The 229431-nt window shown below is 70.3% G+C and carries 202 protein-coding genes and 2 pseudogenes (2 of these 204 running past the window's edge); 100 read left to right on the plus strand and 104 right to left on the minus strand.

Translation table 11 applies throughout. The annotated features are described in order from the left end of the window. From INQ48_15400 to INQ48_15410, 3 genes are all read left to right on the plus strand, one after another. Positions 1 to 149, plus strand: partial view of a hypothetical protein gene (locus tag INQ48_15400; protein QRF60506.1) — the 3' end only. It extends 211 nt beyond the left edge of the window; the window shows 149 of its 360 coding nt (coding positions 212–360); its start codon lies beyond the left edge, outside the window; it ends in the stop codon at positions 147 to 149. Between the two features lie 234 nt (positions 150 to 383). Further along, positions 384 to 992, plus strand: coding sequence for a nitroreductase (locus INQ48_15405; GenBank protein ID QRF60507.1), 609 nt, complete (start codon positions 384 to 386; stop codon positions 990 to 992). A 176-nt stretch (positions 993 to 1168) separates the two neighbouring features. Continuing rightward, positions 1169 to 1825, plus strand: a complete 657-nt coding sequence (locus INQ48_15410) for a 2'-5' RNA ligase family protein (protein ID QRF60508.1) — start codon at positions 1169 to 1171, stop codon at positions 1823 to 1825. Positions 1826 to 1839: 14 nt separating this feature from the next. Here the strand turns inward: INQ48_15410 and INQ48_15415 are convergent, their stop codons facing one another. After that, positions 1840 to 2499, minus strand: coding sequence for a porin family protein (locus tag INQ48_15415; protein ID QRF60509.1), 660 nt, complete (start codon positions 2497 to 2499; stop codon positions 1840 to 1842). Positions 2500 to 2725: 226 nt separating this feature from the next. Between INQ48_15415 and INQ48_15420 the strand changes: the two genes are divergently transcribed. Then, the gene (locus INQ48_15420) at positions 2726 to 3610 is read left to right on the plus strand and encodes an NAD(P)-dependent oxidoreductase (GenBank protein ID QRF60745.1); all 885 of its coding nucleotides are present in this window, start codon (positions 2726 to 2728) and stop codon (positions 3608 to 3610) included. Here the strand turns inward: INQ48_15420 and INQ48_15425 are convergent, their stop codons facing one another. Together INQ48_15425 and INQ48_15430 are read right to left on the minus strand one after the other, a co-directional pair. Continuing rightward, positions 3611 to 4426, minus strand: coding sequence for an AraC family transcriptional regulator (locus tag INQ48_15425; protein QRF60510.1), 816 nt, complete (start codon positions 4424 to 4426; stop codon positions 3611 to 3613). Between the two features lie 55 nt (positions 4427 to 4481). Continuing rightward, on the minus strand, positions 4482 to 5396 hold the full coding sequence (locus tag INQ48_15430) for a LysR family transcriptional regulator (GenBank protein QRF60511.1): 915 nt from the start codon (positions 5394 to 5396) through the stop codon (positions 4482 to 4484). Positions 5397 to 5524: 128 nt separating this feature from the next. Between INQ48_15430 and INQ48_15435 the strand changes: the two genes are divergently transcribed. The 6 genes from INQ48_15435 (at position 5525) to INQ48_15460 (ending at position 10086) form a co-directional block, all read left to right on the plus strand. Further along, positions 5525 to 6517, plus strand: coding sequence for a 2Fe-2S iron-sulfur cluster binding domain-containing protein (locus tag INQ48_15435; GenBank protein ID QRF60512.1), 993 nt, complete (start codon positions 5525 to 5527; stop codon positions 6515 to 6517). Positions 6518 to 6547: 30 nt separating this feature from the next. Beyond that, positions 6548 to 7807 (plus strand): Rieske 2Fe-2S domain-containing protein, encoded by a 1260-nt coding sequence (locus INQ48_15440; GenBank protein ID QRF60513.1) that lies wholly within the window; start codon positions 6548 to 6550, stop codon positions 7805 to 7807. Continuing rightward, positions 7804 to 8286 (plus strand): nuclear transport factor 2 family protein, encoded by a 483-nt coding sequence (locus INQ48_15445; protein ID QRF60514.1) that lies wholly within the window; start codon positions 7804 to 7806, stop codon positions 8284 to 8286. The genes INQ48_15440 and INQ48_15445 overlap by 4 nt, the downstream gene beginning before the upstream one ends. Before the next feature lie 3 nt (positions 8287 to 8289). Continuing rightward, the gene (locus INQ48_15450) at positions 8290 to 8658 is read left to right on the plus strand and encodes a chorismate mutase (GenBank protein ID QRF60515.1); all 369 of its coding nucleotides are present in this window, start codon (positions 8290 to 8292) and stop codon (positions 8656 to 8658) included. Continuing rightward, entirely contained in the window at positions 8655 to 9614 is a 960-nt protein-coding gene (locus INQ48_15455) for a tripartite tricarboxylate transporter substrate binding protein (protein QRF60516.1), read from the plus strand. Before INQ48_15450 ends, INQ48_15455 begins: the two co-directional genes overlap by 4 nt. A gap of 151 nt (positions 9615 to 9765) precedes the next feature. Next, positions 9766 to 10086, plus strand: a complete 321-nt coding sequence (locus tag INQ48_15460) for a non-heme iron oxygenase ferredoxin subunit (protein ID QRF60517.1) — start codon at positions 9766 to 9768, stop codon at positions 10084 to 10086. On the opposite strand, the gene INQ48_15465 is transcribed toward INQ48_15460, so the two are convergent. Beyond that, positions 10065 to 10679, minus strand: coding sequence for a DUF2726 domain-containing protein (locus INQ48_15465; protein QRF60518.1), 615 nt, complete (start codon positions 10677 to 10679; stop codon positions 10065 to 10067). The two genes, INQ48_15460 and INQ48_15465, sit on opposite strands and share 22 nt — an antisense overlap. Before the next feature lie 187 nt (positions 10680 to 10866). On the opposite strand from INQ48_15465, the gene INQ48_15470 reads away from it, so the two are divergent. Then, on the plus strand, positions 10867 to 11349 hold the full coding sequence (locus tag INQ48_15470; GenBank protein ID QRF60519.1) for a RidA family protein: 483 nt from the start codon (positions 10867 to 10869) through the stop codon (positions 11347 to 11349). A gap of 1 nt (position 11350) precedes the next feature. On the opposite strand, the gene INQ48_15475 is transcribed toward INQ48_15470, so the two are convergent. Continuing rightward, positions 11351 to 12418, minus strand: a complete 1068-nt coding sequence (locus tag INQ48_15475; GenBank protein QRF60520.1) for a DUF72 domain-containing protein — start codon at positions 12416 to 12418, stop codon at positions 11351 to 11353. A gap of 205 nt (positions 12419 to 12623) precedes the next feature. Here INQ48_15475 and INQ48_15480 point away from each other — a divergent pair, with 205 nt between their 5' ends. From INQ48_15480 to INQ48_15510, 7 genes are all read left to right on the plus strand, one after another. Then, entirely contained in the window at positions 12624 to 14108 is a 1485-nt protein-coding gene (locus INQ48_15480; protein QRF60521.1) for a two-component sensor histidine kinase, read from the plus strand. Continuing rightward, positions 14105 to 14737 (plus strand): response regulator transcription factor, encoded by a 633-nt coding sequence (locus INQ48_15485; protein ID QRF60522.1) that lies wholly within the window; start codon positions 14105 to 14107, stop codon positions 14735 to 14737. The genes INQ48_15480 and INQ48_15485 overlap by 4 nt, the downstream gene beginning before the upstream one ends. Before the next feature lie 108 nt (positions 14738 to 14845). After that, entirely contained in the window at positions 14846 to 15364 is a 519-nt protein-coding gene (locus INQ48_15490; GenBank protein QRF60523.1) for a heme-binding protein, read from the plus strand. Then, positions 15361 to 16065, plus strand: coding sequence for an ankyrin repeat domain-containing protein (locus INQ48_15495; protein QRF60524.1), 705 nt, complete (start codon positions 15361 to 15363; stop codon positions 16063 to 16065). The genes INQ48_15490 and INQ48_15495 overlap by 4 nt, the downstream gene beginning before the upstream one ends. 353 nt (positions 16066 to 16418) lie before the next feature. Then, entirely contained in the window at positions 16419 to 16637 is a 219-nt protein-coding gene (locus INQ48_15500) for a hypothetical protein (GenBank protein QRF60525.1), read from the plus strand. Further along, positions 16627 to 17721, plus strand: coding sequence for a tRNA adenosine(34) deaminase TadA (gene tadA / locus INQ48_15505; protein QRF60526.1), 1095 nt, complete (start codon positions 16627 to 16629; stop codon positions 17719 to 17721). The genes INQ48_15500 and tadA overlap by 11 nt, the downstream gene beginning before the upstream one ends. Further along, the gene (locus INQ48_15510) at positions 17718 to 18731 is read left to right on the plus strand and encodes an LD-carboxypeptidase (GenBank protein QRF60527.1); all 1014 of its coding nucleotides are present in this window, start codon (positions 17718 to 17720) and stop codon (positions 18729 to 18731) included. Before tadA ends, INQ48_15510 begins: the two co-directional genes overlap by 4 nt. Positions 18732 to 18820: 89 nt before the next feature. Here INQ48_15510 and INQ48_15515 read toward each other — a convergent pair whose 3' ends face one another. Further along, a complete protein-coding gene (locus INQ48_15515) occupies positions 18821 to 19156 on the minus strand; it encodes a hypothetical protein (protein ID QRF60528.1) in 336 nt (111 codons plus the stop codon). Between the two features lie 346 nt (positions 19157 to 19502). On the opposite strand from INQ48_15515, the gene INQ48_15520 reads away from it, so the two are divergent. The 5 genes from INQ48_15520 to INQ48_15540 all read left to right on the plus strand — a co-directional run bounded on the left by INQ48_15520 (position 19503) and on the right by INQ48_15540 (position 24862). Then, a complete protein-coding gene (locus INQ48_15520) occupies positions 19503 to 20447 on the plus strand; it encodes an FHA domain-containing protein (protein ID QRF60529.1) in 945 nt (314 codons plus the stop codon). A 137-nt stretch (positions 20448 to 20584) separates the two neighbouring features. After that, complete coding sequence (locus tag INQ48_15525; GenBank protein ID QRF60530.1) at positions 20585 to 20932, plus strand: hypothetical protein; 348 nt, start codon at positions 20585 to 20587, stop codon at positions 20930 to 20932. A 255-nt stretch (positions 20933 to 21187) separates the two neighbouring features. Then, positions 21188 to 22984: a DUF1800 domain-containing protein gene (locus INQ48_15530; protein ID QRF60746.1), complete on the plus strand. Its 1797-nt coding sequence runs from the start codon at positions 21188 to 21190 to the stop codon at positions 22982 to 22984. 43 nt (positions 22985 to 23027) lie between these two features. Then, positions 23028 to 24500 (plus strand): DUF1501 domain-containing protein, encoded by a 1473-nt coding sequence (locus INQ48_15535; GenBank protein QRF60531.1) that lies wholly within the window; start codon positions 23028 to 23030, stop codon positions 24498 to 24500. Beyond that, positions 24497 to 24862, plus strand: a complete 366-nt coding sequence (locus INQ48_15540) for a hypothetical protein (protein QRF60532.1) — start codon at positions 24497 to 24499, stop codon at positions 24860 to 24862. The genes INQ48_15535 and INQ48_15540 overlap by 4 nt, the downstream gene beginning before the upstream one ends. 126 nt (positions 24863 to 24988) lie before the next feature. On the opposite strand, the gene INQ48_15545 is transcribed toward INQ48_15540, so the two are convergent. Beyond that, positions 24989 to 25417 carry a PaaI family thioesterase gene (locus tag INQ48_15545; protein ID QRF60533.1) on the minus strand — a complete coding sequence of 143 codons (429 nt, stop codon included), beginning with the start codon at positions 25415 to 25417 and terminating at the stop codon, positions 24989 to 24991. Positions 25418 to 26364: 947 nt separating this feature from the next. Between INQ48_15545 and INQ48_15550 the strand changes: the two genes are divergently transcribed. Continuing rightward, positions 26365 to 26694 (plus strand): cupin domain-containing protein, encoded by a 330-nt coding sequence (locus INQ48_15550; GenBank protein QRF60747.1) that lies wholly within the window; start codon positions 26365 to 26367, stop codon positions 26692 to 26694. A gap of 51 nt (positions 26695 to 26745) precedes the next feature. Here the strand turns inward: INQ48_15550 and INQ48_15555 are convergent, their stop codons facing one another. Next, positions 26746 to 27090 (minus strand): hypothetical protein, encoded by a 345-nt coding sequence (locus INQ48_15555; protein ID QRF60534.1) that lies wholly within the window; start codon positions 27088 to 27090, stop codon positions 26746 to 26748. A 218-nt stretch (positions 27091 to 27308) separates the two neighbouring features. Here INQ48_15555 and INQ48_15560 point away from each other — a divergent pair, with 218 nt between their 5' ends. The 14 genes and pseudogenes from INQ48_15560 (at position 27309) to INQ48_15625 (ending at position 53639) form a co-directional block, all read left to right on the plus strand. After that, entirely contained in the window at positions 27309 to 28043 is a 735-nt protein-coding gene (locus tag INQ48_15560) for a secretin and TonB N-terminal domain-containing protein (protein QRF60535.1), read from the plus strand. 10 nt (positions 28044 to 28053) lie between these two features. Continuing rightward, a complete protein-coding gene (locus tag INQ48_15565; GenBank protein QRF60536.1) occupies positions 28054 to 28614 on the plus strand; it encodes an RNA polymerase sigma factor in 561 nt (186 codons plus the stop codon). 46 nt (positions 28615 to 28660) lie between these two features. Then, positions 28661 to 29625: pseudogene (locus INQ48_15570) on the plus strand (FecR domain-containing protein). Between the two features lie 147 nt (positions 29626 to 29772). Continuing rightward, entirely contained in the window at positions 29773 to 43350 is a 13578-nt protein-coding gene (locus INQ48_15575) for a filamentous hemagglutinin family protein (protein QRF60537.1), read from the plus strand. 244 nt (positions 43351 to 43594) lie between these two features. Then, positions 43595 to 45265, plus strand: coding sequence for a ShlB/FhaC/HecB family hemolysin secretion/activation protein (locus INQ48_15580; protein ID QRF60538.1), 1671 nt, complete (start codon positions 43595 to 43597; stop codon positions 45263 to 45265). 78 nt (positions 45266 to 45343) lie between these two features. Next, positions 45344 to 47221, plus strand: coding sequence for a DUF2341 domain-containing protein (locus INQ48_15585; GenBank protein QRF60539.1), 1878 nt, complete (start codon positions 45344 to 45346; stop codon positions 47219 to 47221). A 10-nt stretch (positions 47222 to 47231) separates the two neighbouring features. Further along, complete coding sequence (locus INQ48_15590) at positions 47232 to 47642, plus strand: biopolymer transporter ExbD (protein ID QRF60540.1); 411 nt, start codon at positions 47232 to 47234, stop codon at positions 47640 to 47642. Positions 47643 to 47730: 88 nt separating this feature from the next. Then, entirely contained in the window at positions 47731 to 48399 is a 669-nt protein-coding gene (locus tag INQ48_15595; protein ID QRF60748.1) for an energy transducer TonB, read from the plus strand. A 50-nt stretch (positions 48400 to 48449) separates the two neighbouring features. Further along, the gene (locus tag INQ48_15600) at positions 48450 to 50240 is read left to right on the plus strand and encodes a putative porin (protein ID QRF60541.1); all 1791 of its coding nucleotides are present in this window, start codon (positions 48450 to 48452) and stop codon (positions 50238 to 50240) included. 10 nt (positions 50241 to 50250) lie between these two features. Then, on the plus strand, positions 50251 to 51012 hold the full coding sequence (locus tag INQ48_15605) for a hypothetical protein (protein QRF60542.1): 762 nt from the start codon (positions 50251 to 50253) through the stop codon (positions 51010 to 51012). 22 nt (positions 51013 to 51034) lie between these two features. Then, positions 51035 to 51976 (plus strand): peptidylprolyl isomerase, encoded by a 942-nt coding sequence (locus tag INQ48_15610; protein QRF60543.1) that lies wholly within the window; start codon positions 51035 to 51037, stop codon positions 51974 to 51976. 44 nt (positions 51977 to 52020) lie between these two features. Then, positions 52021 to 52563, plus strand: coding sequence for a YbjN domain-containing protein (locus INQ48_15615; GenBank protein ID QRF60544.1), 543 nt, complete (start codon positions 52021 to 52023; stop codon positions 52561 to 52563). Positions 52564 to 52589: 26 nt separating this feature from the next. Next, on the plus strand, positions 52590 to 52823 hold the full coding sequence (locus INQ48_15620; GenBank protein ID QRF60545.1) for a hypothetical protein: 234 nt from the start codon (positions 52590 to 52592) through the stop codon (positions 52821 to 52823). A 333-nt stretch (positions 52824 to 53156) separates the two neighbouring features. After that, positions 53157 to 53639 carry a YbaB/EbfC family DNA-binding protein gene (locus INQ48_15625; protein QRF60546.1) on the plus strand — a complete coding sequence of 161 codons (483 nt, stop codon included), beginning with the start codon at positions 53157 to 53159 and terminating at the stop codon, positions 53637 to 53639. A 19-nt stretch (positions 53640 to 53658) separates the two neighbouring features. Here the strand turns inward: INQ48_15625 and INQ48_15630 are convergent, their stop codons facing one another. The 7 genes from INQ48_15630 to INQ48_15660 form a co-directional block, all read right to left on the minus strand. After that, positions 53659 to 54747, minus strand: a complete 1089-nt coding sequence (locus INQ48_15630) for a S41 family peptidase (GenBank protein ID QRF60547.1) — start codon at positions 54745 to 54747, stop codon at positions 53659 to 53661. Between the two features lie 31 nt (positions 54748 to 54778). Next, the gene (locus INQ48_15635) at positions 54779 to 55147 is read right to left on the minus strand and encodes a response regulator (GenBank protein ID QRF60548.1); all 369 of its coding nucleotides are present in this window, start codon (positions 55145 to 55147) and stop codon (positions 54779 to 54781) included. Positions 55148 to 55248: 101 nt separating this feature from the next. After that, entirely contained in the window at positions 55249 to 56472 is a 1224-nt protein-coding gene (locus tag INQ48_15640; protein ID QRF60549.1) for a hybrid sensor histidine kinase/response regulator, read from the minus strand. Beyond that, positions 56462 to 57067 carry a chemotaxis protein CheB gene (locus INQ48_15645; GenBank protein ID QRF60550.1) on the minus strand — a complete coding sequence of 202 codons (606 nt, stop codon included), beginning with the start codon at positions 57065 to 57067 and terminating at the stop codon, positions 56462 to 56464. Before INQ48_15645 ends, INQ48_15640 begins: the two co-directional genes overlap by 11 nt. Further along, a complete protein-coding gene (locus INQ48_15650; GenBank protein ID QRF60749.1) occupies positions 57064 to 57846 on the minus strand; it encodes a protein-glutamate O-methyltransferase CheR in 783 nt (260 codons plus the stop codon). Before INQ48_15650 ends, INQ48_15645 begins: the two co-directional genes overlap by 4 nt. 98 nt (positions 57847 to 57944) lie before the next feature. Then, positions 57945 to 61448, minus strand: coding sequence for a response regulator (locus INQ48_15655; GenBank protein ID QRF60551.1), 3504 nt, complete (start codon positions 61446 to 61448; stop codon positions 57945 to 57947). Positions 61449 to 61591: 143 nt separating this feature from the next. Continuing rightward, positions 61592 to 62284: a DUF899 family protein gene (locus INQ48_15660; protein QRF60552.1), complete on the minus strand. Its 693-nt coding sequence runs from the start codon at positions 62282 to 62284 to the stop codon at positions 61592 to 61594. Between the two features lie 206 nt (positions 62285 to 62490). Here INQ48_15660 and INQ48_15665 point away from each other — a divergent pair, with 206 nt between their 5' ends. From INQ48_15665 to INQ48_15730, 14 genes are all read left to right on the plus strand, one after another. Continuing rightward, on the plus strand, positions 62491 to 64827 hold the full coding sequence (locus INQ48_15665; protein ID QRF60553.1) for an ATP-dependent DNA helicase: 2337 nt from the start codon (positions 62491 to 62493) through the stop codon (positions 64825 to 64827). Further along, positions 64814 to 65470, plus strand: coding sequence for an alpha-ketoglutarate-dependent dioxygenase AlkB (locus tag INQ48_15670; protein ID QRF54882.1), 657 nt, complete (start codon positions 64814 to 64816; stop codon positions 65468 to 65470). The genes INQ48_15665 and INQ48_15670 overlap by 14 nt, the downstream gene beginning before the upstream one ends. A gap of 44 nt (positions 65471 to 65514) precedes the next feature. After that, on the plus strand, positions 65515 to 66867 hold the full coding sequence (locus INQ48_15675) for an MATE family efflux transporter (protein QRF54883.1): 1353 nt from the start codon (positions 65515 to 65517) through the stop codon (positions 66865 to 66867). A 56-nt stretch (positions 66868 to 66923) separates the two neighbouring features. Next, on the plus strand, positions 66924 to 67793 hold the full coding sequence (locus tag INQ48_15680; protein QRF54884.1) for an AraC family transcriptional regulator: 870 nt from the start codon (positions 66924 to 66926) through the stop codon (positions 67791 to 67793). Between the two features lie 39 nt (positions 67794 to 67832). After that, a complete protein-coding gene (locus INQ48_15685) occupies positions 67833 to 68447 on the plus strand; it encodes a DUF938 domain-containing protein (GenBank protein QRF54885.1) in 615 nt (204 codons plus the stop codon). A gap of 339 nt (positions 68448 to 68786) precedes the next feature. Further along, positions 68787 to 69752: a patatin gene (locus tag INQ48_15690; GenBank protein ID QRF60750.1), complete on the plus strand. Its 966-nt coding sequence runs from the start codon at positions 68787 to 68789 to the stop codon at positions 69750 to 69752. Between the two features lie 37 nt (positions 69753 to 69789). Continuing rightward, positions 69790 to 70332, plus strand: coding sequence for an RICIN domain-containing protein (locus INQ48_15695; GenBank protein ID QRF54886.1), 543 nt, complete (start codon positions 69790 to 69792; stop codon positions 70330 to 70332). Positions 70333 to 70487: 155 nt separating this feature from the next. After that, positions 70488 to 71081 carry a DUF4304 domain-containing protein gene (locus INQ48_15700; protein QRF54887.1) on the plus strand — a complete coding sequence of 198 codons (594 nt, stop codon included), beginning with the start codon at positions 70488 to 70490 and terminating at the stop codon, positions 71079 to 71081. 180 nt (positions 71082 to 71261) lie between these two features. Beyond that, positions 71262 to 72275: an acyl-CoA dehydrogenase gene (locus tag INQ48_15705; GenBank protein QRF54888.1), complete on the plus strand. Its 1014-nt coding sequence runs from the start codon at positions 71262 to 71264 to the stop codon at positions 72273 to 72275. Further along, entirely contained in the window at positions 72275 to 73042 is a 768-nt protein-coding gene (locus INQ48_15710; GenBank protein ID QRF54889.1) for a PIG-L family deacetylase, read from the plus strand. The genes INQ48_15705 and INQ48_15710 overlap by 1 nt, the downstream gene beginning before the upstream one ends. Beyond that, positions 73039 to 73653 carry a class I SAM-dependent methyltransferase gene (locus INQ48_15715; GenBank protein QRF54890.1) on the plus strand — a complete coding sequence of 205 codons (615 nt, stop codon included), beginning with the start codon at positions 73039 to 73041 and terminating at the stop codon, positions 73651 to 73653. The genes INQ48_15710 and INQ48_15715 overlap by 4 nt, the downstream gene beginning before the upstream one ends. Positions 73654 to 73835: 182 nt before the next feature. Then, positions 73836 to 74144: a plasmid stabilization protein gene (locus INQ48_15720; GenBank protein ID QRF54891.1), complete on the plus strand. Its 309-nt coding sequence runs from the start codon at positions 73836 to 73838 to the stop codon at positions 74142 to 74144. Between the two features lie 30 nt (positions 74145 to 74174). Continuing rightward, positions 74175 to 75038 carry an NmrA family NAD(P)-binding protein gene (locus INQ48_15725; GenBank protein ID QRF54892.1) on the plus strand — a complete coding sequence of 288 codons (864 nt, stop codon included), beginning with the start codon at positions 74175 to 74177 and terminating at the stop codon, positions 75036 to 75038. A 143-nt stretch (positions 75039 to 75181) separates the two neighbouring features. Continuing rightward, positions 75182 to 76348: an esterase-like activity of phytase family protein gene (locus INQ48_15730; protein QRF54893.1), complete on the plus strand. Its 1167-nt coding sequence runs from the start codon at positions 75182 to 75184 to the stop codon at positions 76346 to 76348. A 34-nt stretch (positions 76349 to 76382) separates the two neighbouring features. Here INQ48_15730 and INQ48_15735 read toward each other — a convergent pair whose 3' ends face one another. Continuing rightward, the gene (locus INQ48_15735) at positions 76383 to 77444 is read right to left on the minus strand and encodes an aldo/keto reductase (GenBank protein ID QRF54894.1); all 1062 of its coding nucleotides are present in this window, start codon (positions 77442 to 77444) and stop codon (positions 76383 to 76385) included. 193 nt (positions 77445 to 77637) lie between these two features. Here INQ48_15735 and INQ48_15740 point away from each other — a divergent pair, with 193 nt between their 5' ends. The 5 genes from INQ48_15740 to INQ48_15760 all read left to right on the plus strand — a co-directional run bounded on the left by INQ48_15740 (position 77638) and on the right by INQ48_15760 (position 82315). Next, on the plus strand, positions 77638 to 78630 hold the full coding sequence (locus INQ48_15740; protein ID QRF54895.1) for an AraC family transcriptional regulator: 993 nt from the start codon (positions 77638 to 77640) through the stop codon (positions 78628 to 78630). Between the two features lie 117 nt (positions 78631 to 78747). After that, positions 78748 to 78927: a DUF3606 domain-containing protein gene (locus tag INQ48_15745; protein ID QRF54896.1), complete on the plus strand. Its 180-nt coding sequence runs from the start codon at positions 78748 to 78750 to the stop codon at positions 78925 to 78927. 29 nt (positions 78928 to 78956) lie between these two features. After that, positions 78957 to 79880 carry a cation diffusion facilitator family transporter gene (locus INQ48_15750; protein QRF54897.1) on the plus strand — a complete coding sequence of 308 codons (924 nt, stop codon included), beginning with the start codon at positions 78957 to 78959 and terminating at the stop codon, positions 79878 to 79880. Between the two features lie 178 nt (positions 79881 to 80058). Next, positions 80059 to 80469 (plus strand): hypothetical protein, encoded by a 411-nt coding sequence (locus INQ48_15755; protein QRF54898.1) that lies wholly within the window; start codon positions 80059 to 80061, stop codon positions 80467 to 80469. 601 nt (positions 80470 to 81070) lie between these two features. Continuing rightward, positions 81071 to 82315: a class I SAM-dependent methyltransferase gene (locus INQ48_15760; GenBank protein QRF54899.1), complete on the plus strand. Its 1245-nt coding sequence runs from the start codon at positions 81071 to 81073 to the stop codon at positions 82313 to 82315. On the opposite strand, the gene INQ48_15765 is transcribed toward INQ48_15760, so the two are convergent. After that, complete coding sequence (locus INQ48_15765; protein QRF54900.1) at positions 82312 to 82716, minus strand: VOC family protein; 405 nt, start codon at positions 82714 to 82716, stop codon at positions 82312 to 82314. The two genes, INQ48_15760 and INQ48_15765, sit on opposite strands and share 4 nt — an antisense overlap. Positions 82717 to 82951: 235 nt before the next feature. Between INQ48_15765 and INQ48_15770 the strand changes: the two genes are divergently transcribed. Next, positions 82952 to 83416, plus strand: a complete 465-nt coding sequence (locus INQ48_15770) for a (2Fe-2S)-binding protein (GenBank protein ID QRF54901.1) — start codon at positions 82952 to 82954, stop codon at positions 83414 to 83416. Position 83417: 1 nt separating this feature from the next. Continuing rightward, the gene (locus INQ48_15775) at positions 83418 to 85607 is read left to right on the plus strand and encodes a xanthine dehydrogenase family protein molybdopterin-binding subunit (GenBank protein ID QRF54902.1); all 2190 of its coding nucleotides are present in this window, start codon (positions 83418 to 83420) and stop codon (positions 85605 to 85607) included. 9 nt (positions 85608 to 85616) lie between these two features. Here the strand turns inward: INQ48_15775 and INQ48_15780 are convergent, their stop codons facing one another. Both INQ48_15780 and INQ48_15785 read right to left on the minus strand, forming a co-directional pair. Beyond that, positions 85617 to 86432, minus strand: a complete 816-nt coding sequence (locus INQ48_15780) for a thioesterase family protein (protein QRF54903.1) — start codon at positions 86430 to 86432, stop codon at positions 85617 to 85619. Then, positions 86425 to 87429, minus strand: a complete 1005-nt coding sequence (locus INQ48_15785) for a Rieske (2Fe-2S) protein (GenBank protein ID QRF54904.1) — start codon at positions 87427 to 87429, stop codon at positions 86425 to 86427. The genes INQ48_15780 and INQ48_15785 overlap by 8 nt, the downstream gene beginning before the upstream one ends. Before the next feature lie 112 nt (positions 87430 to 87541). On the opposite strand from INQ48_15785, the gene INQ48_15790 reads away from it, so the two are divergent. From INQ48_15790 to mgrA, 3 genes are all read left to right on the plus strand, one after another. Next, positions 87542 to 88240 carry a TetR/AcrR family transcriptional regulator gene (locus INQ48_15790; GenBank protein QRF54905.1) on the plus strand — a complete coding sequence of 233 codons (699 nt, stop codon included), beginning with the start codon at positions 87542 to 87544 and terminating at the stop codon, positions 88238 to 88240. Continuing rightward, positions 88237 to 89892, plus strand: coding sequence for an acyl-CoA dehydrogenase family protein (locus tag INQ48_15795; GenBank protein QRF54906.1), 1656 nt, complete (start codon positions 88237 to 88239; stop codon positions 89890 to 89892). The genes INQ48_15790 and INQ48_15795 overlap by 4 nt, the downstream gene beginning before the upstream one ends. Positions 89893 to 90002: 110 nt before the next feature. Then, positions 90003 to 91043, plus strand: coding sequence for an L-glyceraldehyde 3-phosphate reductase (mgrA, locus tag INQ48_15800; protein QRF54907.1), 1041 nt, complete (start codon positions 90003 to 90005; stop codon positions 91041 to 91043). An 18-nt stretch (positions 91044 to 91061) separates the two neighbouring features. On the opposite strand, the gene INQ48_15805 is transcribed toward mgrA, so the two are convergent. Then, entirely contained in the window at positions 91062 to 91268 is a 207-nt protein-coding gene (locus INQ48_15805) for a dodecin domain-containing protein (GenBank protein QRF54908.1), read from the minus strand. A 171-nt stretch (positions 91269 to 91439) separates the two neighbouring features. On the opposite strand from INQ48_15805, the gene INQ48_15810 reads away from it, so the two are divergent. Next, positions 91440 to 91640, plus strand: a complete 201-nt coding sequence (locus INQ48_15810; GenBank protein QRF54909.1) for a hypothetical protein — start codon at positions 91440 to 91442, stop codon at positions 91638 to 91640. A 41-nt stretch (positions 91641 to 91681) separates the two neighbouring features. On the opposite strand, the gene INQ48_15815 is transcribed toward INQ48_15810, so the two are convergent. The 13 genes from INQ48_15815 to mltG form a co-directional block, all read right to left on the minus strand. Next, the gene (locus INQ48_15815) at positions 91682 to 92857 is read right to left on the minus strand and encodes a cytochrome c (protein QRF54910.1); all 1176 of its coding nucleotides are present in this window, start codon (positions 92855 to 92857) and stop codon (positions 91682 to 91684) included. 25 nt (positions 92858 to 92882) lie between these two features. Then, positions 92883 to 93689 carry an ABC transporter ATP-binding protein gene (locus INQ48_15820; GenBank protein QRF54911.1) on the minus strand — a complete coding sequence of 269 codons (807 nt, stop codon included), beginning with the start codon at positions 93687 to 93689 and terminating at the stop codon, positions 92883 to 92885. Then, positions 93683 to 94795, minus strand: a complete 1113-nt coding sequence (locus tag INQ48_15825) for an ABC transporter permease subunit (protein QRF54912.1) — start codon at positions 94793 to 94795, stop codon at positions 93683 to 93685. Before INQ48_15825 ends, INQ48_15820 begins: the two co-directional genes overlap by 7 nt. A 172-nt stretch (positions 94796 to 94967) precedes the next feature. After that, positions 94968 to 96254 carry an acyl-CoA dehydrogenase family protein gene (locus INQ48_15830; protein QRF54913.1) on the minus strand — a complete coding sequence of 429 codons (1287 nt, stop codon included), beginning with the start codon at positions 96252 to 96254 and terminating at the stop codon, positions 94968 to 94970. A gap of 71 nt (positions 96255 to 96325) precedes the next feature. Continuing rightward, positions 96326 to 96919, minus strand: a complete 594-nt coding sequence (locus INQ48_15835) for a phosphatase PAP2 family protein (protein ID QRF54914.1) — start codon at positions 96917 to 96919, stop codon at positions 96326 to 96328. 179 nt (positions 96920 to 97098) lie between these two features. Further along, the gene (locus tag INQ48_15840; protein QRF54915.1) at positions 97099 to 97548 is read right to left on the minus strand and encodes a hypothetical protein; all 450 of its coding nucleotides are present in this window, start codon (positions 97546 to 97548) and stop codon (positions 97099 to 97101) included. A gap of 433 nt (positions 97549 to 97981) precedes the next feature. Continuing rightward, positions 97982 to 98197 carry a hypothetical protein gene (locus INQ48_15845; protein QRF54916.1) on the minus strand — a complete coding sequence of 72 codons (216 nt, stop codon included), beginning with the start codon at positions 98195 to 98197 and terminating at the stop codon, positions 97982 to 97984. A 161-nt stretch (positions 98198 to 98358) separates the two neighbouring features. Next, positions 98359 to 99024, minus strand: coding sequence for an ankyrin repeat domain-containing protein (locus tag INQ48_15850; GenBank protein QRF60751.1), 666 nt, complete (start codon positions 99022 to 99024; stop codon positions 98359 to 98361). Next, complete coding sequence (locus tag INQ48_15855; GenBank protein ID QRF54917.1) at positions 99024 to 99830, minus strand: TatD family hydrolase; 807 nt, start codon at positions 99828 to 99830, stop codon at positions 99024 to 99026. Before INQ48_15855 ends, INQ48_15850 begins: the two co-directional genes overlap by 1 nt. Positions 99831 to 99901: 71 nt before the next feature. Then, the gene (locus INQ48_15860) at positions 99902 to 100225 is read right to left on the minus strand and encodes a PilZ domain-containing protein (protein ID QRF60752.1); all 324 of its coding nucleotides are present in this window, start codon (positions 100223 to 100225) and stop codon (positions 99902 to 99904) included. Positions 100226 to 100314: 89 nt separating this feature from the next. After that, positions 100315 to 101328 carry a DNA polymerase III subunit delta' gene (locus tag INQ48_15865; protein QRF54918.1) on the minus strand — a complete coding sequence of 338 codons (1014 nt, stop codon included), beginning with the start codon at positions 101326 to 101328 and terminating at the stop codon, positions 100315 to 100317. Then, positions 101325 to 101987 (minus strand): dTMP kinase, encoded by a 663-nt coding sequence (locus INQ48_15870; GenBank protein ID QRF54919.1) that lies wholly within the window; start codon positions 101985 to 101987, stop codon positions 101325 to 101327. The genes INQ48_15865 and INQ48_15870 overlap by 4 nt, the downstream gene beginning before the upstream one ends. Continuing rightward, entirely contained in the window at positions 101984 to 103006 is a 1023-nt protein-coding gene (gene mltG / locus INQ48_15875) for an endolytic transglycosylase MltG (protein QRF54920.1), read from the minus strand. The genes INQ48_15870 and mltG overlap by 4 nt, the downstream gene beginning before the upstream one ends. 156 nt (positions 103007 to 103162) lie before the next feature. Here mltG and INQ48_15880 point away from each other — a divergent pair, with 156 nt between their 5' ends. Continuing rightward, positions 103163 to 104095, plus strand: coding sequence for a folate-binding protein YgfZ (locus INQ48_15880; protein QRF54921.1), 933 nt, complete (start codon positions 103163 to 103165; stop codon positions 104093 to 104095). Between the two features lie 214 nt (positions 104096 to 104309). Further along, complete coding sequence (locus INQ48_15885) at positions 104310 to 105212, plus strand: hypothetical protein (protein QRF54922.1); 903 nt, start codon at positions 104310 to 104312, stop codon at positions 105210 to 105212. Positions 105213 to 105219: 7 nt separating this feature from the next. Here INQ48_15885 and INQ48_15890 read toward each other — a convergent pair whose 3' ends face one another. The 3 genes from INQ48_15890 to INQ48_15900 are packed head-to-tail and all read right to left on the minus strand — an operon-like array spanning position 105220 to position 107964. Continuing rightward, on the minus strand, positions 105220 to 106080 hold the full coding sequence (locus INQ48_15890) for a YbgC/FadM family acyl-CoA thioesterase (GenBank protein ID QRF54923.1): 861 nt from the start codon (positions 106078 to 106080) through the stop codon (positions 105220 to 105222). Positions 106081 to 106115: 35 nt separating this feature from the next. Beyond that, the gene (locus INQ48_15895) at positions 106116 to 107030 is read right to left on the minus strand and encodes an alpha/beta hydrolase (GenBank protein QRF60753.1); all 915 of its coding nucleotides are present in this window, start codon (positions 107028 to 107030) and stop codon (positions 106116 to 106118) included. A gap of 52 nt (positions 107031 to 107082) precedes the next feature. Beyond that, positions 107083 to 107964: a fumarylacetoacetate hydrolase gene (locus INQ48_15900; GenBank protein ID QRF54924.1), complete on the minus strand. Its 882-nt coding sequence runs from the start codon at positions 107962 to 107964 to the stop codon at positions 107083 to 107085. Positions 107965 to 108046: 82 nt separating this feature from the next. Here INQ48_15900 and INQ48_15905 point away from each other — a divergent pair, with 82 nt between their 5' ends. The 7 genes from INQ48_15905 (at position 108047) to INQ48_15935 (ending at position 117129) form a co-directional block, all read left to right on the plus strand. Next, on the plus strand, positions 108047 to 109183 hold the full coding sequence (locus tag INQ48_15905) for an iron-containing alcohol dehydrogenase (protein QRF54925.1): 1137 nt from the start codon (positions 108047 to 108049) through the stop codon (positions 109181 to 109183). A 166-nt stretch (positions 109184 to 109349) separates the two neighbouring features. After that, positions 109350 to 111695: a type VI secretion system tip protein VgrG gene (tssI, locus tag INQ48_15910; GenBank protein ID QRF54926.1), complete on the plus strand. Its 2346-nt coding sequence runs from the start codon at positions 109350 to 109352 to the stop codon at positions 111693 to 111695. A gap of 12 nt (positions 111696 to 111707) precedes the next feature. Beyond that, positions 111708 to 112145 carry a hypothetical protein gene (locus INQ48_15915; GenBank protein ID QRF54927.1) on the plus strand — a complete coding sequence of 146 codons (438 nt, stop codon included), beginning with the start codon at positions 111708 to 111710 and terminating at the stop codon, positions 112143 to 112145. A gap of 14 nt (positions 112146 to 112159) precedes the next feature. Beyond that, positions 112160 to 114817 (plus strand): DUF2169 domain-containing protein, encoded by a 2658-nt coding sequence (locus tag INQ48_15920; GenBank protein QRF54928.1) that lies wholly within the window; start codon positions 112160 to 112162, stop codon positions 114815 to 114817. Beyond that, complete coding sequence (locus INQ48_15925) at positions 114814 to 115947, plus strand: pentapeptide repeat-containing protein (protein ID QRF54929.1); 1134 nt, start codon at positions 114814 to 114816, stop codon at positions 115945 to 115947. Before INQ48_15920 ends, INQ48_15925 begins: the two co-directional genes overlap by 4 nt. Beyond that, positions 115944 to 116633 (plus strand): DUF3540 domain-containing protein, encoded by a 690-nt coding sequence (locus INQ48_15930; protein ID QRF54930.1) that lies wholly within the window; start codon positions 115944 to 115946, stop codon positions 116631 to 116633. The genes INQ48_15925 and INQ48_15930 overlap by 4 nt, the downstream gene beginning before the upstream one ends. Positions 116634 to 116742: 109 nt before the next feature. Further along, a complete protein-coding gene (locus tag INQ48_15935; protein ID QRF54931.1) occupies positions 116743 to 117129 on the plus strand; it encodes a DUF4150 domain-containing protein in 387 nt (128 codons plus the stop codon). 12 nt (positions 117130 to 117141) lie between these two features. Here INQ48_15935 and INQ48_15940 read toward each other — a convergent pair whose 3' ends face one another. From INQ48_15940 to INQ48_15965, 6 genes are all read right to left on the minus strand, one after another. Further along, on the minus strand, positions 117142 to 117456 hold the full coding sequence (locus tag INQ48_15940; GenBank protein QRF54932.1) for a hypothetical protein: 315 nt from the start codon (positions 117454 to 117456) through the stop codon (positions 117142 to 117144). A gap of 44 nt (positions 117457 to 117500) precedes the next feature. Continuing rightward, a complete protein-coding gene (locus INQ48_15945) occupies positions 117501 to 118493 on the minus strand; it encodes a tripartite tricarboxylate transporter substrate binding protein (protein QRF54933.1) in 993 nt (330 codons plus the stop codon). Positions 118494 to 118596: 103 nt separating this feature from the next. Next, entirely contained in the window at positions 118597 to 119670 is a 1074-nt protein-coding gene (locus INQ48_15950) for a phospholipase (protein ID QRF54934.1), read from the minus strand. After that, positions 119667 to 120080: a type II toxin-antitoxin system VapC family toxin gene (locus INQ48_15955; GenBank protein QRF54935.1), complete on the minus strand. Its 414-nt coding sequence runs from the start codon at positions 120078 to 120080 to the stop codon at positions 119667 to 119669. Before INQ48_15955 ends, INQ48_15950 begins: the two co-directional genes overlap by 4 nt. A 13-nt stretch (positions 120081 to 120093) precedes the next feature. Continuing rightward, complete coding sequence (locus INQ48_15960) at positions 120094 to 120351, minus strand: type II toxin-antitoxin system Phd/YefM family antitoxin (GenBank protein QRF54936.1); 258 nt, start codon at positions 120349 to 120351, stop codon at positions 120094 to 120096. Between the two features lie 64 nt (positions 120352 to 120415). Continuing rightward, positions 120416 to 122785: an RNA-binding transcriptional accessory protein gene (locus tag INQ48_15965; protein QRF54937.1), complete on the minus strand. Its 2370-nt coding sequence runs from the start codon at positions 122783 to 122785 to the stop codon at positions 120416 to 120418. A 143-nt stretch (positions 122786 to 122928) separates the two neighbouring features. Here INQ48_15965 and INQ48_15970 point away from each other — a divergent pair, with 143 nt between their 5' ends. From INQ48_15970 to INQ48_15985, 4 genes are all read left to right on the plus strand, one after another. Beyond that, positions 122929 to 123459 (plus strand): hypothetical protein, encoded by a 531-nt coding sequence (locus INQ48_15970; protein ID QRF54938.1) that lies wholly within the window; start codon positions 122929 to 122931, stop codon positions 123457 to 123459. Between the two features lie 65 nt (positions 123460 to 123524). After that, positions 123525 to 123902, plus strand: coding sequence for a GIY-YIG nuclease family protein (locus tag INQ48_15975; protein ID QRF54939.1), 378 nt, complete (start codon positions 123525 to 123527; stop codon positions 123900 to 123902). A 103-nt stretch (positions 123903 to 124005) separates the two neighbouring features. Further along, positions 124006 to 124575 (plus strand): DUF2239 family protein, encoded by a 570-nt coding sequence (locus INQ48_15980; protein ID QRF54940.1) that lies wholly within the window; start codon positions 124006 to 124008, stop codon positions 124573 to 124575. Further along, positions 124572 to 125984: an MATE family efflux transporter gene (locus tag INQ48_15985; GenBank protein ID QRF54941.1), complete on the plus strand. Its 1413-nt coding sequence runs from the start codon at positions 124572 to 124574 to the stop codon at positions 125982 to 125984. The genes INQ48_15980 and INQ48_15985 overlap by 4 nt, the downstream gene beginning before the upstream one ends. A 3-nt stretch (positions 125985 to 125987) precedes the next feature. Here INQ48_15985 and INQ48_15990 read toward each other — a convergent pair whose 3' ends face one another. The 3 genes from INQ48_15990 to INQ48_16000 form a co-directional block, all read right to left on the minus strand. Next, positions 125988 to 126464 carry a VOC family protein gene (locus INQ48_15990; protein ID QRF54942.1) on the minus strand — a complete coding sequence of 159 codons (477 nt, stop codon included), beginning with the start codon at positions 126462 to 126464 and terminating at the stop codon, positions 125988 to 125990. 85 nt (positions 126465 to 126549) lie between these two features. Beyond that, the gene (locus INQ48_15995; protein ID QRF54943.1) at positions 126550 to 127953 is read right to left on the minus strand and encodes a HAMP domain-containing histidine kinase; all 1404 of its coding nucleotides are present in this window, start codon (positions 127951 to 127953) and stop codon (positions 126550 to 126552) included. Further along, the gene (locus INQ48_16000) at positions 127950 to 128606 is read right to left on the minus strand and encodes a response regulator transcription factor (protein QRF54944.1); all 657 of its coding nucleotides are present in this window, start codon (positions 128604 to 128606) and stop codon (positions 127950 to 127952) included. Before INQ48_16000 ends, INQ48_15995 begins: the two co-directional genes overlap by 4 nt. 117 nt (positions 128607 to 128723) lie before the next feature. Here INQ48_16000 and INQ48_16005 point away from each other — a divergent pair, with 117 nt between their 5' ends. Then, positions 128724 to 130775 (plus strand): S9 family peptidase, encoded by a 2052-nt coding sequence (locus INQ48_16005; protein ID QRF54945.1) that lies wholly within the window; start codon positions 128724 to 128726, stop codon positions 130773 to 130775. 3 nt (positions 130776 to 130778) lie between these two features. Here the strand turns inward: INQ48_16005 and INQ48_16010 are convergent, their stop codons facing one another. The 8 genes from INQ48_16010 to INQ48_16045 form a co-directional block, all read right to left on the minus strand. After that, positions 130779 to 133187 (minus strand): TonB-dependent siderophore receptor, encoded by a 2409-nt coding sequence (locus tag INQ48_16010; protein ID QRF54946.1) that lies wholly within the window; start codon positions 133185 to 133187, stop codon positions 130779 to 130781. A 117-nt stretch (positions 133188 to 133304) separates the two neighbouring features. Beyond that, on the minus strand, positions 133305 to 134351 hold the full coding sequence (locus tag INQ48_16015) for a FecR domain-containing protein (GenBank protein QRF54947.1): 1047 nt from the start codon (positions 134349 to 134351) through the stop codon (positions 133305 to 133307). Between the two features lie 91 nt (positions 134352 to 134442). Then, positions 134443 to 134946: a sigma-70 family RNA polymerase sigma factor gene (locus tag INQ48_16020; GenBank protein QRF54948.1), complete on the minus strand. Its 504-nt coding sequence runs from the start codon at positions 134944 to 134946 to the stop codon at positions 134443 to 134445. 141 nt (positions 134947 to 135087) lie between these two features. Beyond that, positions 135088 to 135915, minus strand: coding sequence for an amidohydrolase family protein (locus INQ48_16025; protein ID QRF54949.1), 828 nt, complete (start codon positions 135913 to 135915; stop codon positions 135088 to 135090). A 28-nt stretch (positions 135916 to 135943) separates the two neighbouring features. Beyond that, positions 135944 to 136945 carry a hydroxyacid dehydrogenase gene (locus INQ48_16030; protein QRF54950.1) on the minus strand — a complete coding sequence of 334 codons (1002 nt, stop codon included), beginning with the start codon at positions 136943 to 136945 and terminating at the stop codon, positions 135944 to 135946. A gap of 31 nt (positions 136946 to 136976) precedes the next feature. Further along, entirely contained in the window at positions 136977 to 138017 is a 1041-nt protein-coding gene (locus tag INQ48_16035; protein QRF54951.1) for a LacI family DNA-binding transcriptional regulator, read from the minus strand. A gap of 49 nt (positions 138018 to 138066) precedes the next feature. After that, positions 138067 to 139992, minus strand: coding sequence for a TRAP transporter large permease subunit (locus INQ48_16040; protein QRF60754.1), 1926 nt, complete (start codon positions 139990 to 139992; stop codon positions 138067 to 138069). Positions 139993 to 140018: 26 nt separating this feature from the next. Next, a complete protein-coding gene (locus tag INQ48_16045; GenBank protein ID QRF54952.1) occupies positions 140019 to 141062 on the minus strand; it encodes a TRAP transporter substrate-binding protein in 1044 nt (347 codons plus the stop codon). Positions 141063 to 141499: 437 nt separating this feature from the next. Here INQ48_16045 and INQ48_16050 point away from each other — a divergent pair, with 437 nt between their 5' ends. Then, positions 141500 to 142033 (plus strand): bifunctional (p)ppGpp synthetase/guanosine-3',5'-bis(diphosphate) 3'-pyrophosphohydrolase, encoded by a 534-nt coding sequence (locus INQ48_16050; GenBank protein QRF54953.1) that lies wholly within the window; start codon positions 141500 to 141502, stop codon positions 142031 to 142033. Positions 142034 to 142063: 30 nt separating this feature from the next. Here the strand turns inward: INQ48_16050 and INQ48_16055 are convergent, their stop codons facing one another. The 10 genes from INQ48_16055 to INQ48_16100 form a co-directional block, all read right to left on the minus strand. After that, entirely contained in the window at positions 142064 to 143659 is a 1596-nt protein-coding gene (locus tag INQ48_16055) for an MFS transporter (GenBank protein QRF54954.1), read from the minus strand. 91 nt (positions 143660 to 143750) lie between these two features. Then, positions 143751 to 144383, minus strand: coding sequence for a membrane integrity-associated transporter subunit PqiC (locus INQ48_16060; GenBank protein QRF54955.1), 633 nt, complete (start codon positions 144381 to 144383; stop codon positions 143751 to 143753). Continuing rightward, entirely contained in the window at positions 144380 to 146032 is a 1653-nt protein-coding gene (locus INQ48_16065; GenBank protein ID QRF54956.1) for an MCE family protein, read from the minus strand. Before INQ48_16065 ends, INQ48_16060 begins: the two co-directional genes overlap by 4 nt. After that, positions 146029 to 146742, minus strand: a complete 714-nt coding sequence (locus tag INQ48_16070; protein ID QRF54957.1) for a paraquat-inducible protein A — start codon at positions 146740 to 146742, stop codon at positions 146029 to 146031. The genes INQ48_16065 and INQ48_16070 overlap by 4 nt, the downstream gene beginning before the upstream one ends. Then, positions 146739 to 147377 carry a paraquat-inducible protein A gene (locus tag INQ48_16075; protein QRF54958.1) on the minus strand — a complete coding sequence of 213 codons (639 nt, stop codon included), beginning with the start codon at positions 147375 to 147377 and terminating at the stop codon, positions 146739 to 146741. The genes INQ48_16070 and INQ48_16075 overlap by 4 nt, the downstream gene beginning before the upstream one ends. A 20-nt stretch (positions 147378 to 147397) precedes the next feature. Then, positions 147398 to 148837 (minus strand): MFS transporter, encoded by a 1440-nt coding sequence (locus tag INQ48_16080; GenBank protein ID QRF54959.1) that lies wholly within the window; start codon positions 148835 to 148837, stop codon positions 147398 to 147400. Next, entirely contained in the window at positions 148837 to 150054 is a 1218-nt protein-coding gene (locus tag INQ48_16085) for a multidrug effflux MFS transporter (GenBank protein ID QRF54960.1), read from the minus strand. Before INQ48_16085 ends, INQ48_16080 begins: the two co-directional genes overlap by 1 nt. A 70-nt stretch (positions 150055 to 150124) precedes the next feature. Next, positions 150125 to 151456: an LLM class flavin-dependent oxidoreductase gene (locus INQ48_16090; protein ID QRF54961.1), complete on the minus strand. Its 1332-nt coding sequence runs from the start codon at positions 151454 to 151456 to the stop codon at positions 150125 to 150127. Continuing rightward, the gene (locus tag INQ48_16095) at positions 151453 to 152322 is read right to left on the minus strand and encodes a methyltransferase (GenBank protein ID QRF54962.1); all 870 of its coding nucleotides are present in this window, start codon (positions 152320 to 152322) and stop codon (positions 151453 to 151455) included. The genes INQ48_16090 and INQ48_16095 overlap by 4 nt, the downstream gene beginning before the upstream one ends. Positions 152323 to 152339: 17 nt before the next feature. Continuing rightward, complete coding sequence (locus INQ48_16100) at positions 152340 to 153149, minus strand: SDR family NAD(P)-dependent oxidoreductase (protein ID QRF54963.1); 810 nt, start codon at positions 153147 to 153149, stop codon at positions 152340 to 152342. Positions 153150 to 153431: 282 nt separating this feature from the next. Here INQ48_16100 and INQ48_16105 point away from each other — a divergent pair, with 282 nt between their 5' ends. Continuing rightward, positions 153432 to 154730, plus strand: a complete 1299-nt coding sequence (locus tag INQ48_16105) for an MFS transporter (GenBank protein QRF54964.1) — start codon at positions 153432 to 153434, stop codon at positions 154728 to 154730. A gap of 6 nt (positions 154731 to 154736) precedes the next feature. Here the strand turns inward: INQ48_16105 and INQ48_16110 are convergent, their stop codons facing one another. The 3 genes from INQ48_16110 to INQ48_16120 all read right to left on the minus strand — a co-directional run bounded on the left by INQ48_16110 (position 154737) and on the right by INQ48_16120 (position 156913). Further along, complete coding sequence (locus INQ48_16110) at positions 154737 to 154976, minus strand: hypothetical protein (GenBank protein QRF54965.1); 240 nt, start codon at positions 154974 to 154976, stop codon at positions 154737 to 154739. Between the two features lie 114 nt (positions 154977 to 155090). After that, positions 155091 to 155714 (minus strand): pyridoxamine 5'-phosphate oxidase family protein, encoded by a 624-nt coding sequence (locus tag INQ48_16115; GenBank protein QRF54966.1) that lies wholly within the window; start codon positions 155712 to 155714, stop codon positions 155091 to 155093. After that, positions 155711 to 156913, minus strand: coding sequence for an MFS transporter (locus INQ48_16120; GenBank protein ID QRF54967.1), 1203 nt, complete (start codon positions 156911 to 156913; stop codon positions 155711 to 155713). The genes INQ48_16115 and INQ48_16120 overlap by 4 nt, the downstream gene beginning before the upstream one ends. 78 nt (positions 156914 to 156991) lie before the next feature. Here INQ48_16120 and INQ48_16125 point away from each other — a divergent pair, with 78 nt between their 5' ends. Both INQ48_16125 and INQ48_16130 read left to right on the plus strand, forming a co-directional pair. Beyond that, the gene (locus INQ48_16125; protein QRF54968.1) at positions 156992 to 157891 is read left to right on the plus strand and encodes a LysR family transcriptional regulator; all 900 of its coding nucleotides are present in this window, start codon (positions 156992 to 156994) and stop codon (positions 157889 to 157891) included. 141 nt (positions 157892 to 158032) lie between these two features. After that, the gene (locus INQ48_16130; protein QRF54969.1) at positions 158033 to 159268 is read left to right on the plus strand and encodes an MFS transporter; all 1236 of its coding nucleotides are present in this window, start codon (positions 158033 to 158035) and stop codon (positions 159266 to 159268) included. Here INQ48_16130 and INQ48_16135 read toward each other — a convergent pair. Both INQ48_16135 and INQ48_16140 read right to left on the minus strand, forming a co-directional pair. Next, entirely contained in the window at positions 159261 to 159659 is a 399-nt protein-coding gene (locus INQ48_16135; protein ID QRF54970.1) for a hypothetical protein, read from the minus strand. The genes INQ48_16130 and INQ48_16135 overlap by 8 nt on opposite strands. A gap of 98 nt (positions 159660 to 159757) precedes the next feature. Beyond that, the gene (locus INQ48_16140) at positions 159758 to 161437 is read right to left on the minus strand and encodes a M24 family metallopeptidase (protein QRF54971.1); all 1680 of its coding nucleotides are present in this window, start codon (positions 161435 to 161437) and stop codon (positions 159758 to 159760) included. 82 nt (positions 161438 to 161519) lie between these two features. On the opposite strand from INQ48_16140, the gene INQ48_16145 reads away from it, so the two are divergent. Continuing rightward, a complete protein-coding gene (locus tag INQ48_16145; protein QRF60755.1) occupies positions 161520 to 163007 on the plus strand; it encodes a PLP-dependent aminotransferase family protein in 1488 nt (495 codons plus the stop codon). Here INQ48_16145 and INQ48_16150 read toward each other — a convergent pair. From INQ48_16150 to INQ48_16165, 4 genes and pseudogenes are all read right to left on the minus strand, one after another. Continuing rightward, complete coding sequence (locus INQ48_16150) at positions 163004 to 163579, minus strand: methylated-DNA--[protein]-cysteine S-methyltransferase (GenBank protein QRF54972.1); 576 nt, start codon at positions 163577 to 163579, stop codon at positions 163004 to 163006. The two genes, INQ48_16145 and INQ48_16150, sit on opposite strands and share 4 nt — an antisense overlap. Beyond that, positions 163576 to 164800: pseudogene (locus INQ48_16155) on the minus strand (YbfB/YjiJ family MFS transporter). Before INQ48_16155 ends, INQ48_16150 begins: the two are co-directional and overlap by 4 nt. 71 nt (positions 164801 to 164871) lie before the next feature. Continuing rightward, positions 164872 to 167943: an FAD-binding protein gene (locus INQ48_16160; GenBank protein QRF54973.1), complete on the minus strand. Its 3072-nt coding sequence runs from the start codon at positions 167941 to 167943 to the stop codon at positions 164872 to 164874. Positions 167944 to 167974: 31 nt separating this feature from the next. Next, complete coding sequence (locus INQ48_16165; GenBank protein ID QRF54974.1) at positions 167975 to 168682, minus strand: GntR family transcriptional regulator; 708 nt, start codon at positions 168680 to 168682, stop codon at positions 167975 to 167977. A gap of 131 nt (positions 168683 to 168813) precedes the next feature. Here INQ48_16165 and INQ48_16170 point away from each other — a divergent pair, with 131 nt between their 5' ends. The 3 genes from INQ48_16170 to INQ48_16180 all read left to right on the plus strand — a co-directional run bounded on the left by INQ48_16170 (position 168814) and on the right by INQ48_16180 (position 172035). After that, positions 168814 to 170058 (plus strand): aminotransferase class V-fold PLP-dependent enzyme, encoded by a 1245-nt coding sequence (locus tag INQ48_16170; GenBank protein ID QRF54975.1) that lies wholly within the window; start codon positions 168814 to 168816, stop codon positions 170056 to 170058. Between the two features lie 194 nt (positions 170059 to 170252). Then, positions 170253 to 171230, plus strand: coding sequence for a tripartite tricarboxylate transporter substrate binding protein (locus tag INQ48_16175; protein ID QRF54976.1), 978 nt, complete (start codon positions 170253 to 170255; stop codon positions 171228 to 171230). Positions 171231 to 171243: 13 nt separating this feature from the next. Then, entirely contained in the window at positions 171244 to 172035 is a 792-nt protein-coding gene (locus tag INQ48_16180) for a fumarylacetoacetate hydrolase family protein (protein ID QRF54977.1), read from the plus strand. Here the strand turns inward: INQ48_16180 and INQ48_16185 are convergent. Next, positions 171984 to 172946, minus strand: coding sequence for a LysR family transcriptional regulator (locus INQ48_16185; GenBank protein QRF54978.1), 963 nt, complete (start codon positions 172944 to 172946; stop codon positions 171984 to 171986). The two genes, INQ48_16180 and INQ48_16185, sit on opposite strands and share 52 nt — an antisense overlap. Before the next feature lie 103 nt (positions 172947 to 173049). Here INQ48_16185 and INQ48_16190 point away from each other — a divergent pair, with 103 nt between their 5' ends. Both INQ48_16190 and INQ48_16195 read left to right on the plus strand, forming a co-directional pair. Further along, positions 173050 to 174240, plus strand: a complete 1191-nt coding sequence (locus INQ48_16190; GenBank protein ID QRF54979.1) for an MFS transporter — start codon at positions 173050 to 173052, stop codon at positions 174238 to 174240. Between the two features lie 33 nt (positions 174241 to 174273). Beyond that, positions 174274 to 175332, plus strand: coding sequence for an aldo/keto reductase (locus tag INQ48_16195; GenBank protein QRF54980.1), 1059 nt, complete (start codon positions 174274 to 174276; stop codon positions 175330 to 175332). On the opposite strand, the gene INQ48_16200 is transcribed toward INQ48_16195, so the two are convergent. From INQ48_16200 to INQ48_16235, 8 genes are all read right to left on the minus strand, one after another. Further along, positions 175307 to 176212: a 2OG-Fe(II) oxygenase gene (locus tag INQ48_16200; protein ID QRF54981.1), complete on the minus strand. Its 906-nt coding sequence runs from the start codon at positions 176210 to 176212 to the stop codon at positions 175307 to 175309. The two genes, INQ48_16195 and INQ48_16200, sit on opposite strands and share 26 nt — an antisense overlap. A gap of 13 nt (positions 176213 to 176225) precedes the next feature. After that, positions 176226 to 176879 (minus strand): hypothetical protein, encoded by a 654-nt coding sequence (locus tag INQ48_16205; GenBank protein QRF54982.1) that lies wholly within the window; start codon positions 176877 to 176879, stop codon positions 176226 to 176228. A 38-nt stretch (positions 176880 to 176917) separates the two neighbouring features. After that, positions 176918 to 177487 carry a hypothetical protein gene (locus INQ48_16210; GenBank protein QRF60756.1) on the minus strand — a complete coding sequence of 190 codons (570 nt, stop codon included), beginning with the start codon at positions 177485 to 177487 and terminating at the stop codon, positions 176918 to 176920. A gap of 59 nt (positions 177488 to 177546) precedes the next feature. After that, complete coding sequence (locus tag INQ48_16215; protein QRF60757.1) at positions 177547 to 178959, minus strand: cytochrome-c peroxidase; 1413 nt, start codon at positions 178957 to 178959, stop codon at positions 177547 to 177549. Between the two features lie 166 nt (positions 178960 to 179125). Beyond that, positions 179126 to 181549, minus strand: a complete 2424-nt coding sequence (locus INQ48_16220) for a phosphoesterase (GenBank protein ID QRF60758.1) — start codon at positions 181547 to 181549, stop codon at positions 179126 to 179128. Positions 181550 to 181842: 293 nt separating this feature from the next. Then, entirely contained in the window at positions 181843 to 183279 is a 1437-nt protein-coding gene (locus INQ48_16225) for an MFS transporter (GenBank protein ID QRF60759.1), read from the minus strand. Between the two features lie 256 nt (positions 183280 to 183535). Next, complete coding sequence (locus tag INQ48_16230) at positions 183536 to 186349, minus strand: diguanylate cyclase (protein QRF54983.1); 2814 nt, start codon at positions 186347 to 186349, stop codon at positions 183536 to 183538. A gap of 166 nt (positions 186350 to 186515) precedes the next feature. Then, positions 186516 to 187226: an NAD(P)H-dependent oxidoreductase gene (locus INQ48_16235; protein QRF54984.1), complete on the minus strand. Its 711-nt coding sequence runs from the start codon at positions 187224 to 187226 to the stop codon at positions 186516 to 186518. 127 nt (positions 187227 to 187353) lie between these two features. On the opposite strand from INQ48_16235, the gene INQ48_16240 reads away from it, so the two are divergent. Beyond that, positions 187354 to 188313 (plus strand): LysR family transcriptional regulator, encoded by a 960-nt coding sequence (locus INQ48_16240; protein QRF54985.1) that lies wholly within the window; start codon positions 187354 to 187356, stop codon positions 188311 to 188313. Here INQ48_16240 and INQ48_16245 read toward each other — a convergent pair whose 3' ends face one another. Next, complete coding sequence (locus tag INQ48_16245; GenBank protein ID QRF54986.1) at positions 188314 to 188955, minus strand: TetR family transcriptional regulator; 642 nt, start codon at positions 188953 to 188955, stop codon at positions 188314 to 188316. 95 nt (positions 188956 to 189050) lie between these two features. Between INQ48_16245 and INQ48_16250 the strand changes: the two genes are divergently transcribed. After that, on the plus strand, positions 189051 to 189923 hold the full coding sequence (locus INQ48_16250) for an NAD(P)H-binding protein (GenBank protein ID QRF54987.1): 873 nt from the start codon (positions 189051 to 189053) through the stop codon (positions 189921 to 189923). Between the two features lie 62 nt (positions 189924 to 189985). Beyond that, positions 189986 to 190399 (plus strand): DUF1772 domain-containing protein, encoded by a 414-nt coding sequence (locus INQ48_16255; GenBank protein QRF60760.1) that lies wholly within the window; start codon positions 189986 to 189988, stop codon positions 190397 to 190399. A gap of 133 nt (positions 190400 to 190532) precedes the next feature. On the opposite strand, the gene INQ48_16260 is transcribed toward INQ48_16255, so the two are convergent. Continuing rightward, complete coding sequence (locus tag INQ48_16260) at positions 190533 to 191438, minus strand: SDR family oxidoreductase (GenBank protein ID QRF54988.1); 906 nt, start codon at positions 191436 to 191438, stop codon at positions 190533 to 190535. A 353-nt stretch (positions 191439 to 191791) separates the two neighbouring features. Here INQ48_16260 and INQ48_16265 point away from each other — a divergent pair, with 353 nt between their 5' ends. Beyond that, on the plus strand, positions 191792 to 194416 hold the full coding sequence (locus INQ48_16265) for an ExeM/NucH family extracellular endonuclease (GenBank protein QRF54989.1): 2625 nt from the start codon (positions 191792 to 191794) through the stop codon (positions 194414 to 194416). A 39-nt stretch (positions 194417 to 194455) separates the two neighbouring features. On the opposite strand, the gene INQ48_16270 is transcribed toward INQ48_16265, so the two are convergent. From INQ48_16270 to INQ48_16360, 19 genes are all read right to left on the minus strand, one after another. Continuing rightward, positions 194456 to 195394 carry a glutathione S-transferase family protein gene (locus INQ48_16270; protein ID QRF54990.1) on the minus strand — a complete coding sequence of 313 codons (939 nt, stop codon included), beginning with the start codon at positions 195392 to 195394 and terminating at the stop codon, positions 194456 to 194458. Between the two features lie 36 nt (positions 195395 to 195430). Beyond that, positions 195431 to 197080: an isovaleryl-CoA dehydrogenase gene (locus tag INQ48_16275; protein ID QRF54991.1), complete on the minus strand. Its 1650-nt coding sequence runs from the start codon at positions 197078 to 197080 to the stop codon at positions 195431 to 195433. Between the two features lie 29 nt (positions 197081 to 197109). Continuing rightward, positions 197110 to 198126 (minus strand): NADP-dependent oxidoreductase, encoded by a 1017-nt coding sequence (locus INQ48_16280; GenBank protein ID QRF54992.1) that lies wholly within the window; start codon positions 198124 to 198126, stop codon positions 197110 to 197112. A gap of 92 nt (positions 198127 to 198218) precedes the next feature. Further along, positions 198219 to 198680, minus strand: a complete 462-nt coding sequence (locus INQ48_16285; protein ID QRF54993.1) for a PaaI family thioesterase — start codon at positions 198678 to 198680, stop codon at positions 198219 to 198221. Positions 198681 to 198695: 15 nt separating this feature from the next. After that, complete coding sequence (locus INQ48_16290) at positions 198696 to 199493, minus strand: SDR family oxidoreductase (protein QRF54994.1); 798 nt, start codon at positions 199491 to 199493, stop codon at positions 198696 to 198698. 34 nt (positions 199494 to 199527) lie between these two features. Then, on the minus strand, positions 199528 to 199830 hold the full coding sequence (locus INQ48_16295) for a Dabb family protein (protein QRF54995.1): 303 nt from the start codon (positions 199828 to 199830) through the stop codon (positions 199528 to 199530). Between the two features lie 11 nt (positions 199831 to 199841). Further along, positions 199842 to 200075 (minus strand): hypothetical protein, encoded by a 234-nt coding sequence (locus tag INQ48_16300; GenBank protein QRF54996.1) that lies wholly within the window; start codon positions 200073 to 200075, stop codon positions 199842 to 199844. Next, positions 200075 to 201928, minus strand: coding sequence for an acyl-CoA dehydrogenase (locus tag INQ48_16305; GenBank protein ID QRF54997.1), 1854 nt, complete (start codon positions 201926 to 201928; stop codon positions 200075 to 200077). Before INQ48_16305 ends, INQ48_16300 begins: the two co-directional genes overlap by 1 nt. 175 nt (positions 201929 to 202103) lie before the next feature. Next, positions 202104 to 203279, minus strand: coding sequence for an acetyl-CoA C-acyltransferase (locus INQ48_16310; GenBank protein ID QRF54998.1), 1176 nt, complete (start codon positions 203277 to 203279; stop codon positions 202104 to 202106). Positions 203280 to 203316: 37 nt separating this feature from the next. Then, positions 203317 to 204792, minus strand: a complete 1476-nt coding sequence (locus tag INQ48_16315) for a M20 family peptidase (GenBank protein QRF54999.1) — start codon at positions 204790 to 204792, stop codon at positions 203317 to 203319. Positions 204793 to 204814: 22 nt separating this feature from the next. Beyond that, positions 204815 to 206917: an enoyl-CoA hydratase/isomerase family protein gene (locus INQ48_16320; protein ID QRF55000.1), complete on the minus strand. Its 2103-nt coding sequence runs from the start codon at positions 206915 to 206917 to the stop codon at positions 204815 to 204817. A gap of 261 nt (positions 206918 to 207178) precedes the next feature. Continuing rightward, positions 207179 to 207874 (minus strand): ABC transporter ATP-binding protein, encoded by a 696-nt coding sequence (locus tag INQ48_16325; GenBank protein ID QRF55001.1) that lies wholly within the window; start codon positions 207872 to 207874, stop codon positions 207179 to 207181. Between the two features lies 1 nt (position 207875). After that, positions 207876 to 208652, minus strand: a complete 777-nt coding sequence (locus INQ48_16330; protein ID QRF55002.1) for an ABC transporter ATP-binding protein — start codon at positions 208650 to 208652, stop codon at positions 207876 to 207878. Between the two features lie 3 nt (positions 208653 to 208655). Then, positions 208656 to 209966, minus strand: coding sequence for a branched-chain amino acid ABC transporter permease (locus INQ48_16335; GenBank protein QRF55003.1), 1311 nt, complete (start codon positions 209964 to 209966; stop codon positions 208656 to 208658). Between the two features lie 4 nt (positions 209967 to 209970). Further along, positions 209971 to 210924 (minus strand): branched-chain amino acid ABC transporter permease, encoded by a 954-nt coding sequence (locus INQ48_16340; GenBank protein ID QRF55004.1) that lies wholly within the window; start codon positions 210922 to 210924, stop codon positions 209971 to 209973. A 78-nt stretch (positions 210925 to 211002) separates the two neighbouring features. After that, positions 211003 to 212235 carry a branched-chain amino acid ABC transporter substrate-binding protein gene (locus tag INQ48_16345; protein ID QRF55005.1) on the minus strand — a complete coding sequence of 411 codons (1233 nt, stop codon included), beginning with the start codon at positions 212233 to 212235 and terminating at the stop codon, positions 211003 to 211005. A gap of 200 nt (positions 212236 to 212435) precedes the next feature. Next, positions 212436 to 213665 (minus strand): branched-chain amino acid ABC transporter substrate-binding protein, encoded by a 1230-nt coding sequence (locus INQ48_16350; protein QRF55006.1) that lies wholly within the window; start codon positions 213663 to 213665, stop codon positions 212436 to 212438. A gap of 150 nt (positions 213666 to 213815) precedes the next feature. Further along, positions 213816 to 215444, minus strand: a complete 1629-nt coding sequence (locus INQ48_16355) for a fatty-acid--CoA ligase (GenBank protein ID QRF55007.1) — start codon at positions 215442 to 215444, stop codon at positions 213816 to 213818. 202 nt (positions 215445 to 215646) lie between these two features. Next, positions 215647 to 217446: a carboxylesterase family protein gene (locus INQ48_16360; protein QRF60761.1), complete on the minus strand. Its 1800-nt coding sequence runs from the start codon at positions 217444 to 217446 to the stop codon at positions 215647 to 215649. A gap of 201 nt (positions 217447 to 217647) precedes the next feature. On the opposite strand from INQ48_16360, the gene INQ48_16365 reads away from it, so the two are divergent. The 7 genes from INQ48_16365 (at position 217648) to INQ48_16395 (ending at position 223537) form a co-directional block, all read left to right on the plus strand. Then, entirely contained in the window at positions 217648 to 218703 is a 1056-nt protein-coding gene (locus INQ48_16365) for an AraC family transcriptional regulator (GenBank protein ID QRF60762.1), read from the plus strand. A gap of 44 nt (positions 218704 to 218747) precedes the next feature. Then, on the plus strand, positions 218748 to 220271 hold the full coding sequence (locus INQ48_16370; GenBank protein ID QRF55008.1) for a YdiU family protein: 1524 nt from the start codon (positions 218748 to 218750) through the stop codon (positions 220269 to 220271). Then, positions 220268 to 220681 carry a peptide-methionine (R)-S-oxide reductase MsrB gene (msrB, locus tag INQ48_16375; protein ID QRF55009.1) on the plus strand — a complete coding sequence of 138 codons (414 nt, stop codon included), beginning with the start codon at positions 220268 to 220270 and terminating at the stop codon, positions 220679 to 220681. The genes INQ48_16370 and msrB overlap by 4 nt, the downstream gene beginning before the upstream one ends. A gap of 46 nt (positions 220682 to 220727) precedes the next feature. Then, positions 220728 to 221273, plus strand: coding sequence for a septation protein A (locus INQ48_16380; GenBank protein QRF55010.1), 546 nt, complete (start codon positions 220728 to 220730; stop codon positions 221271 to 221273). A 2-nt stretch (positions 221274 to 221275) separates the two neighbouring features. Next, complete coding sequence (locus INQ48_16385) at positions 221276 to 221560, plus strand: BolA family transcriptional regulator (GenBank protein QRF55011.1); 285 nt, start codon at positions 221276 to 221278, stop codon at positions 221558 to 221560. 136 nt (positions 221561 to 221696) lie between these two features. Then, a complete protein-coding gene (locus tag INQ48_16390) occupies positions 221697 to 222482 on the plus strand; it encodes a peptidylprolyl isomerase (GenBank protein ID QRF55012.1) in 786 nt (261 codons plus the stop codon). 113 nt (positions 222483 to 222595) lie between these two features. Then, positions 222596 to 223537 carry a helix-turn-helix domain-containing protein gene (locus INQ48_16395; protein QRF55013.1) on the plus strand — a complete coding sequence of 314 codons (942 nt, stop codon included), beginning with the start codon at positions 222596 to 222598 and terminating at the stop codon, positions 223535 to 223537. A gap of 10 nt (positions 223538 to 223547) precedes the next feature. Here the strand turns inward: INQ48_16395 and rnk are convergent, their stop codons facing one another. Both rnk and purL read right to left on the minus strand, forming a co-directional pair. Then, the gene (rnk, locus tag INQ48_16400) at positions 223548 to 223985 is read right to left on the minus strand and encodes a nucleoside diphosphate kinase regulator (GenBank protein QRF55014.1); all 438 of its coding nucleotides are present in this window, start codon (positions 223983 to 223985) and stop codon (positions 223548 to 223550) included. 349 nt (positions 223986 to 224334) lie between these two features. Continuing rightward, positions 224335 to 228366, minus strand: a complete 4032-nt coding sequence (gene purL, locus INQ48_16405) for a phosphoribosylformylglycinamidine synthase (GenBank protein ID QRF55015.1) — start codon at positions 228364 to 228366, stop codon at positions 224335 to 224337. 185 nt (positions 228367 to 228551) lie between these two features. Between purL and map the strand changes: the two genes are divergently transcribed. Beyond that, positions 228552 to 229376, plus strand: a complete 825-nt coding sequence (gene map / locus INQ48_16410) for a type I methionyl aminopeptidase (protein ID QRF55016.1) — start codon at positions 228552 to 228554, stop codon at positions 229374 to 229376. A gap of 31 nt (positions 229377 to 229407) precedes the next feature. Next, positions 229408 to 229431, plus strand: the 5' portion of a protein-coding gene (locus INQ48_16415; GenBank protein ID QRF55017.1) for a [protein-PII] uridylyltransferase. The gene runs 2583 nt beyond the window's last position; 24 of the gene's 2607 nt are visible here — the first part of the coding sequence; the start codon lies at positions 229408 to 229410; the stop codon falls past the right edge of the window.

Here is a 229431-nt window from a genome sequence, read left to right on the forward strand (position 1 = left end):
TGATCACGCTCGGCAAGCAGTACCACCTGCTGCGCCCGATGGCGCAGAAGGAGGGGGTGTTCATCTACTTCGTGCTCGACAAGTCGAAGTCGAACCTGGCGCTGGCGCGGCGCAAGCTGCAGGAGGTCGAGAAGGACATGAACTTCTGAGCGTCCGCGCACCGGGTGCCTTAGACGCACCCGGTGCATGGGCAATGCGGCGCCGATACGATGCTTTTTCGTTCGCCGCCCCGTCGAACCTTGGTGACCGCTGTCTTCGTCGCGAACGAGGACCCGGATGCCAGCCATCTCGCCCGACGCGGCGGGACAGCCCGCCACTGAACCCTTGCAGCACCTGTCATTCCCGCGGGGCGGCTTCCTCGTTTCGTTTCGAAGGACGCCGACATGCACGCCGACACCTCCATCTCCCGTTCCGTCCGGCGCGAAGCGCTCGACCTGCTGCTGCAGCGCCATTCCCCCTGGCCACTGACCGACCCCGCACCCTCGGCGCAGGACCTCGACCTCGTCTTCCAGGCCGCGCTGCGCGCCCCCGACCACGGCCAGCTCCAGCCCTGGCGCTTCATCACCATCCGCGGCGAGGCCCGCCTCGCGCTCGGCGAGGTGTTCGCGCAGGCCGCGCGGCAACGCGATCCCGAAGAAGACGGCGAGCGCTTCCGCAACAAGGCGATGGCCGCGCCGCTGCTGATCGCGATCTGCGCGCGCGTGCTGGCGCCGCACAAGATCCCCGAGTCCGAACAGGTGCTGGCGGTCGGCGCCGCCGCGATGAACATGCTCAATGCGCTGCACCTGCTGGGCTATGGCGGCTTCTGGGCCACGGGGCTCAACAGCTACGACCCGCGGGTGCAGCGCGCGCTGGGCCTGGGCGAGGCGGACCGGCTGCTGGGCTTTCTCTACGTCGGCACGCCGAAGGAGGCGACGCGCGCGCCCGAGCGTCGCGCACCCGAGTCCTTCGTGCGCGAATGGACCGGCCCGGCGATCGACGCGGCGCGCTGAAATTTCTTCGCGCGGCGGTCCCGGATCGCGCCGGGCATCTGTACCATTCAGCCCCCCAACGAATGCCTTCCGCCGTGCGGTCCTCGACCGCCACCGCACGCGCCCCCACGCTTGACTGCCGCCATCCGCCACACCCGCCGCCGCGCGCCCGCGTCCCCGCACGAGGGCCGACGCGCATGAAGTCCCGCCGCACCGCCCCCGCGAGCGAACAGCAACTGCTGCTGCCCGGCATCGACGCACCGCCGCCACCGCTGCGCACGCGAGCCCGCGCCACCCCTGGCGAACGCGCGCCGCGCAAGCCGCCGCCGGCGCACGTGCTGTTCTTCGCGATCCATCCCGGCGCGGAAGATGCCGCGCGCATCGCGGCCTGGAGCGCGCAATGGCATGCGGAACGGGACCTGCGGGCCATGCACGTCGAGCCCGAACGGCTGCACGTCACGCTGCATGAGCTGGGCGAGCACGAAGAGTTGCCGCGCGACAAGGTCGAGCTCGCGATCGCGGCCGCCTCGCGGCTGCACCTGCCGCGCTTCGAGGTGGCATTCGACGGCGTGGCGCGCTTCGCCAAGGGCGCCTGCGTGCTGCTCGGCGGCGACCACGGCGAAGTGGCGGCGCTAGCGGCCTTCCGGCAGCGCCTGGGCGAGGTGCTGGCCGATGCGGGCTTCGCGCCCAAGCGCGCCTTCACGCCGCACCTCACGGTGTCGTACATGCGCGGCGCGATGGAGCCCGCCACGGTCGAGCCGGTGCGCTGGACCGCCGCGAGCTTCGCGCTGATCGACAGCCGGCGCGCCGAGGGCGTGCACGAGGTGCTGGGCCGCTGGGCGCTGCCGGGCTGAAGGCCCCGGGGCCGTCAGAAGTTCGCGCGCACGCCCACGGTCAGCAGGCCGGCCTTGGCGTGCTTCGAGACCTTGCCGAAGTAGTCGTAGTCGGCGGTGATCGAGAGATTGCGCGTCACGGCGTATTCCGCGCCGAAGCCGGCCATGAGGCCCGTGCCGTTGCCGCCGATGCTCTCGCCGCCAAACAGGCGGTGGCTGTTGCCGGCCGATACCCGGCCATGCGCCACGCCGAGCCGGCCGTTGAGCGCGAACGACTCGCCCAGCGGCAGCCGCGCGGTGGCGGCCGCGTAGAACACCTGGCCGGTGCCGTTCTCGAGCACCGAGTGCGCGCCGAATCCGCTGTAGCTGGTGTTCCACTGCTTCACGCGGCCCAGCCGCGCATAGCCGCCTTCCACGCCGAAGGTGTCGGTGAAGCGATAGCCGCCATAGAGCTTGAACGCGGTGCCGCTCTTGCTGTTCTTCTCGCCGCCCCAGGGCACGGGCACGCGCGAGGACGAGGGCAGGCTGTAGCTCGAGCGGCCGATGGCGCCGCCGACGTACAGGCGCGTCGTGTCCTTGCCGTGGTCCGCCGCGCTGGCACGCATGGACGCGGCGGCGGCCAGCAGCAGGGCGGACAGGAGCAGCGCGGTGCGCAGCGGCGAAGTCTTGGGCAGCGAGGTTTGGTTGGAAGGCATGGAATGCTTGAGAAAGATGAGATGAAAGGGAAGGGAGCCACGGGCGCCACGCGGTGCGTCGGTGGTTGCGTCCATTCTCGAAAGCGAGCCTGAAGAAAGGCTGCGCCTCCGCTGAAGGCTTCGTGAAGCGGGCCGCCGCACAAAGCTTCAAGACACGGCCCTCGCCGAGGGCTAAGGTCCCGCGCCATCCCTTCCTCATTCATTCACGGAGACACGGTTGACTGACATCGAACCCCTCGGATTCATCGGCCTGGGCGTCATGGGCCAGCCCATGGCGCTCAACCTCGCGCGCGCGGGCACGCCGCTGGTCGTGTGGAACCGCTCGCCCGCGCGCGCCGAGCCCTTGCGCGAAGCCGGCGCGCAGGTCGCCGACACGCCCGCGCAGGTGCTGCGCCGCACGCGCATCGCGATCCTGATGCTGGCCCACGGCGAGGCGATCGACGAAGCGCTGGGCCGCGGCACGCCGGCCTTCGCGGACAACGTGGCGGGGCGCACCATCGTCCACATGGGCACGACCTCGGCCGCGTACTCGCAGGCACTGGCCGACGAGGTCCGTACCGCGGGCGGGCGCTATGTCGAGGCGCCGGTCTCGGGCTCGCGCAAGCCGGCCGAGGCCGGGCAACTGGTGGCGATGCTCGCCGGCGACGCGGACGCGGTGGAGGCGCTGCGGCCGCTGCTCAAGCCCATGTGCCACGAGACCGTGGTCTGCGGCCCGGTGCCGCAGGCGCTGCTGATGAAGCTCTCGGTCAACCTGTTCCTGATCACCATGGTCACGGGCCTCGCGGAGGCCTTCCATTTCGCCGACCGCCATGGGCTCGACACGCGCAAGCTGGTGTCGGTGCTCGAGGCCGGGCCGATGGCCAGCGCCGTGTCGCGCATGAAGGCGCAGAAGCTGTTCGCGCAGGACTTCGAGGTGCAGGCCTCGATCACCGACGTGCTCAAGAACAACCGGCTGGTGGCCGAGGCGGCGCGCGCGGCCGGCGTGGCCTCGCCGCTGCTCGATGCCTGCCATGCGCTCTATGGCGAGACGCAGGCGCTGGGCCTGGGCGCGCTCGACATGGCGGCCGTGGTGCGCGCGATCGAGGTGCGCACCGATACCGGCGCGCGCTGATCAGCCCAGCGCCGCGCTCCAGCGCGCGGGCGTGAGGCCGTAGGCCTGCTTGAATTGGCGCGACATGTGGCTCTGGTCGGCGAAGCCGGCCGCGTCGGCCGCATCGGCCAGCGAGCTGCCGCGCCGCAGCAGCCGGCGCACCGCGTCGAGCTGGCGCAAGGTGCGAAAGCGGCTCGGACTGGTGCCGAAGGCCGCGCGGAACTGGCGCGCGAGCGACCATCGGTCGAGGCCGGCCAGGCGCTCGAGCGTGGCCATCTCGGGGCGCTCGGTCGGCGTGGCGGCGATGTGCTCGCGCACGCGCGCGAGGCCCGCGAGTTCGAGCGGGCCGGTCGCGGCCGCGCACCCCGTGGCCGCGTTGACCAGCAGTTGCGCCACCGCGACCGCGAACTCGGTGCGCAGCACCTCGTCGTCGATCGCGGCGTCGAAGTCCCAGAGCTCGCGCGCGGTGGCGAGGCCCGTGCCGAGGGCCCGCAGCCGCGTCGCATCGAGCACCGGCTGCGCCACGAAGGGCAGCCGCCGTCCCTGCAGCGCGCGCTGCACCAGCGCCGGATCGACGTAGAGGATGCGGTAGCCGAAGCCGTCGTCGGTGCCCGCGCCGCCGTCGTGCAGCTCGTCGGGATGCAGCACGTGGCACTGGCCCGGCAGGCATTGCTGCTGCGTGCCGCGGTAGCGAAAGCGCTGCACGCCTGCGAGCGTGATGCCGATCGCGTAGGTGTCGTGGCGGTGCGGCGAGAAGGCCTGGCCGTGCAGGTGGGCCTCGAGGCGTTCGATGCCTTCGGTGCCGGGAGCGATCCGGATGCGGGGGGAGGGCGCCATCGTGATGCGGAAAGAAGGGACGGCCGTGTTTGTACGCCGAACCCGAAGACCGTGCTCAGTCGCCGTCGGCGAACTGGTCGAACAGCAGTCCGCGCAGCCACTGGTTGCCCGGATCGCGGTGCAGCTTGGCATGCCAGAACAGGTTGATCGCGATCTGCGGCAGCGCCACCGGGTGCGGGCGCCACACCAGCCCGAAAGGCTCGGCGATGCTCTGCGCGAGCCGCTCGGGCACGGTGGCGATCATGTCGCCCGAGCGCAGGATGTGGCCGATGGCCACGAAGTGCGGCACGCGCAGCCGGATGCGCCGCTGGATGCCCTGCGCGGCCATCACGTCGTCGGCCTTGCCGTGGCCGGTGCCCGCGGCCTGCACCAGCACGTGGTCGGCCGCGACGAAATCCTTGAGCGACACGCTGCGCTTCTTCGCGAGCGGATGGCTGCCGGCGAACAGGCACACATAGCGCTGGCGGAACAGCCGGCGCTGGAACACGCCCGACTTGAGCTGCGGCAGCAGCCCGATCGCCAGGTCGACATGGCCGGCCTCGAGCTCCTCGCGCAGGTTGGTGGCGGTGTTGTTGCGCACGGTGCTGATGGTCACGCCCGGCGCAACCGCCGACAGCGCGGCCATCAGCTTCGGCGTGAAGTAGATCTCGCCGATGTCGGTCATCGCGAGCGCGAAGGCGCGCGTGCTGGTGGCCGGGTCGAACACCACCTGCTGGTTGAGCGCGGTATGCAGCGCGCCCATCGCATAGGCCACCGGCTCGGCCAGTTGCAGCGCGAAGGGCGTGGGCTCCATGCCGCGCGCGGTGCGCAGGAACAGCTCGTCGCCCAGCAGCTTGCGCAGCCGCGCGAGCGCATTGCTGATCGCGGGCTGCGACAGGCCCAGCGAAGCGGCCACGGCCGACACGCGTTTCTCGGCCAGCATGCGGTCGAACACCAGCAACAGGTTGAGGTCGATGTCCTTGAGCTGCATGCCGGACCTTTATTCATTTCGGTGATGAAGAGGATTCACGGAATTCTATTGGTCAATCGGCGACGGCCGCGCATCATCCGTCCCCGAGACAACCGGCGCACCGCGCCCGCCCACGAGAAGAACATCCGATGGACCTGCACATCCACCCCCTGGCCCGCACGCTCGAGGTCCGCCCCGGCGCGAACCTGCTCGAAGTGCTGCGCGAGCACCATGTGCCGGTGTCGTACAGCTGCATGGCCGGGCGCTGCGGCACCTGCCGCTGCAAGCTGGTGTCGGGCCAGGTGCTCGACGCGGGCCAGGATGCCATCCGCCCCGACGGCCAGGGCGAGCGCTACGTGCTGGCCTGCCAGGCCACCCTGACCGAGAGCTGCGCGATCGAGATCCCCGAGCCCGACGAGGTGGTGGTGCATCCGGCGCGGGTGCTCAAGGCCACGGTCACCGGCATCGAGACGCTGACCCACGACATCCGCCGCCTGCGCCTGAAACCCAACAAGCCGCTCGAGTTCTCGCCGGGCCAGTACGCGCAATTGCAGTTCGCGCCGGGACTCGCGCGGCCGTACTCGATGGCGGGCCTCGGCCGCGACGACGAACTCGAGTTCCATGTGCGCCGCGTGCCCGGTGGCCGTGTCACCGCGCATGTGTTCGAGCAGCTGCGCGTGGGCGACGCGGTGCGTGTCAGCGGTCCGCTGGGCACCGCCTACCTGCGCACGAAGCACCGCGGGCCGATGCTCTGCGCGGCCGGCGGCACCGGGCTGGCGCCGATCCTGTCGATCGTGCGCGGCGCCATCGAGGCCGGGCTCACGCAGCAGTCGATCCACCTCTATCTCGGCGTGCGCTCGGGCGCCGACGTCTACGGCCTCGCCGAGCTGCGCGAACTGCAGGCGCTGCATCCGCGCCTGACGGTGCAGGTGGTGGTGGTCGCCGGCCCGGTCGAGGCCGGCCAGCGCCTGGGCCTGATCACCGACGCGATCCGCGCCGACTGGCCCGGCAGCCTCGAGGGCTGGCGCGCCTACCTCTGCGGCTCGCCGCCGATGGTCGAGGCCGTGACGCAACTGGTGCGCGGCCGCGGCCTCGCGCCCGAGCAGATCCATGCCGATGCCTTCTACCTGCAAGGCACCTGAAGAATTGCCGGAAAGACAAGGAGACCCGCGATGACAACGCAAGCCGTGTTCCCGATCGAGTTGCGCTGGGAGAACGAGCAGACCAGCCGCATCCCGTTCAAGGCCTACACCGACGAGGAACTGCACCGGAAGGAGCTGCAGCGCTTCTTCTACGAGAAGCATTGGTGCTACGTCGGCCTCGAGGCCGAGATCCCGAACCCCGGCGACTTCAAGCGCACCGCCGTCGGCGAGCGCTCGGTGATCCTGGTGCGCGACATGGAGGGCGAGATCCACGTGGTGGAGAACGTCTGCGCGCACCGCGGCATGCAGTTCTGCCGCGAGCGCCAGGGCAACCGCAAGGACTTCGTCTGCCCCTACCACCAGTGGAACTACTCGCTCAAGGGCGACCTGCAGGGCGTGCCGTTCCGCCGCGGCGTGAAGCAGGACGGCAAGGTCAACGGCGGCATGCCGGGGGATTTCAAGCTCGAGGAGAACGGCCTCAACAAGCTCAAGGTCGCGCGGCGCGGCGGCGTGGTGTTCGCCTCCTTCGACCACGACATCGAATCCTTCGAGGACTTCCTCGGCCCCGAGATCCTGCGCTACTTCGACCGCCTGTTCGACGGCCGCAAGCTCACCATCCTCGGCTACAGCCGCCAGCGCATCCCGGGCAACTGGAAGCTGATGCAGGAGAACATCAAGGACCCGTACCACCCGGGCCTGCTCCATACCTGGTTCGTGACCTTCGGGCTCTGGCGCGCCGACAACAAGTCGGAGCTCAAGATGGATGCGCGCGGGCGCCACGCCGCGATGATCTCCACGCGCGGCAGCGCGGGCAAGGCCGCGCAGGTGACGCAGGTCTCGAGTTTCAAGGAGAGCATGCAGCTCAAGGACCCGCGCTTCCTCGACATCGTGCCCGAGCCCTGGTGGGGCGGGCCGACCGCGGTGATGATGACGCTGTTCCCGAGCCTGATCCTGCAGCAGCAGGTCAACAGCGTGTCGACGCGCCACATCCAGCCGGTGGGCCACGATGCCTTCGATTTCGTCTGGACCCATTTCGGCTTCGAGGACGACAGCGCCGAGATGACGCAGCGCCGCCTGCGCCAGGCCAACCTGTTCGGGCCGGCGGGCTTCGTGTCGGCCGACGACGGCGAGGTGATCGAGTTCTCGCAGCAGGGCTTCGAGCAGAAGCCCTACCACCGCACGCTGGCCGAGCTCGGCGGGCGCGAGGTCGAGAACACCGACCACATGGTGACCGAGACGCTGATCCGCGGCATGTACCGCTACTGGCGCGAAGTGATGGAGGCCGCATGAAGCAGCTCGACCCCGCCGCCTACCTCGAGCTGGCGCGGCTCTACGCGGCCTACGCCCACGCGGTCGATTCGGGCCAGTGGAGCCTGTGGCCGGCCTTCTTCACCGAGCAGTGCAGCTACCGGCTGCAGCCGCGCGAGAACCACGAGCGCGGCCTGCCGCTGGCCACGCTGTCCTTCGAGAGCCGCGGCATGCTGGAAGACCGCGTCTACGGCATCCAGGAGACGCTGTTCCACGACCCGTACTACCAGCGCCACGTGGTCGGCTTGCCGGTGGTGCACGGTGTCGACGACGACGGCGCCATCCACAGCGAGGCCAACTACGCGGTGTTCCGCACCAAGCTCGACGGGCCCTCGACCGTGTTCAACGTGGGCCGCTACATCGACCGCATCGTGTCCACGCCCGAAGGCCTGAAGTTCGCGTCGCGCCTGTGCGTGTTCGACAGCGAAATGATCCCGAATTCCATCATCTATCCGATCTGAGCCATGCAGGACAAGGAACCCGAGACCCACGGCGCGCCGCTGCGCCGCTTCACCGACCCGGCCTACCGGCCGCTGTGCGCCAACCTCGCCGAGGTGCGCGAGAACATCGATGCGCTCGACCGCCGGATCGTCGCGCTGCTGGCCGAGCGCGGCCGCTACGTGAAGGACGCGGCGCGCTTCAAGCGCGATGCCTTCCAGGTCTCGGCGCCGCGGCGCCAGCAGGAGGTGATCGACAAGGTGAGGGCGCTGGCCGAGCAGGAGGGCGCCTATCCCGAGGTGGTGGAAGCCGCCTACCGCGCATTGATCGCGGGCTTCATCGCGCGCGAGCAGCAGGACCACCTGGGCATGGTGGACGTGGAGGCCGCGCCATGAAGACGCTGTTCGTGCTCGCCGCCACGGCCGCCGTCGCCCTGACTGCCCAGGCCCAGGACTGGCCGCAGCGCCCCGTGCGCGTGATCGTGCCCTTCGCCGCGGGCGCCTCGCCCGACATCCTCGCGCGCATCGTCAACGACAAGCTCGCCGCGCGCATCGGCCAGCCGCTGATCGTGGAGAACAAGCCCGGCGCGGGCGGCAACAGCGGCACCGACCAGGCCTCGAAGGCGGCGCCCGACGGCTACACCTTCCTGCTGTCGGTCAACGCGCCGCTGGTCTACAACACCATCCTCTACAAGAACCTGCCGTACGACCCGTTCAAGGACCTGGTGCCGGTGTCGCTCGCGGCCACCACGCCCAATGTGTGCGCGGTGTCCAACGGCATGAACGCCGACTCGGTCAAGGGCTGGCTCGAGGCGCTGAAGCGCAACCCCGGCCAGTTCAACTTCGCCTCGACCGGCAACGGCTCGATCTCGCACCTGGGCGTGGAACTGGTCAAGCTCAAGACCCGGTCCTTCGCGGTCCACATCCCCTATGCGTCCTCGGGCCAGGCCGTCACCGCGATCATCCAGGGCGACGTGCAGTTCGCCTGCCTGCCGCCGGTGTCGGTGATGCCGCAGGCCAAGGCCGGCCGGCTCAAGGCCATCGCCGTGACCTCGGTTGAGCGCTCGGCGCTGCTGCCCGAGCTGCCGACCCTGCGCGAATCGGGCCTGCCCGACATCCAGGCCGTGCCGTGGTTCGCCTACATGGCGCCCAAGGGCACGCCCGATGCGATCGTGCAGCGCATGAGCCGCGAGATCGCCGCGGTGCTCAAGGACCCCGAGGTGCAAAAGCGCCTGCAGACCGCGTACTTCGATCCCGTGGGCAGCACGCCCGAGGCGCTGGCGAAGTTCATGGGCGAGGAGCTGCGGCGCTGGAAGCCGGTGATCGAGCGCACGGGGCTCAAGCCCGACTGACGCGGAAGGCCCGCCGCGAAACCCCCCACCGTTCGCGCTGAGCTTGTCGAAGCGTCGCGCAAGGCTTCGCCCTTCGAGAAGCTCAGGACAGGCCAAGCTAGGCCCGAACGGATGGGGCTCACCACCCATTCAGGACAGAAAGAAGAACGACATGACCACGATCACCTGGATCGACGCCGCGGCGGTGGACGACGTCCCCGCCGACGACGTGATCGGCATCGACGTGCAGGGCCGCGACATCGCGCTCTACGGCACCGAGGACGGCATCCATGCCACCGACAACATCTGCACCCACGGCCATGCGCGGCTGTGCGACGGCTTCCTCGAGGGCCACGAGATCGAGTGCCCGCTGCACCAGGGCCGCTTCGACGTGCGCAGCGGCAAGGCGATGTGCGCGCCGCTCACCGAGGACCTGCGCAGCTACCCGGTGAAGATCGAGGACGGCCGGGTCTACCTCGCGTTCGAGAGCTGACTGGCGGCGGGCGGCTGGCGCTCGCGGCGCCGGCGCTTGGCCTTCGACGGATGCCACTGGTGCGTCGAGGCCTTGAAGGCCGGCCGCTCGAGCGCCATCGCCTCGAGGAAGCGCGGGCCGAGTTGCAGCCGCGGCGTGGCCAGCGAGGGATCGAAGTCGGCCTCGACGCGGCCCACGTCGGGCACGCGCGCATAGCGCAGCACGCGGTAGCCGGCATCGACGAGCAGCGCATCGTGGGCCTCGCGCAGCGCGCGCTCCTTGCGGCCGGTCTTCTCGTCGAGGCCGACCACGGCCACCACCTCGAAGTTGCGGTCGCAGATGACGAAGTCGGCGATCTTGCGGCCGAAGCCGCTGCGCGCGGCGCGGGTGCGCGCGGTGAGCAGGGCGCCGAAGCTCACCTGCGGCAGCACCACGAGGTCGGGCAGCGTCTGCACCAGGCGGTGGTACATGGCCTGCTGGCGTTCGTTGAGCGGCGCGCGCCGACGCGGGCGTTCGACGAAGCCGCCGCGGCTGTCGTTGCGCTTCTGCGCGATCAGCACGACCAGGAGCAGGGCGAGGGTCGCCAGGACGACCACGAATATAAATGTATTCATCTGTAACTCTCCTTCAGCGGCGAGTCTCGCACGAGTGAAAGCGAGCGCTTCGACAAGCCCCTCGAGGCCCGGGACCAGCGCCTGCGCGCGGCCTCTGTTGCGGCTTCTTTTCGCGCGCTCTGTATCTGTTCGCCGCGCGCCGGTGCGGCGAAGATGGCGCCTTTTCTTTCCGCTGGAAATTCCGCCCATGACCGCCTCCGCCCATCGCCAACAGACCGCCGACCGCATCGCCGCCGAGCTCGGCCACAGCTTCGAGGGCGAGATCCGCGTCGGCGGCCACTATGCGTCGGCCGTGCGCGACGGCCATACCCTCTACATCAGCGGCCAGGTGCCGCGCGTGGGCACCACGGTGATGGTCACGGGCCGCGCGGGCGACACCGTGTCGCTCGAGCAGGCGCGCGAGGGCGCGCGGATCTGCGCACTGCGCGCGCTCGCGATCCGGCGCCGCGAGCTCGGCTCGCTCGACGCGGTGCGCCAGGTGCTGCGCGTGGGTGTGTTCGTGCAGTGCAGCGCCGACTTCACGCAGCACAGCGAGGTGGCCGACGCGGCATCGGACCTGCTGCACGAGGTGTTCGGCGACGCGGGCGTGCATGTGCGCACGGCGGTCGGCGTCTATGCGCTGCCGAAGAACGCGACGGTCGAGGTCGAGATGACCGTCGCGGTCGACTGATTCAGCGCAGCAGCAGGTCGGCCACTTCCTGCGCCAGGGTCGCCACCGTGCGCGGCGCGCAACCCTCGGCGTTGTTGCTCACGGTGACGAAGGCGTTCTGCCCGGCCTTCACGGTGCCCGCGATCACGCGCGCCAGCGCCTGGCGCGTCTCGGGATCGGGGTCGACGATCTTGTCGAACGGGCCGTAGAGCTTCTCGGCGTCCTCGTAGCCGTAGCGGCCGTGGCGCCGGTGCAGGTTCCAGCGGCACACCAGCGGGCGCGGCCAGAGCGCGCGCAGCATCGGCAGCTGGTCCTCGATCGGCGGCATCTTCGCGTGCAGGCCCAGGCACCAGGTGGCGCCCACGCTGCGCAGCATGGCGGCGAACTCGGGCGTCATGAGCTGCGGGTCGCGCACCTCGACCGCGACCACCGCGTCGGGCGCGGTCGGCGCGAGCGCCGGCAGCGCGGCGATCATCGCGGCGATGCGCTCGAGCAGCAGCGGCACGTCGGCCAGCACGGACCGCGGCAGCGGGCTCATCTGGAACACCAGCGCGCCGATGCGGTGGCCCAGGCCCTGCAGCGCGGGCTCGGCGAACTCGCGCACCGCCAGGTCGGCGCTGAGGAAGGCCGGATTGATCTGCGTGCCGCGGCCGCTCTCGTCGCGCACCGTGGCATCGGTCACCACGCTCGGCGCCTTCACCACGAAGCGGAAGTCCTCGGGCACCATCGCCGCGTAGCGCGCGTACTGGCTCGCGGTGAGCGCGCGATAGAAGTTGCGGTCCAGGCTCACGCTGCGGAACAGCGGATGCTGGCCATAGGCCGCGAGCCCGTTCTTCGACAGCACGGCCTCGGCGTACTCGCCGTCCCACACGAGGCCGGCCCAGCCCGGGTAGTTCCACGACGAGCCGCCGAAGCGCAACTGCGGCGGCAGCTGCAGCGCGAGGTCGACCAGCGCCGGATCGGCCGGCGCCGGCAGCACGGTGCCGCCGCGCGATTTCTTCGGGGCCGGAGCGTCGGCCGCGGGAGCCGCGGAAGGGGCAGGCGCCGAAGGGGAAGATCCGGGGAGGTGGGGGAAAAGGGTGTCCTGCATTGCACTGAGGCCTCGGGCGCGCATTCTCGCCCGGCCCTTGGACAGGCTGCCGAACACGGACATCCGAACGCAGAAGAAATACAAAAGCGCGCAGAGGTCGCAGAAGGATTTCCATTCTTTGGGATGTCCCTTCTGCGACCTTCGCGAAACCTTCGCGCCCTCTGCGTTCGGCTGTCCGCTCCCGCTCCCCGGCACAATCCGCGCCATGAAACAGTGGTTGCGCACCCGCGGCGGATGGTGGCTGGCCTGGCTGGCGCTGTCGGCCATCGGCGCGGTCTGGCTCGCGCGCGCGGAGATCGAGCGACTGCACCAGGCCTTCGACACCGACGCGCGCATCGCGCACCGCCTGATGAGCCAGCAGGTGGTGCAGTACGACGCGGTGCTGGCCACGCTCGCGCTGCTCGAGCCCGCGAGCGGCGGCGGCGCGGCCGACCGGCCCGAGCAGCGGCTGCCCGCGGTGTATTCGTCGATCCTCGGCGTGCAGCGGCGCGCGCGCGGCGAGGCCTGGCCGCCGGGGCCGCAGGCCGAGGCGCTGGCGCGGGCCGAGGCGCGTTCGCGCGAGCTGCGCCGCGCCGAATACGCGGCGCTCGACCTGCCGCACGGGCGCTACCTGCTGGCGATCGGCGCCGACCCGGTCAGCTATGCGCTGGCCATCGACCTCGCGGGCACCGTGCCCTGGCGCGACTGGCCGATGAACCCGCAGCAGAGCCCGGTGCGGCTGAGCCTGCAGCGCGATGGCCAGCAGCTGGTGCTGCAGCCGGGGCGCATCGGCGAGAGCGGCTGGCGCTTCGACTTCACCAAGGTGCTGGCCTCGCCGAGCCAGCCCTTCGACCTGGTGGCGCAGCGCCAGGTGGGCTGGTCCGAACTGCCCTGGCGCGCGATCGCGCTGTGGACGCTGGCGATGGCGCTGCTGGTCGCGGGCCTGTGGACCGCGCGGCGCCAGCGCGTGGCGCGCCGCCGCGCGGAAGAGCTGCTGCGCCTGGGCCAGGTCGCGCGGCTCAATGCGCTCGGCGAGCTGTCGGCCGGCCTCGCGCATGAACTCAACCAGCCGCTGACGGCCGTGCTCGCGAATGCGCAGGCGGCGCGCCGGCTGCTCGACGAGGAGCCGCCCGACATCGCCACCGCGCGCGGCGCCATGGGCCAGGCGGTCGAACAGGCGCGTCGCGCGGCCGGCGTGGTGGGGCGGCTGCGGCGCGTGATCGAGCGGCCCGAGGCCGGCGGCGAACTGCGCCCGCTGGCGCTGCACGAGGTGGTGCGCGATGCGATGCACCTGCTGGCGCCCGAGTTCGAGCAGCGCGGCGTCGTCGTGCGCTTCGATGCCGCGGCCCAGCCGCCGCTGCGCGTGCTCGGCGAGCCGGTGGCGCTCGAGCAGATCGTGCACAACCTGCTGATGAACGCGCTGCAGGCGCTCGAAGGCGTGCCGGCGGGCGAACGGCGCATCGAGGTCGAGCTCGCGCGGCAGGGCGAGGAGGGCACGCTGGCCATCGTCGACAGCGGCCGCGGCATCGCGCCCGAGGCCCTGCCGCGCCTGTTCGAACCCTTCTTCAGCACGCGCGAAGGCGGCCTGGGACTGGGCCTGAGCCTCAGCGAGACGCTGGCCAGCGGCATGGGCGGCAGCCTCGAGGCCGCGCATGCATTGCCGCGCGGCGCGCGCTTCACCTTGCGGCTGCGGCTGGCGCAGAACCCATGACGAACGTCCATCCCCAATCCCCGCTGGTGCACCTGATCGACGACGACCAGGCCGTGCGCGAGAGCCTCTCGCTGCTGATCGGCACCGTGGGTCTGCGCGTGCAGGCCTGGGCCGATCCGCAGGCCTTCCTCGCGGACTTCGACCGCAGCGGCATCGGCGCGATCGTGCTCGACGTGCGCATGCCCGGCATCAGCGGGCTCACCGTGCTCGATCGGCTGGTGGCGCAGGGCGTGGACCAGCCCGTGATCATGCTGACCGGCCATGGCACGGTCGAGATGTGCCGCCGCGCCTTCAAGGCCGGCGCGGCCGAGTTCCTCGAGAAGCCGGTCGACGACGAGCAACTGCTCGAGGCGCTGCAGCAGGCGGTGCGCCAGCACGTGCGCTCGCGCGAGCGTTCGCAGGCCGACCAGGCCGCGCGCGAGCGGGTCGCGCAGCTGTCGGAGCGCGAGCGCGAGGTGCTGGCCTTCATCGTCGCGGGCCTCACCAACAAGGAGATCGCGCGCGAGCTCGCGCTGTCGCCGCGCACGGTGGAGACGCACCGTGCGAACCTGTTCGCCAAGCTCGAGAGCGATTCGCTGGCGCAGCTGATCCGGCGCTACGCGCTGCTGGTTGATAGCAGCGCTCCGTAGAACTACGGAGCGCGGCCCGCAGCCGTACGAATGGCCGCGCCGGCGCGCCTTTCCTACAGTGGCGCAGCCGCCGGCAACGGGCCGGCGCCACTCACTGGAGACCCTTTCATGCATTCGTCGCTTCGCCTCGCCACCCTCGCCGCCGCCGTCGTCGGCCTGACCGCCTCCACCCTGGCCCAGGCCCAGACCGCCGCGCCCGCCGCGGTGCGCACCGAGCGCAACATCTCGCTCGCGCTGGCCAACCAGATCGCCGCCGAAGCCGTCGCCGCCTGCGCCGCCAACGGCTACAACGTGGCCGCCACCGTGGTCGACCGCGCCGGCACCGTGCGCGCCGTGCAGCGCGCCGACAACGCCGGCCCGCACACGCTGGCCTCGAGCAAGCGCAAGGCCTGGACCTCGGCCTCGGCCAAGAGCCCCACGCAGGCCATGATGGAGAACGCGCAGAAGAACCCCGGCGCCGCGAACCTGGTCTACCTGCCGGGCTTCCTGCTGCTGGGCGGCGGCGTGCCCGTGAAGTCGGGCAACGAGGTGATCGGCGCCGTGGGCGTGGGTGGCGCGCCCGGCGGCCACCTCGACGAGCAGTGCGCGAACGCCGCGCTCGAGAAGGTCAAGGGCCTGCTGGGATGAGAACGCCGCGCGCGCTGCGGCTCGCCGCCGGCCTGGCGCTCGCGCTGGCCGCGGGCGTGCCGGGCGCGGCCATGGCCCAGGTCGCGCCCAGCGTGGCCGAGGCCAAGGCCTACGAGGGCCTGTACCGCGCGGCCTGGCAGGGCGACCTGCCGCGGCTGCGCACGCTGGTCGCAAGTGGCGCCCGGCTCGACGCGCGCGATGCGCGCGGCCGCACGGCGTTGCAGGTGGCCACGCATGCGCGCCAGCGCGAGGCGATCCGCCTGCTGGCGCAGGCCGGCGCCTCGCTCGATGTGCTCGAGGACGACCGCTACGACGCCGTGACCATCGCCGCGGTGGCCGACGACCCGGCCACGCTGGCGCTGCTGCTGTCGCTGGGCGCGAGCGCGAAGCAGGTCACGAGCCGCTACGACGGCACCGCGCTGATCGCGGCCGCGCACCTGGGCCACGACGAGGTGGTGCGCCAGCTGATCGCGGCCGGCGCGCCGCTCGACCACGTCAACAACCTGCACTGGACCGCCACCATCGAGGCCGTGGTGCTGGGCGACGGCGGCGAACGGCACCAGCGCACGCTGGCCGCGCTGATCGGCGCGGGCGCCAATCTCTCGCTGGCCGACCGCCAGGGGCGCACGCCGCTGCAGCTCGCGGTGGCGCGCGGCTATACGGCGATGGCCGATCAATTGAAGGCGGCGGGCGCGCGGTAGGGCCTGTTCACCCTATTCAAGGGGTCGCGAAGCTCGCCAGAGCCTGCCCATCAAGGCGCGCGACGACGCGTGTGCGTCCGCACACGCTAGGAGCGCAACGCTGAGGGGCAGGCTCTGGCGAGCTTCCCTCCGGGTTGCCCCGCAAAGGGGCCGTCTGCAGCGTTGCCCGCGCTTGCAAGGCATCAGCCTTGCTGCGCGCGGGCGCCTTGCATCCAGCCCCTTTGCGGGGCAACGCGACCCCTTGAATAGGGTGAACAGGCCCTGGTTGCGAGGGAGAATCGGGCTTTTGACGTCCGAGACTCCGCCCATGCCGCTTTCCGTCGACACCACCGCCCGCGCGAAAGGCCGCTGAGATGCGCGGCCTCGGACTGATCGGCCTCGTGATCGCGCTCGCGATCGTCGCGCTGGTCGCGAAGAAGCAGTTCACCGGCACGGCGGTGCCCGCCTCCGCCGACGGATCGACGGCGCCGGCCCCCGTGCGCGACCAGGCGCGCCAGGTGCAGGACCAGTACAAGCAGGCCCTCGACGCCGCGATGCAGCAGTCGCAACGCAAGATGCCCGATGACGAGTGAGCCCTTGACCGACGACGGCTTCATGGCGCTCGCGCTCGCCGAGGCGCGGCGCGCGGCCGAGGCCGGCGAGGTGCCCGTGGGCGCGGTGCTGGTGAAGGACGGCCGCGTGATCGCCACCGGCCGCAACACGCCCGTGGGCGGGCACGACCCCAGCGGCCATGCCGAGATCAACGCGCTGCGTGCCGGCGCCGAGGCGCTGCGCAACTACCGGCTCGAGGGCTGCGAGCTGTTCGTCACGCTCGAGCCCTGCGCCATGTGCGCGGGCGCGATGCTGCATGCGCGGCTCGCGCGCGTGGTCTATGGCGCCGCCGATCCCAAGACCGGCGCCGCCGGCTCGGTGCTCGACCTGTTCGCGCTGCCCCAGCTCAACCACCGCACGCAGGTGCAGGGCGGCGTGCTGGCGGCCGATTGCGCGGCGCTGCTGCAGGACTTCTTCCAGCGCCGGCGCACGGCCGCGCGCGAGCAGGCGCAGCCGCTGCGCGACGATGCGCTGCGCACGCCGCCCGAGCGCTTCGCGGCACTGGCTGACTACGCCTTCGCGCCGCACCACGTGCAGGACCTGCCGTCGCAGCGCGGCTGGCGCCTGCACTACGTCGACGAAGGGCCGGCCGACGGCGTGGCCTGCCTGTGCCTGCACGGTCCCGGCGAATGGGGCCATGCCTTCCGCCATCTCGTGGGCCTGCCCGGGCTGCGCGTGCTGATTCCCGACCTGATCGGCTTCGGCAAGAGCGACAAGCCCAAGCGCGAGGCCGCGCACAGCCTCGAATGGCATCGCGACCTGCTGCTCGAATGGCTGGACCGGTTGCCGCCCGCGCCGATGGTGCTCGTGCATTCGCAGGCCGGCGCGGACCTGGCGGCGGCGCTGCATGCGGCCGCGCCCACGGGCCGCTTCGCTGCGCTGCTGGCCGCGCCCGAAGGCGGCGAGCGCGTGCGCGACGCCTGGCGCGCGCCGTTCCCCGACCGCGGCTTCGAGGCCGCGCTGCGCGCGCTCGGCCCGTTGGCCCGGTCCTCGGGGCCGGACCGCGCGCAGGCGCTGGCATTGGCCGAGGCGGCGCGGGCCGCGATGGGATACTCGACGCCGTGAGCAACAAGCACATCTACATCTATTCCCCCTCCAGCGCGGTGCGCGACAAGGCCGCGTTCCGGCGCGGCGTGGCGCGCCTGAAGGCCCTGGGCCACGAGGTCGAGGTCGACGAGGCCGCGCTGTCCTTCCACCAGCGCTTCGCCGGCGACGACGCGACCCGCCTTGCGGCCATCGGCCGCGCGGCCGCGAGCGGGGCCGACATCGCGCTGATCGCGCGCGGCGGCTACGGGCTCACGCGCATCCTCGACGGCGTGCCGTTCAAGAAGCTGGCCAAGGCCATCGAGCGCGGCACCGAGTTCGTCGGCCTCAGCGACTTCACCGCGCTGCAGAACGCGCTGCTCGCGAAGACCGGCGCCGTGACCTGGGCCGGCCCCGCGGTGGGCGAGGACTTCGGCGCCGAGGCCGGACCCGACGACATCATGGAAGCCTGCTTCGACGACCTCGCGAGCGGGCAGGGCGAGGGCACGGGCTGGCGCATGCCGGTGCGCGACGCGGCGCTCAAGTTCAAGCCCGTGCACGACGCCGTGCTGTGGGGCGGCAACCTCTGCGTGCTGACCAGCCTGCTCGGCACGCCGTACTTCCCGGCGGTCGACCAGGGCGTGCTGTTCATCGAGGACACCAACGAGCACCCGTACCGCATCGAGCGCATGCTCGAGCAGCTGCGCATGGCCGGCGTGCTCGGGCGCCAGCGCGCCATCGTCTTCGGCCAGTTCACCGGCATGCGCAAGGTGCCGGGCTACGACCGCGGCTTCGGGCTCGACACCGTGATCGACCGGCTGCGCGCGCAGCTGCGCAAGGTGCAGGTGATCGCGGGCCTGCCGTTCGGCCACGTGCCGACCAAGGTGCTGCTGCCGGTGGGCGCGAAGGTCGAACTCGCGGCCGACGGGCGCGACGTGTTCATGGTGTGGGGCCATCACCCGCACGGCGGCGCCAGGCCGCACGCGCAGGGCCACGATCACGATCACGGCGACGCGCACGGCGATCACTCGCACCACGGCCACGCGCACTAAGCGCCGCGCGCGCGCCCAAAAAAAAGGCGGCCCGGAGGCCGCCTCGAAGCGAACGCCAGGCAGCTCGCGACCGCCTGCCGTCCGTTACATCAGTGGTGGGGAATGCGCTGGTGCGCGCGCGGTCCCATCGATCCCGGCAGTCCGCCTTCGAACATGCTGTTGATGCCCTTCATCTTGCGGCGCGCGGCGGTCTCGCCGTCGATCGCGCTCAGCGCGGTCATCACGTCCTGGCGCAGGTACCAGAGGGTTTCGACATCGGCCGCGAAGCGCACGCGCTGGCTCACGCGCTGCACCGAGTGGCCACCTTGCGAGGGCAGCAGCGACAGCATCGCGCTGCGGATGCGGCCGAGCTGCTGATCCTTGGTGCGTGCGTTGCCGGCACCCGACAGGTGCAGCAGACGAAGCAGGCGGCGGATGATCGTCATGGCGAGTTACGTAACACCGAGAACAGGATTGACGGTTACCTTAATCGGGCGGTGAGCAAGACACAAGTTGTGGAACAGTGTTTCTTGTTCGAAAACAACACACTTTACGTCGCAGTTCGAGCAAAAACTGAAGAGTGTTTTCTTAAGTATTAATTCAAATGCAGGATTATTCCTACAAGGCTCACAGTATTTGTCCGACGCCTTACGCTTCCTCTTCAGAATAGTGCGACTGGGTGAAGGATTTGACGGTACAAACCCGTCCAGGGATGACTGGATTTCGGCGTTCTCCGTGTCCGGGCAGAGATAGAGAAACACAAAACAACGGCGGTGAGGCCGGATTCAGAACATGGTTGTCAACTCCACGGTGGTGTTCGCGGACCTGACCGGCAGTACCCGGGTCTTCGAGGCCATGGGCAATGCCCGGGCCACCGAGACGGTGACGCGCCTGACCCAATGGATCGGGGCGGTCTGCGAGAAGCATGGCGGGCGGGTGGTCAAGTCGCTGGGCGATGGCGTGTTCGCGCTGTTCGCCGAGGGCGCGGGCGCGATCCAGTCGGTGATCGAGCTGCAGCGCCAGCACCAGAAGCGCCTGCTGGCCTGGCCCGCGCCGCTGCGCATGGAACTGCAGATCGGCGTGGCCAGCGGCGAGGTGCTCGAGGTCGACGGCGACTGCTTCGGCGACGCGGTCAACCTGGCGTCGCGGCTCAGCGATCTCGCGGGGCCGAGCCAGATCTGGGCCACCGAGTCGGTGATCGTCCAGTTGCGCGAGGGCGCGGTCCATCACCGCGACCTCGGCCCGATCAACATCCGCGGCCGCAGCGAGCTCTCGGTGGTGCACCGCATCGACTGGCAGGAAGACCTCAGTGCCTCGCTGACCGTGCCGGCCGCGCTGATGGCGGGGCGCCATGCCGATTCGAACTTCGGCCAGATCGAGCTGAGCTGGCTCGACGTGCGCTCGATGTTCCGCACCGAACAGTTGCCGATCCACCTGGGCCGCGTCGACGATGCCCAGTTCGTGGTCAACGACCCGCGTGTGTCGCGCCTGCATGCGCGCATCGAGCTGCGGCACGGCAGCTGCGTGCTGATCGACCTCAGCACCTACGGCACCTGGGTGCGCTTCCACGGCAATGCCGGGCCCAGCAGCGAGATCGCGCTGCGACGCGAGGAATGCGTGCTGCACGGCAGCGGCGAGATCGGCCTCGGTGCGCCGCTCAGCGATTTCAGCGCGCCGACCATCGCCTTCAACACCATGGGCGGCGACGTGCTGCTGTCGCGCCGCGCGGTCGGCTGAGCGGCGCCGGCGCCGTCACGTTTGGCTACCAGAAGCCGTGGCCGGGCGTGCACGGCGCGCGGGGGCAGGGCGTTGCTCGTGCATCGGACCGCCGTCGCGGTCGTTGCCAGCCAGCCAGCCTGGACCGGGAGCCCCCAGTGAACCTCAAGCCTTCTTCTTCCTCGTCGCGCGGCCTGCACCTGGCCGCGCTCGCCGCCGTGGCGTTCGCCTCGCTGTTCGCCGCCGGTGCCGCGAACGCGCGCGGCCACTGGTCGATCGAGATCGGCACGCCCGGCGCGGGCTATCCGCCGCCGTACTACGCGCCGCCGCCGGTCTACTACGAGCCGGCACCGATCTATTACGCGCCGCCCCCGCCGGTGTACTACCGCCCGCCGCCGCCCGTGTACTACCGGCCGGCACCGCTGATCGCGCCGCCGCCGGGCCGGCCCTACTACGGCCCGGGCTACCCGTACCGCGCGCCGAACGACGACGGCGACGACGACTGACGCGCTCGGTGTCCGCCGGCGCGCTCGCTGAAGCCAATTCACGACAGGAATTGTCAAATTGTGTTTCTTGAACGACGAAAAAGTCACACAAGTTCACAGTTCTAAGTCGAAAGTCCGTCGTTCCCGGGCCTTCATTCCACGGAAAGCAGTAGGGCATGACCCTTGCCTCCTGACCCGCATCGGCGCGCGGGCGCCGCAGGAGCGAGGGTCATGTTCGATACGGAAGAAGCCGCCCAGCAGGCAGCGGCTCATGAGATGGATGCGCCGCTGGCGCAGCCGAAGGAAAGCGGCGGCACGCCCGCCCACGAGGGATCGGCCAAGGCGCTGAAGGGCCTGGCGCTGTTCGCCATGCCGGCGCTGATCGCGGCCTGTGGCGGCGGCGGAGGAGGCGGCGGCGGTGGCGCGGGTGGCGGCATCTTCCCCGGCGCCAGCGGCGGCAACCCGCAGCCCGATCCGGCCACGCCGGTCGACACCGGCCCCTACCACTACCTGCAGGCCAAGAGCGACGCCGAAGCCGCGCGCTTCCTGCTGCAGGCGCAGTTCTCGGCCTCCGAGCCCGAGATCGCCGCGGTGCGCAGCCTCGGCTACCTGCCCTGGCTCGAACAGCAGTTCAGCGCGCCGCGCACGCAGACTGCCTGGGAATGGGTCGAGAGCCAGCCCTACAACGGCACCGACGTCGACGCCACCGTCTGGCGCCAGCTCATGCTGTCGGGCGACGCGGTGCGCAAGCGCATGGCGCTCGCGCTCAGCGAGATCTTCGTGGTCTCGGCCAACGACATCGGCTCGAGCTGGCCGACGCACATGATGGCCCAGTACTGGGACACGCTGGCCGCCGGCGCCACCGGCAACTTCCGTCAGCTGCTCGAGGCCATGACGCTCAATCCCGCGATGGGCTTCTACCTCAACACGCGCGGCAACCAGAAGGAGAACAACCGCGGCCGCCAGCCCGACGAGAACTACGCGCGCGAGGTCATGCAGCTCATGAGCATCGGCCTGCAGCAGCTCGAGGCCGACGGCACGCCGAAGACCGGTGCCGACGGCCAGCCGCTCGACAGCTACACGCAGAACGACGTGACGCAGCTCGCGCGCGTCTTCACCGGCTACGACCTCGACATCAAGCCCGCCGAGGAGAACGGCTTTCGCCCGCCCGGCGCCAGCTACACCGTCGAGACCAAGGACTGGACCACGCGGCCGATGGTGCTGATCGCGAGCCGCCACTCGATGCTCGAGGCGAAATTCCTCGGCGCCACCGTGCCCGCCAACACGCCCGGCGCCGCCGCGCTCAAGATCGCGCTCGACACGCTGTTCAACCATCCCAACGTCGGCCCCTTCATCGGCCGGCAGCTGATCCAGCGGCTGGTCACGAGCAACCCGAGCCCGGCCTACGTGAAGCGCGTGGCCGCGGCCTTCGCCAACAACGGCGCGGGCGTGCGCGGCGACATGAAGGCGGTGTTCGCCGCCGTGCTGATCGACGACGAGGCGCGCGCGCCGGCCGGCCTCGCCGACCCCGACTTCGGCCGCCTGCGCGAGCCGATGCTGCGGCTGGCGCAATGGGGCCGCAGCTTCGGCGTGAGTTCCGCCAAGGGCACCTGGCGCATCGGCGACCAGAGCAATGCCAGCTACGGCCTGGGCCAGAGCCCGCTGCGCTCGCCCTCGGTGTTCAACTACTTCCGGCCCGGCTACGTGCCGCCGGCCACCGCCATCGCCGAGCGCAAGCTGGTGGCGCCCGAGTTCCAGATCGTCAACGAGTCCAGCGTGGGCGGCTACCTCAACTTCCTGCAGAACGCGCTGCCCTACGGCATCGACAACGGCGACGTGCGCGCCGCCTACACGGCCGAGAAGGCGCTGGCGCTCGATCCCGCGGCGCTGGTGAAGCGGCTCAACCTGCTCTTGACCGGCAACCAGCTCTCGAGCGCCACCGTGAACCTGATCGTCAACGCGCTCGCCACGCCCGCGCTCAACGCCAACAGCAACGAGGCCGCGCGGCTCAACCGCGTCTACGCGGCCGTGATGCTGGTGATGGGCGCGCCCGAATACCTGGTGCAGAAATGAAATCCACGACCCCGATGACGAAGACCAGCCAGGAGCGGCGCCCATGCATCTGATCGATCCCGCGCGCCACACCCGGCGCGCCTTCCTGCGCCGCTCGGGCCAGCTCGCGATGGCCGGCACCGCGCTGCCGTTCGCGCTCAACCTCGCGACCATGGGCGAGGCCGCGGCCCAGGCCGCGTCCGGCGACGACTACAAGGCGCTGGTCTGCGTCTTCCTCTACGGCGGCAACGACTACGCCAACACGGTCGTCACCTACGACACCGACAGCTACGGCAAGTACAGCCAGATCCGCGGCGGCAACGGCGATGCCGGCGGCGGCATCGCGATCGCGCGCGCCCAGCTGCTGCCCACCTTGCTCGCGCCCACGCAGGCATTGCCGGGCGGACGCCAGTACGCGCTGCATCCGTCGATGACCGCACTGGCCGACCTGTTCCACAACGAGGGCAAGGTCGCGGTGCAGCTCAACGTCGGCTCGCTGATCGCGCCGATCACGCGCGCCCAGTACGACAGCGGCAACCGCAAGGCCTGGCCGGTGCCGCCCAAGCTGTTCTCGCACAACGACCAGCAGTCGGTCTGGCAGTCGTCCTCGCCCGAGGGCTCGACCGTGGGCTGGGGCGGCAACATCGGCGACCTCGTGCTCTCGGGCAACACCGGCTCGCTGTTCACCTGCATGTCGGTCGCGGGCAACGCGGTGTTCCTCTCGGGCGACCAGGCGCTGCAGTACCAGGTCGGCACCGGCGGCGCGGTGCGCATCTACAGCGTGGGCAACAACACCGGCAACCTGTTCGGCTCCGACACCGTCAAGGCCGCGATGCAGCAGCTCGCGCAGCAGTCGCGCGGCCACACGCTCGAGGAGGAATACAGCAAGGTGATCCGGCGCGCGGTCAAGGCCGAGGGCCAGGTCACGACCGCGATCCAGAGCGACTTTCCGGCCGGCGCCTTCCCGGCCAACAACGGCCTCGCGAGCCAGCTCAGGATGGTCGCGCGCCTGATCCGCGGCCGCGCCTCGCTGGGCGTGAAGCGCCAGGTCTTCTTCGTCTCGATGGGCGGCTTCGACCTGCACGACAGCCTGATCGCCAACCAGCCCGGCCTGATGCAGCGGCTGTCCGACGCGATGACCGCCTTCCACCGGCAGATGGCGACGCTGGGCCTGGCCAACCAGGTCACGGCCTTCACCGCCTCGGACTTCGGCCGCACGCTCTCGTACAACAGCGACGGCTCCGACCATGGCTGGGGCGGCCACCACTTCGTGGTCGGCGGCGCGGTCAAGGGCAGGGCGATCTACGGTACCCCGCCGCCCGTGAGCATCGGCGACAGCACGGCCGATGCCGACCAGTGGCACGTGGGCCAGGGCCGGCTGCTGCCCACCACCTCGGTCGACCAGTACGCCGCCACGCTCGCGCGCTGGTTCGGCGTGCCCGACAGCCAGCTCGACGGGATCCTGCCGAACCTGAAGAACTTCGGGCGCACGGCCAACGGCATCGCGTACCCGCGCGACGTGGGATTCATGGCGTGAACATCATGGGCCACGTGACGCTGATGGGCAGCCTCGACAGCGTCGAGGGCGGCATCAGCGTGGACTTCGGTCCCAAGCCGCGGCGCGAGGCACCGCCGCCGATGCCCGGCCTCGGCCTGGCACGGCGCCGCCCGTTCGCGAGCGTCGAGGCCGCGATCGCGGCCATCGAGGCGCTGGACCGCGAGCTGCGCAAGTTCGAGCTCGCGGTCGACGACGCGCTGCAGGACTACCTCGGCGTGCAGATGGCGCAGATCACCGACTGCGCGCTGACGCGCGGCTGGGAGCCCGTGGGCTTCGTGCAGGACGAGGGCTTTCGGGTCTATCGCTACGAGCGCCTGCGCGGCCGGCGGGGCAGGGGTTGAAAAGGAGGCGAGGACACGCCGGAGCAGTGTGCTGCCGATTCCCCTGTTGATTGAGTCGTCGCGTTACGGAAAACGCCCGCCACGGATGAGAAAGAGGAGAGCGACGCTTTCTAGTCGCGCTATCTTTCAGAATTGATTTAGCTCGCGAATAACGGCGACCGCAGTCGCTGTCGCCACGATATGGCCGTCCTGCAACAACTCTCCGGCAAGGTGACAGATCTTCCCGCCTCGGCGTATTACTCGACCGTGGCCAAAGATAGTTCCTATCTTGGCTGCACGAAAGAAATTAACCGATAGAGAAACCGTGGAAGCGAACTCGCCAGCATTGAGCATGGAAGCCAATGCGGGGCTTAAGGTGTCGTCCAGCATGGCCGATATAAACCCTCCCTGAATCATGCCCGCTGGGTTGGTGAAGTCTGGACTTCCATCAAACTTCGTTTCTGCAACCCCCTTTTCTCCGTCGATCGCAACAATGCGTCCTCCTAATGTCTGCACTGCACGAGGATAAGGAAGCTCTCCGCGTTGGATTTTCCAGAAATAGGCATCGTTGTCCATGAAATTTGTACTCCGATATCGGCTTGGATTCGATCAATAATTTTCAAATTTCAAAAGATATGCAATTTTATTTTTCGATAAAACGAGTCGATTTTGTGTGCTAGATGGTTTTGCCATCGATCTGGCGGTCTTTGTTGGGAATTTGTGATTTTGTATTCTTGGGGAACTCTGTCTAAATGCAAACGCAAGTTGGCTAACGGTTGTCAATTATGTATTTTTGAAATTTCGTCGGAGCCGTCGCCATGTGAAGAATTTTGGAGCGGCGATAGTGTCCCGGAAAGAGTGGTTTGCCAAGCAATAGATCGAGTGATCAAAAATAGAAAACGTTGAACCCCCGCGAAGTGCGGGATCCGATATCTGCCTGCGCGACGTATGAACGGAAACAGCAACTCTGGAGTCGGTCAGGCAACCGATCTCGAACCGTGCAACTCTCCGCGTGTCCGTTCAAACGAATGGCGAGAAAAGCCCATCCAGCTTCAAGCCGCGACGGCCCTGCGCACGCGAACGCGCCATCTCGATGTCGAGCTTCGTCTGGGCCGTCATGAATAGCCTTGGTTTGCCCCAGATGCGCTGCTCCGAGCTTCTGGTGGTGTGGTCGCTTGGCTCGCGGCGATGCAACGCACGCCGCGCGCTGATGGCACAGCCGTGTCGCTGGTGCGCAGCAAGTGCAGGGTCTCTTTGTGCCGATGGCTCAATGCCGGGTTGCAGCGCTCGCTCGATAACCTGCAGTTGGCCCAGCGCGGCATCGTGGCCCAGCAGGCGTCCAGACCGCGGCGCGGGTGACCTGCGCGTGGAGCAAACAGCATCGGCAGCAGAATGGCGGCGCGCACGCACGCCGCCCTACCGGCATGCAGGGCAAAGACGTTGGCTGCGTATCGACGTCGCGCCGCAATGTGGCGCATCCGAGCGATCGTTCCGATCGCATTCAATCCAGGGAGTTTCGATCCATGAATCCAGTGAATCCAGGCACCGCCTTGCCGGCATCGTCGATGCCGTGGGAGCCCACCGCCGTGGCGCGCTTCAACGAGAACCAGATCATGGTCGTCAAGGCACAGGGCGCTTACGAATGGCACCGGCATGACGACACCGATGATTTCTTTCTGGTCCTCAAGGGAAGCCTCACCATCGAAATGCGCGACCGCAGCGTCACGGTCGCGGCCGGCGAACTGTTCGTGGTTCCACGCGGCGTGGAGCATCGTCCCGTTGCGCAGGAGGAAGCTCATTTCCTGCTGATCGAGCCATCGGGCACTCCGGGATCTGCAACCGGCGGCAGGTAAGCGACGCTCATTGCGCGGTCATCAGTGATCGCAGCCTGCAGCGCACCGCCGTCAACGCCCCCGCATCAACGGCGACACCGGCGCCACCGTCGGCGGCCGCTGCGGATACACCGAGGTGCCGAAGGTATTGCCCATGCGGGTGCCGGTGGCTGCGCGGTTGAACAGGCCGAGCTGGTTCGAGGGCCGGTTGGCGATCGCTTCCGAGGCCAGCTGCGGCGTGCCGTCGGCGTCGCGCGGCGCCGACGCGGGCGGGCGCATCTTCTGCGTCAGGCAGTCGTAGGAAGGCGCGCGTTCGCCGTTCACCGTGACCTCGACGCACGGATTGGCCGGCGCGGCTTCCTGCGCCATGGCACCTGAGCCGACCAGCATCGCGATCCAGAAGCAGGCTGCGCGCATCGAGGTCTCCGCTTTCCCGAGAAGATGAACCCGCCAGCCTAGACCGCCCACAAGTCGCCGCGATGTCGCGAACCCGGGTGCGCGGTGCCTGTCATGGGTCGGTCATGTCAGCCGAATAGCCTCAGGCCGCGAACATCGATCCAGGCCGCGAGGCGGACGGCCGCGCCCATCGCCCACTTTCTCCCCGCAGCACCTTTCCTGCCTTCTTCCTCCGCCTCATGACACGTGCTTCCGCCTCGGGCCGTGCCCTGTCGCTGTCCTGGTGCCTCGTCGTGCTGCTGATGATGGGCGCGCGCTTCGCGCACGCGCAACTGCCCGGTCCGCGCGAAGCGGCCGGCGCGCTGAATTTCGACCTTCGGGCGCAGCCGCTGCAGGACGCGCTGGCCGAGTTCGCGCGCATCACCGGCCATTCGGTGCTGGTCAGCAGCAGCCTGACCGCGGGCCGCGACGCTGCGTCGGTGCAAGGGCGCCTCGCGCCGCGCGAGGCGCTGCGGCAGCTGCTCACGGGCTCGGGCCTGGTGGCGCGCTATGTCGGCGAACAGTCGTTCACGCTGGTGCCCGAGTTCGAGGCGGAGGCGAACGCGCCGGCCGCCCCGCGCGACGAGGCCCCCGTCGGCAGCGACCAAGCCGCCGCCGAGCTGCGCGCCTATGCGGCCCCGCTGCAATCCTCGATCACGCGCGTGCTGTGCATCGCGCAGCCCGATGCCTTCGGCCGCTACCGCCTCGGCGTGCAGTTGTGGATCGGCGCCGACGGCGCGGTGCGCGACATCCGGGTGCTCGAGGGCAGCGGCCAGCGGGAGCGCGACGCGCGCGTGTTGCGCAGCCTGCGCGATCTGGTGGTGGATGCACCGCCGCCGACGCTGCGGCAGCCGATCACGATCCTGCTGACGCCGCGCACCGACCCGGCGCGCGATTGCCGGCCCCATCGGCGCGATGGAGCCCGCGCGGGCTGAGGGAGCGCCGATGCCCGACCGCTTCAAGGCCGCGCTGCGGACGCTGTTCCTCGCGCGCTACGCCCAGTTCCGCAAGCACCTGCACATGCGGCTGGGCTCGGAGGACCTGGCCAACGACGCGCTGCAGGAAACCTTCCTGCGGGTGGAGAACAGCACCGTGCGCAGCGAGGTGCGCTATCCCTCGGCCTACCTGTTCCGCATCGCGCTCAACGTGGCCGAGGACCAGCGCAAGAGCAACGCGCGCCTGCTGAGCGTGGGCGAGGTCGAGGCGCTCTACGACATGGCCGACGAGATGGCCGACCCGGCGCGCGGCGCCGAGGCGCGCGACCAGCTCGCGGCGCTCGAGCGCGCGCTGGCCGAGCTGCCGCGCCGGCGCAAGGCGATCGTGCTGGCCGCGCGCGTGGACGAGATGCCGCACAAGGACATCGCCACGCGCTACGGCGTGTCGGTGCGCACGGTCGAGAAGGAATTGCGCGCCGGTCTCGAGCATTGCTGCGAGCGATTGGGCCGGGATTTCATCCAGCGCTTCGGTCCTGGCGCGGGAAAACAGTCGAAGCAAGATGAAGGCTGACAACGATGAAGCCGCGCCCTTCGACGAACCTGGAGATCCCGACGCGATGAAGACCCTGCAACGCGAAGCCCAGGCCTGGGCGGTGCGGCTGGCCTCGGGCCAGGCCGACGAGGACGACGCGCGCGCCTTCAAGGCCTGGTGCGCGCGCAGCCGCGCGCATGCGCAGGCCTTCGCGCAGGCGCGCGAGGTCTGGCGCGCGATGGCGCCGGCCGGGCTGCAGCTGCGCCGGCAGGAAGAGCGCGCCGTGCGCCACCGGCTGCGTCGTCGCCGGGCCGCCGCGCCTGGCTCGGCGGCGCGGTGGCGGCCTCGGTCGCCTACCTCGCGGTGTCGCCGCCGCTCGGGCTCTGGTCGCCGGTGACCGACTGGAACGCCGACTACAGCACCGCCACCGGCGAGCAGCGCGAGGTGCGCGTGGCCAACGGCGTGGTGCTGCAACTCAACACGCGCACGCGCGTGAACCTGCGCCGCGCGGCGGGCGATGGCGGCGGGGGCGACAGCGTCGAACTGGTGGCTGGCGAGGCCGAGTTCGACAACGAGGCCCCGGCAGGCGCGCGCTTCATGGTCACGGCCGCGGGCGGCACGGTGTCGGCGCAGCGCGCGCGCTTCAACCTGCGCAACCTCGACGGCGAGGTCTGCGTGACCTGCCTGTCGGGCCAGGTCGAGGTGGCGCGCGGCACGCAGCGCGTGCGGCTCGAAGAAGGGCGCCAACTGCGCTGGAGCGCGGCCGGCCTGGGCGCGGTCGCGGCGGTCGACACCGGCGCGGTCAGCGCCTGGCGCCGGCGCCAGCTGGTGTTCGACCGGGTGCCGCTTTCGGAGGTGGTGGCCGAGGTCAACCGCTACCGCCATGGCCGGCTGCTGATCACCAACGCGGCGCTGGGGCGCACCAGGGTGCAGGCCAGCTTCTCGATCGACCGGCTCGACGACGTGGCCTTCCTGGTGCGCGACGTCTATGGCGCCGAGCTCACGCAGCTGCCGGGCGGCATCGTGCTGCTGGGCCTGGCGAGCGCCTGAGCGCCGCGGGTGGCGCGCCGGGTTCGTGAAGTTTTCGTGACATGGTGCAGTCGCGTCGCGGCTTCGCTGTCATAGCTCGGTAGACCACGAGGCCGCGGGCCTCGCGGCATCGATCGAGCAACGCAACACGAACCCATGGAAGTCCGCATGCAACGCAGCAGCACGGTGACCCGGCGCCACGAGAGCAGCCCCTTTTCCTTCACGCCCCAGACCCGGCTGCGGCCGCTGGTGCATGCCATCGCGCTGATGCTGGCCGCGGGTGCCACGATGCCCGCCGCGCAGGCGCAGCGCGCCTTCAGCGCCGGCTGGATGGCGCAGAAGAACATGGCGCAGAGCACCGCGCAGGCCACCGGCCGGCTGCCCAACGGCATGCCGGCCTCGGCGCTGGTGAGCCCGCAGGCGCAGCAGCAGCGCGCGGGCGAGCAGCTGCAGCGCTCGATCGGCAACCTGAACCTCGCGGCGCGCGGCATCGCGGCGCAACAGGCCGCGCAGGAAGCGGCGCGGCGCGCGGCCATCGCCAGCGGCCAGGGCGTGCCCGACGGCCTGGCCGAGGGCGGGCTGCGCGTGGACACGGCCAGCCTCACGGCCGGCTGGGCCAATGCCAACGCGCCGGTGGAAACGCGCAGCGACGGCCAGACGCAGGTGACCGTCGCGCAGACCGCGCCGCAGGCGATCCTCAACTGGGAGACCTTCAACGTCGGGCGCAACACCACGCTGAAGTTCGAGCAGCAGCCGAGCTGGGCCGTGCTCAACCGGGTCAACGATCCGCAGGCGCGGCCCTCGCAGATCCAGGGCCGGATCCAGGCCGACGGCACGGTGATGGTGGTCAACCGCAACGGCATCGTGTTCAGCGGGAGCAGCCAGGTCGACACGCGCAACCTGGTGGCCTCGGCCGTCGGCATGAGCGATGCGCAGTTCAGGAAGGGGATCTACAGCGAGGCCCAGGGCACGAAGTTCATCCCGAGCCTGGCCAACGACCTGCAGACCACGGCCAACAGCTTCAGCCATGGCGCGGCCACGGGCGACGTGGTGGTCGAGGCCGGTGCGCGCATCGCGACGCGCCGCCCCGAGACGGTGACCGAGGCCGGCGGCTACGTGCTGCTGGCCGGCCGCGAGGCGCACAACCACGGCCGGATCAGCACGCCCAACGGCCAGGTCATACTGGCCGCGGGCGATGCCTTCGTGATCCGCAAGGGCCTGGGCACCGACGAGAACCAGGCCTCGACCACGCGCGGCAACACCGTCGTGCCGCTGCGCCTCGAGGGCAGCGGCGCCGGGCTGGTGCGCAACACCGGTCTGCTGCAGGCGGAGCAGGGCGACATCACGCTCACCGGCCGCGACGTGCGCCAGCAGGGCGTGGCGGTGTCGACCACCTCGGTGCATACGCGCGGCACGGTGCACCTGCTCAACGACACGGCCGATGCCGCGGGCAAGGTGACGCTGGAGGCCGGCAGCGTGACCGTGATCCTGCTCGACGAGAGCGCGACCACCGCGCTCGACGTGCAGCGCAACGCGATGATCAAGGACTCGGACAAGGCCGGCGACAGCGTCGCGCACCGGCGCGACCAGTCGCTGGTGCGCATCGCCAGCGGCGGCGAGGTCGAGTTCCTCGGCGACTCGCTCACGCTGGCCACCGGCGGCCAGGTGCTGGTCGACGCCGCCAAGCGCAGCAGCGTGCGCGAAGGCGCGCGCATCGACGTGGCGGGCGCGGTCGGCGTGCGCGTGGCGATGGAGGCCAACAACGTCGAGATCAACGTGCAGGGCAACGAGCAGCGCGACGCGCCGCGCAACCGCGACGGCCGCGCGCTGTTCAACAACAACATCTGGCTCGACCGCCGCTACCTGGTGCGCGTGCCCGCGGGCACCAACGGCTACGAGACCGACCGCTGGTACACGGCAGGCGGCCTGCTCGAGGTCGGCGGCTATCTTGGCATCGCGGGCCATGGCATCGGCGAATGGTCGGCGCAGGGCGGCACGGTGCAGTTCGGCGGCGGCGAGCTGCGCACCGACAAGGGCTCGAGCATCAACCTCGCGGGCGGCACGCTCGACGTGCAGACCGGCAAGATCCGCCAGACCTGGCTCAAGGGTTCGGACGGCCGGCTCTACGAAGCCTCGCGCGCGCCCGGCGACCTGCTCTACACCGGCCTCTACAAGGGCTTCGAATCGGAGCACAAGCGCTGGGGCGTGACCGACTCGTTCTACAACCCGCTGATCGGCGCCAGGGAGCGGCTGGAGAACGGCTACACGGTGGGCCGCGACGCGGGCCGGCTGGTGGTGGCCACGGCCAAGGCTCAGCTCGAGGGCGACATCGACACCAGCGCCTTCCAGGGCCAGGGCCAGACGCAGGCGCGCGACAAGTCCTTCGACGGCTACCGCCAGGCGCAGACCGCGGTGGCGCTGCGCGGACAGCTCATCGTCGGCAAGCAGACGCCGGTCTACGACAAGGCGACCGAGGCGCTGCGCTCCATGGAGGACGCGGTGGCGCAGCGCATCGCCATCGGCGGCGCGGTGGAGGAGGGGCAGGACATCCACCTCGACGCCGGCTGGCTCGACGCGCTCGAGCTCGGCGCGCTGCGCGTGCATGCCAAGGATGCGATCGCGGTGCGCGAGGCGGTGCGCGTGGCGCCGGGCGGCGACATCGCGCTGCATGCCACGCAGGTGCAGGTCGATGCGGGACTCGAAGCGCGCGGCGGCGGCATTGCGCTGGGCAACGTGTTCCAGAAGTGGAGCGCCAGCCTCGGCTGGTTCGACAGCCTCGCGGCGCCGCTCAAGCCCGAGCTGGCCGCCCACGTGACGATCGCCGAAGGCGTGCTGCTCGACGCGCGCGGCCTGTGGACCAACCTCGCGCTCGACCGCGCGGGCACGGCGGGCGTGCCCTTCGTCGCGGGCGGCAACATCCGCGTGCAGTCCAGCGGCGACGTGGTGGTGTCGCAGGGCGCGGTGCTCGACACCTCGGCCGGCGCCATCTACCGCGCCGACCACAGCGTGCAGGGCGGCCGCGGCGGCGACATCGCGCTGGCGGCCAATGCCTATCCGGGCGTCGGCACAGGCACGTCGGTCGGCGAACTGGTGCTCGGCGGCGCGCTGCGCAGCCAGGGCATGAAGGGCGGCGGCACGCTGCGGCTGCAGTCGGGCGGCGCGGTGGTGGTCGGCGGCGAGATCGCGGGCGGCCGCGGCGTGCTGGCCGCGGGCGAGGCCGCGCCGATCGACCTGATCGCGAGCGAGGGCTTCGTGGTGCAGGCCGGCGCCACCTTGCCGACCGATTTCCACTACACGCGCACGCGCGCTCAGCCCGGCGAGGTGCTGGGCGCGGCGCCGCTGGTGGACCGGACGCGGCCCGAGACCCACCTCACGCTGGCCGCGAGCTGGACCCTGCCCAAGCCCGTGGGCAGCAACGACTTCTACAGCCTGCAGACCGCGAGCGGCCAGTCCTATTCGGTCTACGCCTGGAGCCAGGCGCCGACGCTGCCCGCGGGCACGGTCATCGTCAGCCTCACGGGCCAGTTCGGCGGCTTCCCGAACGGCTACGTGGTGCCGGCCGAGGTGTTCCCGCAGGGCATGGGCATCCAGCCGAGCCCGGGCGTGATCAAGGCCGGCACGACGGCGCCGCGCGACCTCGAATTCACGGCCGGCACGCGCATCGCCGCGGGCGGACGCTTCGACCGCGACGTGGCGGTCGGCCGCGTGCTGCACATCGATGGCGAGCAACTGCGCGCGGGCTTCTCGCGCTACGAACTGATCGGCCACCAGGGCCTGGCGGTCGCGCCGGGTGCCGCGTTGCGCGTGGAGATGCCGGTGCTGCGCGCCGACACCACCGCCGCGCGCGGCCTGCCCACGGGCGCCGACACCGCCGGCGTGCTCCAGAGCTGGCTGCCGCCCGAATACACCGAGAACGCGGCCAAGGGCCTGCTGACGCAGCGCCAGGGCGCCGACCTGCAGCTCACGGCCGGCTGGGGCTACGGCTCGCTGGCGCCGCTGGACGTGGGCCGCGACGCACGGGTGCGGGTCGATGCCGGCCGCGCCATCACGCTCACCGGCAACGGGCAGATCACCGTCGACGGCACGCTGCGCACGGCGGGCGGACGCATCGAGGTGACGAACTTCGGCTATGGGCTCGATGGCGCCTCGTCGAAGGGCCACGACCGCTCGATCTGGCTCGACGACCATGCGGTGCTCGACGTGTCGGGCGAGGCCCGCATCGCGACCGACCTGCGCGGCCGGCGCTACGGCCTGGTCGGCGACGGCGGCAGCATCCAGATCGGCGGGCGCTACAACGCCAATGCCACCAGCACGGTGGGCGCCGACAACTTCATCGTGGTGCGCCCCGGCGCGCGCCTCGAGGCCTCGGGCACCCGCGCGACGCTGGACCTGCCGCAGGCCGGCGCCACGACCGTCGCTTCCGACGGCGGCCTGATCCACCTGAGCAGCTTCAACGGCCTGTTCCTCGACGGCACGCTGCGCGCCGCTGCGGGCGGCGCGGGCGCGGCCGGCGGCACGCTGGGCCTGACCCTGGAGGCGCCGGCCTATCCCGAGGCCAACCTGCCCGACGCGCGCGTGCGTTCGCTGCGCGAGATCAAGCTGGGTGCGCTGCAGGGTCCCGACTCGCTGCGCGCCGACCTGCGCCCGGGCCAGGCCGATGCCGCGCTCGCCTACGGCCATGCGCGCATCGGCGTCGACCGCATCGAGGCCGGCGGCTTCGACAGCCTCTCGCTGCTGGTCAACGGCGTGATCGCCTTCGAGGACGGCGTGAACCTGCGGCTCGGCCAGGGCCTGCGCATGACCGCGGGCAGCTTCAGCCTCGCGCAAGGCTCGGGCGACGGCTCGCAGGTGCTGCTGGCGGCGCCCTACGTGCGCCTGGGTGGCAATACCGGCCTGGGCCGCGACAAGCACATCCTGCCGATCCCGGTGAACACGCGCGTGCCGCGGCTGGCCGCGGGCTCGGACCTGCGCATCGAGTCCTCGGTGCTCGACGTGATCGAGACCGTGGCCTTCGGCACCGCGGGCCCCCAGCCCGAACTCCAGGGCAACGTGCAGGTCGAGCGCGACGGCTTCGAGCGCCTCGAACTGCGCAGCCAGGGCGACCTGCGCCTGCTGGCCTCGCTGGTGCGCGACCGCACCTCGCTCGAGACCGCGGGCGACCTCGTGCTCGCGGCCAGCCAGATCTATCCGGCCACCGGCGCGCGCGCCGAGATCCGCGCCGGCAAGAGGGGGCAGGTCGACACCTGGGGCAACTACCAGAACCTCTACGACCCGGCGCGCAGCCTGCGCGTGGAGCGCATCGGCGAGGGCGAGCCCGCCGTGCCGTACTCGGCCTTCGGCAGCCTGCAGCTGATGTCGGCCAACATCGACCAGGGCGGCGTGCTGCGCGCGCCGCTGGGCAGCGTGGTGCTGGGGCGTCCCGAGGGGCAGGCCGATGACGTCGCCTCCACCGTGCGGCTGCGCGCGGGCAGCATCACCTCGACCAGCGGCGCCGGCCTGGCCATGCCCTACGGCGGCACCAAGGACGGCCTGACCTACGTCCACAACGGCACCGACGCCGGCTACGTGGGCCTCGGCGGCTCGGGCATGGCCTTCGGCGGCGTCACGCTGCTCGGCGAGCGCATCGACGTGCAGGGCGGGGCGCTGATCGACCTGTCGGGCGGCGGCACGCTCACCGGCGCGGCCTTCCTCACCGGCCGCGGCGGCTCCACCGACGCGCGGCTCAACCCGCTGGTGCAAAGCGGCACCGGCCGCGCGGCCTTCGTGCTGCCGGGCCTCGCGACCAACCCGGTCTACGCCGTCGTGCCGGGCGCGCAGCCGGGCGCGGCGCCGATCTCGGCCGAGAAGGGCGCGGGCGACCCGATGGTCGGGCGCCAGATCACCATCGGCGCGGGCGTGCCGGGCCTGCCGCCGGGCACCTACACGCTGATGCCCTCGACCTATGCACTGCTGCCGGGAGCCTTCCGCGTCGAGCTCAACGGCCTCGCGAGCGGCCAGGCGGCCTTCGGCAGCACGCAGGCGATGCGCAACGGCTCCTACAGCACCGCGGGCCGGGTCGGCGTCGCCCACACCGGCATCCTCGACACGCTGACCACGCAGCTCGTGCTGACGCCGGCCGACCTGCTGCGCACCTATTCCCAGTACAACGAGACCAGCTATGCCCAGTTCGGCCTCGACTGGGCCGCGCGCGACGGCGTGCCGCGCCCGCGCCTGGAACGCGACGCGGGCCGGCTGACGCTGACCCCGGGCATCAAGCCGCTGGAGGATCGCGGCATCCGCATCGCCGAGGGCACGGTGCGGCACGCGGCCGCGCCGGGCGGCTTCGGCAGCGAGCTGGTGGTGAACGGCGCCACGCGCATGTTCGAGATCGTGGCCGCGGGCAAGGCGCCCACTGCTGGCTTCGACGGCGTCACGCTCGACGCCGGCATGCTCAACGGCATCGGCGCGGGCACCATGTCGATCGGCGGCGCGCCGGGCTCGCAGTTCGAGACCGGCCGCAACACCCAGCGGTCCTACCTCGCGAACTTCGGCACGGCCTACCAGGCCGCCAGCGGCATCGTGCTGCGCGAAGGCGCCGTGCTGTCGGCGCCGCAGGTGTTCCTGGTCGCGGGCCAGCGCGAAGGCGGCATCGTGCTCGAGCAGGGCGCGGGCATCGACACCCTGCGCCGCGGCCCGGTCTCCTGGGACTCGAAGGCCGGCTACGTCTTCAAGCCGGGCGATGTCGCGGTGCTCGCGGTCTCCAACGGCTGGCTCGACGTGCTGGCTCCGAGCCTGAGCACCGACACCCGCTACGGCCAGGGGCCGATCCGCATCGGCGTGTGCGGCGGCAGCGTGCGCTGCGGCGGCACCACCACCCTCTATGCCGAGGGCACGATCACGGCCGCGACCGACCGCGCCTTCGAGCTCGGCGACTCGGTGCGCTACGGCGCGCGCAACCTGGTGCTGGCCGTGGGCGGCATCAACGTCGGCAGCGCCGAGGCGCTGGAGCGCGCCCGCGCGGGCGGTGCGCTGCCCTTGGGCATGACGCTCAACCAGCAGGTGCTCGACCGCCTGCTGCGCGGCGACACCAGCACCGGCGCGCCCGCGCTCGAGAACCTGGTGCTGACCGCGCGCGATTCGGTCAACTTCTACGAATCGGTGCGGCTGTCGACGCTGTCCTCGGCCAACGGCCAGCCCTCGCTGGCGCAACTGGTGCTGACCACGCCGGCCATCTACGGCCATGGCGGCGCGGACGACGTGGCGCGCATCGAGACCGACACCCTGGTGTGGAACGGCACGGCCTCGCCGGCCGGCGGCGTGATGAGCGGCGGCGCGGGCACCGGCAGCGGCCGGCTCGAGGTCGACGCGCGCGAGATCGTGTTCGGCTACGCGGCCCAGGCCCAGCCCAAGTCGGTGATCTCGCACGACCGCCTGACGCTGGGCTTCGGCACGGTGGCGCTGAACGCCAGCGAGCGCATCACGGCTAACCACCGGGGCAGCCTCGGCGTCTATCAGTCGCAGGGCGCGTGGAACGAAGCCACCAAGGCCTTCGACCGCAGCGGCGGCGAGCTGCTGATCGCCACCCCGCTGATGACCGGCAAGGCCGGCTCGGTCAACGCCATTCGGGCGGGCGGCCGCATCGCGGTGACCACGCCCGAAGGCGCGGTGCTGCCTGCGGTGGACGCGGTGGCACCCGAGGCGCTGGGCGCCGAGCTGCGCCTCGACGCGGGCGGCCAGTTGAGCTTCGACACCGCGGTGCGGCTGCCCAGCGGCAAGCTGAGCCTGGTCGCGCAGGGCGACCTGCTGCTGGGCGCGCGTTCGACGCTCGACCTCGCGGGCCGGCGCGTCGATTTCTTCGACGTCAGCAAGTACGCCTGGGGCGGCGACCTCGTGCTCGAGAGCCGCGCCGGCCACATCGCGCAGGCGGCGGGCGCGCGCATCGACCTGTCGGCCCGCAACAACCGCGCGGGCCGCCTCGATGCGGTGGCGCTCGATGCCGGCGCGGGCACGATCGACCTGCGCGGCGCCATCGCGGCCGACGGCAGCGGCTCTTACGACGCGGGCGGCACGCTGGTGCCCTACGCGGCGGGCGACATCGAGCTGCGCGCGCAGTCCATCGCCGACTTCCGCGGCCTCAACGCGCGGCTCAACGAAGGCGGTGCCTTCGGCGTGCGCAGCTTCCAGCTCAAGCGCGGCGACCTGGTGGTCGGCGACGAGCTCAAGGCGCGCGAGATCAACCTCTCGGTCGACGGCGGCCGGCTCACGGTCGAGGGCCGCGTCGACGCCAGCGGCGAGCAGGCCGGCAGCATCCGGCTGGCCGCGCGCGACGGCGTTGCGCTCGCGGGCACGGCGGTGCTCGATGCCAGCGCCAGCGTGCTGCGGCGCGACAGCTACGGCCAGGCCATCGACGCGCCGAACCGCGCGGTCATCGAGCTCGATGCCGGCAGCGGCACGCTCTCGATCGCCAGCGGCGCGCGCATGGACCTGCGCGTGGCCGGCGCCGCGAAGGACTACGGCACGGTGGCGCTCAACGCACCGCGCCGCGGCGCCGACGACGTGGCCATCGAGGCCGCGGGCAGCATCGCGATCCAGGGCGCGAAGTCGGTCGCGGTCAACGCCTTCGTCACCGACAAGAGCGCGGCAAAGGGCACGGACGCGAGCGTCGACGGCCGTACCTACCAGGTCATCGACCAAGCCTACCTCGACCGCCTGCACGGCCAGAGCGAGGCCTTCATCGAGGCCGCGCTGCGCAACGGCGCGCTGATCGACGGCCGCCTCGCGGGCCTGCGCGCGCAGGGCGAGCGCTTCCACCTGCGCCCCGGCGTGCAGATCGTGACCGATACGGCGATCAACCCCGATGGCGACCTGCACGTGGACGGCGACATCGACCTCTCGGGCCACCGCTACGCGAGCCTGAACCCGCGCACGCCAAAGACCCTGGCCTACGGCTCGGGCGAACCGGGCGCGCTGGTGATCCGCGCGCCGGGCAACCTCGAGGTCTTCGGCAGCATCAACGACGGCTTCGACGGCTCGCGCCTGGTGCGCGGCGCCACGCCCGACGACAAGGGCTGGGTCCTGCCGAGCGGCCGGATTCCCTTCGGCGGCGACCTCGTGATCCCGCACGGCGGCCTGGTCACGCTCGACACCGGCACCGGCTTCGAGCAGGGCCGCACGCTGAACTTCGACCTGCCGGCCGCGGCCGTCACGCTGCCTTCGGGCACGCTGCTGCCGGGTGCGATGGTGCTCGACCAGCCGCTGACCGTGCCTGCGGGCCTGGTGCTCGGCGCGGACGTGCGCGACGCCGCGGGCCGGCTGCTGCATGCAGCCGGCTCGGTGCTCGGCGAGCCCGTGACGCTGCCGGCCGGCACGCGCCTGGCCGCGGGCTTCCGCCTGCCGGCCGAGGTGCGCATGGCCGCGGGTATCTGGCCCGCGGGCGTGGCGCTGCCGGTGGGCATGTCGCTGTCGCGCCCGCTCGCGCTGGCCAAGGGCGCGGTGGTGCCCTCGGAAACCCAGGTCAAGCTGCCGGGCGGCGTCGAGATGATCAACCTGCGGCCCGCCGATGCCGACGGCAACCAGGGCCGCACCTGGGCGCTGGCGCCGATGCTGCCCGCGGGCTCGCTGTCGTGGGACCTGCGCCTCGTGGCCGGGGCCGACCTCGGCGCCGCCGACACCCGCCTCGCGCAGCCGCACGCCACCGGACGGCTGCAGCTGGCCGACACCCACTTCGGCCTCGGCTCGAAGGTCAGCGACGTGCCGGGCACGGGCTCGCCGGCGACCTACTTCTGGGGGCCGGACGCCGGCGCGAAGCTGGTGATCGATTTCTTCGGCGAGTACGTGCTGAGCTTCCAGATCGTTCCGGGCACGCCCATGACGCCCGAGCAGGTCGACGAGCTGCGCATGTGGGGCATGGTCGTCAACGACCCCGCCGAAATGAACGACTACGGCTACGGCGAATACGCCACCGTCGACAAGCCGGCCGTGCCGCCGGACCGCGTCGCGGCCTACCACCCGGCGCGCGAGCAGATCTTCAGCGTGCTGCGCACCGGCACCGGCGACCTCGACCTGGTCTCGGGCGGCGACATCACGCTGCGCTCGCCCTACGGCGTCTACACGGCCGGCACCGCCACCGCGCCCGGCGTGGGCGGCGCGGCCGACCGGCGCTACGACCAGCAGCGCGGCCTGCTCAAGGACGGCTCGATCCTGTTCCCCATCGAAGGCAAGCCCTACGAACACCTGGTCGACGGCGGCGCGCGCAGCCTCTACGCGGCCTGGTATCCGGAGCAGGGCGGCAACCTGCTGCTGCGCGCCGGCGGCGACCTGCGCGGCGACCTGGTCGGCAGCGGCGGCTCGCTGCGCGTGGGCTTCGAGCTCGCCGAGATGCGCGGCCAGATCGGCTCGACCGCCACCGGCACCTGGCTCTGGCGCCAGGGCAGCGGCAGCGTCGCGACCGGCGCCGACGCGCTGCCCGCGGCCTGGTGGATCAACTTCGGCACCTACGTGGCGGGCTCCAACGGCGAGTACTACCCGTACCCGAACAACAGCTTCTACAACGACCCCTACCTCGTGGGCTTCACCGGCTTCGGCACGCTGGGCGGCGGCAACCTGGTGGTGGAAGCCGGGCGCGACGCCGGCATGATCGGCCCGCGCGGCGAGGTCTATTTCAACGACGGCGCGATGCAGGGCTACACCAGCCGGGTGCCGCGCAGCGAAGGCCTGCACCTGGCGGTGGCCAGCACCGGCCGCATGACGCCCGCCGGCGAGCTCGTGCTCACGGGCGGCGGCGACCTCGACCTGCGCATCGGCGGCAGCCTCAATCCAAACGCGGCGCTGCGCAGGAACGAGCACGACCTCAACAGCACGCTGGTCAACCTGCGCGGCGCGCTGCGCGTGCAGGCCGGCGCCATCGGCGGCCTCGACGTGGGCGCGGGCACGCGCGACCAGCTCGACTCGCGCGGCGGCGATCCCTACAGCACGGGCCGCGCCGGCGCCAGCGGCGGGCCGGTGCTGGTGCTCGGCGACTCGACCGCGCGGCTGGACACGCGCGGCGACCTGGTGCTCGGCGGCGTGGCCGACGCGGGCCGCACCCGGCTGCTCAACGCCACGCCGTTCGGCTACCAGGGCCAGGCCTACACCGGCCAGGGCTTCAGCTGGTTCTCGCTGTGGACGCCCGCCACCGGCGTGGACCTGTTCAGCGCCGGCGGCAACCTCACGCCGACCACCGCCTGGGGCGAGGGCGCCGTGAACGAGGACGTGGTGAAGGCGCGCCGCGACAACAACCTCGGCGCGACCTACCAGGGCCATTTCTACCCGTCGATCCTGCGCGCGGTCGCGGCCAGCGGCAGCCTCTACTACGGCGTGGGCACCGCGGGCCTGGTGGCCAACAACGGCGCGGCCTTCACGCGCACCGAGTTCGGCCTCACGCTCTCGCCGGCACCGCAGGGCGCGCAGTACGCCAACGTCACCGGCAAGGGCGTGCTCGAGCTGCTGGCGCGCGACTCGATCCAGGCCAGCGGCTATGCGATCACCGCGTCGACCGCCGACCCGGCGGCGCTCACCAGCCCGTTCCGCCCGGGCTTCATGGGACTGATCGCCTACACCGGCGGCGGCCCCTACGGTCTGAGTCCGGTGGTGGTGCACAACCTGCATCCGTCGGTGACGAACGACCAGACCGACTGGCTCATCGGCTTCAGCGGCCGCTACACGAACGCGCCGCTGTTCACCTTCGCGAGCCAGGCCACCTCGGCCTATGCCGCGGCGGGCCAGGAGGCGGCGCGCTACTACGCGGTGGAAGGCGACATCGTCGGCCTGCGCTTCGGCCAGGCCGCCAGCCTCGGCTACCTGGGCCGCGACGGCACGCGCTACGACGGCTCGATCCCGGTGGCGGTGCGCGCGGGGCGCGACATCACCGACTCGGGCACGCGCCTGGGCCAGAAGGACACCATCGGCACCGGCCGCGGCAACCTGATCTCGCACGGCCTGGCCGACGACATCTCGGTGGTCGAGGCCGGCCGCGACATCCGCCACAGCAGCTTCTACGTCACCGGCCCGGGCCTGCTCGAGGTGACGGCCGGGCGCAACCTCTACTTCGCCGACCGCGGCGAGGTGAAGACGCTGGGCGCCGTGGTCGACGTGAAGCCCGGCGACCGCAGCAGCGGCGCCAGCGTGGCGGTGTCGGCCGGCATGGGCGCGGGCGCCGACTGGCAGGCCTTCGCGAAGCGCTACCTCGATCCGGCCAACCTGGCCGATCCGGGCCAGCCGCTGGCCGACCAGCCAGGCAAGGCGGTGGCGCTCTACCACGGCGCGCTGTCGCTCGCGCAATGGCTGCAGCGCGAGTTCGGCTACGAAGGCGGCGAGGCCGGCGCCGACGCCTTCCTGGGGCGCAAGCAGGTGGAGCTCGACCGCGCGCGCCAGCAGGCGCTGTCGCGCGGCGACAGCGCGCCCAACCGTTCGCTGGCGCGCGAGTACAGGCTCGAGAGCCGGCTGCATCTGGTCAACTGGCTCACGGATCGCTTCGGCAAGGCCAACCGCCTCGGCCTGCACTTCGACGCCGCCACCATGGACGCGCGCGCCTTCTTCGCCGCGCTGCCGGCCGAGCAGCAACGCGCCTTCCTGCGCAACGTCTACTACGCCGAGCTCAAGGCCTCGGGCCGCGAGTACAACGAGGAGGGCGGCAAGCGCCGCGGCAGCTACCTGCGCGGCCGCGAGGCCATCGCGACCCTGCTGCCCGACACCGACGCCGAAGGCCGCCCGCGCAGCTACGAGGGCGACCTCACGCTGTTCAGCAGCGCGCTCTACATCGACGGCTACGTGGTCAGCAACGGCGTCGGCAAGGACCGTCCGACGCCGGGCAAGACCTACATCAGCAAGGCCGAGTGGGAGGCGCTGGGCAGCCCGGGCTACGACGTGAACTTCTACGACGTGCTCGACGCCGGCATCCACACCCAGTTCGGCGGCGACGTGCACGTGATGACGCCGGGCGGGCGCACGCTGGTGGGCGTGGACGGCGGCTTCGTGCCCGGTCCGGGCTCGGGCGTGATGACGCAGGGGGAGGGCGACATCAACATCTACGCCCACGGCAGCATCCTGATGGGCCAGAGCCGCGTGTTCACCACCTTCGGCGGCAACATCCTGGGCTGGTCGGCCGGGGGCGACATCAATGCCGGGCGCGGCGCCAAGACCACGGTGGTCTACACCCCGCAGCGGCGCGTCTACGACGGCGTGGGCAACGTCACGCTGTCGCCCAACGCGCCGACCACCGGCGCGGGCATCGCCACGCTGAACCCGATCGCCGAGATCCCGCCGGGCGACATCGACCTGATCGCGCCGCTGGGCACCATCGACGCGGGCGAGGCCGGCATCCGCGTGTCGGGCAACGTGAACCTCGCGGCGCTGCACGTGGTGAACGCCGAGAACATCCAGGTGCAGGGCAAGTCCACCGGCATCCCGGTGGTGGCGGCGGTCAACGTGGGCGCGCTTTCGAACGCCAGCGCGGCGGCCGCGCAGGCCGGCATCGCGGCGCAGGACTCGCTGCAGCGCGAACGCGCCGAGGCGAGGAAGGCCTTGCCCTCGGTGTTCACCGTGCGCGTGCTGGGCTTCGGCAACGAGGCGCCCGAAGGCGCGCCGGCCGGCGGCGGCGCGCGCGAACGCGGCACCACCGGCGCCGCCTACGACCCCCAGGGCGTGGTGCAGGTGCTCGGCGCCGGCGCGCTGACCACCGCGCAGATGCAGTCGCTGACGCCGGGCGAGCGCCGCAACCTGAAGCCATAGCACGAAGGACCGCGCGGCTCGCGCTGCGTCATCACAGCAAGGGCCTCCCGCGTGGAGGCCCTTCTTCTTGGGCGCGTCGAAAGCCGCATGCAGGACCCGTCCGACTTTTCTTGATGAAGTTTTCGTGACAAACGACAGTCGCCGCGCTTCCCGGGCGTCTAGGAAACGTACGCAGCGGCGACATGAAGGCTCTCCACCATGGGCCGCTGCCGAGCGAGCTTCATCCTTGAGAACCGAGCTGGACATGCATGACTTGAAGAAGAACGCCCCACCGATGTGCTGGAGAGCGGTGTGGCTGGCAGTGCTGGCGCTGAGTGCGCACGGCGTCGCGTCGGCGCAGGCCGCCGCACCCGCCGACACCCGGGCCCTGAACCAGAACCCGCCCCCCGCGGCCGCGGCCGTCGCCGCGCCGGCCGCACCCGAACGAAAGGTCGACGTCACCGAATACATCGTGCGCGGCAACACCGCGCTGGACGCCCGCGCGATCGAGAAGGCGGTCACGCCCTTCCTCGGTCCCGAGCGCACGCTCAAGGACATCGAGGGCGCGCGCGACGCGCTGCTCGCCGCCTACCAGGCCGCCGGCTACCAGTCGGTCTACGTGGACCTGCCCGAACAGCAGGTCGCGCAGGGCGTGGTGTTCCTGCAGGTCAGCGAGACCCGCGTGGGCCGCGTGCGCGTGGTCGGCGCCGAGTACAACTCGCCGCTGGACGTGCGCGACCAGGTGCCCGCGCTGCGGGAGGGCACGGTGCCCGACTTCAACAAGGCCCAGTCGCAGCTCGCCGCGCTCAACCGCGGCCCGAAGCGGCAGGTGATGCCGCTGGTGCGCCAGGGCGCGATGCCCGGCACCATGGACGTGGACCTCAAGGTCGAGGACCAGAGCCCGTGGCGCGCCAGCGTCGGCCTCAACAACGACTACAGCGCCGACACGCGCAAGCTGCGCGCCTCGGCCTCGATCGGCCACGACAACCTGTGGCAGCTCGGGCACAGCGCCTCGATCAGCTTCTTCGGCGCGCCGCAGGACCTGAAGCAGACGCAGGTGGTGTCGGCCTCGTACCTGGCGCCGCTGCCGAACAGCAACTGGGCGCTCGAGGGCTCGGCCTTCTGGTCCGACAGCAACGTGGCCACCGTGGGCGGCACCGACGTGCTCGGCAAGGGCCACTCGCTCGGCCTCAAGGCCACCTACACGGTGCCCAACGCCGGCAACTGGTGGCACTCGTTCAGCGCCGGCTTCGACCTCAAGAACAACCGCGAGGCGCTCACGCTCAAGAACAGCAGCGACGAGGTGCCGCTCAAGTACGCGCCGATCACGCTGTCGTACTCGGGCCTGCGCCAGGCCGAGAAGAGCCAGTACGGCGTGGGCGTGTCGCTGGTGATCGGCACGCGCAGCTTCTTCAGCTACGGCAGCGACCAGCTGCAGTTCGACTACAAGCGCTACAAGTCCTCGCCGAGCTTCATGGTGCTGAAGACCGACCTCAACGGCACCTACACCTTCGACGGTGGCTCGCAGTTGGCCTTCCGCTTCAACGGCCAGTTGACCGACTCGCCGCTGGTGTCGAGCGAGCAGATCGCCGGCGGCGGCATGAACTCGGTGCGCGGCTATCTCTCGGCCGAGGCCACCGGCGACTACGGCGTGGTCGGCTCGATCGAATGGCGCACGCCGCCGCTGACCTGGCTCAACCCCTGGGTCGAGGGCTGGCGCGCCTATGCCTTCTTCGACGGCGCGCGCCTGCGCCTGAAGAACCCGCTGCCCGAACAGGCCGACCGCTTCGCGCTCGCCTCGGTGGGCCTGGGCACCACCTTCAAGGTCGGCCCGTACTTCTCGGGCCGCATCGATGTCGGCCGACCGCTGAAGGACGGCCCGCGCACGAAGAAGGGCGACACGCAGGTCAATTTCAGCATCAACGCCAGCTACTGATCACCGAACCCGAATCAGAACGCGGCAACGCCCCTTTCAAGAATTTTTTTTCCACGAGCTTTCCGGAGAACCCCTGTCATGCGACGCTTTCTTTTCCTCGCGCTCACGCTGTTGAGCACGCTCCTGCCGGGCCTGGCCCATGCATGGTGGCAGCCCGAATGGGCCTATCGCAAGCCGATCACCGTGGACGGCGGCCCGCAGGCCGGCGCCATCGGCAGCGACGCCGGCCGCGTGCCGGTGCTGGTTCGCCTGCACACGGGCAACTTCAAGTTCGAAGGCGTGAGCGAGACCGGTGCCGACCTGCGCTTCGTGGCCGGTGACGACAAGACCGTGCTCAACCACCAGATCGAGCAGTTCGATCCGCTGCTGGGCATCGCGCTGGTCTGGGTCGACGTGCCCAACGTCTCGGCCGGCACGCCGCAGAAGCTCTGGATGTACTACGGCAACCCCAAGGCCCCGGCCTCGGGCAACGGCCAGCGCAGCTTCGATCCCGACTACACGCTGGTCTACCACTTCGCCGAAGGCGCGGTGCCGCCGCGCGACACGACCGCCTACGGCAACAACGGCCAGACCCCGACCGTGCCGGCCGAAGGCACGGTGATCGGCAAGGGCGCGCAGTTCGCCGGCGCGCCGCTGATGCTGCCCGCCACGCCTTCGCTGGCACTGGCCGCCGGTTCCAGCTTCACCTTCTCCGCCTGGGTGCGGCCCGACCAGCTCGGCGCGCGCCAGGTGATCTATGCGCGCCGCGACGGCACGGGCGAACTGCTGGTCGGCATCGACCAGGGCGTGCCCTTCGTGCAGGTCAACGGCCAGCGCAGCACCCCGGCGCAGCCGGTGCAGGCCGGCCAGTGGTCGCACATCGCGGTCAAGGCCGAGGGCGACAGCGTCGCGCTGTACGTCGGTGGCCGCCCCGCGGTGTCGCTGGCCGCGCGCCTGCCGGCGCTGAACACGGCCGCCGCGCTGGGCGCCGACGTGGCCGCCGCCGCGGCCGCACCGGCCGCCGGCCAGGCCGCGCCCGCCGCCTGGGCGCCGTTCACCGGCGCGATCGACGAAGTGCGCCTGTCGAAGGTCGCTCGCGGCGATGCGCTGCTGCTGGCCGACGCCGTCTCGCAAGGCGCCGAATCGCGCCTCACGGCCTTCGGTGCCGACGAGCAGCAGGCCGGCAAGAGCCACTTCGGCTTCATCCTGGCCGCGATGCCGCTGGACGCCTGGATCGTCGTCGGCCTGCTGGGCCTGATGATGGTGCTGTCGTGGGCCATCATGATCGGCAAGGGCCGCAGCTACGGCGCCACCTCGCGCGCCAATGCCCGCTTCATCGAGCACTTCCGCGAAGCCGCCGGCGCGCCGCTGGACCGCCTCGCGATCAGCAACACCGTGTCGCAGCAAGTCCGCGACGACTCCTCGCTGTGGCGCCTGTACCAGGTGGCGATCGAGGAGATGCGCCGCCGCCACGACCGCGGCTACGACCTGAGCGCCGTGTCGAGCGCGACCATCGGCGCCATCCGCGCCGCCATGGACGGCGTGATGGTGCGCGAGACCGAACGCATGTCCAAGCGCATGAACTGGCTGTCGACCACCATCGAGGGCGCGCCCTACGTGGGCCTGTTCGGCACCGTGATCGGGATCATGCTGGTGTTCGTGGTGGCGGCGATGGCCGGTGCCGTGGACATCAACTCGGTGGCACCCGGCATGGCGGCCGCGCTGCTGTGTACCGCCGCCGGCCTGGGCGTCGCGATCCCCGCGCTGTTCGGCTACAACTGGCTGGCCTCGCGCTCGGACGCCATCGGCGCCGACATGGCGGTGTTCGTCGACGAGTTCGTGACGCGCCTGGCCGAAGAGCAGGGCGAGGGCAGGTCGCTGCCGGCCGCCGTGGCGGCCCAGGGCGGCGCGCGCCGCACGGCCGACGACAACGCGGCACGCGGCGGCTGGACCTCGCCGGCACAAGTCCCGGCCTGAGGCGACGCACATGCCCAACGCAGCCAAGTTCGCCGTGCGCAAGCGCACCGGCGGCATCAACATCACGCCGTTCGTGGACGTGCTGCTGGTCGTGCTGGTGATCTTCATCCTCACCAGCAACGCCAGCATTCCGGGCATCAAGGTCGACCTGCCGAAGGCCAGTTCCTCGGTGGCGCTGGAGAAGCCCAAGACCAAGGCCATCACGATCGACAACGCGGGCAACGTGTTCCTCGACGCCTACCCGGTGTCGCTGCCGGAGCTCGAGGAGCGCCTGCGCACCGAGAAGGCCCTGTCGCCCGACTTCCCCGTCATCGTGCGCGGCGATTCGAGCGTGCAGTACGCCAAGGTGGTCGACGTGCTGGACCTGCTGCGCCGCATCGAGCTGAACCAGATCGGCCTCGTGACCGGCAAGCAGAAGTGAGGACCGGCGCGTGAAACCTCGCGATCCGACTTTCGCCTTCGTGGGCCGCGCCGCGGCCGGCGGCGGCGCGCCCGCCGACGCGCACGCGCTGTGGCGCCGTTGGGGCGGCTGGGCCATCGGCACGGTGCTGCTGGCGCTGCTGGCGGCGCTCGTGTGGTATCTGCTGGCCGACACCGCGAGCCAGAAGCGCGTGGTGGCCGACGCTCCCACGCTGATGCTGCCGCCGCCTCCGCCCCCGCCGCCCGAACCCGAGAAGCTGCCCGAGCCCGAGCCGGAAAAGATCAAGCCGGTGACCGAGCCCGAGCCCAAGCCGATCGAGCCGCTGGAGCCGCCGAAGGACGACACGCCGCCCAGTCCCACCAAGGACCTCGGCGACCCCGTGACCATGGACAGCGCCGCGCAGGCGGGCAGCGATGCCTTCGGCATCCAGGCCGGCAGCGGCGGCGGCATGAGCGGCACCGGTGCCGGCGGCGGCCTGGGCAGCGGCTCGTTCTCGCGCTATGCCGCGAGCGTGCTGCAGCAGGCGCTGCTGCGCGACCCGCGCACCCGCAACCTGGGCTTCGACGACATCCAGATCGACATCTGGCTCGACGCCGAGGGCCGGACCACGCGGGCGCAGCTGGTGCGCGGCACCGGCACCACCGACATCGACGAAGCGGTGCTGGCGATGGTGCGCGGCCTCGAGCGCTTCGACGAGAAGCCACCGGCCTCGCTGCGCTTTCCGATGCGCGTGTCCATGAAGGGGCGCCGGCAGTGACGCACGCCGAAGCCCCGCCCATCCCCCCATTCAATCCTGTGAACGAAGCGATGAACCCCTCCAAACATTCCCCCGCCCGACGCCTCGCGCCGGCCCTGCGCCAGGGCGCGCTGGCCGCCGCGGTGGCCGCGGCCTTCGCGCTGGCCGCGGGCGGCGCCACCGCCCAGCCGGCCCCGGCCGGCGAGACCGCCATGGTCAAGCTGATCCGCGGCCTGATCCAGAGCGGCACGCTCGCCAAGGACGTGGGCGAGGCGCTGCTGGCGCAGGCCCAGGCCGAAGCCATGGCCTCGCAGCAGGCCCAGCAGCGGCTGGCCGCCGTGTCGGCCGGTGCCGTGGCCGGCGCCAGCGCCGGTGGCCTGCGGCTCGAGCCGGGCGACGTGCGCGTGCCCTACATCTCGCAGACCGTGCGCGACCAGATCCGCGACGAGGTCAAGGCCCAGGTCATGGCGCAGGCCAAGGACGAAGGCTGGGCCGCGCCCAACGAAACGCCCGAGTGGAGCAAGCGCATCCGCTTCGAAGGCGACGTGCGCGTGCGCAACGAGTCGCGCAGCTATGCGGGCAACAACAGCAACATCGAGATCAACTGGCCCGAGCTCAACAAGGGCAGCGGCTACGACGTCAACCCCAACACCAACCTCGCGCTGCCCTCGCTGCTCAACACGCGCCAGGACCGGCGCAACCTGTTCCGCGCGCGGGCCCGCGTGGGCATCCTCGCGGACCTCAGCGAGAACACCAAGGCCGGCGTGCGCCTGGCCTCGGGCAGCGACGAGAGCCCGGTGTCGACCACCCAGACCCTGGGTGGCGGCCTGAGCAAGAAGAGCGTGTGGCTCGACCAGATGTGGATCTCGCACAAGCCGGTCGACTGGCTCACCGTCACGGGCGGCCGCTTCGGCAACCCCTTCATGTCGACCGACACGCTGTTCTCGAGCGACCTCAACTTCGACGGCATCGCGTTCCAGTTCGACAAGGCGCTGGCGAGCAACAAGGACCTGTCGCTGTTCGGCACGCTGGGCCTGATCCCGCTCGAGTACTCCTCGGACAACGCGCCCAGCCGCAGCCAGGACAAGGCCAGGAGCGAGAACAAGTGGCTGTTCGGCGCGCAGGTCGGCGCCGACTGGAAGATCGACGACGACAACCGCCTGCGCGGCGCGCTCGCGTACTACAACTTCCGCAACATCAGCGGCAAGGTCTCCGAGCCCTGCGCGCTGTACGCGGGCGCCGACGGCTGCAGCACCGACTGGTCGCGTCCGGCCTTCATGCAGAAGGGCAACACGCTCATGCTGCTGCGCGACATCTCGCTCGACCCGCTCAACCCGGCCGGCACGCCGCAGCCGCAGTACGTGGGCCTGGCCTCGAAGTTCCGCCTGGTCGACCTGAACATGCGCTGGGACACCCAGGTCGCGGGCAACAACCTGCGGCTGGACGCCAACTTCATCCGCAACACCGCCTACGACGCCAACGACATCTGGCGCCGCGCGGGCATCCGCGGCGCCATCGTCAACAACTTCGGCAACGGCGGTGGTACCGGCCAGGCCGACTACAAGAGCGGCGGCAACGCCTTCATGCTGCAGGCCACCTACGGCCGCCCGGCGCCGGCCGCGCGCGGCGACTGGAACGTGCTCGCGGGCTACAAGCGCATCGAACCCGATGCGCTGCCCGATGGCTACAACGACTCGACCTTCCATGGCGGCGGCACCAATGCGCGCGGCTACTTCCTCGGCGGTTCGTACGCGTTCGACAAGAACCTCTGGTTCACCGGCCGCTGGATCTCGACCAAGGAGGTCTATGGTCCGCCGCTGTCGATCGACACGCTGCAGCTCGAACTCAATGCGCGCTTCTGAGGACGTCGCCGTGGCCCGATCCCATTTCAAGACACCCGCGCTCGCCCTGGCGCTCGTGCTCGTCGGCCTGGCCGGCGGCGCGCACGCCCAGGGCGCGCCGGCCGCGGCCGGTGCGCAGAGCATGGAAGAACGGCTGCGCGCGCAGCTGCGCATCACGACCTCGCAGCTGCAGCAGGCGCAGAACGAGCTGGCCGCGCTCAAGGCCGGCAAGCCCGCGGCCGCGGCACCGGGCGCGCCCGCGCCCGCACCGGCGGCCGAAGTCGAGGCGTTGCGCAAGGACCTCGCGCGCGCCCTGTCCCAGCTCGCCGGCGAACGCCAGGCGCGCGAGCAGGCGAGTGTCGGCGTCGAGCAGATCCGCCAGCAGGCGCAGGCCGCGGCCGAGAAGTCCGGCGGCCAGATCGCGCAGTTCCGCAGCGCCTACGAGGAGCTGCTGCGCACCGCGCGTGCCTCCGAGGCCGAGCGTCAGCGCCTCGTGGCCGAGACCGGCACGCAGCGCACTGCGCTCACCCAGTGCGAGGCGAAGAACACGCAGCTCTATGCCGTGGGCCAGGAGGTGCTGCGCGCCTACGAGACCATGGACATGGGCAGCGTGTTCGCCGCGCGCCAGCCGTTCGCGGCCCAGAGCCGCGTGAAGTTCGAGCAGATCGCGCAGCAGTACGGCGACAAGCTCTACGAAGGCCGCTTCGACGCGCGCGCCGTCAACGCACCCAAGCCGGCCGAGGCCGCGGCCACGCCGCCGGCCGCGGCCGCCTCGGCACCCGCCGCGAAGTGAGCGGCCAGAAGGAACCCAGCCCATGAACCCGAAGAAACCCCTTGCTCCCGCGCGCCTGCGCACGCTGGCCGCGCTGCTGCTGGCCGCGTCGACCTGCCTCGGCGCCGCGGCGCAGCAGATCGCCGCGCCCGGCGGCGCGCCGGTGGTCGCTCGCCTGGGCGAACTCACCGTGCGCCAGGACGAGGTCGAGAAGCTGCTGCAGGCCTTGCCCGATGCCGAGCGCGCGGCCGTCAAGGACAACCGCGCCAGCGTCGAGGGCTGGCTGCGCCAGCGGCTGCTCGGCGAGGCGCTGCTGAAGGAGGCACGCGACAAGGGCTTCACCGACAGGCCCGAGGTCAAGGCCAAGATCGACGCCGCGGTGCGCGAGCTCACGGCCCGCATCGTGACCACCGGCTACCTCGAGTCGGTGAGCCAGGTGCCGGCGGGCTATCCGTCGGATGCCGAGCTCACCGCCGCCTACGAGCAGGGCAAGGCCGGCTTCAACCTGCCGGCCACCTACCGCGTGGCACAGATCTTCCTCGCCACCCCTGACACCGCGCCCGCGGCCGTCGCCAAGGTGCGCGAGGAAGCCCAGAAGCTGGCGCGCGAGGCGCGCGCCAGCGACTTCGCGGCGCTCGCGCGCGCGAAGTCGCAGGACAAGAGCAGCGCCGAGCGCGGCGGCGAGGTCGGCAACCTGCCGCTCGCGCGCATGCTGCCCGAGGTGCGCGATGCCGTCGGCAAGCTCAAGACCGGCCAGGTCGGCGAGCCGGTGCAATCGGCCGCCGGCTTCCACGTCGTGAAGCTGCTCGAGAGCCAGCCCGCGCGCACCGCCACGCTCGACGAGATGCGCCCGCAGCTGCAGGCCGCGCTGCGCCAGCAGCGCCAGCAGCAGCTGATCCAGGCCCACCTGGCGCAGCTCGCGCCGGCCACGCAGCTGAGCATCGATGCCGCAGCGCTCGACGCCGCGCTGCGCAAGACGAACTGAACCCACCAACAACCAACAACCACCGTCCACAGACAGGGAACCTCATGACGAACACCCCGACCGACACCACCACTTCCGCAGCCACGTCCGCCGAAGCCCTCGACCTGCTCGACGCGGTAACGCCCGAACAGGTCTCCGACGCCATCAAGGCCGCCGGCGCCGCCGTCTCCACCATCGAACAGGACGGCGTGATCCGCCTGCACAGCGCCAGCCACGGCATCGGCTTCCAGGTGCTGTGGGGCAATCCCGTCACCACCACCCAGTACACCGACTTCACCTTCAGTTGCCCGCTGCACGTGCAGGGCGGCACCTTGCCCGAGGCCGTGCTGGCCGCCTGGCACCGCAGCAAGCGCTTCGCGCGCGTCGCGCAACACGGCGACTTCGTGGTGCTCGAGATGGACGTGGTGGTCGCCGGCGGCGTGACGCCCGCGCACCTCGCGTTCAGCGCGCGCCTGTGGATGCAGATGATGGGCGAGTTCTTCCTGCACCTGCGCAACTACGGCCCGGCCGCCGCCACGCGCGGCGACGCTGCCAATGGCGCAGCGCCGGCCGCCGGTGCTGCAGACCGGGTCGAAGCCGCCGCCTGAGCGCGCGCCGAACGCATCCCAGCGCGATGCCCGAAAGCCTTCGTTCCGCGGAGTCCTTCGACGGCCACGATTCGCCGACGCTGCGCGCGATCCACGCCACCGCGCGCCAGGTGCAGCGCGCGCGGCGCGCGGAGACCGTGCGGCTGCGGCAGCGCGAGGCGCTGCTCGACATGCTCGCGCGCGTCATGGCCGACCTGCACATCACCAACGCCGAGCTCAATGCCGCGCGGCGCGCGCTCGCGCCGACGCGGCCGAAGTGAGCGTCGTGCCATCGCCGCACGCGTCGGCCCTCGCGGCGATCGCCTGCGCGGCGCTGCCCGCCGCGACGATCCCGGTGTTCTCCGAGGCCCATGGCTCGCTGCAGCGCATGGCCGATCGCTCGGCCGTGCTGGGCAACGCGCTCCCCGCGCGTGCGCGCCGAGACCGCCGCGCATCAAGCACTTCCTGCGCGACAACGGCGTGGCCTGCGGCGAGAGCGACACCCCGCAGCTCGGCCCCCGGCAGTCGCCGGCCGCGCGCGCCGCCACGCTGTCGGTCGGCGTGCTGTGCGGCTGAGCCGGCAGCGTTTTCCAGAACCGTCCCCGAAAGAACGCATGTTCCCCTCGCACCGTCATTCCGCCGCCGCGCCGCGGCCCTGGGCCAGCCTGTTCCGCGCGCTCGGCCTCGCCGGCCTGGGCCTGGCGGCCGTGCACATGCCCGTGCAGGCCCAGCCCGCGCCCTCGGCGCGCGCGCCGGTGCCGCAGCACTGGCTCCGCTATGCCGAGCGGGCCGGCAACCAGTTCCAGGGTCGGCTCAGCGATCCCGCCGACGAGACCGTGCAGCGCCTCCATGCCTGGATGCAGCAGCGCCTGCTCGAAGAGGGCCGCACCCTGCCGCCGCCTCCGCTGATCGTGCGCGTCTGGGTCGCCCTCGACGGCCGGCCCGAGCGCGTGGCCTTCGATTCGCTGGGCAATGCGCAGGCCGATGCCGACCTGCGCCAGCTGCTGATTGCGCAGCCGCTGTCGGAGCCGCCGCCGCGGGACATGCGGCAGCCGATGGTGTTGCAGCTGGCGTTGAAAGTGCTGGGGCCGGGTTGAGGGGCGCAATCGCCCGGATCTACTTGCGAGCGCCGGCCGATGCCTTCGCGGCCTCCGCCGCCTCGATCGCCGCGCTCACATCGCCCATCGTCACGGGATCGCTGTCCTTGCCGACCAACTCCCTGAGCGCCGCCAGGTGCGCCACGCCCAGCGCCTCGTCCGCGCTGGCCGGCAGATCGGGCACGACGCCCGTGCCTTCCCAGTTGGTGCGCGTGATCGGGTTGACCGAGCGCGCGAAGGGGATCGTGACCTCGAAGTGATCGTTCAACCGATGGTTGCTGGAGGGATGGGCGCCGCCCTTGGTGCGCTCTCCGACGATGCGGGCGCGTTTCAGCGCCTGCAGGTTGTACGCGAACTCCTCGCCGCCCGAGAAGGTCTGGCTGCTGGTCAGCACATAGACCGGCCGGTTCAGGTAGCGTGGACCGCGCAGCCTGGCGCGGGTCCAGTGCGACTCCACGCGGTTGCCCTCGCGATGCAGGACGTCGTTGAGATGCACCTTGCCTTCGAGCAAATGGCTGCTGACCTGGGCCACGCCCGCGGGCCAGCCGCCGCCGTTCTGGCGCAGGTCGACGATCAGGGCATCGGTGTGGGCGAGGAAACCGAAGGTGGCCGCGGCGGTCGCGGCCAGTGCCTCGGGCTTGTCGAAGCAGCGCAGGTCGATGTAGCCGACGTTGCCGGCCATGCGCTCGGCCTTGTAGAAGCAGTGGTTGAAGCGCACGTACTGTCGCTTCATCTGCGCCTGCGCCGCCGCGGCGGCCTGCGCATCGGCGGGTTGGGGCAGCGGCTCGCGGCTGAAGCCCACGAGCAGGTGCCGGTCCTGGCTCACCGACTGCAGATCCTGCTCGAGCTGCGTGCGCAGCGCGTCGGCCGTCTCGATGCCCGCGTAGGCCCCGTCGCGCAGCCGCGCGCGCAGGTGGGCCGCGATGGCATCGGCTTGCGCGGGCAGCACGTAGTGGGCCTGCACCAGCTCGGCGGCGCGGGCCACGAGGCGGTCGCGCTCGGCGGGCGCGATGGGGACGGTGTCGGGGGATTGCGCGGCGGCCGATGCGGCCAGCGCGCTCAGGGCAAGGGCGAGGAGGGCGAGGACGGAGGGAAGCAGGCGGCGCATGGCCGCGATGCTAAGGCAGCGGAAAAGGGCTTCAGCCCGCTGCCGCGAGGATGTCCTCGAGCGCGCCGATGTCGATCGGCTTCTGCAGATGATGGTCGAACAGCTTGCGTCCGTCGGGGCCGCCCGCGGCGCCGGCATCGGCGGCCGAGAAGCCCGAGATCGCGACCAGGAGCTTCGGCGCGCCCTGGGCCTCGGTCTCGCGCAGGCGGCGCGCGACCTGGGTGCCGGGGATGTCGGGCAGGGTGAGGTCGATCAGCGCGGCATCGAAGCGTTCGGCCGCGGCGGCGTCCAGGGCCTGTTGGCCGGTGTAGGTGCAGCGGGCGGTGTGGTCCTGCAGGGTCAGCAGTTCCTGCAGCAGGTCGGCTGCGGCTTCGTTGTCGTCGACGATCAGCACATTCACGGCGGTCGGTCCTTGGCGGCCTTTGCGGCCTATGGTTTTCTGAAAATGTCCGGAATGAAACATTGTCCCGGCACCGCGCCGCGCGTGGGGTAGGAGCAGGCCTACGGTTGCGCCGATCCCTGCGGCGCGGCCAGCGGCAGCTCGACGCTGAAGGTCGATCCCTCGCCCGGTTCGCTCGCGACGCCGATGCGCCCGCCGTGCAGGCTCACGATCTGGCGCGTGATGTACAGGCCGAGGCCGAGCCCGGCCGCGTGCTTGCGGCTGTGTTCGGTGCGCTCGAACTGCTCGAAGATGCGCGCCTGGTCCTCGAGCGCGATGCCGATGCCGCGGTCGCGCACGCTGATGCGCGCCACGCCGTCCGCGCCGGTGCCGATCCGTTCCACCACCATCGCGACCGGCTGGCCGCCGCCGTAGCGCAGCGCGTTGGTCAGCAGGTTGGTAAGCACCTGCTCGATCCGGAACTCGTCCCACACGCCCGGCAGCTCGGCCGGCGCCTGCAGCGAGATCTCGGAGCCCGCGGCCTCGGCCTGCTGGCGCAGGTTCTCGACCACGGCGCGCGCGAGCTGCGCGAGGTCGGTGGGCTTGGGCTGGATCGACAGCGCGTCCTTGCGCATGCGCGTGACGTCGAGCATGTCGTCGATCAGCCGCACCATGTTGCGGATCTGCCGCTGGTCGCGCTCGATCATCGCGGGCAGCCGGTCGGCGGTGAAGGCCGCGAGGTTGCCCTTCGAGACGTGCAGCTGGCGCAGCTGGGCCTCGAGGTAGAGGGTGTTGAGCGGCGTGCGCAGCTCGTGCGAGACCATCGACATGAAGTCGTCGCGCATGCGCACCGCGCGCTCGAGTTCGCGCTGCGTGACCTGCAGCTGCGCGACCAGCTCCTCCTGCTTGCGGTGCGCGTCGGCCAGCAGCTCCATCTCGTGGCGCAGCGCCTTGCGGTGGCGGTGCAGGTCGACGAACACGTTGACCTTGCTGATCACGGCATGCGGATCGAGCGGCTTCTGCAGGAAGTCGACGGCGCCGCTCTCGTAGCCCTGGAAGGCGTAGTTGCGCTCGCGGCCGGCGGCGCTCACGAAGATCAGCGGGATGTGCCGCGTGCGCTCGGTGCCGCGCATCATCTCGGCCAGCTCGAAGCCGTTCATGCCGGGCATCTGGACGTCGACGATGGCGAGCGCGAATTCGTGCTCGAGCAGCAGCGCCAGCGCGTCCTCGGCCGACTGGGCGCGGAACACGGAGCGCCCGGGCGCGCGGATCAGCGCCTCGAGCGCGACCAGGTTCTCGGGCAGGTCGTCGACGATCAGCAGCTTGCTTTCGACATCAATGTCCATGGGCGGCCTCCAGGTGCATCAGCAGGGTGTGGAGATCGCGCAGCGGCAGCACGAAGTCGGGCGAATGGCGCGCTATGGCGGCGTTGGGCATGACGGAAACTTGGGCTTCTTGGGGATCCTGCACGGCGGTCAGTCCGCCGGCACGGTGAATGCGTTCCATGCCCTCGGCGCCATCGTCGTTGGCACCGGTGAGCAACACGCCGGCGAGGCCGGCGCCATAGACGTCGGCCGCGGAGGCCATCAGCACGTCGATCGAGGGGCGCGAGAACAGCACGGGCGGCTCGCAGCTGAGCGAGAAGCAGCGGTCGCGCTCGATCGACAGGTGGTAGCCGGGCGGCGCGAAATAGAGCGTGCCGGCCGCGAGCGGCATCTTGTCGGCCGCCTCGCGCACCGGCATGGCGACGCGCTCGCCGAAGACTTCGGCCAGCCGGCTGTCGTGTCCCTCGGGCAGGTGCAGCACCACCACCTTGGGGATGCGGCCGCCCGCGGGCAGCCCGATGAGCAGGCCGAGCAACGCGTCGATGCCGCCGGCCGAGGCGCCGATGACCACCGCTTCGACGCGGCGGCGCAGATGGGAGGGCAGCGCCTGTCTCACGTGGCCTTCCTGTAGATGCGCTCGGGACGCGCCAGCGGCTCGAAGCGGTCGGCGTAGGCCGAGAAGTCGATGCTCTCCTTGGCGCCCAGGCCGAGGAAGCCGCGGTGGCTCAGCGACTCGTGGAACAGGCCGAGCGCGCGGTTCTGCAGCTCGCGGTTGAAATAGATCAGCACGTTGCGGCAGGACACCAGCTGGGTCTCGGCGAACACGCTGTCGGTGGCCAGGCTGTGGTCGGCGAAGATGGTGTCGGCGCACAGCGAGGGGTCGAAGCGCGCGGCGTCGTAGGCCGCGGTGTAGTAGTCGGAGAACGAGCCCAGTCCGCCCGCGCGCTGGTAGTTGGCGGTGTAGCCGCGGATCGCCTCGAGCGGGAAGATGCCCTGGCGCGCCTTCTCGAGCGAGGCCGGGTTGATGTCGGTGGCGTAGATCTGCGTGCGCGCGAGCAGGCCTTCCTCGCGCAGCAGGATGGCGAGCGAGAACACCTCCTCGCCGGTGCTGCAGCCGGCCACCCAGATCTTGACCGACGAATAGGTGTGCAGCAGCGGCACCACGTGCCGGCGCAGGCCCAGGAAATAGGCTGGGTCGCGGAACATCTCGCTGACCGGGATGGTGAGGAACTGCAGCAGGCGCCCGAACAGCGCGGCGTCGCGCAGCACGCGGTCCTGCAGCGCCGAGATCGAGGGCAGGCCCAGCTGCGTGAGCGCGTGCAGCACGCGGCGCTTCTGCGAGGCCAGCGTGTAGTCGCGGAAGTCGTAGCTGTACTTGAGGTAGATCGCCTCCATCAGCAGGCGCAGCTCGATCTCGGTGTCGCTCAGCGGCTGCGGCGGCGCGGCGATCGCGCCGGGCAGGGCGGGGCGGCCGGTCGGCGGCGGCGCTTGCGTCACAGGCGCTCCATCTTCGGCATCCACACGCGCAGCAGCGAGAACAGGCGGTCGAGGTCCACCGGCTTGGCGAGGTAGTCGCTGGCGCCCGCGGCCAGGCACTGCTCGCGGTCGTCCTTCATGGCCTTGGCGGTGATGGCGATCACCGGCAGCTTGGCGAAGCGCGGGTCGGCGCGCAGGTGGCGCGTGGCCTCCAGGCCGTCCATCTCCGGCATCATGACGTCCATCAGCACGAGGTCGATCTCCTTCACGCGGTCGAGCTGCTCGAGGGCCTCGCGGCCGTTACGGCCGATCTCGACCTTCGCGCCGCGCTGCTCGAGCGCGCTCGTGAGCGCGAAGATGTTGCGCACGTCGTCGTCCACCAGCAGCACCGTGCGGCCCTCGAAGATCCGGTCGCGTCCGCGCGCGGCCTTGAGCATGCCCTGGCGCTCGCTCGAGAGCTCGGCCTCGACCTTGTGCAGGAACAGCGTCACCTCGTCGAGCAGCCGCTCGGGCGAGCGCGCGCCCTTGATGATGATCGAGCGCGAATAGCGGTGCAACTCGGCCTCTTCCTCGCGCGTGAGGTTGCGCCCGGTGTAGACGATCACCGGCGGGAACGAGACAATGTCCTCCGAGGCCATGCGCTTGAGCAGCTCGCTGCCCTGCATGTCGGGCAGCTTCAGGTCGGTGATCATGCAGTCGAAGATGCGGGTGCGCAGCAGTTCGAGCGCCTCCTCGCCCGAGGCCACGTCGACGATCTCGATGTCGTCGTCGCCGATCAGTTGAATGACGCTCTGGCGCTGCAGGTCGTCGTCCTCCACCAGCAGCACCGTCTTGACCTTCTGCGTGAGCTTCTCCTCCAGCCGCGCGAACACGCGCGTGAGCTCGTCGCGCGTGGCGGGCTTGCGCGCATAGCCGACCGCGCCCATGTGCAGCGCGGCCTCGGCGTTGTCGGCGGCCGAGACCACGTGGATCGGGATGTGGCGCGTGAGCGGCGAATCCTTCAGGCGCTGCAGCACGTCCAGGCCGGTGCTGTCGGGCAGCCGCATGTCGAGCAGGATCGCGTCGGGCACGAACTCGTTGGCCAGCGCGAAGCCGTCGGCCGCCCCGTGCGCGACCAGGCAGCGGTAGCCGAGCTCGTGCGCCAGGTCGTAGAGGATGTGGGCGAACTGCGGTTCGTCCTCGATCACGAGCACGCGCCGCACCTGCTGGTCGCGCGGCAGCGCGCGGTCGTCGGCGAACTGCGGCGCGGGCACGGCGGCGGCCGGGGCCGCCGGGGCAGGTGGCGCGACCGGCACCGGCGCGCGCGCGGGCAGGCGCGCCGACGCTCCGGCCGCGGGGCGCGGTGGCGGCGCGTTGCCCGGTTCCTGCTGCGCGGCCTGCGGCGCTTGCGCCGGCAGGTGCAGGGTGAAGGTGCTGCCCTGGCCCGGTTCGCTCTGCACGCTGAGCGTGCCGCCCAACAGCTGCGTGAGGTCGCGCGAGATCGACAGGCCCAGGCCGGTGCCGCCGTAGCGCCGGCTGGTGGTGCCATCGGCCTGGCGGAAGGCCTCGAAGATCACTTCCTGCTGGTGCGGCGCGATGCCGATGCCCGAGTCGGAGACCGCGAACGAGGCGCCGCCGTCGGCCGTGCCCGAGATCACCAGCGAGACCTCGCCCTGCTCGGTGAACTTGAGCGCGTTCGACAGCAGGTTCTTGAGGATCTGCTCCACGCGCTGGCGGTCGGTGACCAGCGAGGCCGGCGCGGCCGGATGCAGCTCGAGGCGGAAATTGAGCCGCTTCTCGTCGGCCAGCGGCCGGAAGGTGCTCTCCAGGGCCTGCGCCAGGCGGTCCAGGCGCGTGTCCTCGGGAACCAGCTCGAGCTTGCCGGCCTCGACCTTGGCGATGTCGAGGATGTCGTTGATCAGCACCAGCAGGTCGTTGCCCGAGGCATAGATCGATTCGGCGAACTTCACCTGCTCGGTGCTCAGGTTGCCCTGCGGGTTGTCGCCCAGCAGCTTGGCCAGGATCAGCGCGCTGTTGAGCGGCGTGCGCAGCTCGTGCGACATGTTGGCGAGGAACTCCGACTTGTAGCGGCTCGCGCGCTGCAGCTCGTCGGCGCGCTCCTCGAGGTCGCGCTGGGCGCGGCGCAGGGCGGTGTTGCGCTGGTCCAGCGCCTCGGTGCGCTCGGACAGCTGGCTGTTGGTCTGCTCGAGCTCGGCCTGCTGGTTCTCGAGCATGGCCTGCGAGGCGCGCAGCGCGCGCGACTGCTCCTCGAGCTCCTCGTTGGCGGTGCGCAGCTCCTCCTGCTGCACCTGCAGTTCCTCGTTGAGCTGCTGGGTCTCGGCCAGCACCTCCTGCAGCTGCTCGCGGTAGCGCGCCGCGGCCAGCGAGGTGCCGATGTCCTCGGCCACCACCTCGAACAGGTCGCGCGCGCGCTGGTCGGGCGTGCCGGGCAGGCCGAGCTCGACCACGCCGTTGGACAGGCCGTCGTTGGCGACCGGCAGCAGCACCACGGCGCGCGGGCGCATCTCGCCCAGGCCCGAATTGACCTTGAGGTAGTCGGCCTCGACCGGGTCGATCAGCATCAGCCGCTTCTCGGCCGCGGCCTGGCCGACCAGGCTCTCGGTCGGCGAGAACACCTGCTGCGCGTTCTCGGCCTCGAGCGAGAAGCCGTAGCTGGCCGCGCGGCGCAGCGGCCCGTGGCGCTCGCGCACATAGAGCGCGCCCACGGTGCTGCCCAGGTGGCGCGAGAAGAAGGCCAGGATCTTGCGGCCCATGTCGGCGGCGCTGAGCTCGCCCACCAGCTCGCCGACCAGCTCGGTCTGGGCGGTGCGCAGCCAGGCCTGCTCGGTCAGGCGGTCGGTGTGCGCCTCCTGTTCCTGCAGCACCGCGTCGTAGCTCTCGGACAGCCGCATCAGCTGGCGGCGGCCGAAGTAGGCCACCAGGCCGCTCAGGGTCAGCGTGAACAGCAGGAACAGGCCCACCACCATCCAGCTGGTGCGCTTGACCTCGGCGTTGCGCTGGAAGCGCAGCGACTGCTCGGTGTTGATGAAGTTGTCGAACTCGTTGCGGATGTCGTCGGTCAGGCGCTTGCCGCGGCCCAGCTTGACGGCGGCCTCGAAGTCGCCGCCGCTGCGGCGCGCCGCGATCATCTCGGCCGCGAACTCGTTCCAGGCGCCCTGCAGCGAACCGATGCGGTCGACCCGCTCGATCTGCTGCGGGTTGTCGCCCACCAGCTGGCGCAGCGCCGCGGCGTCGGTTTTCTGGCGCGCCAGCGCGGCGTCGTAGGGTTCGAGAAAGCGTTCCTGCCCGCTGATCAGGAAGCCGCGCATGCCGGTTTCCATGTCGATGGAACGGCGCTGGAGCTCGCTGGCATTGCGCACCACCTGGTCGGTGTGCTCGACCCAGGCGATGGTCGACAGCAGGTACAGGATCAGGGCGACGAAGACGACGGCACCGAACAGGCCCCCGAGCAGCGGCAGCTTGATGTTGCGGCTCAGGAGGCGCTCGAAGTCGGCGGTATCGATCGCGGCGGCAGTTTTCATTTCGAACGTAGTTGTGAACGAACAATTGACATTGTCTTCGACCGGCGGAGGCGGACGGCGCGCGGCCGCCCGACCGGCCCCGGAACGGCGGCAAGGTGCGAGGGAAGAGGGTGGGAGGGGCGGCCTGGGGGCCGCCCCGGAACTCAGTACTCTAGCTTCGGATACCAGTCGGTGCCGCGGCCGGCCGGCGTCAGGTCGAGGATGTTCCACAGCGGGGTGGGGTCGACCGCGAAGCGCGGGTCCTGGCCGGGGTCGGCGGTTTCGGCCAGCTCGGGGGCCCAGAAATGATGCACGCGGCCCTCGCGCCGCACCCAGACGTCGAGCGCCGGCCATTCGCTGCCGTCGGGAGCGAGGCCGCGGTAGTCACGCGCGAAGTCGTCGCCGACCGTTTCGTAGAACGGCAGGTTGCGCCAGCCGCGCTCGCGCGCGAAGGCCAGCTGGCGCGCCACCGGCGAACGGCCGAGCACCGCGAACGCCACCTTCTGCGCGATGTCGCGCACCGGCACGTCGAGCGCGCCGAGGAAGGCGGTGCACATCGGGCAGGGCCGTTCGCGCTGCGGGCCGTACATCCAGAAGTAGGTGACCAGCGTGTCGTGGTCGCCGAACAGGTGCTCGAGGCCGACCGTGCGGCCGTACTCGTCGCGGAAGCGGTAGGGCGGCGGCTCGCCGCCCGGCGGCAGTTCGCGGCGCTGGGCGGCCACGCGCTCGACGTGGCGGCGCAGCTCGATCTCCTCGGCGAGCAGGGCGGTGCGGGCCTCGCGATAGGCCGCGCTGTCGTTGGGATAGGGGCGGCTCGCGGCGGCGGCGAGTTCGGTGGCGGGTTTCAGGGCGGTCATCGGTGTCTCCTTTCGGAATTCGGACAGGCATGGCGAAAGCGGTGGCACATCGGACCTGTCCTGACGTGGCGCCGCTGCCGGTTCGGCCCCGAAATGACCGTGCGCTCCAGCCTACGCGGCGGCAGGGATACTGTGAATTCCACCAGCACACTGGATGAACATCCATATACTGGCGACCGCTGCGTCCCGTCGACCCTTCACTCCCGATGCCCCGCGAAGCCCTCCAAGCCACTGTCGCGCCCGTCTCCGTCAAGGCGCTGTGCGCCTTCGGCGCGAAGGCCGGCGACCTCGACCTGCGCTTCGTGCCCGCGCCCAGCGCGCAGGAAGGCATGGCGGGCCACGCGCTGGTGCAGGGGCGGCGCGGCGAGCATTACCAGAGCGAGGTCGCGCTGCAGTCCGAATGCGGCGCCCTGCTGGTGCGCGGCCGCGCCGACGGCTACGAGCTGCAGTCGGGCAGCGCCCGCGTCGAGGAGATCAAGACCTTCCGCGGCGACTTCGACGCCATCCGCGGCAACCACCGCGCGCTGCACTGGGCGCAGGCGCGCTGCTACGGCTGGATGCTCTGCGAGGCCGACGGCCATGCGGCGATCACCGTGGCGCTGGTCTACCTCGACCTCGCCACGGGCGAGGAAACCGTGCTCGAGGAACTGCACACGCGCGAGGAACTGCAGGCCCACTTCGAGGACCTCTGCGGCCGCTACATCGCCTGGGCCGAGCGCGAGGGCCGGCATCACGCGGCGCTGGCGGACCTGCTCGGCGCGCTGGCCTTTCCGCACGGGGCCTTCCGCACCGGCCAGCGCGAGCTCGCCGAGGCGGTCTACCGCGCGGCCTCGAAAGGCCACTGCCTGATGGCGCAGGCGCCCACCGGCATCGGCAAGACGCTGGCCACGCTGTTCCCGCTGCTCAAGGCGCGCGCGGCCGGCCGGGTCGACAAGGTGTTCTTCCTCACGGCCAAGACCTCGGGCCGCGCGATCGCGCTCGAGGCGTTGCGGCTGCTCGAGCGCCAGGCCGCCACCGGCGGCAAGGCGCCGGCCGATCCGCTGCGCGTGCTCGAGCTGACCGCGCGCGAAAAGGTCTGCGAGCACCCGGGCCGGGCCTGCCATGGCGATGCCTGCCCGCTCGCCAAGGGCTTCTACGACCGGCTGCCGGCGGCGCGGGCCGAGGCCGCGCGCGCCGCCTGGCTCGACCGCCCGGCGCTGCGCCGCATCGCGCTCGCGCACGAGGTCTGCCCCTATTTCCTGGGACAGGAAATGGCCCACTGGAGCGACGTGGTGGTCGGCGACTACAACTACTACTTCGACGGCAGCGCCTTCCTCTGGGCCACCATGAAGGAACGCGAATGGCGTGCCGCGCTGCTGGTCGACGAGGCCCACAACCTGCTGGAGCGCGCACGCGGCATGTACACCGCGCCGCTCGACGACGGCGCGCTCGAGGAGGCCCACCGCGCCGCGCCCGCCGCCGTGCGCGGCCCGCTCGCGCGGCTGCACCGCGAATGGGGCGCGCTGCAGGAGGCGCAGCAGGCCAGCGCGGTCGACTACGAGACCGCCGACGAGATCCCCGAGCGCTTCGCGCGCAGCCTGCAGGCCGCCAACACCGCCATGGCCGAGCACTTCGCGGCCACGCCCGACGCGGCGCAGGGCCCGCTGCAGCGCTTCTTCTTCGACGCGCTGCATTTCGCGCGGCTGGCCGAGAGCTTCGGCGACCATTCGGTGTTCGAGCGCACGCTGGGGCCGAACGGCTCGCGCGGGCTGGCCATTCGCAACCTCGTGCCCGCGCCCTTCCTCGAAGGCCGCTTCGCCGATGCCGCCTCGGCCGTCTGCTTCTCGGGCACGCTGTCGCCGTTTCCGTTCTACCGCGACGCGCTGGGCCTGCCCGGGGACGTGGCCGTGCTCGACGTCGACTCGCCGTTCAGCGGCCGCCAGCTCCATGTCGAGGTGGCGATGGACGTTTCCACGCGCTGGCGCGACCGCGCGCACTCGCTGCGCAGCGTGGCCGGCATCATCGGCAGCCAGTACGCGCGCCGGCCCGGCAACTACCTGGCCTTCTTCAGCAGCTTCGACTACCTCGAGCAGGCGCGCGCAGCCTTCGTCGCGCGGCATCCCGAGGTGCCGGTGTGGAGCCAGACCCGCGGCATGCCCGAGGCCGAGCGCCAGGCCTTCGTCGAGCGCTTCGCCGTCGGCGGCCGCGGCATCGGCTTCGCGGTGCTCGGCGGCGCCTTCGGCGAGGGCATCGACCTGCCGGGCACGCGCCTCGTGGGCGCCTTCGTCGCGAGCCTCGGGCTGCCGCAATACAACGCGCTCAACGAGATCACGCGCGAGCGCATGGACGCGCGCTTCGGCAAGGGCTACGAGTACACCTACCTCTATCCGGGCCTGCAGAAGGTGGTGCAGGCCGCGGGCCGCGTGATCCGCACCGAGGATGACGAGGGCGTGCTGCACCTGCTCGACGACCGCTTCTCGCGCGCCGAGATCCGCGAGTTGCTGCCGCGCTGGTGGGAGGTTCGCCTCGGCGGGCAGCAAGGAGGCGGCGATGCGCGCCGCTAGACGCATCGAGCACGACGCGCAGCCCGACCTGTTCGGCGCCGCGCCGGTCGCGGCCATCGACGGGCTGCGCTACGAGACCGAGTTCCTGAGCGCCGACGAGGAGGCCGAACTGCTGGCCATCGTCGGCGGCTTCGCGCTGCGCGAGATGCGCTACAAGGCCTACACCGCGCGGCGTCGCGGCATCGGCTTCGGCGGCCGCTACGACTTCGACGCCAACCGGCTGCTGCCCGGCGCGCCGCTGCCCGAATCGCTGCATCCGCTGCGGCGCCGCGCCGCGGCCTGGGCCGGCATCGACGAGGCCGAGCTCACCCATGCGCTGATCTCCGAATACCAGCCCGGCACGCCGCTGGGCTGGCACCGCGACGTGCCCGACTTCGAAGACATCGTCGGCGTCTCGCTGCGCGGCGACGCGGTGATGCAGCTGCGGCCGTATCGGCGCGACGGCCACTACGCGGCCAACGATCCCATGGTGCAGCTGGGGGTCGAGCCGCGCTCGATCTACCTGCTGCGCGGCGCCGCGCGCTGGGAATGGCAGCACGCGATCGCGCCGACGCCGGCGCTGCGCTACTCGATCACCCTGCGCACGCGCTCGCGGCGAAGGGTGGGCGCGCCCGGCCCGGCGTGGCACGACGACGACCGCTGAACCACGCCGGGGGCCGGGGCAGGGCGCGCTACGATCCGCCCCGCATGGAGTCCACTTCCACACGCCCGCTCTGGCAACGCTTCCTGGTCTTCCTCGGACCGCTGGTCCTGACCAACGTGCTGCAGGCGCTCGGCGGCACGGCCATCACCATCTACCTGGGCCGGCTGCTCGGCACGCGCTCGCTGGCGGCCGCGGTCAGCTTCTTTCCGCTCTTCATGTGCTGCATGGCCTTCGCGATCGGGCTGGGCACGGGGGCCTCGGTGCTCGTGGGCCAGGCCTGGGGCGCGCGCGACGCGCACAAGGTCCAGCGCATCGCGGGCGCGGTGCTGCTGGGCACCTTGCTGCTGTCGTGCGCCATCGCGGGCATCGGCGCGGCGGGGATCGGCCCGGTGCTGCGGGCGCTGGGCACGCCGGGCGACGTGCTCGCCGATGCCGTGGGCTATGCGCGCGTGCTGTTCGCCGCGATGCCCGTGCTGTTCGTTCACCTGATGCTGGCGGCGCTGCTGCGCGGCCTGGGCGACACGGTCACGCCGCTCAAGGCGCTCGCGGTGGCGTCCTCGGTCTGGGTGCTGCTCACGCCGGCCTTCATCCTCGGCTGGCTCGGGCTGCCGCGGCTCGGCACCCAGAGCGCGGCCTGGGCCAGCATGACGGGCAACGCGCTGGCCGTGCTGTGGCTGGCCTCGCATCTGCATCGCAAGAACAGCCTGCTCGCACCCGCGAAGCTGCGCGAGCACCTGCACTGGAACGCGCCCGTGCTCGCTACGGTTGCACGGCTCGGCGTGCCCACCGGGCTCTTCTTCATCACGAGTTCGCTGGCCGACGCGATGCTGCTGTCGCTGGTGAACCGCCATGGCCCCGGCGCGACGGCCGCCTGGGGCACGGTGGGCCAGGTGATGGCCTATGTGCAGTTCCCGGCGATGTCGATCGCCATCGCCGCCTCGGTGTTCGCGGCCCAGGCCATCGGCGCCGGCCGCCTGGACGAGGTCGACCATGTGAAGCGCGTGGGCCTGTGGATGAACCTCGTGCTCACGGCCGGGCTGGCCGCGCTGGTGTCGCTGGCCGCGCCGTTCGCGGTGAGCCTGTTCAGCAGCGATCCCGCCGTGATCGAGCTCGCGGCCTCGGTGCTGCGCATCACGGTCTGGGGCAGCGTGGCCTTCGGCATGGCGAGCGTCTTCACGAGCGTGATGCGCGCGGCCGGCACGGTGCGCGTGCCCACGGCGATCTCGCTGGGCTGCCTGGCGGTGCTGCTGTTTCCGCTGGCCTGGGTGCTGCAGCAGGCGCTCGGCCTGCGCGGCGTCTGGGTCGCCTATCCGCTGACCTACCTGGTGGCGCTGGGGCTGCAGGCGCTGTACTTCCACGGCGTGTGGAAGCGCAGGCCGATCCGGCGGCTGATCTAGGGCCGACAGCAAGTTCGGTCAGGACGCGCCGCGCCCGCGTGGCCGATGATCGCCGCATGGACCGACCCACCCCCGACCCGATCGCCGAACTGATTGCCTGGATCGAGGCGCGGCTCGACGACACGCTCACGCTCGAGCGCATCGCGCAGCAGGCCGGACTGTCGCCGTATCACTTCTCGCGGCTCTTCACCGCGCGCATGGGCCGCAGCGTGATGGCCTATGTGCGCGGCCGCCGGCTGGTGCGCGGCGCGCGCCGGCTCTGCGACGAGCCCGGTCTCAAGCTCGTCGAGCTCGCGCTCGATTGCGGCTTCGAGTCGCAGGAGGCATTCACCCGCGCGTTCAAGCGCATCTTCGGCGTGTCGCCCGGACGCTTTCGCGCCGGCTTCGCACTCACACCCATCGAAGGCCAATATCCCATGAACCTGCCCGCCAGCACCTCCACCGCCGTGACCCGGCTGCCCGACCTCGTCCGACTCGAGGCCTTCAGCATCGCCGGCCCGGCCCGGCGCTTCGACCAGGAGAGCCGCGCCGAGATTCCGCAGCTGTGGTCCGCGCTGATCGGCGCCTTGCCGTTCAAGGGCCAGGAACCGAGCTGGGCCACCTACGGCGCGGTCTGGAGCGTCGACCGCGAGGAGGGCAGCTTCGACTACATGGCGGGCGTGGGCATCGAGCCCGGCAGCAGCTTGCCCGCGGGCTTCAGCGAGAAGCGCATCCCGGCCGCGACCTATGCGGTGTTCCGCATCACGCTCGACGGATCGGCGCTGCATCCGCAGGTGAAGAACGCGATGGCGACGATCTGGGGCCTGCTGATCCCGGCCTCGGGCCTCAGGCTGGCCGACAGCCCGGACTTCGAGCTCTACGACGGCAGGTTCGAGCCCACGCGGCCCGGCGCGGTGATCGACTTCCACGTGCCGGTCGAGGGCTGATAGCCTCCGGCTCCCGACCTTCGCCACACCGAACACCGCATGTCCGATCTTTCCTTCAGTCCCGCCGCCGAACGCAACAAGCAACCGATCCTCGAGCGGCTGCTCGGCATCCTCGGCGAGCAGGGCGCGGCGCTCGAGATCGCCTCGGGCACCGGCCAGCATGCCGAGTGGTTCGCGACGGCCTTGCGCGGCTGGACCTGGCAGACCAGCGATGCCGATGCGCGCGCGCTTCCCGCGCTCGCGCGCCGCGTCGAGCAGGCCGGACTGCCCGGGCTGCGGCCGCCGGTGCTGCTCGACGTGATGGATGCGCCCTGGCCCTCGCAAGGCACGGCCTTCGCGCGGGAGTTCGATGCGATCTACTGCGCGAACATGCTGCACATCTCGCCGTGGTCCACCTGCACCGCGCTGATGCAGGGCGCGGCGCGGCATCTGCGGCCCGAGGGCCTGCTGGTCACCTACGGCCCGTACTTCGAGGAAGGCACGGCACCGGCGCCGAGCAACCTCGCGTTCGACCAGAGCCTGCGCGAGCGCGACCCGACCTGGGGCATCCGATCGTTGACGGACGTGGAAGCGCAGGCGCGCGCCGCGGGGCTGCGCCTGCACGCGCGGCACGAGATGCCCGCGAACAATCTGCTGCTGGTGTTCGGGCGCTGAAAATCACGCTGCCGTCACGCCGATCTGCCAATGAAAAGACGTGATCGAAATTCCGGACAGATGCATTGCAATGCAATCATTCGCATTGCCGAATAGACCCTTCAATTGATGCGCAATTGCTCGTTGCGCGATTGAACTTTCTTCTCGCAACGGATTGCCGTGGGCGCTAATCCATTGGGTTGTACAACGTTCCAATTCAGCGGGAATCCACGCGTAGACGCCGCTTGACGGCGAAGAACAGACTCCGCGTCCCATCTCGGGATATGTCCCAAAGGAGTCTTTCCAGTGGCAAAGAAATTCACCATCCTGGCTTTCGTGGGCGGCGGTATTCGCGGCCTCATGTCGGTCACGATTCTCAAGCGATTGAAGGAATACCGGTCCGACCTGATTCGCGATGTCGATCTGATCGCGGGTTGCTCGACCGGATCGATCATCACGAGCGAATTGCTGGCGGGGAAGTCGCCCGACGAGATCATCCATCTCTTCACGCACGGCGAGCTGAACTTCTACGACAACATGAACACCGATCCGACGGCGCCCGCCTATCCGATCAAGTCGGTGTACGAAACGCAGGAGCTGCTGCACGGCGACAAGAAGGTCGGCGACGAGACCCGAAAGAAGGTGCTGTTCGTGACCTTCAACGTGGGCGGCCTGGAGCTGGTCGACGGCATCGTGGTTCCGAAGCCCTGGTCGCCCTGGATGGTCACCAACATGCTGACCGAGGCCGACCTGAAGGACGGCTTCGATGGCCATGTGAACTATCCCATCGCCAAGGCCGCGACCTCGAGCGGCTCGATGCCGGGCCAGCTCAATTCCTTCGAAGGCAATGTCGACGGCGCCTTCTTCAACCACGATCCCACGATGGCCGCCATCGCGCTGGCCGTGCACAACGGCCACAAGCTCGAGGACATCTCGGCCATCACCATCGGCACCGGCCTGATGCCCGACTGGGTCGCGCCCAACACCTACGAATGGGGCGCGCGCCAGTGGATGGACGGCGTGCCGAACCCGTTCGAGAACACGACGCCGTTCCTGATGAACCAGGAGCGGTCCTCGCCGATGCTCGACATGTGCCTCAACGGCACCTCGGACAACCTGATGCCGACCCTGGCCAAGCTGATGCTCGGGGACCGCTTCACCAACCTCAATCCGCGGCTGCCGTGCTTCATCCCCGAGAACTCGACCAGCCCGCAGGCCATCGCGCTGCTGCAGGACCACGGCAACAAGCTCGATCTCGAGGCGGCCTACCAGTTGATCGACACCTACTGGCCCGGCGGTTCGAGCGACCAGCCGATCCAGGCCTGAGCGGCCCCATTCCCACCCTTTGCGAACAGGAGAAATGATGCCGATCACCGACCCGGGATTCATTGCACCCCATGCCTACTTCATCACCGAGGGCCAACCCTTCGTCATCCGACAGATGGGCGAGGCGGGCCAGGTCCTCGATGTCTACGAGAACAACCCGGCCCAGAACCAGCAGGTCATCACCTACCCGCCGAACGGCGGACCCAACCAGGCGTGGCGCTTCGTCCCCGCGGGCGCGTCCGGCTGGTGGTACCTGCAGACGACCATGACCACCGGCTACGTGCTCACGATGGCCACGCCCACCGGCAATTCGCCGCTGCTGCAGAACGTGGTGGTGGCGCCGATGGCCAAGGACGCGCGCGACGAGCAGCTCTGGAGCCTGATGCCCAGCGAGACCCTTGGCTACTGGTTCATCCAGAGCAAGCTGCTGGTCAGCAACGAGTACAACGCGAAGGTCCTCGGCGTGCACGCGGCGGGAGGACCCGGGATCTCCGATCCTTGCGCGGTGGTGGTCGACGTGGACTACCTGCAGTACGAGCCGCAGGTCTGGGCCTTCATGCCGGGGAACGTGACCGGCTGATGCGGGGGCGGTGCATCCGCGCCGCTCAGGCGCCGGGGTCCTCGATGCCGAACTCGATGAATGCCGCCATCGGTCGTCTCCCGAAACGCGCCCGAGCATGGCGAGCGCGAGGCGCGGTGAGAATGCAACCCCCATCCACTCGCACCACGAAGCCGATGACCACCCGCGCCACCTTCCTCAAGTTGCTGACCCGCAAGCTCCATCCCGTGCTCATGGCCGAAGGCTTCGAGGGCACGGGCCAGACCCTGCGGCGCATCGAGGGGCCGGTGATCCACGTCTTCAACGTGCAGGGCGCGAGCGGCGGCAAGCAGTGCTACCTCAACCTCGGGGCGCACCTCGACTTCCTGCCGACCGAAGGTGGCGGCCAGGTCGCGCCGGCGCAGATCGAGGAGTCGCACTGCGTGTTCCGCGATCGCCTCGATCCGCCGGCCGGTGAGGCCCATGGCTGGGCCTATGGCCAATCGATGGAGGAGGCCGAGGAAACGGTCGATTTCATCGTGAGCGAATGGGCCGGGCCGGGGCGCGGCTTCTTCGCGAAGCACGGCAACTATCCGCAGGGCTTCGTGCAGATGCTGCGCGAGACCGACCCCGCGCGGATCCACGCGCGCACGGCGCTGCATCTTGCGCGGATCGCGGTGCACCTGGGCGAGCGCTCGATCGCCCAGGCGCTGGTCGATACCGGACTGGCGAAGGCGCCCGAGCGCGCGACCAGCCTGAAGGCCGATCTCGAGAAGGTGCTCGCGGGCTGAGGCCCGCGCTCGGCGCGTTGGGTTGCGCCGTGCCGCCGCTGTAGGACCCGGCCTCGCGCCGGCGTCGGCGGCGCGGGCCGCCACTCCTACAGGCCCGGGGCCTTCCTGCCGACGGGGCATGGCGTGGCCGCCCTCTATGTTCGGAGCGAACTCACCGAACCACGCCCCGCACCAAGATCCATGACGGAAGACCTCAGCAGCGACACCCTCGAGCGGCTTCGGCTGCCCGCCGATCCCGCCGTCGCACTGACCCGCCTCGTCGAAGCCGGCGCCGACCGCGTGCCCTGGCCGGCCCAGGGCCGCACGCTGATGCGCTGGCGTGCGCTCGCCGAGGTCGCGGCGCACGATCTCTCGCTGGCCAAGCTCTATGAAGGCCATACCGACGCGCTCGCGATCCTCGCCGAGCTGCATGGCCCCGCCGTGCCGCCCGGCTCGCGCTGGGGCACCTGGTGCGCCGAGCCGCCCGATGCGCGCGTCGCCATGCGGCTCGAGGAGGGCTGCCCCGGCGCCGTGCGGCTCGACGGGCGCAAGGCCTGGTGCTCGGGCGCCGCGGGTCTCACGCATGCGATCGTCAGCGTGCACGACGAGGAGGGCCGCGCCTGTCTTGCGGCCGTGTCACTCAAGCAGCCGGGCGTGCGGGTTTCGGATGAAGGCTGGGAGGCGGTCGGCATGGCCGCGAGCGCGAGCGTGGACGTGCATTTCGACCACGCGCTCGCGGTGCCGGTCGGCCGGCCCGGCGACTACACGAGCCGCCCGGGCTTCTGGCAGGGCGGCGCCGGCATCGCGGCCTGCTGGTGGGGCGGCGCCCTGGGCATCGCGCGCCAGGTGCTCGCGATCGCGGCGCAGGGCGGCAAGCCCGATGCGCACCGGCTCGCGCACCTCGGCGCCATCGATGCCGCGCTGGCCGGCGCGACCGCGGTGCTGCGCGAGGCCGCGCACTGGATCGACACCCATCCGGCCGACGACGCGCGGCGCGTGGCGCTGAACGCGCGGCTGGTGGTCGAGCAGTCGGCCGAGACGGTGCTGCGCCACGCGGGCCGCGCGCTCGGCGCCGCGCCGCTGTGCCGCGACGCGCGTTTCGCGCGCGCCATGGCCGACCTGCCGGTGTACCTGCGCCAGAGCCACGCCGAGCGCGACCTTGCCGCGCTCGGACAGATCGCCGTCGACGAAAGGAGCGCCACATGGGTGCTGTGATGAACAAGATACGCGGTGCGGCCGGCCGAGCGATCCGCGGCGACGGCACCACCGAGGCCGAATGGAACGGCTGGCCCGGGCTGGCCCGGCTGCCCGCGATCGCCGCCGGGGAACTGGTGCCCGAGGGCGCGCGCGCCGTGGTGGTGGCGCCGCATCCCGACGACGAGGTGCTCGCGGTCGGCGGCCTGCTGGCGCAGCTCGCGGAGCAGGGGCGCGAGGTGGTGGTGATCGCCGTGACCGATGGCACCGCGAGCCATCGGGGATCGGCGGTGTGGTCGCCGGAAAGGCTTGCGCGCAGCCGGCCGCGCGAGAGCCTGCGCGCGCTCGAGCGGCTCGGGCTGGCGATCGAGCCGATACGGCTCGAGCTGCCCGACGGCGGACTGCAGGCGGTGCGGGCCACGCTGGCGGCGCGGCTGGTGTCGCTGCTGCGGCCGCGCGACATGGTCTTCACGACCTGGCGCCGCGACGGGCATCCCGACCACGAAGCCACGGGCCAGGCCTGCGCGCTGGCGGCGGCGAGCGCGGGCGCGCGCCTGGTCGAGGTGCCGGTCTGGGGCTGGCACTGGGCCCGTCCCGCGGATGCGCGCATGCCGTGGCGGCATGCGCGACGCCTGCTGCTCGACCCCGAGGCGCTGCGGCGCAAGCGCGAGGCGGTGCGCGCCTTCACGAGCCAGCTGCGGCCCGATCCCTCGACCGGCGCGCCGCCGGTGCTGCGCGCCACCACGCTGGCGCGCGCGCAGCGGCCCTACGAGGTCGTGTTCCTGTGAGTCCCGCGGCGCCGCACGACTACTTCGAGTCGCTCTACGCGGCCAGCGAGGATCCCTATGCCGTGCGCGCGCGCTGGTACGAGGCGCGCAAGCGCGCGCTGCTGCTCGCGGCCTTGCCGCGGGCGCGCTACCGCCATGCGTTCGAACCCGGCTGCGGGATCGGCGAGCTGACGCTGGCGCTGGCCTCGCGCTGCGACCGGTTGCTCGCGAGCGATTTCTCGGCCCGGGCGGTGGCGACCGCACAGCAGCGCACGGCCGGGCTTGGCCATGTGGAGGTGCGGCGGCAGACCCTGCCCGACGACTGGCCGATCGATGCCGGCCCCGGCAGCTTCGATCTGATCGTGCTCAGCGAGGTCGGCTACTTCCTCGACCGCGAGGCAATGCAGCGCGTCGCGGCCTGCTGCGAACGCGCGCTCGACGCCGACGGCACGCTGGTGGCCTGCGACTGGCGTCCCGACTTCGCGCAGCGCAGGCTCCCGACCGCCGACGTGCAGGGTGCCCTGGCCGCGCTCGGCCTGGCCCGGCTGGTGCTGCACGAGGAGGCCGACTTCGTGTTGCAGGTGTGGGCACGCGACGCGCGCTCGGTCGCCGAACGCGAAGGCATCCGTTGAGCGCATCGCCATCGCGGGCGACGGGGCCTGACCGCCGCGGGCTTGCCTACACCTCGATGCATGCGTGTTGCGCCGCCGACGACGGACAGCGCTGACGCGGGCCGCTAGGCTTTTCTTACCCTGGGTGCGAGTGCCGCGCGCAGCATGTTTTTCCATCTTCCATCCACACAGGAGCGATGAACATGCCACGAGGCGACAAGTCGTCCTACACGGACAAGCAGATACGCAAGGCCGAGCATATCGAGGCAGGCTACGAGAAACGCGGCCTGGGCCGGGGCGAGGCCGAGCGCCGCGCCTGGGCCACGGTGAATGCCGAAACCGGCGGCGGCAAGAAGAGCGGCTCGGGCCGCGGCAAGACCGAGAACCATGCGCCGTCGCGCAAGGGCGGCCACAAGGGCGGTGCCGCGGCGGCCGCCCGACCCGCGGCCGCGCGATCGGCGTCGGCGCGCAAGGCCGCGGCCACGCGCCGGCGCAACGAGCACCGCGGCTGACCTCGGCCGCCTGCACTCACGGAGACGACCATGCACATCATCCTCGGAGCCACCGGCCACGTGGGCTCGGCCCTGGCCGAAGCACTGCTGGCCAAGGGCCAGCCCGTCACCGTCATCACGCGCCATGCCTCGAAGACCGAGGCGCTGCGCAAGAAGGGCGCCAAGGTCGCGGTGGTCGACGTGTTCGACGTTGCCGCCTTCCAGCGCGTGCTGGCCGGCGGCAAGCGGCTGTTCCTGCTGAACCCGCCCGCGGCGCCGTCGACCGACACCGCGGCCGAGGAGCGGCGCAGCCTGCGCAGCATCCTGCGCGCGGTGCAGGGCGCCAACCTCGAGAAGATCGTGGCCGAGTCGGCCTACGGCGCGCAGCCCGGCGAGCGCATCGGCGACCTCGGCGTGCTCTACGAGATGGAGCAGGCGCTCGCGGCGCAGCCCATTCCCACCGCCGTGATCCGCGCGGCCTACTACATGAGCAACTGGGACCTGTCGCTGCAGACCGCGCAGGAGCAGGGCGTGGTCCACACCATGTACCCGGTCGACTTCGCGCTGCCGATGGTGTCGCCGCAGGACCTGGGCCAGTTCGCGGCGCGGCTGATGGAAGGGCCGGCCAAGGATTCGGGCCCGCACCACGTGGAAGGTCCCGAGGCCTACACCAGCGCGGACGTGGCCGAGGCCTTCGCGCTGGCGCTCAACAAGCCGGTGCGCGCGGTCCAGACGCCGCGCAGCCAGTGGGAGCATGCGTTCAAGGCGATGGGCTTCTCGGACGCGGGCGCGGCCTCGTACGCGGCGATGACGCGCGTCACGCTCGACAAGAAGTACGAGGCCGAGAACCCCGAGCGCGGCCGCGTCTCGCTGCGCGAGTACATCGCGGCGCTGGTACGGCGCAACACGGGTTGAACGCGGCGAGGCTTCACCGAACCGTCATCTGCCCTCCCTAGCATCCGGCGCTTCGCCCACTCGCGCAGCGCCCGATGCCTTCCTTCGCTCCTCCCTTCAAGCCCGCCGCTCTTCGTCTTCTGGCCACAGCGCTATGCGCGGCCATGGCCCTGACCGCCTGCGGCGGCGGTGGCGACAGCGGCGTGTTCCTGCCCGTGGCACCGGCGCCCGCGCCCGCGGCGCCGCCACCGGCTCCAGCGCCCGCACCCGCGCCCGTCGCCGAACGCAGCGTGCAGAGCGTGCGGCTGATCGGCGAACAGGTGCTGGCCAACGACCTCAGGATCGACGGGGTGCAGGTCGGCGGGCTCTCGGCGGTCGACTACGACCCCGCCACGAAGCTCTGGTACTTCCTCAGCGACGACCGCACCTCGTCGCGCTTCCACACGGCCGAACTCGACTACGACGGCCAGCGTTTCTCCTCGGTGCGCTTCCGCTCGACGATCGCGCTCAAGGACATGAACGGCAAGGTCTACCCCAGCCCCGATCCGGCGCCGGGTGGCACCGCGGCCGATCCCGAATCGTTCCGCATCGATCCGCAGGGGGGCGGCCTGTGGTGGGGCAGCGAGGGCGACCGCGCACGCGGCCTCGATCCCTTCGTGGCGCGCATGGCCATCGACGGCGTGGCCAACCTGATCCTGCCGGCGCCCGCGATGTTCAGGATGTCGCCGACGCAGGAGAAGGGCTCGCGCAACAACGCGACCTACGAGGCGCTGAGCTTCTCGGCCGACGGCAAGACCCTGTGGGTCGGCATGGAAGCGCCGATCTACGAGGACGGCCCCTTGCCCACGCCCACGAGCGGCGCGGTCTCGCGCTTCACGCAGTTCGACCGCGCGGGCGCGGTGCTCCGCCAGGTGGCCTATCCGATCGATGCGATCCCCAAGGCGCCCACCGGACCGAATGCCGACAACGGCGTGTCGGAGATGCTCGCGATCAACGACCACCAGTTCCTCGTGATCGAGCGCGCGGGCGTGCAGGCCGCCGACGGCAACTACAGCAACTACATCCGCCTCTACGAGATCGAGACCGAAGGCGCCACCGACGTGCGCGGCCTCGCCAGCCTCGTGGGCGCCGACTACAAGCCGGTGCGCAAGCGCCTGGTGCTCGACCTGAACACGCTGGGACTGGCCAGGCTCGACAACATCGAGGGCATCGCCTGGGGACCGAAGCTGCCCAACGGCAACGACACGCTGGTGCTGGTGTCGGACAACAACTTCAACACCGCGAGCCAGATCACGCAGCTGCTGGCCTTCGAGGTGCAGCCGAAGAAGTAGGGCAGGGCCGCCGCTCGGCGGCCCTTTCGTCGGCTCAGCCGCGCGACAGCGAATCCGCCACGCGCTGGCGCCGCACACCGCCCTGGCGCTCGAGCATCCAGCCCGGATACTCGGCCGGCAGCGCGCTGACCTTGTCGAGCCGCGCGAGTTCGTCGGCGGTGAGCTGGATGGCGGTGGCAGCAAGGTTGTCGTCGAGCTGGTCGACGCGCTTGGCGCCGATGATCACGCTGGTCACCACCGGCTGGTGCAGCAGCCAGGCCAGCGCGACCTGCGCCACCGAGACCTTGCGCGCCTCGGCCAGCTCGCGCATGACGTCGATGCAGTCGAAGGCGCGTTCCTTGTCGACCGGCGGGAAGTCGAAGGCGATGCGGCGGCTGCCCTGTTCGGCCTGCTGCGCCTCGCCCGCGCGGCTGTACTTGCCGCTGAGGAAGCCGCCGGCCAGCGGGCTCCAGACCATCAGGCCGACCTCCTCGCTGCGCAGCATCGGCACCAGTTCGCGCTCGAGGTCGCGGCCCGCGATCGTGTAGTAGGCCTGCAGCGATTCGAAGCGCGCCAGGCCCTTGCGCTCGGCGATGCCCAGCGCCTTGACGATCTGCCAGGCGGCCCAGTTCGACACGCCCACGTAGCGCACGTGGCCGTGGCGCACCAGCGTGTCGAGCGCCTCCACGGTTTCCTCGATCCGCGTGGCGGGGTCGAAGCCGTGGATCTGGTAGAGGTCGATGTGATCGAGCTGCAGCCGCCGCAGGCTGGCCTTCACGCCGTCCATGATGTGGTAGCGCGAGGCACCGGCGGAGTTGACGCCCTTGCTGCCGGTTTCGCCGAGCACCTTGGTCGCCACCACCACCTTGTCACGCGGCACCTTGAGGTTCTTGAGCGCCTGGCCGGTGATGACTTCCGACTGGCCTTCGGAATAGACGTCGGCGGTGTCGATGAAGTTGATGCCGGCGTCGAGCGCGCGGCCGACCAGCGCCTCGGCCTCGGATTGCTGGAGATCGCCGATCTGGCCCCAGATGCCCGAGGACCCGCCGAAGGTCATGGTGCCGAGGCAGAGCTCGGAGACGAAGAGGCCGGTGCGGCCGAATTTGCGGTATTGCATCGAAAGACTTCCTTTGCGTTGAAGACCCGGTGGGCCCCGGAAAAGTATCCGGCCGCGCACCGCTCCGGGGCCAGCGCGTTCCTGCAAAGGTCTTGCCTAATTCTCCAGACCGGTGGCCGCGGGCGTGCGCGCGCGCCAGCGGAGGTTTAAGCTGCGAGCCGCTTGTTTCTCCACCGTGACAAGGACTCGCCACATGTCCGACGAAACCCCCGACATCCTTTCCGCCATCGGTACGCCGCTGCCGCTCGAACCCGAACTCGACGAAGCCCGCAAGGAGCTGGTGCGCCTGATCAACCTGGTGACCGGCGGCCGCGACGGCTCGATCGACACCGCGGTGCCCGGCCTGTTCGTCTACTGCGTCAGCAAGCCCGACGGCCCCAAGCATGCGATGCAGACGCCCGCGCTGGGCCTGATCGCGCAGGGCTCCAAGCGGATCATGGTGGGCGACGACATCTACGTGTACGACCCGATGCACTACCTGGTCACCTCGGTCGACCTGCCGGTGTGCGGCCAGGTGCGCGTGACCAGCGAGCAGGAGCCCTACCTGGGGCTGCGACTCGAGCTCGCGGTCGACGAGATCGGCGAGCTGATCCGCAGCGAGCAGCTGCCGGCCAAGGCCAATGCGCCGGCCTCGCGCGGCATGTACGTCAACCGCATCGCGATGCCGGTGCTCGAGCCGGTGCTGCGGCTCTTGCGCCTGCTGGAGACGCCGGAGGACGTACCGATCATGGCGCCGCTGATCAAGCGCGAGATCATGTACCGGCTGCTGGTGAACGGCGAGGGCGCGCGGCTGCGGCAGATCGCGCTGCAGGACAGCCACACCCAGCGCGTGGCCAAGGCGATCAGCGCGCTGCGCGTGAACTTCGCGCAGTCGCTGAAGGTCGAGGACATGGCGCGCGCGGTGCACATGAGCGTGTCCTCGTTCCACCATCACTTCAAGGCCGTGACCGCGATGAGCCCGCTGCAGTACCAGAAGCAGCTGCGGCTGCAGGAGGCCCGGCGGCTGATGCTGCTGACCGGCGCCGACGTGGCGACGGCCGCGCACAACGTGGGCTACGAGAGCCCCTCGCAGTTCGCGCGCGAGTACGGCCGCATGTTCGGCGCGCCGCCGCTGCGCGACAAGCGCCGCTGGCTCGGTGAGGCCGGCAACGACGCGCTGGGCGCGGCCTCGCGCGAGGCGGCCTGAGCAGCCGGCCCGCGCCGCGCGGATGGATGCCGTCCTGCATGCGGTGTCGTCCGCGTCCGGCGTTCCCGCGCCGCGCGCTCGCGACACTGCGTGGCTTCAATGCAGGAGAAATTTCCGATGTCCGAAGACCTTCAGATCCGCATCCCCCGGGACGATGACCGGATCGACGTGACCGACCTCAAGGAAGTCGACTACTGGACCGAATGGTTCGGCGTGTCGGAAGAACGGCTTCGCACCGCCGTCGCCTCGGCCGGCACCTACAAGGACGACCTGCGCATCTACCTCGGCCTGCCTTGAGGCCCGGCTAGCGAACGGCCACGCTCTCCATGGCCGAATCCCGCATCGCCATCTACGGCGCCATCGGCGCGAACATCGCCATCGCGATCACCAAGTTCGTCGTGGCCGGCATCACCGGCAGCTCGGCGATGCTGTCCGAAGGCATCCATTCGTCGGTCGACACCTTCAATGGCGTGCTGCTGCTGGTCGGCCTGCGCCTGAGCAAGCGCCCGGCGAGCGTCGAGCATCCGTTCGGCCACGGCAAGGAGCTCTACTTCTGGAGCCTGATCGTGGCGGTGCTGATCTTCGGGCTCGGCGGCGGCGTGTCCTTCTATGAAGGCATCGAGCACATCCGCCATCCCGAGCCGCTGGGCGATCCGACCTGGAACTACGTGGTGCTCGCGGCCGCGGCGGTGTTCGAGGGCACGAGCTTCCTGATCGCGCTGCGGCAGTTCCGCACGCAGGCCGGCGGCACGCCGTTCTGGCAGGCGCTGGACCGCAGCAAGGACCCGACCACCTACACGGTGCTGGCCGAGGATGCGGCCGCGCTGGCCGGCCTCGCGGTGGCGGCGCTGGGCATCTACCTCGGCCACCGCTTCGACATGCCGGTGTTCGACGGCGCGGCCTCGATGGTGATCGGGCTGCTGCTCGCGGGCGTGGCGCTGCTGCTGATCGCACAGTCGCGCGGCCTGCTGATCGGGGAGGGCGTGCGGCCCGAGACGGCGCGCGCGATCCGCGAGCTGGCGATGGCGCAGCCCAGCGTGGAGGAGGTGGGCCGGGTGCTGTCGATGTACATCGGGCCCGACCAGGTGCTCGCGATCGTCGACGTGAATTTCAAGGACGACACCGACACCGGCGACGCCGCCGACGCCATCGCCGCGATCGAGCGCCAGGTGCGCGCGCGCTTTCCGATGATCAAGCGGCTGTTCATCGAGGCCAGCGAAGGGCCGCCCGATCTCGCCCTGCATTCCTGAGCGGCGCCTCGCGCGCCGCACGCCGCCGCGACGGCGTCCTGGCCATGCGTACAGATCTCTTGCCGGGTTGGCAACCCCTCGTGATGACGGAAACAATTGCTTGCATTCACATGTAAACAATGATTTCATTCCGTTCAGAAACAAGGGAGCCCACCGAGCAGCAAGAAGGGAGTCCGACGTGAACCATCACGGGTCGACGCTTCGCAACCTGGCACCTCGGGCAGCGCTTGCCCTGTGCCTTCTGCCGCTGGCGGCCGCAGCCGCCGACGGGACCATCCACTTCACCGGCGCGATCGTCGGCGCACCCTACGAGATGCGCGTCGATGCACGGCCGGGCACGCTCGTTCACCGCGTGACGAGCCACGCCACCGAGATCCGCTTCCTGCGCCAGGAGATCGATGCGCCGAGCGCCAGCGTGCGCGTCGATGCGCTCGGCGAGCAGCCGCTGGCCATCGCGTTCATCGACGCGCGCGGACGCACGACGCCGCTGGCGCCAAGGAGCGAGCGGTCGATCGGGCAGGACGGTGGGGTGTTGTCGATGGCGGCGCAGTCGGGCGGCATCGCGCTCGTGACCGTGCGCTACGACTGAACGGCTCCCGCGCGGTCGCGAGCGACTTCGAACGGGCCCGGGGCGACGGCCGGGTGGAGAAGCGTGCGCCCGTTCAGGCGACGGTCAGGACCGGGCGATTACCGTCGCTCGACGGCTTCGCGGCTCGCGCGGGCGGCCACGGCGGCGTTCACCGCGTTTTCAGTGGCCAGGCGCTTGCCCCCGCACAGGGTGCACTGGTAGTAACGCAGCCAGGGAAGCCAGCGCATCCAGGAGCGACGTGGAATGCGTTCGAGATGGGCAAGCCCGCAGGAACACTTGGAAGACGAAATAGCCATCGGCGTTGGACTTCAAGATTGTTGTGCATCGAGCTTTTTCCCTTGCCGAGGCTCTGGGGCCTATTCGCAGCTTCGTTACGTTTGCCGCAATTATTCTTTCGAAATAGTGCATTTGTATTACGGATTGTGAGATTTCTGAATACTGTAGTTTTCCCGCACATCCGACTCGAACCACGGCTTTCCGTCAGATTGGAGCGCTAACTCGTGACGGCTCCGGGTCGAACTCCGGCATTGCCCTGCACATCGCACGGAATCTGGCTATCGTGCTTTCCCGAATCGCAAGCAACACCAACACGGAGAAATGCATGCTTTGGGAAAAGAAGGTCGAACAGTGGAGCGCGGCCGTCCGCGCACGTGCCAATCTGCCCGCGCGGCTGACCTTGTGGGACGGCAAGTCGTACGACTTCGGCGACTTCAGCGGCCCGGCCGTCACCCTGCACGTGAAATCCCCCTCGGCGCTGTCGCTGATGCTCGAGCCGACGCTGGCCAACCTCGGCGAGGCCTATGTGCAGAGCAAGATCGACATCGAGGGCAAGCTCAGCGACATCATCGACATCGCCTACGGGCTCGCGAAGAGCTCGCTCGACAGCGGCACCGGCGCCGGTGCCAGCGCGCTCAAGAACATGGCGCGCTACTTCACGCACACCAAGGCGTCGGACCGCAAGTCGATCCAGTACCACTACGACGTCTCGAACGCCTTCTACCAACTCTGGCTCGACCCGAACATGGTCTATTCGTGCGCCTACTTCGAGCACGGCGACGAGGACCTCGAGACGGCGCAGCTCAAGAAGATCGACCACATCCTCACCAAGATCCAGCTGCAGCCGGGCCAGACCCTGCTCGACATCGGCTGCGGCTGGGGCGCGCTGGTGATCCGCGCGGCACGGAAGTTCGGTGCGCGCTGCGTGGGCGTGACCCTGTCGCAGAACCAGTTCGAGCTCGCGACCGAGCGCGTGAAGGCCGCAGGCCTGGCCGACCGCATCGAGATCCGGCTGCAGGACTATCGCGACGTGAGCGGGCAGTTCGACCGCATCACCAGCGTCGGCATGTTCGAGCACGTGGGCCGCAAGAACCTTCCCGAGTACTTCCAGCGCGTGCGCGCGCTGCTGGCCGATGACGGCGTGGTGATGAACCACGGCATCACCTCGTCCGACCCCGAGGGCGGTGGCGTCTCGTACGGCGGCGGCGACTTCATCGACCGCTACGTGTTCCCGAACGGCGAGCTGCCGCACATCGGCCTCACGCTGCAATCGATGCAGCAGGGCGGCCTCGAGGCCTTCGACGTGGAGAACCTGCGGCGCCACTACGCGCGCACGCTGCGGCTGTGGAGCGATGCCTACGAGGCGCACACCGAGCAGGTGCGCGCGATGGTCGACGAGGAGAAGTTCAGGATCTGGCGCGTGTACCTGGCGGGCTGCGCCTATGCCTTCGAGAACGACGACGTGGCGATCTACCAGATCGTGGGCCGCAAGGCCGGCCGCGCGGCGAAGACGCTGCCGTGGTCGCGGCGCTACATGTACCCGAGCGACCCGGGCCTGCTGGCGGCCTAGGAGGCCGCGCCGCGGCAGCCGGCCTCGACGTTGTTGCCGTCGGGGTCGAGCACGTAGGCGCCATAGTAGTGCATCTCGGCCGGCCCGCGCGGGCCGGGGAAACCGTTGTCGATGCCGCCGGCCTGCAGCGCCGCGCGATGGAAGGCGTCGACCTCCTGCGGCGTCTTCGCCGAGAGCGCCAGGTGGATCGGGCTGGCCGACACCTGGTGCGCGCCGCTCCAGAAGGCCGGCTGGTCGGTGCCGATCCAGACGAAGGGCACGGTCAGCTCGGCACTGCGCACGAGCAGGAACGAATGGGCGCTGTTGTCGAGGGTCCGCAGGCCGAGCGCGCCCGCGACCGCGTCGTAGAAGCGGCGCGCGGCGCGCAGGTCGCGCACCCTGAAGCCGATGTGGTCGAACATGGTGATCCTTTCCTCGGGAGTCCGTGCATGGTCCGGCCCCGCGCGGCGCCCGGGAACGGACCCGCCGCGCATCGTGCGGCCGGACATCGCCTACGCGGGATGTCTGGAAACGAGGCTTGCGCGTCCGGCGCGAATTCCTTCGGCGTGACATCCTCCTGTCGGCCTGCCCGCGCGCCGCGCCCATCCGGCGCGTCGCGCGGGCAGCGAACCACCCCACGACAAGGACACCAACAACATGAAAGTCAATGGAATCGAACGCCCGCTCGACGTCGACGGCGACACGCCGGTGCTCTGGGCCTTGCGCGACGTGCTCGGCATGACCGGTACCAAGTTCGGCTGCGGCATGGGCCTGTGCGGCGCCTGCACCATCCATGTCGACGGCGCGCCCACGCGGGCCTGCCTCACGACGGTGGAATCGGTGGGCAAGGCGAACGTGAGCACCATCGAGTCGCTCGCCGCCACGCGCGTGGGCCGCGCGCTGCAGAAGGCCTGGCTCGATCTCGACGTGGTGCAGTGCGGCTACTGCCAATCGGGCCAGCTGATGTCGGCCACCGCGCTGCTGAGCAAGAACACGGCGCCGAGCGACGAGGAGATCGATGCCGCGATGAGCGGCAACGTCTGTCGATGCGGCACCTATGTGCGCATTCGCGCGGGCATCAAGGAGGCGGCACGCGCGCTCTCCGGAAAGGCGGTGGCCTGAGATGCTGATCGATCGACTGACGGAACACGCGCCGGCGGACTCGCCCGCGCTGTCGCGCCGCGGCTTCCTGAGCATCGGTGCCGCGCTCGGCGGCGGCCTGCTGATCGGCGTGGGCCTGGGCGCCATGCCCGAGGCGGCCGAGGCCGCACCGGCGGGCACGCCGCCGTGGACGCCCAATGCCTTCGTCAAGATCGCGCCCGATGGCCGCGTGACCGTGACCATGGGCTACATCGAGATGGGGCAGGGCACCTACACCAGCGTGCCGATGCTGATCGCCGAGGAGCTCGAGGTCGACCTGGCCGCGGTGCGCGTCGAGCATGCGCCGCCCGACGACAAGCTCTACGGCAACCCGCTGCTGGGCTTCCAGGTGACCGGCGGCTCGACCACCATCCGCGCCGCCTACGAGCCGCTGCGGCGTGCCGGCGCCACCGCGCGCACGGTGCTCGTGCAGGCCGCGGCGCAGCGCTGGAAGGTCGCGCCCGACAGCTGCAAGGCGACCCGCGGCGAGGTCGTGCATGCGGCCAGCGGCCGGCGCCTGAAGTACGGCGCGCTGGTCGCCGATGCCGCGAAGCTGCCGCTGCCCGAGAAGGTCGCGCTCAAGGCGCCGGCCGATTTCCGGCTGATCGGCACGCCCGCGAAGCGGCTCGACTCGCCGGCCAAGGTCGACGGCAGCGCGCTCTACGGCATCGATGCCAAGGTGCCGGGCATGAAGGTCGCCACGCTCGCGCAGTCGCCGGTGTTCGGCGGCCGCCTGCGCAGCGTGGACGACAGCAAGGCGAAGGCGGTGCGCGGCGTGCGCCAGATCGTGCGGCTCGACGACTGCGTGGCGGTGGTGGCCGACCACATGGGCGCGGCGAAGAAGGGCCTGGCGGCGCTCGCGATCGAATGGGACGGCGGCGCCAACGCAGGCATCGATTCGGCGGCGATCGTCGAATCGATGATGCAGGCCTCGCTGCAGACCGGCGCGGTGGCACGCAACGAGGGCGACGACGCGGCGGCGATGACCGGCGCGGCGCAGCGCCTCGAGGCCGTGTACGAGGTGCCGTTCCTGGTGCATGCGGCGATGGAGCCGCTGAACTGCACGGTGCGTGTGCGGCCCGACGGCTGCGAGGTATGGGTTGGCACCCAGGTGATCACGCGAGCGCGTGCCGCGGCGGCGGCCGCATCGGGCCTGCCGGTGGAGAAGGTCACGGTGCACAACCACCTGCTGGGCGGCGGCTTCGGGCGCCGGCTCGAGGTCGACAGCATCACGCGCGCGGTGCAGATCGCCAAGCAGGTCGACGGCCCGGTCAAGGTGGTGTGGACGCGCGAGGAGGACACGCAGCACGACATGTACCGGCCGTACTTCTACGACCGCGTGAGCGCGGGCCTCGATGCGCAGGGCCGGCCGGTGGCCTGGCGCCATCGCATCACGGGCTCGTCGATCCTCAAGCGTTGGCTGCCGCCGGCCTACAACAACGGCGTCGATCCCGAGACCATCGACGGCGCCGAGAAGCCGCCCTATGCGCTGCCGAACATCCGCGTCGAGTACGTGAACCACGAGCCGCCGGTGCCCACCGCGTTCTGGCGCGGCGTGGGACCGACGCACAACGTGTTCGTGGTCGAGAGCTTCATCGACGAGCTCGCGCATGCGGCCAAGGCCGATCCGGTGGACTACCGGCGCGCGCTGCTGGGCGCCAATCCGCGCGCCAAGGCCGTGCTCGAGCTCGCGGCGCAGAAGGCCGGCTGGGGCACGCCGCTGCCGCCGCAGCGCGGGCGCGGCGTGTCGCTGCAGTTCGCCTTCGGCACCTTCATGGCGCTGGTGGCCGAGGTCGAGGTGCCGAAGGACGGCGGCGAGCCGGTGGTCAGGCGCGTGGTGTGCGCGCTCGACACCGGCGTGGTGGTCAACCCCGACACGGTGCAGGCCCAGGTGCAGAGCGGCGTGATCTTCGGCATCTCGGGCGCGCTGTGGGGCGAGGCGACGTTGAAGGACGGACGCATCGAGCAGTCGAACTTCCACGACGTGCGGCCTTTGCGCATCAACGAGACGCCGGCGATCGAGACCCATATCGTGGCCAGCGGCGAAGCGCCCGGCGGCATGGGCGAGCCCGGCACCTCGGGCATCGCGCCCGCGATCACCAACGCGATCTTCGCGGTGACCGGCAAGCGCGTGCGCAGGCTGCCGGTGTCGCGCGGGCTGACGAGCGCTTGAGCCGAAACGCTAGCGCGCGAAGACGAGCAGCGTCTGCGTCGCGAAGCCGAAGCGGCCGCGCTCGTCGTGCAGCTGGCTGAAGGTGCAGCCGCTGCCGTCGGGCGCGACCGTGGTCACGGCATCGAGGCCGATCCAGTCGCCGACCGGTTGCCGCGCGAGCTGCAGCGAGAGGTCGGCGTTGGCGAAGTTGAAGCGCTCGACCGGCAGCACCCAGCTCAGGCCGTTGCCGAAGTCGGCCGCGGCGGCCGCGCGCATCGCGGGCGAATTGGCGGCGCCGGCCACCAGCGGCACGCGCAATCGAAACCATGCCGCGGCCGGACCGGGCGCCGCGGCATCGCCGGCCGCCACGCGGCTTTCGGTCGCCGTGTAGTAGAACGAGCGCACGTCGGGCAGGCCCGGGATGCGCAGCGGTGCCGTGCAGTCCGACGGTGCCGGCATCGACAGGGCAGGGGCCAGCGGCCTTTGCAACGCTGCTTCGGGCGGCACCACGGGCTGCGTGCGCACCAGCAGCGCATGCGCCTTCGCCACCGGCTTGCCCTGGGCCAGCAACGAGATCTCGACGCGTGCGGTGGTGCGGCCGGCCTCGGTCGTGGCGGCGGACGACAACAGGTCGACCGGCACCGGCCGGATCAGCTCGACCGTGAGCCGCGCGAGCTGCCAGCCTTCGCCCTCCACGGCCGACTCGGCGATGTGCGCGAGCAGGCCGCAGGGCGCGCCGCCATGCTGCGCGCGCGGGTCCCAGGGACCGCGCGCGAGTTCGCTGGCGCGCCAGGTGTTCGCGTCCTCGCGCACGAAGACGGCATCGGTGGCGGCGAGATCATGCATGGGCGGCGATCTCGATGCGGCGCAGGGGCGCGGGGGCCGGGACTTCGTCCTCGGTCTCGAACTGCTCGGCCCAATGGCGGAAGCGCATGATGGGTCCGTCTCCCTCGGCGAGGCTGGGGCGCTTCCAGCGCATCTTGTGCTCCCAGATCGGCACGTCCTGGCTCACCTGGTGGATCGCCTCGTCGATCAGCGCGAGGCTCATGTCGGGCGAGGCGATGCCCTGCAGCCGCGCCATCAGGCTGAAGCTCACGGCGACGCGGCCGGCCTCGATCGGCACCACCGAATCGACGAACAGGATCTCGGCCAGGTCGGCGATGCGAAAGCGCACCGTCGCGAAGTAGGGGCCGTACAGAGAGGTCTGCAGGAAGCCCGGCAGCCGGCCGCGCGGCGTGTTGAAGTCGTGCAGGATGTTCACGTGCAGCGCCGGCCCCGCGGGCTCGAAGCGGTCGAGCCGCGCCAGCGTGGCCACGCCATGCAGGTGGTGGAAGTGCGTGGTGTCGACGATGTTCTCCTGCACCTCCTGCCAGATCGTCGCGACCTCCCAGCGCTGGCGCCGGTAGCGCGACCACTGCGCATCGCCATGCTCGGGCATCGCCGGCACCTCGAAGCTGGGCACGATGCCGCGCGGATGCCACCACACCATCACCAGCCCGTTGCGCTCGACCAGCGGCCAGGACTTCAGGTGCCGCATCTCGAGACGCGGATTCGGGCTGTAGGGAATGTCGGTGCAGGCACCGTCACCGGAGAACTGCCAGCCGTGGAAGGGGCAGCGCAGTGAGGTGCCGCAGACGCGGCCGCCATGGCCGAGATGGCCGAGATGGGTGCCGAGGTGCGGACAGTGCGCATCCATCGCATGGGCCTGGCCCTGCATGTCGCGCCACAGCACGAACTCGCGGCCCATGGCCGTGAGGGGCTGCACCTCGCCCTTGCGAAGGTCCTCGCTGTAGGCAGCCTGGAACCAGCCATGACCGAAAGAGGAGTCGTCGAACCTGCGCATGGAGAAGCTTCCTTGGTGGTTGAACTGGACGCCGTGGCCGCCGGCGGCGTGATCGTTGCGATGCGGCCGAGGCGTCGAAGTATAGGGAGCCGGAGTGCAATTGCAATAAGAAATGAACTGTGATTCAATTCTTCGCGTGACCTACCGACGCACATCCAAAGTCGAAGAGCGCATGACGCTCACGCGCGAACGCATCGTGCTGGCCGCGCTCGAACTCGTGGCCACCCATGGCTACGGCGGCACCACCATGCCGATGGTCGCGGCCACGGCCGAGGTCTCGACCGGCTTGCTGTACCAGTACTTCCCGTCGAAGACCGACCTGTTCGATGAGGTCTTCCGCCAGGCCTCGCAGCGCGAGATCGACGCCTGCGCTGCCGCGGCCGCCTCGGAGAGCGGTGCCGGCGAGCGATTGGCCGCGATCATCCGCACCTTCGCGCACCGCGCGCTCAAGCGGCCCAGGCTCGCGTGGGCACTGTTGGCCGAACCCGCGGCACCGCAGATCGACGAGGACCGGCTGCGCTTTCGCGAACCCTATCGCGCGATCTTCGTGACCGTGATCGAGGACGGCATCGACAGCCGCGAGTTCCGCGCGCAGAACGCGCACACCAGCGCCGCGGCGATCGTCGGCGCGTTGGCCGAAGCCATGATCGGCCCGCTCGCGCTCGGCGTGCTGTCCAAGCGCGCGGCGCAGCGCGTGGTCGAGGACATCGTGGCGCTGTGCCTGGCCGCGGTGCTCGACCATGCCGCATCCGCGAAGAGAGGGCAGGGCACCAAGGCGCCCGTCCCGCCTTCGGCCAAGGAGACACCATGAGCGACTTCATCCAGCCCCACCCCGCGCCGTCGAACCGCTTCGCGAGCGACCGCACCCTGCACCACACGCTCGAACGCCTGCTGCCCGCCGAGGTCTTCGCCGACGCGAGTCCGCTGTTCGAGCGCATGGGCGAGCGCGCGATGCGCGAGATTCCCGCACTGGCCGCGACGGCCGAGCACAACGTGCCGCGCCACGAACCCTTCGATGCCTGGGGCCGGCGCGTCGACCGCATCGAGGTCGATCCGGCCTGGCACCGCCTGGTCGACATCGGCCTCGAGGAGGGCCTGGTCGCGCTGCCCTACGAGAACCCCTATGGCGAGTTCACGCGCGTGGTGCAGGCCGGCCTCGTGAACCTGTACGACGGCGCGGGCGCGGTGGCCTCTTGTCCGCTGGTGATGACCGATGGCGCCGCGCGCCTGCTCACGCTGCACGACGAGGCACTGGCCGCGCGCTACAAGCCGAAGCTCACGGCGCGGCAGGGCGGCTGGACTTCGGGCCAGTGGATGACCGAGAAGGAGGGCGGCTCCGATGTCGGCCAGACCTCGACCGTCGCGCGTCCGCGCGGCGACGGCACCTGGTCGTTGCACGGCACCAAGTGGTTCACATCGGCCACCACCTCGCAGATGGCGCTCGCGCTCGCGCGGCCCGACGATGCGGTGCCGGGAAGCCGCGGGCTGTCGCTGTTCCTGGTCGAGCTGCGCCGCCCCGACGGCAGCTGGAACCACATCGCCGTGCGGCGCCTGAAGGACAAGCTCGGCACGCGTGCCCTGCCGACCGCGGAGCTCGAGCTCGAAGGCACGGTCGCGGTGCCGGTCGGCGGCATCGAGCGCGGCGTGGCGAAGATCGGCGACCTGCTCAACGTCGCGCGGCTGTGGGCCTCGTGGGGCGGCCCGGCGGGCGTGGGCCATCTGCTGATGCTGGCGCGCGACTACGCGACACGGCGTCGCGTGTTCGGCCAGATGCTCGCCGAGAAGCCGCTGCATGCGCAGTGGATCGCGCGCATCACGGCCGAGTACGAGGCGATGCTCGCGCTCAACTTCGAGACCGCGCTCGCGCTCAATCGGCAAGAGCGCGGCACCGGCGCGCCCGGGCTGGCGCGGCTGCTGGCGCCGCTGACGAAGCTGGCCTGCGCGCGCCAGAGCATCTGGGCCGCGAGCGAGCTGGTCGAGAGCTTCGGCGGCGCGGGCTATGTGGAGGACACGGGCATCCCGCGCGTGCTGCGCAACCTGCACGTGCATTGCATCTGGGAGGGCACGACCTCGGTGCTCGCGCACGACGTGCTGCGTGCGCTGCGCGCGCCCGAAGCGGGCGAGGCCTTTCTTGCCGACATCGACGGGCGCCTCTCGACGCTCGCGGGCCATGGCACGCGCGCACCCGACGCCATCGTGCATGCGCGACGCACGCTCGCGGAGCTGATGCCGCGCGCGCAGGAGAGCGACGGCCGGCGCCTGGCCTGGGGCATGGCGCGCACCTATCAATCGGTGCTGCTGCTCGAGGCGGCCGCATGGCGCCAGGCGCGCAAGGCCGACGGCTCGGGATGGACCGCATTGCGGCTGTTCCTGCAGGACGCGCTGGTGCCGCCGGTGCTGCCCGCATCGGACGAGGAACTCGCGGCGCTGGCCTTCGGGCGCGACACTGCCGTGGCGTCGTAACGCAGCGGGTCGGCGGCCTGCGCGTCGACGCGATTGCCGCTATCCTCGAACGCGACGTACCGGCGCCGACATGGCGCCTTTCGCTTTCTCTTCGCGTCCTTCCATCGCCCATGACCTACCTCGCCGCCTCCACGCGCTACGAATCCATGCCCTACCGCAAGGTGGGCCGCAGCGGCCTCGTGCTGCCCGCCATCTCGCTCGGGCTGTGGCACAACTTCGGCGACACCACGCCGATCGCCACCCAGCGCCAGCTGCTGCGCACCGCCTTCGACCTCGGCATCAACCACTTCGACCTGGCCAACAACTATGGCCCGCCCTACGGCAGCGCCGAAACGAATTTCGGCCGCCTGCTGCGCGAGGACTTCAGGCCCTACCGCGACGAACTGATCATCTCGAGCAAGGCCGGCTGGGACATGTGGCCCGGCCCCTACGGGCAGGGCGGCGGCTCGCGCAAATACCTGCTGGCCAGCCTCGACCAGAGCCTGCAGCGCATGGGCCTCGACTACGTCGACATCTTCTATTCGCACCGCTTCGATCCGCACACGCCGCTGGAGGAAACGGCCTCGGCGCTGGCCCAGGCCGTGCAGCAGGGCAAGGCGCTGTACATCGGCATCTCGTCGTACTCGGCCGGCAAGACGCGCGAGATGGCCGCGCTGCTGCGCGAATGGAAGGTGCCGCTCTTGATCCACCAGCCGGCCTACAACCTGTTCAACCGCTGGATCGAGAAGGACCTGCTCGGCGCGACCGAGGAAGTCGGTGCCGGCGTGATCGCGTTCACGCCGCTGGCGCAGGGCCTGCTGACCGACAAGTACCTGCAGGGCGTGCCGGCCGATGCGCGCATCAACCGCCCGGGCGGCGGCTCGCTGAAGCCCGAACATCTGTCGGATGCCAACATCGAGCGTGCACGCGCGCTGAACGCGATCGCGCAACGGCGCGGCCAATCGCTGGCGCAGCTCGCGCTGACCTGGACCCTGCGCGATCCGCGCGTGAGTTCCGCGCTGATCGGCGCGAGCCGGCCCGAGCAGATCGTCGACAACGTGGCCGCGCTCCAGGGTGCGCCGCTGAGCGCGGAGGAGCTCGCAGAGATCGACCGCCATGCGGTCGAGGGCGGCGTGAACCTCTGGGAAAAGCCGTCGACCGACTTCGCCTGAGCGAGCCGACGGTCACGCTCACTCGAGCGTGAAGCCGATCTTCAGCGTGACCTGCCAGTGCGCCACGCGGCCGTCCGTCACATGGCCGCGCGTCTCGACGACGGTGAACCACTGGATGTTGCGCACCGTCTCGTGCGCCTTGGCGATCGCGCCCTGGATGGCGTCCTCGATGCTGGTGGTGGACGAGCCGGTGAGTTCGAGGCTCTTGTAGACGTGGTTCGACATGGTCGGTAGCTCCTGAAGTGCGGCAATGCAAGGGGATGGAAAGAGGCCGGTCCATCGTACGCCGCGCACCGCGCGGCGGGGCGATCACGGAATGCATCAGGTAACTCGCAATCCGTCTTTGAGTTGCCGCATGCCTTGCGCAGAATCGATGCGTTACCCATCGAGTCCCCCATGCCCTTGCGCACCTACCATTCCGTGGCCGACCAGGCCCAGCTCGTCATCTCGCGCACCGCCACCGAGTGGCGGGTGCCGCCCGCGTCGGCCCATGCGATCGCGCGCCGCGCGGCCTACGGCCATGTGCCGCGCCGTGCGCTGCGCCGCCTGCAGGCCATGGCCACGCTGCGGCCCGCGGTGCTGATGCATTCCTGGTGAGTGCGCCGCCATGCCGCCTTCGGCGCGGCATGGCCCGGGCTTCAATGCACGAAGCCACCCTTCACGAAGCGCACCGGCTGCGCATCCATGCGCGTGATCAGCGCGCCGAGGCCATCGGCCGCCCCTGCCACGACGGTTGCCGTTGCCGAAGCAGTCTCCGCGCGGCACAGCAGATCGTCGTCGCTCCATGCGCTCTTGCCGGGCTCGCCGCGCGCGCGCAGCCAGCCCGCGCGATCGACGAGCAACTGCGTGCCCTCGAGCTTCTCGGTGGCCGCGATCAGCGAGAAGGCTTCCCACGCCTCGGGCGAATCGGCCACGCAGGCGATGCTCCGCCCAGCGGTGTTCGACGCGGCACCGGGGCGCGGCTCGAGCAGCACCGTCACCAGCCGCGGGTCCTCGAGCAACGCACTTGCGTTGTCGCCACCGGCCACGATCCGCAGGCGCTGGCCGCGCCAGCTGCTGAGCATGCGCACCGGCTTGCCGTCGCAGCGCACCGCCATGTCGGGTGGGCTCACGGGCTGCGCCCACACGCCCGCCATGCGCAGGCTTTCGCCGGCGGCCTGGGCCTTCATGTAGTCGATCAGGGCCCAGGCGTCGCTTTCGCTCAACCGGCCCTGGAAGCCCGGCATGGTCAACGCGCCATGGCGATCGCGCGTGCCGTGCAGCACGCGCCACAGCAGGTCGCCATCGGCGCGGCGCCAGAGCAGCGGACCGGCGAGGTTCGGCGGCCACACGGGCTGCGCCGCGGCCAGCGGGCCCTGGCCGCGGCCGTCGCTGCCATGGCAGGCCACGCAGTTCTGTGCATAGAGCGTGCGGCCGCGCGCGATGGCCTCGGCGCTGAAGCCCGCCGCATGCTGCTGAAAGCTCGTGGGATGCGCGGGCACCAGGACCACGTGGGCATCGGGCCAGGGCGCCAGCACCAGGGGGAGCGCCGCGGCGCCCAGCAGCCAGATCCTGCGCCGGCGCCACAGCAGCGCCGCGATCAGCACGAGCAGCGACAGGCCCAGCAGCACCACGCTGATGCCGAGCCGGCGCGCCTGGCCCAGGTCGATCAGCAGGTTCTCGCCCGACAGCCGCTGGTCCCAGGGCCAGGCGGGCTGTCCGTGCGCATGCGCGACCAGGCCCAGCGCATCGAGCAGCCGCAGCAGCTGCAACTGCAGGGTCTGCAGGCTTTCGATCAGGACATTGAGCCAGGCCGCGTCGGGCAGCGCGTTCATCGCGCCCGCGCCTCGAGGGCCGGCCTCACCAGGTCGCGTCCAGGCCCAGGTGGCGCAGCGCCTCGTGGCGCAGCTCGGCCAGGCGCGGATCGCCGCGATGGCGCGGGTAGGGCAGGTCGACCACCAGCTCGGCGGCGATGCGCGCCGGCCGGTCGCTCAGCACGATCACGCGGTTGGCCAGGAACAGCGCCTCTTCCACGTCGTGCGTGACCAGCAGGGCCGAGAAGCCGTCGCGCTGCCAGAGGTTCACGAGCTCGCTCTGCATCGCGATGCGCGTGAGCGAATCGAGCTTGCCCAGCGGCTCGTCGAGCACCAGCAGCTGCGGGTCGTTGACCAGCGCGCGCGCCAGCGCCACGCGCTGCGCCATGCCGCCCGACAGTTGATGCGGATAGGCCTTCGCGAATTCGGTGAGGCCGACGCGCTGCAGCGCCTCGTCGACCCGGCCGCGCTGCGCATCGAGCACACCGCGCGCCTGCAGGCCCAGCGCCACGTTGTCCCAGACGCTGCGCCACGGAAACAGCGTGGGATCCTGGAATACCACGATGCGCGAGGGATCGGGCTTCTCGATGGTCTCGCCGTTCTGCGTGATGCGGCCGGTGGTCGCGGGCTCGAGGCCGGCCACCAGGCGCAGCAGCGTCGACTTGCCGCAGCCGCTCGGGCCGAGCAGCGCGACGAATTCGCCGGGCCGCACCTGCAGGTCGATGTTGTCGAGCACCTGCAGCACGCCCGTGGGCACCTCGAACCAGTGGCTCACGCCGTGGATGTCGATCAGCGCGCCGGTGCTGGCGGCGGTGCCTTGCTCGATGGTGGGGGAGAGGACGGTGTCTACCATTTGACGGTTCCCTTCTGCCACGACAGCACGCGGTCGCGCACCTTGAACAGCAGCGTGATCAGGCCCGAGCACAGCGCTGCCATGACCAGCAGCGCCGCATACATGTTGGCGTATGAGGCCCAGCCCTGGGCCCACTGCAGGTACCAGCCGAGGCCGGCCTTCACGCCCATCATCTCGGCCGTGATCAGCACCGAGAACGAGGCGCCCAGGCCCATGAACAGGCCCACGAAGACCTGCGGCAGCGCGGCCGGGATGGCCACGCGCAGCACCAGGAAGCGCTCGGAGGCGCCCAGCGTGCGCGCTACGTCGTAGTAGCTCTTGCCGACCGAGGCCACGCCCGACCAGGTCAGCACCGCGACCGGGAAGAAGGTGGCGAGCCCGACCAGGAACACCGCGGCCACGTAGCTCGAGGGCGCGAAGAAGAAGGCCAGCGGGAGCAGCGCCGACGCGGGCACCGGGCCGAGGAAGCGCAGCAGCGGATGCACCCAGTAGCCCGCGATGCGCGACCAGCCGACCGCCACGCCGGTGACGAAGCCCACCAGCGCGCCGATCACGAAGCCATTGGCCAGCAGGCGCAGCGAATAGGCGGTGGACAGGCCCAGGCGCTGCCAGTCCTCGTGCAGCACGTCGATCAGGCTCTGCGGCGGCGCGAAGAAGGGGGAGGGCAGCACGGCGAGCTTGGCGGTGGCGATCTCCCACAGCGCGAGCACCAGCGCCGAGGCCACCAGCCACTGGCCGGCCGGGCGCAGCGTGCGCGCGACGCGGCCGGCGCGCGGGCCGAGCAGCGCGATGACGAGGAACACGGCGGCAATCACCAGCGTGGCGTAGCCAAATTCCTCGGTGAAGTTCCAGTCGCTGAAGCCGATCGGCTTGTTGGGCCACAGCAGCGTGAGCAGGCCCAGCGCCAGCCAGGCCACGGCGGCCAGCACGCCGGTGCGCCACAGGCCCGGCGGCAGCGCGTGGCGGCGCGCGAGTACGGCGGCGGCATCGGTGGCCGCCGGTGCGGGCGGACGCGGCGCGCGTGGCGTCGGGGCCGCCGTGGTGCCGCGGAACTCCGGCGCGTTCAGCACGCCGGACACGTCGAGTGCGTGGTCGGCCGAGGTCATGCCTGGGCGCTCCCGATGGCAGGTTGATCGTCGAAGAGGGTCATGGGAATTGCTCCGCCGGAGGATGAAGAAGGGAAGGGCGAGTGTTGGCGCTGCACCCGCCCCGGCCAACGAATGAATGCACGCATGGATATGCGGATTCGTCGGCTGCGGCGTGTCGCCGCCGGGGCGTTCAGGACGCGACGTTCGCGCCCACGGCCCAGTAGAAGGTGGGCCGGGCGCCGTTGAGCAGGTGGTCGCCGACCACGCGGCCCTTGTAGATGGTCGGGTTGTGCGAGGCCAGCGTGCGCGCGTTGCGCCAGTGGCGGTCGAGCCGGATGTCCTCCTGCAGCGCCGAGGCGCCGCCCACGTCGAACAGCCGCGTGCCGGCCTGCAGCACCGCGTCGACGATGCCGGCCTGGGCCTTGGCGGTCTCGAGCTCGACCTGGAACAGCAGCTGCTCGGGGATGGCTTCGCCACGCTGGCGCAGGCGATCGATCTCGCCGAGCGTGCGCGCCACCGCCTGCACCGTCGCGCTCGCGACGAAGGCCGTGCTGGCGAGCTGGCCGACGACCTGCTGCACCAGCGGATCCTCGCGCGGCGTGCTGCCGCTGCCGTGGCTGTAGACGCGCTTGCGCGGCTGCACGAAGTCGACCGCGTCGCGCACGATCGCGCGCGCGATGCCGGCCAGGGTGGCCAGGTGGGTGAGCTGGAACTGCGCGGTCAATGGCGTCGGCTGGTCGCGCACGTAGAGCAGCACGTGCGCCGGATCGACGCGCACGTTGCGAAAGCGCGTGGTGCCCGAAGCGCTCAGGCGCTGGCCGAAGCCGCGCCAGTCGTCGATGCGCTCCACGCCCGCCGCTTCCGAGGGCACCAGCGCGATCACGCGGTCGCTGCTGCCGTCGTCGTTGTGGCGCTGCGCCGAGACCGCGATCCATTCGGCATAGAGCGTGCCGGTGCTGTAGTACTTGTCGCCCTCGAGGCGCCAGCCGTCGCCGTCGCGGCGCAGCGTGGTCTGCATCTGGCCGAGCGGGCCTTCGCCGAGCTCGGTGGTGGCGTTGCCGAAGATCACGCCGTCGGCCGCGAGCCGCAGCCAGGGGCCGTGCAGCGCGGGATCGATCTCGGCGAACAGGCGCTCGATGAAGCCGAAATGGGCGCGCAGGATCTGCGGCAGGTTGGAGTCGGCCTCGCCGAGCTCGATCAGCAGGTCGAAGAACTGCTCGACCGAGGCGCCGAGCCCGCCTTGGGCCACCGGCACGCGCAGCGCGCCGAAGCCGGCCTGGGCCAGCCAGGCCACGGCCTCATGGGCCAGCAGGCGTTCGTTCTCGCGCTGCACCGCGCCTTCGGCGATGCGCGCGAAGATCGGACGGAAGCGGTCGGCGAGCTGGTCGTAGGACGGCGGTTGCGGGGCCCGCGGCGGCACGGCCACGGGCGACGGGTTGCCGGGCGCGGTGCGCGGCGGATGCGTGAGGGATTCCATGGGGCAACGACTTTGCAGCCGTGCCCTTCGATTGGGAAATGCGCTTTTCGAGTTTTCTTATGCCGCGCGGCTCAGGCGCGCGGCCGGGGCATCGCCGGCCAGCGCTTGCCCGCCAGGTTCGGCATGCGAAGGGCGAGTTGCTGCGCTCCGAGCTCCAGCATCCGCCAGACCGCGCCCAGCAGGCCCGCCATGACGGCGCCGAACAGCAGGCCGACCGCGATGTCGAGCGGGAAATGCACGCCCACATGGATGCGCGCCCAGCCCGTGGCGGCGGCCACGGCGAACAGCGCGATGCCGGGTGCGCGCAGCACCGGCCGCGCGAGAAAGGCGAAGGCCACCATGAACATCACCGAGGCATGCGTGCTCGGCAGCGACGCGCTGGCGCCGTGCGGGATGTAGGCCGGCACCAGGCCCGTGATGAAAGGCCGCGGCACGTTGATGCGCGCGGCGATCTCCTGGCACAGCATGGCGGTGATCGCGGCGCCCGCGAGCACGAAGAGGATGTAGGCGCGATGGCCGGGGCGGCGCCACGCGCCGGCGCCGATGACGGCCGTGGAGAGCCAGGGGCCGCCGAGCGCGAGCCCGACGGCGATCGCCAGCAGCCACGGCGTGGGCCGGGTGCCGGCCGCGAGCCATTGCAGCAGGTCGAGATGGAATGCGTTCATGCGGCCTCCCGGAACGGGTGGAACGCAACGAGGGCGGCGCGCGGGCGTGCGCGCCCGGCGCGGCTTGCGCGCTGGTGGGCGAAGGACATGGAGAAGCCTCGTGGGCGAAGTGAAGCGGCCCTGCCGCGCCGGGCGTCAGGGAAGCGATGGATGCGGCGCGGGCGCGCCGCCGGAACGGGTCAGGCGAACGCCGGCGGTGCCGTGGTCGGCGGCAGCCGCAGCCAGGGCCGGGGCAGGGGAGGCGCCCCACTCCGCGCGCTGACGCGCCGTGGCGGTTCGTGGTGCGCACCGGTCAGGCCGGTCGCCACGGCGATGGTCAACGGCAGCAGCGCGAGCACGACGCCCATGAAGCCATCGAAAGCCGCGCTTAGGGCATTGACCATGACCGTGCAGCAGGACGCCTGCGCGAACACGGTGGTCTCGAGGCTTCGCGCATGACCGACGCGTTCGTCGGGTTCGAAGCGCACGGTCTCGCCGGCGTTGCGCACCTTGAGGCCGGGCTCGTCCTCGAGCCCGTCGCTGTGGAAATGCGCCGAGATGAACGGGTGCAGCAGCACCAGCCAAAGGCCGATCACGCACCCGATGCATCGGTGTGCGTCGATCCATCGGCGGAGCCTGGCCAGCAGCATGCGGCGGATGCTAGGGCGCAAATATGAACAGAATATGAGTACTCGCCGAACTCGTGCGAGTTTGGGGGCCTGCTCGACGGGACGAACTATCGGCGCCGTCCGACAACGAGGGAAATCTCGAAGGCCCAGCATCCCTGAGTCCCGAGCGACTCCTCCTCCCTGGCTTGGGGCACCTGCAGCCACAACTGCGGGTTCTTGAGCGCCCGGCTTCGTGCCGGGCGCCTTTTCTTTGCGGGTTCGATCGGGAGGAGCGAGGTGGGGGCGGCTGCCGCTGCCGCGTTTCGGATTCCCCAATATTCATCAACAGTCTTGCCGTCGCTCGGCTGCCATTCGGGCAGACAACAAGATCATCGATTTTACATAATGCACATTGTGCGGATTAAACGGAAAAGCAGAGAAGCGGAAGTTCGCCGCATTCGGCCCGCGCAACGCCTCAATCCCGCGTGCTCATCCCGCCATCCATCGCGAGCTCCGCCTGCCGGATCTGCCGGCGCCGACGCAGCGCTTCGCTCATGCCGTCGCGCACGCCGGCACGGATGACGAGGTACAGAAGCCAGCCCGCGAGCGTGCCGGCGATCAGGATGGCTGCGAGCAAGGACATCTGCCATGCCAGGGCGCCGCCGCCGATCTGTTGGATGGTGACTTGCATGGATGCTCCGGGCAGAAAAAAAGGCTTCATCGAAGCCCTCATTCTGTTCGTGCCTGTTTCCAAATCACACAAGCTTCATCAAGTTCTTACCGGTTCGACCATGAAATAAGTCACAGTTAACGACCGTCAGCAGCAAAAACGAATACTTTATTAACAGATGCCTACCACTTGCCATCCTTCGGCACCGGCTTCGCTGCCGATGTCGCCGCGATCAACGACGCGGCTTCCGATCGATTGGCGCGGTTGGCGAAATCGACCGCGGTCATGCCGAGCTGGTTCTTCATCGTGACGTCCGCGCCCTCGGCCAGCAGCAGCTTCACGGCGTCGGTCGAGCCGTACATCGCGGCCATCATCAGCGGCGTGGTGCCGTTGGGCGACTGCGCGTCGATGAAGGCGAAGTTGTCGAGCAGCTGCTTCATGATCGCCACGTGCCCGCCGGTGGCCGCGTAGTGCAGCGGCGTCCAGCCGGGCTTGTTGATGTCGGCATCGCGCTTGATGAGCTGGGTGACCAGATCCTGCTGGCCCTTGATGGCGGCGAGCATCAACGGGCTTTCGTCCTTGGCGTTGCGCAGCTCGACATTGGTCTGCGGCGACTCGAGCAGCACCTGGATCACCTTCGGCGACGGCTCGCGCAGCGCGATCAACAGGCCGGTCTGGCCGCGCTCGTCGCGCGTGTTGGGATCGAAGCCGCGCTGCAGCAGGCTGCGAACGCCGCTCGGGTTGTCGGCGCGCACGGCGCGGAAGAAGTCCTCGAAAGACCCTGCATGTGCGGAAAAAACTGCTGCAAAAACAGACAGATAAACGAGCTTCTTGAAGTTTTTCTTCATCATTGTCGAACCCCCTTGAACAGTGTTTCGAAGTTGTCGCTGGTCGCCTGGGCCACGGCCTCGACCGGCAACTGCCTCAGTTCGGCGATCTGCCGCGCCACGTAGGGCACGTAGGCCGGCGTGTTGGTCTTGCCCCGGTACGGCACCGGCGCCAGGTATGGGCTGTCGGTCTCGATCAGCATGCGCTCGAGCGGCACGAAGGCCGCCACGTCACGCAGATCCTGCGCCTTCTTGAAGGTCAGGATGCCCGAGAAGGAGATGTAGAAGCCGAGGTCCAGCGCGGCGCGCGCGACCTCGGCGGTTTCGGTGAAGCAGTGGAACACACCGCCGGCCGCGCCCGCGGAGCCGTCCTCGCCCTCCTCCTTGAGGATCGCGATGGTGTCGGCCGAGGCCTCGCGCGTGTGGATCACCAGCGGCTTGCCGGTCTGCCGGGCGGCGCGGATGTGCACGCGGAAGCGCTCGCGCTGCCATTCGAGGTCGGCGATGCTGCGTCCGCCCTTGCGTTCTTCCATCTGGTAGTAGTCGAGGCCGGTCTCGCCGATCGCCACCACGCGCGGCCTTGCGGCCAGGCGCACGAGGTCGTCGACGCTGGGTTCGAGCGTGTCCTCGGTGTCGGGATGCACGCCCACGCTGGCCCAGAAGTTGTCGTAGCGCGCGGCCAGCGCCTGCACATCGTCGAACTCCTCGAGCCGGGTGCAGATGCACAGGGCCCGGTCGACCTGGGCGGCGGCCATGGCGGCGCGCACCGTGTCCATCTGGTCGGCGAATTCGGGAAAAGTCAGGTGGCAGTGGGAGTCGGTGAACATCGCCAGGAATCTGAGGAAACGAAGGGAGCCGGAAACTGGCGAGCGCAAGAGGCGGCCGGGCCGCCCTGAGGTCAGATCGTCTGCGTCGGCCGGTCGGAAGCCATCGAGCCGCCCAGCGCGGCTTCGATGCGGGCCTTGAGCTGGCGCGATTTCTCGTCGGACGGGAAACGGATGCCCACGCCGGGCGCCCGGCTGCCGGCCGCGCGTGCCGGCGTGATCCACGCGACCTTGCCGGCCACCGGGTAGCGTTGCGGGTCCTCGGGCAGGGTCAGCAGCACGTAGACGTCGTCGCCGAGCCGGTATTCGCGCGAGGTCGGAATGAAGATGCCGCCCTCGGAGAACAGCGGGATATAGGCCGCATAGAGCGCGCCCTTCTCCTTGATCGCGAGCTGGATGACGCTCGGCCGGTGCGGCGTGGCGCCCCCCGCGGCGTTGGCGGCGGCAGAGGCTGCTGCGGAGTTGGCGGACGGGGCTGCGGGTTGGTTCATGGGCGGCGAGCGGCTGAGTTGAGGGTGCTGCGCGCTTCGCTCACGAGCGCTTCCAGCATGAGTCCTGCATTGAACGGATGTTCCGCGGTCCGGGCCGACGCGGCCAGCGATTTCGACCAGCGCGCCAGCGCGAGCCGCGACGGCGCGGCCGGCAGGTCGCCGGGTTCGAAGAAGCGCGGCGCGGCGCCGTTGCCGACGGCCATCAGGTCGTGGCAGAGCTTCTGCAGCGCGCCGACCGCCTGGGCCGGCGCCTGGTCGGCCAGCGCACCGACGTCGCCGCGCAGCACGGCCTTGGGCAGCAGCGCCCAGGCCTTGGGCGACTGGCCGGTGCGCGCGAGCCGCAAGGCGTCGCTCGGGCGTCCACCGGCCGCGCGCAGCAGGGCGGCGGCATCGGCGGCGGGAACGTCCTGCGCCGCGAGCCAGGCCTCGGCCTGCTGGGTGTCGGGCCAAGGCAAGGTGAAGCCGAGGCAGCGGCTGCGGATGGTCGGCAGCAGTTGCCAGGCGGCCTCGCTCGCGAGCACGAAACGCACGTCGCCCACCGGCTCCTCGAGCGTCTTGAGCAGCGCATTGGCGGTGATGGTGTTCATGCGCTCGGCCGGATAGACCAGCACCACCTTGCCGCGGCCGCGCGCGCTGGTGCGCTGCGCGAAACCGACCGCGTCGCGCATCGCCTCGACGCGGATCTCGCGGCTGGCCTTGCGCTTCTTGTCGTCGATGTCGGCCTGGGCCTTCTCGTCGAGCGGCCAGCCCAGGTCCAGCATCGCGACCTCGGGCATCAGCACGCAGAGGTCGGCATGGGTGCGGACCTCGATGGCGTGGCAGCTCGGGCAATGGCCGCAGGCGGCGCCCTCCTCCGTCGGCTGCTCGCACAGCCAGGCCGAGGCCAGCGCGAGCGCCAGGTCGTACTGGCCCAGGCCCGAGGGCCCCTGCAGCAGCCAGGCGTGGCCGCGCTGGCGCAGCAACTCGACCAGCGGCTGGCGCAGCCAGGGCGACAGTTCCGCCGCGCTCATGCGCGCCCTCCCCCGGCCAGGCCGCGCGCCACCAGCGCCGCCTCGACCTGTTGCCAGACCTGGTCGCGGCTCTGGCTCGCATCGATGCGCACGAAGCGCGCCGCATCGGCGGCCGCGCGCTCGGCATAGCCCTGCGCGACCTTGCGGAAGAACTCGACCGGCTGGGCCTCGAACTTGTCGGGCACGCGCGCGCCGGCCAGGCGCTGGGCCGCGATCTCGGGCGCGAGGTCGAACCACAAGGTGATGTGCGGCTGCAGCAGGGTCGCCTCCGACTGCCCGCCGCGCCCGGCCTGCGCCCAGCGCTCGAGCGTGGACAGCACCTCGGCGTCGAAGCCGCGGCCGCCGCCCTGGTAGGCGAAGGTGGCGTCGGTGAAGCGGTCGCACAGCACCACGTCGCCGCGCGCCAGTGCCGGCTCGATCACCTGCACGATGTGGTCGCGCCGCGCGGCGAACACCAGCAGCGATTCGGTCAGCGGGTCCATCGGCTGTTCGAGGATCAGCGTGCGCAGCGTTTCGGCCAGCGGCGTGCCGCCCGGTTCTCGCGTGCGCGTGACCGCGCGACCCTGGCCCTCGAAGAGCGCCTGCAAGGCATCGAGGTGGCTGGACTTGCCGGCGCCGTCGATGCCCTCGAGCGTGAGAAAGAGTCCGCCAGCGTTCATTGGGCTGCCTTGGTCGCGGGGGGGCCGCCGCCGCGCTGGTAGCGGTTGACGGCACGGTTGTGGTCGTCGAGCGAGCTGCTGAACTGGCTGGTGCCGTCGCCGCGCGAGACGAAATACAGCGACTTGCTCTGCGCGGGCTGCACGGCCGCCAGCAGCGCGGCCTTGCCGGGCATCGAGATCGGCGTGGGCGGCAGGCCGTTGCGCATGTAGGTGTTCCAGGGCGAGTCGGTCTGCAGGTCCTTCTTGCGCAGGTTGCCGTCGAAGGCGGTGCCCATGCCGTAGATCACGGTCGGGTCGGTCTGCAGCGGCATGCCGATGCGCAGCCGGTTGTTGAAGACGGCGGCGATCTCGGCCCGGTCGGCCGCCTTGCCGGTTTCCTTCTCGACGATGCTCGCGAGGATCAGCGCCTGCTCGGCCGATTGCAGCGGCAGGTTGCTCGCGCGCGCGGCCCAGGCGGCCTCGAGCTTCTTGTCCATGGCGCGCATCGCGCGCTGCAGCAGCGCGACGTCGGTCGAGCCCTTCGAATAGGTGTAGGTGTCGGGGAAGAAGCGCCCTTCGGGGTGCTGGCCGGGCCGGCCGAGCTTTTCCATCAGTGCCTCGTCGCTCAGGCCCACGCTGTCGGGCTTGAGCTGTTCGGCCTTGGCGAGCGCCGCGCGCACCTGGCGGATGTTCCAGCCCTCCACCAGCACCAGGCTGCGCGTGGCTTCCTCGCCGCGCACCAGGATGTTGAGCAGCAGCTTGGGCGTCACGCCGCGGTCGAGCTCGTAGCTGCCGGCGCGCATCTGCCGGTCCTGGCCCGAGATGCGGAACCACAGGTAGAGCAGCTGCGGGTCGACCGCCACGCCGGCGTCGGCCACGGCCTGGGCGATGCCGCGCGGCGTGGTGCCGGGCTCGACCGACAGATCGACGTTGGGCGCCGGCAGCTTGAGCGGCTGGTGCACCCACCAGAGTCCGCCGGCACCGGCGGCCAGCGCGGCCAGGGCAGCGAGCAGGAAGAGCGTGAGGATGAAGCGGCGCACGGATCCGATGGAAGAGCGGAGGAAGGAAGCGATGAAAGGGGCTGAGCGGGGCGAACGCGAAAAGAGAGGCGGCCCGACAAGGCGGTGGCCCTGCAAGAAGAAAGGCTGCCGTCGCCGCGGTCCTGACGAATCAGGCCCGGCCATGATAATTCAGCGATGACCACAGTCGTTCTCAATGGCGTTGCGCCCCTCGCCCATCTGGGCGTGATCCGTGCCGAGGGCCCCGATGCCGCGGCCTTCCTGCATGGCCAGCTGACCCAGGATTTCTCCCTGCTCGGCGCCTCCGAGGCCCGCCTGGCGGCGCTGTGCACCGCCAAGGGCCGCGTGATCGCGAGCTTCATCGGCATCCGCCCGCAGCCCGATCTCGTGCTGCTGGTCTGCAGCCGTGACATCCTGGCCGCCACGCTCAAGCGGCTGTCGATGTACGTGCTGCGCGCCAAGGCCAAGCTCAGCGACGCGAGCGAGCAGTTCGCGCTGTTCGGCCTCGCGGGCACCGCGCTCGCGGCCAACGGCCTCGACGCCTCGGCCGCGCCCGGCCAGCGCCGCGCGATCGAAGGCATCGAGGGCGGCAGCGCCATCTCGCTCTACCCGGCCGACGGCGTGCCGCGCGCGCTCTGGCTGGCGCCGGCAGGCAGCGCCGCGCCGCAGGGTGCCGCGCTCGACGCGGCGCTGTGGTCGTGGAGCGAGGTGCGCAGCGGCATCGTCACGCTGACCACGCCGGTGGTCGAGGCCTTCGTGCCGCAGATGATCAATTACGAGTCGGTGGGCGGCGTCAACTTCAAGAAGGGCTGCTACCCCGGCCAGGAAGTGGTGGCGCGCAGCCAGTTCCGCGGCACGCTCAAGCGCCGCACCTACCTCGTGAAGGCCGACGGCGAAGTCGCGGCCGGCCAGGAAGTCTTTGCCGCCAGCGATGCCGAACAGCCCGTGGGCACGGTCGCGCAGGCCGCGCCCGCGCCCGACGGCGGCTGGGCCGCGCTGATCTCGATGCAGATCGCCGCGCTCGAGGCCGGCGGCCTGCATGCGGCCTCGGCCAGCGGCCCGGCGCTCCAGGTGGAACCTTTGCCTTATCCGCTGCTCGAAGATATCTGAGTCTCCGAACAGCACCGGGCGCCGACCACCGGCACCGCGCTGCAGCTTGAAGCCCAATCAGTGAGGCGTTTTGGGCTTCCACCGCCCGTCGTTCGGGCGCAAGGCGCTATCTTTCAGATAGCGCCTTTTTTTGTGCGTCTTTCTTGACCCCGTTGCCGCCGGTGCGCCGTAGAAGCCTGCACCGACCACTTCCGGCAAGGAAAGAGAGACCTCCATGAACCGCAGATTCTTCTCCACCGCCCTCGCGCTGGCCGCGCTCTCGGCCTGCACCCAGACCCCGGCGCGCCCCTACCTGCCGCCCTCGCCCGTGGACCGCCTCGGCGGCCTGATGGAAGTCAGCGTGGTCGACCGCGCCACCGGCCGCGAGTTGCCGATCTACCGCGCCAACGGCGAGTACTGGGTGGCCGGGCGTCCCGGCGCTCGCTATGCGCTGCGGCTGCGCAACCGCATGGGCGAACGGCTGATGACCGTGATGTCGGTCGACGGCGTCAACGTGCTGACCGGCGAAACCGCGGGCGTGCAGCAGAACGGCTACGTGCTCACGGGCGGCGAGCGTGCCGACATCGTGGGCTGGCGCAAGAGCGATTCGCAGATCGCGGCCTTCGAGTTCACCGCCAACGGCAACTCGTATGCGAGCCGCACCGGTCGGCCCGACGAGGTCGGCGTGATCGGCGTCGCGGTGTTCCGCGAGCGCGTGGCACCGCCGCCCCCACCGCCCGTGCCGATGCCGTATCCGCGCCGCGACGGCTACAGCCGCGAGGAGTCGGCGCCGCGCAGCGAATTCGAGGCCCGCAACAAGTCGATGGCGCCCGCGCCCTCGGCCGACAGCGCGGCTCCGTCGGAATCCGCCGTTGCGCAATCGCGCAGCCAGCCCGCGCCCAGCCTCGGCACCGGCCATGGCCGCCGCGAGACCTCGTACGTCGGCCACACCACCTTCGAGCGCCTGCGTTCCTCGCCCGACGAGACGGTGCGCATCCGCTACGACAGCCGCGAGAACCTGGTCGCCGCGGGCGTGATCCCGGCCAACCCGGCGCCGCGCTGGCCGCGTCCCGCGGGGCCCACGCCGTTCCCCGAATCCGAGGCGGGCTACGTGCCCGATCCGCCGCCGCGTTACTGAGAGGCGCTCAGCGCAGCGCGCGCCGCATCTCGATGTGCGGGATGTCGGCCTCGACGAAGGGCTCGCCGTGCGCCGCATAGCCGAGCCGTTCGTAGAAGCGCTCGGCGCTGCGCTGCGCATGGAGCGCGATCTCCGCATCGCCGCGCGCCCGGGCCGCGGCCTCGAGCGCCTGCACCACCGCCACGCCGTGGCCGCCGCTGCGCAGCGCACGATGCACCGCGATGCGGCCGATCATCGAGCGGCCGTCCTGCGCCGGCAGCAGCCGGCCGGTGGCGATCGCCTGGCCGAGCCGGTTGCGCACCACCACGTGCGGCACGGCCGCGTCGTGTTCGTCCCACTCCATCGCCTCGGGCACCTTCTGTTCCTCGATGAAGACCGCGCGCCGCAGCGCCGCGGCGCCCTCGCCGAGCGTGGCCCAGTCGCCGGTGTCGATCGCACGCATCGTCTCGCCGGCCTCGAAGCCCTCGAGGATCGCGCGCAGCGAGGCCGGCACCGGCTTCGAGGTCTGCGTGGCCGGGTCGGCGAACACATAGACCAGCTCGCAGCCGACCAGGAATTCGCCCTGGCGGAACAGCCCGCCCTCGAAGGTCATCGACGAGGTGCCGATGCGCGCGCAGCGCATGCCCACGTCGATCACGTCGTCCATGCGCGCCGAGGCGCGGAAATCGATGGTCGCCTTGCGCACGTAGAGATCGCCGCCCAGCGAATGCATCGCCTCCTCGTAGGGCAGCGCGAGCGCGCGCCAGTAGTCGGCGATGGCGGTGTCGAAGTACATCAGGTAGTGCGCGTTGAAGACGATCTTCTGCATGTCGACTTCGGCCCAGCGCACGCGCAGGCGATGGAAGAAACGGAAATCACTGCGTTGCATTCTTGTTGTCTCCAGGAGAAATGAAATCGGGGCCGTCAGGGCTGCAGCGCTTCGCGCAGCGCCTTCGCCGCATCGTCCTGCGCCTGCAGCGCCTCGGGCACCGCGCGGCCCATCTTGAGGAACTCGTGGATCACGCCGCGGTAGATCTCGAGGTCGACCGGCACGCCCGCGGCGCGCAGCTTGTCGGCATAGGCGATGCCCTCGTCGACCACCGGGTCGCACTCGGCCAGCGCGATCCAGGCCGGTGCCACGTCGTCCACGTCGTCGGCGATCAGCGGCGCGAAGCGCCAGTCGTCGCGGTCGGCCGGGCTGCGCACGTACTGGCCGAAGAAGTAGTCGATCAGCGCCTTGGTCAAGAGCGGGCCCTGCGCATAGCGGCGGTGCGACTCGGTGTCCTGGTGGCCGGTCATGCCGGGGTAGATCAGCAGCTGCAGCGACAGCGGCAGGCCCGCGTCGCGCGCCAGGATCGCGCAGACCGCGGCCAGCGTGCCGCCCGCGCTGTCGCCGCCGACCGCGAGCCGCGCGGGATCGAGGCCCAGGCTCGCACCCTCGCGCGCGACGAACGAGAAGGCATCCCACGCATCGTCGGAAGCGGTCGGGAACTTGTGCGCGGGCGCGAGCCGGTAGTCGACCGACACCACGGCGCAGCCGCTCTTCCTGCTGAGCACGCGGCACAGCGTGTCGTGCGTGCGGATGTTGCCGACCGTGAAGCCGCCGCCGTGGAAGTACACGAGCACCGGCAGCACCTCGGCCGAGGGCGCGTAGAGCCGCGCGGGAATCGCATGGCCGTCGCGCGCGGCGATCTCGAAGTCCTCGATGCGCGCGAGCTCGGGCTTGGGCACCTCCAGCACGCCCGCGCCGCGTTCGTACGAGGCCTTGGCCTCCTCGGGCGTGAGCTGGTCGAGCGAAGGGTGGCCGGCGCGCGCCATGCGCTCGACCACGCTGGCCATCTTGGCGGTCAGCGGATGGGGAAGTCGTTGTGCGGAGGGATTCGTCGTCATGTCACTTGAAGGAAACGACCACGGGCTGGGCGCGCGCCAGGCCTTCGTAGGTCACGAGCACCGTCTGCCCCGCCTTGGGCGGCAGCAGCGGCGAGAAGGAACCGAGGCTGATGAGGTCGCCGGGCTTCATGGCGATGCCTTCCCTGGCGAGGGCGCCGGCCAGCCACACCACGGCATTGAGCGGATGCTCGAGGATGTCCGAGCCCTTGCCGCGCGCGAGTTCGTTGCCGGCGCCGTCCTTCATCACCACCGTCATGTCGCGCAGGCTCTGCAGCAGCGCGGCCTGGCCCGCGCCGTCGGCGGGCACCTCGATCGCCACGCCCCTGACGCCCAGGCGTGCCGCCACGTTGATGGCCGCGAGGCCCGGGCCGCCGAGCTTGGGCGGGGTCTGCACCGCGAGGTCGGGCAGCTCGATGAAGGGGATCACCTGGTCGATCGCGGCGAGCACCTCGGCCGGGGTCTTCGCGGCATTGATGTCGGCGCTCTTCACGCGCACCAGCATGTCGGCCTCGAACAGCGGCCGCGCGCCGAAGGCGGCATCGACCACCGCGCCGGTGTCGAGCACCATGTCGCGGTAGAGCACGCCCCACACCGGCTGGTCGTAGTTGAAGCGCTTCTGCACCGCTGGATTGGTGAGCCCGGCCTTGTAGCCGACCACCGGGCCGAGCTTGCGCGCATGCAGCGCATTGAGCTTCGCGCGCGTGCAGGAGGCGTCGGTCTCGCCCACGTTCTCGAGGTCGGCCGCGGGCCGGTGGGCCTCGAGCGCGGCCGCGAAATCGGCGACCTGCTGGTCGCTGAGGCAGGCGGCCAGCGCCGGTGCGGCGGACAGCACGGCGATCGCTGTGCCGAGCGCGACAGCGGCAAGGGTTTTCTTCGTGTGCAAGGTGCCTCCCTCCTGATAGTTTCGGTAGATTCGATGGTCCGCCATCGTACTGCCCGCAAGCTCCGGAACCCCTCCCCCACCCATGGCCCTCATCCAATACCTGACCCAGATCCAGTTCGAATTCGGCGCGGTGAAGCTGCTGTCGAGCGAGTGCGCGCGCATCGGCATCCACCGCCCGCTGATCGTGACCGACGCCGGCGTGCGCGCGGCCGGCATCCTGCAGAAGGCGATCGACGCCATCGCCGACCTCGAGGTCACGATCTTCGACCAGACCCCGTCCAACCCGACCGAGGCCGCCGTGCGCGCGGCCGTCGAGCTCTACCGCGGCGGCCGCTGCGACGGCCTGATCGCCGTGGGCGGCGGCTCGGCCATCGACTGCGCCAAGGGCGTGGCGATCGCGGCCACGCACGAAGGCCCGCTCAAGACCTACGCCACCATCGAGGGCGGCTCGCCGAAGATCACCGACCGTGCGGTGCCGCTGATCGCGGTGCCCACCACCAGCGGCACCGGCAGCGAGGTCGCGCGCGGCGCGATCGTGATCGTCGACGACCACCGCAAGCTCGGCTTCCACAGCTGGTTCCTGATGCCCAAGGCCGCGATCTGCGACCCCGAACTCACGCTCGGCCTGCCGCCGCGCCTGACCGCCGCCACCGGCATGGACGCGATCGCGCACTGCATGGAGACCTTCATGTCGGCCGCCTTCAACCCGCCGGCCGACGGCATCGGCCTCGACGGCCTCGAGCGCGCCTGGGGCCACATCGAACGCGCCACCAAGGACGGCAGCGACCGCGAGGCACGCCTGAACCTCATGAGCGCCTCGATGCAGGGCGCGATGGCGTTCCAGAAGGGCCTGGGCTGCGTGCACTCGCTGAGCCACAGCCTCGGCGGCGTCGATCCGCGCCTGCACCACGGCACGCTCAACGCGCTGTTCCTGCCCGCGGTGATCCACTTCAACGCCGGTGCCGAGTCGGTGCAGAAGGAGCAGCGGCTGCAGCGCATGGCGCAGGCCATGCACCTCGATTCGGCCGGCGACCTCGGCGATGCGATCCGCGACATGAGCGCGCGCCTCGGCCTGCCCAAGGGCCTGGCCGAAGTGGGCGTGACGCCCGCGTTGTTCGAGCAGATCATCGACGGCGCGATGGCCGACCACTGCCACAAGACCAACCCGCGGCTGGCCACGCGCGACGACTACCGCGCGATGCTCGAAGCCTCGATGTGAGGCCCGGCCGGGGCGAGCGCCCCGGCCTTATAAGCAGTTCGTCTTAAGCGCGCGGCCTTTTCGCGCCGCATGCGCCATCGCGTCATGTCGATGACATGAGGGCTTCCTAGACTGGCCTCGACGACCCGCACCCGCCGGGTCCTTCGAGAACAGGGAACACCTTCGAATGACGCGAACCATCCGGGTCCACACCGCACTGAGCGCCGAGCAACTGAAGTTTCGCGCGATGCGGGGACAGGAAGGCCTCTCCCGGCTCTTCGAGTTCGAGGTCGACATGGTCAGCACCAGCTTCAACCTCGACCTGAAGACACTGCTGGGCACCTCGCTGAGCATCGAGGTCTCGGACGACGCCGGCCCGCGCTTCCTCAACGGCACCGTGGTGCGCTTCGAGCTGCTGGGCCGCGCCAACGAGACCGGCCGCCACTACGTCTACCGCGCGCTGGTGCAGCCCTGGCTCTGGTACCTCACGCGCACCACCGACAGCCGCATCTTCCAGAACAGGAGCGTGCCCGAGGTGCTCGACGAGGTGCTCGGCAAGTACGGCTTCGAGTACGAGAAGCGACTGACCGGCAGCTACCGCAGCTGGGAGAACTGCGTGCAGTACCAGGAGAGCGACTTCGCCTTCGCGAGCCGGCTCATGGAGCACGAGGGCATCTCCTACCACTTCGAGCACAGCAACGGCTCGCACCTGCTGGTGCTGGCCGACGACGCCGGCGCCTACCGGCCGCTGCCCGGCTACGCCAGCATTCCCTACCGGCCGCGCGACCGCGTGGTCGACGCGCTCGAGCCCTGCATCGACCGCTGGCGCGTGGCCGAGCAGATCACCTCGGGCCGCGTGATGCTCGACGACTTCGATTTCCGCAAGTCGCGCGCCTCGCTGCAGAGCGTGCAGCAGGACCCCAAGGGCCACGAGCACGCCTCGTACGAGGTCTACGAATGGCTGGGCGGCTACAGCGAGCACCAGCAGGGCGACACCTATGCGCGCATCCGGCTGCAGGAGCTGCAGTGCGCGCACGAACTGGCCGCGGGCCACACCAACGTGGCGGGCATGGCGCCGGGCTACCTGTTCTCGCTCACCCTTTGCCCGCGCGAGGCCGACAACCGCGAGTACCTGGTCACCGAGACCCGCTACGACCTGCAGGAGCCCGAGTACTCGAGCGGCGGCAGCGCCGAATCGGTGTGCGAGTTCGACTTCAGCGTGCTGCCCTCCTCCGTGGTCCACCGGCCCGCGCGCAAGACGCCGCGCCCGCGCACCAACGGCCCGCAGACCGCCACCGTGGTCGGCCCGCAGGAGATCTGGACCGACCGCTTCGGGCGCGTGAAGCTGCAGTTCCGCTGGGACCGCTACGGCCAGGCCGACGAGAACAGCTCCTGCTGGGTGCGCGTGTCGAGCAGCTGGGCCGGCGCGAACTTCGGCACCATGCACATGCCGCGCGTGGGCCAGGAGGTCATCGTCGACTTCATCGGCGGCGAGCCCGACCGGCCGATCATCACCGGCCGCGTCTACAACAGCGACCAGATGCCGCCGTGGGAGCTGCCGGCCAACGCCACGGCCAGCGGCATCCTCACGCGCTCGAGCGAAGGCGGCGCGGCCAACCAGGCGAACATGCTGCGCTTCGAGGACCGCACCGGCGCCGAGCAGATCCTGCTGCATGCCGAGCGCAACCTCGACGTGGAGGTCGAGGCCGACGAGACCCACACCACCGACGGCACCCGCACCACGCTGATCAAGGGCCACGAGTCGGCCACCTACAAGGACGGCGAGACGCGCGACATCACCGCGGGCGCGCAGGAGACCATCACCGGCGGCGACACGCGCGACGTGACCGGCGGCTTCAACGAGACCATCAGCGGCGGCGTCAACCAGCGCATCACGGGCGGCAAGAACCGCAACCTGGCCGGCGGCCTGAACGACACCATCACCGGCGGCGTCAACCTCGCGATCACCGGCGGCTTCCACGGCACCATCGACGGCCAGGAGATCCGCTTCGTGAGCGGCGGGCGCAACGACACCATCAACACCGGCAACAACACGACGGTCAACGGCCCCTCGACCACCATCGTGACCGGCCCGACGGTGCACACCTCGCCGGACGTGACCTTCAACACCACGAACCACATCCACAACACGACGCAGCACGTCATCAACACCAACGTCTACAACACGACCTCGACCACCTACAACAACACCACCAACAACTACACCAACAACTCCACCGTCTACAACAACAACTACGCCTCGAGCGGCGACTGGCGGCTCGCGCGCGTGGGTGGCGTGGGCTTCCGGCTGAGCCTGGTGGGGATGTCGCTCGACGTGTGGGGCGCGCGGCTGCAGTACTACGCGGCGCTCAATGCGCAGCTCGCGACAGTCAAGATCGACGTGGCCATCTTCTCGCTGAAGAACGCGCCGCTGAAGATCAGCACCACCGGCCTGAAGATCGCCAACAAGGGCATGCTGATCGCGACCGGCGGCCTGGCGGCGAAGTTCAAGGTGCTGACCCTGGTGGCCTGACGAAGCGAACGAATGGAAATCCTGCTGTGGATCGTCTTCGCGGTGCTGATGGGCTCGATGCTGCTGGTGGCGGCGTCGGTCGTGATCGTGGCCACGCGCGAGAACCGCGTCTATTCGGCCGAGGCCAGGACCTGGGAGCGGCTGGCGCTGACCGGCATTCCCGCGCAGGCCGTGGTGGAGTCGCTCAAGCGTTCCGAAAATGAACTCTCGCGCGGCGGCTCGCAGGGCCAGACCGTGTATGCCGTCGAGCTCTCGCTGCGCGTGATCGGCGCCGACGCCGTCGTCGAGGAGCGTCCCGCCATCGTGCGCACGCTGATCGACGAAGGACTGCTGCCGCAGTTCGCGGTGCCCGGCAAGCCGGTGCACCTGCTGCGCGATCCGAACGACGCCTCCATCTTCGCCATCGACCGCGCGCGCACGCCGCTCGAGATTCCGCGCGCTTCGCACTGAGTGCGCGCCCTGCCGTGAAAACAGTCAAACCCCTGCGGCTGAGCGTCATCACGCGCCCCTTCCTGCGACAAGGCCAACAGCGCCTTGCGCTCACGGTGATGGGCATGGTGTCGATGGGCGAAGAGCCGGTGCTGCTGCCCGAGACCGAGTTCTGGAAGACGGTCTCCGAAGAACTCGGTCCCACCGGCGCCATCGACCTCGGCATGCCCAAGGCCTGCGCCGAGTTTCTCGCCACCGGCCATGCCTACACCCATCACCAGGCCGAGAAGACGGCCTGCGCGGTCGAGCTGCGCGTGGGCGCGCTCGCGCGGCAACTGGTGGTGTTCGGCGACCGCTACTGGGTCGACGGCCGCGCGAGCGCGCCGCAGCCCTTCGAATCGATGCGGCTGGACTGGAGCCGCGCCTATGGCGGCCCGGCCTTCGCCGACAACCCGCTGGGCATCGGCCACCAGCCCGAACTCGTGAACGGGCTGTGGGTGCAGCGCTTGCCCAACGTCGAGCATCCGCAGCGCCGCATCGACCATCCGGGCCGCGAGATGGAGCCGGCCTGCTTCGGCGCGATCGACGTGAGCTGGCCCGCGCGCATGCGGCTGATCGGCAGCGACTACGGCGCGCACTGGCGCGAGCACCTGTTCCCCGGTTTCGCACAGGACATGGACTGGCGTCTCTTCAACGCCGCCGCGCCCGAGCAGCGCTGGACCCAGGCCGACCGCATCGCGGGCGGCACGCCCTACGCGATCTGGAACATGCATCCCGCGCAGCCCGTGCAGCGCGGCCGGTTGCCCGACTGGCGCGCGCGCGGCTTCGTGGCGCGCAAGGCGCAGGCCGGCAGCGACGAGCCCGAACATTTCGACGAGGTCGAGCTGCGGCTCACCACGGCCTGGTTCTTCCCGCACCGCGAACAGATTGCACTGATCTTCCATGGCGAGACCGCGATCGCCGAGGACGACGCCGCCGACATCACGCACCTCATGCCCGCGATCGAGCGCGCGGCCGATGCGCCGCGCCCGCTGGCCCACTACCTCGGGATCCTGCAGCGCCGCAGCGACCCCGAGACCGGCGCGCTCCACACCTTCCGCGACGAGGAGCTGCTGCCCGCCGAGACCATCGGCCCCTGGATCGACCAGCTCGAGGACGAGGAATCGCCGCTGGTGCGCAACATGCGCGAACGCGCGCGCGTGCTGCGCGAAGACCTCGCCGACCAGGGCGTGGCCGCCGGCCACAAGCCGCGCCACTTCAAGGAACGCGCGGTGCCCGAGCCCTTCACCAGACGGCCCAGCCTCAGCGAATTGCCCGCGTTCATGGAGCGCGCCAAGGTCTACGAGCGCGAACAGCTGCAGAAGCTCGAGGACGGCCGCCGCGACCTCGCGCGGCATGCGAAGGCCAATGCGCCCGAGTCGCGCAAGGTCGGCTTCGACACCGGCGAGATGGTCGACGGCGCGCAGCGCACCGAGGTCAAGGGCCCGCCGGCCTTCGATGCGAAGACCGTGATGCAGGGCCTGCTGGGCATCGCGCCCGCCACGCGCAGCCCGCAGATGCCGCCCGAGCAGCAACACGCGCTCGAGCAGGCGGCCGAGAACGGCCGCCGCGGCCTGATCGACATGTATCGGCTCGGCGCCCAGCACCAGAGCGCCGCCGATGCGATGGACGGCACGCGCGCGGCCGAGGCGCGCGAACGAGTGCTGCAACTCATGGCGACCACGCGCGATCTCTCGGGCCTGGACCTGACCGGCGCCGACCTCTCGGGCATCGACCTGCGCGGTGCGAGGCTGCACCGCACCCTGCTCGAGAGCGCCTCGCTCGCGGGCGCGCAGCTCGACGGCGCCGATGCCACCGAGGCCGTGCTGGTGCGCGCGAACCTCGCGCGGGCCTCGCTGGCCCACTGCGTGCTCGACCGCGCCAACCTGAGCCTCGCGCGCTGCGAGCGCACCTCGTTCGCGCACGCCCGGCTTTCCGAGACCACGAGCGAGAAGAGCCGCTTCGACCATTGCGACTTCGGCGGCGCGCAACTCGCGCAGCTGAACCTGTTCGGCATGCATTTCGAGGGCTGCCGTTTCGACGATGCGCATTTCGACTACGTGACCCTGCTCGAAGGCAGCCGGCTCGTGGACTGCGGCTTTCGCGGCGCCACGCTGCACAAGTTCGGCCTCATTTCTTGCGAGGTCGAGGGCCTGGACTTCACGGGCGCTTCGCTCGAAGCCTGCGCCTGGGCCCACACCGTGGCCGACCGGCGCGTGAGCTTTCGCGGCGCCACGCTGCGCACCACCTGCTTCGTCGGCACCAGCAGCCTGCGAACGGTCGATTTCGAAGGCGCCACGCTGGTCCATTGCAGCCTGCGCGAGATGCAGCTCGAGGGCGCGCGCTTCGTGCGCGCCACGCTCGACACCTGCGACCTCTCGGGCTGCGTGCTGACCGGCGCCGACCTCGGCGCCATCGATGCGCCCGACAGCCTGTTCATCCGCGCCGACTTCACCCAGGCCTCGCTGCGCGGCGCCAACCTCATGAATGCCCATCTGCAGAAATCCCGCCTGCTCTCCTGCGACCTGCGCGAAGCCAACCTGTTCCGCGCCGACGTCTCGCAGACCGTGATCGACACGGTGACCGACACCCACGGCGCCCATCTCGAACAGGCCAAGACGCTGCCGCGCCGCGCGGCGGATCCGGTGCAATGACGCCGGACACCCTGGCCCTGAAACTGCGCGGCGGCGAATTCATCGAGCGGCAGGACTTCCAGGGCATGCGCTTCGATGGCCTGGACCTCAGCGGCGGCGCCCTGCGCGACTGCGACTTCTCCAACGCCAGCCTGCGCGGCGCGAAGCTCGCCGAGTCGGCCTTCGATGCCTGCCGCTTCGACGGCGCCGTGCTCGACGCGGCCGACCTGCAGCGCGCGGGCTTCCACCGTTGCAGCCTGGCGCGCGCGAGCCTGCGCGGCGCCGCGATGAGCCGTGCGGCCTTCAGCGACTGCGAGCTGCACGAGGCCGATGCCGCCGAGGCCAAGGCCGACCTCGCTGCCTTTCACCAGAGCCGGCTCGATGGCGCGAGCTTCGCGGGCGCGGAGCTCACGAAGGCCGTGTTCGGCGAAGCTAGCCTGGCCGGCACCCGCTTCGACGCGGCGACGCTGAACACCACCGTCTACTACCGCGCCGCGCTGCGCGATGCGCGCTTCACGGGCGCCAGCTTCCACAACGTGATCTTCAGCGAGGCCGATCTCGCGGGCCAGGACTTCTCGGGCCAGCAGTTCCGGCTCTGCCAGTTCATCGATGCCGAGCTCGGCGGCTGCAACTTCGACCGCGCGACGCTGGTCCAGTGCAACTTCAAGGGCGCGAAGCTCGCGCGCGCGGTGCTCACCGCGGTGCATGCGCCGCATTGCCTGTTTCCCGAGGCCGACCTGCGGCATGCCGATGCGCGCGGCGGTCATTTCGACCAGAGCCTGTGGGTCGATGCGCGGCTCGACGACGCCGACTTGTCGGACGCGCGGCTCGAGCAGTGCGTGTTCCACCGCGCGCGCTGCCGGCGTACCTCGTTCGCGCGCAGCCGGCTCGTGTATGCGGACTTCGCCTATGCCGACCTCGGCGAGGCCGACCTGCGCGGCGCCTTCTTCGAGCGCACGCAGATGCACCGCGCGCTGCTGTCCGGCACCCGCTGGGGCGAGCGCGGCGGCGTGCTCGACAGCGACCCGGCCCTGTTCGAGGCCGAGCGCTTCTCGGCCGCGCGCCAGGACCGGCCGCAACGCGCGGGCCGCGACGGCTTCGGCCGGCCGTTGCCTTCCACTTCCGACGACCTCGAGGACCTCGCACCATGAGCCCTGCCGCCCTGCGCGAACGCGCCTCTCCTCCCGCATCTTTTCCCGCCGCGCACGATGCGCCCGACATGCAGACCTTGCTGCACCGCCCACTGCCCGCGCCCGCCGCCTGGACCGGCAATGCGCTCGGCACCGTGGTGCAGGCCTTGCCCGGCGATGCCTTCCTCGTCGAGGCCGAGGCCGGTGGCGAACGCTGGCACTGCCCGCGTGCCGCGAGTTGCCTGCTGCAGCCTTCGGTCGGCGACACGGTGCTGGTGGCCGGACCGCGGCGCGACCAGGCCTACCTGATCGCCGTCATCGTGCAGGCCGACCCGGCACAGGCGCGGCTCGCGGTCAAGGGCGTGCTCACGCTGCAGGCCGGCACCCGGCTCGAACTGGCCGCTCCCGAACTCGATCTGCAGGCGCGCAAGGCCCAGGTCGAGATCGGCGAGATGGACTACCGCGGCGGCGAAGTGCGCATCACCACGCTGATCGCGCGCTTCGTCGGCCGCACCTGCGAGACCGTGCTCGACCGGCTCAGCGTGCTCACGCGCTCGAGCTTCAGGCTCACCGAGGAGGTCGAGCAGGTGCGCGCGGGGCAGATCGACTACCAGGCCGAGGAGACCCTGCGGCTGCACGCGAAGAACACGCTCGTGAGCAGCAAGGGCCTGGTCAAGGTGGATGCCGAGCAGATCCACATGGGCTGACCCGAAAGTTCGCCCTGTCAAACCCCACACCCGTTCACGCTGGGCTTGTCGAAGCGTCGCGCAGGGCTTCGACAAGCTCAGCCTGAACGGATCGGAAAAGGAGTCAACCATGTTCGCCAACGCACAGATGATGGGCGTCGACCTCGCCTTCCCCGACGTCTGCAAGACGCCGCCGGCATTGCCGATCCCCTACCCCAACATCGCGCTCGGCCCGACGGCGATTCCCAACGCCTGGAACATCCTCTACGGCGGCACGCCGGCCCACAACATGGCGACCGTCACGCCGATCACCAACGGCGACAACGCGGGCGTGCTGATGGGCGTGGTCTCGCAGACGGTGATGGGGCCCTCGCGCCACATCACGGGCGCCTTCACCGTGCTGCTCAAGGGCACGCCGTGCACGCGCATGACCAGCCTGTCGGTGCAGAACCGCTGCAACATCGTCGGCATGCGGATCGTGCCGAGCCAGTTCAAGGTGCTGGTACTGGCGGCTTGAACAGCCGATGTCTCAGGCGGCCGGGGTAGACGGCGCAGCGAACCAGTCCTCGGCCCAGGGCTGGCGCTTCACCGGCTGGAATTCGCTGAAGGTGAAGCGCGCGAGCTGCTCGCGGCTGAACGGATCGTCGAGGAAGAAGGCCTGCAACTGTTCGAGCGACTCCGCGCGCGCGAGCATGAAGCCGCCGGTGGCCGGCACCTTCGGGCCCGAGCACAGCAGCAGGCCGGCGTCGTAGCCCCGTTGAAGGTAGGCGCGGTGCGCGGGCACGGATTCCTGGATGCGTGCCAGCGGCACGAGGTAGTCGATCTCGACGATGAAGTGCTTCATGGACGGCGGGCAAGCACCCGCCGTGCCAGCGATGGCTACTCCGCCTATTCCGCCTTCACGCCCGCGGTGCGGATCACCGCGCCCCACTTCGCGGTCTCCGATGCGATGAAGGCATCGAACTCCTCGGGCGTGCCGCCGGCCGGAAAGGTGCCCATCGCATCGAGCTTCGCGCGCGTCTCGTCGCTCTTGATGATGCGCGCCACCTCGTCCGACATGCGCTTGACGATCTCGCGCGGCGTGCCGGCCGGCGCGAGCATGCCGGCCCAGGTGCTGCCGGTGAAACCCGCGAAGCCCTGCTCGATGAAGGTCGGCACCTCCGGCACCGCGGGCAGCCGCTTGTCGCCGGCCACGCCGATCAGCCGGATCTTGCCGGCCTTGGCCTGGTTGATGAGACCGGTGGGCGCATCGAAGAAGAGCTGGATCTGTCCGCCCATCAGGTCGGTCAGCGCCGGCACCGCGCCGCGGTACGGGATGTGGATCATGTAGGTCTTCGCGAGCGACTTCCACAGCTCGGTCGTGAGGTGCGCGGCCGAGCCGTTGCCCGACGAGCCGAAGCTCACCTTGCCGGGATTGGCGCGCGCGTAGTCGATCAGCTCGCGCGCGGTCTTGAACGGCGCATCGAGGTTGACCGCCGCGAGCAGCGGCGACACGCCCATCAGCGACACGCCCGCGAGATCCTTGCGCGGGTCGTAGGGCAGCTTCGGATAGAGCGAGGTGTTGGCCGCGTAGGCCGCGATCACCACGCCGAAGGTGCTGCCATCGGGCGCGGCCTTGGCGACCGCATCCACGCCGATCAGGCTGTTGGCGCCGGGCTTGTTGTCGATCAGCACCGGCTGGCCCAGCCGCGTCTGCAATCCGATCTGCACCAGCCGCGCCATCTGGTCGGTGAAGCCGCCGGGCGTGTAGGGCACGACGATGCGGATCGGCTTGTTGGGCCAGGCGCTCTGCGCGAGCACCGGCAGCCCGAGCGTGGCGGCCGCACCGGCGGCGGAGCTGGCGATGGCAAAGCGGCGGCGCGACATCAGGGCATGGGGCATCGGGAACGGTCTCCTGCTTGTTATGGGCCGTCCGGGACGGACGGCATGCGGGCCATTCTCGAAGCGCGGGCCGCGTGCCCGTTCAGGGTTTGCCCGGCGCCGCTCAGAGCGGCAGGATCTCGGCCGCACTGCCGCGCGCCAGCCATTGCTGCAGCTCGTCCGACAGCCGCTGGGCCTCGCGCGTGGCCCGCGTCCAGGCCGCGATGCGGGCCTGCGCGTCGTTCTGGAAATGGATGAAGTCCTTGCGATCGGGCAGCTTGCCGTTGGGCAGGGTCTTCACCCAGTCGGGATCGGGCGCGAGCACCACCATGCGGTCGAGAAAGCCCGTCGACTTGTGGCGCCAGCGCAGCCCCTTGTCGAGCCAGCCCGGCACCACCGCGCGCTGGAAATGCGGGTACAGCACCAGGCCGTCGTCGACCGGCTGGTAGTCGAGGTGCAGGTGGTAGTCGGTGATGCCGCCGTCCCAGTAGGCGCCGCGCGGCGCGCCCGGGATGTCGTGCACCGCGGCCAGCAGGAACGGGATCGAGCACGAGGCCTGCAGCACCAGGTTGAAGTTGTCCTCGCGCAGCGCATGCTGGCGGGTGCGGAAGTCGCGCGTGCCGAAGGGCAACTCGGCGCCGGGCGTGGAGAACACGCAGCGCTCGAGCCAGGCGCCCAGCGTCTTGCGGTGCACGCTGTTCGACGCGAAGGCACCGAGGTAGCCAACGGGCGTGCGCGCCCTGCCCTCGCGCCCGAGGATGTGGCGCCCGCGCGAGGTCACCACGTGCAGCCGGTAGCGCGGATGCGCGAGCACCTCGCCGATGCGCCCGCCATAGAAGGCCTGCAGGCTCTCGGCGAAGCGTTCGCTCAGCTGGTGCGGACTCAGCCGCTTCTGCCCCGGCGGCACCTCGAACTGCTGGCGCACGTAGTCGTGTTCGAAGCGCTCGAAGGCCGTGACCGGATCGCCGAGGCAGGCCGTGGCCAGCCGCCAGGCGCCGATCGACGCGCCCACGAGGTGCACCGGCTGGTTCGATTGCGTGAGCCACTCGCCGAAGACGAATCGATCGATCGGCCCGAGGATCAGCCCCTTGGGACCGCCGGCCGCGCCGGGGATGGTGCGCACATCCTGCGGCCGCAGGCCCTGGGCCTCGATGTGCAGGCGCGCGGCGGGGCCGGCGTAGATGCGCAGGGCCTTCATGGCTTGCCGTGCTCGAAGGGATTGAGCAGCGCGACGCCGAAATTCGCGAAGTCGGCGACGTTGCGGGTCACCACGGTCAATGAATGCTGCCTGGCGGTGGCCGCGATCATGGCGTCTTCGTACAGCGTGTTGGAGCTGCGATGCATGAGCTTGGCCCAGAGCCTGAAGGTGTCCGCATCCATCGGCAGGACGTTGTACGAGCCCGCGACCAGCGCGGCCCACTGCTCGATCTCGTCGGCCTTGGCCGCGTCCTGCTCGCGCGTGAGTTCGATCCCGGCCTGGATCTCGCCGAGCGTCACGGCCGAGAGGTGCAGCTCGCTGTCCGCGATCGGCGTGAGCCACGCGATGACCGCGCCGTGCGGGCGCGGCTTGCGGAGTTCCGAAATGACGTTGGTGTCGAGCAGGTACATGCGGCCCTCGTCCTCAGCGCAGCGGCGTGACCTTGCGCCTGCGGGCGGCGCCGCGCTCCGGCACCAGGAATTCGGTGCGTGCCTCGGGGGCCAGCAGCAGCTCCTTGAGCGAAGGACGAGCCGTCGCGTGCAAGCGCCGCCACTCGGCGGCCGGCACCAGCACGGCCGCCTCGGCACCGCGTTTCGTCACCATCTGGGGCCCCTCGGCCAGACAGGCTTCGAGGAACTCGCTGAAACGCGCCTTGGCGTCCTGTACCGGCCAGCTTTTCATGGGAAACCACCAATCAGACTAGTTAGATGACTAGTTTAACAGGTAGCTTCACCATCGGCTTCGCCTACTTGCGCAACCCCTGCAACTTCGCAAACGCATTCGCCATCTGCCCCGAAGGCTGCGGCGTGTTGTCGCGGCGCGGCTGCTGGCCGCGGCCGGCGCCTTCGAAGCGGTTGTCGCGCGGGCCGTCGCGGCGCGCGGGGGCGGCGTCGAGCTTCATCGACAGGCCGATGCGCTTGCGCGCCACGTCGACCTCCATCACCTTCACCTTGACGATGTCGCCGGTCTTCACGACCTCGCGCGCGTCGTTGACGAACTTGTGGCTCAGCTGGCTCACGTGGACCAGGCCGTCCTGGTGCACGCCGAGGTCGATGAAGGCGCCGAACTGGGCGACGTTGCTCACGGTGCCCTCGAGGATCATGCCCTCCTGCAGGTCGGCGATGTCCTCCACGCCGTCGTTGAAGCGCGCCACCTTGAAGTCGGGGCGCGGATCGCGGCCGGGCTTCTCGAGTTCGCCGAGGATGTCCTTGACGGTGATGACGCCGAACTTCTCGTTGGCGAACAGCTCGGGCTTGAGCGTCTTGAGCATGTCGGCGCGGCCCATCAGCTCGGCGATGGGCTTGCCGGTCTTGACGATGATCTGCTCGACCAGCGGATAGGTCTCGGGATGCACGCCGGTGACGTCGAGCGGGTCGCTGCCGCCGCGGATGCGCAGGAAGCCCGCGCTCTGCTCGAAGGCCTTGGGGCCGAAGCCCGTGACCTCGAGCAGCTGCTTGCGGGTGCCGAAGGCGCCGTTGGCATCGCGCCAGCGCACCACGGCCTTGGCCACGGCCGAGGACAGGCCCGAGACGCGGCTCAGGAGCGGCACGCTCGCGGTGTTGAGGTCCACGCCCACCGAGTTCACGCAGTCCTCGACCACGGCCTGCAGGGTGCGCGCGAGCTCGCTCTGGTTCACGTCGTGCTGGTACTGGCCCACGCCGATGCTCTTGGGGTCGATCTTCACGAGCTCGGCCAGCGGGTCCTGCAGCCGGCGCGCGATCGAGGCGGCGCCGCGCAGGCTCACGTCGACGTCGGGCATCTCCTGGGCCGCGAACTCGCTGGCCGAGTAGACCGAGGCACCGGCCTCGCTGACCACCACCTTGTCGACCTTCATCTCGGGCGCGCCGGCCTGGGCCGCCATCTTCGCAAGCAGCTTGATCAGGTCGGCCGCGAGCTTGTCGGTCTCGCGGCTGGCAGTGCCGTTGCCGATCGCGATCAGGTTCACGCCGTGCTTGGCACAGAGCTTGCCGAGGGTGTGCAGCGAGCCTTCCCAGTCCTTGCGCGGCTCGTGCGGGAACACGGTCGCGGTCTCGACCAGCTTGCCGGTGGCATCGACCACCGCCACCTTCACGCCGGTGCGGATGCCGGGGTCCAGGCCCATCACCACGCGCGGGCCGGCCGGCGCGGCCAGCAGCAGGTCGCGCAGGTTGTCGGCGAAGACCTTGATCGCGACCTTCTCGGCGTCCTCGCGCAGGCGCGTGAACAGGTCGCGCTCGGTCGACAGCGCGAGCTTCACGCGCCAGGTCCAGGCCACGCACTTGCGCAGCAGGTCGTCGGCCAGGCGGCCGGCATGGCTCCAGCCCAGGTGCAGCGCGATGCGGCCTTCGGCGACGCTGGGCTTGCCCGGCTCGGGCTCCACCGGCAGCACCAGCTTGGCGTCGAGGATATCGAGCGCGCGGCCGCGGAACACTGCCAGCGCGCGGTGCGAGGGCACGCGGCCGATCGGCTCGTCGTAGTCGAAGTAGTCGCGGAACTTGGCGACGTCGGCGTTGTTCTCGTCCTTGCCGCTCATCAGGCTGGACTTGAGCAGGCCCTCGTTCCAGAGCCATTCGCGCAGGCGCTGCACCAGCACGGCGTCCTCGGCCCAGCGCTCCGAGAGGATGTCGCGCACGCCGTCGAGCACCGCGGGCACGGTCGAGAAATCGGGCCCGGGCTTGCCGTCGTCGAGCGTGGTGGCGGGCTGCAGGAAGGCCTTGGCCTCCACGGCGGGATCGAGCGTGGGGTCGGCCAGCAGCTTGTCGGCCAGCGGCTCGATGCCGAACTCGCGCGCGATCTGGCCCTTGGTGCGGCGCTTCTGCTTGAACGGCAGGTAGAGGTCCTCGAGCTCCTGCTTGGTCGGCGCGAGTTCGATCGCGGCGCGCAGTTCGGGCGTGAGCTTGCCCTGCTCGTCGATGGCCTTGACCACCGCGGCGCGGCGGTCCTCGAGTTCGCGCAGGTAGCTCAGGCGCGCCTCGAGTTCTCGCAATTGGGTGTCGTCGAGGCCGTCGGTGGCTTCCTTGCGGTAGCGCGCGATGAATGGAACCGTGGCGCCCCCGTCGAGCAGTTCGACGGCGGCCTTCACCTGATGCTCGCCCACCTTGATTTCGGCGGCGAGCTGGCGAATGATTTTCTGCATTGCTGAGTGGCGTCCCTGTCGCTGCGACCGGCCGGCCGGTCGCGTTGGTCGAATGAAGCGCGCGAGTTTGCCATAGTGAAAATGGCGTCCGGCCGCCGGCAGCGGACACTTGTCCGACCGCTCCACGCCCCCACCTCCCCACCGTGCAACCCCCCTCCTCCCCAGGCCCGCGCCGGCCGCCGTCCCGCTTCGGGAAGTTGTTACGGACGGTGTTCGCCGTGCTCCTGGTGCCCTTGCTGCTGTTCGAGGAATGGGGCTGGGAACCGCTGGCCGCGCTCGCGGCGCGGCTGGCCCGGCTGCCGCTGTGGGCGCGCGCCGAGGCCTGGCTGCGCGGCCTGCCGCCCTGGGGCGCGCTGCTGGCCTTCCTGCTGCCGGTGCTGCTGCTGTTGCCGGTCAAGGTGCTGGCGCTGTTCCTGTTCAGCCATGGCCACGCGGGCAGCGGCGTGGCGGTGCTGGTCGCGGCCAAGCTGGCCGGCACCGCGGTGGTGGCACGGATCTTCCAGCTCGTCGAGGGCACGCTGATGCGCATCCCGCTGTTCGCGCGCTGGTATCCGCGCTGGAAGGCCTGGAAGGACCGGGTGCTGGAGCTCGTGCGGCAGAGCCGGCCGTGGCGGCTGGTCCATGCCTTCAACCGGCGCGCGCTGCGGGCCTGGCGGCGCCTGCGTGGCATTTGATGCGCGCGCCCATTTTTACCCGGGTATATTGATGAATTCAATTTAACCCGGGTAAAATTTGCGCCATGACACTTTCCCAGGAATCACGGCGCGCCCTCACCCGGCAATACAAGGACAGCACGCTTCCCGCCGGCGTGTTCGCGATCCGCAACCTGACGACGGGGCGGGTATTCGCCGCGGCCGCGCTCGACATCGTGGGCGCGATGAACCGCCAGCGCTTCGAGCTCAACCTGCGCAGCCACCGCAACAAGGCGCTGCAGCAGGACTGGATCGCGCTGGGCGCCGAGGCCTTTGCCTTCGAGGAACTGGCGCGCGTGAAGGAGCGCGACGATCCGGCCTTCGACCGCGCTGCCGAGCTCGAGGCGCTGTTCGAACTCTGGGCCGAGGAATCCGGCTGCCACGGCGCGCAGGGCTACAACGGCCCGGCGCGCCCGAGCGCCTGAGCCTTCGCCGGTGCCCGCCGTCCCGCTCGCCTTCCTCATTCGCCGGGCGCAAGAAAAGTCAGGCTTTCTTCATTGCGCCCGGGTAAATTACCGCTCCGCCTCCATGACCCTCGAGACTTCTTCCCTTCCGGCCTGCGCCGATCCCGCGTCCACCCTGACCGCCTTCGCCGGCTTCCACCGCATCGCACGCGGCTCGCGCGCCGAGCTGGTCGCCGCGCTGCGCGCGCGCACCGACGACACGCCCTACCTGGTGTTCGACGACCGCAGCGGCGCGCAGATTGACCTCGACCTGCGCGCCCCCCCGGCGCCGGCCGGCGAGCCGCCGCGCGGCGTCGGCCGCCCCAAGCTCGGCGTGGTGGCGCGCGAGATCACGCTGCTGCCGCGGCAGTGGGAATGGCTGGGCCGCCAGCCCGGCGGCGCCTCGGTCGCGCTGCGCCGGCTGATCGACGAGGCACGCCGCGTCAACGCAGGGCGCGATGCCGCACGCGCGGCGCGGGAAGCCACCTACGGCGTGATGACGGCGTTGGCCGGCAACCTGCCCGGCTTCGAGGAAGCCATGCGCGCCCTGTTCGCGCTCGAGCGCGAACGCTTCGAGCACCACATTTCGACCTGGCCCGATGACCTGCGGGCCCATCTCCAAGAACTCTCCGGCGCGAGCTGGACCCACGAATGAACGCCAAGACAGACACAGCCCCCAACCCGAGCGGCCTCCAGGGCACGCCCGTGGCACCCGTGGGCGCGCCGCGCGCCCTGTGGAAGACCTTCCTGTTCTTCCTCGCCCCCATGCTGCTGAGCAACATCCTGCAGTCGCTGTCGGGCACGCTCAACAACATCTACATCGGCCAGATGATCGGCGTGACCGCGCTGGCCGCGGTCTCGAGCTTCTTTCCGGTGTTCTTCTTCTTCATCGCCTTCGTGATCGGCCTGGGCGCCGGCGCCTCGGTGCTGATCGGCCAGGCCTGGGGCGCGCGCGACGTCGCCCGCGCCAAGGCGGTGGCCGGCACCACGCTGAGCGTGGGCATCCTGATGGGCCTGGTGATCGCGGTGTTCGGCGGCGCCTTCACCACGCCGCTGCTGGCTGCGCTCGGCACGCCGCCCGACGTGCTGGCCGAGGCCACGCGCTACGCGCGGATCATGCTGATCGCGATGCCCGGCGTGTTCGTGTTCCTGATCTCGACCGCGATGCTGCGCGGCGTGGGCGACACCGTCACGCCGCTGCTCACGCTGCTGATCTCCACCACCATCGGCATGCTCGTCACGCCGGCTTTGATCCGCGGCTGGGGCGGACTGCCGCAGCTCGGCGTGACCAGCGGCGCCTGGGGTTCGGTGCTCTCGTTCCTGGTCGCGACCCTGTGGCTGGGCTGGCGGCTGCGCCAGCGCAACAGCCCGCTCGCGCCCGACGCGGCCTTCCTGCGCAGCATGCGCATCGACCCGCAACTGCTCAAGACCGTGCTCAAGGTCGGCGTGCCCACGGGCGTGCAGATGATCGTGGTGGCGCTGGCCGAGGTGGTGCTGCTGTCGCTGGTCAACGGCTACGGCTCGAGCGCCACGGCCGCCTACGGCGCGGTCAACCAGGTGGTGGCCTACGTGCAGTTCCCGGCCATCTCGATCGCGATCACGGCCTCGATCCTCGGCGCGCAGGCCATCGGCGCCGGCCGCGCCGACCGCCTCGGCGCCATCGCGCGCACGGCGCTGATGATGAACCTGCTGCTCACCGGCGGCCTGGTGCTGCTGGGCTACCTGTTCTCGCGGCCGCTGATGGGCTTCTTCATCACCAGCGCGCCGGTGATCGAGATCGCGCAGGAGCTGCTGCACATCATGCTGTGGAGCCTGGTGATCTTCGGCATGGCCTCGGCGCTGTCGGGGATCATGCGCGCCAGCGGCTCGGTGCTGGTGCCCACGCTGATCTCGATCGCCTGCCTGCTCGGCCTCGAGGTGCCGGTGGCCTGGTTCATGAGCCACCGCATCGGCCTCGACGGCATCTGGTACGCCTACCCGGTGACCTTCGGCGCGATGCTGCTGCTGCAGACCGCGTACTACCAGCTGGTGTGGCGCAAGAAGGCGATCCACCGGCTGGTGTAGCGCTCAGGCCCCGTCGAAGGCCTTCTTCACGGTGGCGATGTCGAGCTTGACCATCTTCATCATCGCCTCCATCGCGCGCTTCGCCTTGGCCGGATCCTTGTCCTGGAACATCCGGATGATCTCGTCGGGCGCGACCTGCCACGAGACGCCGAAGCGGTCGGTGAGCCAGCCGCACTGCACCGGCTGGCCGCCGCCCTCGAGCAGCCTGTCCCAGTAGCGGTCGACCTCGGCCTGGGTCTCGCACCGCACGTACATCGAGATGGCCGGAGTGAACTTGTACTCGGGGCCGCCGTTGAGCACCATGAACGCCTGGCCGTCGAGCTCGAAGGTGGCGGTGAGCAGCGAGCCCTTCTTGGCCGGATTGACGTCGCCCCACAGCAGGGTGTCGGTCACGCGCGAGTTCGGGAAGATCGCGCTGTAGAACTTCAATGCGTCCTCGCCGTTGCCGTCGAACCAGAGGCAGGGAACGATCCTTTGCATGGGCATCTCCTTGGAGCTTTGTTGATGAACCAGTGAGTTCAGTATCGAAGCCCCGCGCGGCCGCTGTCAACCCGGGCGAAGCCCTTCAGCCGTAAGTGTTCGTGCGCCCGGAAAGCGGCAGCCGGACGCTGAAACCCACGCCGCGCCCCGGTGCCAGGCCCTCGACGATGGCCACCTCGCCGCCCATGCGATGCACCGCCTGTTTCACGATCGCGAGGCCGAGGCCCGAGCCCGGCGTCTCGTGCGCGCCCTCGCCGCGGTGGAAGCGCTCGAACACCCGCTCGCGTTCTGCCGCGGGAATGCCGGGCCCGTCGTCGGCCACCAGCAGCGCGAGGCAGTCGTCTTCCACACGCAGCGTCATCGCCACCTGCGCGCCATCGGGCACATGGCGGATCGCGTTGTGCAGCAGGTTCTCGAGCACCGACTGCAGCGCCGGCACGTCGACCTCGGCCTGCAGGCTGTCGGGCGCCTCGAGCGCCAGCTCGATGCCGCGCGCCATGGCCTGCGGCGCCGCCTGCGCGAGCAACCCGCGCGCGAACTGCGCCACGTCGACGCGCTTCGGCGCCGAGGGCTGCGCATCGTCGAGCAGCGCCAGGTCCAGCAGCTGCTGCGTGAGGTGCGAGGCGCGCGCGATCGCCTGCTCCAGATGCAGCTGCGCGCGCTCGCGCTCGGCGGCATCGGCCGCGCCCGCCAGCGCATGGGCCTGCGCGGCGATCACCGCCATCGGCGTGCGCAACTCGTGCGCCGCGTCGTGCACGAAGGCGCGCTCCTGCGTGAGCTTGTCGCGCAGCTGGCGCAGCATGCGCTCGAGCGCCGAGGTCAGCGGCTTGAGCTCGGCCTGGGGCGGGTCGTAGCCGATCGGCGACAGGTCGCTGCCGCCGCGCCGCGCGATCAGGTCGGCCAGCCGCTGCAGCGGCCGCAGCCCGAGCCGCACCGCCAGCCACACCGGCAGCAGCACGATCGGAAAGGCCAGCAGCAGGTAGGGCAGCAGGCGCGTGGCGTTGCGCTCGAGGATCCACCGGCCCGTGATGCGCGGCTCGGCGAGCTGCAGCCGCCAGCGGCCGGCCTCGCTGCCATGGACCCAGTACGAGATGCCGTCGAAGTCGCGCTCGATCACCTGCGGCGCCGGCGCATCGAGCACCCGGTCGCCGAGCGCGGCCGAGCGGTAGAGCACCGCGCCATCGTCGCGCCGGCGCAGTTCCATCCACACGCTGCCGCCCGGATTGCCGCTGATGCGCAGGGTCCTGAGCAGGGTCGCGGTGGAACGCATCACGTCCACCGCCTGCGCGTCGCTGTCGACCTGGCGCAGCGAGGCGCTCATCGCGCGGCCCAGCTTCTTCAGCCCCTGGTCGACCGCGAGCGCCTGGCGGAACTCGACGTAGAAATAGGCCAGCAGCATCAGCCAGACGCCGACGAAGGCGAGCAGCATCGCGGCCAGCACGCGCCGGCCGATGCTGGGGCCGGGCCAGGCGATGGACGGACGGCTCATGGCGTCAGCATGTAGCCCACGCCGCGCACCGTGTGCACGCGCGTGGCGCCGATCTTGCGCCGCAGGTTCGACACATGTACCTCCACCGCCGCGAAGTCCAGCGGCTCGCCCAGCGGTTCGAGCCGCTGCGCGAGCACGCCCTTGGCGACCACCGCGCCGGGCTCGCGCGCCAGTTCGAGCAGCAGCCTGAACTCGCGCGGCGACAGCTCGAGCGCGCTGCCCGCCAGCGTGGCCTGGTGGCGCCGCGGCGCGATCGACAGCGGTCCCAGCGTCCAGACCTCGCTGGCCTGGCGTGCCGAGCGCCGCAGCACCGCGCGGATGCGCGAGATCAGCTCGGCGGTGGCGAAGGGCTTGATGACGAAGTCGTCGGCGCCGCCGTCGAGGCCGGCCAGCCGGTCCTCGACCGCCGAGCGCGCGGTGATCACGATCACCGGCACCGTGCCGCCCTCGCCGCGCCAGCGTGCCAGCAGCTCGAAGCCGTTGCCGTCGGGCAGCGAGAGGTCGAGCAGCACGCAGTCGAACACGGCCGCGTCGGGCAGGCGCGGCGCGTCGCGCGCGCGGCGCAGCCATTCGCTCGTGAGGCCGTCCACCTTGAGCGCGGCCTGCAGCGCGCGGCCCAGGTCGAGGTCGTCTTCGATCAGCAGGATGTGCACGCGGCGATTGTGCGCGCGCGGACCTTGGGCGCAGCCAAAGACGGGGCGCGCCCTCTTTGGCTTGGCCCAAGGTCGGGCTTCGCACAATCGGCGGCCGCTTCTCCAGGAACCGCAACCATGCCTCGCGACTTTCGCCCCACCGCCTTGCTCGCCCTGGCCTGCGCCGCCGGCGCCTTGCTGCTGTCCGGCTGCGCCACCGCGCCCACCCATCCGGTGCTGGCCCAGGCCAGCCAGGACCGCACGCTGCCGCCGCTGGTGCCGATGCGCCGCTTCGTCGCCAATGTCGACACGGTCGGCGGCCACGTGCTGTCGCCCGACGGCCGCCAGCTGCTGTGGGTGCAGACCGTGGGCACCGACGTGGGCCTCGCCGTGCGCGACAGCGACGATGCAGCCACGGTGCAGTCGGCCAGCACGCGCAGTTTTGCTACCGGCACGTTGGCGAACGCGTCCGCCTACACATGGCTGCCCGACAGCCGCCACATCGCCTACCTCAAGGATGCGAGCGGCGACGAGAACACGCAGATCTTCGTGCTCGACAGCCAGTCGCCCGAGGCCAGGCCTTGGGCCGTGACGCCCTGGCCCGGCGTGCGCTCGACCGGCGTCATCGGCGGCGCGCCCGGCAGCCCGAACTTCTACTTCGCGAGCAACCGCAACGACCGCACCAGCCTCGACCTGTTCGAGGCCGACCCGCGCACCCGCAGCGTGCGCGAAGTGGCGCGCGGCGAGCCCGGCAGCCGCGTGGTCGCCTGGTACATCGACACCCGGCGCGAGCTGGCCGCGCGCACGCGCCAGCTCGGCAGCGCCGACGGCTCCGACCTGCGGATGGAACTGCGCCAGGCCGACGGCAGCTGGCGCCCCTTCAAGACCATCGAGGCCTTCGATGCCTACGCGCCGCTGCGCATCGACCGCGAAGGCGGCCGGCTCTGGGCGCTCGGCAACATCGGGCGCGACAAGCTGGCGCTGGTCGAGGCCGACCTCGCCACCGGCGCCGAGAAGGTGCTGGCCGAGGACGCGCAGGTCGACCTCGGGGCCGTCTACTTCCCGCCGAACGAAGGCGCGCCGCAGGCCTGGACCTCCGAGCCCGACCGCCCGCGCATCCGCTACCTCGACGCCACGCTCGACGCGGAGGTGACCGCCGCCATGAAGCTCGCGCGCGAGCGCGGCTGGCTCGCCGCCGACCCCGTGATCGCGCGCCCGCAGAGCAGCACGCTCGGCCAGCGGCGCATGGTGCTGCGCGCCGTCACCGAGACCGGCGCGGTCGAACTGCTGCTCGACCGCGACAGCCAGGCGCTGGCGCGCCTCACCCCGGCGCCGCGCGAGAACGGCGACGACTTCTTCTCGCCGACCGAGCCCTTCGCGTTCAAGGCCTCCGACGGCCTGCAGGTCCACGGCTACCTCGCGCGCCCGCGCGGCGTGCGGGGCCCGGTGCCGCTGGTGGTCTACATCCACGGCGGGCCCTGGATCCGCGACAGCTGGCTGCCCGCGGGCTTCAACACCGTGCAGATGCTCACCAACCGCGGCTATGCGGTGCTGCAGGTCAACTACCGCGGCTCGGGCGGCTACGGCCGCGCCTTCATGCTGGCCGGCGCGGGCGAGACCAGCGGCCGATTGCAGCAGGACATCGCCGAGGCCGCGCAGTGGGCCATCGACCAGGGCGTGGCCGATCCGCGGCGCATGGCGGTGCTGGGCGCGAGCTTCGGCGGCTTCTCGGTGCTCGCGCAGCTGATCCGCAAGCCGCACGGCTACCGCTGCGGCATCGACATCGTCGGCGTGGCCAACTGGCCGCGCGTGATCGAGAACTGGCCGCCGTTCTGGCGCAACCGCCACTACTTCGCGCGCTTCTTCGGCGACGTGAACCAGCCCGAGGAACGCGCGCGCATGCTGCGCGATTCGCCGGTGTCGCGGCTCGACCGCATCGAGGCGCCGCTGCTGGTGATCCACGGCGCCAACGACGTGCGCGTGCTGCGCCAGGATTCCGACGACGTGGTGGCCGAGCTGCGCCGGCTCGGCCGGCCGGTGGACTTCCTGAGCTTTCCCGACGAGGGCCACAGCGTGCGCAAGTGGCGCAACCGGCTCGCGCTGTGGCGCAAGGTCGAGGACACGCTGGCCGGCTGCCTCGGCGGGCGCAGCAACGGCTTCGACTTCTACGAGCTGATGCCGCGCTCCTGAGCCCTACCAGCGGTAGGTGGCCGTGGCCACCGCGGTGCGCGGGTAGCCGTAGTAGCAGGCCACGTAGCCGCAGTTCGCGAAGTAGGTCTTGTTGGTGAGGTTGCGCAGGTTGAGCGCGAGGCTCCAGCGGTCGATGTCGTAGCCGACCATGGCGTCGAACACGGTCACCGCCGGCACCTTGGTCGGCGCGGTGGATTCGCCGTCGCCGTAGTTGGTGCCGGTGTAGCGCGCGCCCAGGCCCAGCTTCACGCCGTTGGCGAAGCGGTAGTCGGCCCAGACCGCGAAGCGGTGGCGCGGCACCGCAGTGGCCTGCTTGCCGATCTCGGCGCTGTTGGCGCTGGCCGTGACGATGGCGCGCGGCGTGTAGGCATACGAGGCCGTGAAGTTCAGCCGCGGCACCAGTTCGGCCGTGGCCTCGAGCTCGAGGCCGCGCACCGAGATCTCGCCGGTCTGCTTGGGCACGAAGTCGGCGTCGTAGCTGATGTAGTTGTTGCGCTTCAGATCGAAGACGGCGGCGCTGTAGAGCGCCTTGCCGCCGGGCGGCTGGTAGCGCACGCCGGCTTCGTATTGCTTGCCGCCCTCGGGCTTGAAGGGGTTGCCCGACACCGGGTCGATGGTGGCGGTGGGTGCGAACGACTCGGTGTAGCTCAGGTACGGCGCCCAGCCGCTCGGGTGCAGGTAGACCAGGCCGGCGCGGCTGGTGAACTTGTGGTCGCGCATGCGCTGGGTCGAGCCGTCGAGGCGGCTGAATACCGAGCTCTCGGCATCGTCGTAGCGCCCGCCCAGGGTCAGCGACCAGCGCTCGCCCCACTTGATCTGGTCCTGCAGGTAGAGGCCGGTCTGGTTCAGCCGCGTGATGCCGTCGAAGTACGGCGCCGGGATGTCGTAGGCACCGCCATGGACCGGCGCGTGGATGTTCAGCGGCGGCGCGCTGCCGCCGCTGAAGGTGACCTGGTCGATGCGGGTGCGCTGGTAGTCCAGTCCCACCAGCAGCTTGTGCGTCACGTCGCCGGTGCGGAAATCGGCCTGCAGCTGGTTGTCGAGCGCCACCGCGCCGATGTTCTCGCGGCTGCCGAACACGCTGCGCGAGAGCTGCGTGAAGTTGGCGATGTCGTTGGCGTCGTCGGGGTTCAGGCTCACGAAGCCCGAGGCCTGCACGCCGCGGTAGTCGAGCTTCTGCGCCGCGTAGCGCGCGTTCTGCCGCACGGTGAAGGTGCCGTCGATGCGATGCTCGAACTGGTAGCCGATCATCCGCTGGTCCTGGTTGAACTGGTCGAAGCCAGGCTCACCGGTGAACAGCTTCGACGGGATGTAGGTGCCGATCGCGGTGGGCTCGAGCGAACCGATGGTGGGCCGCGCGCGCGTGTAGACGCCACCGCGCGTGCGGGTGAACATCGACAGCAGGGTGAGGCTGGTGTCGGCCGAGGGCTTCCAGGTCAGCGAGGGCGCGATGTAGCCGTGGTCGTCGGCCTCCTTCGCGGCCGGCAGCTGCGCATCGCGCAGCACGCCGGTGATGCGGTAGAGCAGCTTGCCCTCGGCATCGAGCTGGCCCGCGAAGTCGCCCGCGATCTGGCGCCGCGCGTTGTCGCCGAACTGCACCTGCAGCTCGCGCACCGGCTCGGCCGTGGGCCGCTTGCTGACCACGTTGACCACCCCGCCCGGGCCGCTCATGCCGTAGAGCACCGACGACGGGCCGCGCAGCAGTTCGATGCGCTCGGAGCCGTAGTTCTCGGTGCGCCACACGCCCCAGGTGCCGTTGTTGCGCAGCGGCAGGCCGTCGAGGTAGAAGCCCGGCGAGTAGGCATCGAAGCCGCGCAGCGAGATCCAGTCGTAGCGCGAGTCGGCGCCGTAGGTGGTGGTCGACACGCCCGGCGTGTAGCCCAGCGCATCCTTGAGGTTGGTGGCGCCCATGGCCTCGATGCGGTCGGCCGTGATCACCGAGATCGACTGCGGCGTCTCGATGATCGGCGTGTCGGTCTTTGTCCCGGTGGCGCTGCGCCGGGCCACGTAGCCCTGCACGCGGCTGGTGGCGCTCTGCTCGCCCTCGGCCTGCACGGTGACCGCCGGCAGCGACGCATTGGAAGCGCCCGGCACCAGGGTGCGGATGACCACGGCGTTGCCCTCCACGCTGGCCGCCAGGCCGCTGCCGGCCAGCAACTGGTCGAGCGCCTGGCGCGGCGCGAGCCGGCCCGCGACCGCCGGCGCGGTCTTGCCCGCCACCAGGCCCTGCTGCACCACGAGCTGCACGCCGGTCTGCCGCGCCCAGTCGTTGAGCGCCTCGGCCAGCGGCTGGGCCGCGATGCGGATCGGCACCGGGTCGGCCGGCAGCGCCTGGGCCGATGCGGTCAGGTGGGCCAGCGCGAGCGCCAGGGCCAGGGCCAGCGGTGCCGGCTTCGATGTCAAGCGGTTCATCTACGTTTCCAGACTTTGAATACAAATGGTTCTCATCTGGGTTGACGCACGAAGCGCGGGAAATACCGTAGTCCCGCCGAAAATTTTTTCCGGTGCCCGGCGGCGCCGCTCTTTCTCTCAGTGCGCGGCGACCAGCTCGGCGACCGCGCCCGCCTCCTTCAGCCGCACCGGCAAGGCGCTCGGCAGCGCGCGGCGCAGGGTGCGCGGATCGCGCGGGTCGAAGGTGCCGGTCAGCCGCAGCGCTGCCACGGCCGGATCGTTCACCACCAGGCCGGTGGGGCCGTAGCGCTCGAGCTCGGACAGCGCGCGGCCCAGCGGCGTGTCGACGAAGCTCAGCCGGTGCTCGCGCCAGGGCGCGATGCCCTCGCCCGGCACCGCCGCCACCGGGCCGAGCAGGCCCCGGGCATCGCTCTCGAGCTGCTGGCCGGCGACCAGGAACACCGCCTCGCGCAGGCTCGCGGCCGAGGGCGCGGCCCAGGCACCGTCCCGCGTGCGCTCGCGCCGCGCCACCCGCACCCGGCCCTCGTCCACCGACACCCGCGTGCCGTCCGCGCCGTCGATCCCCGGCGTGTGGCGCACCGCGAAACGGGTGCCGACCACGCGCACCTCCAGCGGCCCGGCCAGCACCGAGAACGGCCGCTCGGCGTCGGACTGCACGGCGAACACCGCCTGTCCCTCGAGCAGCCGCACCTCGCGCCGGTCGCGGAACAGCTGCACCTCGATGCGGGTCGCGGTGTCGAGCCGCAGGCGCGTGCCGTCGGGCAGCGGCAGGTCGAGCTGCTGGCCGCGCCGCGTGGCGAAGGCCTGCACGAACACCGGCTGCGCCTGCAACTCGCGCCAGCCCAGGTAGCCGGCGCCGACGGCCATGCCGGTGGCGGCCAGCGCCAGCGCCGGCCTCATGAAGCCGCGTCGCGTGGGCGTGGCCGCGCGGCCCGCGAAGCCTTCGCGCCAGCCGGTCACGGTCGCCGCCGGGATCGCGTCGACGGCCCGCCAGCGCGATTCCCACGCGCGCCAGGCCTCGGCGCGGCGCGGATCGGCCACCAGCCAGCCCTGGAACGCGCGCTCCTCGCTGGCGCTCCAGCCCTCGCGCTGGCGGCGCACGAACCAGTCGAGCACCTCCTCTCGCAGGCGCGATGCGTCTTCCGGTGGTGGCGTCGAATTCATGTGGCGAGGGTGTCCCTGGAGATGGAGACGCACGAACGGGCGCCAACCCTGTAGGACGCGGTCTGTCTTCGGTTCATCGTGGCTGCTTGTTTCATTTCCCGTCGCGCTCCAGACAGTCCCAGCAGGCCGCCATCGCGATGCGCAGCTGCATCTCGACCGTGCGCGTCGAGATGCCCATGCGCTCGGCGACCTCGGCATACGAGAGCCCGTCGAACTTGTAGAGCACGAAGGCCTCGCGGCAGCGCGGCGGCAGGCCGTCGATCGCGGCGATCATCGCGGCCAGGCCCTGGCTCGAGGCCAGCGCCGCGTCGGGCTCGAGGCTCGCGGGGCCCATGCAGTCGTCGGGCTCGCCCAGGCCCTCCTCGGCCTCGGCCTCCGCCAGCCCGGCGCGCACGCTGTTGCGCCGGTGATGGTCGGTGACGAGGTTGCGCGCGACCCGGTAGAGCAGCGCGCGCGGATCGCGCACCACGCTGCCCGCGCGCTGCGCCTCGTAGACGCGTGCATAGCTCTCCTGCGCGAGGTCGGCCGCGGTGGCGCGGTCCGGCACCTTGCGGGACAGGAAGTTCAGCAGTTCGCGGTAGTAGCGTTCGAACACGGGCGCGCCGGCACCGGCAAGGGTGGGTCGAAGTCCAGGAGGCAGGTTGGCTTCGACGCGGCGTGGCTGACCTGAGGCGGTTCAAGAAGACGGGAGCGCCGATTATGGCGGGCTTCGGATCCGCCCTCCCCGGGGCCCGCGTCAGGCCTTGAACCCGTACAGCGCGGCCGGGTTGTCGACCAGGATGCGCCGGCGCGTGTCCTCGCTCGCGGCCCACGTGAACAGCAGGTCGTACAGCGGCGCGCTCTCGGGGCGCGGATCGCGTCCCGGGTGCGGCCAGTTGCTGGCCCACAGGCAGCGCTCGGGAAAGGTCTCGGCCAGCGTGCGCGCGAGCAGGCTCACGTCGTCGTAGCCGGGCGCGCCGCTCTTCGAGGTCTCGTAGGGTGCCGAGAGCTTGATCCACACCCGGCCCGCGTCGATCACGCGCAGCAGCGACTGGAACGAGGGATGGCTGGGTGCCACCGGTTCGAGGAACTTGCCGTTGTGGTCGAGCACCAGCCGGCACGGCAGCTTCCTGAGCACCTCCTCGTGCTCGGGCATGGTGCGACCGTCGAGCTGCAGGTTGATCATCCAGTCGGCATCGGCCATGCGCGCGGCCATGCCCGGCAGCGACTCCCAGCTGAGCACGCCGCCGATCATCATGTAGCGCACGCCGCGCATCCCGCCCGCATGCAGGCGCGCGATCTCGGCGTCGGGCGCATCGGGCGCCAAGAGCGCGATGCCGCGCGCCGCCTCGCCGAACTGCGCCAGCGCATCGAGGGTGCAGCGGTTGTCGAAGCCGTAGCCCGTGGGCTGTACCACCACTGCGCGCTCGATGCCCAGCGGCTGCTGCACCTGCTCGCGGTAGGCCGACACCGGCGAATGCGGCGGCACCCAGGCGACGTTCGGGATCAGCGGGAAGCGGTCTTCGTAGATGTGGACATGGCAGTCGCAGGCGCCGGCATAGCGCGCGTTCCGGGTCGGTTCCATGGGGGCTCTCGGTGGATGGGGAAAGGGATCAGGCCGGCACGCCGAAGGCCTGGCGCCAGCGATGGGCCTCGGCGGCATTCACCGCGCCCTTCGGCACCCGGCCCTGGAAAATCTCGGCCAGCTGCGACACGGTTTCCATCGCCTGGTGCTCGACCGCGGGCGGCGTGAGGCCGCCGATGTGCGGCGTGGCGATCGCGCGCGGATGGCGCGCCACCGCGGGCGACGGCATCTGATCGGGCGCGCGGCCCACGTCGAGCGCGCAGCCCGCGATCGTGCCGGCGTCGAGCGCGGCGACCAGCGCGTCCTCGTCGACCAGGTTGCCGCGCGCGGCATTGATGAAGAAGGCCCCCGGCCGCATCGCCGCGAAGGCGGTGGCGTTCATGAGGTTCTCGGTGTCTTCGGTGGCCGCCGCGAGACACACCACGAAGTCGGACTGGGCGAGCAGCTCGCCGAAGCCGGCCTGCGCGATGCCGGGCTGCGCCACCGCCGCGAAGGGATCGTGCACCACCACGCGCATGCCGAGCGCCTGCGCGACGGTGCAGAGGTAGCGCGCGATCTGGCCGTAGCCGATCACGCCGAGCGTGGCGCCGCGCAGCTCGCGGCCCATGGCAGGCGGCACCGGCAGGCCCGCGTGGTAGAGCGCGGTCGAGACGCTGATGCCGCGCGCGAGGTCGATCATCGCGCCCACGATCCATTCGGACACCGAGGCGATGAAGCCCGCGCTGGCCTGCGTCACCAGCACGCCGTGGCGGCTGGCGGCGGCGAGGTCGACGTTGCGGATGTCGATGGCGCAGCGCACGAAGGCCTGCAGCTTGGGCAGCGCGGCGAACAGCGCCTCGTCGCCCACGGTCTGGCGGTAGGAGACGATGGCGTCGCAGTCGCGCGCCAGTTCGGCGATCTCGTGCGACGAGAGATCGCGGTCCTCGGGGTTGAAGCGCACCTGCGCGAAGGCGCGCAGCGCGTTGCTGGCGTGCTCGCCGAAGTAGTGGGCGAGCTTGCTCTGGGGATGGCTGACGAAAACCGTGGTCATGGTTAAGGCAGGAAGAAAAAAGAAGGCGGCCTCAGCCGCGCGGCGGCGCCACCGAGTCGCGCGCCACCAGCGTGGGCGCGAACAGGAACTCGCCCGCGGGCAGCGCGCCGTCGGCCAGGCGGCTCATCACGCGCTCGACCATCACCTGCGCCATCTCGGGCACCGGCACGCGCACCGAGGTCATCGCGGGGTACATCAGGGTCGAGAGGAACACGTTGTCGATGCCGACCACCGACACATCGTCGGGCACCGCGAGCCCGGCATCGCGAAAGCCCGCCATCAGGCCGTAGGCCAGCAGATCGTTGACGCCGACCACGCCGGTGGGCCGCTCGGGCAGCTGCGCGAGCTGGCTGGCCTGGGTGCGGCCCAGCTCGCTCATCATCGAGTCGCCGTATTCGTCGACCGGCAGGCCCTCGACCACGCGCGCGCTGGCCTCGAGGCCGGCCGTGCGGGCGGCCGCGAGAAAGCCCTGGATCTTCTCGTTGCGGCTCATGGTGCGCCCCGAGGGCGTGACGAAGGCCAGCCGCCGGTGGCCCCGTTCGATCAGGTGCGCGGTGGCGATGCGCGAGGACTCGAAGCTGTCGACCGTGACGTGGTCGATCACCGAGGCCTCGCCGGGCGTGGCGCGCCGGTCGTAGCTCACCACCACCAGGCCGCGCTCGGCCGCGGCCTCGACGTGCTGCTCGTCGATCAGCGACGAGATGATGATCACGCCGCGCACGCCGTGCGCCATCAGGTCCTCGAAGAAGCGCGCCTCGCGTTCCTTCTCGCGGTAGGTGTTGCCGATCATGATGCGAAAGCCGTAGCGTTCCTGCGCCAGCGCCTCGACCTCGCGCGCGATGAAGCCGTACATCGGGTTGGCCATCGACGGCACCAGCAGGCCGATCAGCGGCGTGTGGCCGGTTTTGAGCTGCCGCGCCGAGGTGTTGGGCCGGTACTTGAGTTCGCGGATGGCGTCCTGCACCCGCTCGAGGGTGGCGGCCGCCATGCGGTCCACGCGGCCGTTCAACACGTTCGACACGGTGCTGGTCGAAACGCCCGCCCGCTGGGCGACATCGCTGATTCTGCTCACGGTTTTCGGGGTCCTTTCGGGTTCATCGCGGTCCTGCGGTCGTGCGTCGTCACAGCCCCATGCGCGTCGGCAGCCAGACCGAGAAGGCCGGCACCAGCACCAGCAGCACCAGGGTGACGAACAACACCGCGAGGTATTTCATCATCGGCCGCGCCACGTCCTTCACCTGCGTGCCGGTGATGGCGCAGGTGGCGAACAGGCCCAGGCCCACCGGCGGCGCGAACAGGCCGAAGCCCATGGCGATGACCATCACGGTGCCGAAGTGCAGCGGATTGACGCCCAGCTGCGCCGCGATCGGTGTCAGCAACGGCCCGAAGATGATGAGCGCGGGCGCGCCCTCGAGGATGGCGCCGAACACGATCATGATCAGCACCGAGAGCATCACGAACATGGTGCTGCCCCATGCGTGCGCGAACTCGATCATGAACGACGACAGGTACTGCGGGATCTGCTGGATTGTCAGCGCAAACGAAAGGCTGGACGCGGCCGCCACGATGAACAGGATGCTGCCGGCCATCGAGGCCGAGCGCACGAACAGGCGCGCCACCGACGACCAGGTGAGCTCGCGGAAGGCCAGCCAGCCCACCACCAGCGCGTAGACCACGGCGAAGGACGAGACCTCGGTCGAGGTCGCGACGCCCGAGGTCACGCCCTTGCCGATCATCGCCACCATCACCAGCGCGACCAGCGCGCCGCCGAGCAGGCGCAACATGGGCGTGCGCACGTCGAAGGCCTGGTCGGGGTCGATGCGCGCGCCGACGTAGATGGTGACCGCGGCCAGCGAGAGCGCGAGCACCACGGCGGGCACGAGGCCGGCCATGAACAGCCCGGCGATCGAGATGTTGGCGACGAAGCCCATGATGATCATGTTGATGCACGGCGGGATGGTCTCGGCCATCACGGCGGTGCAGGCCAGCAGGCCGGCGGTCTCGTTCGGATCCTGCTTGGTCTTGCGCACGGCTGGCATGATGATGCCGCCGACCGCGGCGATGTCGGCCAGCTTGGAGCCCGAGACACCCGAGAAGAAGGCGGTGGCCGTGATGGTGATGAGGCCGAGGCCGCCGCGCAGGCGGCCGAACATGCGCAGCAGCAGCTCGATCAGCCGCGAGGACATGCCGTTGGATTCCATCAGCAGGCCGGCCAGCACGAAGAAGGGAATGGCGAGCAGCACGTAGTGGTCGGTGCCGGCCATGACCTGCTGCGAATAGACCAGCATCGGCAGCGAGGGATCGGCCATGAAGAACACCAGCGACGAGAGCGCGAGCACGAAGGCGATCGGCACGCCGAGCATGAGGCCGCCGAGGAAGCCGGCGGTCAGCAGCATCCAGGGCGCGATGGCGTGGCCGGGCACGAAGGTGTTCCAGCCCACGACGGCGGCGGTGAGCGCGATGCCGACGGCCAGGGTGCTCCACACGCGCCGGGCCGGTCCGTTGACGGCGTTGGCGAGGCCGAACAAGGTCATGAACAGGCTGCCGATGACCACCGGGTAGACGTAGATCCACTGCGGCAGGCCGATCGGCGTGGTCATGTTGTAGGCGTCGAGCAGCAGCTCCCACGACGAGGCGAGCAGGCTGGCCGAGACGCCGACCACGATCCAGTTGCCGAACTGGATCAGCGCGGGCTGCCAGCGCGCGGGCAGCAGGCCGCGGAACAGGTCGACGCCCACGTGCTGGCTGCGCGCGAGCACGGTGGCGGCGCCGAAGAAGACCTGGATCACCATCAGCGCGCGCGCGACCTCCTCGGCCCAGTCGAAGGGGTCGTGCAGGAAATAGCGGAACACGACCGAGACGAAGACGATGAGAACATCGATCGCGAGCACGACGCCGGCCACGTTCTCCATGGCGCGCGTGAGCCAGGCGAGGCCGCGGCCCGCGCGGTGGGCGGTGCTGAAGCCCAGGGCGCGCGGATCGTGGCCGTGGCCCGCGGCCGGCAGCGGCGACAGGGGCGGCAGGACGGCGGGCGTGACCGGAGCCATCGGAGGCAGGACGCTGGACATGCCGGTCAGGCGCGGGCGGCGTTGATGGCGGCGAACAGCGGCCCGGTCTCGGGATACTGCTTGGCGAAGGCCGACCAGAGCCTGGCCTCCATCTCCTTGCGCACCTGGTCGCGCTCGTTCTTCGCCATGGGCGTGAAGCTCAGGCCCAGCTTCTTGAGTTCCTCGATGGCGCCCTGCCCTTTCTCGGCGCCGATCTGGCGCTGCTGCGCGGTCGATTCGGCCGCGGCCTTGAGGAAGGCCGGGCGTAGGTCGGTCGGAATGCGGTCCATGGCGCGACGCCCGGCGATGCAGACCATGGGGCTGAACAGGTGCTCGGTCATCCAGCAGTGCTTGACGACCTCGTTGAGCTTGCTCGCAAGCACGGTGGCGGCATCGTGCTCGAAGCCGTCGACGACGCCGGTCTGCGCGGCCATGTAGAGCTCGCCGAAGGAGATGGGCGTGGGGATGGCGCCCATGATCTTGAAGGTCTCGATGAAGGCGGGCGTGGGCAGCACCCGCAGCTTGACGTTCTTCACCTCGGCCAGCGACTTCACGGGCTGCTTGGTGTAGACGTTGCGCGCGCCGTAGTGCTGGCCCCAGGTGATGACCTGGCAGCCGGTGCTCTTGACGAGCATGTCGTTGAGCTTGGCGCCGACGCCGCCGTCAAGGGCCTTGGCGACGTGCTCGTAGCTGTCGAACAGGTAGCCGAGGTCGAGCATGCCGAACTGCGGCGTGACGGTGGCCCAGATCGAGGAGCCGGTGAGCATCATGTCGATGGAGCCGACCTTGACCTGCTGGACGACGTCGCTTTCCTTGCCGAGCTGGTTGTTGGGGAAGTAGTCGATGCGGATGCGCTCGCCGACGGCCTTCTTGAGGTTGACCTGCATGAGCTGGTTCCACGCGAAGTGCGAGGAGTTGAGGTCGGCGACGTGCGAGGACGACAGGCGCAGCGCGACGGTCTTCTTGTCCTGCGCGGCGACGAAGGGCGTGAATCCCGTGCCGGCGGCCGCCATCGCGAGCGGCAGGGCCGACGATGACTGGACGAAGCGGCGGCGTGAAATCGAGGTCATGGCTTGTCTCCTGTGGGGTCGAACGCCCGTTTGGTGGAACGATTTACTGTATCGATACACCAATGGCGTTGCAATGTTGATTCGGTAGGTGTTTTCCTTCGTAAACGGCGGGTTTTGGGGGCGCTGGGGGCGCGTGCACAGGACAGCGGGTACTTCCCTCCGCGAATGTCCCCCGGCCTTCGGCCTCCTCCTTGATTTCGCTGCGGGAAGCACCCGCTGCCCTGTGCACGTGGGCGCTGCGGTGATGCCGGCCGATCAACTGCTGCGCGTCTGGCGCGCGTCGGCGGGGTACTCCCCGCAGCGAAATAAAGGAGGAGCCGAAGGCGGGGGACATTCGCGGAGGGGAGTACCCCGTCGGCGCGCGCTCGCCCCCGGCCTACGACAACACGGCCCCCTCACCATTGCCACGGAACACACGACCCGCTAGGGTTGTCCGCATGACCCCAGAGACCTCCCCCGACGCCGCGAGAAGCTACGCCATCCAGATGCACGGCGACCAGAAGTACGGCGTGCACCCCTACGTCCACCACCTCGATGCAGTGGTCGCGCTGCTGCGGCCATATGGGGAACAGGCGCAGGTCGTGGGCTACCTGCACGACGTGGTGGAAGACACCGACGCCACCGTGGCCGACATCGCCGAACGCTTCGGCACGCTGGTGGCGGGTTGCGTGGCACTGCTGAGCGACGCGCCCGGTGCCAACCGCAAGGAGCGCAAGGCCCGGACCTATGCCGCCATGTCGCATGTGAAGGGCGAACAGGAACTCGCGCTGACCGTGAAGGCCGCCGACCGACTGGCCAACGTGCGCGCCTGCGTGGCCGATGGCCATCGCGACCTGTGGGAGACCTACCGCGGCGAGCACGCCACCTTCAAGGCCGCCGCCTACAGGGCCGGCCAGTGCGATCCGCTCTGGGCCGAGCTCGATACCCTGCTCAGCGACGCCGCGGCGCCTGAGCGCAGGCCGACGGCTTGAGGCCCAGCCCTTGGCGACGCGTCCGGGGCTTCAGCCGACCTGAGTCGCGCCCTTGCCGCCGATCATGCGCCACGCACTCGCCGCGCTGAGCAGCGCCAGCCCGGCGCTCAGCAGCATCACCCAGCGGAAGCCCGCGACGAAGGCTTCGGCCACCGCGCGCCGCAGGGCCTCGGCCGTGGCCGCATCCACGCCCGGCGGCATGGCGGCGCCGGCGAGCCTGGCGCGCTCGCCTTCGAAGAAGACCGTCACCTGCGCCGAGGCGCCCGCGGCCTGGAGCCGCTCGGCCAGCGCCGCGTCGAAGGCCCGGGCCATGATCGCGCCGAAGACCGCGATGGCCAGCACCGCGGCCGCGCGCGAGACCGCGTTGTTCACGCCCGAGGCCACGCCCGCGAGCTCGGGGCCGACCGCGTTCATCACGGTGGTGGTGAGCGGCGCCACGGTCACCGTCATGCCCAGGCCCAGCACCACCACGGCCGGCAGGAAGCCGCTCCAGTAGCTCGCGTCCACGCCGGGCAGCGCGAACAGCGCGAAGCCCACGGCCGCGATCGCGGGCCCGATCACCAGCGGCAGCCGCGGCCCGAAGCGGTCGACCAGCTGGCCGGCCCAGCCCGAGAGCGCGAACATGATGAGGATGAAGGGCAGCAGCGCCGCGCCGGCCGCCGTGGCCGACCAGCCCTGCACCTGGATCAGGTTGAGCGGGAAGAAATAGAGCCCGCCGCCGAGCGCCGCATAGAGCAGCAGGGTCAGCAGGTTGGCGCCGCTGAAGTTGCCGATGCGCAGCAGCGAGAGCGGCAGCATCGGCGCGCGCACGCGCCGCTCGATGGCGACGAAGCCCGCGCTGCCCGCGAGGCCGAGGGCCAGCGCCGCGAGCACGGCCGCCGAGGTCCAGCCCTGCGTGGGCGCCTCGATGAACGCATAGACGATGCCGCCGAGCCCGGCCGTGGCCAGCAGCGCGCCCCAGGGATCGAGGCCGCCGCCGGCCGAGGCGCCGCGGCTCTCGGGCACGTGGCGCCAGCAGATCCACAGCACCAGCAGCGCCATCGGCACGTTGACCAGGAAGGCCCAGGTCCACGAGAAGTGATCGACCAGGAAGCCGCCGAGCACCGGCCCCACGGCGGCCGTGATGCCGCTGAAGCCCGACCAGGTGCCGATGGCCTTGCCGCGCGCCTTCTCGGAAAAGGCCGCGCTGATCAGCGCCAGGCTGCCCGGCACCAGCAGCGCGCCGCCGATGCCCTGCACCGCGCGCGCGGCGATCAGCTGCTGCACGCTGGCCGCGAGCGCGCAGGCCACCGACGAGAGCGCGAAGAGCGCGACGCCGATCGCGAACACGCGGCGGCGCCCGAAGTGGTCGCCGAGCGCGCCGCCCACCAGCAGCAGCGCGGCCAGCAGCAAGGCATAGGACTCGACCACCCACTGCGCCTGGAAGGCGGTGGCGCGCAGGTCGGCCTGGATCGCGGGCAGCGCGACGTTGACGACGGTGCCGTCGATGAAGGCCATGCTCGAGCCGACGATGGCCGCGGCCAGCACCCAGGGCCGTGAGGCCTCGGGGCAGCCGGTGTCGTCGACGGGGCCGGTGCCGTGCCGGATCAGCGTGTCGTCGCAGGGCGTCTTGCCGATCTGTGTCATCGCTGGTCTCCGCTTCTTCCTGGCATCACGCAGTCCAGAGCTTCATCCGCCGCGCCCACCCTGCCGCGCGGCTAACGCGCAACGGCCACGTTCAAATGGCGCAGGCGGTCGCCGACGGATTCGCGCGCGCCGCGGCCACGCTGCGCGCCATCGCCGCGGCCACGGCGGCGGTCACGCGCTGGGCGCCCTGCGCCACCGCGTCCATGCCGGTGCCCACCGGTTCACCGGCCTCGAAGCTGCACACCAGCGTGCGCGGCTCGTCGGCGCGCCGCAGGGTCCAGCTGAAGGCCGCTTCGACACGGCCGCCGTCGACGGCGTCGAACTGCTTGAGCTGCGCCGCGATGCGCCACACCGGCTGCACGTTGGGGCGGCCGCCCTTGCTGACATCGAGCGCGCCCAGGCGCGTGGCGATGCCGCTGGCCAGCGCGTCGCGCAGCTCGTTCTCGAACGACGAGGCCCAGCGGTGCTGCTCGAGCACCTCGACCTGCACGCTGCCGCCGGGCTTGCGCACCACCATCTGCGGCCGCGCCAGCCGCTCGGGCACGGCCACGGGTGCGAGCTCGATGGCCAGCGGCACGGTGCCGCTGGCGGCGGGCGCGGCGACCTGGTCCGCGGGCACGCTGCTGGCCAGCGTGTAGTAGCTGTCGGGCTTGCTCGCGCAACCTGCCGCGAGCGCGGCCAGCAACGCGATGCCGGCGAGGAAGGTTCTGCTGTGCTTCGTCATTTCTTGTCGTCCGGTTTGCCGCGCAGCAGCGATTCGGGATGGCGTTCGAGGTAGTCGGTCAGCACGCGCACCGAACCGGCGGCGCGCGTGAGCTCCTGCAGCATCTGGCGCGTGTCCTGCTGCAGCGGCGAGTCGTCGGCCAGCGTGCGCTCGGCCGAGTTCACGGTCTTGCGCACGTCCTTCATGGCGGCGGCCAGCTCGGGTGTCACGTCGTTGTTGATGCGGTTCACCGTCTGCTCGGCGGCGGTCAGCGTCTTGTTGAGCGTGGCCAGCGTGGTGCGCAGGTCCTGCGCGATCTGCTCGTAGGGCACCTTGTTGAGCTTGCTCGCGATCTCCTGCACCTGCGACTGGATCTCGTCGAGGCTGTTGGCCATGGTCGGCAGCTCGATCGGGCTCTTCGTCAGGTCGATCTTCGCGGGCGGCGCCTTCGGGAAGAAGTCGAGCGCGACATAGACCGAGCCCGTGATCAGGTTGCCGTTGCGCAATTGCGCGCGCAGGCCCTTCTCGGTGAGGAAGCGCAGGCGCTCCTGCTGCGAGAAGCGCGGCTCCTTCTCGTCGGTGCGATCGACGCTGCGGCGGCGCAGCCGGTCGGGATAGATCTGCACCAGCACCGGCATGCGGAACTCGCGCTCGGCGCGGTCGAACTCCACGCCGATCGACTTGACCTCGCCGATCACCACGCCGCGGAAATCGACCGGCGCGCCCGGCACCAGGCCGCGCAGCGACTGGTTGAAATACATCAGCAGCGTCTGCGAGGGGCCGTCGGGCTCCTTCATCGCCGTGACCTCGTCGGGCGCGAGCATGAAGGCGGTGTTCTCCTTCGCGAGCGGGCCCATGGCGTCGTCGGGCGCCTGGAACGCGATGCCGCCGAGCAGGATGGTCGCGAGCGACTGGGTGCGCAGCGTGAAGCCGCTGGCACTGAGTTGCGCGTCGATGCCGCTGGCCTGCCAGAAGCGCGAATTGACGCCCACGAACTTGTCGTAGGGCGCGTTGACGAACACGCGCAGCGTCACGCCGCGGCCGTCGCCGTCGAGCTCGTAGGCCGCCACCTGCCCCACCTTGATGCGGCGGAAGTACACGGGCGAGCCGACGTCGAGCGAGCCGATGTCGGCGGCGCGCAGCAGGAACTGCTGGCCCGAGTCGTCGCGCGTGACGATGGGCGGCGTTTCCAGGCCCTTGAACTCGCCTGCGCTCTCCTTCGACACGCCGGCGTCGGCGCCGATGTAGGCGCCCGACAGCAGCGTGTTCAGGCCCGAGATGCCCGAGGTGTCGAGCCGCGGCCGCACCACCCAGAAGCGCGAGTCCTCGGAGGTGAAGCCTTCGGCCTCCTTGTTGAGCTGCACCAGCACGCGCACGTGCGAACGGTCGCGCGCCAGGCGCAGGCTCTGCACCAGGCCGATCTGCACGTCCTTGTACTTGACGGCGGTCTTGCCGGCCTCGAGACCCTCGGCGGTCTTGAAGGTCAGCACGATCTCGGGGCCGCGCTCCATCAGGATGCGCGCCACCAGCATCACGCCCACCAGCGCGGCCACGATCGGGATCAGCCAGATCAGCGAGGGCAGCCACTCGCGGCGGCGCTTGACCTGCGGCCTCGGCAATGGCGGCGCGGACGGCGCCGGTCGGTCTTGCGGTTGGTCTTCTTCACTCATGCTGCTTGTTCTTCCCTGTTCTCGAAACTCTCTTGCATCGCCTGTGCCTGCCGGCTGTCCCAGGTGAGCTTCGGATCGAAGCTCAGCGAGGCCAGCATGGTCAGCACCACCACCGAGCCGAAGGCCGCGATGCCCACGCCCGCGGTGATCACCGCGAAGCCCTGGATCTGCACCAGCCCGGTCAGCAGCGACACCACGAACACGTCGAGCATCGACCAGCGGCCGATGATCTCGATGATGTGATAGAGCTTGGCCCGCTCGTGCTGCCGCCAGCTGCTGCCGCGCTGCGCCATCACCACGAGCAGGAACAGCACGGCCAGCTTGAACAGCGGCACCAGGAAGCTCGCGATGAAGACGATGGCCGCGAGCCCGTAGGCGCCCGAGACCCAGAAATAGATCACCCCGCTGAGGATGGTGTCGTACTGCGCGCCGAACAGCGTGCGCGTGATCATCACCGGCAGCAGGTTGGCCGGGATGTACATGATGCAGGCCGCGATCAGGAAGGCCCAGGTGCGCGTGAGGCTCTGCGGCTTGCGCGTGTGCAGGTGCGTGCCGCAGCGCCCGCAGGCCTCGCCCTCCTGCGCGTCCTGCCAGACCGCCGCGCAGTGCGGGCAGGCCAGCAGGCCCAGCGAGGCGGCGGTGACCACCGGCGTGTCGGCGGCGGGTTCGGGTTCGGGCGGGGGCGGCCTGCGCAACGACGGGAACTTCATGCGGAAGCCCTCTCCCTGTCCTCGTCGCCGGCGGCGCGGAAGGTCGTCTCCCAGAACGCGCCCGGGTTGAACGACAGCACCGCCGTCAGCGTGACCGTGAGCGCCACGAAGGCCCACAGCGCGGGCCCGGGCACCACCGTCGCCATGCTCGAGAGCTTGACCACGGCCACCAGCACGCCGAGCAGGAACACCTCGATCATTCCCCAGGGCCGCAGCGACTGCATCAGCCGCACCAGGATCGCGAAGCCCAGCGGCCGATGCTCGCGGCGCAGCGGGATCAGCAGGTAGACCAGGATGCACAACTGCAGCAGCGGGAACAGGATGGTGGTGGCCAGCACCAGCAGCGCCACCACCGACATGCCCTCGGCGCCGAGCACCACCACCGCGCCGGCCAGCGTGGTCTGGCTGCGCAGGCCCTGCAGCTCGATCTCGACGATCGGGAACAGGTTGGCGATCGCGAACATGATGAGGCTGGTCACGGTCAGCGGCAGGATACGGCTTTCCTGCGCGCCCGGATGGCGGCCGATCTCGGTGCCGCAGCGCGCGCAATGGGCGACCTCGCGCGGCTGCAGTTCGGCGCGGGCATAGACCGCATCGCAGCCCGGGCATACCACCGTGTCAGGTACTTCCTTCATGGGGCCGTACCCTAACCTATTCAGCCCGCGTGTCCCGTCGTCCTGAGCCGCAAGCTGCTGAAGATTGCGGCGATACCGGCACAACAGCCGGCCAGCACCAGCGCCACCACCGGCCCGTGGCCGCCGTGCGGGCTCCAGAGGCTGAAGACGCCGGCCAGCACCACCGCGCCCAGGGTCTGGCCGGTGAGCCGCGCCGTGCCGAGCATGCCGCTGGCTGCACCGCTTCGGTGCGCGGGCGGCGAGGTCACGATGGTGTGGTTGTTCGGCGACTGGAACAGCCCGAAGCCCAGCCCGCACAGCGCCATGCGCCAGGCGATGTCGGCATTGACCGGGTGCGCCGGCAGCAGCGCCAGCGAGAACAGGCCGGCGGCCATCAGCCCCAGGCCGATGCCGCCGAGCAGCCCGTCGGGATAGCGGCCGATCAGCCGGCCGGCCAGCGGCGCCATCGCCACGATCGCCAGCGGCCAGGCCGTGATCAGCAGGCCGGCCTCGAAATGGCTGCGGCCGTAGACCTCGAGCAGCAGGAACGGCAGCGCGATGTAGGCCAGCATCTGGGCACAGAAGGCCGCCACCGAGGTGCCCATGGAGAGCGCGAACACCGGGATGCGCAGCAGGTCGATCGGGAACAGCGGCACCGCGAGCGAGCGCTGCCGGCGCAGGTAGACGAAGCCCACCGCCACGCCGGCCAGCAGCGTGAGCCAGGCGCTCAGCGGCGGGCCGCCCGCCTCCACCCCGCCCTCGCGCACGCCCAGGCGGTCGACGCCGAGGAACACCAGCGAGAACATCAGCACGTTGAGCGTCACGTCGATCGGCGAGAAGCGCAGGCCCGCGGCCGGCGCCACGCGGTTGAAGGGCAGCGCCTTCATGCCGAGCGCGAAGGTGACGATGCCCAGCGGCACGTTGATGGCGAACAGCCACGGCCACGAGGCCACCGACAGGATCGCCGCCGCCACCGAGGGCCCGGCCACCGAGGAGGTGGCGACCACCAGCGAGTTGATCGCCATGCCCTTGCCGAGCTGCGAGGACGGATAGGTCAGCCGCACCAGCGCCGCGTTCACGCTCATGATGCCGGCCGCGCCCAGGCCCTGGAAGGCGCGCGCGGCGATCAAGGTGGTCAACGAGTTGGCGAAGGTCGCGGCCGCCGAGGACAGCGTGAACACCGCCATGCCCACCAGGTAGACGCGGCGGTAGCCGACCAGGTCGCCCAGCGAGGCCAGCGGCAGCAGCATCACGAGGATGGCGATCTGGTAGGCGTTGACGACCCAGATCGACTGCGAGGCGCTGGCGTTGAGTTCGCGCGCGATGCCCGGCAGCGCGAGGTTGACGATGGTGCCGTCGAGCACCGAGACGATCAGCCCGAGGATGATCACCAGCATCGACCAGCGCCGCGCGGGCTGGTCGAGGCCGTCGATGACGCGCGCGCCGCCCTCGGTGCCCACGCTGGCCGCCACGCTGCTCATCAGGCCTCCTGCACCCGGCGCGCCGGTTGCGTGCCGCGGTCGCCGCCCAGCGTGAGCCAGGTCAGCAGGCCGGCGATCAGCGCGCCCGCGGCCATGCCGGTCACCATCGGCAGCGGGCCGCCGTCGGTGAAGGCGCCCACCACCGCCATCGCCACCGCGCCGGTCAGCATCTGCAGCGTGCCCAGCAGCGCCGAGGCGGTGCCGGCGATCGCGCCGTGCATCTCGAGCGCCAGCACGCCGGTGGTCGGGATCACGAAGCCCATGAAGCCCGAGGCGATGAAGTACAGCACGATCATCACCCACAGGCTGTCGCCGCCCATGGCGTAGTAGGCGAACATGGCGACCATCGCCACGCCGCAGCCGGCCACCCCGAACTTCACCAGCCGCGCCAGGCCGAAGCGCTCGCCGAGCGCGCCGTTGAACTGCGAGGCGCCGAAGAAGGCGGCGGCGTTCACGCCGAAGGCCACGCTGTAGAGCGCGGGCGACAGGCCGTAGTGGTCGATCATCACGAACGAGGAGTTCGCGAGGTAGGTGAAGAAGCCCGCCATCGCGAAGCTGCCGATGAACACCAGGCCGAGGTAGTGGCGGTCGCGCAGCAGCAGCCAGTAGGCCGCGAGCGCGCTGCCGATGCTGCTCTCGACGCGCTCCGAGGCCGGCCGGGTCTCGGCCAGCAAGGTGGCCATCATCGCGAGGCCGGCGACGGCCGCGATGGTGACGGCCCAGAACACGCCGCGCCAGCCGGTGACCGCGATCACGCCGCTGCCCACCAGCGGCGCGAGGATCGGCGAGATGCTGAACACCAGCATCAGCAGCGACATCAGCCGCGCGGCATCGGTGCCGGTGTGCAGGTCGCGCACCACCGCGCGCGGAATCGCCATGCCGGCCGCGGCGCCCAGGCCCTGGATGAAGCGCAGCGCGATCAGGGTCTGGATGTCGGTCGCCAGCGCGCAGCCCACGCTGGCGATCGCGAACACCGCGAGGCCCGCGTACAGCGGCGGCTTGCGGCCCACCATGTCGGAGACCGGCCCGTACAGCAGCTGGCCCGCGCCCAGCGAGATGAAGAAGGCCGTGAGGCTCATCTGGACCGCGCCGATGTCGGCGCGCAGGCTCTGGCCGATCGCCGGCAGGGCCGGCAGGTACATGTCGATGGCGAAGGGACCGATGGCGGAGAGCAGGCCCAGCAGCAGGGCCATGCGGAAGAAGGGAGAGGAACGCATTGGAGCGATTGTCGCCAATGCGCCGCCCGCGCGCCGGCGGCGCGCCCAGTGTCCCCTCGCCCCGGCTCCGCTAATTTCCGGAAAAGAAACGGTTGACCGGCCGCGGCAGCCCGAGGTTCTCGCGCAGGGTACGACCTTCGTATTCCTGCCTGAAGATGCCACGGCGCTGCAGTTCGGGCACCACGCGGTCGACGAAGGCATCGAGCCCGCCGGGCAGCCAGGGGAACATCACGTTGAAGCCGTCGGAGCCCTCGCTCTCGAGCCATTCCTGCATCTCGTCGGCGATGGTCCGGGCCGTTCCGACGAAGGCCAGGCCGCCATAGCCGCCCAGGCGCTGCGCGAGCTGGCGCACCGTGAGGTTCTCGCGCCGGGCGAGCTCGATCACGCGCTCGCGTCCGCTCTGGCTCGCGTTGGTGGGCGGCACCTCGGGCAGCGGGCCGTCGGGGTCGAAGCTGGAGGCATCGTGGCCCAGCGCGATCGACAGCGAGGCGATCGCGCTGTCGTAGTGCACCAGGCTGTCGAGCTTGGCGCGGATCGCCTTCGCCTCGTCGACCGAGTCGGCCACGATGGTGAAGGCGCCCGGCAGGATCTTGAGGTGCCCGGGATCGCGCCCGAGCTTGCGCATGCGCGACTTGACGTCGGCATAGAAGGCGCGCGCGTTCGCCAGCGTGCCCGGTGCCGCGAAGATCAGCTCGGCCGTCTCGGCCGCGAGCTGGCGCCCGGCCTCCGAGGCGCCGGCCTGCACGATCACCGGCCAGCCCTGCACCGGCCGCGCGATATGCAGCGGCCCGCGCACCGACAGGTGCTCGCCCTTGTGGCCCAGCACGTGCAGCTTGGCCGGATCGAAGAAGCGGCCGCTGTCGACGTCGCGCACGAAGGCGTCGTCGGCCCAGCTGTCCCACAGGCCGGTCACCACGTCGTAGAACTCGCGCGCCCGGTCGTAGCGCGCGTCGTGTTCCATGTGGTCCTCGCGGCCGAAGTTCAGCGCCGCGTCGGGGTTCGAGGTGGTCACGATGTTCCAGCCCGCGCGGCCGCCGCTCAGGTGGTCGAGCGAGGCGAAGCGACGCGCGATGTGGAACGGCTCGTCGAAGGTGGTCGAGGCGGTGGCGATCAGCCCCAGGTGCTGCGTGTGCTGCGCCAGCGCCGACAGCAGGGTGAAGGGCTCGAACGAGGTGGCCGTGTGGCTGCGCTGCAAGGCCTCGATCGGCATGTTGAGCAGCGCGAGGTGGTCGGCCATGAAGAAGGCGTCGAAGCGCCCGCGCTCCAGCGTCTGCGCGAGCTGCTTGAGCCGCTCGAAGTTGAAGTTGGCGTCGGGCCAGGCGCCCGGATAGCGCCAGGCGCCGGTATGGATGCTGACCGGGCGCATGAAGGCGCCCAGGCGCAGCTGCTTGCGCGCGCTCACGGCTTGTCCCAGAACACCAGCGCGCGCAGCTCGATGCTGCGGCGTGGCGGCGCCTCGGGCGAGCCGGTCGGGTCCTCGAAGGCCGTGTGGGCCGTGAGCCGCGCCGTGCCGTCCTCGCGCGAATCGAAGATCTTCAGCAGCAGCGCCTCGTCGGGCCGCAGCCGCGGGAACCAGTACCAGCGGTGCTTCGGGTTCCAGGTGAAGGAATAGGTCTCGCCCACCTTGTCGGGGTAGATCAGGTCGCTGGGCACCAGGTCCGAGGGATCGATGGAGCGCGCATCGCACAGCGCGAGCGGCAGCCGCTCCACCGTGGCCAGCGGCCGCCACAGGTTGACGATCGCGAAGCGCTTCGCGAGCCGCTCGGCCGCTTCGTCGGGCGGCAGGTGGTCGGTGACGCGGCGCCGCGCCGAGGCCGGCGTCTGGTCGTCGTGCACGCGGCGCACCGGCTCGCGCAGTTCCGAAGTGCGGCGCGAGCCCTGGGCGCTGTCGCGCAGCGTGTGGTCGAACACCACGATCTTCTCGGCCCCGGTCACGTCGCGCAGCAGCGCTTCCGACTCGCGGTAGTAGATGTCGCGGATGGTCGCGTCCTGCGAGAAGTCGGCCAGCACGCTGCGGTGCGCGATCTGGGTGAAGCCGCTGCGGTCGAGCGAGAGCTCGCGCAGCGCCACCAGCGGGCGGCCGTCGCGGATGGCCACGCGCCGCGCCTCGAGCTCGCCCGTGACCCAGGGCGTGCCCGGCGGCGGCTCGAAGGTGTAGCTCGCGGGCCGGCCCTGGCCCGGCTTCAGGTAGTTGAGCTCGGCCTCGACCGACGGCAGGGTGGCGATGAGCGGATGCTCGTGCGGACTGAATGGCGATGCGGAACTCATGCGCTCCTCGTTCTGAATCAGAAGGGTTCCTTGAACGGCCGCAGGTCGAGTTCCTGCGTCCAGGCGCTGCGATGCTGGGCATGCAGCTGCCAGTAGCTCTCGGCGATGGCATCGAGCTGCAGCAGCCCGTCCTCGCCGGCCTGCGCCGCGCGCTGCGGCGAGCCGCTGCGCAGCCGCTCGCCGTCGATGCCGCCGTCGATCACGACATGGGCGACATGGATGCCCTGCGGCCCGAACTCGCGCGCCAGGCTCTGGCTCAGCGAACGCAGCCCGGCCTTGGCGGCCGCGAAGGCCGCGAACGGCGGCTTGCCGCGCAGCGCGGCGGTGGCGCCGGTGAACAGCAGGCTGCCGCGCCCCGCGGGCACCGCGCCGTCGAAGGGATTGGCCAGCAGGCCGCGCAGCGCTTCGCGCGCGAACACGAAGCCGCCGAGCGTGCTGGTGCGCCAGGCCTGGGTGAACTGCTCGACCGAGATCTCGAGCGTGGGCGCGCGCGCCGCGCTGGAGGCATTGAACACCGCCACCGACAACGGCCCGAGCGCGCGCACGCGCTGGCCGACGCCGTGCACCTCGGCCTCGCTCGCCACGTCGGCCGCGAAGGCATGGGCCGTGCCGCCCGCGGCCGCGATCTCGGCGGCCACGGCCTCGAGCTGCTGCGGCGTGCGGCCGGTCAGCGCGACGACCAGGCCCTCCTGCGCGAAGCGCCGCGCGAGCGCGGCACCGAGGCCCGCGCTCGCGCCGACGCCCGCGATCCAGGCGACGGAGGGACCCCGGGAGGCGGTGGGTTCGGTGGGGGAGGAAGACGGGGAGGAAGCGGCGTTCGTGGACATCGGGACGGCTCGGCAAAGCGTGGATCGTCACGAAGGCTATACCCGCGCCCCGGGGGCCGGAACGATGGAAAAGCGATAACCATTTGCGCGAACCGGTCGAGTCCCGGGCCCGATGCAGGCCAGCCGCGGAAGGTGCACAAGCACCCTGCCCCGTGCTTTCCCGCCTCGGTCATTTCCGTGTCAGGAATGCCGGGCCCAGCGGCCTAACATGGTCCGGCGGCCGGCGACGGCCGCGGCTTTCCTCAACGCCTCCCATATCACACACACAACAGGAGACAACACGTGAATCCGATCGAGCAGAGAACCATCTCGAAGATGAGCTGGCGGCTGTTGCCGCTGCTCATGGTCAGCTACTTCATCGCCTACCTCGACCGCGTGAACCTCGGCTTCGCCGGCGCCGCCATGTCGAAGGACCTGGGCTTCAGCGCGGCCGTGTTCGGCAGCGCGGCCGGCATCTTCTTCATCGCCTACTTCCTGTTCGAGGTGCCGAGCAACATGGCGCTCGAGCGCTTCGGCGCGCGCCGCTGGATCGCGCGGATCATGTTCAGCTGGGGCATCCTGTCGGCGGCCCAGGCCTGGGTCGGCGGCTCGACCAGCTTCAACGTCGTGCGCTTCCTGCTCGGCATCGCCGAGGCCGGCTTCTTCCCGGGCGTCATCTTCTACATCACGCTGTGGTTCCCCTCGGCCTACCGCGCGCGCATCGTCGGCTGGTTCATGTTCGCGATCCCGATCTCCACCGTGATCGGCTCGCCGATCTCGGGCTTCATCCTCAACATGGACGGGATGGGCGGCATGCACGGCTGGCAATGGCTGTTCATCCTCGAGGCGATCCCCTCGCTGATCCTGACCTTCTTCGTGCTGTTCTACCTGCCCGACGGTCCGAAGGACGCGAAGTGGCTCACGAACGAGGAGCGCACCTGGCTGCAGGGCACGCTCGACGCCGAGCGGCGCAACCGCGAGTCGATCAACCAGATCTCGTGGAGGCAGTCGCTCTTGAACCCGCGCGTGATCGGCCTGGGCTTCGTCTACATGGGCATCACGGTGCCGCTGTACGGCCTGAGCTTCTTCCTGCCGCAGATCATCAAGGGCTTCGGCGGGCTGGGCAACGTGGAGATCGGCTTCATCAACGCCTTCCCCTACCTGGTGGGCGCGATCGCGATGCTGTTCTGGACCCGCGCCTCCGACGCGCGCAAGGAGCGCAAGTGGTTCCTGCTGATCCCGCTGGCCTGCATCTTCGTCGGCCTGGTGCTGGCGGCCGAGACCAGCGCGCCGGTGCCGAAGATGGCGGCCGTGACGCTCGCGGCCTTCGGCATCTTCAGCGCCCTGCCCACCTTCTGGACCCTGCCCACCGCGATCCTCAGCGGCACCGCCGCGGCCGCGGGCATCGCCTGGATCAACTCGATCGGCAACCTCGGCGGCTACATCGGCCCGACCATCTTCGGCACGCTCAAGGACCGCATGGGCAACGACATCTACGCGGTGATCTTCCTCGCGCTGCTGGCGGCCGTGGCCTTCGTGCTGGTGCTGATCATCGGCCACGACGCGCGCACCGAGCAGGCCGCGGCGCCCGGCCGCGCCTGAGCGCGCTCAGGGTCCGGCGCGCACCGCCGCGCCGGCCAGGGTCGCCGCCCCCGCGGCCTTGGCCGCCTCGAGCTCGCGCCAGGCCTCCCAGCACGCCTTCGAGCAGCAGGGCCACCAGCCCAGCGGCCCGACCACCGCCACCTCGCCGCAGCCGTTGCCGCACCAGCGCAGCACGAAGGACCTGGAACGGCGGCGCGGCGCGGCGGGCGGCTGCAGGGATTGGAACGGGGACGTAGCGGGGTGCATGGCGGGCGGGGCTTTCTTCGCTGTCTTCGAGGATCGGAACGGGACCGACCTCCTGAAGACGAACGACGGGCCCCGAACCCTCAATCTCCGGCGAAATATTTTTTGCCGCGCCTTTCAGTACAGCGTGGCCTTCTGCCGCGCCGGCAGCTCGCGGTCGTAGCTCGCGCCGTCGAAGGCGGCATCGGTCAGCGCCGACAGGATCGCGCCGGGCGTGGGCACGTCGGGCCGCGCCTCGTCGGGCCGCGGCGCCCACAGCCGCGAACGCTGGATCGCACGCGCACACTGGAAGAACACGGTGTCCACGGCGATCTCGATCACGCACTGCGGCGCCTTGCCCTCCACCGCGAAGCGCGCGAGCAGCGCGGGATCGGCCGTGATCCGCGCGCGGCCGTTGACGCGCAGGGTCTCGCCCACGCCCGGGATCAGGAACAGCAGCGCCACGCGCGGATCGGCCACGATGTTGCGCAGGCTGTCGATGCGGTTGTTGCCGCGGCGCTCGGGCATCCACAGCGTCTTCTCGTCCTTCACCGCCACGAAGCCCGGCGGGTCGCCGCGCGGCGAGGCATCGAGGCCGTCCGGCCCGAGGGTGGCGAGCACGGCGAACGGCGAGGCCTCGATCAGCGCCCGGTAGGACGGATGCAGCCAGTCGATCTCCTTCTTGAGCGAGGCTTCGCCGGGCTGGCCGAACAGGGCCTGGAGCTGGGCCAGGGTCTGGATCGCGTGCGGGTCGTGGGTCATGACGGTCGATGGTGAAGGGAATCCGGGGAGGCCTCGAGTTTCGCGGCACTGCGCCCGCAGGCGATGGCCATGCCGGCCAGCAGCGCCGCCGCCACGCCGTAGACCCAGGCCGACGAGGCAATGGGCAGCAGCAGCCCGGCCAGCACCGGCCCGGCCCCCGCGCCGATGTCGCGCCAGGTCGAGCGCGCGGCCAGCGCCTGCACGCGCTCGGGTCCGGGCGTGCGGTGCGCGACGATGGGCGCGATCAGCGGCAGCTGCAGCGCGCGCAGCACCACGATCAGCGCCGCGCAGCTCCAGAGCCAGCCCAGGCCGAAGCCCACGAGCGCGAGCGCGGTGATGAGCGACAGGCTCACCAGCAGGCGTTCGGCGCCGAAGCGCTCGGCCATGCGGCCGCCCACGGGACTGAGCGCGATCTCCGAGAGATAGCGCAGCGCCATCAGCAGGCCGGCCACCACCACCGCGGCGCCCGGCAGCAGGTCCTTGCCGAGGTACGAGAGGCCGACGATGAACAGGCCGTCGAGCGCCAGCCCTTCCATGAAGGACCAGCCGTCGAGGCTGTTCGGCCGCTGGAAGCGCTTGCCCGCCACCGCGACCGGATGCGGTGCCGCCGGCAGCCGGCGCGCGGCCAGCAGCCCGAGCAGCGCCACCGCGGCCAGCAGCCAGAAGATGGTGCGCGGCCCGCTCCAGTGCGCAAGCACCGCGCCCAGCGGCAGCGCCACCACCGGACCGAGCGCGATGAAGGCGCGCGAGCGACCGCTGCGGCGCGCGGCGCCCACGGGGTCGGCGGTGGCCAGCGCCTGCGTCGAAAGGTTGAAGGCCGCGAAGCACAGGCCCCAGACCAGCCGCAGCGGCAGCAGCAACCACAGCCCCGAGAGCGTGGCATAGCCGAGGCAGCACAGCACCGCGCCCGCGACGGCCAGCGTGCAGGTGCGGCGGTCGCCGTGGCGCGCATAGAAGTCGGCCACCCAGCCATAGCCGGCGATGCGCACCAGCCGGTTGGCCGCGAGCAGCAGCCCCGCCTCGGCGAGCGTGACGCCGAACTGCGCGGCATACATCGGCAGCAGCAGGTAGAGCACCACGTCGCCCGGCAGCGCGAGCCCGAGCGAGAGCGCGGCGTGGCGGGAGTCGCGGTCGGTGGTGGAGACGGAGGCCGCGAGAGTGGCGGGGACGGAAGCGGAGCGGCGGGAAGAAGATGACATCGAGCCCGCATCGTGCGCCCGCGAAGGCCGCGCCGACAAACGACATTAACGCGCCGCATGCGTGACAAAATCGCACGCATGCCGTCCCGCGAGCCTCCCCTGAACGCCGTGCGCGCCTTCGCGGCCGCGGCGCGCCACCTGAGCTTCACGCGCGCGGCGCACGAACTGCACGTCACCCACAGCGCGATCAGCCGCCAGATCAAGGGCCTCGAAGCCTTCCTCGGCGTGGCGCTGTTCGAGCGCCGCATCCGCCAGGTCGCGCTGACCGCCGAGGGCCAGCAGTTCTTCGCCGAGGTCGAGCCCGCGCTGGCGCAGATCGGCGCCGCCGCGCGTGCCTTGCAGGCGCAGGGCGCGGCGCGCACGGTACGCATCAACGTGCGGCCCTCGTTCGCGGTGCGCTGGCTGATCCCGCGCCTGCCCTCCTTCGTCGAGCGCCATCCGGACATCGAGCCGCAGGTGGTCACGAGCACCGTGATGCCCGAGCAGGTGGCCGACAGCTTCGACATCGCGGTGCGCCGCGGGCTCGAGGGCTGGCCGGGCGCGATCGCGGTGCAGCCCTTCCTCGAGGACGAGGTGCTGGTGGTCGGCGCGCCCGCGCTGTTCAAGGCCCATCCGCTGCGCGACCTGCGCGCGCTGGCCGCGCACGTGCAGCTGTCGGCGCGCACGCGCAAGGAGGACTGGGAGGCCTGGAAGAAGCAGGTCGGCGCGCCGCGCGTGCGGCCGGCCGGGCGGCTGCAGTTCGACCACCTGCACTTCGTGCTGCAGGCGGCGGTCGACGGCCTGGGCATCGCGCTCGCGCCGACCTCGCTGGTGTCGCACGACCTGGCCTCGGGCCGGCTGCACTCGCCGCTGCCCGCGCTGCGCATGCGGCTCGAGCGCTACTACTACGGGCTTGCGCCGGGCGCGGCGCCCGAGGCGCGGCAGGTGGCGGACTGGTTCGAGGACATGCTGCTGGCGCAGCAGGCCGGCGCGGGCTGATCGACGGAGCGGAAGGCGGACGGCCGAACGCAGAGGGCGCGAAGGTTTCGCGAAAGTCGCGGAAGGACTTCCAGAAGGAGTCTGTTTTTGCGGGTCCGTTTTTGGCCAGCCCGATGCGGGGCGGTCCACGAACATCGCCTCATGCCCTCCACCCTGCCCCGCCCCTTTCTCCACCTGGCCCATGCCAACCTCGCGGCGCAGTCGGCCGAGCAGCTCGGCCTGGCCGCGGTGCCGCTGGTCGCGGTGATGGCCTATGGCGCGGGCGCCGCCGAGACCGGGCTGCTCGCGGCCGTGCAGACCCTGCCCTTCCTGCTGCTCGCGATGCCGCTGGGCCTGCTCGCCGACCGCATGCCGCGCCGGCGCCTGATGCTGCGCGCCGAAGTGCTGCGCGCGCTGTCGCTCCTGCTGATGCTCGCCGTGCTGGCGGCGCCGTGGTCGGCGCGCATGGGCATCGCGGGCATGGCGCTGCTGGGGTTCATCGGCGCGATCGGCACCGTGGCCTTCAGCGTCGCGGCCCCGGCGCTGGTGCCCGAACTCGTGCCGCGCGACGCGTTGGCGCGCGCCAATGGCCGCATCGAGCTGGCGCGCAGCGCGGCCTTCGCGGCCGGCCCCGCCGTGGCGGGCGCGCTCGTGGCCTGGACCGGCGCGGGCGCGGCCTTCGTGCTGGCGGCGGCGCTGTCGGCCGCGGCCGTGGCCCTGCTGTGGACGCTCCCCGAGCCGGCGCGCCGCATGCCCGCCGCGCGCCATCCGTGGACCGAGCTGCGCGAAGGCGCGCGCTTCGTGTTGCGCCATGCCTGGCTGCGGCCGATGCTGCTGACCGGCGCCATCTTCAACATCGCCTGGTTCGTGCTGCAGGCCGGCTATGTGCCGCACGCGGTGCGCGCGCTCGGCCTCGGCGCGCGGGGCGTGGGACTCACGCTCGCGATGTATGGCGCGGGCATGGTCGCGGGCGCGCTGCTCACGCCGCGCATCGCGGCGCGCATGAGGTCGGGCAGTGCGATCCGCGTCGGGCCGTTCAGCGCGGTGCTGGCCGCGGCGTTGATGGCGTCGACATTGCATTGGCCCAGCGCCGCGCTCGCGGCCTCCTCGCTGTTCGTGTTCGGCGCCGGGCCGATGGTGTGGACCATCAGCTCGACCACCTTGCGCCAGGGCGTGACACCCGCGGGCATGCTGGGCCGCGTCTCGGCCGTGTTCCTCACGGTGAATGCCGGCGCGCGGCCCGTGGGTGCCGCCCTTGGCGCGGCGGCCGGCGCGCTGTGGGGCGAGGCCGGGTGCCTGCTGCTCGCGCTCGCGGGCTTCGTGCTGCAGGCGGCGGTCATCGCGCTCGCGAAGCTCGATGCCGCACCCTCGGATGCGGCGCTGCGCAGCCCTACTTGAGCGTCGACCAGACCATCGCGCGGCAGCCCGGCTGGTTGGCGGGCGGCAGCAGGTCGCAGTTGCGCAGCGCCTGGCGCTGGTTGTCGTTCATGCGGTCGTAGCGATCGCGGTCCCGGTCGCGTTCGCGCTCCCAGCCGCCGCCACCGCCGCCATAGCGGCGCGGGTCTTGCGAGCGGCGGCGCGATTCGATGTCCTGCAGGTTGTCGCGGTCCTGGCGCGAGAGGTTCTCGTTCTGCAGGCAGCGCGCATAGGCCGGGCTCTCGGGGCGGAAGCCATAGGCCATGCAGTTCTGTTCGTCGCGCATGCGCTGCTCGCGCGCATGCTCGCCGGGCGTCACGCAGCCCGCGAGCAGCGTGCCCGCGGCAACGGCCACGAGCGCGAGGCGCGGCACGGAAGAATGGAAGGTGCGAAGAAGAAAAAGCGGTCGGGGGTCGATACGGTTCACAGTCATTGCCGAACTCTAGGTCGCAGAGTTAGGAATGATCTGAATCAATTCTTAAGAAGCACGTCCTCGAAGAAGGCGCCGATCGGCCGTTCGAGGTCGCGCACCTGGACCTCGAGCACCCAGATGCCGTCGCCCGGAACGAAGTCGGCCTCGGCCAGGCGGTGCTTGCCGTAGAGCGCATGCGGGAAGTCCGAGACCCGGTGGCCGGCCGTCTCGCGCACCAGTGCGCAGCCATGCGTGCCTGCAAGCTCGCTCGCGAAATCGTAGAGCGCGGCGCCGCTCAGTCCACGCCGCCAAGCCTCCTGCGCGCGTTCGAAGATGTCGCGCGCCGCGCGCGTGACGCGCGCGTGGTCGGCATCGGCGCCGCGAACGAAGGTATCGCCGTAGTCGCCCTCGTAGCCATCCCAGACCGGACCCAGGTCGACGGTGTAGACGTCGTCCTCGCGCAGGCGCCGCTGGCGATCGACCGGCTCGCGCGAGGTGCGCTGCGTGTCGGGCCCGAAGCGCACATAGGTCGGATGCCAGTTGTAGGCGGCGCCGAGCCGGCGCAGATGTCGGTCGGCGACCGCGATCGCCTCGCCCGTGGTCATGCCCGGTTCGATCAGCGCGGCGATCTGCGGCAGCGCCTCCATCGAGCGGCGGCGCGCTTCGAGGATGCCGTCGCGCGTGAACGTGGCGCCCACCTTCTCCCAGGGATGGCGCGCGACCTGCTTGGTGCTCGGCAAAAACACCTCGGAGACGAAGCGCGCCTTCGGCAGCCCCTCGGCCTGCAGCAGCGCGCGCGCGTCGCGCACCATGGCCGGGTTGCCGCAGGCATAGACGATGGTCCGCGCCCAGTCGTGCGCGGCCCTCGATGCCGCGTGCTGCACATGCTGTTTGACCTCCACGCGCGAAGACGGCACCGCGGTCCAGCGAAAGCCCGCGTGCGCCCGTGCCATCTCGTCGAGCCATTCGGCCGCATAGCAGTCGCGGGCCTCTGCCACGCCCCAGTAGAGCGACACCGTGCGGAACGCGCCGCTCGCGAGCGCCGTCTGCAGGATCGGCCGAACGCCCGCGAAGCCGGTGCCGGTGGCCAGCAGCACGAGGTGCTCGATCCCGTCGGCGGGTGCCTGCCAGACGAAGGCGCCGTGGGGCCCTTCGAGCTCGAGCAGGTCCGCGGGTCGAAGCGCCGCGAGACGCTGCTCGGTGAACAGGCCGCCCGGCATGCGGCGGATATGGAACTCGAGCCGGTTCGCTTCGCCCTCTTCCGACGGCCGGTTGGCGATCGAGAAGCTGCGGCGCTCGCCCTCCTCGAGCACGAACTGCGCATGCTGCCCCGGCGCGCAGCGAAAGGGCTCGGCGCTCTGCAGCTCGACCACGAGCCGCGTGACCTTGGCCGTGAGCGGTTCGCAGACCAGCACCTTCGCCGAATGCCGCGATGGCGCGAGCGCCGGCGCGCTCCAGTGCGCGAAGCGCAGCCGCAGGTCGCTGGTGGCGCGGCACTGGCACATCAGCAGCTCGCCCGCGTCGACCTGGTAGGCCGCCTCCGAAGGCGGCGCGATGCGCTCGACGCTGCCCTCGAGCAGCTGCGCGCGGCACGAACCGCACTCGCCGCGCTTGCACGAGAACGGCACGGCCACGCCCCGCGCCAGCGCCGCGTCGAGCAGGCTGCCCGCGTCGTCGAGGGGGAATCGCGGGCCGTCGGGCGCGAGGGTGCAGAAGAAATGCGTGGGGTTCGTCGTCATGGGGAGCTTCGTGGGTGGAATGCCTTGGACGCGAATCTAAATAGAATGTGGCCTTTCCTGTAGATCCATTCTGGAGAAAACGATAAGGCCACTTTCCAGCACCCCGCAGGCCCGGCGCACGCCATCGAGCCTCGATCTCGCGACCGAACCGCCGCGCGAGGGCGAGGCCAAGCAGGCCTGGATCTACCGCCAGATCCGCGCGCGCATCCTCGACGGCGCGCTGGCCAAGGGCGCGCGCCTGCCCTCGACCCGGCAGCTCGCGCAGCGCTGGCAGGTGTCGCGCGTGACCGTCGATGCGGCCTACGACCAGTTGCGCAGCGAGGGCTACCTGGTCAGCCGGGCCGGATCGGGCACCTATGTGGCGGCGCAGGTGCCCGACCGCTTCCTCGAGGCCGGCGAGGTGAAGCGGCGGCCGGCCGTGCCACGTTCCCGGCCCGCCTGGAAGACCGACATGGCGCCGCTCGCGGCCACCGAGGCCTACCAGGCCTTCATGGCACGCGTGGCCGATCCGTCTCTGTTCCCGCTCGATCTCTGGCGCCGCACCTTGCAGGCCAGCGCGCGGCGCGTGACCGCGGCGCAACTGGCCGACGACGATCCCTTCGGGCTGCTGGCGTTGCGCGAGCAGATCGCCCGCTACCTCGGGGTGGCGCGCGGCATCGCCTGCGAGGCCGAACGCATCGTGGTCGTCTCGGGCATCCGCGAAGGGCTCGACCTCTGCGCGCGGCTGCTGCTCGCGCCCGGCGACAAGGTGCTGCTCGAGGACCCCGGCTACCTGCATGCCGCGCCGATTTTCGGCCAGCACGGGCGGCAGGCGGTTCCCGTGCCCATCGATGCCGAGGGCTTCCCGGTCGCGCATGCACGCGAACATGCCGATGCGCGGCTCGCGCATCTCACGCCCGCGCACCAGTCGCCCAGCGGCATCACGATGCCGGTATCGCGCCGGCTCGAGCTGCTGTCGTGGGCCGAGGCCTCGCAGGCCTGGCTGGTCGAGGACGACTACGACAGCGAATTCAGCTACGACAGCGCCCCGCTGCCCGCCCTCAAGAGCCTCGATGCGGCCGACCGCGTGATCCATTGCGGCAGCTTCAACAAGACCCTGTTCGGCGCGCTGCGCATCGGCTACATGGTGCTGCCGCGCGCGCTGGTCGCCGACTTCCGCCGCGCCCGCCACATCGCCGGGCGCTCCACCGGCGTGATCGAGCAGATGGCGCTGGCGCGCTTCCTCGAGAGCGGCGACTTCGCGCGCCATGTGCGGCGCGCGCGCATGGTCTATGCGCGGCGCCGCGACCTCGTGCTCGGCGGCCTGCGCGCCGCGCTCGAGCCCGCGCGGCTGCATGTGACCGGGGAACACGCGGGCTTCCACCTCGTGTGGTGGCTGCCGCCGGACATGGCGCTGGCGCCGTTCCTGCGCGCGGCCGCGCAGCGCGGACTGCGCTTCCAGGCGATCTCGGATTTCTGCCGGCGCAAGGACCTGCCACCAGGGCTTGTGATCGGATACACGGCGATGGACGACGCGGCGCTGCGCCGGCACGTAGACGAGCTGCGGCGGCTGATCGCCGAGTCGCGCTAGAACAACGACGCCATCCCGTTGGGCCGCGCGCCCTCGATGTCGAGCATCCTGAGCTTGGTCAGCGCCCCGCCTCCGGCCGAGAAGCCGCCGGGCTTGTTGCCGGCCGCGAGCACGCGGTGGCACGGCACCACCGGCGCGAAGGGATTGAGGCCCATGGCCTGGCCCACTGCGCGCGCCAGCGTCTTGTCGCCCAGTTCCTCGGCGATCTCGCCGTAGGTGCGCGTGTGGCCCGGCGGAATGCGCCGCGCGAGCTCGTAGACGCGCCGATGGAAATCGGACAGGCCGCGCATGTCGAGCGCGATGTCGCGCAGGTCGTCGTGCGCGCCCTCGAGCAGGGCCTGCACCGCCGCGATCGCGCGTCGCGCCTCGGCATTCGGCTCGGCTTCGGGCAGCTCGGGAAAGCGCTGCCGCATGCGCCTGAGCGCGGGCTGGAGCGTGGGGTCGTCCTGCGGCAACTGCACGCCGACCAGCCCCCGCGGACCCCAGGCGATGCCGCAGACACCGAGCGCGGTGTCGAACACGGCGAAGCCGGGCACGGCGGCCTCGTCGGCGAGCGCAAGCGCCTCGTTCATGCGGGCTCCAGCGCATGCTGGCGCGAAGCCAGCACGGCGCCGAGCCACAGCGCGATCGCCGACCCCACGAGGCCGCGCGCCAGCCCGCCCGGTCCGTCGGAGATCCAGCCGGTGATGGTCGGGCCCACGATCTGGCCGAAGGCGAACACGATGGTGAAGACGCTGATGCCCTGCGCCCAGCGCGAGGACGGCAGGTTGTGGCGCACCAGCGCGGTGGTCGAGGCCACCACCGAGAGGAACACGCCGCCGAACAGCAGCCCAGAGACCAGCGCGACGGGCGCCGACGCACTGAGCACCGGCAGCAAGGTCGCCACGCCCAACAGCCCGTTGAGCAGCGCCTGCGGCTGGCCGCCCCGGTAGCGATCGAGCAGCCCGGCCCACAGCCGCGACGAGGCGATGCAGGCGATGCCCAGCAGCGAATAGAACAGCGTGACGAAGCCCGCGCTGGCGCCCTGCTCGCGCAGCAGCGCGATCACGAAGGTCATGTAGCCGATGTAGCCGATGCCGAAGAAGGCATAGCCCGCGAGCGCCCAGCCGAAGCGCCGCAGCGCGACCGGCGCGCCGGGTGCGGCACCGGGCGCCGCGGCGGCGGGCCGCGGGCGCGGGTCGATCGGGCAGCGCGCGGCCGGCCCAGGCCAGCAGCACGGTCGCGACGCCGCTGGCCACTGCCAGCGCCCACCAGGCCCAGGCCCAGCCATGCGGTTCGCCCGCGGCGGCCTGCAGCACCTGCGGCACGAGCAGCGCCGAGGCCAGGATGCCGAAGCCGGTGCCGCCGTAGTAGATGCCCAGCAGCAGGCCGCCGCGCGAGGCATCGGCCTCGCCGAGCCGCGCGGCCATCAGGCCGCCGGCCACGAACACCCAGGCGCTCGCGATGCCCGCGAGCAGCCGTTGCAGCAGCAGCGCGGGCGCCGCGGTGACGAAGCCGCTGCCGGCCATGAACAGGCTCGCGAGCACCGCGCCCACCACCAGCAGCCGGCTCACGCCGAAGCGCCGCATCAGCGCCGGCGTGACCAGCGCGCCCACCAGGTAGCCGACCGCGTTGGCGGTGTTCATGCCGCCCGCGAGCGCATAGCTCCAGCCGAGGTCGTCGCGCATCGGCGGCAGCAGCAGCGCATAGGCGAAGCGCGTGATGCCGAGCGAGACGGCCGCGCCCATCGACAGGGCGAAGGCCAGCCGCAAGGTGGGCGGCACGGGGGCGGAGGAAGTCAGGGTGGTCGACATCGGGCGGTGCGCGGGGATGCACCATTTTGCGGCAGGCCGCGCCGCCGCGCTGTCGCGCGTGAATCGGCCGCTCAGTGCACGCCGGCTTCCGCGTGAAGCAGGTGCCGCTCGAGCAGCACCGCCACGTGCACCGCCTCGCGCTGCGCGCCATCGGCGATCTGGTGCCGGCAGCTCGTGCCGTCGGCCACCACGATGGCGCCGGGCTTGGCGCGAATCGCGGGCAACAGGCTGGCCTCGGCCATGCGCATCGAGACCTCGTAGTGGCTGGCCTCGTAGCCGAAGCTGCCCGCCATGCCGCAGCACGAGCTCTCGATCAGTTCGGGCGCGGCGCCCGGGATCAGCTTCAGCACCTCGAGCACCGGGCTCACCGCGCCGAAGGCCTTCTGGTGGCAGTGGCCGTGCAGCAGGATCGGCGCCTCGGCCGGCTTGAGCGCGAGCTCGAAGCGCCCGGCGCGGACCTCGCGCGCGACGAACTCCTCGAACAGCAGCGCCTGCTTCGCCACGGTCTCGGCCTTCTCGCCGAAGCCCATCACCAGCGTTTCGTCGCGCAGCGTGAGCAGGCACGAGGGCTCCAGGCCCACCACCGGCACGCCCGCGCGCGCCAGCGGCAGCAAGGCATCGATCAGGGCCTCGGCCTTGCGCTTGGCTTCGTCGACCATGCCGCTGGCCAGATAGGTGCGGCCGCAGCAATGGTGCGCGCCGCGCTTCTCGACCGTGTGCAGCACATAGCCCGCGGCCTGCAACACGCGCGCGGCCGCGAGCGCGTTCTCGCTCTCGAAGGTGCCGTTGAAGGTGTCGACGAACAGCACCGCGGCCTTGCCGCCGCGCCGCGCGATCGCCAGCACGGTGTCACGGTCGGCGAACAGGCCGGGCTCGCCGTCCTTGGCGCGCCAGAAGGTGTCGCTGCGCCAGGCCGGCAGCGAGCGCCTGGCCGAGAAGCCCAGCAGCTTCTCGCCGAGCCAGGCGGCCCCCGGCACGCTGTTGCGCAGGTTCAGGAGCCACGGCAGCCGGCTCGCGCGGTGGGCGTAGTCGGGCAACTGCGCCACCAGCCGGTCCTTGAGCGTGTGGCCGTGGCGCCGCTTGTAGTGGGCCATGAACTCGATCTTCATCTTCGCCATGTCCACGCCGGTCGGGCAGTCGCGCTTGCAGCCCTTGCAGCCCACGCACAGGTCCATGGTCTCGTGCAGGGCCTCGCCGGTGAAGGCATCGGGGCCGAGCTGGCCCGACAGCGCCAGCCGCAGCGTGTTGGCGCGGCCGCGCGTGAGGTGCTGCTCGTCGCGCGTGACGCGGTAGCTCGGGCACATGGTGCCGGCGTCGAACTTGCGGCAGTGGCCGTTGTTGTTGCACATCTCGACCGCCTTGGCCAGGCCGCCGGTGCTGTCGCCGCCGGTGCCGGGCGCGGAGGTCTGCTCGGTCACCGGGTCGGCATTCACGTTCCAGGCCGACCAGTCGAGCACCGGCTTGAGCTCGATGCGGCGATAGGGTTTCGGCGCGGTCGGCGGCGCGAAGCGGAACAGCGCGCCGTCGTCCATGCGCGGCGGGTCGATGATCTTGCCGGGGTTGAACAGGCCGATGGGATCGAGCTTGTGCTTGATCGCGCGGAAGGCCTCGTTGATCGCGGGCCCGAACTGCCACTCGATCCATTCGCCGCGGCACAGGCCGTCGCCGTGCTCGCCGCTGAAGGCGCCCTTGTACTTGCGCACCAGCGCCGAGGCCTCCTCGGCGATGGCACGCATCTTGGTGCCGCCATCGGCGCGCATGTCGAGGATCGGCCGCACGTGCAGGGTGCCGACCGAGGCATGCGCATACCAGGTGCCGCGCGAGCCGTGGCGCGCGAACACCTCGGTCAGCGCGTCGGTGTATTCGGCCAGGTGCGCTAGCGGCACGGCGCAGTCCTCGATGAAGCTCACCGGCTTGCCGTCGCCCTTGAGGCTCATCATGATGTTGAGACCGGCCTTGCGCACCTCCCAGAGGTTCTTCTGGCGCGCCTCGTCGGGCATCTCGACCACGCTGCCCGGCAGGCCCAGGTCGCCCATCAGTTCCACCAGTCGAGCCAGCGCCTGCAGCAGCGGCGCCTTCTCGGCACCCGAGAACTCCACCAGCAGGATCGCGGCCGGCTTGCCGATCAGCGCGGTCTGCACCGTGGGCTTGAAGGCCGGGTTCGCGAGGCTCAGCTCGATCATCGTGCGGTCGACCAGCTCGACCGCGGTGGGCCCGAGCTTGACGATGTGCTGCGCGGCATCCATGGCCGCATGGAAGGTCGGGAAGTTGACGATGCCCAGCACCTTGGCGCGCGGCAGCGGCGCCAGCTTGAGCGTGAGGCTGCGCGTGTAGGCCAGCGTGCCCTCGGCGCCGATCAGCAGGTGCGCGAGGTTCACGCTGCCGTCGGCCGTGTAGGGCTTCTCGCTCTGGTTGTCGAAGATGTCGAGGTTGTAGCCGGCCACGCGGCGCATCACCTTGGGCCAGTTCGCCGCGATCGCCTCGCGGTGCTGGCGCGCGAGGCCGCGCACGAACTGCGCGATGCCCGCGGCGCGCACGCCCAGCGAGCCCACGGGCCCGAAGTCCACCAGCTCGCCGCTCGACAGCCAGGCGCTCGCGCCGAGCACGTTGTGCACCATGTTGCCGTAGGCGATGGAGCGCGAGCCGCAGGAGTTGTTGCCGGCCATGCCGCCCAGGGTGGCCTGGGCGCTGGTCGACACGTCGACCGGATACCAGAGGCCGTGCGGCTTGAGCTGCGCGTTGAGGTGGTCGAGCACCAGCCCGGGCTCGACGGTGGCGGTGCCCGCTTCGAGGTCCAGGTCGAGCACGCGCCGGAAATGCTTGCTGTTGTCGATCACCAGCGCCGCGCCCGTGGTCTGGCCGCACTGGCTGGTGCCGCCGCCGCGCGCGAGCACCGGCACCTTGAGGTCGCGCGCCACGTCGATGGCGGTGGCGATGTCGCGCTCGGTCGTCGGCACGAAGGCGCCGACCGGCGTGATCTGGTAGATCGAGGCGTCGGTGGCGTAGCGCCCGCGCGAACCCGCGTCGAACAGCACCTGCCCTTGCGTCTCGGCGCGCAGGCGGCGCGCGAGCGCCTCGCAGGTGTCGTTGGGCGGCAGGACGGTTCCGGCGGGCTGGATGCGGCTGGCGGGTTCGATGAGCATCGTGGGTTTTCTTCTTTGGGGGGAAGCGCGCTCAGGGCGCCTTGGAACGGGTCTTCTTCGCGGGCGGATAGATCTCGCCCTCGCGCAGCAGCTCGAGCACGGTGTCGCGCTTGCGCAGCACGTGCGCGACCAGCACCTTGCGCATGGCGGCGGCATCGCGCGCGGCCAGCGCCTCGATCATCTGTTCGTGCTCGGCCACCGCGTTCTTCCACTTGGCCTCGTTCTGGTTGGTGCGAAAGCGCAGCGACTGCACGCGCGCATTGATCGAGCGGTAGGTGTTCGACAGCACCGGATTGCCCGCGGCCTCGTTGATCGCCGAATGGATGCGCGCATTGAGCCGGTAGTAGCCAGAGAGGTCGTGCCGCGCGTAGCAGGCCAGCATCTCGTAGTGCAGCGCGCGCACCTCGGACAGCTGTTCCTCGGTGATGCGGCGCGCCGCCAGCTCGCCCGACATGCCCTCGAGCATCGACAGCACCTCGAAGGTGTCGATCACGTCGGCCTCGGTGAGCTTGACGGCCACCGCGCCGCGGTTGGGCAGCAGGTCGACCAGGCCCTCGGCCGCGAGCAGCTTGATCGCCTCGCGCAGCGGCGTGCGCGAGACGCGCAGCTGCAGGCAGAGCTCGCGCTCGTTGAGCTTGGCGCCCGGCGCGATCAGGCCTTCGACCAGCATGGTGCGCAGCCGCGCCGCGACCTGGTCGTGCAGCGAGAGACGGGAGATTTCGATGATTTCGGCGGTCATGGGATGCGTTCTTGGGGCCTCGTGATTGCATTTTGAATGCAAAAAAGAAGGGCTACAACCTTTGATATTTAGGGTAAACCAGCAGAACAAAATGAATTTTGAATGCAAAACTGGCGCCGAAAGGACCTGCCATGCTGCAACTCGACCTCCATCCCACCGGCCGTCACTTCCTCCAGATCCCCGGCCCCAGCCCGGTGCCCGACCGCATCCTGCGGGCCATGAGCCTGCCCACCATCGACCACCGCGGGCCCGAGTTCGGCACGCTGGGCCTGAAGGTGCTCGGCGGCATCCAGCAGATCTTCAAGACGAAGCACCCGGTCGCGATCTACCCGGCCTCGGGCACCGGCGCCTGGGAAGCCGCGCTCGCCAACACGCTGAGCCCGGGCGACCACGTGCTGATGTACGAGACCGGCCACTTCGCCTCGCTGTGGCAGAAGATGGCCACGCGCCTGGGCGTGTCGACCGAGTTCCTCGCCTATGCGGGCAGCGACGAGCAATTGCCGAACGCGCCGAGCTGGCGCCGCGGCGTGCAGGCCGAGCTGATCGAGGCGCGGCTGCGCAAGGACACGGAGAAGAAGATCAAGGCCGTGTGCGTGGTGCACAACGAGACCTCGACCGGCGTCACCTCCGACATCGCCGCGGTGCGCCAGGCCATCGATGCGGCCGGCCATCCGGCCCTCTTGATGGTCGACAGCATCTCGGGCCTCGCGAGCGCCGACTTCCGCCATGACGAATGGGGCGTGGACGTCACGGTCAGCGGCTCGCAGAAGGGCCTGATGCTGCCGCCGGGCATCAGCTTCAATGCGCTCTCGCCGCGTGCGCTCGAGGCCTCGAAGGGCGCGAAGCTGCCCAAGGCCTTCTGGGCCTGGGACGAGATCGTCGAGATGAACAAGGACGGCTACTGGCCCTACACGCCCAACACCAACCTGCTCTACGGCCTCTCGGAATCGCTCGACATGCTGCTGGGCGAAGGGCTGGACAACGTGTTCGCGCGCCACCGCCGCTGGGCCGCGGGCGTGCGCGCCGCGGTCCAGGCCTGGGGCCTGCCGATCCAGTGCGCCGACCCGGCCGTCTATTCGCCGGTGCTCACGGGCGTGATCACGCCCGAGGGTGTCGATGCCGATGCGCTGCGCCGGCTGATCCACCAGCGCTTCGACCTCTCGCTGGGCACGGGCCTGGGCAAGCTCAAGGGCCGCATGTTCCGCATGGGCCATCTCGGCGACAGCAACGACCTCACGCTGGTGGCCATGGTCGCGGGTGTGGAGATGGGCATGAAGCTCACCGGCATCCAGCTCGCGGGCAGCGGCGTGCAGGCGGCGATGGACCATTTCGCGAGCCATCCGGCTGCGCCGGTGGCGCTGAAGAAGGCCGCGTAAGGGAGTCTGCGCGCAGCAGATCAGAACGCACTCCCCCCACCCGTTCGGGCTGATCCTGTCGAAGCCGCGCCCCGCCTTCGACAAGCTCAGGCCGAACGGTTTCCGGGAAGGGTGCGGATGGCCAAGGAAGGTCCAGGCACGGGACTCGCGGCTTCGGCCTTCATCCGATATCACAACCCACGGAGACAAGCACGATGCAACGACGTTCCCTGATCCAGGCCGCGACCGCCGCGGCCGCCACGCTGGGCGTGCCCCGGCTGTTCGCGCAGGACTGGCCCAACGCGCCGGTGCGCATCGTGGTGGGCTTCCCGCCGGGCGGCGGCACCGATGCGCTGGCGCGCGTGGTGGCGCAGAAGCTCACCGTGATGTGGAACCAGCAGGTGATCGTCGAGAACAAGGCCGGCGTGGCCGGCGTGCTCGCGGCCGACTACGTGGCGCAGCAGCCGAGCGACGGCAGCACGCTGCTGATGGCCCACATCAACAGCCATGCGCTCGCGCCCAGCCTGCAGCCCAAGCTGCGCTACAGCGTGGAGCGCGACTTCGTGCCGATCGTGCTGGTGGGCGTCACGCCCAACCTGCTGATCGCGAGCCCGGCGCAGAAGGCGCTCACGGTGAAGGACATCGTGGCCGCCTGCAAGGCCGCGCCCGGCACGCTGAGCTTCGGCTCGGCCGGCGCCGGCTCGGCGCAGCACCTGGCGCTCGAGATGTTCAAGCTGCAGGCCGGCGTCGATGCGCTGCACGTGCCCTACAAGGGCAGCGGGCCGCTGCTGGCCGACCTGATGGGCGGGCAGATCCAGTACAGCTTCGAGACCATGACCGCCGCCACGCCGCACGTGAAGAGCGGCCGCGTGCTCGCGGTGGCGCAGACGCGCACCCAGCGCGCCAAGGGCCATCCGAACGTGCCGACCATGCAGGAGCAGGGCTTCCAGGGCTTCGAGGCCACCACCTGGTACGGCCTCGCCGGCCCGGGCAAGCTGCCAGCGCCGATCGCGCAGAAGGTCAACCGCGACGTCAATGCCGTGCTCGCCATGCCCGACGTGCAGGAGAAGCTCGACACCTACGGCGCCGAGGACGGCGGCGGCTCGCAGGACAAGTTCAGGCAGTTCATCCACACCGAGATCGCCAAGTGGGCCAAGGTGGTGAAGGACGGCAACGTGCGCGTCGAATCTTGAGAAGATCGGCGGCATGAACGCACACACGACCACCCTGCCCCCTGCTCTTTCCGCGCTGGCCGACGCCCTCGTCGCCGCGCGCCGCGCCGACCGCACGCTCGATGCCGTGCCCTGGCTCGACATGCTGCACGCGCCCGCCGAGGCCTATGCGGTGCAGGACGCGGTGGCCGCGGCACTCGGCTGGTTCGACGCGGGCACCCTGCCCGGCTGCTGGAAATCCGGCGGCGGCTCGCGCACTGCGACGCTCACGCATGCGCCGCTGCCGCCCGCCGGCGTGCGCCGGAGCCCGGCCGACTACAGCGACCTGGTGTTCCACCAGCCCGGCATCGAGGCCGAGATCGCGCTGCGCCTGGGCCGCGAGGTCACGCCGGCCCTGGCCGCCTCGCTCGCGCATGAAGACGCGGCCGCGATGGTCGATGCCATGACCGTCTCGATCGAGGTCTGCGATGCGCGCTGGCAGGACCGCGAGGCCGCCACGCCGTTGCTGCGGCTGGCCGACTCGCAGGTGCACGGCGCGCTGGTGCTCGGCGAATGGCGGCCCTTCGCCGCCATCGACTGGGCCTCGCAGCGCTGCGAAACCAGGATCGGCAACGCCGACACGGTGGTGCGCGAAGGCAGCCATCCGCTCGGCGATCCGGCCTGGCTGCTGCCGATCTGGTTGCGCCATCTCACGCGCCATGGCCAGGCCGTGCCGGCCGGCACGGTGGTCACCACCGGTTCCTGGATCGGCCTCTTGCCCTGCGCGCGCGGCGATCAGGTGACGGCCGACTTCCCCGGCATCGGCGCCGTGCGGCTGCGCGTGTAGCGCCCGCCGCCCACGCCCGAGCAGGCCACGAGGAAGTCGAGCACCGCGCGCACCCGCGCCGGCAGGGTGCCGGCCTTGCCGATGTAGACCGCGTGGATCGGCTCCACCTCGTTCGGGTTGAATTCCTCGAGCAGCGGCACGAGCCGGCCGGCGTCGATGTCGTGCTGCGTGTGATAGAGCGACAGCCGCGTGATGCCCGCGCCCGCGATCGCGAGGTGGCGCAGGGTCTCGCCATCGCCCGCGCGCACCGGGCCGGCCACCGGCAGCAGGATCGTCCGGCCGTCGATGCGGAACGGCCAGTCGGGCGCGCTGCGCCGGTAGGTCCAGCCCAGGCGGCTGTGCGCCTCGAGTTCCTGCGGCGTGCGCGGCGTGCCGTACTTCGCGAGGTAGGACGGGGCAGCCAGGAGGGTCTGGCTGGTGTCGCCGATGCGCCGCGCCACCAGGTCGGAGGCAGGCAGCTGGCCCCAGCGGATCGCGATGTCGGCGCGCTCGTCCATCAGGTCGACGATGCGGTCGGTCAGCGCGATGTCGAGCGTGATCTGCGGATGCTGCTCGATCAGCCTGGGCACCAGCGGCACCAGCATGTGGTGGCCGAAGGACACGCTGGCGTTGATGCTGACCCGCCCGCGCGGCGCGGCACCGGCGGCCGCGCAGCGCTCGGCCTCGTCCATGTCGGCCAGCACGCGGTGGCTGCGCTCGTAGAAATGCAGGCCCTCGGGCGTGAGCTGCAGCTTGCGCGTGGAACGGTGTACGAGCTGGATGCCCAGCCGCGCCTCGAGCCGCGCCACCAGCTTGCTGACGGCCGAGGGCGTCATGCCCAGCAGCCGCGCGGCGGCCGAGAAGCCGCCCGCGTCGACCACCTGCACGAAGGCCTCCATCTCGCCCGAACGGTTGACATCGATGCGCGGCATGGCGTGTTCTCCGGTGGAATCGACTTGTGAGTTGAATTCACAAGTGCGTTGACCGGCGGCATTCTAGTCAACGAGCGGCTTCGTCCGCACAGTACAGGGCATCATGCCCATCGCTCTACTCGCCCTCACCGCCGGTGCCTTCGGAATAGGCACCACCGAATTCGTCATCATGGGCCTGCTGATGCAGGTCTCGACCGACCTCCGGGTCTCGATCACGGCCGCCGGCCTGCTGATCTCGGGCTATGCGCTCGGGGTCGCGGTCGGCGCGCCGCTGCTCACCATCGCCACCCGCCGGCTGCCGCGCAAGACCGTGCTGCTGGCGCTGATGGCGATCTTCACGCTCGGCAACATCGCCTGCGCGCTGGCGCCCAACTACGAGCTGCTGATGGGGGCGCGCGTCATCACCTCGCTCGCGCACGGCACCTTCTTCGGCGTCGGCTCGGTGGTGGCCACCGGCCTGGTGGCGCCCGAACGCCGCGCCTCGGCCATCGCCATCATGTTCACCGGCCTGACCGCCGCCACCCTGCTGGGCGTGCCCTTCGGCGCCTGGCTCGGCCTGCACTTCGGCTGGCGCGCGGCCTTCTGGGCCGTGGCGCTGATCGGCGTGGTGGCGCTCGCGGTGCTGGCCGTGTTCGTGCCGCGCGTCGAGGGCGAAGCCAGGCCCGCGCCGCTGCGCGAGGAGATCGCCGTGCTGGCCCGGCCCCAGGTGCTGCTGGGCCTGGCGATGACGGTGCTCGGCTTCGCCGGCGTGTTCGCCGTCTTCACCTACATCCAGCCGCTGCTGACCCAGGTCACGGGCCTGTCGGAATCGGCCGTGTCGCCGATCCTGCTGGTGTTCGGCGGCGGCCTGGCCGTGGGCAACATCCTCGGCGGCCGGCTGGCCGACCGCGCCGTGATGCCCGCGGTGCTCGGCACGCTGGCCGTGCTCGCGGTGGTGCTCGGCACCATGCAGTTCGCGATCGGCACGCCGATCGCGGCCGTGGTCTTCGTCGGGCTGCTCGGCGTGGCCTCTTTCGCCACGGTGGCGCCGATGCAGCTGCGCGTGCTCGAGAAGGCCTCGGGCGCCGGCCAGAACCTGGCCTCGAGCCTCAACATCGCGGCCTTCAACCTCGGCAATGCGCTCGGCGCCTGGGCCGGCGGCGTGGTGATCGACCATGGCCCGGGCCTGCGCGCGCTGGGCTGGGCCGCCGCGCTGCTCACCGTGGCCGGCCTCGCGATCGCGCTGTGGAGCCGCGCGCTCGACCGCCGCGGCGACCGCACCCTGCCGGGCGATTGCGCCTCGATGCGCGCCTGATCCATCGCTCATTCAAACAAAGGAGAAGTTCTCATGGAACAACGCTTTCTCGGCCGCTCGGGCTTCAAGGTGCCCGCCCTCGGTTTCGGCGCCGGCACCTTCGGCGGGCAAGGCCCGCTGTTCAGCGCCTGGGGCAACACCGGTACCGACGGCGCGCGCCGCATCGTCGATATCGCGCTCGATGCCGGCGTGAACCTGTTCGACACCGCCGACGTCTATTCGGACGGCGCCTCCGAGACCATCCTCGGCGCCGCGCTCAAGGGCCGGCGCGACAAGGCCATCGTCTCGACCAAGCTCTCGCTGCGCGCGGGCGACGGACCGAACCAGGTCGGCGCCTCGCGCCACCACCTGGTGGGCGCGACCGAGGCCGCGCTCAAGCGGCTGGGCACCGACTACATCGACATCCTGCAGCTGCATGCCTTCGACGCGATGACGCCGGTCGAGCAGGTGCTGGGCACGCTCGACGCCCTCGTGAAGTCGGGCAAGGTGCGCTACATCGGCATGTCGAACTTCTCGGGCTGGCAGCTGATGAAGTCGCTCGCGGCCTCCGACCGGCTCGGCCTCGAGCGCTACGTGGCGAACCAGACCTATTACTCGCTGGTCGGACGCGACTACGAGTTCGAGCTGATGCCGCTGGGCCTGGACCAGGGCGTGGGCGCGATCGTCTGGAGCCCGCTGGGCTGGGGCCGCCTCACGGGCAAGATCCGGCGCGGCCAGCCGCTGCCCGCGGGCAGCCGGCTGCACGAGACCGCCGGCTTCGCGCCGCCGGCGGACGACGAACGCCTCTACCGCGTCGTCGATGCGATGGACATCGTGGCCGAGGAGACCGGCAAGACCCATGCGCAGATCGCGCTCAACTGGCTGCTGCAGCGGCCCACGGTGGCCAGCGTGCTGATCGGCGCGCGCGACGAGGCGCAGCTCACGCAGAACCTCGGTGCGCTCGGCTGGCAACTGAGCGACGCGCAGATGGCGCGGCTCGATGCGGCCAGCGCGATCGCGCCGCCCTACCCCTACTACCCGTACTGGAACGGGCAGTTCGCGGAGCGCAGCCCGGTGGCGGTGCCGGTCAGCGCGCCGGCAACGGCCGCTTGACTTCGCCAGCCGACACGAAGCGGCGCGCGCGCATCCACTTGGTCACGACCCACTTCTCGCCGCGCGTCACGGGCGCGCTCGCATGCAGCGATCGCGCATCGACGCGGCCCTCGTCGTCGCCGTATTCGAAGTAGCAGGCATTGCCGCGCACCGGCGACATCGCCAGGCCCAGCTGCGGAAAGACGGTCTGGCCGCCCTCTGGCACGTCGTTGAGGTAGGTCACCAGCGTGCTCACGCGCTGGCCGCTGCGTGCGATCGACTCGCGATTGGCCGCGTTGCCCGGCACCAGGTAGTCGTGGTGGGGCTCGCTGCCCGCGCCCTCGGGGTAGTGCAGCAGCTGCAGGCCCTCGCCGTTCTCCAGCGGCAGGTTCATCAGCGCCGACAGCCGCCGGTCGAGGCGGGCCACGAGCTCGTTCTCGGCCAGGCGAAAGAACATGCCCCAGCTCGCGCGCCGGTCGCTGACCACGTCGCGCCCGCTCATCGGATCGACCAGGGTGGAAGGCGCGAGACGCGGACGCGCCATCTCGATCAGCGCCCGGCATTCCTCGGCATCCATCACGTTGCCCAGCGAGGCATGGACCGGGTCCTCGCCGCGCGCATGCACGACGATCTCGCGGTCGATGGCCTGGATCCGCGTGCCCGCTGCGAGCCGCATCGCGGGCTTGTCGGCGGGCGCGTCCGGCAGCTCGACGGCATCGGCCGGCATCGGCGCTCCACGCTGCCGCGCATCCACATGGGCCGCGACGATGGCCTGCGCGGCGCGTTCGTTCATGCCCTTGCCGCGCATCGTGGCGACCAGCGCCTGCGGCAGCTGGCCGGCATCGAGCATGCCCTGGAGCCAGTGCCCCAGCTCGGGGGAGAAGCGCACGACGGTGCTCATGGCCGGCCGCCGCTCAGACGGGACCCAGGTGCGGCACCCAGCCCTTGTCGCCGCGCGTGAAGCCCTGGCGCAGCTGCAGCGGGCCGTTGGCGCCATTCATGATGCGCGCGACCATCGGGAACACGCGCTGCGCGTCGGGGTCCTGCATCCACGGCGCCGGCTCGATGCGGTAGGTGTAGCTCACCACGGCCATCGGATGGCTGGCGTCGGTGCCGGCCAGCTTCACGTCGACGATCTTCTCGCGCTGCAGGTGCGCCACGCAGAAGTCGTTGGCATGTTCGGCATCGCGGGTCGCGTGCGAATGCGGCTTGTAGAACTTGCGGCCCTCGTCGGTCAGCTCGAAGCGCTTGACCGCGCCGTCGGGGTTCTCGGCGCTCTTGGGCGCCGCGACGATGGTGCTGCGCACCAGGCCCAGCTTCTCCATCACCGGGAACTGCACCGCGTGGCGCGCGCCGGAGCCGGCCTCGGCTTCGGTCAGGTCGATCGGCCAGTCGAACATCGCGAGGCAGATGTCGCCGCGCTCGGCCAGGTAGGCATCGAGCGGGGCCGCGAGGTTCTCGGCGGTGGGGGCGCTGGCGTCGGGGCCGGCGCTGCAGGCGGCGAGCGCGCAGAGCGCGGCCATCGCGGTGAGGGTCGTCAGGGTCTGGAGCGAGGAACGGAGAGTCATGGGGTTCTGGTGGAGGTATCGGATAGCCAAGGCGGGGCTCAGTGCAGGTCGAGTTCGTCCGCGACCCAGCCGCGCCGCGTGAGGTGGACGCCGAGGCGCATCTGCATCGTTCCCTCGCGCTGGATCGCGCGCGCGAGCAGCGGAAAGGCCTGCTGCACCTCGGGCGCGGTGGCCCAGGGATCGAGCGCGATGCGGTAGGTGAAGAGCAGCGAAGTCGTGGTGCGGTCTTCGCGGGTCTGCGGCGGGTCCCAGCCGACCAGGCGATCGAGGCTCAGGGTGGCCGCGCAGAGATCGGCCGGGTGCACGACGGTCTGCGTGGTGGTGCGCACCACCACGGGCAGCTGCAGGTAGTGCTCGCGCCCGGCGTCGGTCAGCGCGTATTCGCGCGCGGCCGCGACGTCCTTGCCGGTCACGAAGCCCAGCTTCTCGAGCAGCGGCATCTGCTGTGCGTCGGGCGCGTTCGATCCGGTCGCGACCTTGATCGGCCAGTCGTACTTGGCCAGGCACACATGCCCGCGCTGCGCGAGGTAGTCGTTGGCGGTCGCGGTGAAGTTGTCGCGGTTCGGAAAGCGCGCCTCTTCGTTGCCGCAGGCGCTCAGCACGACCATCGGCAACGCGAGGCACGCGGCGATGCCGAAGCGCCGCCAGGGGCTGGAGCGCGTGACCGTCATTTCGTGCACCGGCCGGAAGCCGCCGGCGTGGCGGACGGCTGGTAGCCGTCGCTCAGCGTGCCGAGGAAACAGGTCAGGTCGGCGATCTGCTGCGCCGTCATGGCCGGTGCCGAGCCCGGCGCGCGCGGCTTCGTGCCGCTGGCCAGCGTCTTCTCGCCACCCTCGCCCGTGCCCAGCGGCACTTCCTCGTCGACGTTGCCCTGTTGCGCGCGCGGCAGGTCGTTGTACTTGCGCACCGTCGCGCCCGGCACGGCCGTGGGCTGCAGCGCCCAGGCCGGATTCGCCCGCGGCGCGCCGCTGCCGTCCTTGTCGGCCGGATACCAGTATTCGGGATGGGTGTCGCGCGTGTTGTAGAAGTTGAGCACCTGCTCCATCGAATGGAACACGCCGTTGTGGAAGAAGCTGCCGCGCGTCGCCACGTTGCGCAGCACCGGCACCTTGAACATGCCGCAGTACGGGTTCGCCGTGTCCGGCGTGGCGGGCATGTGGTCGGTGCGGAAGGGCCCGCACAGGCCCATGTCGAAGTACTTCGGATCGTCGTTGGCCGGGATCGGATCGGGATTGTTCGGGATCGAGCGGTCGTTGCGCGGCGCGGCCAGCGCCTGGTAGGTGAAGTCGGTCATCAATCCGGTGTTGCCGTTGAAGTTGGCGCCCGTGTAGTGGCAGCCCGAGCAGTTGGCGATGCCGCTGCTGTGGAACAGCACCTCGCCGCGCCGCTCGGCGGGCGTCAGCGCGCCGCCGATCTTGTTGAAGACATAGAGGTCGTACTTGCTGCTGTACGGATGGAAGCTCAGGTCCTCGGTCTCGAGGGCCTGGATCGCCTTGCCGAGGTCGTCGAAGGCCACGTCGGTGTCGTCGAACACCTTGGCGCCGAAGGCCTGCTTGAACAGCGCCGCATAGCTGCCCTCGCGCACCGCCTTCACCACCGCCTCCTTCGAGGCGGCATTCATCTCGACCGGGTTGAGCAGCGGCAGCGCGGCCTGCGCCGCCATCGTGGCCGCGCGGCCGTCCCACATGAAGCCGCCGCCCGGCGACTCGGAGGTCACGCCGTCGGGATTCGGTGCGTTGTCGTCATAGGCCGGCGTCGATTCGCGGTAGCGCAGCGAAGGCACGGCGCGCGCGCCGGTCTGCGCGATGTCGGAACCGAGCTGCACCGAGATGCTGTTCGGCGGGCCGTAGGCGTACTGCGGGTCGTGGCAGCTCGCGCACGACATGTTGCCGCCGCCCGAGAGCCGCTTGTCGAAGAAGGCCAGTTGGCCGATCTGGGCCGGCAGGCTCAGCACCGGCGTGCGCGCGGCGGCGGCAGCTTTGGCCGTCGCCGGGTCGCTACTGTTGCAGGCCACCAGGGCCCACAACGCGGCCGCGAGCACCATGCCGAGCGCGACCGTCTTTTCCATTGCCAAGTTCATCATTCAACGTTGCATCCCGCGAAGACGGCCGCGCCACCTTGCGGGATTTCGGAAACCTGAAACGCCGGATTCCAGGCGGTCCGCAACGGATCCCGTCTGGAATGGCATGAGGGGAAAGATCCGCGGAGCGAAGCGATGCGCCTCGCCCCGCGGATCGTCCTTCGGGTTACTTCGTCGCCCAGACGTTGACCTGGCTCGCGTCGGGTCCCACCTGCGGCGTGATCTGGCCTTCGAGCTTGCCGGTGACCGGGTCCTGCACGCCGACGATGTCGTTCGGATAGAGCTTCTGCGTGTAGCCGGCCGGAATCACGTAGGCATGGTTGATCGGCCGCACCGAGTCGAAGTGCGTGTCCGCGCTGCCCGAGTACTCCGGCAGTGCCGCGATGTTGGCCGTGATGAAGGCTTCGGTGTACTTGGCGCGGTTCAGGTAGCTCGCATCGACGGCCGGGTCGGCGATCTGGAACATGTCCTGCAAGGTGCGCACGAACGAGAAGTGGCTGTAGGCATCGCTGTCCACCACCTGCTTCTTCGCACCGCCCACGTCCTGCTGGTTGCTGATGATCCCGAAGATCGAGTTGCCGTGGCCGAAGTTGCCGTTGCTGTAGTTGAGCGGCGGCGCGATCGGCAGGCCCTTGCCGCTCGCGTCCACGGTCAGCGGCGTGGTCTTCGAATTCGGGCCGCCGGCATTCCAGCCGCAGCACGAACCGTTGCTGCCGCCCTCGCCTTCGTCGTACATCACGACGATCGCCACGCGCTTGTTCGGGTTCTTCCAAAGCGCCGAGCTCTGGATCTTCTTGACCACCATGCCGAGATAGATGTCGGCGCGCATCACACCGTTGGCCTGGCCGTTGTTGTTGCTCACGCAGCTGGTGTCGCTGCCGACGCCGTGCATGTCGTCGCACTGGTCGGGCACCACGAAGTTGATGTTGCCCACGTCGCCGGTCTCCAGGTCCTTGCTGAACTGGTCGTAGATCCAGCCGCTGGGCGTGCCGTACACCGAGGTCTTGAGCCAGTCGGCTTCCTGGTACTGCGTACCGAAGATGGTGCGGTTGGTGGCCACGAACTCGGGCAGGTTGCGCGCGTCCTGGAAGGCGATCGACGGGCCGTGCTTGACCTTGTAGAGGCCGTTCACCACGGCGAAGTTGGCCGTGCCCACGAGGCTGGGCGTGGAGCCGTCGAGGTTGGTGACGCCCAGCTTGGCCGCGTCATAGGTGGCGACCACCTTCGCATCGGCGATGCTGTCGGCGCGCACGTCCTGGCCGGGGTTCATCGATTCGCTGTAGGTGCGGATCGTGCGACCGGTCTTCGACATCAGCGTGAACAGGTTGTCGCCGGGGATGTTGTGCACGGTGCCCGTGGTCGGCGTGTCGCCGCAGCTCGCGCTGGCCGCGCTGTAGCCGGCGCGCGTGGCGCTGTTCGCGGGCGGCAGCTTGTCCTGCGTGGGCAGGGGCTGGCCGTCGGATGCCGTGCCGCCCTTGAATTCGACGTCGGTGATCTTGTAGGGACCGTCGGGAACCACGCCGCAGCCGAACCAGTTGTCGTCGGTGATGCCGAAGTCGTCGCCGCCGCCCAGCGCGCTGTAGTTGGGCTCGGACGGGTTGCCGGTCGAGTAGTAGGTGCTGAGCTGGTTGTACTTCTTGAGGATGTAGTTGATGTTGACGGCGCGCGGGTTGTCCACGATCACGTCGGTCGACTTGTTCTCCTCGATGATCACGAAGATGTTGTCGTAGGCCGGCACGCCTTCGACGTTGAAGGCCGCCTGCTGCGCCTGCGCGAAGGTGATCGGCGCCTGCTTCTGCAGCGGCTGCGAACGCGCGACGCTGCTGCCATCCTTGTTGCTGAGTATCACGCCCGACAGGCCCACCAGGCGCGGGTCGCCGCCCGCCACCGCGAGGTGGTCGGGGAACATGTCCTTGCGATCGAGCTTGGCCGTCGCGTAGGTGTAGCGGTTGGTCAGTTCGTTGTCCTGGTACAGGGCCGCGTACTGGTCGGTGCCCTTCAGGCCGTTGACGTCGGCCAGCGGATCGGTGAGCGCGGCCGTGCCGAGGTTGAAGGTGGGCACGTTCAGACGCGCGAGCAGGTTGGCCTTCTCGGCCTTGTAGCTGCTGCCGTTGGCTTCCACCAGGCGCTGCGCTTCGCTCGACAGCGGGCTGATGACGATCTTCGCCGCGCCCTGGTCGGCGATCTGGTCGGCCGAGGCGCGCAGGATCAGGTGGCTCGCGACCTTGGCGCCGGTGGCCGTGTTGGTCGCCGAGCTGCCGATGTCGGCCACGAGCTGGCCGGTCTGGGTGGTGGTGGTCAGCGTGAACTTGCCGCTGGCGTCGGTGGTGGTCGAGACCTCGCCGCTGTCGAGCACGCCGTTGCCGTTGGCATCGACGAAGACCGTGGCCTTCGCGTAGTAGCCGGCCTTGAGCGTCGGGTTGCCGGTGTTGCTGCCGGGCACGTAGCCGCTGGCGGCGACCACGCCGCTGAGGGTGACGGCGTTGCCGCTGCCGTCGCCGGGCGGCAGGAACGCGAAGCCACTGCCGCCACCGCCACCGCAGGCGGTGAGCACGGAGGCTGCGAGCACCGTGAGCGCGGGGCACAGCAGGCCGGTCTTGATCTTGTGGATGGGTTTCAAAGTCGACTCTCGATCGTTGGGGAATGCGAACGGACGCACGGATTCGCCGAATCCGGCGGCCCTTGATTCAAGGACCGGTCGATGGTGGTTTTGCCAAATGTCAGTCCGAAGGCAGCAGACTTAGGTGCGCATTAGCGTTTTCTTCCACGCTCGGAAACAGCGCGCGCAGGCGCACGCGCGGCGTGCGCGGCACGCCGTAAAAGCAACGGATCTGCGGTTTCGCGCCCCGTGGTCAGGGCGCGGTCAGCGAGCCTGGGCGGCTGCTATTTCGGCGCGGCTTCGCGCCGTGCGAGCGCATGCATCTGCGTGGCTTCGCGCGGCAGCCACAGCGAGAGCGCGAACACGGCGAGGCCCACCACCAGCATCATCACGAAGGTCAGGTGCAGCGAGCCGCCGAGCGCGAGCCGCAGCGCCGCGTCGCCGGCCGCGGGCGAGGCCGGGCCCTGCAGCAGCAGGCGCAGTTGCTCGTCGGTGAAGGCGAGGCGGCCGTCGGCGCGCGTGAGGCCGAAGTTGAAGACCGCGCCGAAGAAGGCCGCGCCGAGCGCGCTGCCGAGGTTGCGCGAGAACACGTTGGACGCGGTGGCGCTGCCGCGCTGCGCGACGTCGACCGACTCCTGGATCAGGATCAGCGAGCTCAGGCTCAAGAGGCCCATGCCCAGGCCGATGACGAACGAGCCCACGCCCGCGAGCACCGGCGTGCTGCCCGCGGCGAGCAGCACGAAGCTCGCGCAGCCCACGGGGATCAGGGCCGCGCCGGCCACGAGGATGCGCCACAGGCCCACGCGCTGGAAGATGCGCGAGGTCAGCGTGGCGCCGATCGGCCAGCCCAGCATCACCATGGTCAGGGTGAGGCCCGCGGTGACCGACGAGCGCTCGAGCACCACCTGCACGTACATCGGCAGGAAGGTGGTGATGCCGATCAGCACCATGCCCGCGAGCAGGGCCGCGCCGTTGACGGTGGCGATGACGCGCGCGCCCCAGAGCTTGAACGACACCATCGGGTCGGCCGCGCGGCGCTCCTGCCACACGAACAGCAGCACCGTGAGCACGAAGGCCGCGCTCCAGCCCCAGGCCGAGGCGTCGTTGCCGATGCCGAACTCGGTGAGCGCGATCATCAGCGCCGCGATGCCGGCGGCGAACAGCACCGCGCCCACGATGTCGATCGAGGCACGGCGCGTGGCCGGCGTCTCGTGCAGGAAGGCCCAGAAGCCCAGTGCGGCCGCGAGGCCGATCGGCACGTTGATCCAGAAGATCCAGGCCCACGAGAGCTTCTGCACGATCAGCGCGCCGAGCATCGGCCCGAGCACGGCGGACACGGCCCACACGCTCGCGAGGTAGCCCTGCACCTTGCCGCGCTCGCGCACCGGATAGAGGTCGCCCACGATGGTCAGCGCCACCGGCTGGATGGCGCCGGCGCCGATGCCCTGGATCAGCCGGAAGCAGATCATGGCCGGCATCGACCACGAGAAGCCCGCGAGCAGCGAGCCGACGAGGAAGATGGCGATGCCCGCGAACATGACGGGCTTGCGCCCGTAGAGGTCGGAGAGCTTGCCGAACACCACCGTCATCGCGGTCTGCGCGAGCAGGAACGAGGCGAAGACCCAGCTGTAGAGATGCAGCCCGCCGAGCTCGGAGGCGATCTGCGGCATGACGGTGGAGACGATGGTCGCCTCGATCGCGACCATGGCCATCGACGCCATGATCGACGCGATGACCAGCGGGCGGTGGGTGGTCTTGGTGGGAGGGGCTTCGGGTGTCACGCGGGACTTCCTGGGAGGCGCGGTGCGTCGGGGCACATCGGGGCGCGGGAAGCGCACGGGGCACGGGCACGGATTGCGAAGGGCTGCATGCTATAGCCATCACGAGCCCCTGTCCGCTGCTCGGACTCTTCGCAGGATCAGGCAAGTGCGAGTGCAAGCGAGGTGCGCGGGCGCCCTGCCCCGCGCCCTCGCCTCGTCAGCCTTCGCCTTCGGGCGGCTCGAGGAAGGACGGCTGCGAATGCGGGAAGGCCGCCTTGCCCTGGGCGCCCTCGCCCGGCACGAAGAAGGCATAGCGGTTGCGGCCCGCGGCCTTGGCGGCATAGAGCGCGGCATCGGCGCGCGCCAGCAGCTCGGCCGCCGTGACCGCCGATTCGGCCGGGCCGTGGAAGGCGATGCCGATGCTGGTCGCGACCTCGATGCGCTGGCCGTCGACGCGGAAGGCCGGGTGGTTGATCTGCGCCACGATCTTCGAGGCCACGGCCGCGACCGCCTCGCGCTGCTTGAGGTTCTCGATCACCAGCACGAACTCGTCGCCGGCCAGCCGCGCCGCCATGTCGCTGGCGCGCACGCAGGCCTTGAGCCGGCGCGCGTACTCGGCCAGCACGGCGTCGCCCACCGCATGGCCCAGCGTGTCGTTGATGGCCTTGAAGCGGTCGATGTCGAGGAACATCACGGCCAGCGAATGGCCGGTGATGCGCCCGCGCAGCACCGCGTCGGGCAGGAACTCGTTGAAGGCCAGCCGGTTCGGCAGGCCGGTCAGGGTGTCGATGCGCGCGAGCTCGATCAGCTGGCGCTCCACCAGCTTGAGCGCCGTGATGTCGAGCGCCAGCGAGAAGATGCCGTGCGTGCTGCCGTCGCTGCGCGTGTCGGGCACGTAGATCACCTGCGTCACGCGGTCGTAGCCCGCGCGCTGCGTGCGCGCCTCGAACTCCACCTTCTCGCCGGCCAGCGCGCGCGCGAGCATCGGGCGGCGCGTCAGGTAGACCTCGCGGCCCGCCACCTCCTCGAGATGGCGCCCTTCCACCTGCGCGGGCCCGAGGCCCAGCCAGGCGTGGCTGGTGGCGTTGGCGAAGGTGATGCGCTCCTCGCGGTCGATGTAGGTGATCAGCGCCGGCATGCTGTTGGTGATGGCGCGCAGCCGCAGCTCGCTCTCGGCGGCGCGCAGCTCGGCCTCCTTCAGCGCCGTGATGTTGAAGGCCATCAGGTAGAAGCCCAGCACCTCGCCCTCGAGACTGATGTCGGCGATCAGGTGGGTCTGGAAATGGCCGTCGCTGCCGTGGATCGGGGCGTCGACCGGGAAGTGCGCGTTCTTGCCGGCCAGCACCGAGGGCAGGTGCGGCCGGATCTGCGCGTACACCGCCTCGCCGAGCGAGGAGCGCAGGCTCACGCCCGCGAGCGGGCCGTCGAACAGGTCGGCGAGCTTCCGCGCGCGGCTGTTGGCGAACAGGCAGTTCTCGTCGCGGTCGAAGTAGCCGACCAGCGCGGGGATGCTGTTGGTCACGTCGCGCAGCCGGCGCTCCTGCTCGGTCAGCGCCTTGCGCACGTTCACCTCGTCGGTGATGTCGAAGGTCATCGCGAACACGCCGCGCACCACGCCCTCGGTGTCGCGGTCGGGGATGTAGTGGGCCTTGTAGGTGCGGTCGCCGACGCCGCGCGCCGGGTTGCCGGCCTTCTCGATGATCACGGTCTCGCCGCGCAGCGCGCGCTCGTAGTAGGGCGCGACCACCGCGAAGTCCTCGGCGCCGCGCGCCTCGGGCATCGCGCGGCCGACCAGCTCGCCGTCGTCGTGCATCGCCTTCACGTGCGCATTGACGAAGGTGTAGCGCAGCGCCGCATCGACGTGCGAGACCAGCGCGGGGATGTTGTCGGCGATGGTGCGCACCTGGGCCTCGGAGCGCGCCAGGCGCAATTCGCTGGCGCGCCGCTGGGCCATCAGTTGGTCGAAGCTGCGCGCGAGCTCGCCGATCTCGTCCTGCGCGTAGCGCTCCGGCGGCTCGGGCACGCCGGCGGCCGGGTCCTGCGCCGACTGCATGCGCCCGTGCAGCGCGGCCAGCGGCGTCAGGCGCCGCCGCACGAAGCCCAGCGCGAGCGCGCCCGCGAGCAGCGCCGCCACCAGCCCGCCGCCCAGCGCCACGCGCTCGATCGCGTCGATGCGCGCGAAGGCCTCGCTGCTCGGGTACATGGCGCCGACGATCCAGTTGGTCTGGTCGGTGCGCTGGAACGCGAACAGGCCCTGCACGCCCGATTCGTCGATGCCCTCGCTGGTGCCCTCGAAGCCCGCGATGGCGCGCCGGATCTCGGGGTTGGCGCCGTTGTCGGTCGGCAGCCGGGTCAGGATGCGCGCCGCGTCGGGATGGTCGACCACCACGCCGTCGGCCGTGAGGATGAACAGGTAGCCGGTCTTGCCGAAGCGCACGTCGGCCAGATCGCCGAGGATGTTGCGGTCCTTGAGATTGAGCGCGCCCGACACCACGAAGCGCACCTTGCCCTGCGCGTCGAGCACCGGCTCGGTGATGGCGATCTGCGCCAGGCCGTTGAGCCGGTTGCGGTAGGGCCGCGAGATCAGGCCCAGCCCGGACTGCACCGTCTGCTGGAAGTAGGCGCGGTCGCGGATGTTGATGGTGCCGACCTGGCTGGCGTTGCTGAGGTTGGCGACCAGGTTGCCCTCGAGGTCGATGAAGGCCACGTTGTCGAAGGCCAGGCGCAGCGACTTGTGGCGCTCGAGGAAGGCCTGCAACGGCCGGCCGTCCTGGAAGTTCTGCGCCTCGACGCTGTCGACGAAGGTCTGCAGCAGGATGCGGCGGCTGCCGAATTTCTGGTCGACGCCGGTCGCGATCGAGGACACGCGCGCGAACTGCTCGCCGGTGATCGAGGCCCGCAGGCTGCCGCGCACCAGTTGCAGCGCGACCATCGCGATGGCGACGGTGGCGGCCAGCACCACGGCGGCGACGCCGAGGCTGACGCGGGTGTGGAGTCCGAAACGGCGATGGAACGGTCGCGAAGGGGTCATGAATGGGATGAAGGGGCCAGGGCGCGCCGGGGTTCCGTGCCGGCTCGTGCAACCTGGGGCGAGTATCGGTGCGTTCGTCGGTCAGCGGAAGGTGAGAAACGTCATACACCTCCGCTTGCCCATACGCGGCGGGCACCCGAACGGATGCAGCCGCCGCGCGCACCCGTCAAGCCGCGACCAGCGGCTGGCCGGCCGCCGGGGGCGTCACCGCACCGGCCAGCGCATCCACCATCGCGTCGACCTCGGCCTCGGCCCGGGCCAGCGAATCGGCCAGCAGCGCGCCGCCGAACTCGTCGCCCTCGGCCGCGGCCTCGTGCACCTCGGTCAGGCCGATGTACGAGAACGCCGTGCGCACCATCGCCTCGGCATGGTTCATGTGCGCGATGCGCCCGCCCGGGCCGTAGCCATGGTCGCCGCGCGCGCCCAGCAGCACCAGCCGCTTGCCGGGCGGCAGCATCGGCCAGTACGGCACGGCGCCGCGCGCGCGGTCGAAGCCGAAGGTGCGGCCGACGCGCACCACGTTGTCGATCCAGGCCTTGAACTGCGCCGGCACGCCGAAGTTGTACATGGGCAGTCCGACCACCACGAGGTCTGCGGCCAGCAGCTGGTCGACCAGGCGGTCGCTCTCGGCCAGGCGCTCGGCCATCCAGGGCTCGCGCTGCTCGGGCGCGGTGAAGGCGGCATGGATCCAGCGAGCGTCGACGAAGCCCGGCGGCTGCTGGCCGACGTCGAGGTGCTCGACCGCGTCGCCGGGCCGCAGCGCCTGCCAGCGCTCGACGAAGCGGGCCGACAGGCGGCGCGAATGGGAGCCATGGGGATCGGTGCCGGAGCGGCCCGGGCGCGCGCTGGCGTCGATATGGAGCAGTCTGAGGGACATGGTCGGTGGTCCTTGGAATGAGTGAATGGATGTCTTTCGTCTCGCGGTGCCAGAATGGCGATCGGCCGAGTCGTACCCAGAATCTATGGGCCTCGGCATGGCACCACAAACGATCGTTTCTCCTCCAATGAACGAGCCAGATTCATCCGTCAGGCCCCCCCGGCGATTGCCCCCGCTGCTCGCGCTGCGCGCCTTCGAGGCCGCGGCGGCGCATGGCAGCTTCCTGCGCGCGGCGCACGAGCTGTCGGTCACGCCCTCGGCCATCAGCCACCAGGTGCGCGCGCTCGAGGACACGCTGGGCCAGCCGCTGTTTCGCCGCCTCACACGGCAACTGGCGCTCACGCCCGCGGGCGCGCGGCTGTTCGAGGACCTGCGCCAGGGCTTCGACGCGCTCGAGGCCGGCGTCGAGCGGCTGCGCCGGCCGGCCGCGACACAGGCCGTGACGCTGAGCACCAACACCGCCTTCGCCGCGCGCTGGGTGATCCCGCGCATGGCGGCCTTTCGCGCGGCCTGCCCCGGCATCGAGCTCCGGCTGCATGCGAGCGACACCGTGGTCGACCTCGCGCGCGGCGAGGCCGACATCGCGGTGCGCCTGGGCAGCGGCCGCTGGCCAGGCCTGGCGGCACGCGCGCTGATGCCCGAGCGCTACGCGCCGCTGTGCAGCCCGATGCTGGGGCTGGCGCGCGTGGAGGATCTGGCGCGGCACCGGCTGATCCATTGCGACTGGCAGCCGCAGGCCCATGCGCCGGCGCTGTGGCCGCGCTGGTTCGAGGAAGCGGGACTGGCGCCGCCGCGCGGCCGCTCGGCGAAGCAGGCCGCGCCGGCCGCGCCAACCGCGCGGGAGGCCGAGCTCTCGTTCTCCGACGAGACCCATGCGATCCTCGCCGCGCTCGGCGGCCATGGCGTGGCGCTCTTGAGCCTCACGCTCGCGGCCGAGGAGCTGCGCAGCGGCGCGCTGGTCCAGCCCTTCGGGCCGGCGCTCGATACCGGGCGCTACTTCCTCGCCACCGCGAGCGGGCGCGAGGACGAGCCTGCCGTGCGCGCGGTCTGGGACTGGATCGCGTCGCAGGCACAGCCGGCCGGCTGATCAATCCTCGAAGGGCTCGGCGATCTCGCGAAGCGCCATGCGCTTGTAGGCCGCGACCAGCGCCGCGCCTTCCTCCGGCGCCACGCCGATCGCGAGGCGGATCGTGGCCTCGCCGAGCTCCCAGATCAGGAAGGCGGACTGTTCGATCTCGGCGATGCGTTCGCGCTCCGCATCGCCATGCACCTTGCGCATCGCCTCGGCCAGCATGCCGCCCGCGATGCGGCTCTCGGCGATCTGCAGCCCGAGCAGCTGCCGGTCGGCCTGCATGCCGCTCCAGATGTCGCGCATCACGGGCCGCGCGCTGACGATCTCGAAATAGCGGTCGACCAGCGCCGAGAAGGCCAGCCGCAGGCTCGCGAGATCGTGCACCTCGCGCAGGCCCTCCTCGATGCAACCACGGCTGTGCAGGTTGATGCGCTCGGCCAGCACGCGGATCAGCGAACTCTTGTCGGGGAAGTACTGGTAGAGCGAGCCGATCGAAATGCCGGCGCGCGCGGCCACCTCGCTCATCTTCAGTGCGTCGCTGCCGCCGTGCTCGATCAGCGCCGACGCGCATTCGAGGATCAGCTCGACGCGCGCCTTGCTGCGCTCCTGCGTGGGGTTCTTGCGGGCGCCCGGGGTGGCGGTGGCGATCTGGTTCATGGCGGGGACGACTCGAAAAAACGGTTGACGCTCGAAATGTGAGGGAATATCATTTTTTACGTGAGCAATCCTCACATTAACCCAAGGAGTCCCCGATGGCAATCGATCAGACCCGGTCGCAGGCGCGCGACGACGCAAGACCCATTCTCGTACTGGGCGCCCACGGCAAGACCGGCGCGCGCGTCATGGCCCTGCTGCAGGCCGCCGGCCATGCGGTGCGCGCCGGCTCGCGCAACGCCCGGCCCGCCTTCGACTGGAACGACCGCGCCACCTGGGGCCCGGCGCTCGAGGGCGTGCGCGCGGTCTACATCGCCTACCAGCCCGACCTCTGCGTGCCCGGCGCGGTCGAGACCGTGCGCGCCTTCTGCGAGGCGATCGCCCGGGCCGGCGTGCGCAAGACCGTGCTTCTCTCGGGCCGCGGCGAACCCGAGGCCGAGGACGCCGAGAACGCGCTGCGCGCCAGCGCGCTCGACTGGACCATCGTGCGCGCCAGCTGGTTCTTCCAGAACTTCAGCGAGAACTACTTTCTCGAGGAGATCGTCGCCGGCGAGATCACGCTGCCCGAGGGCCTCGCGCCCGAGCCCTTCGTCGATGCCGACGACATCGCGGAGATCGCGGTCGCCGCGCTGCTCGATCCCGAGGGCGGGCGCCATGGCGGCCAGCTCTACGAACTGACCGGCCCCGAGGCGCTGGACTTTCCCGAGGCGATCCGCCGCATCGGCCAGGCCGCGCAGCGCGGCATCGGCTGCCGCATCGTGACGATGGACGACTACGCCGCCGCGCTGGGCCAGGCCGGCCTGCCGAGCGATCTCGCGTGGCTCGTGATCTACCTGTTCAAGACCGTGCTCGACGGGCGCAACACGCCGGTGGCCGACGGCGTGCAGCGCGCGCTGGACCGGCCGCCGCGCAGCTTCGCCGACTACCTCGCGCGCACCGCGCCCACCGGCGTCTGGGGAGCCGCGTCGTGAGCGGCAAGCTGCTGACCGCGCTGGTGCTGGCCGGCGCGCTGTCGAGCGCACTGGTCGCCGGCATGTTCTACGCGTTCTCGTCCTTCATCATGGCCGCGCTGGCGCGCGTGCCGCCGGCCGAGGGCATGCGCGCGATGAACGCGATCAACCTGACCGTGATCACGCCGAGCTTCATGGTGCTGTTCATGGGCACGGCGGTGCTCGGCATCGGGCTTGCCATCTGGTCGCTGTTCTCGATCGCGCAGACCGACTCGCAGCTGGTGCTGCTGGGCGCCCTGCTCTACCTGCTCGGCTGCTTCGGCGTGACCATGGTCTTCAACGTGCCGCTCAACGACCAGCTGGCCGCCGCGCCCACCGAGGCGCCGTGGAACAGCTACCTCGAGACCTGGACCCTGTGGAACAGCGTGCGCACCGCCGCGGCCGCGCTGTCGTCGGTGGTGCTGGTGGCCGTGGCGCTGCGGCAGGCCGAGGGTTGAAGGCGGGATCGGACAGCCGAACGCAGAGGACGCGAAGGTTTCGCAGAAGTCGCAGAAGGAACAACCAAAAAATGGATGTTCTTCTGCGACTTCTGCGCTCCTTGGTTTTCGTTCTGCGTTCGGCTGTCCAAATTCAAGGCGCGCGCAGTTGCTCGCGCAGCTTGGCGCCGATCTCGGGCCGCTCGAGGAAGGGGTCCGCGGGGTTGGTGATCGAGACGATGTTCTCCATGCGGCTGCGCACATTGCCCAGCGCCTTCGGATGGCTGAAGACGTAGAACTGGTTGTCGCTGATCGCCTCGAAGACCTTGGCCGCGACCTCGGCCGCCGTGATCTTGCCGCTGCTCACCGCCTTGTTGCTCATGGCCTGGCCGATCAGCTGGCTCTTGGTGAGTTCGCTCTGCGCGGGCGCGTCGGGCCGGTTGCGTTCGCTGCTGGTGATGCCGGTGGGCACGAAGTACGGGCACAGCAGGCTGGCGCCGATCTGGTCGGTGACCAGGTTCAGGTCCTGGTACATCGTCTCGGTGAGGCTCACGACCGCGGCCTTGGCGGCGTTGTAGATGCCCATGTTCGGCGGCGTCAGCAGGCCGGCCATGCTCGCGGTGTTGGTCACGTGGCCGCGGTACGAGGGGTCCTTCGCGGCGGCCTCGAGCATCATCGGCACGAACAGGCGCACGCCGTGGATCACGCCCCAGAGGTCGACGCCGAGCACCCAGTCCCAGTCGGCCACGGTGTTCTCCCACACCAGGCCGCCCGCGCCCACGCCGGCATTGTTGAAGACGAAGTGCGGCGCGCCGAAGCGCTCCTTGACGGCGGCGGCCAGCGCTTCCATCTGCGCCGCGTCCGACACGTCGACCTTGCGCGCCAGCACCTGCGCGCCGGCCGCTTCCATCTCGGCCTGCGCCTTGTCGAGTGCGTCCTGCTGCACGTCGACCAGCACGAGGTTCATGCCGCGCGCCGCGCCGATGCGCGCGCATTCGAGTCCGAAGCCCGAGCCCGCGCCGGTGAGCACGGCGGTCTTGCCCTTGAAGTCCTGAATCATTGGATACGTTCCTTTGGAATGGCTCTGCGCCGAGCATTAGAGCGCGTCGGCGCGCACGCGGCTGTCGTTCGTGCGACGCAGCGCGAAGCCTTTGGTTTACGCATGGGCCGACGGGGCCGAAGGATGTCTCCGAAGCTACATACAAGCTGCCTATAAACCGCCGCAGCCCGCTCGCCGGTCCTTCATCCATCGAGAGAACACCCATGATCCATGCAGCGCCGAGGCCGACCTGGCAACTCAGAACTTTGGTACTCGCAGCGGTCGTCGCGTTGAGCGCGTGCGGCGGCGGCGGTGGCGGCGGAGGTGTCTTCCCCTTCGTCCCCCCACCACCCGCCGGCACCGCGCCACCGGCCGTGCAACCGCCGCCGCCGCCCGCGCCGACCTGCGCGGCTGCCGTTCCCGCCGATGCGCCGCTCGCGGCCATTCCCGCCGTGCAGGGCACGGGCCACCTGAGCCCGATGGCCGAACAGGCCGTGACCGTGCGCGGCGTGGTGGTCGGCGACTTCCAGCCCACCGGCACCGGCGATCCCCGGCTCAACGGCTTCTTCGTGCAGTCGCTGGTGCCCGATGCCGATCCGCTGACCTCCGAAGGCCTCTTCGTCTATGCGCCGGCCAACGCCACGCGCGTGGCGGTCGGCGACTACGTGCAGGTCTCGGGCACGGTCACCGAGTTCGGCCAGACCGCGGGCGCGGGTGCCAAGCCCGACAGCATCACGCAGATCGCGGGCAGCAACGACAAGCCCGTGGCCGTCTCCACCTGCGGCTCGGGCCTCGCGATCGCGCCGACGCCGATCATGCTGCCCGTGGCCGACGAGTCCACGCTCGAGCGCTACGAGGGCATGCGGGTCGAGATCGCGCAGCCGCTGGCCGTGTCGGAGCTGTTCGAGCTGGGCCGCTACGGCCAGCTGGTGCTGGCGCTCAACGGACGCCAGTTCAATCCCACCAACGGCAATGCGGCCGCGACGCACGAACAGAACCTGCTCGCGCGCATCGTGCTCGACGACGGCGGCTCGCGCCAGAACCCGAACCCCATCCCCTATCTCAGCGCCGCGGGCACCGACGGCACGCGCCGCATGGGCGACACGACGCAGAAGGTCACGGGCATCCTGAGCCACAACTTCGCGGCCTACCGGATCCAGCCGACCGAGGCGACCAGCTTCGCGCAGGCCAATCCGCGCCCGGCCACCGCGCCCGCGGTCGGCGGCGCGCTGAAGGTCGCGAGCCTCAACGTGCTGAACTACTTCACCACCTTCCAGAACGGCGAGAACGCCGCGGGCCAGACCGGCCAGGGCTGCACGCTCGGCAGCGAGGCCCCGAGCGCGGGCAACTGCCGCGGCGCCAACAACCGCACCGAGTTCGATCGCCAGCAGGCCAAGATCGTGGCCGCCATCGCGGGCCTCGATGCCGACGTGATCGGGCTGATGGAGATCCAGAACACCGACGTGGCGACCGACAACCTCGTGGCCGCGCTCAACGCGAAGCTCGGTGCAGGTACCTATGCCTCCGTGCGCAGCGGCAGCTTCGGCACCGACGCGATCAAGGTCGACATCCTCTACAAGCCCGCGAGGGTGCAGCGCGTCGGCGGCCTGGTGTTCCCCACCGGCAGCGATCTCAGCGACTACGTCGCGCCCAGCGGCCGGCCACCGCTGGCGCAGCGCTTCAGCGCGGTGGGCAACCACGGCGGCTTCTGGTTCGTGGTCAATCACCTGAAGAGCAAGGGCAGCTGCCCGGGCACGGGCGACATCGACCTCGGCCAGGGCTGCTTCAACCTCGCGCGCACGAAGCAGGCGACGGCGCTCAACAGCTTCGTCGCCAAGCTCAAGGCGCAGGGCGAAGCCGACGTGCTGATGATGGGCGACTTCAACAGCTACCTGCTCGAGGACCCGACGAAGGTGCTCGAGTCGGCCGGCAACGAGAGCCTGCTCAAGCGCATGCCCGCCAACGACCGCTACACCTACGTGTTCGGCGGCGAGACCGGCGCGCTCGACCATGCCTATGCCTCGGGATCGCTGGCCACGCAGGTCGCGGGCGTGGGCGTGTGGCACATCAATGCCGACGAGCCGACGGCGCTCGACTACAACACCGACTTCACGACCGACGACCGCTACGCGCCGACGCCGTTCCGCGCCTCGGACCACGACCCGGTGCTGGTGGGGCTGAACCTCGCGGCCGATCCGGCGGTGACGCTGCCGATCCTCGGCGGCACGATCCCCGCGAGCGCCAGGGCCGGCGAAAGCTACGGCGTGACGATCACCGAAGCCCTGCCCGGCGGCAGCGCCACCCTGACTTCGCTCTCGGTCGACTGGGGCGATGGCAGCGCACCGACGACCGCGCCGGGCGCGGGCACGGTGACGCATACCTACGCGGCCGCGGGCAGCTTCGACGTCGTGATCACGCTGACCAACTCGGCGGGCCAGACGGCCACGCGTTCCGGCAGCGTCGCCGTCAGCAAGATCGTGGTGGTTCCGCCCGGCGCGCCCGACCTGTTCTTCAGCGAGTACATCGAGGGCAGCTCGAACAACAAGGCGATCGAGCTCTACAACCCGACCGCGGCGGCGCTGGATCTGAGCCTCTACACCGTCAAACTGTATTCGAACGGCGCGAGCACCGCGACCAACACCCAGGTGCTCAGCGGCACGCTGGCCGCGGGCGCGACGCTGGTGCTGTCGAACAGCGGCGCCACTGCCCCCTTCAAGCCCGCGGGTTCGCTCGTCAGCAGCGTGGTCAACTACAACGGCGACGATGCGCTGACGATCGAGAAGTCGGGCACGGTCATCGACCGCATTGGCCAGGTCGGCGTGGACCCCGGCGCCGAATGGAAGAGCGGCAGCGTGAGCACGCTGGACCAGACGCTGCGCCGCAAGCCCACCGTCAAGGCCGGCGACCGCAATCCGTTGCTGCCCTTCGATCCGGCGCAGCAGTGGGACAGCTTCCCGATCAACACCTCGGACGGCCTGGGCTCGCACACGGTGAACTGACCGGGACCGCCGAGCCGGCGCTCGGCCGGTCCGGCGGATTCAGCCCTCGGCCTTCTTCAGCACATAGCCGATGCGCGGAAAGTGCACATGCACCCGCCCCGTGCGCTCGCCGGTGCGTTCCAGCGAGTAGTGGGTGCGCGTGGCCGCCACCAGGATGCCCGGCGTTTCCTCGAGCCCGAAGCTCTCGGCGCGCAGGGTGACGGCGCTGCCCAGCGGGATGCCGTGGTCGTCCTGGAAGGTGCTGTCGGTCAGCAGCGAATGCGGCGTCGCGGCCTTGGCGACGGCGATGGCTTCGTCGGCGCCGAACTTCTCGGGCGTGCCATGGCCGATTGCCGCCATGCGGTTCATCCAGTCGACCACCGCGGGCGTGAGGTCGAGGATGCCCTTCACCGCCTCGATGCGGCGCGTGTACCAGAGCGGGTGGTAGGCCGAGAAGTCGGCGATGCTGGGCACCTCGCCGAGCAGGAAGGGCTTGTCGTCGAGCATGTCGGACAGCCGGCGCAGGTACGACTTGTAGGCGCTGGTGGCATCGGCCGGGCGCAGCCGCGTCATGTTGCCGGCGCTCATCTTCGCGCGGTCCTCGCCGAAGGCCTTGGCGGCCTCGGGCGGCGCCTTGGCGAACACCTCGGCCGCGCCCTTGGGCTGCAGGTTCCAGGCCATCGCGGCCCAGAACAGCGTGGTGTCGGCCCACTGCGCGAGGATGCGCGACATGCCCTTCTCGGGCTCGGGGTACAGCGTGGGCGCGGGCTGCAGGTGCTCGAGCACGTCGGCGATCAGCGCGCTGTCGCAGTAGATGTCGGCGCCGATCTGCAGGAACGGCGTCTTGCGGTAGCCGCCCGTGAGCACCTCCACGTCGGGCTTGGGCATGATCGGCGGGATGAAGACCGACTTCCACGGCAGCGCCTTGGCGCCGAGGATCAGGCGCACCTTCTCCGAGAAGGGAGAAGTGGCGTAGTGGTGCAGGATCAGATCGGCCATCGTGGTTTTTCCTTGTGAGAGGGAGACAGTGTTCTTCTAGACCGGCTGCGCGCGCCGCACGATCGCATCGAAATCGGTGCCCGCGCCCAGCGTGCCGAAGGCATGGCCCCAGTCGCCGCCCAGGCGCGAGGCGCAGAACGCGCCCACCACCGCCGGCGGCGCGGTCTGCGCAAGCAGCGAAGCCTGCACGGCCAGCGCCACGTCCTGTGCCAGACGACGCGCCTCGACCTCGGAGGCCATCGCCTCGATGCGCGCGGGCAGCGCGTCGGCCAGGCGATCAAGCGCCGCATGCTGGCCGCGCGCGGGCGCCAGTTCGTGCGCCAGCGCCGCCACCGCGTCGCCCTTGCGCAGGCCGCGCAGCAGGTCGAGCGCCATGATGTTGCCCGCGCCCTCCCAGATCGAGTTGAGCGGCATCTCGCGGTAGACGCGCGCCATCACGCCCTCGCCGCCCTCCTCCACGTAGCCGTTGCCGCCCAGGCATTCCATCGCCTCCTGGCCCAGCAGGCTGCCGCGCTTGCAGATCCAGAACTTGGCGACCGGCGTCAAGAGCCGTGCCATCAGGCGCTCGTGCTCGTCGGCGGGCCGGTCGAAGGCGCGCGCGAGGCGGATCGCGAGCGCGGTGGCGGCCTCGCTCTCGAGCGCCATGTCGGCCAGCACGTTCTGCATCAGCGGCTGCGCGATCAGCGGCTTGCCGAAGGCGCTGCGCTGCGCCGTGTGGTTCAAAGCCAGTGCGAGGGCCTGGCGCATCAGCCCGCTGGTGCCGAGCGCACAGTCCAGCCGCGTCATCGTGCCCATCTCGAGGATCTGCGGAATGCCGCGCCCCTCCTCGCCCACCAGCCAGGCGCTGGCGCCGTGGAACTCGACCTCGGAACTGGCATTGGCCTTGTTGCCGAGCTTGTCCTTCAGGCGCTGGATGCGGATCGCGTTGCGCGTGCCGTCGGGCAGCACGCGCGGCAGGAAGAAGCAGCTGAGCCCGGCCGGCGCCTGCGCCAGCACCAGGAAGGCATCGCACATCGGCGCCGAGAAGAACCACTTGTGGCCCGTGATCTCGTAGCGCTCGCCCCAGCCATCGCTGTCCGCGCGCACCGCCTTCGTGGTGTTGGCCCGCACGTCGGAGCCGCCCTGCTTCTCGGTCATGCCCATGCCCATGGTCACGCCGGCCTTGTCGGCCACCGGCCTGAGCGCGGGGTCGTACACGAGGCTGCCGAGCTTCGCGCCCCAGTCGGCATGCACGGCCGCGTTGTCGCGCAGCGCGGGCGTGGCGGCGTAGGTCATCGAGATCGGGCACAGCATCGAGGGCTCGAGCTCGGTGAAGAGCATGAAGCCCGCGGCGCGCAGCACATGGGGCGACGCGGCCGCGCCGGGCTCGGCGCGCCACGGCGTGCCGTGCAGGCCCGCGCTCACCGCCGCCTTCATCAGCAGGTGGTAGCTCGGATGGAACTCGACCTCGTCGATGCGCCGCCCGAAGCGGTCGTGCGTGTGCAGCTCGGGCGTGTGCACATTGGCCAGCCGCGCATGGGTCTGCATCTCGGCCGAGCCCAGCGTCTCGCCCAGTTGCCGCAAGGCATCGGTCGGCAGCTGCGGCGCATTGAAGTTCAACGCATCGCGCAGGGGCCGGTTGGTGTCGAAGAGGTTGTAGCCGGCCAGTGGCGCCGGCTGGTTGAATACCTCGTGGGTCGCGTCCATGGCCGGCTCCTTCGCGTTTTTTCAGTGCCTCAGATCAGCTTGACCAGCTGCTTGCCGAAGTTGCGGCCCTTGAGCAGCCCCAGGAAGGCCTCGGGCGCGGCCTCGATGCCCTGCGCGACCGACTCGCGCGGCTTGAGCTTGCCGCTGCCCACCAGCGCGCCGAGCTCGGCCAGCGCCTCGGGCCACACCTCCATGTGCTCGCTGACGATGAAGCCCTCGACCTTGAGCCGGTTGATCAGGATCAGCGCGGGGTTCGCGAGCGGCAGCGGCTGGCCATCGTAGCCCGCGATCATGCCGCACAGCGCCACGCGCGCGAAGGCGTTGGTGCGCAGCAGCACGGCGTCGAAGATGTAGCCGCCGACGTTCTCGAAGTAGCCGTCGATGCCGTTCGGGCAGGCTTCCTTGAGCGCCGCGCTCATGGTCTTGACGTCGGGATGCTGGCGGTAGTCGATGCACGCGTCGAAGCCGAGTTCGTCGGTCACGTACTTGCACTTGTCGGGCCCGCCCGCGATGCCCACCACGCGGCAGCCGCGCGCCTTGGCCAGTGCGCCGAAGGCGCTGCCCACGGCACCGCTGGCGGCCGTGACGACCACGGTCTCGCCGGCCTTGGGCGCGATGATCTTGACCAGGCCGTACCAGGCGGTCACGCCCGGCATGCCGACCGCGCCCAGGTAGTGCGACAGCGGCACGTGGGTGGTGTCGACCTTCTTGAGCGCACCGGGCTGCGAGGCATCGACCACGCTGTATTCCTGCCAGCCGCCGAAGCCCACCACCTTGTCGCCCACGGCGTACTTCGAATGCTTGCTCTCGACCACCTCGCCCACGGTGCCGCCCTGCATCACCTGGCCCAGCGGCTGCGGCTGGGCGTAGCTCTTGGCTTCGTTCATGCGCCCGCGCATGTAGGGGTCGAGGCTCATGTAGTGGTGGCGCACCAGCACCTGGTTGTCCTGGAGCGCCGGGGTTTCCGCGGTCACGAGCTTGAAGTTGCTCGCGACGGCTTCGCCCTCGGGGCGGTTGTCGAGGATCTGCTGCTTGTTGGTCGGCATGGTCGGTTCTCCTGGAAGCTGGTTGGCGGCGCGCGAGGCGCCTTCGGACTGCGGCGGCGGAACGCGGTCCGCCGCCCCTGGACTGTTCGCCGTCAGTCGGTCGACGGCGGGCGCATCGCGTTGGCGCTCGCCGGGCCGGTCGGCAGCCGGCGCTTCACGTACTTGAAGGTGCCGGTGGCATGGGCGCACACGCGCTCCTGCTCGTCGTAGATCCTGGCCTCGGTGAAGGCCAGCGTGGCGGTGCGGTGGATCAGCGTGCCGCGTGCGTGCAGCGGGCCGACCGAGGGCTGCATGAAGCTGGTCTTCATCTCGATCGTGACCACGCCGGTCTCGGGTGTCACGCTGCGCGCGGCCGCGGCCATGCTGATGTCGAGCAAGGTCATGCAGGCGCCGCCGTGCGTCACGTCGAAGGTGTTGAGGTGCTCGGGCTTCGCCGTGTAGCGGATCTCGGATTCGCCGTTCTCGAACTTCACGAGCTCGAAGCCCAGGTGGCGCGCGAACGGGATCTGGCTCGTGTACGAGCGGATGTTGATGTCGTCGGAGTCTTGGGTCATTGCTTCAGAACGTGTTCAGGCCGCGCCCAGCACCACGCTCACGCCGCCGTCGACGGCCAGCCACTGGCCGGTGATGTGCTTGCCGGCATCGCTCGCGTACAGCAGCGTCAGGCCCTTCAGGTCTTCGTCGTCGCCCAGGCGGCCCAGCGGCGCCTGCGCGGCCATCTTCTCCTCGCCCAGCGACTTGATCAGGCCGGCCGCCATCTTCGTCATGAAGAAGCCCGGGCAGATCGCGTTGACGGTGATGTTGTACTTGCCCCATTCGGCCGCCAGCGTGCGCGTGAAGCCGATCACCGCGGTCTTGGAGGTGTTGTAGGCCAGGGTCTGCATCTCGGGCGGGTTGCCGTTGAGGCCCGCGATCGAGGCGATGTTGATGATGCGGCCGCTCTTCTTCGGGATCATGTACTGGTTGGCCACGTGCTGCGACAGGATGAAATAGCCGCGCACGTTGAGGTTCATCACCTTGTCCCAGGCCTCGACCGGGTGGCTCTCGGCCGGCGAACCCCAGCTCGCGCCGGCGTTGTTCACGAGGATGTCGATCGCGCCCAGGCGCTGCAGCGTTTCCTCGGCCAGGCGGCGGGTGTCCTCCTCCTTCGCGCAGTCGGCGGCGATCCAGCGCGCGTCGATGCCGGCGGCCTGCAGCTCGGCCGCGGCCTGCTCGAGATCGTCGGCCTTGCGCGAGCTCAGCATGATCTTCGCGCCGGCCTCGCCGAGCGCGTGGGCCATCTGCAGGCCCAGGCCGCGCGAGCCGCCGGTGATGAGCGCGGTCTTGCCGCGGAGGTCGAACAGTTGCTGGGTGGTGCGTGCGGTCATGGGAATGTCTCCGGGTGTCGGTGGTGTTCGGGGGTCAGAGCTCGTAATCCATGCACTGGCGCGCTTCGCGCACGGCGCCGATGAAGGGCTTGAGCGCGACGTGCTGCGGATGCTCTGCATAGGCCGCGAGCGCGGCGGCGTCGGTGAATTCCGAGTTGAGGATCAGGTCGTAGGTGGCTTCCAGGCCCGGCTGGGCCAGCGCGACCTCGAAGCGCACGGTGCCCGGAGACAGCGTCGCGCAGGCCCCGAGCAACGCCTTGGCCTTGGCGAGGTTGGCGGCCTTGTCGGCGCCCTCGGCGTGTTCCTTGAACTTCCACATCACGATGTGCCTGAGCATGGCCTTGCTCCTTACTTGTCGTTCATGCGCGAGCGCACGTAGATCAGCACAAAGCCCACGACGGTCGCGATGCCGCCGGGAGCGGCCATGGCCCAACCGGTGGCCGGCTCGGTGCGGCCGGTGGCGATGCCGAGGACGATGAGGAACAGGCCGCCGTAGATCAGGATCCAGATCCACTTCTCGAGGGTGGCATGCGGTTTCGGTGGCTTGGCGGGAGTGGGAGGGGTCATGGCAATGGAGGGCATCAGAATGCCTCTTCGGGCAAGGCGGTACAGGTCGGATCGCGGCTCTCGACCACGTTGAGCCAGGCGCCGTTCTTGGGCAGCTCGTAGTGGAAGAAATAGCGCGCGGCCGCCATCTTGCCAGCAGTCGCGGGCGCGGCCTGCGCCGGGTCGAGTTCGAGCGCGCGCTGCGCCACGTCGAGCCACAGCCAGGCCAGCACCGTGTGGCCGAAGGCCTGCATGTACGGCACCGCGTTCACCAGCGCCTCGGCCGGGTCGCCGGTGGACCAGGCGGCCTCGGTGGCGCTGCCCACGCGCTGCAGCGCCTCGCCCAGTGCCTTGGCGTGGGCGGCGAGCGCGGGCACCTGGGCGGCGCGGCCGATGGTCTCGGTCATGCGGCCGGCCAGCAGCTGCAGGCCGCGGCCCTTTTCCATCAGCACCTTGCGGCCCAGCAGGTCGGCTGCCTGGATGCCGTGCGTGCCCTCGTGGATCATGTTGAGGCGGTTGTCGCGCCAGTACTGCTCGACCGGGAAGTCGCGCGTGTAGCCGTAGCCGCCATGGACCTGGATCGCGAGCGAGTTGGCCTCGAGGCACCATTCGCTGGGCCAGCTCTTGGCGATCGGGGTCAGCACTTCCAGCAGCAGCCGCGCGTCGTCGGCGGCCTGCGCGTTGCCGGTCTTCTGCTCGTCGACCAGCCGCGCGCAATATAGCTCGAGCGCCAGCGCGCCTTCGCAATAGGCCTTCTGCGCCAGCAGCATGCGGCGCACGTCGGCGTGCTCGATGATGCGCACCTGCGGGCCGGCCGAATCCTTGACCACCTTGGCCTCGCCGCCCTCGGGCTTCTTCACGAGGCGGCCCTGCGGCCGGCTCTTCGCATAGTCGAGCGAGGCGTAGTAGCCGGCCATGCCGAGCATGGTGGCGGCGGTGCCGACGCCGATGCGCGCCTCGTTCATCATGTGGAACATGCAGTGCAGTCCCTTGCCGGGCGCGCCGACCAGGTAGCCCACCGCGCCGGCCTTGCCGCCGACCGGGTACTTGCCCTCGCCGAAGTTCAGCAGCGTGTTGGTGGTGCCGCGCCAGCCCAGCTTGTGGTTGAGGCCCGCGAGCGCCACGTCGTTGCGCTCACCCGTGAGTTCGCCCTGCGTGTTCACCATGCGCTTGGGCACGATGAACAGCGAGATGCCGCGCGTGCCCGGCACCAGCTTGCCGTTCTCGTCGGGGATCTTGGCGAGCACGATGTGCACGATGTTCTCGGTCAGCTCGTGGTCGCCCGAGGAGATCCACATCTTGTTGCCCGTGAGCCGGTAGCGCGGGCCCAGCGGATCGTCCTGGAAGCCCTCGCCATCGGGCACCGCGCGCGTGGCCACGTCGCTCAGCGAGGAGCCGGCCTGCGGCTCCGACAGGCACATGGTGCCGGCCCAGCGGCCGGAGAACTCGTTCTTGGCGAACACCTCCTTCTGCATGTCGGTGCCATGCACCAGCAGAAGGTTGGCGTTGCCGCTGGTCAGCATGTTCGAGCCGATGCTCACCGAGGCCATCGCGAAGAAGCTGTTGGCCGCGGCCTGCACCGTGTAGGGCAGCTGCATGCCGCCGATGTCGTAGTCCTGCGCCGCGCTCATCATTCCCGATTCGACGAAGGCCTTGTGCGCGTCGTGCGTGGCCTGCGGCAGGATCACCTTCTCGCCGTCGAAATGCGGCTCCTGCGTGTCGACGGTGCGGTTGAACGGCGCGTACTTCTCGCGCGCGATGCGCTCGCAGGTGTCGAGCACCGCGTCGAAGGTCTCGCGCGAGTGGTCGGCGAAGCGTTCGCGCGAGGCCAGCGTTTCGGCATGCAGCCAGTCGTAGAGCAGGAAATCGAGGGTGGGACGCAGGCTCATGGTGGGTTCCAGGAAAGCGGGATCGGGGTCGGACAGCGAGCGCGGAAGGCGCGGAAAGCCAAGAAAAAGTCGCAGAGAAAAACCAATGAAAATTCTGGTTTCTCTTCTGCGACTTCTGCGTAACCTTCGCGACTTCTGCGTCCGGAAGTCCGAATTCAGCGGTTCAGGACGAAGCTCAGATCACCTCGAACACGCCCGCGGCACCCATGCCGCCGCCGATGCACATCGTGACCACGACCTTCTTCGCGCCGCGGCGCTTGCCTTCGATCAGCGCATGGCCCGTGAGGCGCTGGCCGCTCACGCCGTAGGGGTGGCCCACGGCGATGGCGCCGCCGTCCACGTTGAGGCGGTCGGCCGGGATGCCGAGCTTGTCGCGGCAGTAGATCACCTGCACCGCGAAGGCTTCGTTGAGCTCCCACAGGTCGATGTCGTTGACCGTCAGGCCCAGGCGCTTGAGCACCTTGGGGATCGCGAAGACGGGGCCGATGCCCATCTCGTCGGGCTCGCAGCCCGCCACCGCGAAGCCCAGGAAGCGGCCCAGCGGCTTCAGGCCCTTGCGCTCGGCGTACTTCTCGTCGACCACCACGCAGGCGCCACCGCCGTCCGAGAACTGGCTGGCGTTGCCGGCCGAGATCAGGCCGCCGGGGATGGCCGAGCGGATGCCGCTGATGCCTTCCTTGGTGGTGCCGGGACGGATGCCTTCGTCGTTCTCGATCGTGACTTCCTTGGTGCGCAGGCCCAGCACCGGGTCGGCCACGCCGGCCAGCACGGTGATCGGCGCGATCTCATCCTTGAAGCGGCCGGCTTCCAGCGCGGCCGTGGCCTTCTGCTGGCTCGCGGCGCCGTATTCGTCCATGGCGTCGCGGCCGATGTTGTAGCGCTTGGCGACCTGCTCGGCCGTCTGCAGCATGTTCCAGTAGATCTCGGGCTTGTGCTTGACGAGCCAGGGGTCGGCCAGCATGTGCTTGTTGGCTTCGTTCTGCACGCACGAGATGCTCTCGACGCCGCCGGCCACGTAGACGTCGCCCTCGCCCGCGATGACGCGCTGGGCGGCGGTGGCGATGGTCTGCAGGCCCGAGGAGCAGAAGCGGTTGATGGTCATGCCCGAGGTGGTGATCGGGCAGCCGGCGCGCAGCGCGATCTGGCGCGCGATGTTCGAGCCGGTCGCGCCCTCGGGCGTGGCGCAGCCCATGATCACGTCGTCGACCTCGGCGGCCTCGATGCCGGCGCGGGCGATCGCATGCTGCACCGCATGGCCGCCGAGCGTGGCGCCGTGCGTCATGTTGAAGGCACCCTTCCAGCTCTTGGCGAGCGGCGTGCGGGCGGTGGAAACGATGACGGCGCTGGTCATGGTGAGGTCCTTTTCGAAGATGGAAGGGAAAGCCGGGTTACTGGGGCTGCGCCCCGGAGGCGTTGCGCAGCAGCTGCTGATAGAAGCCGATCATCTCGCCGTAGTTCGAGATCGCGAGGCGTTCGTTGGTGCCATGGAAGCGCGCGAGGTCCTCGTTCTTCATGCGGAACGGCGAGAAGCGGAACACCGCGTCGCTCAGGATCGAGAAGTGGCGCGAATCGGTGGCCGCGGTCATGAGGCCGGGCGCGACGACGGCGTCGGGGAAGGACTGGCGCACCGAGCGCTCGATGGTCCGGTAGCCGGCGCTGTCGGTCGGCGAGACCGGCGAGGCCTCGGAGTTGCCGGGGTAGCGCTTGATCTTGATCTCGTCGTCGCCCAGTTGCTTGCGCAGATGGGCCTCGACGCTGTCGATGGTGTCGCCGGGCAGCACGCGGAAATTGACGGCGGCCTCGGCGCGGCCGGGCAGCACGTTGTCCTTGTTGCCGGCGCGCACGATGGTCAGCGCGGTGGTGGTGCGCAGCATCGCGTTGCTGCTCGGGCTCTTCTGCAGCTGGCCTTCGACCAGCGGCGCCGTGAGCCAGAGGTTGGACAGCATCACGCGATTGATGCCGCTCATCTCGGGCGCGAGCGTGCCGAACATCTGGGCGGCCACGCCCTGGATGCCGCCGGGCATCGGGTGGGCCTCGAGCTTCGCGAGCGCCGCGCCCAGGCGGCCGATCGCGCTGTGCGCGGGCGGCATCGACGAGTGGCCGGGCGCGGTGTCGAGCGAGAGGAAGAAGGTGGCGTAGCCCTTCTCGGCCAGGCCGATCAGCGCCGCGGGCTTGCTCAGGCCCGGAAGCACGCCGTCGAGCACCAGCAGGCCCTCGTCGAGCACCCAGTCGAGCTTCACGCCGCGCGATTGGAGCAGCTCGGCGATCGGCAGCGCGCCGCGCAGGCCGCTGACCTCCTCGTCGTCGCCCATCACGAGGTAGACGGTCTGCTTCGGCTGGAAGTCGCTCGCGATCAGCAGCTCGATGGCCTCCATCTGCGCGAACAGGTTGCCCTTGTTGTCGAGCGTGCCGCGGCCCCAGACGAAGCCGTCCTTGATCTCGCCGCCGAAGGGGTCGACGCTCCAGGCCTTCTCGGTGCCGGGCGCGATCGGCACCATGTCCTGGTGCGCCATCAGCGCAATGGGTTTGGCCGCGGCATCGCTGCCGGTCCAGGTGTAGAGCAGCGCCTTCTGGCCCACCAATTCCTTCTTGAGGGTGGCGTGGACCTTGGGAAAGTTCTGCGCGAGGTAGGCGTGCAGCTTGTCGAACTCGGCCAGGTTGGCGGCCGGGTCGTCGAGGCTGGACACCGTGCGAATGGGGATCGCACCCGCGAGCCGCTTGGCGGCGGCCTGCAGGTCGATCTCGGGCTTGGGGGACGGCGCCACCGCGAGCTGGCGCGATGGCGTGGTCCAGGTCTTGACCGCCACGACCGCCGCCAGCGCGACGAGCACCAGCAGCAGTCCCAGGAAGATGCGTTTCAACATGGGCGGTCGAGATCCGTCGACATCAACCGAAGGACTTGCCTTCGGCCACCAGCTTCTGGATCAGCGCGGCGGGCTGCCAGAACTCGGCGTCGTCGCGCGGGTTCTTCGCGAAGCGCTTCATGGTCTCGGCCACGTTGTACAGGCCGACCTGCGAGGCGTAGTGCATCGGGCCGCCGCGCCAGATCGGGAAGCCGTAGCCCGTGAGGTAGACCATGTCGATGTCGCCCGACTTCGAGGCGATGCCGTCCTCGAGGATGTGCGCGCCTTCGTTGACCAGCGCGTAGACCAGGCGCTGCACGATTTCCTCGTCGGAGATCTTGCGCGGCGTGATGCCCAGTTCCTTGCGGTGGTCCTCGATCATCTTGTTGACGAGTTCCGAGGGGATCGCATCGCGCTTGCCGGCCTGGTAGTCGTACCACCCTGCCCCGGTCTTCTGGCCGAAGCGGCCCAGTTCGCAGAGCTTGTCGGCCGTGCGGCTGTACTTCATGTCGGCGCGCTCGACGGCGCGGCGCTTGCGGATCGCCCAGCCGATGTCGTTGCCGGCCAGGTCGCCCATGCGGAACGGGCCCATCGCGAAGCCGAATTTCTCGATCGCCTTGTCGACCTGCTGCGGCGTCGCGCCCTCGTCGAGCAGGAAGCCGGCCTGGCGGCTGTACTGCTCGATCATGCGGTTGCCGATGAAGCCGTCGCACACGCCCGAGACCACCGAGGTCTTCTTGATCTTCTTGCCGATGGCCATGACCGTGGCGAGCACGTCCTTGGCGGTCTGCTTGCCGCGCACCACCTCGAGCAGCTTCATCACGTTGGCCGGGCTGAAGAAGTGCATGCCGACCACGTCCTGCGGACGCTCGGTGAACGATGCGATCTTGTCGACGTCGAGCGTCGAGGTGTTCGAGGCCAGGATCGCGCCCTTCTTGGCGACGCGGTCGAGTTCCTTGAAGACCTTCTCCTTGACGCCGATCTCCTCGAACACGGCTTCGATGATCAGGTCGGCGTCCCTCAGGTCGTCGTAGCTCAGCGTGGTGCTCAACAGCGCCATGCGCTGCTCGTACTTGTCCTGCTTGAGCTTGCCCTTCTTGACCTGGGCTTCGTAGTTCTTCTTGATGGTGGCGATGCCGCGGTCGAGCGCTTCCTGCTTCATCTCGAGGATCTTCACGGGGATGCCCGCGTTGAGGAAGTTCATCGAGATGCCGCCGCCCATGGTGCCGGCGCCGATCACGCCGACCGACTTGATCTCGCGCTTGGGGGTGTCCTCGGGCACGTCGGGGATCTTCGAGGCGGCGCGCTCGGCCATGAACAGGTGGCGCAGCGACAGCGACTCGGGCGTGAACATCAGCGCGGTGAACAGGCGGCGTTCCTCGGCCATGCCCTCGTCGAACTTGAGCTTGGTCGCGGCCTGCACGGCGTCGATGCACTTGAGCGGCGCCGGATAGTTCTTCGACATGCCGCCGACCATGTTCTTGGTGAACTGGAAGTAGGCATCGCCTTGCGGGTGCTTGCACGGCAGGCTGCGCACCAGCGGCAGGTCGCCGCCCTTGGCTGCCGCGGCCTTGGCGAACTCGACGGCTTCGTCGAACACGGTCTCGGGCGAGGCGGCCAACTTGTCGAACAGCTTCTGGCCCGGCAGGCTCGCGAGCAGTTCCGACTTCACGGCCTCGCCGCTCACGATCATGTTGAGGGCGGTTTCCACGCCGAGCACGCGCGGCAGGCGCTGCGTGCCGCCGGCGCCGGGCAAGAGGCCCAGCTTGACTTCGGGCAACGCGACGTTGGTGCCCGGGGCCGCGACGCGGTAGTGGCAGCCGAGCGCGAGCTCGAGGCCGCCGCCCATGCACACCGAGTGGATGGCCGCGACGATGGGCTTGGTGGCGGCTTCGAGCGCGAGGATGACGCTCAGCAGGTTGGGCTCCTGCAGCGCCTTGGGCGTGCCGAATTCCTTGATGTCGGCGCCGCCCGAGAACGCCTTGCCGGCGCCGGTGATGACGATGGCCTTGACGGCATCGTCGGCATGGGCCTTCGACAGGCCGTCGGTGATGCCGATGCGGGTCGAGAAACCGAGACCGTTGACCGGAGGATTGGTCAGGGTGATCACGGCGACGTCGCCGAGCACTTTGTATTCAGCCGTCATGCTGCGTTCCTTGGTGTGTGAAGAGAAAAAAGAAAAAGCACGAGTGTTCTTTTTCCGGGGATTCTAGGCCTTTGGCGCGGCGCAACAATGGCACGCAGTCGCTGGAGGGACAAGGGGTGAAAACGGGGCCGGACGCAGAGGACGCGAAGGTTCCGCGAAGGACGCCAAAGAAAACCCAAACAAGTATTTGGCTGCTCTTTCGCGTCCTTCGCGTGATCTTCGCGTCCTCTGCGTCCGGAGGTCCGTTTTCGAAAGCCTAGTCTAGACCTCGAGCCATTCCTTGCGCGTCGCCCCGTCCGCGCGCAGGCTCGCGGGCGTGCCGTCGAACACGATGCTGCCGTGACCCATGACGAGCGCGCGGTCGGAGATCGCCATCGCGATGGTGAGCTTCTGCTCGATCAGCAGCACCGAGATGCCCTTGTCCTTGAGCGTGCGCAGGTACTGGCCCACGAGCTCGACGATCTTCGGCGCCAGGCCCTCGGTGGGCTCGTCGATGATGATCAGGTCGGGGTCGCCCATCAGCGTGCGGCACAGCGTGAGCATTTGCTGCTCGCCGCCCGAGAGCACGCCGGCCTCGGTGTGCTGGCGCTCCTTGAGGCGCGGGAACATGCCGTACATGTCGTCGAACTGCCAGCGGCTGCCCTTGCCCGAGCCCTTCTGCCCCAAGAGCAGGTTCTGGTGCACCGTGAGCTTGGGGAAGATGTCGCGGTTCTCGGGCACGTAGCCGATGCCCAGGTGGGCGATCTCGTAGGCCTTCTTGCGCAGGATGTCCTGCTCCTTCCAGCGCAGCGTGCCCTCGGCATGCACCAGGCCCATGATGGCCTTGGCGGTGGTCGAGCGGCCCGAGCCGTTGCGGCCCAGCAGCGCGACGATCTCGCCGGGCTGCACGTCGAAGGAGACGCCATGCAGCACATGGCTCTTGCCGTAGTAGGCGTGGATGTCGTGAAGCTTCAGCATCTTAGTGTCCCGCCCCTTGCGCATCGGCGACCGACGAACCGAGATAGGCTTCCTGCACGCGCGCATTGGCGCGCACGGCCGCCGGCGTGTCGAAGGCGATCACCTCGCCATAGACCACCACCGCGATCTTGTCGGCCAGGCCGAACACCACGCCCATGTCGTGCTCCACCGTGAGCAGGGTCTTGCCCGTGGTCACGTGCTTGATCAGCGCGATGAAGTGCGAGGTCTCGGTCTTGCTCATGCCGGCCGTGGGTTCGTCCAGCAGGATCACGCTGGCGCCGCCGGCGATGGTCACGCCGATCTCGAGCGCGCGCTGCTCGGCATAGGTGAGGTTCACCGCATGCACGTCGCGCTTGCGTTCCAGGCCGATCTGGCGGATCAGTTCCTCGGTGCGCGCATTCGCGTCGTCGAGGTTCGAGAGGAAGCGCAGGAAGGTGTACTTGTAGCCGAGGCTCCAGAGCACGCCGCAGCGCAGGTTCTCGAACACGCTGAGCTTGGGGAAGATGTTCGTGATCTGAAAGCTGCGCGCGAGGCCCAGCCGGTTGATCTCGTAGGGCTTCCTGCCGTCGATGCGCTGCCCGTTGAGCAGCACCTCGCCGCTGGTGGGCGCGAGCCGGCCGCTGATCAGGTTGAACAGCGTGGACTTGCCCGCGCCGTTCGGCCCGATGACGGCCACGCGCTCGCCGGCCTTCACCGCGAGGTCCACGCCGCGAATGATCTCGGTCTTGCCGAAGTTCTTTCGCAGCGCCTTGAGTTCCAGTGCGTATTCAGCGCTCATGTGTTACGCCGCCTCCCGACGCTTGATTTCCGTTTCGATCTCTTCCTGCGCCTGGCCCCAGACCCGCACGAAGCGGCGCCGCGCGACCTCGAGCGCGCCCAGGCCGATGGCCAGGATCGCGACCGCGCCGAGCCAGCTGCCCATGCCCGCGGTGTCGAGCGAGACGCCGAAGAAGTTCAGCCGCGAGCCCATCGCCGCGTTGAGCTGGATGTGGTAGATCATCTCGATCAGCGCGGCCGCGCCGATCACCACCGGCACCAGCGCCGCGGCGAGCGCGAGGTAGAGCCACCAGAAGCGGTCGAACTTGCCGAACTTGGCCACGCGCAGGTTCATCATGATCAGGCTCGCGATGCCGCCCGGGGCGAACATCACCATGAACACGAACACCAGCCCGAAGTACAGCTGCCAGGCCTTCGAGAGCTCCGACAGCAGGATCGAGGCGAACACCAGCAGCACCGCGCCGATCATCGGGCCGAAGAAGAACACCGCGCCGCCGAGGAAGGTAAACAGCAGGTAGCCGCCCGAGCGCACCGCGTTGAGGCTGTCGGCCGCGTTCACGATCTCGAAGTTGATCGAGGCCAGGCCGCCGCCGATGCCGGCGAAGAAGCCCGCGATGATGAACGCGAAGTAGCGCACGCGCTGCGTGTTGTAGCCGATGAATTCCACGCGCTCGGGGTTGTCGCGCACCGCGTTGAGCATGCGGCCCAGCGGCGTGCCGGTGAAGGCGAACATCAGCGCGGTGCACACGAAGCAGTAGAACGCGATCAGGTAGTACACCTGGATCTGCGGCCCGAAGGTCATGCCGAGGAAGGGCGTGCCGTAGACGCGGTCGGTGGTGATGCCGCCCTCGCCGCCGAAGAAGCTCGGGAACATCAGCGCCATGGCCGCCACCAGTTCGCCGATGCCCAGCGTGATCATCGCGAAGGTGGTGCCCGACTTCTTCGTGGTGACGAAGCCCAGCAGGATCGCGAAGAACATGCCGGCCAGTCCGCCCACGAGCGGGATCAGCACCAGCGGCACCGGCACCGCGCCCTTGCTCGCGAGGTTCATCGTGTGGATCGCGATGAACGAGCCCAGGCCGACGTAGACGGCATGGCCGAAGCTCAGCATGCCGCCCTGCCCCAGCAGGATGTTGTAGCTCAGGCAGATGACGATGAGGTAGCCCATCTGCGACAGCATGGTCAGCGCCAGGCTGCTCTTGAACAAGTGCGGCGCGACGATCAGGGCGATGGCGAACAGCGCCCAGATCAGGTAGCGGCCGATGTTCCAGGGCTTGAAGCGGTAGTAGCGCGAGGCTTGCGTGGTCGATGTCATGGCGTCAGTCCTCCCGGGTGCCGAGCAGACCCTTGGGCCTGAAGATCAGGATGAGGACCAGGAACAGGTACGGCAGGATCGGTGCGACCTGCGAGATGGTGAGCTTGAGCAGCTCGTAGCCGAAGGTCTGGTCGCTGACCGCGACGCCCAGCGCCTGCAGTCCGCCCGCCAACGACTGGTCCATGGCGACCGCGAAGGTCTGGATCACGCCGATCAGCAGCGAGGCCAGGAAGGCGCCGGCCAGCGAGCCCATGCCGCCGACCACCACCACCACGAAGATGATGGAGCCGACCGAGCCCGCCATCGCCGGCTCGGTGACGTAGGTGTTGCCGCCCACCACGCCCGCGAGACCCGCGAGCGCGGCGCCGCCGCCGAACACCAGCATGAACACGCGCGGCACGTTGTGGCCCAGCGCCTCGACCATGTCGGGATGCTTGAGCGCGGCCTGGATCACGAGGCCGATGCGCGTGCGCGTGAGCAGCAGCCACACCGACACCAGCATCAGCACCGCCACCAGCATGATGAAGGAGCGCGACTTGGGGAACTGGGTGCCGTAGAGCGAGAACAGCGGGCCCTGCAACTGCGCCGGCAGGCCGTAGGGCACGGTCGAGCGCCCCCACACCAGCTGCACCAGCTCGAGGATCAGGTAGGAAAGACCGAAGGTCACGAGCAGCTCGGGCACGTGGCCGAACTTGTGCACGCGCCGCAGGCAGTAACGCTCGAAGCCCGCGCCCAGCGCGCCCACGAGCAGCGGCGCGAGGAACAGCGCCGGCCAGAAGCCGATGATGTTCGACAGCGTGTAGGCGATGTACGCGCCCAGCATGTAGAAGCTGGCGTGCGCGAAATTGAGCACGCCCATCATGCTGAAGATCAGCGTGAGGCCGGAGCTCAGCATGAACAACAGCAGGCCGTAGCTCACGCCGTTGAGCAGCGAGATGACGAAGAATTCGACGTTCATCGGTCTTTCGGATCACATGAAAAAGAAAAAGGCCCGAGTGTTGAAGTCGGGCCTCGACCGTTCAGGGGCGTCCCGCGTTCAGGAGGGCCGCTTCATCTGGCACGTGGTGGGCGTGCTCGCCACGTAGGCTTCGTAGTACTTGACCGGGGCCAGCGTGTAGCCGGTGTTCTCCGGGCTGTACGGGTTCTTGGCGTCGGCCTTCTGCCAGCGCGTGATCCACAGGCCCTGCTGCAGCTGGTGGTCGGCCTTGCGCATCTCGACGTCGCCGTTGAAGCTCTTGAACTTCATGCCCTCGAGCGCCGCGGCCACCTTCACCGGCTCGGTCGACTTGGTGCGCACGAAGGCTTCGCTGAGCATCGCGTAGACGGTGTAGATGTCGGTGGTGTAGAGGTCGTCGTTGAAGCGCTTCTTGAACTCGCCCATCAGCGGCTGGACCGGGCCCGGCGCGTTGTAGTGGCTGTAGCCGACCTGGTAGACCTTGCCGTCCGAGGCCGCGCCCATGGCGGTCGGCGTGCCGTTGGTGACGGCGTAGTAGGTGTAGAACTTGACGTTGAGGCCCGCGTCGTTGGCCGACTTGATCAGGAGCGCGAGGTCGGAGCCCCAGTTGCCGGTGATCACGGTGTCGGCGCCCGAGGCCTTGATCTTGGCGATGTAGGGCGCGAAGTCGCGCACCTGGGCCAGCGGATGCAGGTCGTCGCCGACGACTTCGACGTCGGGGCGCTTGGTCTTGAGGTTTTCCTTCGCGAACTTCGAGACCTGCTGGCCGTGCGAGTAGTTCTGGTTGATCAGATAGACCTTCTTGATCTCGGGCTGGTCCTTCATGAAGGTGGTCAGCGCCTCCATCTTCATCGAGGTGTCGGCATCGAGGCGGAAGTGCCAGTAGCTGCACTTGCTGTTGGTCAGGTCGGGATCGACCGCCGCGTAGTTGATGTAGAGCACTTCCTTGCCCGGGTTGCGGGCGTTGTGCTTCTCGAGCGCGTCGATGATCGCGAGCGCCGGGCCCGAGCCGTTGCCCTGCACCACGTAGCGCGCGCCCTGGTCCATGGCCGAGCGCAGCGCGGCGGTGGTTTCCTGCGGGCTGAGCTTGTTGTCGATGCCGATGACCTCGAACTTCACGCCGGCCGCGTTCTTCTTGTTGAATTCCTCGGCGAGGAACTGGAAGGTCTTGAGCTGGTTCGTGCCGACCGCGGCCATCAGGCCCGACAGCGGGTCGAGCCATGCGATCTTGACGGTTTCACCCTTCTGGGCCAGGGCGCCGGCGGCGCTTGCGGCAAGGATGGCTGCGGTAGCGATTTTCAGAGTGAACTTCACGATCTATATCTCCTGGTCAAACCGAATCAAAAAAGCCTTGCACGAGCGTACAAGCGTTCCCTGCCCCTCCCCTCAGGGATTGCCCGTAAGGGGAGTGCCGGGAAGCCCGGTTTCTATCGCGCAGGCGACAGCGCATTTCTCCAATTTCTACCCGTCGGTAGGCTTTGCTACCTCCGGGTAGGAAATGCGCATGAACACCCTCAGGGGCGCTTCATCTGGCAGGTCGTCGGCGTGCTCGCCACGTACGACTCGTAGTACTTCACGGGAACGTTGGTGTAGCCGGTGTTCTCGGCGTCGTAGGGGTACTTGGCGCTGGCCTTCTCCCAGCGCGCGATGTACAGGCCCTGCTGCAGCTGGTGGTCGGTCTTGCGCATCTCGACCTCGCCGTTGAAGCTCTTGAACTTCATGCCCTCGAGCGCGGCCGCGACCTTGACCGGGTCGGTCGATCTGGTCTGGACGAAGGCGTTGTCGAGCAGCGCGAAGGCATGGAAGATCGACGCCTGCGTGAGGTCGTCGTTCATCTTCTTCTTGAACTCGCCGAGCAGCCGCTGGATGTCGCCGCCCATGTTGTAGTGGGCATAGGCCACGGTGTAGACCTTGCCCGCGGAGGCCGAGCCCATGGCGGTGGGCGTGCCGGCGCCGGGCGCGTAGTAGGTCAGGAACTTGACGTCGAGGCCCGCGTCGTTGGCGGCCTTGATCAGCAGCGACAGGTCGGAGCCCCAGTTGCCGGTGATCACGGTGTCGGCGCCCGAGGCCTTGATCTTGGCGATGTAGGGCGAGAAGTCGCGCACCTGGGCCAGCGGATGCAGGTCGTCGCCGACGATCTGGATGTCGGGCCGCTTGTTCTTGAGGTTCTCCTTGGCGTACTTGCTGACCTGCACGCCGTGCGCGTAGTTCTGGCCGAGGATGTAGACCTTCTTGATGTCCGTCTGGTCCTTCATCCAGGTGGTCAGCGCCTCCATCTTCATCGAGGTGTCGGCGTCGAGGCGGAAATGCCAGTAGCTGCACTTGCTGTTGGTCAGGTCGGGATCGACCGCCGCGTAGTTCAGGTACAGCAGTTCCTTGCCCGGGTTGCGCGCGTTGTTCTTCTCGATCGCATCGATGATCGCGAGCGCCGGGCCCGAGCCGTTGCCCTGCAGGATGTAGCGCGCGCCCTGGTCCTGCGCCGAGCGCAGCGCAGCCGTGGTTTCCTGCGGGCTGAGCTTGTTGTCGATGCCGATGATCTCGAACTTCACGCCCGAGGCGTTCTTCTTGTTGAACTCCTCGGCCAGGAACTGGGTGGTCTTGAGCTGGTTCGTGCCCACCGCGGCCATCAGACCCGACAGCGGATCGAGCCAGGCGATCTTGACGGTCTCGCCCTTCTGGGCGAAGGACGCGCCGGCACCGGCCAGCAGGGCGCACACGGCGATGGACTTGAGGGCAAAACGCATGAGGAGTCTCCAGGTTGTAGGGCCGCCCGATCGGCTGCCTCGGCAGCGTACAAGCGCGCTTTTTTCGGTCGCACAGGGATTGCCCGCAAGCCGGGCCGCGGCGGTGGCCGTGCTATCGCCTAGGCGACACGGCCAGCGCCGCGAACCGCGTCAGAGGCCGGGCAGCTTGTAGTCCTTGAGCTGCTCGCGCAGCCGGGTCTTGAGGATCTTTCCGGTGGCGCCCAGCGGAATCGCCTCGACGAACACCACGTCGTCGGGGATCTGCCACTTGGCGGTCTTGCCCTCGTAGAACTTCAGCAGTTCCTCGCGCGTGACCTCGGCGCCGGGCTTCTTCACCACCGCGACGATCGGGCGCTCGTCCCACTTCGGGTGGTAGACGCCGATGCAGGCCGCCATGGCGATGGCCGGATGCGCGACCGCGATGTTCTCGATGTCGATCGAGCTGATCCATTCGCCGCCGGACTTGATCACGTCCTTGCTGCGGTCGGTGATCTGCAGGTAGCCATCGGCATCGATGGTGGCGACGTCGCCGGTGGGGAACCAGCCGTCGATCAGCGGATCACCGCCCTCGCCCTTGAAGTATTCCTTGACGATCCACGGGCCCTTGACCAGCAGGTCGCCGTAGGCCTTGCCGTCCCACGGCAGTTCCTTGTTCTCGCCGTCGACGATCTTCAGGTCGACGCCGAAGATCGCGCGGCCCTGCTTGAGGCGCACCGTGAGCTGCTCCTCGGGCGACTGCTTCAGGTGCTTGTTCTTGAGCGTGCACAGCGTGCCCAGCGGGCTCATCTCGGTCATGCCCCAGGCATGCAGCACCTCGACGTCGTAGAGATCCTGGAAGGCCTTGATCATGGCCGGCGGGCAGGCGGAGCCGCCGATCACGGTGCGGTTGAGCGTGCTGAACTTCAGGCCGTTGGTCTGCATGTGGCCCAGCATCATCTGCCACACGGTGGGCACGCCGGCCGCGAAGGTCACGCCCTCGCCTTCGATCAGTTCGTAGACCGACTTGCCGTCGAGCGCCGGGCCCGGGAACACCAGCTTGCAGCCCACGAGCGCGGCCGAGTACGGAATGCCCCAGGCGTTGACGTGGAACATCGGCACCACGGGCAGCACCGAGTCGCGCGCCGAGATGCGCATCACGTCGGGCAGCGCGGCCGCATAGGCATGCAGCATGGTCGAGCGGTGGCTGTAGAGCGCGGCCTTGGGGTTGCCCGTGGTGCCGCTCGTGTAGCACATGCTCGAGGCCGAGTTCTCGTCGAACACCGGCCATTGATAGTCGGTGGACTGGCCGCCGACCCAGTCCTCGTAGCTCACGAGGTTGGGCACGCCGCTGTCGACCGGCAGCTTGTCGGGCCCGCACAGCGCCACCCACTTGCGGATGGTCGGGCACTTGGCGTGCACGGCCTGCACCAGCGGCAGGAAGGTCAGGTCGAAGCACAGGATCTGGTCTTCGGCATGGTTCGCGATCCATGCGATCTGGTCGGGATGCAGGCGCGGATTGATGGTGTGCAGCACGCGGCCGCTGCCGCTCACGCCGTAATAGAGCTCGAGGTGGCGGTAGCCGTTCCAGGCCAGGGTCGCGATGCGATCGCTGAACAGCAGTTGCTCGCCGTCCAGCGCATTGGCCACCTGCCGGGAACGCGATGCGATGTCGCTCCAGGTACAGCGGTGGATGTCGCCTTCGACCCGGCGCGAAACGATCTCGCCATCGCCGTTGTGGCGCTCGACGAACTCGATCAGCGACGAGATCAAAAGCGGTCGGTCTTGCATCAAACCCAGCATCTACAGGCTCCTTCTTTCAACAAAATTCAGCGGTTTCAGGACTAGCGCGATTCACGCAATTTATGTGCGTTCGCACAATGACAGAAACCCGCACTTCGCGGACACCGATCTGTCGTCCAGACGACAGCCGGCGCCCGCCGGAGCATGCAGGCGCCGTGGCGGCGTTGGCCGCCATGAGGGTGTCCGCCGCCAGTGCACCGTCTCAGGGCGCGCTGTTCTGCAGCTGCGTCTTGCTCGCGTCGAACACGATCTTGCGCGGCCAGTTGGGCCAGGTCACGCCCAGGCCCGCGTGGTTCGGATCGCCGGTGCGCGCGAACGCCGACAGGCTGCCCACCATCGCATCCGACAACGCCTCGCGGCCCGGCCGGTTCGCCTCGCCATAGGCGAAGGAGAAGATGTTGGTGCCGAAGTTGTGGAACATGAACACCGTGTCGAGCCCGTGCGTCGCGCCATAGACGGTGTTGAACGGCGCCACCTGCTGGCTCCAGTCGAAGCGGTAGTACCAGGTCCTGGTGGGCAGGTACTTGGCGACCGCGTCGATCTGCGGCGGCAAGGCGTTGAGGAAGACCACGTTGGTCGCGAAATCCGATGCGGCCTTCCAGCCGGTCAGCGGCTTACCTACCGGCAGGTAGGGTGCGTTGATCAGGTCGGCTTCGGTGAGCGTGGTCGGCACGTCGGGATTGAAGTTGTACTGCAGGCCGAAGCGCTCGTAGTCGGTGGGCTTGAAGCCCAGGCCCTGCCCCGTGAAGGTGCCGAAGGTGTTGGCGAACAGCGTGCCTTCGTCGCGCGTGTTGCCGATCAGCATCGGCACCTTGTTGAAGCGGCCTGCGGCCACCTCGGCGGCCGAGTTCACCGGCAGGACGGTGCCGTCCTCGATCGGCGCGGGCGCGTTGCCCAGCAGCGGGTTCGCGAGCACGATGGTCAGCAGCTTGTCGGCCGGCAGTCCGCGCAGGTAGGTCGCGATCTGCGCGTTGGTCTGCGAGGCGATCCAGGCATCGGCCGCAACCGGATCGGCCGCCTTGCCGTCGGCGATCGCGATGGCGTTGAGCAGCTTCTTCGAATAGGTCTGCGCGGTGGCGCGCGGCGAGAACGCAATCCCGCCACTCAACGGCACCGCCTTGTGCAGCAGGCCGGCCGACGCCGGCGAGACCACCAGGCCCCAGGTGTTGACCGCGCCCGCCGACTGTCCCATCACCGTGACGTTGCCCGCGTCGCCGCCGAAGGCGCCGATGTTGGCCTGGATGAACTTCAGCGCCTGCATCTGGTCGAGCAGCGCGAAGTTGCCCGAGTCGTTCTTCGCCTCGCCGGTCTTGAGCTGCGGCAGGTCGAGCCAGCCGAGCACGCCGAGGCGGTAGTTGATCGTCACGACGACGGCATTGCCGCGCCTGGCGAGCTGGGCACCGTCGTAGCCAGGGTCGGCGGTGTAGCCCGAGATGTTGCTGCCGCCGTAGATGTAGACGATTACGGGCAGCTTGGCGGTGTCGCCGGCCGGGCGCCAGATGTTGAGCGTGAGGCAGTCCTCGTCGCCCACCGGCTTGCCGAAGCCCTCGCGGTTGCCGAGGCCGAACGGCGCGTCGCCGGGCGCGGGGCTGAAGTAGCGCCCGCCCTGGGCGCAGCTGTGGCCGAAGCTGGCGGCGGAGCGCACGCCTTCCCAGGCCTTGGGATCGGCGGGCGGCGCCCAGCGCAGCGCGCCGACGGGCGCCTGGGCGAAAGGCACGCCCTTCCAGGAGAAGGTGCCGGTGGCGGCGCTGTCGTCCACGCCCTCGATCTTGCCGGCGGTGGTCTGGCGCACCATCGGGCCGTCGGCGGCCGGCGGGGGCGCGGGCGGCGGCGGGGGTGCCGGTGGTGGCGGCGCCACCGGGAAGAATCCGCTCGATCCGGAGCCGCCGCCGCCGCAGGCCACCAGCGCCATGCAGGCGGCCGCGATCGCGGCCATGGCGATGGCCGAGGCCACCTTCGTCTTCTGTCCTGCCGTACCCTGGCTTTTTGCTGCCGTTGCCATTGCTTGCATGTGTTTGTCTCCACACCGGGTTAATCGGAATTCCTGCATCGGTGTCCGACAGCCATACTCCGGCCCGCCGAACCCGAAAAAAATTCTAGGAACGGGTGCCGTTTCCACCGCTATCGCAAGCGAGCCAATCGAATGACTTCAGGAGCCTCCAACCCGCGCCACGCGCGCCGGCCCGCGCGCCGTCCGGGCTGCATGCCGCAGCCCGAGCTGCGCACGAGCTCGTCGGCCTGGCTCGAAGGGGTGCTGAGGATGTTCGAGGCCGAGGGCCTGGACGTGCCCTCGCTGCTGCGCGACGCCGGCTTCGACCCCGAATCGCTGCTGCGGCAGAACGCGCGCATCCCGGTCGACGAGGTCACCGTGCTGTGGCAGCTGGCCGTGGCGCGCGCGGGCCGACCCACGCTGGGCCTGCACCGCGGCCTGGCCGCCACCCACAGCAAGCTCGGCACCGTCGCCCACGTCATGGCCTGCTGCGTCGATCTCGGCGAGGCGATGGACCGGCTCGCGCGCTACATGCCCGTGATCTCCGATGCCACCGCGTTCTCGGTGCAGCCCGAGGCACGCGGCCGCTGGATGGTGATGCAGCACACGGGCGGCAGCCTGCCGATCCCGCGCCAGCGCGTCGAGTACGCCCTGCTCACCATGCTGATGCAGTGCCGCTGGCTGATCCGGCGCGAGATGGAGCCGCTGGCGATCGAGTTCGCCTATCCGCCCCCCGACGACGACCGGCCGCACCGCGAGGCCTTCGGCTGCGAGGTGCGCTTCGGCGCCCCGGCCAACCGCATGCTGCTGTCGGCCGCCAACCTGGCGATGACGCTGCCGACCAGCCACCCCGAGCTCGGCGAGATGCAGGAGCACCTGCTCGACGACCAGCTCGACCAGCTGGGCCAGACCACCACCAGCACCCTGGTCTGCGCCGAGATCGCGCGCCGCCTGCCGCACGGCGAGCCGCGCCGTCAGGACGTGGCCGCGGGCCTGGGCCTGGCCGAGCGCACGCTGCAGCGCCGGCTGCAGGAGGAGTCGGTGTCGTTCCAGGCGCTGCTCGATCGCACCCGGCGCGAACTGGCGCAGCAGTACCTGGCGCAGGAGCGCCACACGCTGACCGACGTGGCCGACCTGCTGGGCTTCGTCGACAGCAGCAACTTCTTCCGCGCCTGCAAGCGCTGGTTCGGCCTGCCGCCGGCGCAGTACCGCACGCGGCTGTGGCAGGGCGAAGGCGCCAACCTGCCCCTGCTGCGCGCCGCGGCCTGACCGCCCTCGGCCTGGGGTCTCGCGCTCTGCCGGACAATCGGGCCATGACGCCCACGAGCCCGCTTGCCGAAGAAACCCGCACCGACGCCACCGCCGCCCGGCCCGAGAACGCCGACCTGGGCCTGGAATGGGTCGAAGGCTTCGCGGCGCTGGGCCCGCGCTTCTTCACCGAACTGCGCCCCACCCCGCTGAGTTCGCCCACGCCGTCCTACTGGGTCGGCCACAGCGAGCAGGTCGCGCGCGAGCTGGGCCTGCCCGCGGACTGGCGCAACGACGCGCTGCTCGAGGCCCTGAGCGGCAACATCCCGCTCGCGGGCGCGCGGCCGCTGGCCAGCGTCTACAGCGGCCACCAGTTCGGCGTCTGGGCCGGCCAGCTCGGCGACGGGCGCGCGATCCTGCTCGGCGAGACCGCGGGCGGCCTCGAGATCCAGCTCAAGGGCGCGGGCCGCACGCCCTATTCGCGCATGGGCGACGGCCGCGCGGTGCTGCGCTCGAGCATCCGCGAGTTCCTCTGCAGCGAAGCCATGCATGGCCTGGGCATCCCGACCACGCGCGCGCTGTGCGTGACCGGCTCCGACGCGCGCGTGCGCCGCGAGGAGATCGAGACCGCCGCGGTGGTCACGCGGGTGGCGACCAGCTTCATCCGCTTCGGCCATTTCGAGCATTTCGCGGCCAACCAGCAACACGATGAACTGCGCGCGCTGGCCGACTACGTGATCGACCGCTACTACCCGGCCTGCCGCCACAACGAGCGCTTCGGCGGCAACCCCTACGCGGCGCTGCTCGAGGCCGTGAGCGAGCGCACCGCCACCCTGCTGGCCCACTGGCAGGCGGTGGGCTTCTGCCATGGCGTGATGAACACCGACAACATGAGCATCCTCGGGCTCACCATCGACTACGGGCCGTTCCAGTTCCTCGACGGCTTCGATCCGCGCCACATCTGCAACCACAGCGACACCGGCGGGCGCTATGCCTTCAACCAGCAGCCCAACGTGGCGTACTGGAACCTGTTCTGCCTCGGCCAGGCGCTGCTGCCGCTGATCGAGGACCAGGAGCTCGCGCTGGCCGCGCTCGAGTCGTACAAGACCGCCTTCCCGAACGCCTTCGAGAACCGCATGCGCGCCAAGCTCGGCCTCGCCGACGCGGCCGACGGCGACCGCGCGCTGATCGAGGACGCGCTCAAGCTGCTGGCGGCCGAGAAGACCGACTACACCATCTTCTGGCGCCGGCTCGCGCAGTACTGCGTCGACGGCAACATCGAGCCGGTGCGCGAGCTGTTCATCGACCGCGCCGGCTTCGACGCCTGGCTGCTATCGTTTCTGGAGCGCCACACCCATACACCGCGCGAGCAGGCGGCCGAATTGATGCTGCGCAGCAATCCGAAGTACGTGCTGCGGAACCACCTGGGCCAGCAGGCCATCGAAGCGGCTGGTCGGCGCGACTTCTCGGGCGTGGCCACCTTGCTCGGCCTTTTGGAATCCCCATTTGAAGAACATCCCGGCGCCGATGCGTATGCCGGGTTCCCGCCCGACTGGGCTTCCACGATCGAAATCAGCTGCTCATCATGAACACACCCGTCCAGAAAACCGATGCCGAATGGAAAGCGCTGCTCGCCGAAAAAGGCGCCGAGCCGGCGGCCTTCGAGGTGACCCGCCACGCGGCGACCGAGCGCCCCTTCACGGGCAAGTACGAAGCCCACTGGGACGACGGCACCTACCACTGCGTCTGCTGCGGCGCCAAGCTGTTCGAGTCGGCCACCAAGTTCGACGCCGGCTGCGGCTGGCCCAGCTTCTCGCAGGAAGCCGTGCCGGGCGCGATCCGCAACATCGTCGACCGCTCGCACGGCATGGTGCGCACCGAGAATGTCTGCGCCAATTGCGGCGCGCACCTGGGCCACGTCTTCCCCGACGGACCGACCGAGACCGGCCTGCGCTACTGCATGAACTCGGCCTCGCTGGATTTCCAGAAGAAGCCCTGAACGGCGACCTCCCCCTTTCCCTCCGGCCCCCTCGCCATCCGACTGCATGAAACTGATCCTCGACTTCTTCCCGATCCTGCTGTTCTTCGGGGCCTACAAGCTCGCCGACATCTACACCGCCACCGGCGTGCTGATGGCCGCCACGGTGGTGCAGATGGCGATCATCTATGCGATGGAACGCAAGCTGCAGGCGATGCAGAAGGCCACGCTGGTGCTGATCCTGCTGTTCGGCACGCTCACGCTGGTGCTGCACGACGACCGCTTCATCAAGTGGAAGCCGACCGTGCTCTACGGCGCGATGGCGGTGGCGCTGGCCGTGGCCCTGTGGGCCTTCCGCAAGAACTTCCTGAAGATGCTGCTGGGCTCGCAGCTCGAGCTGCCCGACCGCATCTGGATGCGGCTGAACATCGCGTGGATCGGCTACTGCCTGTTCATGGCCGCCATCAACGGCTACGTCGCGGCCTACTTCACGACCGAGGCCTGGGTCAACTTCAAGCTCTGGGGCTATGCGTTCCCGATCGTGTTCCTGGTGGCGCAGGGCCTGTACATCTCGCCGCACCTCAAGAGCGGCGACGACAAGCCGGCGGCCTGAGCATGAACGGCACCACCGCTTCGCATCCGCTGCCGACCGTGGCGGCCCTCGAGGCCGCGCTGCGCGCCGCGCTGCGGCCGACGGCGCTCGAGGTCATCGACGAGAGCGCCGCGCACGCGGGCCACGCGGGGGCCAATGCCGAGGGATTCGGCACCCATTTCCGGGTGCGCATCGCCTCCCCGCTGTTCGAGGGAAAGCCACGCGTGGCGCGTCATCGGCTTGTGTATGATGCCCTCCAACTTTTCATCGCACAGGGTCTGCACGCCATCGCCATCGAGGTGCTCTGAGTCGTCCATCCACCGCCAGCCGCCGGCTGACGGGCCCCGGTTCTCCGCGGCGGCGCTCCCTCCCCCTGTGTATTTGCCCCGGTTTCCTCCACGCGCACTTTCATCCAAGCGCATTTCTCAGCCCGACATTCAATCCATGAAAAAACAAATCTTGCAGGCCGTCGCGGCCGCAGCGCTGCTCGGTGCCGTTCCCATGGCCGCCCTGGCGCAGAACGCAGCCATCGTCAACGGCAAGGCGGTGCCCAAGGCACGCATGGACGCGCTGGCCCAGCAACTGGCCGCGGCCGGCCGTCCGGTCACGCCCGAGATGCAAGGTCAGCTGCGCGAGGAAGTCGTGGCACGCGAAGTGTTCATGCAGGAAGCGCAGAAGCAGGGCCTCGACGCCACCGAGGACTACAAGAACCAGCTCGAGCTCGCACGCCAGGCGATCCTGATCCGCGCGCTGTTCGAGAACTACCGCAAGACCAATCCGGTCTCGGACGCCGACGTGAAGGCCGAGTACGACAAGTTCGTGGCGGCCAACGGCGGCAAGGAATACAAGGCACGCCACATCCTGGTCGAGACCGAGGACCAGGCGAAGAAGATCATGGCCGACCTCAAGAAGGGCGCCAAGTTCGAGGACATCGCCAAGAAGCAGAGCAAGGACCCGGGATCGGGCGCCAACGGCGGCGACCTCGACTGGGCCAACCCCGCCAACTTCGTGCCCGAGTTCTCGGAAGCGATGATCAAGCTCAAGAAGGGCGAGACCACGCCGGCGCCGATCAAGACCCAGTTCGGCTGGCACATCATCCGCGTCGACGACATCCGCCAGGCCCAGCTGCCGAAGATGGACGACATCAAGCCGCAGATCACGCAGCAGCTGCAGCAGCAGCGCCTGCAGAAGTACCAGGAAGACCTGCGCGCCAAGGCCAAGATCGAGTGATCGCGGCGCCCCGGGCGCACATTCCTCAGCAAAGACGGCCTTCGGGCCGTTTTTCTTTGGGCTTGTTTCTTGCAAGAATCCGCGGCGCGCCATCGGCGCGGAGGGTGTCGACCATGGGCTTCTACCACTCGACCGAGGCGCTCGCGCCACGGCACAAGACCGAGTTCTGGCGCGAATCGGTATGTCGGCGCCTGATACCGGCGCGCGGCGAATTCGCGCGCGATTTCGACGGCTGCCTCTCGGGCCAGCAGCTCGGCAGCCTCACGGTGTGCCGCATGCAGTCGAAGCCGCACACCTTCATCCGCACCGACCAGCTCGCGCGCGTCGCGCCCGACGACGACATCGTGGCCGCCTTCTTCCAGCGCGGCCAGGCCAACATGGCGCAGCAGGGCCGCACGCTGCATGCCTCGGCCGGCGACATCGTGCTGTACGACGCGGCCCGGCCCTTCGTGCACGAGCTCGTGCCCGAGTCGCTGCTGCTGGTGCGCTTTCCGCGCCAGCAGCTGCTGTCGCGCTTCCCGAAGGCCGAGCACATGATGGCGCTCAAGATCGCCGACGGCAGCTCGCTGGCCGGGCTGCTGCACGGCATGGCCGAGGAGGCGCTGCGCTTCGAGGCGCGCGATGCCGCCCTGCCCGCGCAGGCACGCTTCGCCGCGGCCTTCCTCGACACGCTGAGCGCCGCGATGGAACTGCAGGACGTGGCCGAGGGCGCCGCCGCGGCCACGCGCCATGGCTCCATCTACGAGAAGGCCGTGCGCTACATCGACGCCCACCTGGACGACACCGGCCTGTCGATGGCCGGCGTGGCCGAGGCCGCACATGTCTCGCCGCGCACGCTCACGCGCGTGTTCGCGGCCCATGGCACGACCGTGATGCATCACCTGTGGAAGCGCCGGCTCGAGCAGAGCTTCCACATCCTGTCCGAAGGCCGCGTGCAGCAGGTCACGCAGGCCGCCTACCAGTGCGGCTTCAGCGACCTCTCGCATTTCTCGCGCGCCTTCAAGAGCGCCTACGGCACGACGCCCGGCAGCCTGCTGCACGGGGCGGCGAGCTGAAGCGCGCGCTTCAGCGCAGGTATTCGCCCGCCGCCTCGGGCTGGAACTGCAGCGCCACGACGCGCGCCGCGCCCTGCACGCCGGCCGGCGTGGTCCATTCCACCACCTGCCCCACGCGCGCGCCCAGCAGGCTCGCGCCCACCGGCGACATCACCGAGACCTCGCCCTCCGAAGGCTTGGCATCGCGCGGATAGCACAGCGTGATCGTGTAGCGCTCGCCGTTCGCGGGGTCCTCGAGCTCGACGCGCGAGTTCATCGTGACGAGGTCGGGCGACGCATCCCGCGGCGCCACGACCTCGCTGCAGTCGAGCATCTCCGCGAGGGCCTGCGCGATCGGATCGGCCGCGCCGCGCGTCTGCAGCGCATGCGCGGCGAGCTTGTGCAGGCGTGCGTGGTCGAGCTGGGTGAGGGTTCGTTCGAGTCGCGTGAACGAGGCGGTGGCTTGCATGGGTGGCTCCTGATGAAGTGAAGGCGTGCCCGCGGGCTCCATCGAGGGAGCGCAATGAGGCGGACGCGCCGGCGCGCGGGCTTGGAGGAGGCCCGGCGATCGGGAGGTGCGCGAGAAGAAAGGAAGGAGGAAGGATCGCCGGGCTCAGGAATGCCAGGGCGATCGGCGCTTGAGCGCCGTCATCCGCGCCGCGCGGCGCCGGCCACGCGCGAGCGCGCCCGGCAGGGCCGGTGCGGTCAGCGTGGAAGCGAAGATGCGCGACATGCGGCCGAGTCTACCGGCCCCGTCGCGCGGGCCGCGGCGAAAGTCCCCACCGGCCTTGCCGGATTGGAACCCTCGCCGCCGGCGATCAGCCCACCCAGCGGCGGGCGTTGCGCCAGATGCGCATCCAGGGGCTGCGCTCGCTCGCGTCGCCGCCGTTCCAGCTCATCTGGATGTTGCGGAACACGCGCTCGGGGTGCGGCATCACCGCGGTGAAGCGGCCGTCGGCCGTGGTCACCGAGGTCAGGCCGCCCGCGCTGCCGTTCGGGTTGAACGGGTACTGCTCGGTGGGCTGGCCCTGGTTGTCGACGAAGCGCATGGCCGCGATCGCCTTCGAGGCATCGCCACGGTGCTTGAAGTTGGCGTAGCCCTCGCCATGCGCGACCGCGATCGGCAGCCGCGCGCCGGCCATGCCCGCGAAGAACAGGCTCGGCGACTCGAGCACCTCGACCATCGACAGGCGGGCCTCGAAGCGCTCGCTCTGGTTGGTGGTGAAGCGCGGCCAGGCCTCGGCGCCCGGGATGATGTCGGCCAGCTCGGCGAACATCTGGCAGCCGTTGCACACGCCGAGGCCGAAGGTGTCGGCGCGGCCGAAGAAGCGCTTGAACTCGTCGGCCAGGCGCGGGTTGAAGGTGATGCTGCGGGCCCAGCCGATGCCGGCGCCCAGCGTGTCGCCGTAGCTGAAGCCGCCGCAGGCCACCACGCCCTTGAAGTCGGCGAGCCGCGCACGGCCCGACTGCAGGTCGGTCATGTGGACGTCGAAGGCCTCGAAGCCGGCCTCGCTGAAGGCATAGGCCATCTCGACGTGCGAGTTCACGCCCTGCTCGCGCAGGATCGCGACCTTGGGCCGCGAAGCCAGCACCGCGGGTGCGGCGGGCTCGGCGCCGGCCGGCAGGTGCCAGTGCAGGCCCGGGTCGGCAGGCTCGCCGGCGGCCGCGTGCTCGGCATCGGCGCAGGCCGGGTTGTCGCGCTCGCGCGCGATCTTCCAGCTCACCGAGTCCCAGACCTGGTGCAGGTCGTGCAGGCTCGCGCTGAACACCGACTTGGCATCGCGCCACACCTCGAGCTTGCCCTTGCCGGCCTCGATGGCCGAGCTCGCGGGCCGGGTCTTGCCGATGAAGTGGCTGTGGGTGCTCAGGCCGTGGGCGCGCAGCACCTGCATGACCTCGTTGCGCTCGGCGGTGCGCACCTGCAGCAGCATGCCGAGCTCCTCGTTGAACAGCGCCTTGAGCGTGAGCTCCTCGCGCCGCGCGCTGACCTGCTGCGCCCAGTTCTTGGCGTCGCCGGTCTCCATGCGGCTGTCGGAGATGCCATCGCCTTCGGTGACCAGCATGTCGACGTTGAGCGCCACGCCCACGTGGCCCGCGAAGGCCATCTCGCAGGCCGCGGCGAACAGGCCGCCGTCGCTGCGGTCGTGCATGGCGAGGATCTTGCCGTCGGCGCGCAGCGCGTTGACGGCATTCACCAGCGCCACCAGCTGCGCCGGGTCGTCGAGGTCGGGCACGGTGTCGCCGCTCTGGCCCAGCGTCTGCGCCAGGATGCTGCCGGCCATGCGGTGCTGGCCGCGGCCAAGGTCGACCAGCACCAGCGTGCTGTCGTCCTCGTTGGCGTCGAGTTGCGGCGTGAGCGTGCCGCGCACGTCGTCGAGCGAGGCGAAGGCGCTCACGATCAGGCTGACGGGCGAGGTCACCTTCTTGGTTTCGCCGCCCTCCTTCCACTGCGTGCGCATCGACAGCGAATCCTTGCCGACCGGAATCGAGACGCCCAGCGCCGGGCACAGCTCGAGGCCGACGGCCTTGACCGTGGCATAAAGCGCGGCGTCCTCGCCGGGCTCGCCGCAGGCGGCCATCCAGTTGGCCGACAGCTTGACGCGCGACAGCTCGATCGGCGCCGACAACAGGTTGGTGATCGCCTCGGCCACCGCCATGCGGCCCGAGGCCGGCGCGTCGTAGGCGGCCAGCGGCGTCCGCTCGCCCATGCTCATCGCCTCGCCCGCGAAGCCCTGGAAGTCGGCCAGGGTCACGGCGCAGTCGGCCACCGGCACCTGCCACGGGCCGACCATCTGATCGCGATGGCTCAGGCCGCCCACGGTGCGGTCGCCGATGGTGATCAGGAAGCGCTTGGAGGCGACGGTCGGGTGCGACAGCACGTCGATCGCGGCCTTCTGCAGGTCGACGCCCGTGAGGTCGAGCGGCTGGAAGCTGCGCGCCACCGACTGCACGTCGCGGTGCATCTTGGGCGGCTTGCCGAGCAGCACGTCCATCGGCATGTCGACCGGCTGCAGCGCGGCGCCCTCGTCGGCCACCAGCAGCTGGCGCTCCTCGGTCGCCACGCCGACCACCGCGAAGGGACAGCGCTCGCGCTCGCAGAAGGCCTTGAACTGTTCGAGCGATTCGGGCGCGATCGCCAGCACGTAGCGCTCCTGGCTCTCGTTGCACCAGATCTCCTTCGGCGCCATGCCCGATTCCTCGAGCGGCACCGCGCGCAGGTCGAAGCGCGCGCCGCGGCCGGCGTCGTTGGTCAGTTCGGGGAAGGCATTGCTGAGGCCGCCCGCGCCCACGTCGTGGATCGCGAGGATCGGGTTGGCCGCGCCCTGCTGCCAGCAGTGGTTGATGACCTCCTGCGCGCGGCGCTCGATCTCGGGGTTGCCGCGCTGCACCGAGTCGAAGTCGAGCTCGGCCGCGTTGGCGCCGGTGGCCATCGAGCTGGCGGCGCTGCCGCCCATGCCGATGCGCATGCCGGGGCCGCCGAGCTGGATCAGCAGCGAGCCGGCCGGGAAGCGGATCTTCTTGGTCTGGGTGGCGTCGATGCTGCCGAGGCCGCCCGCGATCATGATGGGCTTGTGATAGCCGCGCTGCACCGTGTCGCGGTCGCTCGCCAGGGCCTGCTCGTACTCGCGGAAGTAGCCCAGCAGGTTGGGCCGGCCGAACTCGTTGTTGAAGGCGGCGCCGCCCAGCGGGCCCTCGGTCATGATCTGCAGCGGGCTCGCGATGTGCTCGGGCTTGCCGTAGTGGCCGTCCTCGGGCCAGAGCTTCGAGACCGTGAAGCCGGTCAGGCCGGCCTTGGGCTTGGAGCCGCGGCCGGTGGCGCCCTCGTCGCGGATCTCGCCGCCGGCGCCGGTCGAGGCGCCCGGGAACGGCGAGATCGCCGTCGGGTGGTTGTGCGTTTCCACCTTCATCAGCACGTGGGTCAGCGCCGTGTCCTTCGTATAGGCCGGTGCGCTCGCGGCATCGGCGCCGCGCGGGATGAAGCGCTCGATCTCGCCGCCTTCCATCACCGAGGCGTTGTCGGCATAGGCGATCACCGTGTGCTGCGGGTTCTGGCGCTCGGTGTGGCGGATCATCGAGAACAGGCTCTGCGGCTGCGCCGCGCCGTCGATGGTGAAGTCGGCGTTGAAGATCTTGTGGCGGCAGTGCTCGCTGTTGGCCTGCGCGAACATCATCAGCTCGACGTCGCTGGGGTTGCGGCCCAACCTGGTGAAGGCATCGACCAGGTAGTCGATCTCGTCCTCGGCCAGCGCCAGGCCGAAGCCGGTGTTGGCCGCCTCCAGCGCCGCGCGGCCCTGGGCCAGCACGTCGACCGTGGCCATGGGCTGGGCCGGCAGCTCGCTGAACAGGCTGGCGGCCTGGTCGACCGTGGCGAGCACCGATTCGGTCATGCGGTCGTGCAGCGGGCCGGCCGCGGCGGCCAGCGCCTCGCCCTCGAGCACCGGCGCCTTGCCCAGCAGCGGCGACTTGAGCTTCAGGTGGTATTGGGTGACGCGCTCGACCCGGCGCAGCGCCAGGCCGCAGTTGTGGGCGATGTCGGTGGCCTTGGAAGCCCAGGGCGACACCGTGCCCAGGCGCGGCGTGACGACCACCGCCGCCGCGGCCTTGGCGGCGGGCGCCTCGAAGGGCTCGCCGTAGGTCAGCAGGGCCGCGAAGCGCTCGCGGCCTTCCGCGTCGAGCGCGCCATCGGTCACCACCAGGTGCACGAAGCGCGCGGCGATGCCCTCGATGCGCGGATCGACGGCCTGCAGCTTCGGCAGCAGCTGCCGGGCGCGGAATTCGCTGAGTGCGCTGCCGCCCTCGAAGATGGTTACGACGGGAAGGGCAGTGGAAACGGAAGCGGGCTGCGTCACGATGGGTGGGGCCTTGGGGCCGCGTTGGGCTTTGGAGAGGTCTGGAAATCCGTGGGCGGGCGGCCGCTGACTGGGGCCGTCCGCGCAGGACGCGAATTTTAGGTCATGCCGAAGCCCTCGCCCGCCCCGCCGGCCAGAGCCCGTGCCAGCGCCGATTTCTTCGGCCGGATGGGATAATTCCACGCATGAGCATTACCTACAAAGACGCCGCGGGCATCGCCGCCATGCGCGTCGCCTGCCGCCTCGCGTCCGAGGTGCTGGACTACCTCACGCCCTTCATCAAGCCCGGCATCACGACCAACGACGTCGACCGCCTGGCCGCCGAGTACATGGTCAAGCAGGGCACCACCTCGGCCACGGTGGGCTACATGGGCGCCAGCAGCGTCCCCTTCCCCAAGTCGCTGTGCACCTCGGTCAACCACGTGGTGTGCCACGGCATCCCGAACGACAAGCCCCTGAAGAAGGGCGACATCATGAATGTCGACGTCACCGTCATCAAGGACGGCTGGTTCGGCGACAACTCCCGCATGTACGTCGTGGGCGACGCCTCGATCGCGGCCAAGCGCCTGTGCCACATCACCTTCGAGGCCATGTGGCACGGCATCCTGCAGGTGCGCCCCGGCGCCCACCTGGGCGACGTGGGCCATGCGATCCAGAAGTTCGCCGAGGGCCAGGGCTTCTCGGTGGTGCGCGAGTTCTGCGGCCACGGCGTGGGCCAGCGCTTCCACGAGGAACCGCAGGTGCTGCACTACGGCCGCCCGGGCACCATGGAAGAACTCAAGCCCGGCATGATCTTCACCATCGAGCCGATGATCAACGCCGGCAAGCGCGACGTGAAGGAAGACTTCAAGGGCGGGCAGTACGACGGCTGGACCATCGTCACGCGCGACCACTCGCTCTCGGCCCAGTGGGAACACACGGTGCTGGTCACCGAGACGGGCTACGAGGTGCTGACCCTGTCCGAGGGCAGCCCGCCGCTGCCCTCGTTCGTGAGCGCCATCAAGACATGAGTCGCGCGGCCGGCCGCGCCACCCCACCGCCATGATCGAAGCCGCCCGACACGAC

Source organism: Variovorax paradoxus, from assembly GCA_016806145.1.
Taxonomy (GTDB): Bacteria; Pseudomonadota; Gammaproteobacteria; order Burkholderiales; family Burkholderiaceae_C; genus Variovorax.

Bases quoted from the DNA above. Each gene is read 5' to 3' on its own strand.
- INQ48_15405 (QRF60507.1), top strand. From the start codon at position 384: ATGCACGCCGACACCTCCATCTCCCGTTCCGTCCGGCGCGAAGCGCTC.
- INQ48_15410 (QRF60508.1), top strand. From the start codon at position 1,169: ATGAAGTCCCGCCGCACCGCCCCCGCGAGCGAACAGCAACTGCTGCTG.
- INQ48_15415 (QRF60509.1), bottom strand. From the start codon at position 2,499: ATGCCTTCCAACCAAACCTCGCTGCCCAAGACTTCGCCGCTGCGCACC.
- INQ48_15425 (QRF60510.1), bottom strand. From the start codon at position 4,426: ATGGCGCCCTCCCCCCGCATCCGGATCGCTCCCGGCACCGAAGGCATC.
- INQ48_15430 (QRF60511.1), bottom strand. From the start codon at position 5,396: ATGCAGCTCAAGGACATCGACCTCAACCTGTTGCTGGTGTTCGACCGC.
- INQ48_15435 (QRF60512.1), top strand. From the start codon at position 5,525: ATGGACCTGCACATCCACCCCCTGGCCCGCACGCTCGAGGTCCGCCCC.
- INQ48_15440 (QRF60513.1), top strand. From the start codon at position 6,548: ATGACAACGCAAGCCGTGTTCCCGATCGAGTTGCGCTGGGAGAACGAG.
- INQ48_15445 (QRF60514.1), top strand. From the start codon at position 7,804: ATGAAGCAGCTCGACCCCGCCGCCTACCTCGAGCTGGCGCGGCTCTAC.
- INQ48_15450 (QRF60515.1), top strand. From the start codon at position 8,290: ATGCAGGACAAGGAACCCGAGACCCACGGCGCGCCGCTGCGCCGCTTC.
- INQ48_15455 (QRF60516.1), top strand. From the start codon at position 8,655: ATGAAGACGCTGTTCGTGCTCGCCGCCACGGCCGCCGTCGCCCTGACT.
- INQ48_15460 (QRF60517.1), top strand. From the start codon at position 9,766: ATGACCACGATCACCTGGATCGACGCCGCGGCGGTGGACGACGTCCCC.
- INQ48_15465 (QRF60518.1), bottom strand. From the start codon at position 10,679: ATGAATACATTTATATTCGTGGTCGTCCTGGCGACCCTCGCCCTGCTC.
- INQ48_15470 (QRF60519.1), top strand. From the start codon at position 10,867: ATGACCGCCTCCGCCCATCGCCAACAGACCGCCGACCGCATCGCCGCC.
- INQ48_15475 (QRF60520.1), bottom strand. From the start codon at position 12,418: ATGCAGGACACCCTTTTCCCCCACCTCCCCGGATCTTCCCCTTCGGCG.
- INQ48_15480 (QRF60521.1), top strand. From the start codon at position 12,624: ATGAAACAGTGGTTGCGCACCCGCGGCGGATGGTGGCTGGCCTGGCTG.
- INQ48_15485 (QRF60522.1), top strand. From the start codon at position 14,105: ATGACGAACGTCCATCCCCAATCCCCGCTGGTGCACCTGATCGACGAC.
- INQ48_15490 (QRF60523.1), top strand. From the start codon at position 14,846: ATGCATTCGTCGCTTCGCCTCGCCACCCTCGCCGCCGCCGTCGTCGGC.
- INQ48_15495 (QRF60524.1), top strand. From the start codon at position 15,361: ATGAGAACGCCGCGCGCGCTGCGGCTCGCCGCCGGCCTGGCGCTCGCG.
- INQ48_15500 (QRF60525.1), top strand. From the start codon at position 16,419: ATGCGCGGCCTCGGACTGATCGGCCTCGTGATCGCGCTCGCGATCGTC.
- tadA (QRF60526.1), top strand. From the start codon at position 16,627: ATGACGAGTGAGCCCTTGACCGACGACGGCTTCATGGCGCTCGCGCTC.
- INQ48_15515 (QRF60528.1), bottom strand. From the start codon at position 19,156: ATGACGATCATCCGCCGCCTGCTTCGTCTGCTGCACCTGTCGGGTGCC.
- INQ48_15520 (QRF60529.1), top strand. From the start codon at position 19,503: ATGGTTGTCAACTCCACGGTGGTGTTCGCGGACCTGACCGGCAGTACC.
- INQ48_15530 (QRF60746.1), top strand. From the start codon at position 21,188: ATGGATGCGCCGCTGGCGCAGCCGAAGGAAAGCGGCGGCACGCCCGCC.
- INQ48_15535 (QRF60531.1), top strand. From the start codon at position 23,028: ATGCATCTGATCGATCCCGCGCGCCACACCCGGCGCGCCTTCCTGCGC.
- INQ48_15545 (QRF60533.1), bottom strand. From the start codon at position 25,417: ATGGACAACGATGCCTATTTCTGGAAAATCCAACGCGGAGAGCTTCCT.
- INQ48_15550 (QRF60747.1), top strand. From the start codon at position 26,365: ATGAATCCAGTGAATCCAGGCACCGCCTTGCCGGCATCGTCGATGCCG.
- INQ48_15555 (QRF60534.1), bottom strand. From the start codon at position 27,090: ATGCGCGCAGCCTGCTTCTGGATCGCGATGCTGGTCGGCTCAGGTGCC.
- INQ48_15560 (QRF60535.1), top strand. From the start codon at position 27,309: ATGACACGTGCTTCCGCCTCGGGCCGTGCCCTGTCGCTGTCCTGGTGC.
- INQ48_15565 (QRF60536.1), top strand. From the start codon at position 28,054: ATGCCCGACCGCTTCAAGGCCGCGCTGCGGACGCTGTTCCTCGCGCGC.
- INQ48_15575 (QRF60537.1), top strand. From the start codon at position 29,773: ATGCAACGCAGCAGCACGGTGACCCGGCGCCACGAGAGCAGCCCCTTT.
- INQ48_15580 (QRF60538.1), top strand. From the start codon at position 43,595: ATGCATGACTTGAAGAAGAACGCCCCACCGATGTGCTGGAGAGCGGTG.
- INQ48_15585 (QRF60539.1), top strand. From the start codon at position 45,344: ATGCGACGCTTTCTTTTCCTCGCGCTCACGCTGTTGAGCACGCTCCTG.
- INQ48_15590 (QRF60540.1), top strand. From the start codon at position 47,232: ATGCCCAACGCAGCCAAGTTCGCCGTGCGCAAGCGCACCGGCGGCATC.
- INQ48_15600 (QRF60541.1), top strand. From the start codon at position 48,450: ATGAACCCCTCCAAACATTCCCCCGCCCGACGCCTCGCGCCGGCCCTG.
- INQ48_15610 (QRF60543.1), top strand. From the start codon at position 51,035: ATGAACCCGAAGAAACCCCTTGCTCCCGCGCGCCTGCGCACGCTGGCC.
- INQ48_15615 (QRF60544.1), top strand. From the start codon at position 52,021: ATGACGAACACCCCGACCGACACCACCACTTCCGCAGCCACGTCCGCC.
- INQ48_15620 (QRF60545.1), top strand. From the start codon at position 52,590: ATGCCCGAAAGCCTTCGTTCCGCGGAGTCCTTCGACGGCCACGATTCG.
- INQ48_15625 (QRF60546.1), top strand. From the start codon at position 53,157: ATGTTCCCCTCGCACCGTCATTCCGCCGCCGCGCCGCGGCCCTGGGCC.
- INQ48_15630 (QRF60547.1), bottom strand. From the start codon at position 54,747: ATGCGCCGCCTGCTTCCCTCCGTCCTCGCCCTCCTCGCCCTTGCCCTG.
- INQ48_15640 (QRF60549.1), bottom strand. From the start codon at position 56,472: ATGGACATTGATGTCGAAAGCAAGCTGCTGATCGTCGACGACCTGCCC.
- INQ48_15650 (QRF60749.1), bottom strand. From the start codon at position 57,846: ATGGAGGCGATCTACCTCAAGTACAGCTACGACTTCCGCGACTACACG.
- INQ48_15655 (QRF60551.1), bottom strand. From the start codon at position 61,448: ATGAAAACTGCCGCCGCGATCGATACCGCCGACTTCGAGCGCCTCCTG.
- INQ48_15660 (QRF60552.1), bottom strand. From the start codon at position 62,284: ATGACCGCCCTGAAACCCGCCACCGAACTCGCCGCCGCCGCGAGCCGC.
- INQ48_15665 (QRF60553.1), top strand. From the start codon at position 62,491: ATGCCCCGCGAAGCCCTCCAAGCCACTGTCGCGCCCGTCTCCGTCAAG.
- INQ48_15670 (QRF54882.1), top strand. From the start codon at position 64,814: ATGCGCGCCGCTAGACGCATCGAGCACGACGCGCAGCCCGACCTGTTC.
- INQ48_15675 (QRF54883.1), top strand. From the start codon at position 65,515: ATGGAGTCCACTTCCACACGCCCGCTCTGGCAACGCTTCCTGGTCTTC.
- INQ48_15680 (QRF54884.1), top strand. From the start codon at position 66,924: ATGGACCGACCCACCCCCGACCCGATCGCCGAACTGATTGCCTGGATC.
- INQ48_15685 (QRF54885.1), top strand. From the start codon at position 67,833: ATGTCCGATCTTTCCTTCAGTCCCGCCGCCGAACGCAACAAGCAACCG.
- INQ48_15690 (QRF60750.1), top strand. From the start codon at position 68,787: ATGTCGGTCACGATTCTCAAGCGATTGAAGGAATACCGGTCCGACCTG.
- INQ48_15695 (QRF54886.1), top strand. From the start codon at position 69,790: ATGCCGATCACCGACCCGGGATTCATTGCACCCCATGCCTACTTCATC.
- INQ48_15700 (QRF54887.1), top strand. From the start codon at position 70,488: ATGACCACCCGCGCCACCTTCCTCAAGTTGCTGACCCGCAAGCTCCAT.
- INQ48_15705 (QRF54888.1), top strand. From the start codon at position 71,262: ATGACGGAAGACCTCAGCAGCGACACCCTCGAGCGGCTTCGGCTGCCC.
- INQ48_15710 (QRF54889.1), top strand. From the start codon at position 72,275: ATGAACAAGATACGCGGTGCGGCCGGCCGAGCGATCCGCGGCGACGGC.
- INQ48_15720 (QRF54891.1), top strand. From the start codon at position 73,836: ATGCCACGAGGCGACAAGTCGTCCTACACGGACAAGCAGATACGCAAG.
- INQ48_15725 (QRF54892.1), top strand. From the start codon at position 74,175: ATGCACATCATCCTCGGAGCCACCGGCCACGTGGGCTCGGCCCTGGCC.
- INQ48_15730 (QRF54893.1), top strand. From the start codon at position 75,182: ATGGCCCTGACCGCCTGCGGCGGCGGTGGCGACAGCGGCGTGTTCCTG.
- INQ48_15735 (QRF54894.1), bottom strand. From the start codon at position 77,444: ATGCAATACCGCAAATTCGGCCGCACCGGCCTCTTCGTCTCCGAGCTC.
- INQ48_15740 (QRF54895.1), top strand. From the start codon at position 77,638: ATGTCCGACGAAACCCCCGACATCCTTTCCGCCATCGGTACGCCGCTG.
- INQ48_15745 (QRF54896.1), top strand. From the start codon at position 78,748: ATGTCCGAAGACCTTCAGATCCGCATCCCCCGGGACGATGACCGGATC.
- INQ48_15750 (QRF54897.1), top strand. From the start codon at position 78,957: ATGGCCGAATCCCGCATCGCCATCTACGGCGCCATCGGCGCGAACATC.
- INQ48_15760 (QRF54899.1), top strand. From the start codon at position 81,071: ATGCTTTGGGAAAAGAAGGTCGAACAGTGGAGCGCGGCCGTCCGCGCA.
- INQ48_15765 (QRF54900.1), bottom strand. From the start codon at position 82,716: ATGTTCGACCACATCGGCTTCAGGGTGCGCGACCTGCGCGCCGCGCGC.
- INQ48_15770 (QRF54901.1), top strand. From the start codon at position 82,952: ATGAAAGTCAATGGAATCGAACGCCCGCTCGACGTCGACGGCGACACG.
- INQ48_15775 (QRF54902.1), top strand. From the start codon at position 83,418: ATGCTGATCGATCGACTGACGGAACACGCGCCGGCGGACTCGCCCGCG.
- INQ48_15780 (QRF54903.1), bottom strand. From the start codon at position 86,432: ATGCATGATCTCGCCGCCACCGATGCCGTCTTCGTGCGCGAGGACGCG.
- INQ48_15785 (QRF54904.1), bottom strand. From the start codon at position 87,429: ATGCGCAGGTTCGACGACTCCTCTTTCGGTCATGGCTGGTTCCAGGCT.
- INQ48_15790 (QRF54905.1), top strand. From the start codon at position 87,542: ATGAACTGTGATTCAATTCTTCGCGTGACCTACCGACGCACATCCAAA.
- INQ48_15795 (QRF54906.1), top strand. From the start codon at position 88,237: ATGAGCGACTTCATCCAGCCCCACCCCGCGCCGTCGAACCGCTTCGCG.
- mgrA (QRF54907.1), top strand. From the start codon at position 90,003: ATGACCTACCTCGCCGCCTCCACGCGCTACGAATCCATGCCCTACCGC.
- INQ48_15805 (QRF54908.1), bottom strand. From the start codon at position 91,268: ATGTCGAACCACGTCTACAAGAGCCTCGAACTCACCGGCTCGTCCACC.
- INQ48_15810 (QRF54909.1), top strand. From the start codon at position 91,440: ATGCCCTTGCGCACCTACCATTCCGTGGCCGACCAGGCCCAGCTCGTC.
- INQ48_15815 (QRF54910.1), bottom strand. From the start codon at position 92,857: ATGAACGCGCTGCCCGACGCGGCCTGGCTCAATGTCCTGATCGAAAGC.
- INQ48_15820 (QRF54911.1), bottom strand. From the start codon at position 93,689: ATGGTAGACACCGTCCTCTCCCCCACCATCGAGCAAGGCACCGCCGCC.
- INQ48_15825 (QRF54912.1), bottom strand. From the start codon at position 94,795: ATGACCTCGGCCGACCACGCACTCGACGTGTCCGGCGTGCTGAACGCG.
- INQ48_15830 (QRF54913.1), bottom strand. From the start codon at position 96,254: ATGGAATCCCTCACGCATCCGCCGCGCACCGCGCCCGGCAACCCGTCG.
- INQ48_15835 (QRF54914.1), bottom strand. From the start codon at position 96,919: ATGAACGCATTCCATCTCGACCTGCTGCAATGGCTCGCGGCCGGCACC.
- INQ48_15840 (QRF54915.1), bottom strand. From the start codon at position 97,548: ATGCTGCTGGCCAGGCTCCGCCGATGGATCGACGCACACCGATGCATC.
- INQ48_15845 (QRF54916.1), bottom strand. From the start codon at position 98,197: ATGCAAGTCACCATCCAACAGATCGGCGGCGGCGCCCTGGCATGGCAG.
- INQ48_15850 (QRF60751.1), bottom strand. From the start codon at position 99,024: ATGAAGAAAAACTTCAAGAAGCTCGTTTATCTGTCTGTTTTTGCAGCA.
- INQ48_15855 (QRF54917.1), bottom strand. From the start codon at position 99,830: ATGTTCACCGACTCCCACTGCCACCTGACTTTTCCCGAATTCGCCGAC.
- INQ48_15865 (QRF54918.1), bottom strand. From the start codon at position 101,328: ATGAGCGCGGCGGAACTGTCGCCCTGGCTGCGCCAGCCGCTGGTCGAG.
- INQ48_15870 (QRF54919.1), bottom strand. From the start codon at position 101,987: ATGAACGCTGGCGGACTCTTTCTCACGCTCGAGGGCATCGACGGCGCC.
- INQ48_15880 (QRF54921.1), top strand. From the start codon at position 103,163: ATGACCACAGTCGTTCTCAATGGCGTTGCGCCCCTCGCCCATCTGGGC.
- INQ48_15885 (QRF54922.1), top strand. From the start codon at position 104,310: ATGAACCGCAGATTCTTCTCCACCGCCCTCGCGCTGGCCGCGCTCTCG.
- INQ48_15890 (QRF54923.1), bottom strand. From the start codon at position 106,080: ATGCAACGCAGTGATTTCCGTTTCTTCCATCGCCTGCGCGTGCGCTGG.
- INQ48_15895 (QRF60753.1), bottom strand. From the start codon at position 107,030: ATGGCCAGCGTGGTCGAGCGCATGGCGCGCGCCGGCCACCCTTCGCTC.
- INQ48_15905 (QRF54925.1), top strand. From the start codon at position 108,047: ATGGCCCTCATCCAATACCTGACCCAGATCCAGTTCGAATTCGGCGCG.
- tssI (QRF54926.1), top strand. From the start codon at position 109,350: ATGACGCGAACCATCCGGGTCCACACCGCACTGAGCGCCGAGCAACTG.
- INQ48_15915 (QRF54927.1), top strand. From the start codon at position 111,708: ATGGAAATCCTGCTGTGGATCGTCTTCGCGGTGCTGATGGGCTCGATG.
- INQ48_15925 (QRF54929.1), top strand. From the start codon at position 114,814: ATGACGCCGGACACCCTGGCCCTGAAACTGCGCGGCGGCGAATTCATC.
- INQ48_15930 (QRF54930.1), top strand. From the start codon at position 115,944: ATGAGCCCTGCCGCCCTGCGCGAACGCGCCTCTCCTCCCGCATCTTTT.
- INQ48_15935 (QRF54931.1), top strand. From the start codon at position 116,743: ATGTTCGCCAACGCACAGATGATGGGCGTCGACCTCGCCTTCCCCGAC.
- INQ48_15940 (QRF54932.1), bottom strand. From the start codon at position 117,456: ATGAAGCACTTCATCGTCGAGATCGACTACCTCGTGCCGCTGGCACGC.
- INQ48_15945 (QRF54933.1), bottom strand. From the start codon at position 118,493: ATGCCCCATGCCCTGATGTCGCGCCGCCGCTTTGCCATCGCCAGCTCC.
- INQ48_15950 (QRF54934.1), bottom strand. From the start codon at position 119,670: ATGAAGGCCCTGCGCATCTACGCCGGCCCCGCCGCGCGCCTGCACATC.
- INQ48_15955 (QRF54935.1), bottom strand. From the start codon at position 120,080: ATGTACCTGCTCGACACCAACGTCATTTCGGAACTCCGCAAGCCGCGC.
- INQ48_15960 (QRF54936.1), bottom strand. From the start codon at position 120,351: ATGAAAAGCTGGCCGGTACAGGACGCCAAGGCGCGTTTCAGCGAGTTC.
- INQ48_15965 (QRF54937.1), bottom strand. From the start codon at position 122,785: ATGCAGAAAATCATTCGCCAGCTCGCCGCCGAAATCAAGGTGGGCGAG.
- INQ48_15975 (QRF54939.1), top strand. From the start codon at position 123,525: ATGACACTTTCCCAGGAATCACGGCGCGCCCTCACCCGGCAATACAAG.
- INQ48_15980 (QRF54940.1), top strand. From the start codon at position 124,006: ATGACCCTCGAGACTTCTTCCCTTCCGGCCTGCGCCGATCCCGCGTCC.
- INQ48_15985 (QRF54941.1), top strand. From the start codon at position 124,572: ATGAACGCCAAGACAGACACAGCCCCCAACCCGAGCGGCCTCCAGGGC.
- INQ48_15990 (QRF54942.1), bottom strand. From the start codon at position 126,464: ATGCAAAGGATCGTTCCCTGCCTCTGGTTCGACGGCAACGGCGAGGAC.
- INQ48_15995 (QRF54943.1), bottom strand. From the start codon at position 127,953: ATGAGCCGTCCGTCCATCGCCTGGCCCGGCCCCAGCATCGGCCGGCGC.
- INQ48_16005 (QRF54945.1), top strand. From the start codon at position 128,724: ATGCCTCGCGACTTTCGCCCCACCGCCTTGCTCGCCCTGGCCTGCGCC.
- INQ48_16010 (QRF54946.1), bottom strand. From the start codon at position 133,187: ATGAACCGCTTGACATCGAAGCCGGCACCGCTGGCCCTGGCCCTGGCG.
- INQ48_16015 (QRF54947.1), bottom strand. From the start codon at position 134,351: ATGAATTCGACGCCACCACCGGAAGACGCATCGCGCCTGCGAGAGGAG.
- INQ48_16025 (QRF54949.1), bottom strand. From the start codon at position 135,915: ATGGAACCGACCCGGAACGCGCGCTATGCCGGCGCCTGCGACTGCCAT.
- INQ48_16030 (QRF54950.1), bottom strand. From the start codon at position 136,945: ATGACCACGGTTTTCGTCAGCCATCCCCAGAGCAAGCTCGCCCACTAC.
- INQ48_16040 (QRF60754.1), bottom strand. From the start codon at position 139,992: ATGGCTCCGGTCACGCCCGCCGTCCTGCCGCCCCTGTCGCCGCTGCCG.
- INQ48_16045 (QRF54952.1), bottom strand. From the start codon at position 141,062: ATGACCTCGATTTCACGCCGCCGCTTCGTCCAGTCATCGTCGGCCCTG.
- INQ48_16050 (QRF54953.1), top strand. From the start codon at position 141,500: ATGACCCCAGAGACCTCCCCCGACGCCGCGAGAAGCTACGCCATCCAG.
- INQ48_16055 (QRF54954.1), bottom strand. From the start codon at position 143,659: ATGACACAGATCGGCAAGACGCCCTGCGACGACACGCTGATCCGGCAC.
- INQ48_16060 (QRF54955.1), bottom strand. From the start codon at position 144,383: ATGACGAAGCACAGCAGAACCTTCCTCGCCGGCATCGCGTTGCTGGCC.
- INQ48_16065 (QRF54956.1), bottom strand. From the start codon at position 146,032: ATGAGTGAAGAAGACCAACCGCAAGACCGACCGGCGCCGTCCGCGCCG.
- INQ48_16070 (QRF54957.1), bottom strand. From the start codon at position 146,742: ATGAAGTTCCCGTCGTTGCGCAGGCCGCCCCCGCCCGAACCCGAACCC.
- INQ48_16075 (QRF54958.1), bottom strand. From the start codon at position 147,377: ATGAAGGAAGTACCTGACACGGTGGTATGCCCGGGCTGCGATGCGGTC.
- INQ48_16080 (QRF54959.1), bottom strand. From the start codon at position 148,837: ATGAGCAGCGTGGCGGCCAGCGTGGGCACCGAGGGCGGCGCGCGCGTC.
- INQ48_16085 (QRF54960.1), bottom strand. From the start codon at position 150,054: ATGCGTTCCTCTCCCTTCTTCCGCATGGCCCTGCTGCTGGGCCTGCTC.
- INQ48_16095 (QRF54962.1), bottom strand. From the start codon at position 152,322: ATGAGTTCCGCATCGCCATTCAGTCCGCACGAGCATCCGCTCATCGCC.
- INQ48_16100 (QRF54963.1), bottom strand. From the start codon at position 153,149: ATGTCCACGAACGCCGCTTCCTCCCCGTCTTCCTCCCCCACCGAACCC.
- INQ48_16110 (QRF54965.1), bottom strand. From the start codon at position 154,976: ATGCACCCCGCTACGTCCCCGTTCCAATCCCTGCAGCCGCCCGCCGCG.
- INQ48_16115 (QRF54966.1), bottom strand. From the start codon at position 155,714: ATGACCCACGACCCGCACGCGATCCAGACCCTGGCCCAGCTCCAGGCC.
- INQ48_16120 (QRF54967.1), bottom strand. From the start codon at position 156,913: ATGTCATCTTCTTCCCGCCGCTCCGCTTCCGTCCCCGCCACTCTCGCG.
- INQ48_16125 (QRF54968.1), top strand. From the start codon at position 156,992: ATGCCGTCCCGCGAGCCTCCCCTGAACGCCGTGCGCGCCTTCGCGGCC.
- INQ48_16130 (QRF54969.1), top strand. From the start codon at position 158,033: ATGCCCTCCACCCTGCCCCGCCCCTTTCTCCACCTGGCCCATGCCAAC.
- INQ48_16140 (QRF54971.1), bottom strand. From the start codon at position 161,437: ATGACGACGAACCCCACGCATTTCTTCTGCACCCTCGCGCCCGACGGC.
- INQ48_16150 (QRF54972.1), bottom strand. From the start codon at position 163,579: ATGAACGAGGCGCTTGCGCTCGCCGACGAGGCCGCCGTGCCCGGCTTC.
- INQ48_16160 (QRF54973.1), bottom strand. From the start codon at position 167,943: ATGCTCATCGAACCCGCCAGCCGCATCCAGCCCGCCGGAACCGTCCTG.
- INQ48_16165 (QRF54974.1), bottom strand. From the start codon at position 168,682: ATGACCGCCGAAATCATCGAAATCTCCCGTCTCTCGCTGCACGACCAG.
- INQ48_16170 (QRF54975.1), top strand. From the start codon at position 168,814: ATGCTGCAACTCGACCTCCATCCCACCGGCCGTCACTTCCTCCAGATC.
- INQ48_16175 (QRF54976.1), top strand. From the start codon at position 170,253: ATGCAACGACGTTCCCTGATCCAGGCCGCGACCGCCGCGGCCGCCACG.
- INQ48_16180 (QRF54977.1), top strand. From the start codon at position 171,244: ATGAACGCACACACGACCACCCTGCCCCCTGCTCTTTCCGCGCTGGCC.
- INQ48_16185 (QRF54978.1), bottom strand. From the start codon at position 172,946: ATGCCGCGCATCGATGTCAACCGTTCGGGCGAGATGGAGGCCTTCGTG.
- INQ48_16190 (QRF54979.1), top strand. From the start codon at position 173,050: ATGCCCATCGCTCTACTCGCCCTCACCGCCGGTGCCTTCGGAATAGGC.
- INQ48_16195 (QRF54980.1), top strand. From the start codon at position 174,274: ATGGAACAACGCTTTCTCGGCCGCTCGGGCTTCAAGGTGCCCGCCCTC.
- INQ48_16200 (QRF54981.1), bottom strand. From the start codon at position 176,212: ATGAGCACCGTCGTGCGCTTCTCCCCCGAGCTGGGGCACTGGCTCCAG.
- INQ48_16205 (QRF54982.1), bottom strand. From the start codon at position 176,879: ATGACTCTCCGTTCCTCGCTCCAGACCCTGACGACCCTCACCGCGATG.
- INQ48_16210 (QRF60756.1), bottom strand. From the start codon at position 177,487: ATGGTCGTGCTGAGCGCCTGCGGCAACGAAGAGGCGCGCTTTCCGAAC.
- INQ48_16215 (QRF60757.1), bottom strand. From the start codon at position 178,959: ATGAACTTGGCAATGGAAAAGACGGTCGCGCTCGGCATGGTGCTCGCG.
- INQ48_16225 (QRF60759.1), bottom strand. From the start codon at position 183,279: ATGGCGTCGATGGCCATGGTCGCGATCGAGGCGACCATCGTCTCCACC.
- INQ48_16230 (QRF54983.1), bottom strand. From the start codon at position 186,349: ATGACCCCTTCGCGACCGTTCCATCGCCGTTTCGGACTCCACACCCGC.
- INQ48_16235 (QRF54984.1), bottom strand. From the start codon at position 187,226: ATGTCCCTCAGACTGCTCCATATCGACGCCAGCGCGCGCCCGGGCCGC.
- INQ48_16240 (QRF54985.1), top strand. From the start codon at position 187,354: ATGAACGAGCCAGATTCATCCGTCAGGCCCCCCCGGCGATTGCCCCCG.
- INQ48_16245 (QRF54986.1), bottom strand. From the start codon at position 188,955: ATGAACCAGATCGCCACCGCCACCCCGGGCGCCCGCAAGAACCCCACG.
- INQ48_16250 (QRF54987.1), top strand. From the start codon at position 189,051: ATGGCAATCGATCAGACCCGGTCGCAGGCGCGCGACGACGCAAGACCC.
- INQ48_16255 (QRF60760.1), top strand. From the start codon at position 189,986: ATGTTCTACGCGTTCTCGTCCTTCATCATGGCCGCGCTGGCGCGCGTG.
- INQ48_16260 (QRF54988.1), bottom strand. From the start codon at position 191,438: ATGATTCAGGACTTCAAGGGCAAGACCGCCGTGCTCACCGGCGCGGGC.
- INQ48_16270 (QRF54990.1), bottom strand. From the start codon at position 195,394: ATGGCCGATCTGATCCTGCACCACTACGCCACTTCTCCCTTCTCGGAG.
- INQ48_16275 (QRF54991.1), bottom strand. From the start codon at position 197,080: ATGGACGCGACCCACGAGGTATTCAACCAGCCGGCGCCACTGGCCGGC.
- INQ48_16280 (QRF54992.1), bottom strand. From the start codon at position 198,126: ATGCCGACCAACAAGCAGCAGATCCTCGACAACCGCCCCGAGGGCGAA.
- INQ48_16285 (QRF54993.1), bottom strand. From the start codon at position 198,680: ATGACCCAAGACTCCGACGACATCAACATCCGCTCGTACACGAGCCAG.
- INQ48_16290 (QRF54994.1), bottom strand. From the start codon at position 199,493: ATGACCGCACGCACCACCCAGCAACTGTTCGACCTCCGCGGCAAGACC.
- INQ48_16295 (QRF54995.1), bottom strand. From the start codon at position 199,830: ATGCTCAGGCACATCGTGATGTGGAAGTTCAAGGAACACGCCGAGGGC.
- INQ48_16300 (QRF54996.1), bottom strand. From the start codon at position 200,075: ATGCCCTCCATTGCCATGACCCCTCCCACTCCCGCCAAGCCACCGAAA.
- INQ48_16305 (QRF54997.1), bottom strand. From the start codon at position 201,928: ATGAGCCTGCGTCCCACCCTCGATTTCCTGCTCTACGACTGGCTGCAT.
- INQ48_16310 (QRF54998.1), bottom strand. From the start codon at position 203,279: ATGACCAGCGCCGTCATCGTTTCCACCGCCCGCACGCCGCTCGCCAAG.
- INQ48_16315 (QRF54999.1), bottom strand. From the start codon at position 204,792: ATGTTGAAACGCATCTTCCTGGGACTGCTGCTGGTGCTCGTCGCGCTG.
- INQ48_16320 (QRF55000.1), bottom strand. From the start codon at position 206,917: ATGACGGCTGAATACAAAGTGCTCGGCGACGTCGCCGTGATCACCCTG.
- INQ48_16325 (QRF55001.1), bottom strand. From the start codon at position 207,874: ATGCTGAAGCTTCACGACATCCACGCCTACTACGGCAAGAGCCATGTG.
- INQ48_16330 (QRF55002.1), bottom strand. From the start codon at position 208,652: ATGAGCGCTGAATACGCACTGGAACTCAAGGCGCTGCGAAAGAACTTC.
- INQ48_16335 (QRF55003.1), bottom strand. From the start codon at position 209,966: ATGACATCGACCACGCAAGCCTCGCGCTACTACCGCTTCAAGCCCTGG.
- INQ48_16340 (QRF55004.1), bottom strand. From the start codon at position 210,924: ATGAACGTCGAATTCTTCGTCATCTCGCTGCTCAACGGCGTGAGCTAC.
- INQ48_16350 (QRF55006.1), bottom strand. From the start codon at position 213,665: ATGCGTTTTGCCCTCAAGTCCATCGCCGTGTGCGCCCTGCTGGCCGGT.
- INQ48_16355 (QRF55007.1), bottom strand. From the start codon at position 215,444: ATGCTGGGTTTGATGCAAGACCGACCGCTTTTGATCTCGTCGCTGATC.
- INQ48_16360 (QRF60761.1), bottom strand. From the start codon at position 217,446: ATGGCAACGGCAGCAAAAAGCCAGGGTACGGCAGGACAGAAGACGAAG.
- INQ48_16365 (QRF60762.1), top strand. From the start codon at position 217,648: ATGCCGCAGCCCGAGCTGCGCACGAGCTCGTCGGCCTGGCTCGAAGGG.
- INQ48_16370 (QRF55008.1), top strand. From the start codon at position 218,748: ATGACGCCCACGAGCCCGCTTGCCGAAGAAACCCGCACCGACGCCACC.
- msrB (QRF55009.1), top strand. From the start codon at position 220,268: ATGAACACACCCGTCCAGAAAACCGATGCCGAATGGAAAGCGCTGCTC.
- INQ48_16380 (QRF55010.1), top strand. From the start codon at position 220,728: ATGAAACTGATCCTCGACTTCTTCCCGATCCTGCTGTTCTTCGGGGCC.
- INQ48_16385 (QRF55011.1), top strand. From the start codon at position 221,276: ATGAACGGCACCACCGCTTCGCATCCGCTGCCGACCGTGGCGGCCCTC.
- INQ48_16390 (QRF55012.1), top strand. From the start codon at position 221,697: ATGAAAAAACAAATCTTGCAGGCCGTCGCGGCCGCAGCGCTGCTCGGT.
- INQ48_16395 (QRF55013.1), top strand. From the start codon at position 222,596: ATGGGCTTCTACCACTCGACCGAGGCGCTCGCGCCACGGCACAAGACC.
- rnk (QRF55014.1), bottom strand. From the start codon at position 223,985: ATGCAAGCCACCGCCTCGTTCACGCGACTCGAACGAACCCTCACCCAG.
- map (QRF55016.1), top strand. From the start codon at position 228,552: ATGAGCATTACCTACAAAGACGCCGCGGGCATCGCCGCCATGCGCGTC.